The sequence below is a fragment of the Deefgea salmonis genome (assembly GCF_020531905.1).
Taxonomy (GTDB): Bacteria; Pseudomonadota; Gammaproteobacteria; order Burkholderiales; family Chitinibacteraceae; genus Deefgea; species Deefgea salmonis.
On record NZ_JAJAWG010000001.1, the window covers coordinates 403,701 to 634,386 of the forward strand.

Here is a 230,686-nt window from a genome sequence, read left to right on the forward strand (position 1 = left end):
TTTACCGATGGGGCCAACCCACCAAATCGGCTCACCGCGAGGGTTTTCATCGCGAATAACCGGGGCAGATTTATGGCGTCGACCTAGTCGCGTGATTTTGGTGCCAGATAATGCCTCGTAAGCGACGTCTGGGACGTTCACATTCAACAGTACGGCGCCACGAAATGGATTTCGAATAAAACGCTGCACTAAGTCGTTTGCCACTCGCGCCGCAGTTTCAAAATGTACTGGATTATGTGATGCCAAAGAAATTGCAATTGCAGGAATGCCCAGCAAAAAACCTTCCGTTGCGGCGGCGACGGTGCCGGAATAAATCGTGTCGTCACCCATATTCGGGCCATGATTAATGCCAGCAACCACCATATCCGGCAATTCAGGCATTAAGCCGGTTGCGGCCAAGTGTACGCAGTCGGTGGGCGTGCCATTAATATAAAAAAAGCCAGCAGCAGATTGCTTGACCGACAGTGGTCGATCCAGTGTTAGCGAGTTGCTTGAGCCGCTTCGATCGCGCTCAGGTGCGCAGACAAATGTATCGCCCAGCCCACCGAGGGACATGGCTAAGGCTGCAAGCCCAGGAGAGAAATAACCATCATCATTGCTGATTAAAAAACGCATATTTAGCGGCCTTTGCTGGGGATATTTAATTGCTTTTTAGCTTACAAGAAAACAACGACTTTATTATGAATTTCGGCTTGATCTGGCGCCGATCCCTGCAAGCACAATCATCAACATGGCGACGAGTGCGAGTGACGTTGGGGCGTCGCCCCAAACCATCCAACTGAGCAAGGTAGAAAACAGTACCGTTAAATACGACAAGCTAACCATCACCAAAGAGCGCCCTTTGCGGTAAGCACGTGTCATCGCCAGTTGCGCGAGTGTGGCACAACTACCCATGCCAAAAATAATCAATCCATCGTGCACACTGGGACGGAGTAAGGGTTCGGCTTGTAGCAGCATAAAAAAACCAGCACCCAAGGTGGAAATCAATGAAAAGTAAAATACAGTTCGCCACTCAGGCTCGCCGATTTTTCCTAGCTCGCTGACATTCATATACGCCACGCTTGCCAGTAGGCCAGATAGTAGCCCCATTAAACCACCCAACCACTGCTCGGCAGCCATCGTAGGCTGCAATAAGCTGACAACACCAATAAAGCCCAATGCAATACTGCCCAATAATTGCCAATGCGGCCATTGCTTTTGACGAATCATCGTGATTAATACAAAAAACAGCGGAGAAGTGTAATTGAGTGTTACTGCCATGGATAGTGTGAGCTGACTAATCGCATAAAAATACAGCATCAACGCAATAAATCCAGCCAAGCTACGTGACAGATGCATTTTAAATGCGAGATAGCTCACTTTGAGTGTTTTGCCTTGCGGCAAAATCATTAAAGCAATAAAAATCAACCCTGCGGCGCAGCGATAAAAAACCAATTCCGCAGTACTAAAATGCACCGAACCCAGCTTAACGAATACGCCCATGGCGGCAAAAGAGAGGCTGGCCAGTATCATCCAAAATGAGCCCGACTCACGACAATAGGCAATTATTTTCTGCATAAATCCTTGGGTATGTCGATGTAAGCTATGATTTTAAAAGGCTAGCAAAGTATACAGCAGCTCAAATCAAAATACTGTTGAATAAAAACAAAGGCCGCCGAAGCAGCCTTGAGCTTATTTCTTATCGTGCGCTGGCATATATCCAGCGAGCTCACGCCGTAAAAATTGATGAAAATGTCGCATTCCATCTTCCATCGGGCTTTGATAAGGGCCGACTTCATTGCGCCCTTGTGCATGCAGCGCCTGTCGTCCAGCTTCCATTCGATTGATGATTTCTACGTCTTCAACTGCCGTTTCTGCGTAAGCGGCTTGCTCGGCCGCAATCAATTCAGGCTCGAAATACGCAACATCTTCTGGGTAATAAAACTCGACAACGTTTTTGTAACTACGCGGCCCTGTTGGAATGATGGTCGAAATCACCAGTGTATGCGGATACCATTCAACCGTAATGTTGGGGTAATAAGTCAGCCAAATTGCACCATACTTGGGTGTTTTGTCTTGTGAGTAGCGTTTCACTTGGCGATGCCAATCTTGGTACACCTTAGAACCGGGTCGGGCCAAGTCATGATGCACGCCAACGGTTTGCACTGAATACCAGTCGCCAAACTCCCATTTGAGCTGATTGCAATCGACAAAGCGCCCCAAGCCAGGGTGAAACGGCACAACGTGATAGTCTTCGAGATAAACCTCGATGAAAGTCTTCCAGTTGCCTTGGTATTCATCAATGGTCACACTATGAAAAACATACTGTGAAAAATCCAAGTCTTCTCGCACGCCCAGATTTTTTAAGTCGCGTTCAATGTCCCGTCCAGACTCAAATAGCATACCATTCCAAGATTGCAGCTCAGTTTCAGGCAAGTGCAAGCAGGGTTTTTCACTAAAGTGCGGCGCACCTAATAATTGGCCGTGCTGATCATAAGTCCAGCGATGCAAAGGGCAAACGGTATGCGTCGCATTGCCGCGACCTTCGAGCATGGTGGCTTGGCGATGACGGCAAATATTGGAGAACAGCTTAACCCCATCATCGGTGCGTTTTAAATACCGCGCGCCCTGACTTGACTCAAGGACATGATAATCGCCAGCAGCAGGCACCATCAGTGCATGGCCGATATAACGTGGACCTGGATTGAAAAGTTGTTTGATTTCTTGCTGATAGAGTGCTTCGTCAAAATAGGCCGCCACTGGTAGTGGTGTCGTTAAATCAAGTACTGAACTTGATTCTTGTGGCGTGGTTACTGTAGCCAGATTGGACATGTCCAATACCCCCTGGGCTAGAAGGTCTTGCCACTTTGTTCGTCAAGATTACCGACGCCCGATGGGTGGGCAAGCCATCAAATGAGAAAAATCAAACCCATGAGTTTGATGCGAAAAAAGGCGCTAATTTTGCCCGAATTTCAAGGCCCAAGCAAGAAAAAACAGTGTGCAATGAAGTGCTTAGCAAAAAAAAGACCCGCATTGCGGGTCTTTTGGCGTGTGGGCGAATTAAACCTTAACTTGATCCGCTTCGGCTTGATACGACTCGATTTGATTAAAGTTGAGGTATTTATAAACTTCTGCTGATTTTGGTGCCAAAATAGCCACGTCGGCCATATATTCAGCCACGGTTGGAATACGACCCAAGCGTGATGCAATCGCCGCCAATTCTGCAGAAGACAAAAACACGTTGGTATTTTTGCCTAAACGATTTGGGAAATTACGCGTTGAAGTTGAAACCACCGTTGCACCCTCACGCACCTGAGCTTGATTGCCCATGCACAATGAGCAACCCGGCATTTCAGTTCGCGCGCCTGCCGCACCGAAAGTGCCGTAGTAGCCTTCTTCAGTCAGTTGCTCTGCGTCCATTTTAGTCGGTGGTGCAATCCACAACTTGGTTGGCAAATCGCGCTTACCTTCGAGTAATTTACCCGCCGCACGGAAGTGACCGATATTGGTCATGCAAGAGCCGATAAACACTTCATCAATCTTAGTGCCGGCCACTTCAGACAAGATCTTCACATCATCAGGATCATTCGGGCATGCCAAGATTGGCTCTTTTACATCGGCCAAATCAATTTCGATCACTGCAGCATATTCAGCATCTGCATCGGGTTCGATCAAGCTTGGATTGGCCAACCAACTTTCCATGCTTGCCACACGGCGCGCCAAGGTTTTTGCGTCGCCATAACCGTTAGCGATCATCGATTTAAGTAGCACGATGTTCGATTTGAGGTATTCAGCAATAGGCTCTTCGTTCAGGCGAACCGAACAACCTGCGGCTGAGCGCTCTGCTGAGGCGTCCGTCAATTCAAATGCTTGCTCAACCTTCAGATTTGGCAAGCCTTCAATCTCAAGGATGCGGCCCGAGAAAATGTTTTTCTTACCCGCTTTCGCTACAGTCAACAAACCAGCTTTGATGGCGTACAAAGGAATTGCGTTCACCAAATCACGCAGGGTAATGCCCGGTTGCAACTCACCTTTAAAGCGAACCAGTACTGATTCAGGCATATCCAGTGGCATCACGCCCGTTGCTGCCGCAAACGCCACCAAACCGGATCCCGCTGGGAATGAAATACCGATTGGGAAACGGGTGTGTGAATCGCCGCCGGTACCGACGGTATCTGGCAACAACATCCGGTTAAGCCAAGAGTGAATCACGCCATCGCCTGGGCGCAATGAAACGCCGCCGCGATTGCGAATAAACTCAGGCAGTGTGTGGTGCGTTTTAACGTCAACAGGTTTTGGATAGGCCGCAGTGTGGCAGAACGATTGCATCACCAAATCAGCCGAGAAACCTAAGCAGGCCAAGTCTTTTAGCTCATCACGCGTCATCGGGCCGGTGGTGTCTTGCGAGCCAACCGAAGTCATTTTGGGTTCGCAGTAAGTGCCAGGGCGAACGCCCTTGCCTTCTGGTAAACCACAGGCACGGCCAACCATTTTTTGTGCTTGTGTAAAGCCTTTGTTTGACGCTACTGGATCTTGCGGTAGACGGAAAATCGTTGACGCTGGCAAGCCCAATGCTTCGCGCGCTTTTGACGTTAAGCCACGACCAATAATCAAGTTAATCCGGCCGCCGGCGCGAACTTCATCGAGCAATACGTCGGTTTTTAGCGCGAATGTAGTGATCACTTGGCCGTCTTTTTCGACTTTACCTTCAAATGGGTAAATCGTGATCACGTCGCCCATATTCAAATTCGTTACATCAAATTCGATCGGCAATGCACCGGCATCTTCCATGGTGTTGAAGAAAATCGGCGCAATTTTACCGCCGATGCAATAGCCGCCAAAACGTTTGTTTGGAACGAATGGAATGTCTTCACCGGTCCACCACAATACCGAGTTTGTCGCTGATTTGCGGCTTGAACCCGTGCCGACCACGTCACCCACGTAAGCAATCGGGTGGCCTTTTTGTTGTAAAGCCACGATTTGCTTCATTGGACCGACTGCACCTACTACGTCAGGATTGATGCCTTCGCGTGGATTTTTTAGCATCGCCAAGGCGTGCAATGGAATATCGGGGCGCGACCAAGCATCGGGTGCTGGCGACAAATCATCGGTATTTGTTTCGCCGGTGACTTTAAATACAGTCAGTGTCACTTTGGCCGGTACTTCTGGACGGCCAGTGAACCATTCGGCATCAGCCCATGATTGCAATACCGATTTGGCGTTGGCATTGCCAGCATCGGCAAGTTCTTTAACATCATGAAAGTAGTCGAACATCAGCAAGGTGTTTTTTAGGCCTGCTGCGGCGATTTCGCCCACTTCAGCGTCACCCAATAAATCAATTTGCGGTTTGATGTTAAAGCCACCCAGCATTGTGCCGAGCAATTGAGTCGCTTTAGCGCGAGAAATTAAACCACAGCTTTCGCGGCCTTGTGCGACAGCCGCTAAAAAAGCCGCTTTAATTTTGGCCGCGTCATCCACCCCTGCAGGTACACGATGTGTAATCAAATCAAGCAAAAAGGCTTCTTCGCCTGCTGGTGGGTTTTGTAGCAAAGCAATTAAATCGGCGGTTTGCTGAACAGACAATGGCAATGGCGCAATGCCTTGCGCGGCACGCTCAGCAACATGTTGACGGTAGGCTACTAGCACGGCGATACCTTTTTTTGAATTTTAAGGGGAGGAAAACTTGATCAAAAACAAATCCGAATCATTTTACCTGTTGTCCTGCGTGCTGTGAACCAATCAGTAGGCAATTTGGGCCGACTACATTTACAGCGAAGCATTGGCCAGCTGATGAATATTTATAACTGGATGAAAAATCTGAGTAACACTTTGAGTGGAATCAAATAGATAGCGCGTGAGTTTGGTGCAAATTTGCGGACAAAAACACAGTTAAATATAAGGGGTATATACAGCTAAACTTTGTATATTAAGCGCCACATGCATATACCCATCAAATATTATTTGATTTATAAATAAACGCCATTAAAACGACCCTTGGCAAAATAAAGCATGCTTTGCAGTTTTTGAGCGCAGCAAGCAACGCGCCTCGGGATATTCCCCAACAAAACGGTTTCTCATCAAGAAAGAAACACGCAAAGTGACAATTTGTGTGATTTCTGCCGTGAGACTACCGCCCAATGGTTCATTCCGCTTCAACCGCAGCCAGCACGGGTGCGCCCTCGCCTTCAAGGCGCACTTGCTCAATATTGACAAACTGGCGGGAGATTTTTTCACTGGTAATGCTCACTTCAAGCGCGTCTTCATGGGCTTGACGAATATGCGTGGCGAGGTTTTTCATCCGTTTATCAAAGCGGCCAAACTCTTGCCCCAGCTTGCCTAGCGCGTCTTTAATGATGTGTACTTGTTTGCGCGTTTCAACATCTTTGATCACCGCGCGCGCGGTATTGAGCACGGCCATCAACGTGGTTGGCGATACAATCCACACGCGGCGCTTCATCGCATACTCGACCAATTCAGGGTGGTAAGCGTGAATTTCAGCAAACACCGCCTCTGCCGGAATAAACATCACTGCGCCGTCGGCAGTCACGTTTGGAATGATGTATTTATTGGCAATGTCATCCACATGTTTTTTAACGTCCGCTTTAAAAAACCGCGTTGCGGTTAACTTGTCCATGTCGCTGCCAAACATCCGGTGATAGTTTTCTAATGGAAATTTAGAATCCACCGCAATCGTTCCGGTGGGTTCGGGTAGTTTTAATAGGCAATCCACTCGAACACCGCCCGGCAGTGTGGCTTGTAGTTCATAGGTTTGTGCCGGCAGGACATTGCTGACCAAATGATCCAGCTGAACCTCACCAAAAGCGCCACGCGAGCGTTTGTCGCCCAGTAGTTCTTGCAAGCTCACTACATTGGTGGTCAAGCCATCGATTTTCTTTTGCGCCTCATCAATCGTTGCCAGGCGCGCCATTACATTGGCAAAAGTTTCATTGGTTTTTTTAAAGCCTTCATCTAGGCGCTCAGTGACTTTGCCTGAAATTTCAGCCAAGCGTAAATCGGTCGCCTTGGTGAGTTCTCCTACGCTGGCGGTCAGTGTTTGGCTCGATTGCAGCAGGGCCGCCTGCAGTTGTTCCATTTCGCGTTTGGATTGTTCGGCCAGCATGCTGGACAGTTTGAGCAGCATGTCTTCGCGTAAGGCATCTTGCTTGCCTTGCAATGCCGCCGAAATATCACTGAGTTGCTTGAGCATTTGTTCTCGAGATTCGCCAAGGCTGGCCACCAAGGTCAGTCGCAAGGTGGATAACGCTTCGCTTTGCACCGTTTGCATTCGCACAATGGTTTCACGGCTGTCTTTCATTTCATGATTAACGCCGTTACGCAAACGCTCAAATGACTCACTCATGCTGTCACGTAAGCGCTCGCTAGAACGATTGACGGTTTCATTGAGTAAGCTACCGTGCTGAATCAGTCCTTGTTGCATTGATTCGGTTTGTTTACTCATCCCTTGATGTAAGTCATTGAGCATCTCACGGTGCTTGTGCTCTAAATCTTGGCTTAAGGTGTCGAGTACCTCACGCTGGGCGTTTGCCAGTTGATGTAAGCGACTCACCACCAAAATACCCGCCAATAAAACCACCAGGGTTGTCACTCCAAACAACAGTTCAAGCATAATGTGGCGCGTCCCAATCCCAAGAAAACAACGATTGTAGGCTAAGGCATACGATGCGACTATAATTTGCGAATGCGAAAAATCTTAATCTCTAGCTTTGCTCTGCTTTCGGGTCTGGTTGCGCCGCTCTTGGCGGCTACCAGTGGCCAAGACTTGAAAGTCATTACTCATGAAGTCAATCAATGGCTCAATGCTGAATTAGCCAATAGCCCCGGCATGGCTTCGTTTGAAGTACGCCCAGTCGATGCACGGCTCAAATTGGCGGCATGCGAGCGCCGTGAGATCAGCCTGCCTGCCGGTTATCGCTTGCTGGGTAATACCATGCTGCGGGTTAAATGTGTAGATGGCGCCAATTGGAGCTTTAATTTACCAACCAAAATTAGCATTACTGTTAGCTATGCGGTCGCAGCTCGACCGTTAGCGGCCAATCAAATCCTGGATGTCGGTGATATTGCGATGCAACAAGGTGATCTTGGCGTATTGCCGGGCTCGGTGTTTTTGGACCCAACGTCGATTTTAGGGCGAACACTCAATAGTCCGGTTTCGGCGGGACAAGCGCTGCGCCAAGAGCAACTTCGGGCTTCGATGGTTGTGTTGCAAAATCAAAAAGTAAAGATTATTTATCGGCAAGACGGCATTGAGATCACCAATGAGGGTATTGCGATGAATGCGGCAGCTGAAGGGCAACCGGTGCGAATACGTCTGGATAAAAACAAAATCATCAGTGGCACTGCACAGCAAGGCGCGATCGTGATAATGGGCCAGTAAGCCAAAGGTTATTCTGACAATTTTCACGCGAGGCGTTAGAATCTTAGGTTTGATGATTTGCCGCCCAGCGCGGCCACGATACGCTCAATGCAAGTATTACGCGGCACACCGCACACCCCACTTCCTCGTTCTGCACTCACGATTGGCAATTTTGACGGCCTGCATTGTGGACATAGTGCCATGTTGGCGCGGCTAAAAGCTGAGGCACAAGCGCGCCATCTGGTGAGTGCAGTCATGACGTTCGAACCGCACCCGCGTGAGTTATTTACGCCGGACGCTGCACCGGCGCGTTTAACCAGTTTGCGCGAAAAAATCGAGCTCCTACGCGAAGCAGGGATTGATTACCTGATTGTGCAGCATTTTAATCGCGCCTTTGCCAGTATCGACGCCCTCACTTTTCGTGACAGCATCGTTGCCCGACAGCTCAATGCACAAGTGGTTTTAGTGGGGGATGATTTTCAATTTGGCGCTAAACGCAGCGGTGATTTTAATTTACTCGCAGCGTCGAGCGATTTTGAAACGTATAGCTTGCCAACACTGAAGCAAGATGGCGAACGCGTGTCATCAACGGCCGTTCGTCGGGCACTCCATTCGGGAGAGATGACGCATGCCGCCAAACTGCTTGGACGACCGTATTCGATTGCGGGCCGAGTGGTGGGCGGCGATCGTTTAGGTCGTGAATTTGGCTTTCCAACGGCCAATATCCAACTCAAGCACAATAAACCGCCATTGTTCGGTATTTTTATCGTTGAAGTTTTAGGCTTAGAGCGCACCTATCAAGGCGTTGCCAGCCTTGGGTTTCGGCCAACGATTCATGGCGGTGATATCAAACCCAAACTAGAAGTCCATTTGTTTGACTTTAATCGCGACATTTACCGCCAGCATTTACGTGTTAACTTCCTTGCCAAATTGCGCGACGAAGAAAAATACCCTGATTTTGATACGCTGATCGCTCAGATTCAAAAAGATTGCGATCAAGCCCGCGCCTGGTTCGCCGCGCGTTAACCCATTGAGTACAAAGAGACGACTATGAGCAATAAACCTGCTAACAAATATCCAGTTAATTTATTGGATACGCCGTTTCCAATGCGTGGCGATTTAGCTAAACGCGAACCCGGCTTTTTAAAACAATGGGAAGATGCCAAAATCTACCAGCAGCTGCGTTTAGCGGCGAAAGAACAAAACCGTCCGAAATTTATTTTGCATGATGGCCCGCCCTACGCCAATGGCGATATTCATATTGGCCATGCAATGAATAAAATCTTAAAAGATATTATTTTAAAATCCAAATCACTCAGCGGTTTTGATACGCCTTACGTTCCGGGTTGGGATTGCCATGGCATGCCAATTGAGCATCAAATTGAAAAATTGGTAAAATCGGATAAAGAAGCCATTAAAGCCAATCCGGCAATTCATGCGCAAATTGTGGCGTATCGTAAAGCCAATGGCTTGGATGAAAAAGAAATCCATTTGCCAAGCTCGTTTATTCGCGAATTGTGCCGTGAATATGCGGCCATTCAAATTGAACGACAAAAAGTTGATTTTATCCGTTTGGGCGTGCTTGCTGATTGGCAAAATCCGTATCTGACGATGAATTTCAAAACTGAAGCCGACATTGTGCGCACAATGGGCAAAATTCATCACAATGGTTATTTGGTCAAAGGCCAAAAGCCTGTGCATTGGTGTGTCGACTGCGGCTCGGCCTTGGCTGAAGCTGAAGTTGAATACGAAGACAAAGTTTCAGCAGCGATTGATGTGGCCTTCCAAGTGGTCGATATGGCGGCCCTGTCTGCTGCCTTTGGTGGCGTCAATGTGGGCGAACAAACCGCGAGCGCCGTGATTTGGACCACAACGCCGTGGACTTTGCCAGCCAATCAAGCCGTTTCGGTGCACCCAGAATTCACTTACGATTTGATTGCCACTGAAAAAGGCTTGCTGATCTTAGTGCGTGAGTTGGCAGAAGCTGCATTAAAACGCTACGACATTGACGCCAATGAAGTCATTGCGCAAGCCAAAGGTGATGCGCTCAATGGCCTGTTATTGCAGCATCCATTTTTAGCCCGCCAAGTGCCGATCATCTGCGGTGAGCATGTAACCGCTGATGCCGGTACGGGCCTAGTACATACTGCGCCAGCGCACGGCCTAGAAGACTACCAAGTCGGTCTTAAATATAAATTAGCGGTCGACAATCCAGTGGCAAACGATGGTCGTTATGTCTCTACAACAGAATTCTTTGCGGGTGAAACCGTGTGGAAGGCCAATCCTAAGGTGGTTGCTTTGCTCGAAGAGCGCGGCGCACTGCTGGCTAACAAAAAACTCGAGCATAGCTATCCGCATTGCTGGCGTCACAAAACACCGCTGATTTTCCGTGCGACGACGCAATGGTTTATTGGCATGGATAAAAAAGTCGGCAATGAAACCTTGCGCGACAAAGCCAATCGTGCAGTGGATGCCACCGAGTTCTTCCCTGCTTGGGGTCGAGCACGCCTCGAGGCGATGATTAAAAACAGTCCAGACTGGTGTGTATCACGTCAACGCACGTGGGGCGTGCCGATGACGTTCTTTATTCATAAAGAAACCGCCGAATTACATCCACGCTCGACTGAGTTGCTCGAAGAAGTTGCCAAACGCATTGAACAAGAAGGCATTGAAGCTTGGTTTAAGCTTGATGCGACTGAATTGCTAGGTGATGATGCCGCGCATTATGAAAAACTCAAAGACACCATCGATGTTTGGTTTGACTCGGGTTCAACGCACTTTGCCGTAATTGAGCAACGTGAAGAGCTCAACCATGGCGACGCAAATCGCCCTGCTGCTGATTTGTATTTAGAAGGCTCAGATCAGCACCGTGGTTGGTTCCAGTCGTCATTAAAAACTGCTTGTGCCACAGTGGGTCACGCGCCGTATAAACAATTGCTGACGCATGGTTTTGTGGTCGATGGCAAAGGCATGAAAATGTCAAAATCCAAAGGCAATGTGGTTGCACCGCAGCAAGTGATTAATCAAATGGGCGCCGATATGTTGCGCCTATGGACTGCGAGTACGGATTATTCCGGTGAAGTGTCGATTTCAGATGAGATTTTAAAACGCACCACCGACTCATATCGCCGTGTTCGCAATACCTTGCGTTTCTTGTTGGCTAATTTATCTGACTTTACACCGCAAGATCGTTTGCCAGTCAGTGAACTACTGACATTAGATCGTTACGCTTTAGTTGAGTTGGCCAAATTCCAGCACAATTTGACATCATTTTATGACAAGTATGAGTTTCATCTTGGCGTGCAAGAAATTCATCGCTATTGCGCCGATGAATTGGGTGCTTTCTACCTCGATATTATTAAAGATCGACTGTATACGATGGCAGCTGGCTCGCATGGCCGCCGCTCAGCACAAACCACCCTATGGTATATCACACAAGCTTTGGTGCGTTTACTCTCGCCGATCTTGTCATTTACCGCCCATGAGGCGTGGGATGCACTGAAAAACGAAGGTAATGTCTTTGTGGGTGAATGGTTAGCATTGCCAGAAATTCATGAAGCCGATACCTTACAGGCCGCTTTTGCTTTGATTCGAGAAGTGCGTGCTAACGCGCAAAAAGATATCGAATTGCAGCGTGCTGAAGGCGTTCTTGGCTCAAGCTTACAAGCTGAAGTGACCATTCATGCACAAGGTGAAGTGTTTCAAGCCCTTGACGCTTTGGGCGATGAGCTGAAATTCATCATGATCACCTCGCAAGCTCACATTCAGCCCGGCACGCCGGCGATTGAAGTGGCTGCTGCGACCGCAGAAAAATGTGAACGCTGCTGGCACTACCACCCAAGCGTAGGTACGATTGCAGCACATCCAACACTGTGTACTCGTTGCGATTGCAATTTGCATGGTGCCGGAGAGACGCGTCAACATGCCTAAGCATTTTATGCAATTTATACTGCTGGCTTTGGTGGTTTTATCCTTAGATCAAATCACCAAACATGCTGCCGAAGCGGCATTTCAGTACGCTGAAATCTTGACGGTCATTCCGGGCTTTTTTGACTTAACGCTGAGATATAACCCCGGTGCCGCCTTTTCATTTTTGGCGGATGCTGGCGGCTGGCAGCGCTACTTTTTTACTGGCTTAGCACTGATTGTGTCGGTGGTTTTGGTTTTTTTAATCAAAAAACATCACGCCGAAACACGGTATGCTCTGGCCTTGGCATTGATTCTGGGCGGCGCTTTAGGGAATGCCATTGACCGTATGGTGTTTGGTCATGTGATTGATTTTTTGCTGTTTCATTGGAAAAACCAGTGGTATTACCCCGCATTTAATCTCGCAGACTCCGCAATCTGTATCGGTGCCGTCTTAATGGTGATTGATAGCTTTAAAAAACCTGAGAAAACCTTATGAGTATGAATATCATTTTGGCGCAGCCCCGTGGTTTTTGCGCTGGCGTTGATCGTGCGATTGCCATTGTTGAGAAAGCACTAGAAAAATATGGCGCACCGATTTATGTGCGCCATGAGGTGGTACACAATAAATTTGTGATTGAAGATCTCAAAGCCAAAGGCGCGATCTTTATCGAAGATTTATGTGATGTGCCTAGCGGCAATACGCTTATTTTTTCCGCACATGGCGTTTCGCAAGCGGTGCGCGCTGAAGCGGCTGAGCGCGGTTTAAATATTTATGATGCAACCTGCCCTTTAGTGACCAAAGTCCATTTGGAAGTGAAACGTTTGCGCGAGCAAGGTTTTGAAATCGTGATGATTGGCCATAAAGGTCACCCAGAAGTTGAAGGTACGATGGGTCAGGCACAATCGGGAATGTATTTAGTCGAAGAGCCTAGCGATGTCGCTCATTTAGAAGTAAGCGATGCCAGCAAGTTGGCCTATGTCACTCAAACCACCTTATCAGTCGATGATGCTCAAGTGGTGATTGAAGCATTACGAGCACGTTTTGCTGAGATTGTTGGCCCTAAAAAAGACGATATTTGCTATGCAACACAAAACCGCCAAGATGCAGTCAAGCAACTAGCACGTGATGTGGATATTTTAATTGTCGTTGGCTCGCCCAATAGCTCAAACTCGAATCGTCTGCGCGAAGTGGGTACCAGTCTAGGGATTGATGCTTACATGGTGGACAATGAAACTGAACTCAATGCCGCTTGGTTTGATCAAAAAATGAGAGTGGGCATTACCGCAGGAGCCTCCGCCCCCGACGTTTTGGTGCAACAGGTTATTGCCAAGATCAAAAGCTTTGGTGCAGATTCAGTCGTTGCCATGGATGGGATTGAGGAGAATGTGATTTTCTCTTTGCCAAAAGGCTTATTGTCTTAAGCTGAATGGGGACTCGCAATGCAAAACGCCACGATTTTCGTGGCGTTTTCTTGTTTTAATTGCAGAGCATCATCGTGAGTCAACTATAATAGCTCCACCTCTCGTGGCTAGAATTGACCAATGACCAAGCTCACCAATCCAACAGAAATCGCTCGTGAAACACTAAAACAGCTGGCAATTCGGCGTATTTTGCCTTCGCCAGATCACTACGAAGCGATTTATCACGAAATAGCGCAAACGCCAGACGATACTCGCTTACACCCAGGATTTAAAGAACTAGTGACCGCATTTGAGGCGCTGCCCATGCAATCCCCGACACTCAGTCGGCAAATTAGCCAAATTCGCACTTCGATTAGCGCTGAAAAATGGGGCGAGCTGCCAGAGCAAATTTTTAGAGTGATTCATAGTCAGAATGGCCAAACTGAATTGACTAAAACTTGGTCTGACTTGATTCGAGAATTAATTTTACAGTGGGATTTACGCAATCCTACATATCCGCCAAGTAGAAAAAAAGATGCCCTTGAAAAAGTGCTGCTTAATTTTAAACACGACAGCAGTGTATTAAATGAGAAACTCAGCGGTTTAATTAATTCTTGGGCGGAGACCGGTGTTGCGGGTCTCGGCTCGATGATCGAACCGGCTACAAATGTAGAAAATACCGCCAGCAGCGTTGATAATACCGACATTCGTTGGCAAGAATGGCGCGATGCATTGGCACAAGCCTTAGAGTTCGGACTATCGGCACGCTTGCTACATAATCCTGAATTACAATCAGAAACCAGTGCCATCGCTCAAGAAGCCAAGGCCGTAGATAATCCTGCATCGATGGAAAAATGGCTGCCTCGGCTAAGAAAATTTTGGTTAAAACTTGAGTTAGAAAACGACAATGAGCAGCGTTTATGCGATGGGTTAATGGGTTTGCTCAGGCTACTGACTGACAATATCGCATCAATTGTCGTTGATGATGACTGGGTTCGAGGGCAAATTGCAGTTGTACAGCACATCATGGCCCAGCCATTGGATATGCGGGTGATCTATGAAGCAGAAATGGGGCTTAAGGAAGTCTTATTTAAACAAAGTCAAGTCAAGCACAGTCTAGTAGAAGCACAGACGGTACTTAAAACCATGCTGACTTCTTTTATTGATCGACTGGGCGTGATGTCAGAAAGTACGGATAAATATCACGACAAAATCAATCAATATGCTGAAAAAATAGACTCCGCAAATGATTTAACCAGTATTCGGCACGTCATGGAAGACTTGTTGCTGGATACTCGTAGCATGCAATTGGATGTGCAGCGCTCACGAGATGATTTATTTAATGCTAGAAAACAAGCCGATGAAGCCCATAGTCGAGTAGTTGAATTAGAACAAGAACTTAGCTCACTGAGCGATAAAGTACGCTCTGATCAGCTCACTGGCGCTTTAAATCGTCGCGGTTTAGAAGAGGCTTATGAAGTAGAGGCCGCCAGAGCAGTACGTAATGCATCTCCCTTGACTATCGCTCTATTAGATATCGACAATTTCAAAAAACTCAATGACACACAAGGCCATGCCGTCGGCGATAGAGCCCTCGTGCATTTAGTACAAGTCGTTAAAGATTTAGTGCGCCCAACCGATAGCGTGGCTCGTTATGGTGGTGAAGAATTTATTGTGCTGATGCCTGATACCGACTTAGAGGCAGGGGTGCAAGTCATGCAAAGAGTGCAGCGTGAATTAACTCGACGCTTTTTTACGCATAACAATGAAAAAGTATTAATTACTTTTAGTGCTGGCGTGGCGCTGTTTCATGCAGAAGATACTCGTGATGCGGTTATTGAGCGAGCCGATCAAGCAATGTACATCGCAAAGAAATCAGGGAAAAATCGGGTAGAAACGATGGACTAAATAGAGGTATTGCTTGCAAGCGCTTTAGGGTTAAAGCATTGCAAGCAATACCTAGACATAACTAACTAAATAACTCTGCGTGCGTCGCGACGGCCGTTCCTAATTTGGCAACAACAATCCCTGCTGCACGGTTTGACCAATCCATTGCTTCGGGCAAATCCAAACCCGCCGCCAACATGAGTCCCATCGTGGCAATCACGGTGTCGCCAGCGCCAGAAACATCAAATACCTCTCGTGCCTGAGTTGGTTTATGCACTACTTGCCCTTCACGAAATAAAGTCATTCCCTCTTCACTGCGCGTCACTAGCAAAGCATCGAGATCAAATGTCATTCGCAATTGATTGGCTTTTTCGATCAAATCGGTTTCACTACTCCACTTTCCCGCGACTTGTTTGAACTCACTGCGATTGGGTGTCAGTAGTGTCGCGCCACGATATGCCTCATATTCATCCCCTTTAGGGTCTACTAACACGGGCTTATTCATCGCTCTCGCAGCTAAAATCATTTGCTGCACATGCACCAAACTGCCTTTGCCGTAGTCCGATAAAATAACGACGTCGCAGTCAAGCAATGAAGCTTTAAAATCATCGAGTTTAGCCGCTAAAACTTGATGGCTAGGACTGTTTTCAAAGTCGATGCGAAGTAATTGCTGCTGTCTGGCCAATACACGCAATTTAACCGTGGTCGAGATTTCAGTATCACGATGCAATACGGTTTCCACGCCTTGTGCAATCAATAGTCGTTCAAGACTAGTTCCTGCCTCATCATCCCCAACGACCGATAGTAATTTTGCTTTTCCGCCTAGCGCGACAACATTGCGCGCGACATTCGCCGCACCACCAGCTCGTTCATCCGTTTTGGTGATGCGCGCAACGGGCACTGGCGCTTCTGGTGATATTCGTTCAACATCACCGAACCAATAACGATCTAGCATGACATCGCCAACGACTAGCACCTTGGCTGCTTTAATTCGTTCAATCAACGTTTGCATACATTAAGCCAACTCTGCGTTAATTTGCTGCAAAGTCAGAATCGGATCCGTACTTTGAGTAATTGGACGCCCAATCACTAAGTAGTCTGAGCCTGCTTGCATCGCTGATTTTGGGGTCATGATCCGTGTTTGGTCATGACTATCACTACCCACAGGGCGAATGCCGGGCGTAACCAGCTTAAAGTCAGTGCCACAAATTTGTTTTAGCTGGCGAGCCTCTTGTGCCGAACACACCACACCATCTAGACCGCAGGACTGTGCTAACTTAGCAAGGCGTTCAACTTGTGTGGCTGGCGCTGGCAAGCCCATTTCAGCTAATTCTTCAGCGCCCATGCTGGTCAAAACCGTGACGGCAATTAATAGTGGCCGTTGTGGTAGCGCCTCAAGTGCATCTCTTGTCGTTTCTAACATTTTACGACCGCCAGATGCATGTACATTGACCATCCATACACCTAAACTTGCGGCAACTTTGCAGGCCTGAGCAACCGTGTGTGGAATGTCGTGAAATTTCAAATCTAAAAATACATCGAACCCACGAGCAACCAGCTGTTCAACTAAGGCTGGCCCCGATGCGGTAAACAATTCCTTGCCGACTTTGAGTCGGCACAAGCTTGGATTGACGCGATCAGCAAAAGCTAAGGCTGCAGCAGCACTTGAAAAATCGAGAGCGACAATAACACGTGGATCAAAATTCATAATTATTCCTATCAAGCTTTATATCTAATAAGTACCAATACAACCAATTACACAACTGAACGACTTTTCCCTCGCACGGGGGCGTATGTTTCCCACTGATTACAACCAGGGCAATGCCAAAAAAATTGTCGTGTTTTAAAGCCACATTCACTGCAGTAATACATGCTATAGCTTCGGGTGTTATCGTGCAGCAGCTTGCCGATGACCTCAAGTTCTGATTTCTGGTCTGCTGGTGCCACCAATAAATGAGCATCTAATAATTTTTTTAGGCCTGGCATACTTGGATGTTCACGTAAACGTTCGCGAACAAAATCATAGGCCGCATCAATACCTACAGTCGCTAATAATTGCTCATAGATCAGATCGACTACGTCTAATTCGGGGTACTGCTGAACGTAGCGAATTAATAAGGCAATACCATCATCAAGTTGATTTTTACTATGGTATGCGGCAATAAGATGTCTTGCAGCTAGAGCCAAATAATGAATGTCTTGCGCTGGCATTTTGAGCCAATGTTCAATTGCTTCATCTGGCCGCGCTTCTGAAAGCGCAATTTCACCCAGCATTAAGCGTGCTCGAGCGCTATGCCGGTGCTCTTTCAATGCAAGATTCAGTTCGTCAATCGCTTTTGCATGCTGATTTCGAATCAAACTTTCTGATGCCAGTTCACAATAAAACTGGGCAATTTCATGCTGAAAACTATTGCTTTCATCACGGAGTAACTCCGCCGTTGCAATGGCTTTTTGCCATTCATGCTCTTGCTGATAAATCGCTAATAATTCTACGCGTGCTAAACGTGCAGAGTCCGTATTTGATAAATCATGCAGAATTTTTTCTGCCCGATCAAACAATCCTGATTTAATAAAATCAATCGCTAAGTCAAGTTGAGATTGCTGTCTTTGTGATGCACTTAAATCCCGACGAGCTAAGATTTTTTGGTGCATGCGAATTGCGCGTTCAAGTTCTCCGCGTCGACGAAATAACTGGCCTAATGTAACTTGGAGCTCAATTGTTTCTGAATGATTCTTTGCGATCTCTATATAGATATCAATGGCTTTATTCATTTCTCCGGCTAATAAATGATTAACCGCTTTGAAATAAGCGATCGGCAAAGAGTGACTTTCGGCAATAACGTGCTTAATGTCGACGCGAGCGGCTAACCACCCTGCACCAAAGAAAATAGGTAGGATGGCTAACCACCAAAATTGGATTTCAATCATTTATAAACACTTTAAAAATTAAAGGGCATCACGTGGCGGTTCAATTGCAACTGAAGGAGATAAGACAGTGCTGCTATTTATAGGCTGACGTTTTTCTTTACGTATCGCGACTAACTCGCGTCGCAAGCGAATAACCTGACCTAAGCTGGCTAAAAGACCAATTACAGCGCCAGAAACAAAAAAGACTAATAAAATCAATGCCAGTGGCGCATGCCAAACATAATTAAAGAAAAAATTCAATGTCACTGGATTTGCATTATGCATTGCAAATCCAAATAGCATCACAAAGGCTGTAAATTTAACTGCCCATAATAAATATCTCATTATATTAACCCTCCTGTTTTCGACATTGTAGCTTAATTACGCATTGTTTTTTTGGTTTAAGTACCTAACAAAAAGGCGACACTCGAAAGTGTCGCCTTTTTTATGTCGCAATGAATTAGGAATTACGCATCAATATCAACGCGCTCTCGTAACTCTTTGCCCGCTTTAAAGTGCGGAACAAACTTCTCCGGAACGGACACTTTCGTGCCCGATTTTGGGTTTCGTCCAGTCCTTGGCGGGCGATAGTTCAGGTCAAAGCTGCCAAATCCACGAATTTCGATACGTTGGCCTTGCGAAAGGCTGCGTGCCATCGCATCAAGTATCGTTTTTACGGCTAACTCTGCGTCTTTTGCTACTAACTGCGGATAACGAGCAGCAAGTTTCGCAATGAGTTCTGATTTGGTCATTCTAGCAAATACCTTTACTCAGCAGAGCCTGACAATTTTGCTTTCAACAATGCGCCAAGACTTGTCATGCCGGCACTGTCATCCGCTGCCGAAATTTTGCTCATTGCTTCGCTTTGCTCGGCTTGATCTTTCGCTTTGATCGACAAGTTGATCGAACGGTTTTTGCGGTCAACATTGATGATGACAGCTTCAACTTCGTCGCCTTCTTTCAGAACGGTGCGGATATCTTCAACACGGTCACGCGAAACTTCAGTCGAACGCAAGTAGCCTTCTACATCATCCGACAATGCAATTGTTGCACCTTTAGCGTCGAGTGATTTAACAGTACCCTTAACGATCGCGCCTTTGTCTGACGTAGAAACGTAGTTGTTGAATGGATCGCCTTCCATTTGTTTGATGCCGAGGCTGATGCGCTCTTTTTCAACATCAATAGAAAGAACCATGGCTTCAACTTCGTCGCCTTTCTTGAAGTTGCGAACCGCTTCTTCACCAGCAACGTGCCAAGACAAGTCAGACAAGTGAACCAGACCGTCGATACCACCAGCCAAGCCAACAAACACACCGAAGTCAGTGATCGATTTGATCGCGCCTTTCAGTTTGTCGCCTTTCTTGAAGTTTTCTGCGAAATCATCCCATGGATTAGCCATGCATTGTTTCATGCCGAGGCTGATACGACGTTTGTCTTCGTCGATATCCAAGATCATCACTTCAACTTCATCACCTAAAGAAACAACTTTAGATGGGTGAACGTTCTTGTTAGTCCAATCCATTTCAGAAACGTGAACCAGACCTTCAATGCCTTGTTCGATTTCAACGAATGAACCATAGTCAGTCAAGTTAGTTACTTTACCGAACATGCGAGTGCCCGATGGGTAACGACGTGACAGACCCACCCATGGATCTTCGCCCAATTGTTTCAAGCCAAGAGAAACACGGTTTTTGTCTTGGTCAAACTTAAGAACCTTAGCTTCAAGTTCATCACCCACTGCCAATACTTCAGATGGGTGTTTAACACGACGCCATGCCAAGTCAGTAATGTGGAGCAAGCCATCAATACCGCCAAGATCAACGAACGCGCCGTAGTCAGTGATATTTTTAACGATACCCTTAACAATCGAACCTTCTTTCAAGGTTTCTAGCAATTTCTGACGCTCTTCACCCAGTGAGTCTTCAAGGACTGCACGACGTGAAACAACGACGTTGTTGCGTTTGCGATCAAGTTTAATAACTTTAAACTCAACCATTTTGCCTTCGTACGGGGTAGTGTCTTTAACCGGACGAATGTCAACCAATGAACCTGGCAAGAAAGCGCGCAAGCCGTTGACCATAACAGTCAAACCGCCTTTTACTTTGCCAGAAATAACGCCAGACATGATCTCGCCGCGTTCGAGGCAGTCTTCCAACTCGATCCAAGACGCGAGGCGCTTGGCCTTTTCGCGAGAAAGCTTAGTTTCGCCGTAACCATTTTCAAGGCTGTCGATCGCAACAGGAACAAAATCACCGATCTTAACGTCGATTTCGCCGTTGTCGTTTTTGAACTCTTCCAACGGGATCAGCGATTCAGACTTCAAACCTGCATTCACAGTTACGAAGTTGTTGTCGATACCGACCACTTCAGCAGTAATCACTTCACCCGAACGCATTTCTTGACGGGTTAAGCTTTCCTCAAATAGGGCGGCAAAGCTTTCCATAGTATCAATAGTCATATTTAGTGGAAAATTCCATTAGCTAGTGTGGAATACACCAGCAGGTTAGTTAATCAATCCCGCCCCATAAACATGGAGCGAGTATTCAAAATCGGCACAAGCCAAAAAGGAATCTGGTGATTATACGGAAATCTTCTTGCTCTATCAAGTGCTTAGAGCGTTTTAGTCGATTTATCATACCACCAAAGCAAGACTTGATTTACCGCCGCCTCAATCGATAAATACGATGTTTCTAGCAAGTAAGCATCCGCCGCTTGAGCTAAAGGGGCAACACTACGTAAGCGATCTCGTTCATCCCTTGCTTGCAAGTCGGCAGTGATCATCGCCAAATCAGCGGCCTCGCCACGCGCAAGCAATTGTTTAAAGCGGCGCTCTGCACGAACTTCAGGCGTTGCGGATAAAAAGATTTTTAATTGTGCGTCAGGAAAAATAACCGAGGCCATATCCCGCCCATCGGCAACCAGCCCCTCTTCTCTAGAGAAAGCGCGCTGTCTTTGCAATAAGGCCAGGCGGACTGCAGGCAAGGCCGCGACCTGAGAAGCACCAGAGCCAATGAATTCTGAGCGAATATCCACCGTAACGTCGTCGCCAGCCAATAAAATAGACTCGCCAACAAAGACCACATCCAGTTTCATCGCCAACTCAGCGACTGCCGCCTCATCAGTCCACACTTGCCCCGCACGTTGTGCGGCCAATGCCGTTAGTCGATACAAAGCACCTGAATCGAGATAAGCAAAACCAAGTTGATTGGCGACCTTTTGCGCGACCGTACCCTTGCCTGACGCGGATGGGCCGTCAATTGCAATCACTGGAAAATGATTCATATTGTTCCTTAAATTAAAAAACCAGCGATGAACACGCTGGTTTTTTAATTATACGGACTCGCCACACCTTACGTCGACGCTAAAATGCGCTCGATTTCCTGCAACTCTGCCGCTGAAAAAGCTAAATTCGTAATCGCACCGACGTTTTCTTCTAACTGCGAAACACGACTTGCACCAATAATGACCGAAGTCACCGTGAGTAATGCCCACGCCAAAGCCATTTGCGCCAAGGTTTGCCCGCGCTGCAAAGCCAAGGCATTCAACTGGCGCAACTGGGCAAGTCGCGGCGTGACCGCATCGCCATTTAAAAAATGATTGTCCTGCGCAGCAGCCCTAGAATCAGCAGGCATGTCATTCAAGTATCGGCTGGTTAACAAGCCTTGGGCTAAAGGACAAAATGCAATACTGCCCATTCCTGTTTCAGTGAGTACTTGCGTTAGGCCTTGCTCAATTTCACGCTCAAACATGGAATACTTAGGCTGATGAATCAAGCATGGTGTGCCGAGTGCTTTTAAAATACTGGCCGCCTCTAAAGTTTGCGCAGGCGAATAAGATGAAATGCCAACATAAAGCGCCTTGCCTTGACGCACGATGGCATCGAGCGCACCCATGGTTTCCGCCATAGGCGTTTCGGGGTCGGGTCGGTGCGAATAAAAAATATCGACATACTCCAAGCCCATCCGCTGCAAACTCTGATCCAAACTTGCCATCAAATATTTGCGACTACCCCATTCACCATACGGCCCAGGCCACATCTCCCAGCCGGCTTTGGTACTCACAATCATTTCATCGCGGTAAGCGCGAAGATCTTGCTTTAAAACTCGGCCAAAGGTTTCTTCTGCGGCACCGGGGCGTGGGCCGTAATTGTTGGCCAAATCAAAATGCGTAATCCCCAAATCAAAAGCGCGCAACAACATCGCTCGACTATTGTCATAGGGTTTATTGTCGCCAAAGTTATGCCACAATCCCAAAGAAATAGCCGGTAACTTCAGGCCACTCTGGCCGCAGCGGCGATAAGGCATTGAGGCGTAACGATTCTCTGCAGCTTGATAAGTCATTTTTTACCCTTTAACGGCTTACCCCACTCAATTCGAGCCGAGCTTGCACGTTGAATGTAATTGGTTAAAGCGACACCATCGCTCGATTCAACCAAGTCGATTAAAGCCTGCAATTGCTGCTGATTGGCGCGCAGGTCATTCAAAATGGCGCTTTGATTGGCCAGCGCAATATCACGCCACATATCCGGGTGCGAGCCAGCAATGCGCGTAAAGTCGCGAAACCCACTGGCCGCAAAATCCAAGCATTCGGCTGCATTGTAGCGATCTAGCACCGAATTCATATAGGCAAAAGACAGTAAATGCGGCACATGACTGACTGAAGAAAAAATCTCATCATGCGCTAAAGGACTCATTTGGTACACCTGAGCACCACATGCTTGCCACCAGTCGCGAATCTGTTCAACCACTTTCGCTTCAGACTCAGGCAATGGCGTTAAAACGACGCGACGTCCCTCATACAAACCAAATTGCGCCGCTGCAGCGCCCGATAAATCTGACCCTGCAATCGGATGACCCGGCACACAGTATGCCAATTGCTGCGGCAAATAGGCTTGATATAAAGCAGCGACATCTTGCTTGGTCGAGCCACCATCAGTGACGATACAATCGGCAGATAAATGCGGTGCAATTTTTTGCATTAAAGCGCCCATTTGTCCAACTGGCGTGCCAATAAAAACCAAATCAGCGCCAACAACCGCGTGAGCTGCATCGTCACTGATTGAATCAACCACATTCAAATCGAGCGCACGCTGAAGATTGTCTAAATTTCGGCCAACACCCACCACCTGTTCAACCAAACGGGCGCGTTTTAATGCCAAGGCAAACGAGCCAGAAATCAAGCCCGTCCCCAGTAAAACCAATTTTTTTACTGCCTGCATAATATAAAAACGCCAAAGTTTAAATCGTACGATTGAGCGCGGGAGCGATTGCGCGCAAGGTCGACATCAAAGCCGTTAATTGGCCCAAATCAAGCGACTGATCTGCATTGCGCCAAGCGGCATTCGGATTCGGATGCACATCCAACCAGATACCATCAGCACCTGCGGCCAAAGCCGTCTGCGCCAAAGATGGCACTAGCCAAGACTTACCCGCCGCATTACTGGCGTCCACCACCACCGGTAAATGCGTCTCTTGCTTTAACCATGCAATACTTGCAACGTCTAATACATTGCGCCCTTCACTCCCCAAAGCGCGCGCACCGTGCTCACAAAAAACAATATGATGATTGCCACCCGCCGCAATATATTCGGCTGCCATCAGCCATTCTGCCAGCGTCGCGGCGTGCCCGCGTCGCAATAAAATCGGCTTATTAATCCGTCCCAATTCTTTGAGTAAAATCCGATTTTGCATTTGACCGGCCCCCACTTGAATCAAATCCACATCGTGCGCCATCAAGTCGTCGAGCATTTGCAAATCCAGCAATTCAGCTGCAAACGGTAATTTGTACTGGCTGGCCACCGACTGCAACAAAGACAAATTATCGTGTTCATTGCCTTGTAATTGATAAGGACCGTCTTGGGTTTGGGCAATATCGCCCCATAAAAATGAACAACCCACCGCCATAATGCCTTGCGCCAAAGCGCTCATTTGCGACGCACTTTCGATGGAGCTAGTCCCAGCAAAGACTTGAACCTGCGATCCGCCCAAAGCAATGCCACGAATTTTCACCACCGAGCCGGCTGGGTGCGTATCGCGTGCAACAATCCGGTATTGCTTCGTCACGCGGGACACCCGATCTACGCCGGGCAGCATCTCAAAACGCGCAAGATTGAGCGCATCCTCATCACCGATCGCACCAATAATCACCAGTTCCGCACCGCGCGAAACATGCTCAGTTAAACCGGCGTTGCGAATATAAGCAATCACTGCCGCAACCTCAGCCTCAGTGGCATTGAACTTCATCACAATAATCATGCAAGCCTCACACTGATGTATTTAAAGCAAGAGCATATTCAGCAATACTTTGCTGGCAATACCCCTATGTATTAAAATAGAGCACCCAATTCAACGCTAATATTGAAAATTCACAGCCTCGGCGTTGAGTGAAACCCAAGCCAAGCAACCCTAAAGCACAAATTAAAGATCATTTTTATTGATGCCGAGCCAAGCCACGCCCAACCCAAGCAAAGCCATGCCTGCCGAGAGCATAAACACCATCGCCCCGCCTTGCGGCCACAGCACGCCCGCCAAAATACCGCCTAAGCTACCACCCAGACCGAATGAAACGGCAATATTTAACGCCTGACCTTTCGCTTGATGCGCACCAGAAAAATGACGATGAATATAACTCATCGTCACAGCATGATGACTACCAAAAGTAAAACCATGCGCCAATTGCGCCACAATTAACAGCACAATAAAGTCAGCGGCCACGCCAATCAGCATAAAGCGCACCACCGCCAGCAACAAACCCCATAAAAATATTTTTTTAAGGGTGAAGCGCTGGGTAATCGACGGCATCAACCAAAAAACCGCAATCTCAGCAATCACCCCCAAAGCCCACAGCCAAGCAACAACGCGCTTGCTATACCCTAGCTCGACCATATAAATCGAATAAAAACTGTAATATGCCCCATGGGCCAGCGCCATTAAAAAACACGTCAATAGCAAGGCTCTGACTTCTGTTTTGGCTAAAACATCAAAAAACTTCACGCAGGCTAGCTGGTTTTTAGCCACTACAGGCGCTTCGGGCACGTAAAAAGAATAAATCGCCAGACCCGCCATCACGGAAACGACGGCCATTGGCAATACGCCAACACCGAAAGCCTCGATCAAATAGCCTGCCAGCAAAGCGGCAAACACAAAACCAATTGAACCCCACACGCGTAGTCGAGCATACGCCCCGCTATTACCGGCGAGCAACGTCATGCTGGTCGCCTCAACCAAGGGCAGCGCCGAGCTCCAGAAAAAACTGGCGATCCAGACCGAAATCAATAAGGGCCAAAAAGAATGCGTCAACAACAACGGCAGAAAAAAGATGAATCCCATCACGCCAGCCAGCCGTAAGATTTTTTGTCGTTGACCACTGCGATCGGCCAACCAGCCCCATAATGCGGGCGCATAGATGCGATTAATTTGCGTTAGCGAAGTCAGAATGCCAATTTGCCAAGCAGGAAACGACAATTCGGCCAGATACAAGCCCCAATATGGCGAGAACAAACCATTAAACGCGAAGTAGCAAAAATAAAACCCGGCGATCAGCAGTAATGCTTTTGGCTTTTGCATGTCTTAGAGAGGGTATATGAATAGAGAGTAGAAATACACAAGGCCGCAGATCAATACCCATGAAGCCGCAGCAATAAGGCGTTCAACGCAGGCATCTGCGTCAACGCCTAGAGACTCAACCTTGTTCGCGAAATTGCTCTGCGGCAACGCGTAAATAATAAAACATCGACCAAATGGTTAAGACCGCAGCAATATAGAGTGCCAACGTGCCTAAAAGCTGCGTCGAGATACCAGGCACCAGCGGTTCAGACCACAGCAACAACACAATTGCAATCATTTGCGCCGTTGTTTTGAGCTTGCCAATCAAACTCACCGCCACACTTTTAGCCTTACCCAGCTGCGCCATCCATTCACGTAACGCCGAAATGGTGATTTCGCGGCCAATAATAATTACCGCCAGCCAACTTTCGGTGCGATCTAATTGCACCAACAAGATTAACGCCGCAGCCACCATCAGTTTATCGGCCACAGGATCCAAAAAAGCGCCAAACTGTGAGGTTTGATTCCAACGCCGCGCTAAAAAGCCATCAAACCAATCGGTCACCGCCGCCAGCATAAACAGGCTAGCGCCCATCATATTTTGCCAAGCCAAAGGATATTCAGCGTGCGGCAAAGAAAAAACCCCAACAAAAACGGGAATCAGCGCAACGCGCAACCAAGTCAGAAAAATAGGTAGATTAAATGGCATTAGGACACTTTATTAGCCGCGCAAAGCAGCGTGAATTTTCTCAGCAAGTGCTTGGTTAATGCCATCAACTTGCACTAACTCATCCACACTTGCAGCTTTTACTCCTTGCAAACCACCAAAACGAGCCAGCAATTTTTGCCGCCGTTTGGGGCCAACGCCCTCAACCTCTTCAAGCGTTGAAGCAAGTCTGGCCTTGCCACGTCGGGCGCGATGTCCGGTAATGGCAAAGCGATGTGCTTCATCCCTAATCTGCTGAATCAGGTGTAAGCCAGGATGGTCGCGGCGTAATTGTACCGTGTTTCCTGATTTGGGCACGATCAATTGCTCTAAACCGGCTTTACGCGTCTCGCCTTTAGCTACGCCAACCAACCAAGGCGTGGTCAAACCGATTTCATTCATCACCTCGATGGCGATGCTCAACTGCCCTTTTCCGCCATCAATCAAAATCACATCCGGCATCACGCCCTCGCCCGCAGCGACTTTCTCATAACGGCGCAACAAGACCTGCCGCATTGCCGCATAATCATCACCCGGCGTGATTAAAGCAAAGCCATCTTTGGCTGTGCCGGAGTTATCAGTGCCAATATTGTAGCGCCGATACTCTTTGGGTTGCATGGCTTGTCGATCATAGACCACACACGATGCCACAGTGGCTTCGCCCAAGGTATGCGAAATATCAAAGCACTCTAAACGCTGCGTTTCCTCCGGCAAACCCAGCGCTTCAACCAAGGCCGCCAAGCGACTTGCCTGATCGGCTTGCTGGCCTTTTTTCTGCAGTATAGCCAGCTCAGCGTTGCGTTTAGCCATCTCCAGCCAGATACGTCGCTCCCCATTGGGGTTGACATTGAGTAAGACTTTTCTCGCGGCCTGCGCACTAAGCAATTCAGCCAACACCTCGCACTCATCGGGCTCTGGCGAGCATAAAATCATCGTGGGGGTAATTCGGTCTAAATAATGCTGGGCTAAAAAAGCATGAATCGCTGCCGACGGCGTGTAATCATCAGCATGGCTAGGAAATAAATTCTTGTCCCCAACATGCCGCCCGCCTCTGACCATTGCCAAATTAACGCACAGCATCCCCTCGCTTTCAACACAGGCGACAATATCGACGTCCATTTCACTGGTATTGGACGAAACAAACTGCCGCTCTTGTACTTGCGACAACGCTTGGATTTGATCGCGCACCGCAGCAGCGGCTTCAAATTGCCATTCTGTTGCCAGCAGTTGCATTTTTTCTTCGAGGGTATTGAGGACTTCGTTTTCTTTGCCCGACAAAAACAACACCGCGTTATGCACGTCTTGTCGATACGCTTCAGGCGTAATCAAACCGACACAAGGGGCTGAGCAGCGTTTGATTTGGTGCAACAAACAAGGCCGAGAGCGATTGGCAAAAACAGAGTCTTCGCAGGTGCGCAGCAAAAAAACCTTTTGCAATAACTGGATGCTTTCTTTGACCACATAGCCGTTGGGAAACGGGCCAAAATAAGTATTTTTTTTATCTAAACTGCCACGGTAATACGCCAAACGCGGACTAGCATGGCCGCTGAGCATCACATAGGGATAAGACTTGTCGTCCCGAAATAAAATATTGTAGCGAGGGCTTAAGGCTTTAATTAAATTGTTTTCTAGCACCAAGGCTTCAGCTTCAGACCGCACCACCGTCGTTTCAACCGTTGCCACCTGCGCCAACATCAAGCGAATACGCGGGCTTTGATCGTTTTTTTGAAAATAAGACGACACCCGCTTTTTTAAACTTTTGGCTTTACCGACATATAACACCGTGCCATCGGCAGCAATATATCGATAAACGCCGGGCAAATCGGGTAAAAGTCGGACGGCATCGATTAAAGCCGCTCTTTGCAGTTGCGCCGCATTCAATTCGGGCGATTCAGCGGGCGAATCGATCATAAATAAGCACGAAGTAAATACAGCGGAATCATGGCAAACACGGCGGCCAAAATATCGTCAATCATGACGCCAAATCCGCCTTTCACATACTGATCCAGCCAGCGAATTGGCCACGGCTTGAGAATATCAAACACACGAAATAAGACAAAAGCCAACACCCACCCCAGCACAGTCGGCGGCGCAATGCACAGCACCAACCACATGGCGACAATTTCATCGATCACAATGCCACCATAATCGCTGACACCCAAGTTTCGACCCGTCAGCTCGGCAGCCCATGTTCCGATGGCAAACGCCGGAACACATAACGCTGCAATGGCTAGCGGCGTAAAAAAATACTGCAAGAGCGCAAATAAAGGCAATGCCGCTAAAGTGCCCCACGTGCCAGGCGCCACTTTAGCTAAACCACTCCCAAAACCCAGTGCAATAAAATGCGCTGGATGCGCCAATAGAAAGCGCAGATCGACCGCAATTTGTGGTTGTTTTTTCATTTAAAGTGATCAAAGCCAGTAAACGGGGTTGGTACGACAAGTCCTGATGCATCAAACACTTGCACTAAGGGGGATTGAGCTTGATGCGCGACCATTTCACCGACCCGAAATAATGGCGTCGCTAAGGTTTGGCCAAGGGCTAAAATATGCTGCCGCTGCAAAGGTGATGCCGTAAAGCACAGCTCATAATCATCGCCCCCTGCCAGTACGGCCTCTAAAGCCAGTGCGGACGGAAGGTCTTTGAGTTCAGTAGCGTAAGGCATCAAATCGAGTTCAAGCCGTGCAGCACATTTTGATTGCTCACAAATATGCGCTAAATCGCCCAGAATACCATCCGACAAATCCAATGCGGCGCTTGCGATACCACGTAATGCCATACCCAAAGCCAGCCGTGGCGTAGGCTGATCTAAGCGTAAATCACAGCGCTGAGCGATATCGGGAGGCAAGGCGACGCGACCGGTACGATGCATGACCGCGGCAGCGGCGGCACCTAAAGGGCCAGACACCCAAACGTCGTCGCCGATTTGAGCGCCGCTACGCAGCAAAGCTTGTCCGTTTGGAATTTCGCCGGCAATTTGAATTGAAATGGTTAATGGTCCTTTGGTCGTGTCGCCGCCGACCAAAGACACCGCATGCTGATCGGCTAAGGTAAATAATCCACGACTAAATGCCGCCAACCAAGCTTCGTCCATGGCGGGCAAGGCCAGCGACAGCGTAAACCAAGTCGGCTTTGCGCCCATTGCAGCCATGTCGGATAAATTAACCGCCAAACATTTATGCCCTAACCGTTCAGGGTCGGCATCGGCAAAAAAATGCCGACCCGCAACCAGCATATCCACCGAAATGGCCAATTGATGCTGAGCGCTGATCGACATTAATGCGGCATCATCCCCAATGCCTAAATCGGCATTGACCGCTGGGCGGGTAAAATATTTAGCGATTAAATCGAATTCATTCACACAATTTGACCCTGCCCAAGCAACTGGGCAGTTAAGGGAATTTAAATTAACGACGCTTGGCTGCAGCAGCGGCAAACTCATCGGCACGCACCAAAGCGGCCAATTTATCGAGTACACCATTCACAAAACGATGACCATCTGAACCACCGAATGTTTTGGCCAATTCAATCGACTCATTGATAATCACGGGGTACGGTGTTTCTGGCATTGAAATAATTTCGAACGCGCCGGTATACAAAATCGCCATTTCAACGATGCTGACTTCATCGAGTGGCCGCTCAACGTGTGGCTCAAGTGCTTTGGTTAAAGCGCCGGCGTCTTTAATCACGCCAAACAAAATGCCACGGTATAAGGCTTCATCGCACTTGTTAAAATAAGAAGTGCTGTTGTGAATAAAAAGATCAATATTATTGACCGTATCCCGCGTCATTAGCCATTGGTAAGTCCCTTGAACGGCAAATTCACGCGCACGGCGACGAGCCGATTTTGGTTTTGGACGAGGTGCTACGATGGCTTCAGTCATACTTGTAATGCCTTAATTAAATTAGCCGTTTCCACGACAGTGCGAGCCGCATCACGGCCCTTTTCTTTGATACGAATTTCTGCTTGTTCATCGGTGTCGGTGGTTAAGATGGCATTGGCGATGGCGATACCAAAGTCCAAGCCGACGCGCGTCACGCCCGCGCCTGACTCATTAGCCACCAGCTCAAAATGATAAGTATCACCTCGAATCACCGCGCCAAGCGCAATTAAGCCATCAAAACGATCGCTTTCTGCCATGGTTTGCAATACCACAGGGATTTCTAATGCACCGGCTACCGAGCACAGCACAATATCTTGCTCTGCCACGCCAAGGGTTAATAACTCAGTCAGGCAAACATCACGTAGGCCTTCACAAACCGGGGTATTAAATCGGCTCATTACCACGCCAATCCGCAATCCAGCGCCAGACAAAACTGGTGCAATCGTTGGAATATTTTTTGACATTCTCATTTTCCTTCTGGGGCAACAAAGCCCGTAATTTCTAATCCAAATCCCATCATGCTCGGAATTTTACGCTCTGGTGACATCAGGCGCATACGCCCAACGCCCAAGTCTTTTAACATCTGCGCGCCAATCCCATAGGTACGTAAATCCCACTTTTGCGGTGGATTTAACTTCAACTCAGGTAGCGCTCGACCTAGTAAATCGGAGCCCAGTTCGGTGCGATGCAATAAAATCACCACGCCTTCTCCTGCCGTAGCGATGGCATTTAACGTCGCTTCAATCGACCAAGAATGCGCGGAAGAATCCAAATCAATCCAGTCCATCACCGACAATGGCTCATGCACCCGAACCAGCGTCTCGCGGTCCACTGCAGGCTGACCTTTGATTAATGCCAAGTGCGTGGCGGTGGTTAATTTGTCGCGATAAACCGCCAATTCAAACTCGCCGGCCAAGGTGCGAATCATACGCCGACCCACACATTCAACCAGTGATTCTGTTTGGCTACGGTAGTGAATGAGGTCGGCAATAGTACCAATCTTCAGTTGATGTGTTTTCGCAAATTCAAGCAGTTCTGGCAAACGGGCCATTGTGCCGTCTTCGTTCATAATTTCGCAAATCACCGACGCTGGCGTTAAACCCGCCATCATTGCCAAATCACAACCGGCCTCGGTGTGTCCGGCACGCACTAAAACACCGCCCGGTTGCGCCATAATCGGAAATACATGACCAGGTGAAACTAAGTCACTGGCTTTAGCGCCAAAAGCAACGGCTTTTTGAATCGTTAGCGCACGATCATGCGCTGAAATGCCGGTGGTGACCCCTTCAGCCGCTTCGATTGAAGCGGTAAAGTTAGTGCCAAACGACGAGCCATTGTTTTTTACCATCGTCGGCAAATTAAGCTGCTGGCAACGCGCTTGATCCAGCGTTAAGCAAATTAAGCCACGGCCAAATTTCGCCATAAAATTAATAGCTTCAGGCGTCACAAAATCGGCGGCCAACACCAAATCACCTTCGTTTTCGCGATCTTCTTCATCGACCAAAACCACCATGCGACCGGCTTTTAATTCAGCAATAATTTCATTAACAGGTGCGATCTGGCTCATGATTTTGACTCCAAAGAAACCATACGTTCAACATAGCGGGCGATTAAATCAATTTCTAAATTAACGCGCTGATCCGGCTCAATCGCCCCTAGCGTCGTGACTGACAGCGTATGGGGGATTAAGTTGATCGAAAACTCACAACCGTCGATCACGTCACGAATCCAATTGGTGGTTAAAGAAACGCCATTAACCACCACCGAGCCCTTTACGGCTAAATATTTAGCTAAACTCGCTGGCGCCAGAATAATTAATTCGCGATTATCCCCGACTGAATCAAAGCTACGAACCAGCCCAACGCCATCGACATGTCCTGAAACCAAATGACCACCGAGCATATCGCCCAAGCGCATGGCTTTTTCTAAATTAACAGGGCCAACAGCATCTAATCCTGCGGTGCAACGCAAAGATTCATTGGATACGTCGATTAAATATTTCCCACTGGGTATTTGCTCGACAACGGTCATACATGCGCCATTGTGGGCAATACTGTCGCCTAAACCAACATTAGATAAATCTAAATCACCTGCATCGATGGTTAAGCGGACCCCGCCATCAAAAGGCGTAACGGCTTCAATCTGGCCGATCGCTTGAATAATGCCTGTAAACATAAACGTCCTTATTTTTCCGGTTGAGCGGGAAAGACAATCGGGTTGGCTGCCTTGACGCGCTGTGACGACTTCAATTCATTGCAATGGTTGCAAAAAAAATTACTAGCGCCACACGCTTTTAACACTTCAATTTCCTTGCCGCAATCAGGGCAAACAATGATCGATTTTGATTTCATTTTTATTTTCCTAGCCAATCGGTGACTGGATCAGTAAACCGCAGAATCATGCGCTGATCATTCCCCACCATACGTCGAGCAATGTGCGTTGGGATTTGTTTTTCACTTAACTCGCCGAGGGAAAACTGTGCCATCGCTTGTCCCTGGCCGAGCAGCACTGGCGCTTGATACAGCCATAACTCATCAATCAAGCCTGCAGCAAAAAAAGCGCCAACTAAAGTGCCGCCGGCCTCAAGCGTGACTTCATTGCAGCCGCGTGCCGCCAATACGGCACATAATGCGGGCAAATCAATCCGAGCGCCGGATTGATCCGGGCATAAAATCACTTCTGCACCCACTGCTTCCAAAGCAAAACGCCGCTCAGTCTCTTGCGCCGCGACAATCAAAACAGAGCCCTGCTGTAAAATTTTGGCCGAGATGGGCGTGCGCATTTGACTATCTAAAATCACCTTAATCGGCTGACGTTCAACCGAAAAATCACGCACATTCAGTTGTGGATCATCGTGCAAAATCGTTGAAATACCGGTGATCATCGCGCATGAGCGCGCACGAACTCGCTGTACATCGGCACGGGCCGCAGGCCCCGTAATCCATTTTGACTGACCATTACTCAGTGCAATCTGTCCATCCAGACTGGCCGCAACTTTGCAACGCAGCCAGGGTCGCCGGCGAATCATCCGGCTAAAAAAACCTTGATGGTGCATCAATGCTTCGGCGGCCATTAAACCATGTTCAACCACAATGCCATGCTGCGCCAGCCGTTGTAAGCCTTGCCCTGACACGAGTGGATTAGGATCTAATAATGCAGCCACCACTCGAGTCACGCCAGCGGCAATCAGCGCGTTCGCGCACGGCGGCGTTTTGCCAAAGTGACTACATGGCTCCAAAGTGACATACGCAGTGGCCCCTTGCGCGGCCGAACCCGCAGCACGCAGCGCCATCACTTCGGCATGCGCGCCACCTGCAGCTTGGGTATGCCCCATGCTTAATATTTGATCATTTTGAGTCAAAACACAGCCAACACTTGGATTGGGCGAGGTGTTGTTTTGGCCCAATTTCGCCTGATGCAACGCCTGGGCCATCATAAAGTAGTCGATCGAACGCCAAGCCATGCTTATTCCTTGCTGACTTCACGAATGACGTCGCGAAAATCTTCAACGTCTTGAAATGAGCGATACACTGAGGCAAAGCGGATATAGGCGACTTTATCGAGCTTGGCCAGCTCGGCAATCACCATTTCACCAATCTGTCGCGACATAATTTCTCGCTCGCCAACAGTCAGTACTTTTTGAATAATTCGGGAAATGGCTTCATCAACCAAAGGGGTCGGCACCGGGCGCTTGTGTAAGGCGCGCATAAAACTGGTGCGAATTTTTTCTCTTTCAAATTCAACACGCTGCCCGGTTTGCTTCACCACTTGCGGCATACGCACTTCAGCCGTTTCAAAGGTGGTGAAACGCTTATCGCAAATCGCACAACGACGACGACGACGTACCGTATCCCCTTCGTCAGAAACGCGAGAATCCACGACTTGAGTGTCGGGTGAACCGCAAAATGGGCATTTCATAGCACGAAAACCTAAAAAGAACGAATAAAGAGCATCTTAAGCTGTTCATTTCATATTGAACAGTCAAGCCAAGGTACATTGGTAGTAATACGCTTGGTATATTAATCCAAGTCAACTGACAGCTGCCTTGGATTAATATACCTCTGTTTTATACGACAAAATGCAAAAAGGTGGTGCAGGTGCACCACCTTTTTTTAATGGCGTGAAATTATACTTCGTAAACTGGGAAACGCGCCGTTAATGCTTTTACTTTTTCGGCAACAGCAGCCAAATTAGCTTCATCATTCGGGTTGTCTAATACGTCAGCAATTAAATGCGCGACTTGAATCGCTTCAGCCTCTTTAAAGCCACGAGTGGTAATGGCAGGTGCGCCAATACGGATACCTGAAGTTACAAACGGGCTTTCTGGATCATTTGGGATCGCATTTTTATTCACGGTAATGTGTGCTTTACCCAAAACCGCATCGGCCGCTTTACCAGTCAAACCTTTAGGACGCAAGTCAACCAAGAATACGTGCGATTCAGTACGGCCAGAAATAATCCGCAGACCACGCTCAGCCAAGGTTGCTGCCATGGCTTGCGCATTGAGCAACACTTGTTTTTGATAGGTTTTGAATTCTTCTGTTGCCGCCTCTTTAAATGCAATCGCTTTACCGGCGATCACATGCATTAGCGGGCCGCCTTGCAGTGTTGGGAACACATTGGAATTGATTGATTTTTCAAACTCAGCTTTCGCCAAGATAATACCGCCACGTGGGCCACGCAGTGTTTTATGCGTGGTTGAGGTCACAAAATGAGCGTGTGGAACTGGGTTTGGATAAACACCGGCAGCAATCAAACCGGCGTAATGCGCCATATCAACCATGAAGTAAGCGCCCACTTTGTCGGCGATTTCACGCATGCGCGCCCAGTCAAAACGCAAGGCATAAGCAGAAGCGCCGCCAATCAACAACTTTGGCTTGGTTTCCAGCGCAACACGCTCCATATCGTCGTAATCGATTTCTTCGTTTTCATTCAAACCGTAAGCCACGATATTGAATAATTTACCCGATAAATTGGCTGGAGAACCATGCGTTAAATGACCACCATGACCCAGATTCATACCCATAATGGTATCGCCCGGCTTCAAGATAGAAAAATACACGGCTTGGTTGGCTTGCGAGCCCGAATGCGGCTGCACATTGGCGTATTCAGCGCCAAACAATGCTTTGACACGATCAATCGCCAATTGCTCGATGACGTCAACGTATTCACAGCCACCATAAAAACGCTTACCTGGATAGCCTTCAGCGTATTTGTTGGTCAGTTGCGAGCCTTGAGCCTCCATCACTGCTGGGCTAGTGTAGTTTTCCGACGCAATCAACTCGATGTGTTCGTGTTGACGAACAACTTCTGCTGCCATGGCAGCGGCGAGATCAGGATCATACTGGGCAATGGTTTGAGACTTAGAGAACATGAGTTAACGCATCCGTATTCATCGTTAAAAGATGCGCAATTCTACCACGACATGAGCAACTTACAGCGGTCCGATCGACAAAACATCTGCTCACATCAGCATGCATCATTTTCATAGTTTGCTTTTTATATGTAAACACTGCTTAATTTTACTCACCCAAAGAATTCGATCATCAGAAAGTACATCTAAAAACTCAGACAGATTTTTTGATTTGGCAACGGTGTATAGAATCAAAATCGTAATTGGAATACTGACACCAATAAAATACCACAACTTATTCCAGCCGGTTTCTTCGGCCAAAGCAAATAAATTCATCCCCAAAAAACCAGTAATTGTCGTTCCGACCAAACCCAAAATCGTCACCACCGTCAATCGAACAACGGTATCGGCCTGCCGACGTAAATCTTCATTTTCTAGATATTGGCTCATTGCCTGTACCGACTCTCGCACGTCAGAATACAAGGTCTCGGTATCTAAATGGCGTTTCAACATCAAAAACAATTGACTACTAATGGCTTGATTGGAAACTTCGCGAAACCAATAACGCTGCGTAAAGCGTAAAAAAGCGGCCTGAAGCAGCCGCGTTTCACGCTTAAAATTGCGAATTGAGGTTTCATCTTGCACATTGAGTTTAGCTAACGCCACAGCCAGACGATCAGAGAACATCAATAGCGAAGCTTTGTGAAAGTGAGCGATCAGTGTCAGCAAAAAATATTGATGCCGAAATTGGCCTAAAGAACCGGTATAAGGATCAACAAAGAAGGGGTTGCCCGCCATGCCCACCATGACAAATGCGTGACCATTACACATCAACCGTGTTGAGGCCATGGGACTGTTATTTTCAGGAATCCAAAATCGATCGTAGCAACAATTAGACTCAAAAGCCGCAAATACCTTTTTAGAAAAAGGCAGCGCATCCATATCACTGGGTCGACTCACCGTCCCTAAACGGTAAAAATCTTCGTCCGACAGTACAAAGGGATCTTCAAATGACAAGTAGGCCAGCATGGGCATGCGATGATATTCGATTTGCCGATAACGCAAATCTCCCACCGCATTAGAATGATGCATCACCAAAGGACTGAGCAAATACTCCCAGTGGGACGCCATCTTGGGCGCACAAAATTGTCCCATATGCTGCAAATAGCCCGCTCGATCTTCGTAATCGCTCGAAGCAATGACTTCACCCGCCGCATCAAGCCAAGCGACTTTACGCAGGCAACTGGTTGCCGTTTCGTTTTCATCCCACTGCGCAGGAAAGGTACGACCAAAACGAAACATGGCGTCTTGCACGCGTCTGAGCGATAAATTGTCACCACCCAATTCCAGCGCAAAAATAACGACATCCAGATCGTAAAAAAAATACAGGTCTAAATGGATCACTTTAAAATGGTGTGTTTTACCATCTTTAAAGACCATTAAGACCTGTTGAATGTCTTTACGACGAAAAACGTGCATGGGTGAGTGGCCATAATTTGCGGCATCACCGGCTTCACTACGCCCTTCTCCGTACAAAAAACGCTGCACATACGGCAAAAAAGTGACAAATTCTCGATAGTGTCGCTCTTTGAATTCGGCTGGGTCGCCATCAAATTCCGTTGGCCTAGGCTGCCAAGGCGAGCCCGCTGTCGATAACGCCGACATCACCTCCCAGTGACGCCCCATCGCACGACTTCGCCCCCTCACTTCGGGCAAAGGCATTAATTGCAACGGCCAAATCAGAATCTGTCGATAATGCTTCACAACGATATCGGTGCTGTTGCCCATGATGTCTCCATGGCTGCAACCCGCACCAAAGTGTGATTACAGCCCTTTTACCGCATAAATCGCCAATGTATTACGCCAGTAACCCTGATAATCCATACCACAACCAAACAAGAACCGGTCTTCTACCTCAAGACCGACAAAGTCAGCTTTAATCCCCGGTGCTTTGCGATCGTGTTTTTTATCAATCAACACCGCAACGTGCACCGCACTGGCACCTTGTTGCTTACAATACTCAACGATGGCAGCCAAGGTATGACCCTCATCGAGAATATCATCAACAATAATCACCGTACGCCCACGCAAATCTTCGCGAGGTTTTACTTTCCAATCGAGCTCGCCACCGCTCGTTTCGTTGCGATAACGCGTGGCATGCATGTATGAAATTTCAAGCGGAAAACGTAGACGAGGCAATAAATGTCCCGACACAATTAAGCCGCCATTGAGTACGGTATAGACAATGGGATTGGTATGGGCCAATGTGGCACACATTGCCTCACCCATTTGGTCTAACGCAGCTTGAACCTCAACTTCACTATGCAAGCAGTCTGCATTATCAAGAATAGTTCTAGCTTCAGGTAATTGCATCGTCACGATAAATCCTTTGTTTATTTCATTTCACTTACAGCAGCAAACCAAAATATCCGAAGCGGTGCTGTCAACTCATCTTCAACCAGCGATTAAAATGAATTGCTCAGCACCATTGCGGATGAATGATGTGAATGCCTTTATTAATGTCCAGCGAAGTTGCAGACTGTAAATAATTCAATCTGCTGATCTCTCACCAATTTTGAGCCGCCTAACTCAGGCAGATCAACAATGGCCGCCGCCTCGACCACCTCAGCACCCAAGCGTTTTAGCAGATTTGCTGCTGCAATCATGGTGCCACCGGTGGCCACTAAATCATCAATCAACAAAACACGGTCACCTGCTTTACAAGCATCTGCATGCAGCTCTACGGTGGCAGAACCGTACTCCAGCTCGTACTCTTCAGCAATCGTATTAAATGGCAATTTGCCCTTTTTACGAATAGGAACAAAACCAAGATTGAGTTCGTAAGCGACAACCGCGCCTAAAATAAATCCACGGGCATCGATTCCTGCGACGACATCCAGCTTTTGATCCATATAGCGATGAACAAAAATATCGACTAATAGGCGAAACGTCTTTTTGTCTTGCAATAAGGGCGTGATATCGCGAAACATAACCCCAGCTTGCGGCCAATCGGCAACAGTGCGAATTCGATCACGAATATAGTTCGCATTAGGTAATGCGTCATTGCTAATGGATTCAGTCATCCGAACGCTCGCTTAATGGAAAAAGGCAAATTTAACAATCCACAACGCAGCAATAATTAAAACTGCGGCGCTGAGGTCTTTAAAACGGCCAGCTAAAAGCTTAATCACAGCATAGCTGATAAAGCCAAATGCAATACCATCCGCAATTGAGAAGGTAAATGGCATGGCCAGTGCAGTCATTACTGCTGGCGCCGACTCTGTCAAATCATCCCATTCAATCTCAGCCAAACCGCGCGTCATTAAAACGGCGACATAACACAGTGCTGGGGCTGTTGCATAGGCGGGTACCGTAGCGGCCAATGGCGAGAACCAAAGCGCCAATAAAAATAGAATCGCAACCACTAAAGAAGTCAAACCTGTACGGCCACCGACTGCAGTACCTGCCGCCGATTCAACATAGGCGGTACTGGATGAGGTACCCATAACAGCGCCGGCAGTGATGGCAACTGAATCGGCCAGCAAGGCTTTCTTCAAACGCGGCAGTTTGCCATCTTTATCGAGCAAACCTGCGCGGTGCGAAACACCGACCAAAGTGCCGGTGGTATCAAATAAATCAACAAAGAATAAAACAAAAACAACGCCCAATAAGGCCACATCCAATGCACCCATTAAATCCATTTGCATGAAGGTTGGTGCCATTGACGGCGGAGCAGAAAATACGCCCTTAAATTCAGACAGCCCCATGCCAATTGACATTAAAGTTACTGCCAAAATTGAAATAATAATCGAGCCATGTACCTTGCGGTACTCCAAAGCAACGATCAAAAAGAAGCCAAAAATCGCCAACAATGTTTGTGGTGCGTGGATATCACCCAAAGTCACTAGCGTCGCAGGAGATCCGGTAACGACGCCGGCATTTTTAAGCGCAACAATCGCCAAAAACATCCCAACACCGGCTGAAATCGCTAATTTTAGTGAGTGCGGAATCGCATTCACAATCGCTTCACGAACTTTAAAGAGCGAGACGCAAAGAAAAATCACTCCAGAGATAAATACGGCACCCAGCGCCACTTGCCAAGACACCCCCATACCCAAAACAACGGTATAGGTAAAATAGGCGTTCAAACCCATGCCTGGTGCGAGTGCGATAGGGTAATTGGCCACTAAGGCCATAATCGCAGTACCCAATGCAGCGGCCAAACAAGTCGCCACAAACACTGAATTAAAATCCATCCCAGTTTTAGCTAAGATCGACGGATTAACAAAGACGATGTAAGCCATCGTTAAAAACGTAGTAAACCCTGCAATAACTTCGGTTCTTACATCGGTACCGTTTTCTTTTAGCTTAAAGAAAGACTCCAGCATACCTACTCCCTGAGATGTTTTTTTAATTAACGAATAACAAAAGCGAGCACAAGGCTCGCCTTCTCTTTCAACTACTTTTTTAACCTGCAGCCCCCGTCAGAGCCAAGAGACCAAGAATGGCAAAAATACCCGCCGCGACAAAGCGAATCATTTGCAATAAATGCATTCGTTCTGCGATCCAACGTCCTAAATACACTGCAGGTACATTGGCGAGCATCATGCCTATCGTTGTTCCCATAACCACCTGCCACAATGGGGTGTACTTTAAAGCCAAAGCGACCGTTGCAATTTGCGTTTTATCACCGATTTCAGCAAAAAAGAACGCAATGGTTGTCGCAACAAACGCCCCGTAAGGCTTAACCTGTGATTCTTCTTCGCTAATTTTATCTGGCACTAAAGCCCACGCTGCAATCGCCAAAAAGCCAAGCCCAACAATCCAGCGCAAAATATCAGCAGAAATCAAACCGGCCACCTGCTGCCCGATCCATGCGGCAGCAAAGTGATTCAAAACAGTTGCAACAAAAATGCCCGCCACAATCGGCAACGGCCGACGAAAACGGGCAGCAAGAATCAACGAAAGCAATTGTGTTTTATCACCCATCTCGGCAATAGCCACTACGCCAGTTGAAACTAACAACGTGTCAAACATAAACAGCACTCCGGATGGGCAGAAACAAGAAGTCATTGCGCGTAGCCCATCCAGGAATACACGACAACAACTTCAGGTCTCGTCAGGCGAAGCAACAGCTCGCTATCTATGCCATGCGTTAATTTGCAAATATGTTGACATAGATCCTACTCAAATCGCTGGGTTTTGGGCCCAACATCAAGGCAGGCGACTACTCCCCCGAAGGGTAAGGCGGCATTTTAATGCTTTTTATGGCCTAAGTGCAAATCGGGGTTTACCCGCTAACGTAAAGCTTGCAAAATGCCATCGCATGCATCTTCGATCAAATCGAGCACTAACTCAAAACCGGCATCACCACCATAATAAGGATCTGGCACTTCACGCTCGCTCGATTGCGTCGCAAAACTCATAAATAAACGCAATTTGTGCTGATGGGCCGCAGGGCAATGCTGTTTCAAGTAAGCTAGGTGACTGTTATCCATCGCCAGAATCAAGTCATACTCAGCAAAATCCATCGCACTCACTTGCCTAGCCCGTAAAGCCGATAAATCATAGCCTCGGCGCAAGGCATGCTTTTGCGCCCGTCGATCGGGTGCCTCACCCACGTGATAGCTTTGCGTTCCGGCAGAATCAACTTCAATGTGCCCCGCTAAATGCTGCGCCAGCACTTGATGTCGCAACACACCATCGGCCGTCGGGCTGCGACAAATATTGCCAGTACAAACCATCAGCACTTTTTGCATCTACTTGCCTCCCGTTTATTGGGTTAACACGCCGGCACACCCACCGTCAGCGCCAAACCACCTAAGGATGTTTCCTTATAGATATTATGCATATCCATGCCCGTGCGGTACATCGTCGCAATGACTTCGTCTAGGCTCACCTTGTGCTCGCCGTTTTCCATTAACGCCAATTGCGCGACTTTAATCGCTTTTTCAGCAGCAACACCATTGCGTTCTACACACGGAATTTGCACCAAGCCACCAACAGGATCACACGTTAAGCCAAGATGATGTTCCATGCCGATTTCAGCCGCATTTTCAACTTGCTCTAATGTCCCGCCGAGTACCGCACAATACGCACCCGCCGCCATGGAACACGCCACGCCCACTTCACCTTGACAGCCGACTTCAGCGCCAGAAATAGACGCATTCATTTTATACAACATGCCAATCGCGGCAGCCGTTAGCAAAAAGTCCACCACGCCAGCATCATTAGCGTTGGGGGTAAAATTGCGATAGTACTGCAAAACAGCTGGGATAATCCCCGCCGCACCATTGGTCGGTGCAGTGACAATGCGGCCACCACTGGCATTTTCTTCTGAAACGGCAATCGCATAAATCATCGGCCACAACATGAAATCAGCGCGCCCAGTCAGTTGCATACCGACCATTTTGCGGAAAATCCCCGGCGCTCGACGTTTTACATGATAGCCACCGGGCAACTCACCTTCACGGGTACAGCCATTATGAATGCACTGCTGCATCACATTGGCGATTTCCAATAACTGCGCACGCACAGTCACTTCCGATTGCGTGGCCAGCTCATTGGCCAACATAATCTGAGCGATTGTTTTACCCTCTGTACGGCAATGCGCTAATAAATCAGCCGCATTTTGAAATGGAAACGGCACCGGTGTGGATTCACGCGTTTGGCCAAATTCAGCCTCACTCACCACAAATCCGCCACCAATCGAGAAGAACACATCGTTGGCTAATTCAACACCCTCAACATCAAAAGCGCGAAAGCGCAGACCATTTGAATGTTGCTTTAAAAATAAATGCTTATGCAACTGAACATCTTGGTGGAAATCAAAAGCAATCGGATGTGTGCCGGCAAGCAATAATTGTGCGTCTGGCGCCTTGAGTTGTTTTAGACGTAAGTCCACCCGTTCAGGCGCAACAAACTTAGGGGTATCGCCCTCTAGACCAACCAAAGCAGCGCTAACAGAGCCATGCCCCTCACCAGTCAATGCCAGTGAACCATAAAAATCAACCGAGACACGGCGAATTTGCAGCAATTGGCCTTGGGCCATTAAATCGTCAACAAACGTTTTTGCGGCCACCATCGGCCCCACTGTATGAGAACTTGATGGGCCAATACCAATTTTAAATAAATCAAAAACACTTAACATCATTCACTCCCGTCAGCAGGATCACCGCCAACTGCTAAATAAAATGGATCAGACGAGCGATGAGCCCGACTGATCCAGCAAATCAAAACCAACTCATTAAGTATCGGTGCAAATTACAAATAACTGCCGACAAAGTCACCCACAATCCCGATCAAACCCATTACAAAGATAAAACCAGCCATTTTTGATTGATAAATAAACAAGCGCGGAATTCGTTTCATCAACATCACCGGCATTAAGTAAGCATAAATCGCAATAATCGGCGCAGACAACGCCCCGATGATTTTCAAAATTGGCGGGTTATATACGGCCAAGAACCACAAACCAATCATCATCACCAGCGTCACAATCATATTGATTTTTTTGCGATTTAATTTCGCTTCCGCCGCTGGATTGTTCCAAGTCATCACCCGAGTCGTAATGCCAACCAAACCCTCACGAGTGCCGACAAAGTGACCAAAATACGAGCTGGCAATCGCAAGAAAGGCGATCAGCGGAATCAGATATTGCAAGAATGGTTGCGACACAATCAAAGAAACCGTCGTCAAAATATCAACGTTTTTCGCTTGCGACATCGCCAACACTTCAGGCGAAGTGGCCAGTACCATCGAGAAAACGAAAAACATCACAAACACCAACAAAATCAACGAAGTCCACTTGATAATGCCATCGGTACGTTGCACCGCTTCTTCAGCAGAATATTGCGAGCGGTAAGATGCCGCTAACGTCGAGCATACTGGAGAGAAATTCATCGCAAAAACGAGCACAGGAAACAATAACAGCATGTTTTTAAACACATCACCGACTTCAAATGGTGCGCTTAAAATCGCGGTGTTCCATTGCGGGATCATATAAATTGACAACCCGGCCAGCATAATAATCAACGGAAAAGTCATCATGGAAGTAACGCGGACCATGAATTTTTCACCCGCCAAAATCACTCCCGTTAAACCGGCCAAGAGCAAGAACGTCAACACGGTGCGCGAAGTACCTTCCACGCCCATTTGATTATGTAAGAAAGACTCAACAATATTGGTCACACCGGTGGCGTAACCCACGCAAATGGTCACAATCGACAAGAAGTACAAAATAGAAACGGCAAAACCCACATTACGGCCAAGGTCATATTCAACTGCGCCGATAATGTCTGTCGGCTGAGGGCAAGATGCAACAACCCGTGTAATCCCACGATGGGCAACAAACGTAATTGGGAAAATAATTGCCGTTAAAATCAACATCGGCCAAATTCCACCCAAACCAGCACGAATAGGGAGGTATAAGATCCCAGCCCCCACCGCTGTTCCGAAGCACGTCAATACCCATTCCCAATCTTTACGATCTAACGACATATGCCAACCCCTAAAATAATAGCGCCACACACTGACGTACAGTATGTAGTCGATGTGGGCGCTATTACACGCGATCTGCATAAATAAAACTGTGACAAATTTACACAAAAACCTTACATTCTGATTGGCGTTTGATTTTTAACAATAAACCTAAAAAAGCTAGGGCTTTACTGTATATATTTTTAAAATAAAACCCGAATTACTTACTCGGCACTCAACTGCAACGCCCACATTTGGGCGTAAACGCCATCCAAAGCCAACAATTGTCGGTGGCTGCCGCGCTCAACAATGCAGCCGTCGCGCATCACCAAGATTTCATCGGCATCCGATATCGTCGACAAGCGATGCGCCACAACCAAAGTTGTTCGATTTAGAGAAATCGCTTTTAATTCAGCTTGAATGGCTTTTTCCGTATGAGAGTCAAGCGCACTGGTGGCCTCATCAAAAATCAAAATTGGCGGGTTTTTCAAGACGGTACGCGCAATCGCTACCCTTTGCTTTTCGCCTCCTGACAGTTTCAAACCACGCTCACCAACAGTGGTTTCAAAACCATCAGGCAGACTCATAATAAAATCATAGATATGCGCTGATTTTGCCGCCTCAATCACTTCATCACGACTGGCGCTTGGTTTTCCGTAAGCAATGTTGTAGTAAATTGTGTCGTTAAACAAAACCGTATCTTGCGGAACAATCCCAATGTGCGAGCGCAAACTGGCTTGCGTTAAATCACGCAAATCAACGCCATTAATACAAATTGAGCCTGAGTTCACATCGTAAAAGCGATACAACAAGCGCGACAAGGTCGATTTGCCCGCGCCACTGGCACCAACCACCGCCACCGTTTTGCCTGCAGGGATGCTAAAGCTCACATCGTGCAGAATCTGCCGATTGGGCTCATACGCAAAATCAACCTGCGAGAACGTAATGGCCGCACTGCTCGTTTGCAAAGCTTGCGCATTCGTCTTGTCTTTGATTTCTGCGCCCTTACTCATTAAGCCAAACATTTTTTCCATATCGGCTAAAGAGTTTTTAATTTCACGGTAAACAAAGCCCAAAAAATTCAGTGGCGCATACAGTTGTAATAAGAACGCATTCACCAATACCAAATCACCCAACGTCATCGTGCCTTTCACCACGCCATCGGCCGCCATCCCCACCAACAGCGTGACCCCGACGGCAATAATAATGGCCTGGCCGGCATTTAAAAATGACAAAGACACTTGATTGCGCACTGCTGCGCCTTCCCATTGCTGCATACTGGCGTCGTAACGTTCGGCTTCCCAGCGCTCGTTGCCGAAATACTTCACGGTTTCATAATTAATTAAACTATCAATAGCCCGGGTATTGGCATTGGAATCTAAAACATTCATTTCACGCCGATAGCGCATCCGCCACTCGGTAACGCCCAGCGTAAATGCGATATAAACTGCGACGGTTGCAAATGTGACTGCGGCAAACCACCAGTCATATTTTTTAAGCAAAATCACCGCCACTAAAGCAATTTCAACCAAGGTCGGCAAAATATTGAACAACATAAAGTTCAATAAAAACGCAATCCCTTTGGTGCCGCGATCAATATCGCGACTCATGCCGCCAGTTTGGCGCTCCAGATGAAAGCGCAACGACAAACGATGCAAATGCTCAAACACCTGCAAGGCCACCCGGCGAATAGCACCTTGCGTGACTTTGGCAAACACCGCATCGCGCATCTCACCAAACACCGCCGAGCTCAGACGCAGTGCGCCATAGGCCAAAATTAACGTCAGTGGCAGCACTAAAGCCTGATTTTGCACGTCCAGATGATCAACGATGTCTTTGAGTACCAAGGGCACCGACACATTGGCGAGTTTGGCGGCAATCAGCAAACTAAGCGCAGCAAAAACTCGAAACTTATATTGCATCAAGTAAGGCAATAAGGTGGATAAGGTTTGCCAATCTTTACGCGGTGGCTTTGATTTGTTTTCTACTGTTGATGTCATTAATGCAATGTCCGAGGCATAGAAAGAATAAATGGCGCAATCGTGGCTTCAAATTCAGTACCATCGGCCGCCATCATTTGGTAGCTACCATACATGGTGCCAACCGGCGCATTGAGCGTCACGCCGCTGGTATATTCAAAAGACTCACCCGGTGCAATCTCAGGATGTTCACCCACCACCCCCAAACCGCGCACTTCTTGTTTTTGGCCTTGGCCATCTTCAATCACCCAGTGCCGTGCCATCAACTTAGCGGGCACGTTGCCTTCATTGGTAATGGTAATTTGATAGGCAAAAGTGTATTGCTCGGCACTTTCATTGGATTGCTCGGCAAGATAAAACGGCCGAGCCGTCACGCTAATTTTATAAGTGGCTTCCAATTTAAAATTCTCCGTATGTCCTGTGGTAGATCAGGGCGATGTGGCAGTTTACCAGCGTGGCGAACGCATATTGAGCAAAGTCATCTTGTTTTCGCGTTAAACTGGCACACTAGAGCCTACTAGTGCCTATTCTTGCCTTCTTAGGAGCCGGATTCATGACTTATCGCATCGCCCCAAGTATTTTATCGGCTGACTTTGCCCGTTTGGGTGAAGAAGTAAAAAACGTTATCGCTGCTGGCGCCGACATCATTCACTTTGATGTCATGGATAACCATTATGTGCCTAATCTCACCATAGGTCCTTTGGTTTGCGATGCCATCCGGCCATGGACCGACGCGCCGATTGATGTGCATTTAATGGTAAAACCGGTTGATCGTATTATCCCCGACTTTGCCAAAGCGGGCGCCAACATCATTACTTTCCACCCCGAAGCCTCTGAGCATATTGATCGCTCTTTAGGTTTAATTAAAGAATCGGGCTGTAAAGCGGGTTTAGTCTTTAATCCGGCCACACCACTGCATTACCTTGACTACGTGATGGACAAAATTGACATGATTTTGCTGATGTCAGTCAATCCCGGTTATGGCGGCCAATCCTTTATTGCCGAAACTTTAGTCAAAGCACGGCAAGCGCGCGCTTTAATCGATGCTTATACCGCCAAAACTGGCCGTGAAATCTGGCTGGAAATCGATGGCGGGGTCAAAGTCGACAATATTGCCGCGTGTGCGGCGGCGGGCGTCGATACCTTTGTTGCGGGTTCCGCTATTTATGGCCAACCCGATTACAAAACCGTCATTGACCAAATGCGCGCCGAACTGGCCAAGGTGGCGTAATGCAGCTGCTGCACAATCCACGCTGTAGCAAAAGCCGCGAGGCCCTGAGCGAACTGAACGCCTTAGGGCATTCGCCAGAGGTTCGTCTTTACCTTGAGAACGCGCTGAGCGCCGATGAAATCACGGCTTTACTGGCGATGCTCGACATCGCCGCGCTGGATTTAGTGCGGCAAAAAGAACCGCTTTGGGCTGAGTTATGCCAAGGGCGAGTATTAAGCGCAGCGCAGATTATCGAGCACCTCGCTGCGCACCCCCAGTTGATCGAGCGGCCGGTTTTAATTCACCAAGGCAAAGCAGCAATCGGCCGCCCTTTTACACGCTTACTGACTATTTTGTAAATCGATACGATCAATGGCGTTTTTTGACTTAGATTTTTGCAGACATGAATGAGGCTTCAATGAGTATTATTGCTTGTGCATTTGACCTTGACGGCACTTTAGTCGATTCAATCCATGATTTAGCCCGTGCCGCCAATTTAGCGCGCGCCGACGCGAGACTGTCCCCACTGGAAAGTGATCGCGTTGCCAGCTTTGTTGGTGATGGCGCCGCCAGTTTAGTCGCAAGGGTATTGGCTGACAGCCATGATGCAGAATATACCGGCAGTGATATACAGCGTGAGGGTATGCTGAGCTTTAATGCGCACTACCTTGCAGGCCTGCATATCGCAACGCGCTTTTACCCTAAAGTACTCGCCACCTTACATCTACTGCGCGAGCGGCAAGTTCCATTAGCACTGGTTACCAATAAACCAGAACGCTTCACCCTGCCTTTGCTACGCGAGTTGGGTATCGACACGCATTTTGAGGTGGTGGTCGCTGGCGACACTGTCAGCAATAAAAAACCCTCTGCTGATCCGCTCCTGTATGCCGCCAGCCGATTAAACGTACCCACCAGTCAGTTGCTGATGGTCGGTGACTCAATCAACGATGTATTGTCAGCAAGGGCGGCGGGCTGCCCTGTACTGACAGTCAGTTATGGTTATGGCAGCGACGTTGAATCACTCAATGCCGATGCGGTAATTCATAGCTTTGCTGATTTATGTGACTTTCTCGATCTCGCTTAAACACAACGCTTGGGCAGGCTAAAGCCACGTCATTAACGTCAGCGAATTTAAGTTTGAACATTGAAGGTGATGCACAAATCAAATCGCTGACTATGGTTCCAGCTGACCGCGTGATTGGGCAGCAATAGCCGATTTAACGCTTATTGCTTGCGAACAAATCTATTTCTTCGCAAGCAATGTCACACCGATTGCGCGTGAATTTGACGGTCTTGTTCAGTTCACGCACAATTGGGGCTTACTTCTCGATTTAAATAGATATCAATCCACATGGCTTTTTACTCCGCACAGCAGCAATACGCAATTTTTGAATGGCGATGGCGTCGCTGATCTCGCGCGCAGACGTCCTTCTTCTATTCTATTTGGAGTAACACCATGATTTCCCGCATCGAATTTGACGCCTTGGCCAGCCAAGGCTTTAACCGCATTCCGCTAATCCAAGCATTATTTGCTGATTTAGATACCCCGCTCTCGGTCTACCTTAAACTCGCCAATTGTCCGTATTCGTATTTATTAGAATCGGTCGTCGGTGGCGAGCGCTTTGGCCGCTATTCATTTATTGGTTTACCAGCGCGCACCCGAATCAAAGTTTGCGGCACGCGCACTGAGCTGATTCATGACGATCAGATCATTGAAAGCCATGAAGGCAATCCACTGGATTTTATCGAAAGCTACCAAGCCCGCTTTAAAGCCCCTCCCAGTAAAGGCTTGCCGCGCTTTATGGGTGGTTTGGTCGGCTATTTTGGTTACGAAACCATTCGTTATATCGAGCGTAAACTCGCGCAATGCCAGAAAGCCGATCCAATTGGCGCGCCCGATATCCAGCTATTACTCTCCGAAGAAATCGTCGTGGTCGATAATCTAAGCGGTAAGCTGTATTTAGTGGTGTACGCCAACCCGCATGAAATCGACGCATTTGACACCGCCAGTACGCGCATTCATGCATTACGAATGAAATTACGTGAGCCGGCCAATATGGCGCTCTCGTTACCAACCGGCAATGTGGGCGTGCCGGTGTCTGAATTTGGCGAAGCGCCATTTAAGGCGGCGGTACTCAAAGCCAAAGATTACATCAAAGAGGGCGACGTGATGCAGGTGGTGCTGGCGCAACGCATGAGTGCGCCGATGCACGCCTCGGCGATGTCCTTATATCGATCGTTACGCAGCATTAACCCTTCGCCGTATATGTTTTATTACGACTTTGGTGACATGCAAATTGTTGGCGCATCGCCAGAAATTTTGGTGCGGCTCGAAGACGACACCGTCACCGTGCGCCCAATTGCTGGCACCCGAACTCGCGGTAAAGATCGCGCAGAGGATCTGGCGCTCGAGCAAGAATTACTCGCTGACGAGAAAGAAATCGCCGAACACGTGATGCTGATTGATTTGGGCCGCAATGACGCCGGTCGCGTGGCACAAACTGGCTCAGTTAAACTCGTCGACAAAATGATTGTTGAGCGCTACTCCCACGTGATGCACATTGTTTCCAGTGTAGAAGCCAAGCTCAAACCCAAACTCAGCGCGATTGACGTGCTCAAAGCCACCTTCCCCGCTGGCACGGTCTCCGGCGCGCCCAAAGTGCGCGCCATGGAAATCATTGACGAGTTGGAGCCGACTAAACGCGGCATATATTCTGGCGCAGTCGGTTATTTGGGCTTTAACGGCGATATGGACGTGGCCATTGCGCTGCGCACTGCAGTGGTTAAAAACCAAACACTCTATATGCAAGCCGGCGCCGGCATTGTGGCCGACTCTGTACCGCAAAGCGAATGGCAAGAAACGCTCAACAAAGCCCGCGCGGTACTACGCGCGGCTGAATTAGCCGAACAGGGGTTGGACGCTTAACACCTGACGCAGAGACGCAGAGGCACGGAGAATAAGCGATGCAATACAATGAGCTCAGCGAGCAAGTGATTGGCGCCGCGATTGAAGTGCATCGGCATTTAGGCCCAGGACTTCTTGAAGCTGTTTATGAATCCGCAATACTGCATGAATTAAGTTTGCGAAAACTAAACACACAAAGCCAATTAGCACTGCCTTTGCATTACAAAGGAAAAGATCTGGCCACTTCATTTCGTATTGATTTACTGATTGAAAACAAGCTAATTGTCGAAATAAAAGCGGTAGAAATCATTCTACCGGTACACAAAGCACAATTATTAAGTTATTTACGTTTAGCTCAAAAACCATTAGGGCTACTCATTAATTTCAACAGCGCACGATTGATAGAAGGCACGCATAGAATTGTAAATCACCTGTGATTTTCTCTGCGTCTCTGCGTCTCTGCGTTGAAAGGGTTTTACTATGTTACTGATGATCGACAACTACGATAGCTTTACTTACAACTTGGTGCAATATTTTGGCGAGCTCGGCCAAGACGTCCAAGTGCATCGCAACGATGAAATCAGCATCGAGCAAATCGAAGCTTTAGCGCCAAAATATCTGGTGATTTCACCCGGCCCTTGCTCGCCAAGCGAGGCGGGTATTTCGGTGGCGGCGATTAAGCATTTTGCTGGCAAGCTGCCGATTATGGGCGTGTGCTTGGGGCATCAAGCGATTGGTGAAGCCTTTGGCGGCGTGGTGTTGCACGCCAAAACCCTAATGCATGGCAAGGTATCGCCCGTTATCCATAACGATATCGGGATGTTCAAAGATATACCCTCTCCGGTTACCGTCACCCGCTACCATTCATTGGCCATTGAGCGCGATTCGCTCCCCGATTGCCTTGAAGTCACCGCATGGACCACCGACGGCGAAATTATGGGGGTGCGCCATAAAACTTTAGCCATCGAAGGCGTGCAATTTCACCCCGAATCGATCTTGACCGAGCATGGCCATCAAATGCTGGCCAATTTCTTACGCGAATTTTCTTAACAAGCCTTCAACGCAGAGACGCAGAGGCACAGAGATCAATCATTAATCGTTAGTCAGTCGCTATTCAGTCTTATTGGGGTGATTTTTTCATCACAATCAATTCACTAACGATGTCATTTAAGATTTGAATTTCTCTGCGCCTTTGCGTCTCTGCGTCAGGTTTTCTGTGGAAACACCATGATTACCGTACAAGCCGCGCTCAATCGCCTGATCGACAACAACGAATTGTTTTACGATGAAATGCTGTATTTAATGCGGCAAATCATGTCGGGTGAAATGACGCCAGCGCAAATCGCTGCACTCTTGATTGGTCTGCGCACCAAAGTCGAAACCGTTTCCGAAATTGCCGCTGCGGCCACTGTGATGCGCGAATTTTCGACCAAAGTGGCAGTACAAGATCAACGGCACCTTGTTGACACCTGCGGCACCGGCGGCGATGGCGCGCATACGTTTAATATCTCTACCTGCGCGGCTTTTGTCGCCGCGGCAGCAGGCGCCAAAGTCGCCAAACACGGCGGCCGATCAGTGTCATCGAGCTCTGGCTCGGCCGATGTGCTCGAAAGCTTTGGCGTGAATCTCAACCTGACTGCCGAACAAGTTGGCCAGTGTATTGACGAAGTCGGTTTGGGCTTTATGTTTGCCCCCAACCATCACAGCGCCATGAAATACGTCGCGCCAGTACGTAAAGAACTTGGCGTGCGCACGATTTTCAACATCCTTGGCCCACTGACAAACCCTGCTGGTGCTGACAATCAAGTGATGGGCGTGTTTCACCCAGATCTAGTGGGTATTCAAGTGCGGGTATTACAAAAGCTGGGTTCCAAGCACATACTCATCGTCCATGGCAAAGACGGCATGGACGAAATCTCGATCAGCGGCCCAACGATGATTGCCGAACTCAAAGACGGACAAATCACCGAATACGAATTTGACCCACGCCAGCTGGGATTTGAGCTCGCCGACATTAAAGCACTACACGCCAGCAATGCCGCCGAGTCCAAAGCCAAGATCGAGTCGGTACTCAACGGCGAAGTCGGCCCTTGCCGCGACATCGTCTTACTGAACGCTGGTGCTGCCATCTACGCCGCCAACTTAGCCGTCACACTCGAAGATGGCATTAATGCAGCGCATGAAGTGATTGCCAATGGCGCGGCGAAAGCCAAGCTTGCCGCGTTAATTCGTTTTACACAGGCGCTGGCCTAAGCCGATAGATTGACGTAGGGTGGCCGCGCTGCGGCGTAAGCCACCATCCTAAAAATTTAAAATATTGGCGGGTTACGCCTGTGGCTAACCCGCCCTACGAGTGAAGCCATGTCCGACATCCTAAAAAAAATCTGGGCGACGAAGTTTGAAGAAGTCGCTGCGGCTAAAAAACACCTGCCACTCGCCGAAATCCGCGCCCAAGCTGAAGCCAATCAAGATCACCGTGATTTTGTTGCGGCGATTCGTGCTAAACACGCGGCAGGCAAAGCCGGAGTGATTGCGGAGATCAAACGCGCCAGCCCAAGCAAAGGCGTGATGCGCGATCCGTTTGTACCTGCGGAAATCGCCGCCGATTATGCGGCCAATGGCGCAGCGTGTTTGTCGGTACTGACCGATGTGCAATATTTTCAAGGTCATGCTGATTACCTTAAAGCGGCGCGAGCGGCCTGCGCTTTACCGGCGCTGCGTAAAGACTTTATGGTTGACGAGTATCAGTTTTTTGAAGCGCGCGCTTGGGGTGCCGACTGCATTTTATTGATTGCCGCCGAGCTCGATTTAGCGCAAATGCGCGATTTTGAAGCGCTAGCGCATAGCCTTGGTATGGCGGTGTTGGTTGAGGTGCATAACGGCCAAGAACTCGACGCCGCGCTGCAATTAACTACGCCGCTGGTGGGGGTCAATAATCGTAATTTGCGTACATTTGAAGTCAGCTTACAAACGACGATCGACTTATTACCACGGATTATTGACGCTGGCGGCAACCGAATCGCCGTGTGTGAAAGTGGTATTCATGCGTCAAGTGATGTGCAATTGATGCATGATCATGACGTCCACACTTATTTGGTCGGCGAAGCCTTTATGCGCCAAGCCTCACCGGGGCAAGGCTTAAGCGATTTATTTGATCCGATTTATCAATAAATCAAACCAATGATTGCATCCATTTGGCCGTTCACAGCGAATCGAGTAGATGTGAACGTATTGCGGCTTGCTGCTGCTGACTGATGCCCAAAACATGCTCAATATAGCGCGGTAGCGTGCCGGATATTTTTTTGACTTCATGGAGTGCCGCTTTTAGATAGGCGGCTTCTACGCCAAAAATAGCATTCAAAATAGCCACATCCGCACCTTTGGCAACGCACTGCGCAATCATGGGCTGGTATTTGAGCAAAACATGGGCATTGCTCGCCAAATAGTCACGCAAAATCCGCTCATGCGGCACACCTAAGATCGTTAACAATAAAACTGTCGCCCAGCCGGTGCGATCTTTACCCGCAGTGCAATGCCACAAGACGGGGTATAGCTCGCGACTACAGAGTGAATGCAGCCATTGGCGCATTACCCCTTGTGCATGCGTGTTACGAACCATTTCGCGGTATATGTCGGCCATCAGCAAGGCCGCACGCCCTTGTCCTAAATGCAGATTCAATTGCGCAGGATCGGCCAGCAATGCGTCTAAACTCAGAGCCGATGGCAACTGCGATTGGGCTAATACATCCGCGGTGCGGCACTGCACGGCTGGCCACTGCGGATCTGGATCGCGAGCGATCTCAGCGGGAGTGCGAAAATCCCAAATGCTGCGAATCGCCAATGCAGCAAAGGCTTGCTGATCTTGCAAACCGGCCAATTGATCCGATCGAAACAACATCCGCGAGCGGATGGTTTTTCCTGCTGCCGTTTTTATGCCGCCTAAATCACGAAAATTAGCCAGCCCCGTGATCTGCAATGGTGGTACAGGGCTTGATGCTTGACGTTTTTGGGCAAAAAAAGTTTGCAGTAATAGTTTGGCCTGCTCACCACCAGCACCTTGTTCAATCTGGGTATGGTGATTTAAGCGTGGTTCTAAATACGGATTGCACACACTGCCTGCCGCCCCGGTTTTGGGTTCAGCCAGCGCATACACCACGCGCGCCATGCGCGATTGCAAAATAACGCCGCTACACATTAAACATGGCTCAAGCGTAATAAATAGCTCGCACTCGGGTAAGCGGTAATTGCCTAAATGTTGGGCCGCTTGCCGAATCGCCAGCATCTCGGCATGCGCACTCGGGTCGTGACGATGAATTGGTTGATTATGGCCACGGCCGATGATTTGCCCTTGATGGACCACGACCGCGCCGACGGGCACTTCACCCAAAGCCAAAGCCAGCTCGGCCTCTTGCAAAGCCGCCTGCATAAAATCCAAATCGGTGTAACTCAACTCAAAATCCTTCATGGGGTATACGATTGCAATCCATTATTAATGTATTGTAGAAAGCAATACCTCGTTCTTTGACATTCGACTGGATGCTACAGAGCAAAGCTTGGCGTGAATTGACAACGCGGTACGTCGTGGCTAGCCTCAGACAAGCCCTTGCAAAACGCATCGAATAAACACAAACGCAACGGTAAAATCTCTAAGCCAACATTTCCGCCGCATGCTGGCGCGTGGTTTCGGTAATGTCTAAACCACCGAGCATGCGGGCGATTTCTTCGATTCTGGCCTCGTGGCTTAATAATTCAATCGAGCTGATCACGCCTTCTTTACCTTGCTGTTTGGCTACTTGCAAATGCTGTACGCCACAGGCGGCTACTTGCGGTAGATGCGTAATGCACAAAACTTGCCGCGACTGGCCTAATTCTGACAATAAGCGCCCAACGATTTCGGCAACGCGCCCGCCAATCCCAACGTCCACCTCGTCAAAAATCAGCGTCGGTACATTCGCCACTTGGCTGGTGACCACTTGCAAGGCCAAGCTAATTCGCGACAACTCACCACCGGAGGCGACTTTGGCCATTGGGCGCAATGGCGAAGCGGGATGATTGGCCACTTGTAATTCAACTTGCTCTAAACCATAAGCCGCAGGATGCGTTAAAGGCTGCAAAACCACTTCACAGCGGCTGCCCGACAAAGCCAAGACTTGCATTTGCTCTGTGACCAATTGTGATAATTTCTGCGCCGCGCTAGTGCGGGATTTACTTAAAGATGTGGCCAATTTGCGATAAGCGCTTTCTGCGGTTAAGACTTGTTTTCGCAAGGCATCCAAACCCTCTGCGCCGCCCAATTCGGCCAACCGCGCTTGCCATTCTTGCAATTGCGATAGCAGCTGCGACGGGTCGATGCGATATTTACGGCCCATTTTATAAATCGCATCAAGGCGACTTTCAACTTCGCTTAAGCGCTCAGGATCGAGCTCTAAGCGGTCGGCATATAAACGTAATGCACTCACTGATTCGGCCAATTGCGCTTCGGCGCCAGCAATGAGCTCTAAGGTATCGTTAATCGACGGATCAAAATCAGCCAATTGGCTTAAGCGATGCGCCGCCGTGGCGAGCCAGCTTTGGCAATTGTCATCGCCGTCGCTGAGCGCCATCAGCCCTTCTTGTACCCCATCGATTAAGCCTGCGGCATGGTGCAAGCGCTTGTGATCGAGCTGCAACTCAGGCCATTCGCCCTCTTGCATATTCAGTGCAGCAACCTCATCAATCTGCCATTGTAAGCGCTCACGCTCGGTTTCAAAGCGCTCGGCATTTTGTTCGGCATCATTAAGTTGCTGCGCTAGCGTATGCCAAATTTGATATTTTTTGGCGGTATCGCGCGCGACTTGGGTGGTGCCAGCGTAAGCATCGAGCAAATCACGCTGCGCGTCATGGCGTAATAACGATTGGTGGGCGTGTTGGCCGTGGATGTCGACCAAGAATTCACCGACGCCTTTAAGCTGGCTCAGTGTAACGGGGCTGCCATTGATAAATGATCTGGATTTGCCATTAGCATCAATCACTCGACGAATAATCAATGGCGCGCAATCTTCGCTTAAGCCTTGTTCAATCAGCCACGCAGTGACGCCGCTGAGGGCTTCACACATAAATTCAGCCGATAATTCAGCGCGCTCAGCGCCGTGACGAACCACGCCAGCATCTGAGCGATCGCCGAGCAATAAACCCAGCGCGTCAATCAAAATAGATTTACCCGCGCCGGTTTCGCCGGTGAGTACGGTTAAGCCCGCTTGAAAGTCTAAATCCAGTTCACGAACAATGACAAAATCACGTAAATGCAGCGCTGCCAGCATGGTCTCACCTAAGTTAAAAGCTCAGAACAAGATCAAAGTGTACATTCGTTCTATAAAAATGGCGAGCGCTGGGCATTAAAATTCATCGCTAACGCACGTAAATCCCGCAAAAACCGCGCGACTTTAGGCCTTTCGCGCTGGCGTTTTCGCGTGTTATGCCTTTTTTAGACCCAAGGGCGGCGCTAAACGATGAAATGGGCGTGATCACGCCAGAACGCAGTCCATACGGCTTACAATAATTTTTCACCCCAACGCAATTTGGCGCGCAGCATATCGTAATAGCTATAACCATGCGGATGCAAAATACGCAGTGAATTGGTGTAACGGCGAATCATGACGCGATCCATTTCATGCAATTCAAAATCAGATTGATTATCAAAATGCACACGAGCGCCCTGCCCGCGCGTTAATAAAAATGCCACTTGGGCGTTATCTGACACCACAATCGGGCGATTGGATAAAGATTGCGGGCAAATGGGCACCAAGGTGATTGCGGGTAGTGCAGGATGCAAAATCGGCCCACCGGAGGCCAATGCATAGGCGGTAGAGCCGGTTGGCGTGGACACCACTAAACCGTCGGAGCGTTGGCTGTAGACAAATTGATTGTCGACAAAAATCTCAAACTCAATCATCGAACCAATTGAGCCACGGCTAAACACCACATCATTAAACGCCAATGAGGTGCTAATGGGCTGGCCATCGCGCAAAATCGTCGTCTCTAGCAAAATGCGCTCTTCGGGAACAAACTGCCCGGCAATCATATTACTGATCGTGACTTCCATCTCATGCAATGGAATATCAGTCATAAAGCCGAGACGGCCTTGATTAATCCCCACTAAGGGTATGCGATAGGGAGCCAACAACCGCGCCACCGACAGCATGGTACCGTCCCCCCCTAATACCACAACCAAATCAGCCAATTTGCCGATGTGATCGCGCGATACTTTTTGGTATTCAATAATGCCATGCTCTTGGGCGATGTCTTGCTCGACCAATACTTTAATCCCGCCAGCCTCTAGCATGGCGGCCAAACGAGCAATCGGATCCCCAAGCGCGGGGGTATTTAAGCGGCCAACAAGGGCGATGGTTTTAAATAAGCTATGCATGACGTGTGGTTTTACACCAATAGTTTGGGTTTTGTTCGTGAAAAAAATCACAGAACGCATTAATAACACGCCAGACAGGTTAAAATCCAGCGCTATGATGCTCAATGATCGATCTCACCGCCTGCTCAAGACACTGGTTGAGCGCTATATCGCCGATGGCCACCCTGTTGGCTCAAAAGCGCTATCGCACTATTCTGGGCTGGATGTCAGCTCGGCCACGATACGCAATGTAATGGCCGACCTAGAAAACCTCGGTCTCATTACCAGCCCACACACGTCTGCCGGCCGCATTCCCACCGCGCAAGGCTATCGGCTGTTTGTTGACCGCTTGCTGATCACACAAAACCATAGCGCCAACACCGCTTTACCCGAGTTACTCAGCACTGAATTACCCAACGATCATCCACAGCACAGCATTGCCGCTGCTTCGCAGCTGTTATCTCAGCTGACGCATTTTGCTGGTGTGGTGACGCCGCCACGCCGTAGCGAAGTGTTGCTCAAACAAATTGAATTTTTGCCACTATCGGATAAACGTGTGTTGCTGATTTTGGTCACGCAAGATGGTGAGGTACAAAATCGCATTGTGCAGACTGAGCGGGTTTTAGGCGTGAATGAGCTCAATGACGCCGCGCATTTTTTAAATCGGCATTGTGCTGGCAAAACCATTGGCCATTTAATGCAGGTATTGCAACAAGACTTAGGCCAAGTAAAACGTGAATTACTCGAACTGATGAATGCCGCGATGCAAATGGGGCAAGATTTAGGCAATGACCAGATGATTATTGCTGGCGAGCATCAATTACTCGGGCTGAATGATTTCACCGGCAATATGCGGCAAATGCGGCAGTTGTTTGAACTTTTTGAGCAAAAAAGCACCCTACTTAAACTCATGCAACTGGGGCAAAGCGCCCAAGGCATCCAAATTTATATCGGCCAAGAATCAGGCATTGCACCACTGGATGAATGCTCGGTGATTGCCGCACCGTATCGCGTGGATGGCGAAATCGTCGGCACTTTAGGCGTGATTGGCCCGACTCGAATGGCGTATGATCGCGTGATTCCCATTGTTAACATTACAGCGCAGCTACTTTCTAGCGCGCTGTCTCATTAAATCGACCTTATTGATGAAAAAAATCACTCTCGCCATCTTGGCAACCCTCGCTGTATCGGCCCCTTCTTTTGCCGATGATGAATTAATTAGTCGCCCAGAAGTGCAAGACTACATTCGCCAAACCGCCGCCACGCATGGCTTGAGTGAAGACTACCTAACGAGTGTGCTGCAAGACGCGCAAACCAAAAACAATATCATTACGATTTTGGATCGCCCTTCAACCAGCCGACCTTGGCATGAGTTTCAAGCCAATTTTGTGAATAAAACGCGCATCAATAATGGCGCCAAATTTTGGCGCAATCATGCCGATTTAATGAATGCCATTGCCAAGCAATACAAAGTGGCCCCCGAAGTGATGTTGGCCATTTTGGGCGCAGAAACCAATTACGGCAGTTATACCGGCTCGTTTCGGATTGTCGACGCTTTAAGTACCATCGCGTTTAATTACCCACGCCGTGCCGCGTATTTTCAAAAAGAGCTCACTGAGTTTTTCTTATTAGCGCAAGAGGAAAAACAAGACGCCGCGTCATTTAAAGGCAGTTACGCCGGTGCAATGGGCTGGCCGCAGTTTATGCCGTCGTCTTTCAGGCAATACGCCCAAGATTGGGATGGCGATGGTCGCCACGACATTTGGAATAACCCCGGCGACGCACTGGCCTCAGTTGCCAATTACTTAAATCAACACGGCTGGGTGGATCAAGGCGACACCTTTACCGCCGTCAATATGAATCAAGACCCTGCGCCCTTATTAGCCGATAAATTTAACATTCATTTCACTGTGGATGAATTAATCGCCAAAGGCGTGGCACCGATTGCCGAAATCAACACCCAGCAGCCCGCAGTACTCTACGCACTGGAAACTGAACCCGGTTTCACCCAGCACTTTTTAGGCTTTAATAATTTTTACGTCATCACTCGCTACAACAAGAGCACCTTGTACGCCACAGCAGTCTTACAGCTTGCCGATGAAATCAAAGCGGCGTATCAACGTGGTGATGACCTCGCCAAATCGGCCAAGCCCGCCAGCAGCAACAGTAAAAAATCCACCCAATAAGCTCAGCACGACTTTAACCACATGCCAGCGTGAGCTGGCATGCACGGCGCGCGGCTTGCTGGCAACAACGCCAAGCCATACCGAGCTAAGGTATAGCCTGCAACTTTAGCCTAGATAAAGATTAGCTCAATATACCCCAGAAAGTTGTTTGGCAGAATGGACCAGGTGCGCCTCCAAGTCGAGCGCTGATAATGGCTTGCTATAGAAATAACCCTGTGCACAAGCACAACCCATATCACGCAAAATCTGCATTTGTGCTTGCGTCTCAACCCCTTCGGCAACGACATTTAAGCCCAGTTTTTTGGCCAAAATCACGATGGTTTCCGCAATCACCACATCATCGGCCTGCTCGGGAATGCCTTCAATAAAAGATCGATCGATTTTTAAAGTATCCAGCGGTAAGTTTTTAAGTTGTGACAAGGACGAATATCCGGTACCAAAATCATCAATCGCTACTTTAACGCCCAGTTGTTTGAGCTGATGCAATATGGCAACCGCTTCATTAATCCGCGTCATAATCAAGCTTTCAGTGACTTCAAGCTCTAATACTTCAGCCGGCAGCCCACTATTTTGCAACGCTTTGGTGACCTGATTGAGCAAAAGATCAGGCCTAAATTGCCGCACGGATAAGTTCACCGCTATGCGAGGCACGGCAAACCCCTGTTGCCGCCAACGTTGCACGCGTTGACACGCTTCATTGAGCACCCAATCACCAATCGGCACAATCAAACCATTTTCTTCAGCAATCGGAATAAATTCGCTCGGTGAAATTAGACCCAATTGCGGGTGCTGCCAGCGAATTAAACATTCCAACCCAGCCAATTGCCCCGTCATCAAATCAAACTGTGGTTGATACCATAATTGTAATTGCTGGCGTTCTAGCGCAAAACGCAGTGCATTTTCTAAATTTAAATGCGACATTTGATGCGCCATATTCATATCCACCGAATAGAACTGATAGGTGTTTTTGCCTAATTCTTTGGCGCGATACATCGCAATATCGGCGTTTTTCATCAATTGCGCCGCTTGCCCCGCGTCGTGTGGATAAAGGCTAATCCCGATCGAACCGGTCACAAAAAGCTCGTGTTCTCCCACTTGATACACTTCGCCCAGCGCCAATAAAATCCGTTCAACAACTTGAATAATTTGCTCGTTATGAATGACGTTTTCCAATAGCACGGTAAACTCATCCCCGCCCAAGCGCGCCACCGTATCATGCTGCTTGACATTGCCTTGCAAGCGCTGCGCGACCACTTTAAGTAACTCATCCCCAACATCGTGCCCCAACGTATCGTTAATGGTTTTAAAGCGATCCAAATCAATAAATAGCAAAGCAAAAGCGCGGCATTTGGTACTGGCCCGCGTCAAGATTTGCCCAAGCGCCTCGTGTAAGCCACTGCGATTGAGTAAGCCCGTGAGTGCGTCATGCTGCGCCAGATGGCGCATTTTTTGCTCGGTTTCTTTGCGGGCGGTGTAATCAGAAAAAACCGCGACATAATTGGTAATTTGATGGTACTCATCGCGCACTGCGCTCATCGACAACCAAGCCGGATAAGCGCCACCGCCTTTACGCCAATCTTGCACCTCCCCCTCCCAGTGGCCAATCTAATGCAAACGCGTTAATTGATCCGCCTGTAATACGCTGAGTTGACCTTGCTGACGGCCAAAAATACGCGATGTTTTGCCAATCGCATCGCGCGTTTGAAATCCGGTTATTTTTTCAAACGCGGGGTTGGTGGCAATGATTTTAGCATTGGCATCGGTCAGCAAAATACCTTCACTGGCATGTTGAAAGATTTTGCCTGCCAAGCGTGCGGCATTCATTGCCCGCTGATTTTCACGATGAGACGCGGTTAAAAAAATCGCCGTTTGCAGCGCAATCGCCAATAAAAACAATAATCTGACGGTATGAACAATTGAATTGGTTTCGCTAATATATTGACTACTCACCGACAGCAAAATCACTAAGGCAATGGCGCTATTGGCAATTTGCCCCAAGCGAAGCGACGACCAAATAAATAAAGGGAACATTAAATAGGCCGCTTCCAAAGCATACATATTATGCCCTTGAAACAATAAAATACTACCGCCGGCCACCACCGTAATGAGCAGTGTTAATTCAATAATCCAATTTGGCGTCAATAACTCTTTATCATTCATTACCGCAAAAACAGCAGGAATAATAATTAACAAACTCAAGGATTGCGCCAACCAAAGCATCAGCCAGTTTTGCATTAGCAACGGTTGAGGTGCCACAAATTGAACGAATGAAATTAAAATACTGGCAAATAAAATATTGCTATAAATAGGCCCGGATAATAACAATCGATGGCTATCGTTGATTTTAAATTCGCCATCGGCAACAAACAGCGGCAATAAACTAAACACACATAAAGCTTGCGTTAAATTGAGCGCCGCCATGCTGGCGGCGACCCACAAAGTCGGATCGAGCTCTAGCCCATATGCGATTGCACCAGGAATGCACGAGAGTATCGCCTTCGGGCCCATCAGCAATAAGCCCGCCACAGCAATACCCAGCTGAAGATTTAATGGGCTAAACCAAGTCCCTTTTGGCAGCAAGCTGTAATCGATTAAGCCCGCTAAAAGATAGGTCAATGCCAATACATAATATTTTCTGTAAGATTGCGACATCGGTAGCAAAAGATCTTCGAAAGGACACGACGATCAACATAAGCTTTTTCTACTTGAAATGTCTACAAAATGTAGTTGCAGCCATCAGACTACCAACAGGATGAAGTCAGCAATGTGAAATAATTGCTATCCTGCCTGCCCGTTCAACAACAAGAAAAACCAGCGCAACTGACCAACCAAACGTCAACAGACCCTAATCTTGCTGGCGCAATATTTCGGCATCAAAAGCAACCGCAGGCAATTCACTGAGTTGCTTTAAACCCAAATCAGCAAGAAATGCGGCATTGGTTGCCAATAATTCTGGCCGCCCCGGTACTTCTTTATGCCCGATCACTTCTAACCAGCCACGCTCTTTTAAGGTTTGAATAATCTGGCTAGAGACTACTACTCCGCGAATCTCTTCAATTTCGCCGCGCGTAATCGGTTGTTTATACGCAATAATCGCCAGCGTTTCCATTACCGCACGACTGTAGCGCGGTGGCTTTTCTGGATTTAAGCGATTTAAATACACTTGCATTTCAGGCTGCGCACGAAAGCGCCAACCATTGGCGAGTTCTAACAATTGAATACCACGACCTTGCCACGCTAAAGTAATTTCATGCAAGCATTGCAAAATCACTGCCGAACTTAATTCATCATTCAATATTTTTTTAATTTGCGGTACGCGCAATGCTTCTTGGCTCGTTAATAACACCGTTTCAATGATTTTAATTGCTTGAATTTGATCCATTTAAAACTCACTTAAATAGTCAATAATGGATCGATCTGTCGTGCCATTATTGTATTGCTAGGCTTATGATGCATACATCCAACGGTCATAAGCAAATGACTCAACGCCAACGCCAACGCCATGCAATAGCGCAGTAAAGGCTGACTTCACAATTTACTTTGCATTTTTATGCTTCACTCGATTTTGCAGCAATTAACTGAACATACACTGGCGTTAATACCGCATATTGCGTGACTGAAATCAAACGCTCTTTAACTAATTCTAAAATCGCAATAAAAGTCACCACCAATAATGGCACGCCCTGCTGCATATCAAACAGTTCATTCAATTCATAATATCGACCATTGGCAATAACTCGCAAAATATGCGCCATTTGCGCGCGCACCGACAACTGCTCGCTGGCGACGACATGATGTTGAATTTGCCGATTGCGTGCCAATAATCCCAGCCACGCGAGCTTTAAATCGACCAGATTGACATCGGGTAATAATTCAATATGTTCCGGTTCAAACGCGACACAAACCCAGCTAAAGTCGCGTTCAGCTTGCGGCAGCGCATCCAAGGCTTGCGCGGCCAATTTCATTTGTTCGTATTCTAATAATCGCCGCATTAATTCAGCGCGCGGATCTTCAATGTCGGCATCAAAATCAATTTCAACGCTGGGTTTAGGCACTAACAAACGCGATTTGATTTCAATCAGCATCGCGGCCATTAACAAATATTCTGCCGCCAATTCAATATGACACGCCTCCATCGCCTCAACATATGCCATGTATTGCGTGGTCACTTGTGACATTGGGATATTGAGAATGTCAATATTTTGTTTGCGAATTAAATACAGCAATAAATCGAGCGGGCCTTCAAATTCGGTGAGTAACACCTGCAAGGCTTCAGGGGGAATATATAAATCGTGCGGAAACGCATGCACCGGCTCACCAAATACATGCGCCAATGCCCGTGGCGTGATCGGTAAATCGGCCGCATTCATTCGGGTTGACGCGGGGGTAACGACTGTTTTTCCCACGGTTTAGGCGGAGCAACCGCAATCCATCGTGAACGCGCCAATAGCATGAGTACGCCGCACAACATGAGCAATACTGGCCATTGAATTGAGAGTGGCAATTGATATTGCTGGCGTAAAAACGTGGTGATTGCACCGGCAATCAGCATTGGGCCGAGGACAACGGTTGATTTATTGATGCCATCAATGGCCAAAATGGCAATCCCAGCACTCATTAATCCGATAATGATAATCCAGCTCACACTGGGGAAAAAATTAAGCGAATTCATGAGCCAGCCAGCGCCAATCACTATCAATACCACAGGAAAAACAATTCCTCGCATCACGCGCACCTACAAAACAATCTGAATTAAACGCATCACCATCGCCATTAATGGCATCAAGATGTGGCCCAAAATACCGGTGACTAATAAAGCGATTAAGATAAAAAAACCATACGGCTCAATTTTCATTAACGTTCTTGCTAAATTAGGCGGCAAAATCGAAATCATAATTCGTCCACCATCTAATGGCGGAATGGGTAATAAATTCAGCACCATTAAAATCACGTTAATTTGAATCCCTGCTTGACTCATTAAGGCCAAAGGCAATTGGAACGAGCTACCCTCTAAACTGCCAGCGGCAAAACGAAATAACAAAGCCCAGATAAAAGCCATCACTAAATTGGCCAACGGCCCCGCTGCAGCCACCCAGCGCATATCACGCTTGGGATTATTTAATGCATGAAAATCAACCGGAACGGGTTTGGCGTAACCAAATAAAAAACCACCCGGTAATAAAACGCACAATAAAGGCAATAACACCGTGCCAATCGGATCTATGTGTTTGAGCGGGTTAAACGTCATTCGACCTTGCAAAAAAGCCGTCGGATCACCCAGCCGTTTGGCCGCATACGCATGCGCCGCCTCATGGGCGGTAATGGCAAACAGCACGGGCAAAGCCCAAACTGCAATGGTCTGAATTATATTGAGTTCCATATCAACCTTTGTGCTTTACAGTGAAAACGGCGTCACATCGCCTTTACCTTGCCGAATCAGCGTCGGCATATCGCCAGAAAGATCAATCACCGTGGTCGGCTCCGTACCACAGTAACCGCCTTCAATCACCAAATCGACGTCATGCTCTAAGCGATCACGAATTTCCCACGCGTCGGTCATTGGGTATTCTTCATTGGGCAACAATAAAGAGCTCGACAACATCGGTTCACCCAGCTCTTCGAGCAAAGCCAGCGCCACCGGATGATCCGGCACCCGCAAGCCAATGGTGAGTTTTTTAGGGTGCGACACCCGGCGCGGCACTTCTTTGGTCGCCATCAGGATAAAGGTATAACTGCCTGGCGTTGCCGCCTTGAGCAGGCGAAAAGCTTGATTATCCACTCGCGCATAGTTGCCAAGCTGAGACAAATCACGGCATGCCAAAGTAAAGTGATGCTTATCATCCAACTGGCGAATCCGCCGAATCCGCTCAATTGCGTCTTTATTATCTAAAGCGCAACCCATGGCATAACACGAATCGGTCGGGTAAATAATAATCCCGCCTTTACGCAAAATATCCACCGCCTGTTTAATCAGGCGCGGCTGCGGGTTTTCAGCGTGAATAGAAAAGAACTGTGACATAAATATCCAAATTATGCAGGTATATCGCTACACACTATTTAAATCATTAGCTAGCGCGGGATACATCTTGCAAAGGTTGTTTTAACCAGCGTTCCCACACTGGCGTGCAGCCAAATGGAAGGTCGGCATTTAAACCGGGCTCTCTTGAGCCCTCGCCCGTGGCGTGATAATCGGTACCGCTCGAGCATTGATAATTAAAGTCATTGGCCAAACGGCCAAAACGCGCCGCATCGGCAATGCTATGCGTGCCGGAAACCACTTCGATCGCCTCGCCCCCCATGCGGTGAAACTCGATCAAGAGCACGCGCAAGGTTTCATTGCCTAAATCATAACGCCCCGGATGCGCCAACACCGCAACGCCGCCCGCACCCCGAATCCAATCAATCGCATCGTGCAAACGCGCCCATTCATGCTCGACATAGCCCGGCTTGCCGCGCACTAAATACTTTTTAAATACCGATTTAGTATCTTTGCAGCGGCCAGATTCAACCAAAAAACGGGCGAAATGCGTGCGGCTAATCATTTCTGGGTTCTCGGCAAACTTTTGCGCCCCCGCCAATACACCTTCAATACCGAGTTTTTCTAGGCCTTTGGCCATCCGCTCGGCACGCTCGGCACGCCCTTCTCGCACACTGGCTAGCCCAGCTAGCAGCGTCGGGTCATTCTCATCAAAGCCTAAGCCCACAATATGCAAAGTGTGCTTGCCCCAACTCACGGAGATCTCTACGCCGCTGATAAACTGCATGCCTAGCTCATCCGCAGTTTGCCGCGCTAACGCCAAGCCACGGATGTCATCATGATCGGTGAGCGCAAATAATTGACAGCCCCGTGAATGCGCACGACGTACTACTTCATCGGGCGGCAGTAAGCCATCTGAAATATTAGAATGGCAATGTAAATCAACTGGCGTCATTGTTTTCTCTTGATTTGAAACAGTCGGTAAGTAAATTAATGGCAAGCATGAATGCTGTTTATGCCAAAGATCAAACACAGCCTTGGCTTCACTTACGCAGGGAACACCCCAGTAGACAGGTATCGATCACCACGATCGCAAACAATACTCACAATCACGGCGTTTTCTAGCTCTTGCGACAAAGCCAGTGCTGCGCACAAAGCGCCGCCCGATGAGATACCGGCAAAAATACCTTCTTCACGCGCAAGGCGGCGAGTCATTTCTTCGGCATCGGCTTGATTCACTTCCATCAAGCGATCAATCAAATCAAAATGACAAATCGTCGGCACATATTCTGGCGTCCACTTGCGGATGCCCGGAATTTGCGCGCCATCACAAGGTTGCACCCCAATAACTTGCACCGCCGAATTTTGTGCTTTTAAAAAGCGTTGCGTCCCCATAATCGTGCCGGTCGTCCCCATGCTAGAGACAAAATGCGTAATCGTGCCAGCGGTATCGCGCCATATTTCTGGGCCGGTGCTTTCAAAATGCGCCAGTGGATTATCGGCATTGGCAAACTGATCTAAAATCAAACCCTGCCCTGCTTGCGACATGTGCAAAGCCTGATCTCGAGCCGCCTCCATGCCTTCGGTCAAAATCACTTCAGCACCGTAAGCTTTCATGGTTTGAATTCGTTCAATGCTGGAATTTTTGGGTAGCAATAACACCATGCGATAACCCATCACTGCGGCGGCCATGGCCAGTGCAATACCAGTATTGCCACTGGTGGCTTCAATCAAGGTATCACCAACCTGAATGTCGCCGCGCATTTGTGCTCGGCGAATCATCGACAATGCCGGTCGATCTTTCACTGAACCCGCCGGATTATTGCCTTCGAGCTTGACTAAAATCGTGTTAGTCGTATCGCCAGGGATACGCTTGAGTTTGACGAGTGGCGTATTGCCGACAAAATCTTCTAGATACTTGAACATATATCACTCCATGGGTCGCATGATTATACGCAAGCCCGTGGAGTCTGGTTTATTTGTTACGCAACAGTTTCACCACCGCCAGCAACACGCCCACCAGCTTAATGCCATTGGATAACCGTGCCATCGATGGATGCGACTTCGCTAAAATTTGTGCCAACCTGCCAAGTAGACTCAATGAATCCGTACGACCCAACAGCGAATTGGCCAGCGCCATTGGGCGACGAGATTCAAGCAGCCGAGTTTCCAGCTGCAATCGACACAATTGCGAACGAAAGACTAACTGCTGTTTTTTAAGCTCACGTTGCTGATTGGCCATCATGCACCCTCCTTGGCCGGAGTTACCGCATGAAAAGCGGCATCAATGAGCTTTTTATCTTGCGCAAATTCTTCGCTGGTTAATGGAAATGGCGTAATTAAATCGTGCATTAATTGACGTAATTGTTTCAATGCAAACAAGCCACACAATAAAAACAAGCCGCCAAAAGCAGCACAAATAATAACGCGATATTCCCAAAAGCCAAATAGCAAACCCAGACCGACAAAAGTCAGCGCCATAATCAATAAAAAAGCCGCTGCGATGGCAAAACCAATCATTTGCGCCAGTCGATCAAACTCATCGCGCAATTCAAGACCAAACAATGAAAAACGGGCAGCCACTAAGCCGCCCACCGTATCACGCCAAGTTGCGCGCCGATTCATTTAGCGCCGAGCTGCCAAAAAGCCAATCAACAAGCCCACTGCGGCACCAACACCAACGGCTTGCCACGGATGTGCATGTACATATTGATCAGTTTGTTGCGCGGCCACTTTGGCTTTATTGACTGCAACCGCTTCAATTTCAGCCAAGCGATGTTTTGCATCACATAAATTAGCTGCGATTTTTGCATAGATCTTTTTTGATTCTTCAGGACTAGCGTTGGCCGCTTCATTCATCAAATCGGCAGTTTCTTGCAATACATCTTTAGTTTCATCAATTAGCATAGATTCACTGGCTTCAGACATAAAACGCCCCTTTAAATTAAATAAGCAAATTAGAACTACAAGAATAGCAGGCCGAGCTTTGCTTGCACAGGTAATATAAACAGTCAGCATCAAGTCATTGACCGTAAACTATCCACTTGCTTTAGAAACACAAGCATTACGTTATTTCACACCGGTGCGAGATCAATATAAAAAAGCCACCTCGAACAAGGTGGCTTTTAAATTCAAAACAACAAATCAAAAAACTTAAATCATGCCTTTTGATTTCAGTAATTCAAACATCGTTTTACCGATTTCAGCTGGGCTACGGGTGTAGGCAATGCCAGCTTGTTCAAACGCTTTGAATTTTTCTTCTGCAGTGCCTTTGCCGCCAGAAATGATCGCGCCAGCATGGCCCATACGTTTGCCTTTCGGCGCAGTTACACCCGCGATGTAACCGACCACTGGCTTAGTCACGTAGGACTTCGCAAATTCAGCCGCTTCTTCTTCGGCAGAACCACCGATCTCACCGATCATGATGATGGCGTCAGTATCAGGATCATCTTGGAACAATTTCAATGCGTCGATATGGCTCAAACCAGGGATAGGATCGCCACCGATACCGATACAAGTTGATTGACCCAAACCGAGTGCAGTCGTTTGTGCAACTGCTTCGTAAGTCAAAGTTCCAGAACGAGAAACGATACCGATACGACCTGGATTGTGGATGTGCCACGGCATAATACCGATCTTGCACTCACCCGGCGTGATAATACCTGGGCAGTTAGGACCGATTAAACGGATACCCGCTTCATCAACCGCTTTTTTCACGTACAGCATGTCAATTGTTGGCACGCCTTCAGTAATACAAACAATCAACTTCACGCCGGCGTTTACCGCTTCCAGAATCGAATCTTTAGCGAAAGCTGCAGGTACGTAGATCACTGAAGTATCAGCTTGAGTTTGCGCTACAGCGTCGCGCATGGTGTTAAACACTGGCAAGCCAAGGTGCTCAGAACCACCTTTACCTGGTGTTACACCACCAACGACTTTAGTACCTACTTTCAACGCTTGTTCTGCGTGGAAAGTACCGTTTTTACCGGTGAAACCTTGCACCAGCACTTTTGTATCTTTATTAACCAAAACGCTCATGGTCTATATCCTCTTATTCGTGCGGTGATTACAAGGCTGCAACAGCAGCAACGATCTTCTCAGCGGCGTCGTTCAAGCCTTGGGCTGAAACCAGTTTCAAGCCAGATTCATCCAAGATTTTCGCGCCCAATTCAGCGTTATTGCCTTCCAGACGAACCACCACCGGCACAGTGACGTTCACTTCTTTCACTGCCGCGATAATCGCTTCAGCAATCATGTCGCAACGCACGATACCACCGAAAATATTAATCAAAACGCCGCGTACTGATGTGTCAGCCAAGATCAATTTGAAGGCTTCAATCACGCGCTCTTTGGTTGCGCCGCCGCCCACGTCCAAGAAGTTAGCTGGCTGGCCACCTTTGAGTTTGATGATGTCCATGGTGGCCATCGCCAAACCTGCGCCGTTAACCATACAACCGATATTGCCTTCGAGTGCCACATAGTTCAGTTCGAATTCAGACGCTTTCACTTCGCGCTCGTTCTCTTGTGACTTGTCGCGTTGAGCGAGCAATTCTGGGTGACGGTACAAAGCGTTTGAATCCAAACCGATTTTCGCGTCAACGCAGCACAATTCGCCGTTTTCACGCAATGCCAATGGGTTGATTTCGAACAAAGCGAAATCATTAGCGATAAACGCTTCAGCCGCGCCCAACATCATTTTAGTGAAATGCGTAACTTGCTTACCTTCAAGGCCAAGCGCAAAGGCACATTCACGTGCCTGGAATGGCTGCATGCCAACCAGCGGATCAACCGTCACTTTGATGATTTTTTCTGGCGTTTCTTCTGCCACTTTCTCGATTTCAACACCACCTTCGGTTGAAACCATGAACACAATACGTTGTGAGCTGCGATCAACCACAGCGCCAAGGTAAAGTTCACGCGTCACCGGGTACATGTCTTCACACACCAGAACGCTATGCACTGGCTGGCCTTCGGCATCAGTTTGATAGGTCACTAAGTTCGTACCGATCAAACGCGTGGCTTCAGCAGCCGCTTCTTCGCGGCTTTTTACCACCACAACGCCACCGGCTTTACCACGGCCACCGGCGTGAACTTGGGCTTTAACCACCGCAAATTTGCCGCCGAGCGCATCGTACGCTGCAGCTGCTTCTTCGCCTGTTGTCGCCAAAATGCCGCGTTGTACTGGCAAACCGTACTTAGCCAACAATGCCTTGGCTTGGTATTCGTGCAGATTCATCTCGATTAATCCTTTTTGAGGAGCGTGTTATTGTGAGGGTCAACACAACCCTCCAGAGGTACCACCGACGGGTGTCATCACCCGTCAACAAATTTTTCGCATCAATTACGAATGCAAACCGCGTTTATCTACACCCAATGCCGCTTCATGCAAAGCTTCTGACAATGACGGATGGGCGTGAACAATACGAGCGATATCTTCACTTGATGCATTAAATTCCATCGCCACCACCGCTTCAGTAATCAACTCAGATGCGAATGGGCCAATGATATGCACGCCCAAAATACGATCGGTTTTGGCGCAAGCGAGCATTTTGACAAAGCCAGCGGTTTCACCCAAGCCGAGTGCACGACCATTCGGGCCAAATGGGAACTGGCCTTTCTTGTATTCAATGCCTTCGGCTTTGAGGGTTTGTTCGGTTTTACCGACCCAAGCCATTTCTGGACTGGTGTAAATCACCCAAGGCACATTGTTAAAATCAATGTGTGGATGTTGGCCAGCAATCCGCTCAGCCACGGCGACGCCTTCTTCTGACGCTTTATGCGCCAGCATTGGGCCGCGAACCACATCCCCCACCGCCCAAACATTGGGCAAACTGGTACGGCAATCGCCATCAACAATCACATAACCACGCTCATCGAGCGACAAGCCAACGGCATCGCTAGCGAGATTCCAGGTATTGGGCAGACGACCAATAGAAACGATTAATTTATCGAATTCTTCACTGTGCGCCGCACCGTCAGCGTCCACATAATTCACCGTCACTGAGTCGGTGCCTTTATGGATGTCGCCGATTTTGACGCTGGTATTGATTTTCAGGCCCAAATCTTTGGTGAAAATCTTATGCGCTTCTTTAGCAATCGCTTCGTCAGCAGCCAACAAAAAGCCCGGCGCGCCTTCTAAAATCGTTACGTCAGAACCCAAACGCTTCCACACCGAGCCCATTTCTAGACCGATAACACCCGCACCAATCACGCCCAAACGTTTTGGCACGGCCGGAATCGACAGCGCCCCGTCGTTATCCAGCACTAAAACGTTATCAACCGGCGCTTGCGGCAATTGACGTGGCGTAGAGCCGGTCGCAATGATGATGTGCGTCGCTTCAACCACTTCGGTTTGACCGGCATCACTCACTTCAAGCTGCCATTTGTCGCCAACGCGGCCCAAAATCTTGCCGTGGCCATGCAAGCTATCAACTTTATTTTTTTTGAATAAATAACCGATGCCTTGCGTGAGCTTGCTCACAATGCCATTTTTACGTGCCAGCATGGTGCCAACGTCAAACTTCATACCTTCCACAGTAATGCCGTGCGCAGCAAATTTATGCTCGATGCGTTCAACATTTTCTGAAGATTCAAGCAATGCTTTCGACGGGATACAACCGACGTTTAAGCAGGTGCCGCCCAATGACGCTTTGCCTTCTTTGTTTTTAAATTCATCGACGCAAGCGGTCTTAAAGCCCAGCTGCGCCGCACGAATCGCCGCAATATATCCGCCAGGACCCGCACCGATTACCACAACGTCAAAAGATTTCGACATTTTGAATTCCATCCATAACCCGCATGGGTATATTAATGCAAACATTAAGATATGCCGCAAGTAGCGGCATACCCTTAGAAATTACAAATCAAGCAATAAACGCGCAGGATCTTCAATCGCGTCTTTAATCGCCACCAAGGCCAATACGGCTTCACGACCATCAATAATGCGGTGATCGTAAGATTGCGCCAGATACATCATTGGCAAAGCAACGATTTGACCATTAACGACCATGGCGCGCTCTTTGGTGGCGTGCATGCCCAAGATCGCTGATTGTGGTGGGTTAATGATCGGCGTTGACATCATCGAGCCAAAAGTACCGCCATTGGAAATGGTGTACGTGCCGCCAGTGAGCTCTTCAACACCGAGCTTGCCTTCTTGCGCGCGCTTACCAAAGTCAGCGATGGTTTTTTCGATGTCCGCCAAAGACAATTGATCGGCATTGCGAATAATCGGCACCACCAAACCACGTGGGCTACCGACGGCAACACCAATGTCAAAGTAACCGTGATACACGATGTCACTGCCGTCGACCGAGGCATTCACAATCGGGTATTTTTTCAGCGCAGCAACAACGGCCTTCACAAAAAAGCCCATAAAGCCGAGCTTCACGCCGTGTTCTTTCTCGAATTTATCTTTGTATTTGTTGCGTAAATCCATCACCGGCTTCATGTTCACTTCGTTGAACGTCGTCAGGATGGCGTTAGTTTGTTGCGATTGCAGTAAACGCTCAGCAACGCGAGCACGTAAACGACTCATTGGCACCCGTTGTTCAGCACGGCCATCGGTCGCAGTTGCTACCACCGGCGCGGCCGCGACTGGCGCAGTCGGCTTGCTCAAATGGTTTTGCACGTCTTCTTTCAAAATGCGGCCGTCACGACCGGTACCGGCCACATCCGCCAGATTCACGCCCGCGTCGGCGGCAAGTTTTTTAGCCGCCGGCATACCGACAACATTCGCATCAGCGACTGCGGCTACTGGCGCGGCAGCAGCGGGAGTGGCTTGGGCTACGGCCGTGGTATCGATCCGTGCAATGAGTTGCAAGCTACCCACTGTTGCGCCATCCACTTCAAGCAACTCAACCAATACGCCAGCTTGTTGTGCTGGAATTTCTAGCACGACTTTATCGGTTTCAAGGTCGATCAGATTTTCATCGCGAGCAACCGCTTCGCCGACTTTTTTCTTCCAAGACACTAAAGTCGCTTCTGATACTGATTCAGGCAATTGTGGCACTAAGACATCTACAATCATTTTTCATCTCCAGAGTTTTGGCCAGTTCAGCCGCGCCACGCTCGGCGTGGCGTTGGATTTACAGTTTCATTGCATCATCAACAAGGGTTTTGAGCTGTGCATTGTGCTTACTCATATAACCCACTGCAGGCGATGCCGACGATGGACGACCCGCGTATTGCAATACTTGTTTTGGCTCTAACACGTCTTCAAGGCGATGACGCAATTGATGCCATGCCCCTTGATTGCGCGGCTCTTCTTGCGCCCACATGATTTCTTTGGCGTTCGGATACTTGCTGAGTTCTGCTTTGAGCTCATCGGCCGGGAATGGATACAGTTGCTCAATCCGCACAATGGCAATATCTTTAATCTCGCGCTCACTGCGACCGGCTAGCAGATCGAAATACACTTGACCCGAGCAGCACACCACGCGTTTGACTTTTTTACCATCGAGCTCTTGCGCCTCACCGATCACAGCGCGAAATTCACCGCTGGTAAAATGCTCAATTGGGCTGGCGGCATTTTTGGCCTTCAAGAGTTTTTTGCTCATGATGACAATCAACGGCTTACGATAAGGACGCAACATTTGACGACGCAGCACGTGATACATTTGCGCCGCTTCAGACAACATCACCACTTGGATATTGTGCTCGGCACACAGCTGCAAATAACGCTCAACGCGCGCAGAAGAATGCTCTGGACCTTGACCATCGTAACCATGCGGCAAAATCATCGTCAGGCCACACAAACGGCCCCACTTGGTTTCGCCCGAAGTAATAAATTGGTCGATAACCACCTGCGCGCCGTTGGCAAAATCACCGAACTGCGCTTCCCAAATGACTAATTCATTTGGTTCTGAGCAGGCATAGCCATATTCAAACGCCAAAACGGCTTCTTCGTTCAAGATCGAATCAATCACACTGAACGGCGCTTGGTTTTCCGATAGATTTTGCAGCGGCACATGCACGCCGTGATCCCATTTTTCACGATTTTGATCGTGCAAAACAGCATGCCGATGATTGAACGTACCACGGCCTGAGTCTTCACCGGATAAACGCACGCCATGACCTTCGGTCAACAAAGTGGCGTAAGCCAAATGCTCGGCCATACCAAAGTCAACTGGCGAGTCCCCCGCGACCATGGCTTTACGTTCGTTAATGATTTTTTCTACGTTGGCGCGCAGCTTAAAGCCTTCTGGCACCGCAGTGAATTTTTCGGTCAAGCGAATCAAATCGGCTTGGGGTACCGCCGTTACCACCGGCTGACGCCAGTGCGTACCGAGGTATTTTGACCAGTCAATGGCGTGTGAACGCTTGTAATCTGTCAGCGTGGTTTTTTCAACATGTTCACCGCGATCGAGTGCATCGCGATACGCTTGGATCATGCCATCGGCTTCAGCCGCAGTCACCACTCCTTCAGCGATCAAACGATCAGCGTATTTACGTCGTGCGCCCGGGTGCTTAGCCACTTGGCGGTACATCATCGGTTGCGTTACAAACGGATCGTCCGCTTCGTTGTGGCCGTGTTTGCGGTAGCAAACCAGATCAATCACCACGTCTTTATGGAATTTTTGACGGTATTTCAACGCCGCATCGGTCACCAAGCAAACCGCCTCTGGATCATCACCGTTCACATGGAAAATCGGTGCTTCAACCATCTTGGCAATATCGGTACTGTAAATCGTCGAACGATTATCACGGACATCCGAAGTGGTAAAACCCACTTGATTATTGATCACCAAATGCACCGTGCCGCCGGTACCGTAACCGCGGGTTTGCGATAGATTGAACGTACCTTGATTGGTGCCAAGACCGATAAAAGCCGAGTCACCATGAATCAATAACGGCAAAACTTGATCACCAATCGCATCACGACGACGATGCTGACGCGCGCGAACCGAACCCTCGACCACAGGGTTAACAATCTCTAGATGCGATGGGTTAAACGCCAAGGTCAAATGCAATGGACCACCCGCAGTAGGGATGTCCGAGCTAAAGCCCATATGGTATTTCACATCGCCCGACGCCAACGACGTATCGTAGCGGCCTTCAAACTCACCAAATAAATCGCGCGGTTGCTTGCCCAAGATATTGACCAGCATATTCAAACGACCACGATGGGCCATGCCAATGACGATTTCTTGCACGCCACTCGCACCGGCCGCTTGGGCTAAATAGTCCACCGCTGGAATCATTGAATCGCCGCCCTCAAGCGAGAAGCGTTTTTGACCCACATATTTTTTATGCAAATACTGCTCAAGCGTTTCTGCGGCAGTGACTTGCTTAAGAATGCGTTTTTTTTGTTCAACATTAAAGCTCGGCTGCGAACGGCTTGACTCAAAGAACTCTTGCACCCAATTGCGCTCTTCCGCATCGGTAATGTGCATGTATTCCAAGCCAATATTGCCGCAATACGTTTGCTTTAAAAAACCTAAGACTTCAGTGGGCGTTGCGCGCTCTAAGCCAGCAATATTGGTCCCCAACTTCACCGCCATATCACTATCAGATAGGTTGTAAGTTTTAGGGTCCAATTGTGGCATCGCCACTTTATCCATTCTTTCCAGTGGATCTAAGCTCGCGCCACGGCTGCCCATAATGCGGTACGCTGAAATCAAACGCAGTAAATTCACTTGACGTTCAATTGCGCCTTCATCAGCCACGCCAGCGGCACGGATTGGCTGCTTGGCTAATTGCCGAAACGATTCTTCAATCGGTGCACGCGCAATATCACGCGTGGTATTGCCGCTACTGAGTTGCAGCTTGTCAAAATACGCCCGCCATTGTGCGTCTACCGAAGTCGGGTCAAATAAATACTGCTCGTAAAGATCTTCTACGAAGGGCGCGTTGCCGCCAAAAAGCTGAGAATTTGTTTCAAGTTCTTTCATCATTGCCGTGTATCCAGTTTTATCCGCCTAAGACTTGCATTTGTGCGCTTAGGCCGGTCAATGCTGCTACGCCCTCATGGGGTACATAAGGGCGCAGGAACGGGGTCTTAGCCGCGTTGATCAATAGGTACAAAATCACGTTTTTCCGCGCCAGTGTATTGCTGACGTGGACGACCGATTTTCATCCCTGGATCAGAAATCATTTCATTCCAGTGGCTAATCCAACCTACAGTGCGTGCCAAGGCAAAAATCACCGTAAACATCGGCACTGGAATACCCAAGGCCGATTGAACAATGCCTGAGTAAAAATCAACGTTTGGATAGAGTTTACGCTCGATGAAATACGGATCTTCCAGCGCGATTTTTTCCAATTCCATTGCCAATTTGAATTTCGGATCGTCTTGCAAGCCCATTTCAGCCAAGACTTCGTGGCAAATACGGCGCATCACATTAGCGCGTGGGTCGGTGTTTTTGTAAACACGGTGACCAAAGCCCATCAATTTATGCGTCTTGGCTTTCACACCATCCATAAAGGCCGGTACGTTTTCTACTGAGCCGATTTCGTCCAGCATTACCAAGACCGCTTCGTTGGCGCCGCCGTGCGACGGGCCCCACAAGCAAGCGATACCTGCAGCGATACAGGCAAATGGATTCGCACCAGACGAGCCGGCCAAACGCACGGTCGACGTTGATGCATTTTGTTCGTGATCGGCGTGCAAGGTGAAAATCACATCCAGCGCGCGCACCAATACTGGGTTTGGCACATACGGCTCGCACGGCGTTGAGAACATCATGTGCATGAAGTTGGCGGTGTAGCTCAAATCGTTGCGTGGATAAACGAATGGCAAGCCTTGGTTGTAGCGATAACACATGGCGGCAACGGTTGGGATTTTTGAAATCAAACGGAACATCGCCACTTTACGATGCTCTTCGTTATTGATATCCAAACTGTCTTGATAAAATGCGGACAATGCGCCGACCACACCGACCATCATCGCCATTGGATGCGCGTCACGGCGGAAACCGTTAAAAAAGCGCGTCAATTGGTCGTGAATCATGGTGTGACTCATGACGGTTTTTTCAAAAACAGTTTTTTCAGCCGCGGTTGGTAACTCACCGTTGATCAACAAGTAGCAGACTTCGAGGTAATCGGAATCTTCTGCCAACTGCTCGATAGGATAGCCACGATAGTACAACTGCCCTAAATCACCATCGATGAAAGTGATTTTGGATTCGCAACTGGATGTCGCTAAAAAACCTGGGTCGAAGGTAAACATCCCCGTTTGCGAAAATTTACGGATATCTACAACATCAGGACCCAGCGTGCTCGGCAACACTGGGAAATCGAGTGTGCTTTGTCCGTCGTTATACGTTAGCGTGACTTTCTTATCCATCTATAGACTCCTGTTAAACAGCCTAAGCTGTACGTTACTGTTGTGCGGCGCTGATGCGCGCTATCATCACGGCCATCGGTGCGTCAGGACACACCGACTTGCCATTGACGTACTCTAAAAAATCCCAATCGGGCAGCATTAAAACTTGCTCATACACAGCCAATTCAGACTCAGATAACGTAGGTAAAACATCGGAAACGAAGCGCTCCAATTGCAAATCCAATTCCAGCAATCCGCGGCGAGAGCGCCACACAATTCGTTTGAACTCGACTTCATCCATCCAGACCCCCTATGGGTATAACCATGCAGGCTTTATCACAAAAAGTCTAGAAGGATATACCCACTTATCATCAAGAAATACGCTTCACCATTAAATCTTTAATCTTGCCGATGGCTTTCGTTGGATTGAGCTCTTTCGGGCAAACATCAACGCAATTCATAATGCTGTGGCAACGGAACAAACGATAAGGATCTTCTAGATTATCCAAACGTGCGCTGGTGGCTTCGTCACGGGTATCGGCAATAAATCGATACGCAGCAAGTAAGCCCGCCGGACCGACGAATTTGTCCGGATTCCACCAGAACGATGGGCATGCTGTTGAACAGCAAGCGCACAAAATACACTCGTACAAGCCATCGAGTTCTTTACGATCTTCTTGGCTTTGCAAGCGTTCACGATCGGGCGCTGGGCTGTCGTTAATCACATACGGTTTGATCGAATGATATTGCTTAAAAAACTGCGTCATATCGACGATCAAATCACGAATCACGGGCAGACCGGGCAATGGACGGACTTCGATTGGCTGTTTGAGCGTATCGATATCGGTAATACAGGCCAGACCATTTTTGCCGTTGATGTTCATTGCGTCCGAGCCACACACACCCTCGCGGCATGAACGGCGGAACGACAACGACTCATCGACCACTTTGAGTTTGACTAAGGCATCGAGCAATTTACGCTCAGTGGTGGTGTCAACATCAACGCTGATGTCTTGCATGTACGGCTTGGCGTCTTTATCTGGATCGTAACGATAAACGCGAAATTTTACGGATTGTGTAGTCATTTTTTACCCTCACCCCTTGCCCTCTCCCAAAAAGAGAGGGGGAATGTAGACGCCCAAAAGGCGTAAATTAATTAATACGAACGCGTCTTCAACGCGACAGAATCCACCGTCAGCGGCGTTAAATTGACGGGTTTATATTCAAGGCGATTGTCTGAGCTAAACCACAGACTGTGTTTTAGCCAGTTTTTATCGTCACGACCATTCGGTTGCTCTGGACTATCAATGGCATCGTCACGCACGTGCGCGCCGCGTGATTCAGTGCGCGCATTGGCCGAAATCATCGTCGCTTTCGCCACTTCGATCAGGTTTTCTAATTCCAACGCTTCAAGACGCGCGGTATTAAAGGTTTTCGATTTGTCGGCAATGACCGTGGTTTTAATCATTTTTTCGACTTCGAGAATCTTCGCCACACCTTCAGCCAACATGTCTTTAAAGCGGAACACACCGGCATGCGCTTGCATTGTGCGTTGCATCGCCAAGCGCGCTTCATTGACGTTGGTGCCTGTGGTTTGATTGTCCAAACGGGCAACGCGCGCCACAGTGCGCTCAACGTCTTTCATCGCGACTTCAGGGAAGGATTCGTGATGCGATTTGATGTAGTCGATCATTGAATTGCCAGACGACTTACCAAACACCAGCAAATCGAGCAATGAATTGGTACCCAAGCGATTAGCGCCGTGCACTGAAGCACAAGCGCATTCACCGGCGGCGTAGAAACCTTTGACCGTTTCGTCGCCCATCACCACTTCGCCCTTGTAATTGGTCGGAATACCGCCCATTTGGTAGTGGCACGTTGGTACGACTGGGATTGGTGCTTTAATCGGGTCAACACCGGCAAATTTGATCGATATTTCGCGAATGCCCGGCAATTTAGACATAATCACTTCTGGGTCTAAATGCGTAATATCCAGCAAAACGTGATCTTTATTTGGGCCACAACCACGGCCTTCGTTAATTTCAGTCACCATTGCCCGCGAAACTACGTCACGCGAAGCTAAATCTTTGGCATTTGGTGCGTAGCGTTCCATAAAGCGTTCGCCGTTAGAGTTGCGTAAAATACCACCCTCACCGCGCACACCTTCAGTAATCAACACCCCCGCACCAGCAACGCCAGTGGGGTGAAATTGCCAGAATTCCATGTCTTCTAACGGCACACCCGCACGCGCTGCCATCCCCAAACCATCACCGGTATTAATAAAGGCATTGGTGGAAGAAGAATAAATCCGGCCTGCGCCGCCAGTGGCAAACAAAGTAGCTTTGGCTTGGAAAATCACGATTTCAGAGGTTTCCATCTCCATCGCGACTACGCCTTGCACCACGCCGTTCTCGTCACGAATCATGTCAAGTGCCATCCACTCAACAAAAAACTGCGTATTGGCGCGAACATTACGCTGATAAAGCGCGTGTAACATCGCGTGACCGGTACGGTCAGCCGCCGCACAGGCGCGGCGAACTGGTTTTTCGCCAAAGTTGCTCATATGGCCGCCAAATGGCCGCTGGTAAATTGTGCCATCAGCATTGCGATCGAACGGCATACCAAAGTGCTCAAGCTCAATCACCACTTTTGGTGCTTCACGGCACATAAATTCAATTGCGTCTTGATCCCCTAGCCAGTCCGACCCTTTTACGGTGTCGTACATATGCCAAGTCCAATGATCTGGCTCAGAATTGCCCAGTGAAGCCGAAACACCGCCTTGCGCTGCCACGGTGTGCGAGCGTGTTGGGAATACTTTAGATAGAACAGCGGTTTTAACCCCTGCTTCAGACAATTGCAGTGCGGCACGTAAACCCGCACCACCCGCACCAACGATCAGCGCGTCAAACTTGCGAACAGGAATTGGACGCTTGGTAGACTCTTGGCTCATAAAACACCCCACACAACTTTAACCATATAAATCAAGCTCGCCAGCAACCACAGCAGCGTCAGCACATGCATTGTGAGCTTTACGCCAATATGCTGAATGTAATCCATCCAGATGTCGCGAACGCCAACCCAGGCATGCCATAGCAATGCAATGATCGTAATCGTCGTGACAATTTTTACCCAGGTACAGGCGAACAACGCTTGCCAAGCTTCAAACGACGCGCCATTAGCAAACAAAATAAAGGCAATCACACCCACGGTGTATGCCAACATAATCACGGCCGTTACGCGCTGTACCAGCCAATCACGCAAACCATAATGCGCGCCAACAACATGACGATTTACCATGTGATCGCTCCAATAATGACCGTCAATGACAAGCTCACGGCCAGCACCACATACGAAGTAAGGCGTGCTGTTTTTAAATCCAAGCCTTTATGAATATCCAAACACAAGAAGCGCAAACCAGCACAAGCGTGATGCAAATAGGCCCACAAAACAGCCAATAAAAACAACTTCACCAATGGATTGCTGATGCAGTCTTTAAATGCCGCAAAACGCTCATTGGACGCCAAAGAGCCTTCTAGCGCATATAACATCAATGGGATGGCTGCGAACATCAACAAACCGCTAATGCGGTGCAAGATGGACACAATCCCCGGCAATGGCAAACGAATCTGCCAAAGCGCGAGGTGTTTTGGGCGTGTTTTTTGCATACGCTCTTTCCTCTCTAAGTTACAAATAAAGCTCTAAGAGCTCAGGTTGCCTGATTTAGTCCTTAAAGGAGCTGTTATCAGTATAAAAATCTATGCAAACGGCGCAGGTTCAAAAGCAAGTGTCTCGGTTTTAAGCCAAGCAACACTCCAAACTTGCGGTTTGCCTTCAAAATCTCTCGCCAAACGAACCAGCTGCAGTAGCGGCTCATTCAAATCCACCATCAGTAAGCGCGCCTCATTTTGTCCTGCCGCTACGGCGCGGTACCGTACCTCGCCATCACGCAAACGAACCCCAAAATCGCGCCAACACAATTCACGCAAATTACCTTTTAACTCACGAATCCGCCGAATATCGAGGTTGGGGAATCCGGCTTCTGGCAACAACATTTCTTCTAACCCAATAACAACACCCGAAACCCTAAGTAAGCGACGAACTTGCCATAGTGCAGCTCCCCTTCGCAAACCTAAAATATCTGCCAACTGCTCGCCAGCATGAATCCGCACACAACCAAGTAGTTCAATTTTGGGCGCTACACCGTCCGCCCCAGCCAAGGGTAAAAAATGCCCTCTTGCTAGAAAATCATTCATTCCTGCCACAAAAGTACCAACACCCTGACGCCGATATAACACACCCTCGGCCACCAAGGAATCGAGCGCCTTACGTACCGTGCCTTGACTTACACCAAATCGCACACCTAGCTCGATCTCACTCGGCAAGCTTTCATCTTCCTGCCATTCACCTGCCTCAACCGCAGTCATAACTTCGCGTATCACTTGCTTGTAAAGAGGTTGCGCCGCTAGTTTTTTCATTCCAACTTTATCTTTTATCATGTTGTCGATGCTGAGTCTACTACAGTCTTATATAAGACAAAAGATATAACACTCGATTTTTGTTTTTTTTAAACTGACTACGCACCCAATCATCATCGTGTTAAGATTACTTGCTACGTATCAAAGATCTCGCTTTGTAGCCACAATCAAAGCGACCAAATGCTTATTTACTTGATGGCGATCAACCGCCACTTACTTGGAGTATGCTCGATGAAACAACCTATTCGCGTTGCTGTTACTGGCGCTGCAGGTCAAATTGGTTACAGCCTTTTGTTCCGCATCGCCTCTGGTGCCATGCTTGGCGCAGACCAGCCTGTAATTTTGCAATTACTCGACATTACACCTTCGCTACCGGCACTCAATGGCGTTGTCATGGAATTGGATGATTGTGCATTTCCTTTACTACAAGGAATCGTACAAAGCGACGATCCAAAAGTGGCATTTAAAGATGCTGATATTGCCTTACTCGTTGGCGCCCGCCCACGCGGCCCCGGCATGGAACGCAAAGACTTACTCGAAGCTAACGGCGCAATCTTTACAGCTCAAGGCCGTGCACTGAACGAAGTTGCAAGCCGTGACGTTAAAGTTCTGGTAGTCGGCAATCCAGCCAACACCAATGCCTATATCGCCATGAAAAACGCACCGGACCTTAATCCAGCCAACTTCACCGCCATGATGCGTTTAGACCACAACCGCGCCATGACCCAAGTCGCACAAAAAACCGGCACTACGATTGGCGACGTGAAAAAAATGATCATCTGGGGCAATCACTCTGCCACCCAGTACCCGGATATTTTCCACGCAGAAGTGAAAGGCGCAAATGCAGCCACTTTGATCAACGATCAAAAATGGCTAGAAAGCGAATTCATTCCTACCGTACAACAGCGTGGCGCAGCCATCATCAAAGCACGCGGCCTATCTTCTGCCGCATCAGCCGCCAACGCAGCCATTGATCACATCCGGAACTGGGTTTTAGGCACACCAGAAGGCGACTGGGTCACAATGGGCGTACCTGCCAATGGTGAATACGGCTACAGCGATTTAATCTACGGCTACCCTGTTACCTGCAAAGACGGCAAATACGAAATTATCACTGGTCTTGAAATCAGTGAATTTAGCCGCACCCGCATGGACGCCAGCGCCAAAGAGCTCTCAGAAGAGCGCGACGCAGTCAAGCATCTACTCGCTTAAACGCACCCATTAAAATCGAGTTAAAAAAAAGCCCACTGCAATGCAGTGGGCTTTTTTACATACTTTCATTCAACTCAAATCAATCACGCGCAAACTTTGCGGCCAATTGATTGAGTTTTTCTAATTTTTGCGCTTCAGCCACTTTAGCGGCTTCAGCTGCTTCTTTTTCTTTGCGTTGAGTTGCCGCTTTTTTGAAGTATTCGTGCAAGCTATTTGCCGCAAATACGCGCTGATCTTCCGTTACCTCATCAGCCTGGCTGCCATCCAAATTAAAACGCACTTTGGCCACCTGCATCGCCTTAAGGTAGCGCAGCGAGCGTGTATGCATCGCCAATGCTTGGCGCAACACACGATGACTCAACTCTGGCCGAGCGGCAAATAGTTGTTTGTCGACGCCAATGGCCAGCGGCAAGCAGTCCCGAAATACAGGGCTATTTTTTTGTAATTCTCTCAACAATGCCGGAGCACTAATCGGTGAAGCAGGCTGCGAATCAGCGGTAGTCATCAAACTTCCTTAAAACGATAGAAACACTCTTAGTGGCAGATTTTATCAGACCCAGACCCGATCTTGCTGATATAAGTATAAAAATCACACGACTTAACAAAAAAACAGACGAAATACTTCGCCGCAGTAACGAAAAAAGGGTTGTAGCTCATAAAAGCTACAACCCTTAGATTTCTTTGGTGCCGACGGCAGGAATCGAACTCGCGACCCCCTGATTACAAGTCAGGTGCTCTACCAACTGAGCTACATCGGCAACAGGCGTGCATAATATCTAACGATCGCCACTTGCGCAAGTTCTTTTTTGAAAAAATATCAAAATATTTTCTTTCCCTCAAAAGACAGGCTCAAAACACCGCACGCCAAACTGCGCAGCGACACCATCCCATCCACACAAACATCGAGCGCAACAGCAGACCAAGCCAGTGCAATCATCATCTTACAAAGGCAACAGACCCACTTGTTGCGCTTTTTGCCAATCCATCGCAAAATCCAGCGCATCAGCCAGCCTATCGATCTCAGCATTCAGTTGTGCATCGGCATCGGGCAACAGATCGACCGATCCGCACCAACCGGCCCAAGCCAATAACGCCGTCAACGCTGATAATTGATCGAACAATCCATGCAAATACGTGCCGATGATTTGCCCATCGCTTGAAATCAACCCTTCGGTGCGACCATCATCCAATTGCAACAAACCCTCCCAGCCGTCACCGTGCAAAGTACTTTGCCCGACATGGATCTCATATCCGGCCACTGCCCCCGTCAGCCCCTTGGCGATCAACTGCCCCGTCACCAAGCGTAATTGCTTCTCCGCCTCCAAATACGTATTCATGGGTATATAGCCCAAGCCCTTGCTTGATGCTTGCCGCGATTCAATACCCACCTCATCAATAATGAGCTCACCCAACATTTGATAACCACCACACACCCCGATCAATTTACCGCCGTAGCGTAAATGGGTGGCAATCTGTTGATCCCAGCCTTGCTGGCGCAACCACGCCAAATCGCCCTGCGTATTTTTACTCCCAGGCAAAATCAATAAATCGCACGCCGGCAAGGGCTGATTGGGATTGGCAAATTGGCAGTTAATCCCAGCAATTCGGCGCAGTGGATCAAAATCGGTGTGATTAGATATGTGTGGCAAGGTGGCAATGACGATTTTAAAATCGCCATCAACGCCGCTGGCGGTGCGCGGCACAGCGTCTTCTGCCGCAATATCCAAACCATGCAAATACGGCACCACCGCCAATACTGGCTTACCGGTTTGGGCTTCTAGCCAATCACAACCAGGCTGCAACAGCGCAATATCGCCGCGAAAGCGATTAATAATAAAACCCTGAATGCGCGCCTGCTCTGATTCTGACAGACACGCCAAAGTCCCCACAAAATGCGCAAACACCCCGCCGCGATCAATATCGGCCACCAGCCACACCGGGCAATCGGCCTCTTCGGCAAAGCCCATATTGGCAATGTCGCCAGCGCGTAAATTCACTTCCGCCGGACTGCCTGCGCCTTCAACCAACACCCAGTCGTATTGCGCCGCTAACCGCTGCCAAGACTCAAACACCGCGGCGCGCGCGGTGGTTTTATACGCGTGATAATCCACCGCATCGAGGTTACCAATCGATTTGCCTTGAATAATCACCTGCGCGCGGCAGTCACTCGAGGGTTTGAGTAGCACCGGATTCATATCGGTATGCGGTGCCAAACCACAAGCAAACGCCTGCACTGCCTGCGCACGGCCGATTTCACCGCCATCGGGCGTCACTGCCGAATTAAGCGCCATATTTTGCGGTTTAAACGGGGCCACCGAGATGCCTCGGCGCAGCAACAAGCGGCACAGCGCGGCGGTGAGCGTTGATTTACCGGCGTCGGAGGTACAACCTTGAATCATTAAAGTCGGCATAAAATTCATCCACAAAAAGCAAAACCGCACGGCCCCCCGCACGCTTGGCTAGCGAGCCATCCAGCTTAGCCAAACGGAGTATGCAACACGGTTTATTTAAAAGAGAAATTCAAAAAATCTTAACGCGGAATAAACCACGCCCGATCGGGCGTCGTGATTTCAACAATCGGATGATGGTATAGCGCAGTCAGATGATCCGCGGTTAACACCTCAGCGCGCGGCCCCGCCAACCAGCGACCATCACCAAACAACAACAATACACGGCAATGCTCAGCGGCAAAAAAATGCGCGTGATTTGGGTCATGCGTCACCATCACAATGGCGCGCCCCTTGGCTTGCTCTTCGCTGAGCACCTGCAGCGCTTGTTGTTGATGCCGTAAATCAAGTTGCGATAAAGGCTCATCGAGCAATAACAACGGCGCGTCTTGCGTTAAGGCGGTGGCCAATGCTACGCGGCGGCGCTCACCACCGGATAAAGTCGCCAAATCACGCGCAACCAGCAAGGACAAATCCAACCGCGCCAACTGCGCTTGCGCCAAAGCCACGTCGGCGGCGCCTTCCCAAGCAAAACGCGATAAATGCGGGTGGCGGCCGGTGAGGACTTTTTCCAGTACCGTGAGGGGGAATGGGCATTCATCTTGCTGCGTTTGCCACGCCAGCATTTTAGCGCGCTCACCATGCGGCCAATCCATCCAAGGCCGCCCTTGCAGCGCAATCTCACCAGCGGCCAGCGCGTGCCAGCCGGCCATTGCGGATAATAAAGTACTTTTACCGCAGCCATTTTCGCCCAACACCAGCCACACTTCACCCGGCTGAATGTGCAATGACAAATCGTTAATCAAGCAGCGATCCGCTTGGGCAATGCTCACTTGCTGCAACTGCATGGAGATCGGTTGAACGCTCATCGCACCGCCCGCCGATTTAATAAATACAAAAACGCCGGCACACCCAACAGCGCCATGACCACACCCACCGGCAACTGCTGCGGCGCAATCAAAGTGCGGGCAATGATATCGGCCCACAGCAAAACAATGCCGCCGGCCAACGTCGCCGCTGGCAATAACAGTCGCAAATCTTGGCCAATCATCAATCGCAGCGCATGCGGCACAATCAAGCCGACAAAGCCGATCATCCCAGCGGTAGTGACCGCCAAAGCGCTGGCTAAAGCGGCAGCAAAATACAGCACCCAGCGCAACCGTTGATGATTTAAACCCAAGGCATGCGCCGATTCGGCCGCCATGCCCATAATATTGAGCTCACGCGCCAAGGGCCAAACCAGCAACAATAAAACACACAACACCGCCGCCCCCGATTGCCAATGCGCGCCCGCCAAATCACCCATTAACCAAAACACCATGCCGCGCAATAAACCATCGGGCGCCATGCTCAGCAATAAAGACGACAAAGCGCCACAAAATGCCGCCAACGCCACCCCGGTCAACAATAATCGGGTTTGCGTACTCGAGCGATCGCGCCCAGCCAGCAAAAAAACAATCAAAATACTCAATAAAGCGCCCGTACCGGCGGCAGCATTGACGCCCAAAGTACCCACCCCGAGTAATAACGCCAACAGCGCGCCGACACTGGCCCCGCCCGAGGTACCCAGTATATAAGGGTCTGCCAAAGGGTTACGCAGCAGCACTTGCTGCAAAGTCCCCGCCAAAGCCAACAAGCCGCCAACCACCAAAGCCGACACCGTGCGCGGCAATCGCAGCTCAAGCACCACGTCGCGCGCCAACGCTGATTCGGCGTTGTCATACCAAAACTGCCATGGCCGCAGCGATGTACTGCCCACCGACACACTGATGGCCACGCTCAGTAACAGCACAAGCAATAACACGCTCAGCGTCAGCAGCATTTTTTGTGGCGTTAACCGCGCCAAATTCATCTTTTTATTCCCCAGCAACGTCGGTATGACCGCGCATTATTTAACTTGTCGAACTTGCTCTACCGCTTCGCACATCGCTTGCGCGCCATCAACTAAGCGCGGCCCCATGCGGCTGATGATGTCTTTAGGCAGCACATAAAACTGATTATTCTTGCTCGCGCTGAGGTTTTTCCAACGCTGCCAACTGGCCAAAACGTCGCCCTTCACCCCCGGCTCGCCGCTGGTCATAATCGCATCTGGATTGGCCACCAACACCGCCTCGACATCCACTTTGGGCGTGAGCTCTGGCAAATGGCCAAACACATTCACCGCACCACACAAGCGCATCACATCCGAAATAATTTGCGTGTTATTGATCGTCATTAAAGGCCGATCCCAAATCTGATAAAACACCCGCACTGGCGTTCGGCCAGAATAGGTTTTTTCTAACCGCGCCAATTGCTCGCGATAGTGTTTGGCCGCCTTGGCCGCGCCCGCTGTTTGCTGGGTTAATACCCCCAAGCGCTCCAGCACCGTTGGCACATCGGTCATTTTTTTAGAAAAAGTCGTAAACACCGGAATCCCCAACTGCTTAATTTGATCAAGCTGGCGCTGTGGATTGCCGCTACCCCAAGCAATAATTAAATCGGGCTTTAGCGCCCGAATGCGCTCTAAATCAAAACCGTTATACCCGCCAATGCGCTCAATTTCTTTGGCCTTGGCCGGATAATCACTGTAATTAACCGCGCCGACAATCAAGTCGCCCGCGCCAATGGCAAACAAATCCTCAGTCGCATGCGGCGCTAAACTAATAATGCGCGCGGCGGGTTTGGCTAGCGTGACCGTCACGCCCAAATCATCTTGCACACTGACTGCCGCGCTCACTACAGCAGTCGCTAACGAAGCAGTCACCACCATCACGGCCAGTTTAAATTTAAAACTCATATTTAATTCCAATCTTCCAATCATGATGCCAATTTGTAATACCGCGGCGCGACGTCATGCTGACGTCAAAGCGCCAACGATCAGCGCCAGTTGACCCACGCTGACCATCACCCAAACCATCGATCAAACCAATCATCAAACCGCGCCAAACAATGCCGCCGTCGCGATTGGACTACTCATAAACCACGCATGCAAATACGAAGTCTGCAAACTACCTTGCCGGTATATCGCCTCAGCACTAGAGCCTAAGCGGCATGGCGAACCATACCCTATAGGCGCAAGCTGCGTCTGCAATGTTGAATAATGAAACGTATGCCCACGCAGCGCCCCCGACCCTAAGTCAAAACTTTGCGGCCCAAGCGCGGCTAAGCGGGTTTGCATGCTCACCTGTGCAGGCAACACGCCCCACATCGCCTGCTCGGCACCATCGAGCAAAGTCAGCGATTTGCATATTGCAATCATCCCGCCGCATTCAGCCCAGATGGGTTTGTCCTCGGCCACATGCTGCGCCAGCGCAGCGCGTATCGTCGGATGCGCGGCCAGTTGTGCCGCGTGCAACTCGGGGTAACCGCCGGGCAACCACACCGCATCACAAGCGGGCAAAGCCTCGTGCGCCAGCGGGGAGAAAAACTTGAGCTCCGCGCCCAAAGCCGTCAAACACGCCAAATTGGCCGGATAAATAAAACAAAATGCCGCATCGCGAGCAATCGCAATCCGTTGACCCACCAGCAACGGCGCGATTTCGCTGGCAATCGGCGCGGCAAATTCAATGGTTGGCAAGTTTTTCGCGTTACCAATGGGCTGCGCCGCTAGCACATCGGCCAGTGCATCGAGTCTCTCGGCTAAATCGGGAATTTCTGCTGGCAGCGCCAAACCCAAATGCCGCTCAGGTAGCGGCGCAACGCGCCCAAGCCAACCTTGCCAATGCGCCGCCCTTGCCGACTCTTGCAACATCTGCGCATGGCGCTCGCCCGCCACTTTATTAGCCAATACACCAAAAAACGGCAAATCTGCGCGGTAATGCGCCAAGCCAAACGCCAGCGCACCAAAGGTCTGCGCCATTGCGCCCGCGTCGATCACCGCCAACACCGGCAAACCAAACTTCACCGCCAAATCGGCGGTACTTGGTTCACCGTCAAACAAACCCATCACCGATTCGATCAAAATCACATCAAAATCGCGCGCCGCTTGCGCCAGCATTTGCCGGCACAAATCCTCACCGACCAGCCATAAATCCAGATTATCCACCGGCGCAGCGCTGGCAAAACCCAGCAGCAAGGGATCCAAAAAATCAGGCCCGCATTTGAAAACCTTAACGCGCAAACCTTGCCGCCGATACAGCCAAGCCAAGCCAGCGGTGATGGTGGTTTTGCCTGAGCCTGAGGATGGGGCGGCGATCAATAAAACAGCAGATGAACTCATAAAAAGTGAATACCTAGGTGTGAATCACATAGTTGCCAACAAACCGCACTGCAATGCCCTGCGCGGTGATGATTTGCACGGGCAGCGCAATCCGCCCTCGCCCTTTACGGGCAAATAATTTCAAGCAATGCGCAAAATCGGTATCGCTAATTACATTGCATTCGGCGTGAATTGTTTCAACTACGGGCAATAAATAATCAATCTTGGCGTCTTGAATCACGATATGCGCGTGAATGCCTGCAGCATGCAATTGTGCAAACACCATACTCCAGCCAGCCAACACCGCAACGGCATACAAGCTACCGCCAAATGCGGTGCATTTATGATTGATGTTCGGCGAGAGTGGCGCACTAAGTTGCACTCGCTGAGTCGTAGCATGAACAACCTGTATACCAATTTCACGCGTTAACGGGATTTTTTCGTGTAGCGTTTTTTCTAGTAGCGGAGCTAACTCACTCATGACAGATTCCAATATTGGTACGCGTAAACCGAAATCATCGTAGGGTGCCAATGAGCGCAGCGAATTGCGCCGCGAAGCAATTACGCTTTGGGCGCAGCCTCATACGGTGCAACGGTGCAATTCGCGTTGCTCATTGACACCCTACCTTGTTTTTTTTGACATCAAGAAAACATGAGCAGCCTAGCCTTAAACACCCATCGCAGGGGCAATTACCACTCCAAGCCCTTTTGCGCTTTGATACCCGATTTGTAAGCATGTTTTTCATCCGCCAACACGGTGACGGTATCGGCAATTTCATGCAATTGAGTAATCGCGGCGCGGCCGGTGACGACGACGTGTTGCATCTCGGGGCGTGATTCTAAATCGCGCAATATGATGTCTTTATCGAGGTATTTGTAAGATAAGCAATACGTCAGCTCGTCAAGCACCACCACGTCGTAGCTTGGATCGTTCAGCATTTTGGCCGCCATCGCCCAAGCGGTTTCTGAGCGGGCTTTGTCGGCGTCAAAGTTTTGCGTTTCCCACGTAAATCCATCCCCCATCACATGCCATTCGCAGTGCTGACCCAAAAAGGCTTCTTCGCCAGTGTCGGTGCGGTTTTTAATAAATTGCACTACGCCCACTTTAAGCCCATGACCAATGGCGCGCGCGACCATACCAAAAGCGGACGATGATTTACCTTTGCCGTTGCCGGTGAGCAAAATCATGATGCCGGTGTCGATATTGGCTTCGGCGATATGCGCGTCGATAATGGCTTTTTTGCGCGCCATGCGCGCGGCGTGGCGCTCGTTTTTAGCTTGGTCTTGACTCATGCTGACAACTCCGAAATTAAAATAAATAGTCGATTTTACTGCTCGCACAGCTGGCGAATATGCGCTTGAATCTGTGGCAAACCACGGGTGATGGCCGTAATGCCGGGAACGAGTAAATCTTCACTTTTGATTTCAAACACCTGCTGATTTTTTACTGCAGCAATGACGTCCCAGCCCGCCCTCGCGGTTACGGTTTCCGGCGCAAAAGCTTGCCCACACCAACTACCAAGAATTAAATCTGGTGCGCCCGCAATCACTTGCTCTGGCGTCACTGTGCGATCTTTGGCACGCACTTTAGGCGCAATCTCGGCAAAAATATCGTCGCCACCGGCAATCGCGATCAGCTCCGACACCCAGCAAATACCGGTATACAGCGGCGTATGCCATTCCTCGAAATACACTTTGGGTCGCCATACAAAGTGCGTCGCAGCGAATTTGGCGGCAGCAATCTGCGCGCTTAACTCGGCAATTAAGGCATTGGCGCGCTCAGTACAGTCGAGCAATAAACCCAAGGTGCGAATCATATTAAAGATACCGGCGATGCTGCGCTGATTAAAAAACAGCACTTCATAGCCCGCCAAAACACACTCTTTAACCATCTCGCCTTGTAAGCTTGAATACGCCAAAATCAAATCGGGTTCAACTGCCAATATTTTTTCGACTTTGGCACTCGAAAACCCGCAAATAATCGGATGATTTTTAGTCACGCCAGCAGGGTGGCGCGAAAAGGCCGAGATACCCACAATGCGCTGCTGTTGCCCCAAGGCATACAGCACTTCGACGGTTTCGCTACTTAAACAAGCAATTCTTTGCGGGCCGTGCATGCTGACTCCTAAGTCGATTGAGCTTGCGCTGCAGCGCGCGCTAAACGCTGCGCAAACTGCGCTTGTTGCTGCAGCGTTAACGCGCCAAAACGCAGCGCATTAACACCAACATCTTGGGTATTGAACACCCGAGCATATATGCCATTGGCTGCCAGCGCATACCCCCATTGATCAATCTGATCGACCACACAAAACTGCATCAGTGGATGCTCGCTGCTTGGGATTAAACCGTGCGTCATTAATTGCGCGCGCATCGCTTGGCCTGCTTGCTGCAAACACGTTTTTTGCAATTGCTGCCACGCCACATCCGCTAAGGCCAATTGTCCAGCCCATAATGCGGGGCCACTCACCGACCATGGGCCGATGATTTGCGCCAAAGCCGCCAATATGGCTTGATCAGTAAAAACAAGCCCCAAACGCAGCCCTGCCAAACCAAAAAACTTGCCAATACCACGCAAAACAATCAAGCCAGAGCGATGAGGCTGACTCGCGGCTTGGCACACACTCTCAGCGGCATCAACATCAATAAAGGCTTCATCAACAATTAACCAAGCACCACGCGCGGCCAATCTGGCGTGCATGGCCAATAGCTGCTGCGCCGTCCAACAGTGCCCATCAGGATTATTGGGATTGACTAAAATCAGCACGTCCAGCGTATCGAGCGCGGCATCGATCTCGTCTCGCGCCAGTACACACATCACATGCCCTGCCAACTGCCAACGCCATGCATGCTCGGCATACGACAAGCGTAAAACGCCGACGCGGCAAGGCGCGCGCAACTGCGGCAAAGCCACAATTGCCGCTTGCGATCCCGCCACCGGCAAACACTGGGCACTGCCGTAATATTGTTTCAGCACCACCCCAAACTCAGCGCTGATTTGCGGCAAACGCTGCGCGACCGATTCGGGCATCGCCGGCAAAGGGTAGCTGTAAGGCGAAATCCCCGTTGAGCAATCGAGCCAATCGGCGTCACCGCCACCAAAACGCGCTTGTACTGCCAATAAATTGCCACCATGCCGTGGCGCTGCATGACATGGCCTGCCCTGTTTAAAATCAGCCACTATGAATCACCATCGCAAAGAATAAAACCAAAACCATCCCGCCCAGCCAACATGCCAGCGTAGTTTGAATGAGCTGAATGCTACGCGCGATATCTGGCGCACTAGCCAACGGGCCAAAGCCTAATTCAGGCCGCAGCTCAATTTGACCATGATAAGGCGCCGCACCGCCCAAGCGAATCCCCAGCGCGCCAGCGCCCGCGGCCATCACCGGGCCGGCATTGGGGCTATCCCACAGCGGCGCTTGCTGTCGCCATGCCATGAACGCCAATCGAGTTTGCCCAAGCAAAGCGTAAGATACCGCACACAATCGCGCTGGCACCCAATTGAGCACATCATCCATGCGCGCCGCACAACGGCCAAAGCGCAGCCATTTTTGCGTTTTGTAGCCCCACATCGCATCCAAGGTATTGGCCAAGCGATGTACGAGCGCGCCCGCGCCACCCAATAGCATGAAATAAAACAAACTGGCAAAAATCGCATCCGCGCCATTCTCTAAACACGATTCCACCGCACCAGCGGCGACTTGGGATGCATCGAGCGCTTGGCAATCACGGCTGACAATTTTTTGCAATTGCGTGCGCGCCAAGGGTAAATCGCCAGCCAATAACGGCGCACCAATTGCCGCCACATGCGCTAATAAACTTTTTGCGCCCAGCGAAAACCACAACGCCCAAGCATCGAGCGCATACGCCCATAGCGGCGAATATTGCATGACTTGCCAGCGCAGCCCAATAAACACGCCCAGCGCACCGCCGACTAAAATCAGCCAAGCCAAGCCACCGCGAAGCACCAAGCCAGCACCGCGATTGAATCGCTGCGCTAGCGTGTTGGCAAGTCGGCCAAAGCCAACTAAAGGATGGTAGCGACGTGGCTCTCCCCAGCAGCATTCGAGCAGCAGCGCAACGCACAGCGCCGCCAATAGTCCGGTGGGGTTAAGCCACATCATACTTACTTAGGCTGCCAGCGCACACTGACAATCCCATTCACACCCAAACTACCGTAATCTTTGGCCAATTGATAATCACGATTAAATAGATTATTCACGCGAGCATGCAATGACCAATCTTTATCCAGCTGATAGCTCGCTGCCAAATTAGTCAGCGCGTAGCCAGCCAAGACTTTCTTATTGGCGGCATCATCAAAACGCTGGCCTTGCGCCTGCATTTCAACACGCGCCATCCAAACTGGCGTTTGTAAACCCACATACGCTACGCCAGCGTGCTTAGCGCGGCGCGCCAATTGGCGGTCTTTATTCGCACCCGAGGAGGTATCTCTCGCATCGAGATAGTCGTAGCTCGCGCCAGCGATATACCCCGCAGATTGCCAATCAGCAGTCAGCGTTGCGCCACCTAATTTAGCGGTGCCGATATTGCTCGGCTGCCACAGACCTGACGGCGTTGGTGCCCATTCAATCAAATTGGTGACTTTATTTTCATACACCGTGAGCGAGCTTTGGAAGCGATTAGTGGCAAAGCGAACAAACACTTCCTTACTATTGGATTCTTCAGGCTTAACGTTTGGATTACCTGAACCTGGCCAATACAAATCATTAAAGCTTGGCGCTTTAAATGCGGTGCCCATGGTGGTGCCAAGCGACCAATCATCATTGGCTTGCCAAGCCAAGCCCAGCGTGCCGGTGTTATTGCGGCCGTATTGCGAATTGTCGTCGCTTCGACCATTTAATTGCAGCGTCACGTCCGACACCGTCACCAAATACGCCGCCAAAACGCTATTAATTCGGCGATGGTCAACACTGTAATCAGTGTCACTCGTTACTTTTTGCCCTAGCGTTTCCGCGCCCACTTGCACTGTGCCACCCAAAATCGACAAGTCATTCACCCACGACAATAAGCTTTGCTGGGTTTTGATTTTGTTGACTTGATCGCGATAATCATTCGCTGACAATGGGGTGTAATTTTTGCCTTCGTCAATACTGGTACCGGCCTTTAAATGGCTAGTCCAGATGTCATTCCATTGATTTTTTGACCAAACATTGGCGCTACCATTGAATGACTTGTCGCGATAATCGTAGCTTTGCGCTACTGGCTTAAACGCAGAATTACTGATTGAACTGTCGTAATGATTTTCACCCCACGCACCCAAAGCGCTTACGCCAAAAGCATGCTGAGCGTTGATTTTATGCTGGGCTGCGAGCGACAGACTGTTATTTTCATAACCGTCTTGATCAGGATTGTAATTGCTGTTTTTTGGATTCACGATGGCGTTAATACCATCGGTTTTAAAATGCGCGGCGGTGATTGAATAGCGCGTTGATGCATCACCACCGGCTAGCGTGGCTTTGGCATCGACGGTATTGTGATTGCCATAACCGATTTCGGCGCTCGATTTAGCATCGCCTTGACGAGTAAAAATCTGAATCACGCCGCCAATGGCGCCGCTGCCATATAAGCTGGCGGCTGGGCCGCGCAAAATCTCAACCCGCTCAATTTGATCTAATGGAATATTTTGCAGCGATGCACCGCCCAGCGTGGCCGAGCCAAAATTAACGCCGTCGATCAACACCAAGGTTTGCGAGTTATTCGCGCCGCGTAAGTAAACCGAAGTCGATTTACCCGGACCGCCCAAATTACTAATTTGGATGCCAGGCTGGCGCGACAGTACTTCTTGTAAGCTGGAGTTGCCTTGTGCGGCGATGGCCTCACGATCGAGTACGGTGACATCACCGACCACTTCGCGCAGTGGCTGCGCAATACGCGTGGCGGTGACAACTACGTCGTCAAGCTGGGTGACTTCGGCCATCGCTGGCAAGGTCGCCAAGGCCGACAAAATCAATAGGTAGGTTTTGCTGATGCTGGTGTTCATTTAGGTCTCCGGCAATACGCCCGTTGCATATTGCATATTAAAAACAGGAAACCGCGCAGAACACATCACCATCGCATCAACGACAAAGACCATTCCGCCACGGCGTCCCTGCCAGTGCGTCAATCTCGCTCAATTGCGAGCAACAAGGCCGGTCTCCGGGCTAATCAGAAAAATACATCGCCTTCCCACCTACTGCAGCGCTTGAATGGCCGATAACGGCCAATAAACGCTAAACATTGAGGCAGTGGCTAAAGCAAAGCGCATCGTTGCTGCGCTGTGTTTTGTGATGGATCCACACTGAAATACCGTTGCAGGGGCAGCACAGGGTTTAAACCTGTTTCCCGTTTAAATTAATCGCTTACACGATCAATCACCTTGAATGGCGGGCATTGTAACGTAAACGCTATAGCACCACCTTTCTGGAATATGACTATCGCTTAATTACAAAATCGTATCGGCCGCCTTCTGTCGAAAAAACAAGCACTTAGTGCGTAACAAGTTCAGCAAACTGATTTTCTAGATTGCAATATTTTTCTGCAAAGAATATGATCCATATCAAATTTCACAAATTACTGAAAATTCAAAACATTCATGAACCTCACTCCTTTGATTCAATCGTTTGTGCTGCACTTTGGCGAGATGGGTAGCCGCTGGGGCATCAATCGCACCGTTGGCCAAATGTACGCTCTGCTGTTTGTTAGCGAAAAGCCACTTAACGCCGATGAAATGGCCGAAGCGCTGGGCTTTTCCCGCTCGAACGTCAGCATGGGGCTCAAAGAGTTGGAGTCTTGGCGATTGGTGAAATTGCAGCATTTCCCTGGGGATCGCCGCGAATACTATTCAACGCCCGAGGATGTGTGGGCGATTTTTAAAACGCTGGCCGATGAAAGAAAAAAACGTGAAGTAGAACCAACGCTGTCGATGCTGCGCGAAGCACTGATGGAAACGCCCGCCAACGAAGCCGAGCGCCATGCGCAGGCCCGAATGGGCCAAATGCACGATTTGATTGACCTAACTACCAGCTGGTTTAGTGACATTCAAAAATTAGACGTTGAAACACTGAAAAAGCTCATGACGCTGGGCGCTCAAGTACAAAAGTTTTTAGAGTTCAAACAAAAATTATCATTCCCTCGCTCAAGCGAGAAAGAGTAAGGAATCAATATGCTCCCCGAAGCCACCGGTCTACTCGACCCGATTGTATTAGCGCGAATTCAATTTGCCGCCAATATCACTTTTCATATTTTATTCCCAACGATTAGCATCGCCATGGGCTGGGCATTGCTGTTTTTTAAACTGCGCTTTAATGCCACCGGCGAGCAAAAATGGCTGGATGCGTATGGCTTTTGGGTCAAGATTTTTGCGCTGACTTTTGCGCTGGGCGTGGTGACCGGCATTACGATGAGTTTTCAATTTGGCACCAATTGGCCGGGCTTTATGAAAACCGTCGGCAACATCGCCGGACCATTGCTGGCATACGAAGTGCTCACGGCGTTTTTCCTTGAGGCGACTTTCTTGGGCATTATGTTGTTTGGCCAGAAAAAAGTCAGCAATCGGATTCATACGCTGGCGACGGTGTTAGTCGCTGGTGGCACTACGTTATCGGCATTTTGGATTATTGCGCTCAATTCTTGGATGCAAACGCCGGTTGGCTTTGAAATGATTAACGGCCAAGCGCATGCCACCGATTGGTTAGCGATTATTTTCAACCCTTCGATGCCCTATCACTTAAGCCATATGCTGCTGGCTTCAGGCTTAACGGTGGCGTTTTTACTGGCGGGTGTATCGGCATTTCGCTGGCTCAAAGGCCAACGTGACGCCAGCATTATGGCCTCGCTTAAAACCGGTGTTTTCCTTGCTGCAGCCTTGATTCCATTGCAAATTTTCTTGGGTGATTTACACGGCATTAATACGCTCAAACATCAACCGGCCAAAATTGCCGCGATTGAAGGGATTTGGCATACCGAGCGCGGCGCACCGCTAACGTTGTTTGCCCTACCCAATGCAGCAACGCAAACCAATGAATACGCGATTGCGATCCCAAAACTCGCTAGCTTGATTTTAACGCACGATATAAATGGTGAGTTGCAAGGCATTAACGCTTTTGCTGATCACCCTCCGGTGGCCAAAGTGTTTTGGAGTTTTCGCGTGATGGTCGGCATGGGCATGCTAATGCTCTTGGTGAGCTGGCTGGCGGCATGGCAATTGCGCGGCGGCAAAACTTTGTCACCGATGGTGTGCAAACTCTTGATCGGCATGACGTTTAGTGGCTGGGTTGCCACCGTTGCTGGCTGGTATGTGACTGAAATTGGGCGTCAACCTTGGTTGGTTTACGGCGTACTTAAAACCAGCGATGCGGCGTCCAATGTCGGCGGCGGCATGATTTTAAGCACCTTAATCATGTACCTCACGCTGTATGCCTTCTTACTCGTTTCTTATATTTCGGTGGTGTTTTACCTCGCCAACAAAGCAGGCCGCCCTGCTCAGGAGCAATAATCATGTTGAGCACAATTGATTTGGCCTACTGGCTGCCGGTGATTTTTGCTGGCTTGATGGTGGTGTCGATGTTCGCCTATGTTGTTTTGGATGGGTATGACCTTGGCGTCGGCATTTTGCTTGAGCTAGAACCCGATACCAAAGAAAAAGACCAAATGATCGCCTCGATTGGCCCATTTTGGGATGCCAATGAAACTTGGCTGGTGTTGGGGGTTGGTCTATTGCTGGTCGCCTTTCCTTTAGCACACGGCATTATTCTCACCGCGCTGTATTTGCCGGTGGCGTTGATGTTGTTAGGCCTGATTTTACGCGGTGTGGCGTTTGATTTTCGCGTTAAAGCGCGCGCGCATCATCAGCCGCTATGGAATCGACTGTTTTTTGTTGGCTCATTACTGGCCACCGTTTCGCAAGGCGTGATGCTCGGTCGCTACATCACCGGTTTTGCGCCCGGCTGGGGTGCTTGGGGCTTTGCGCTGTTGGTCGGCGTGAGTTTGGCCGCAGCGTATGCGCTATTGGGCGCGGGTTGGTTGTTGATGAAATCAACTGGCGCGTTGCAGCAGCGGGCGATTGTTTGGGCGCAAGGCAGTTTATGGATTGCTATTTTGGCAACGGTGTTAGTGTCAGTGGCTACGCCGTGGATTAGCCCACGGGTATTTGCGTTGTGGTTTTCAGTGCCGAACGTATTTTTGCTCGCGCCAGTGCCATTAATGACGGCGATTTTATTTGCTGTGATTGGCTTTGCGCTACCGCGCTTGGCGCAGCGACAAAGAAACGGCAATGATAATTTTTGCTGGATCCCCTTTGCTGCCACGGTGGGTATCGTTTTACTCTCGTTCTTTGGCTTGGTGTTTAGTATTTTCCCGCATTTGGTCATCGATCAACTCACCATCTGGCAAGCGGCGAGCAGCCCTGAAGCCTTACTGATTATGTTTTGCGGTGCAGCGATTGTGTTACCGACGATTATTGGCTACACAATTTATTCTTACTTTGTATTTTGGGGCAAAGCGAGCGAGCTTAGTTACGACTAAAGCACCGCGATATGTTCACTTGTTTAAGCCATCCTGCGGGATGGCTTTTTTTACGCCCTATCCATCCTCCAAATCAATCCAGCTATCAATCTCGACATCAATCGGTTGATGATCACTTTGAGGCCCCGATTTAACTCAGCCCGTTAATGCACCGCGCTTCTAAACTAAAAACCTAGGCGCAGGCGTAGCCGAGCACCTTCGCCGTAGGCGAAACAATGGGTTCTCCGCAGGAGAAATAGTTTTTCCTTATTTTTTGTTTTGCTGTTTTTTTTCGCCAAAGGCGAAAAACTCAAAAAAAATTTTCTAGCTTCGCCACTCAAACCTAAACCAAGGTTGCGCGGGCGGCGCGGCGGGCCGTGGCGCGAAAAAACCCAACAACAGCATGATATTAATGTCAGCTTTTGACTTTTTCCCTTGATGGCGCAGCCATCTTCGCCGCAGGCGAAACCCCAAAAAAATTTTCCAGCTTCGCCACTAACACCTAAACCAGCGTTGCGGGCGGGCGGCGGGCCATTTCCGTTCGTATGATTTCCAGTTGCTTGTTTTGCATGTAAGATAGTGGTTTTATCTTCACCACCTTCGACGATGAATCAACACCTAATCCGCCGCGCCACCGCCAGTGATGCAAGCCATATTGCCCTGTTACTCACCCAACTGGGCTACCCCGCCAGCCAAGATCAAGCCACGCAGCGTATTGCCTATATGGCAACGCCATTGAATGCGCTATTTGTTGCTTGCACAGCACAGAACGACACCCCGCTCGGCCTAGTTGGTATCCATCTATTGCCCATGCTGCACTGCAGCGCCCTACTTGGCAAAATCACCGGGCTGGTCGTTGATGCAAACTATCGCGGCCAAGGTGTTGGATCTGCGCTGATGCAAGCGGCAATTGATTTTGCCACTGAGCATCAAGCGCCCAGAATCGAAATCATCAGTGGCAACCATCGCCCAGAAGCGCATGCTTTCTACCGAAAATTAGGCTGCGTAGCCACCGAGCAAACCAAATTTAATCTGCTCACGCCGGTACACAGCGCATAAAAAAAGCGCCATCTTGATGATGGCGCTTTGACTTAAAAGCAAAATTTGCAGCAATCGGTAAGCGAAAAAACCAATCAATCCACTAGTGCCAATCTAGATTCCATGGGCCTCATTAAGCAAACCGCTTAGCTATAGGTATTGGGCTATAAAGCACATTAAATAAGCGCTGCCGTAATATACCTAGCTCAAATTTTCTTGCTTATCTTTTCTACTTCAGTTGATTTTTTAGGGTCGCTTGCAAACGAGCGCATTATTTAGACCGTCGGCTAAAGCCGACCCTACAAGATCATTACCTTTATCAATGCAAGATATAATCGATAAAGTATTAATTAAAACTGCCCCGACAGACTCAGCCCCAAAAATGGCATCGTCGCGTAGCTTTCACTGATCAAAGCTTCGCCTTGTTGATTGCGGATTTTAAATTCGCCGTTCAGTGCCGCGCCAGCATAAAAATCTAGGCGTGTGCTCGGGGCAAATTGATAACCAGCACGAACAAATAACGGTACTGAGTTGTTTTCTAAAATGCCATTAGCCGCGATAGGGTTATCACTGGCCAAACGAGTTTGGTAACTGCGCCATGTGCCACCGGCGGCAAAGTCCCAAACACTGGACGCTTTCCACGATAACTCCAACCCTGCGGGGCCAACAGGCCCGGCGACAAAGGGGTTTTTTAAGCTGAGTTGATCGCTAATTTGCCAATTAAGTAATACAAACGGAAACACCACGTTTTCATCAAAACTCTGCCATGCGCTCACCCCTAAACCCAGCATTAAGCGCGGCGAAAAATAATGCGCCACATAGGCATTACCACCCCAATTGATACTCTCGCCCTGATCGGCCCCCGCTTCAGCCGCATATTGCACGCCCGGCGTTAGGCCAAAAATCCAGCCATCGGCAGTCACAAAACGATATGGCATCGAGAGTTCCAGCCGATTTAAATCTTGCCACGGCGTTTTTCCACCCCAAGCCACTGGCGCATCAAAATGCCATTGCTGTTGACTGGCGCTCAGCGCCAAACCAAGGCTGTGCTGTGCATCAATTTGCTGATTCACACTCAGCGACGCCATCAGCCATTCGCTACTGACTTCACCGCCAGCCTCTAAATCAACATTGGGCATTACCACTGGCGTGACGCTGTAATTAAACGTCGCTTCGCTCGCGACCGCGCACCATGGCAACAAAGCCAAAAGTGCTGTGATTAAGGTTTTTTTCATTCAATGAATCGATTAAAAGTAAGAATTTGCTCGCGAGTTTAGCGACACCTTTTGCGCAACGCGATTTATTTATCCGCGGTGTCGCGTCAACGTCTAATTGTCAGTTTGAAGACATAAAAATACCCCGCCAAGCTTTGGCGGGGCTGAATAAAGCGGTGAGATCGAGGCTGGTTTACTGTGCCATAGCACTAAAAACCATCAACACCTCAAGCAAGCCGTTAATTATGCCGATTCATCATATTGATCCATGCTCGGGCAAGCGCAAATCAAATTGCGATCGCCATATACATCGTCAATCCGATTCACTGACGGCCAAAACTTGTTGTCGAGCACGTAAGGCAATGGGAAGAACGCCACTTCACGCGAATACGGACGATCCCAATCAGCGGCGATGTCGTTTTTGCTGTGCGGTGCGTTTTTCAGCGGATTATTTTCCGCGGGCCAAACCCCGGCTTGCACTTGATCGATTTCTTGGCGAATCGAAATCATCGCCGCGATAAAACGATCGAGTTCAGCTTTGGATTCAGACTCCGTAGGCTCAATCATCAAGGTACCCGCCACCGGAAAACTCATCGTCGGCGCGTGAAAGCCATAATCCATCAGGCGTTTGGCGATATCGACTTCGGTAATGCCACTTGCTGCTTTCAGTGGGCGAATATCAATAATGCATTCATGCGCCACGCGACCATTCGCGCCGGTATACAGCACCGGATAATGCGCAGCGAGTTGCTGCATCATGTAATTGGCGTTCAGTAGCGCGATTTCAGTGGCGTGTTTCACGCCGCCCGCGCCCATCATCGTGATATACATCCACGAAATTGGCAAAATCGACGCCGAACCAAATGGTGCCGCCGAGACGGCCGATTGACCTTGCGCGACGCTGGCGTCGCCTTGATCGATATTGGCCACCGCGTGATTGGACATAAACGGTGCCAAATGCGCTTTCATGCCAATCGGCCCCATGCCCGGGCCGCCGCCGCCGTGTGGAATGCAGAAGGTTTTGTGCAAATTCATATGGCTCACATCAGCGCCGATATCGGCTGGGCGCGTTAGGCCCACTTGCGCGTTTAAGTTTGCGCCATCCATATACACTTGGCCGCCAAACTGATGCACTGTGGCGCAGATGGCTTTGACTGCCGTTTCAAACACGCCATGCGTTGATGGATAAGTCAGCATCAACGCCGCCAAATTCGCACCGTGTAATTCAGCCTTGGCTTTCAGATCAGACAGATCAACGTTGCCGCTGTCATCGCAATCGACCACTACGACTTTCAAGCCCATCATCTGTGCCGTTGCCGGATTGGTGCCGTGCGCAGATTTTGGAATTAAGCAAATATCGCGATGCGCTTCATTGCGACTGTCGTGATATCGACGAATCGCCAACAAACCGGCGTATTCGCCCTGCGCGCCGGAATTGGGCTGCATACAAATCGCGTCAAACCCCGTAATCGCTTTGAGCTGATCGGCCAAGCCATTAATCATTTCAAAGTAACCCAGCGTTTGCGCTTGCGGGGCAAACGGATGGATATTGCCAAATTCAGCCCAAGTAACTGGAATCATTTCGCTGGTGGCATTGAGTTTCATGGTGCAACTACCCAATGAAATCATCGAATGATTCATCGCCAAATCACGATTTTCGAGGCGTTTAAGATAACGCAGCATTTCGTGTTCGGTGTGGTAGCGATTAAATACTGGATGCGTCAAATAGTTTGAGGTGCGTTGCAGTGCAGCGGGAATCACCGCCGTCGTTGCCGCATCCAAAGCGGCCAAATCAGCAGATTGACCAGTAAACAATTGAATCAAAGTGCCCAAATCTTTTTGCGTCGCGGCTTCATGAAAAGCCACGCTCAAGACTGAATCAGATACTTGCAGCAAGTTGTAACCCGCCGCCAAGGCTGCGGCATAAATACTCGCAGTTTGCGCGCCAGTATTGACTTGTACCGTATCAAAAAACGCGTCGTGAACAATCGTCCCGCCCGAACCGTTGGCGAACCGAACGCCTTGCGCGAAAATACTCGCCAAGCGATGCGTGCGCTCGGCAATGCGTTTAATCCCCGCTGGGCCGTGATACACGGCGTACATTCCCGCCATATTGGCGAGCAAGACTTGCGAAGTGCAAATATTTGAATTGGCTTTTTCACGGCGAATATGTTGCTCGCGGGTTTGCAAAGCCATACGCAGCGCGGTTTTACCTTTGGCATCAATCGACACGCCAATAATCCGGCCCGGTGCCGAGCGTTTCATTTCATCTTTAAAAGCAAAATACGCCGCGTGTGGACCGCCAAAGCCCATTGGAATGCCAAAACGCTGGCTGCTGCCAATCGCCACATCCGCACCCATTTCAGCCGGTGATTTCAGTAGCGCCAAAGCCAATAAATCCGCCGCCACAATTGCTACACCACCACGCGCTTTAAGCGCTGCAATCGGCGCAGTTAAATCCCGCACCGCACCATCAGCACCCGGATACTGCAGCAAAGCACCAAAATAATCATCATCACCGGCGGCCGTAGCCGCGCCGATCACCAGCTCAAAGCCGAAGTATTGCGCGCGCGTCTTTACTACATCTAGTGTCTGTGGCAATACCTGTTCATCTACGAAGAATTTCTCGGCTTTGACTTTCGAAATCCGCCGCGCCATCGCCATCGCTTCAGCCGCTGCCGTCGCTTCATCGAGAAGCGACGCATTGGCTAAATCCAGCCCCGTCATATCGATAATCATTTGCTGGTAATTGAGCAAAGCTTCTAAACGACCTTGCGCGATTTCAGCTTGATATGGCGTGTAGGCGGTGTACCAACCTGGGTTTTCTAGCACATTACGCAAAATCACATTCGGCGTGATGTTGGGGTAGTAGCCCAAGCCAATAAAGCTTTTATTGACGATGTTTTTCGCCGCGATAGCGCGAATTTTGGCCAATGCGTCCACTTCGGATACGGCGTCCGGCAAAGGCAATTTTTGCTTAAAGCGAATGTCGTCCGGAATGGTTTGCGCGACCAAGTCTTCAATCGAGTCGGCGCCAATTTGCGCCAGCATCGCCGCTTGATCGACAGCATTGGGGCCAATATGCCGTGCAATAAATTCTTCGTGGTTAAACAGTGTAGAGAGCGACATGAAGCACCTAGAATGGTTGAAAATTTAAAACCTTTCAACGCAGAGGCGCAAAGACGCAGAGAAAATCTTAAAACTAAGGTCTCAGTTTAGGGTCGCTTTCAAGCAGCATCTTAAATCGACCAAGTTTGTCGACCCTAAGCGGCGTCTTTGCAAAAAAACACCATCAAGACCTTTAGACTTTCTCTGCGCCTCTGTGCCTCTGCGTCAGGTGTTGTTTTTTTAAACGCCGATTTCTTTGGCGTATTGTTCTGCGGTCATCAAGCCATCGAGCACTGATGCATCGGCTGGTTTAACGCGGAAAAACCAGGCTGCGCCGTAGGGTTCGGTATTGGCCAATTCTGGCGCATCCACCAAAGCGTCGTTAACGGCAACCACTTCACCCGCAATCGGTGCGTACACATCAGACGCCGCTTTTACTGACTCGACCACGCCTGCGGTGGCATCGGCGGCTAATTCATCACCCACTTGTGGCAATTCAACAAACACAATATCGCCCAACAATTCTTGCGCGTGATCGGTAATGCCAATAGTCACCGTGCCGTCGGCTTCTAAACGCAACCATTCGTGGCTGTTAACATATTTGAGTTCGGCTGGAATATGGCTCATGATTTTTCCTTAGGGATTTGAGATTTGGGAGCTGGGATTTGGAAGCAAGGATAAAACAGGGTTTACTCCCCATTCCCCACTCCCCACTCCCCGAATTATTTATGCAAACACTTTTTTGCCATTGCGAACAAACGGCATTTTCACCATGCGAACGTCAGTCAGCGTACCGCGCAGGTCCACTTGCACCGTGTCGGTGTCTTTAGTCGCCGCTGGAACGCGGGCGATGGCCACAGAATGCTTGAGCGTGGGTGAAAACGTACCGCTGGTAATCACGCCTTGCCCTACGCCGGCCACTTCAACAACTTGCCCTTCGCGCAATACGCCACGCCCTTCGAGCACTAAACCCACTTGCTTAAACGCCACGCCTACGGCGCGCTCTGCTTCGAGTGCGGCGCGGCCGATAAAATCACGCTCAGCCGGTTGCCAAGCAATAGTCCAGCCCATGCCGGCCGCCAACGGTGAAATGCTTTCGTCCATATCGTGGCCGTATAGATTCATGCCCGCTTCAAGGCGCAAAGTGTCGCGCGCGCCCAAGCCGATAGGTGCAATACCCACGCTGAGCAACGCTTGCCAAAAGGTGGCCGCTTCGTCGCTTGGCAACATAATCTCTAAACCATCTTCGCCGGTGTAACCGGTGCGGGCAATAAACCAGCCGTCTTCAACCGGGCCAAAAGGAAAGCCTTGAAACACATTCAGCGCTTTCACTGCGTCTTCCCAATCTTCGTGGATGACTTTACATACTTTGGCGATGGCGTTGGGGCCTTGAATCGCAATCATCGCCAATTCGCGGCGCACATGGATTTGCACGTCAAATTTGGCCGCTTGCTTGAGCATCCATGCGATGTCTTTGTCCGCCGTTCCCGCGTTGACCACTATGCGGTAACCGTAATGCGTTAGGTAAACGATTAAATCGTCGATCACCGTACCTTCAGGCGTTAACATTCCCGAGTACAAAGCTTTACCTTCGGTACTGAGTTTTTCGACATCATTGGCAATCAGAAAACGCAAAAACGCTTTAGCTTCACTGCCGACAATATCGAGCACGCACATATGCGACACATCAAACATACCTGCGTCGGTGCGTACAATTTCGTGTTCTTTAAGTTGTGATCCGTAATGAATCGGCATCAACCAGCCGGCGAAATCGACCATTTTGGCGTTCGCTGCAAGGTGAGATTCATACAATGGTGTGGTTTTGGTTGTCATGGGGTTCCTTAGGGTATAGCCCTCTAAGTCCGACGGCCTATAGCGCGACGGGCAACACCCCTCTGTCCTGACACCTGAGATTTTCCGGCCACAGATTAGCATCTGTTGAAAAAATCCTATTTAATGCCGCGCCCTGTGATCACAAGAGACACCGCGATTAAACGAATTTTTGCCGTTGAGCCCTTCGGTGGATGCTGCGGGTGTAAACACCGAGCACCGCTCTCCAGAGTTTTACTTTTGCCAGCAGTCCCTGATACCTGAGCGATTTGCGGGTGCATTTGCGCCTTCGGTGGTGATTTAAATCCAACAAATGGTAAAAATCACACTCTCCTGCTGTACCGGCGGATTATCACGGGAAGCTTGCCAATTGGCAAGCCACAAAACAGGATTTTTACCCTAATCCTTGCCACAAAAAACAAAAAGCCAAGCGAATGTAGTTCGCCTGGCTTTACTATCCTGTCAAGATGGCAAGTCAATACCACTTCATTTATCAACGTCAATCCAGCAAAAAAGTCCAAATTCAGTCAATGTTTGATTTAGCCCCCTGCGCATCAGCGCAGGTTTTACGCTAAGACCCGCTGCGCACTGCTAAATTGTCAGCGTTTAATGACACAACACCAAGCCAGCTAAACCCAAGGCTTTAACGCAACAATTGGTGTCCAGCATACAAAGCCAAACCAATCAGCCCGCCCACCAGCGTGCCATTCAGGCGAACAAACTGCAGATCAACGCCAACACTGACTTCCAGCCGCTCAACCATCACTTCATCATCCCAAGCTTTGAGTTGTTCGGCGATAAATTGGCCAATTTGGCGGCGATATTTTTTGACCAACACCCCGGCAGCCACGCGGGCATGGCGATTTAGCCAGTCGGCCAGCACCACGTCATCGGTCAAGCGCACCCCCAATTGCTGCAAACTGAGTGCCAATTTAGCGCGCAGCACCGAGTCTTGTGCCGCCAAATCATCTGCCAACCAAGCCACCAGCCGCAACCACATATTGTCGATGGCGTTCAGCAAACTCGGCTGCGCCAATAAGTGCTGCTGACTCAATTGCAGCGCTGCTTGTAGTGCTGCATCATGTTTTAAATTTTGCTGCAGCTCAGCCAAGGCTTGATCAAAATGCGCGCGCAGCGGATGCTCGCTCGATTCGCGCATGTTTTGCACTTCACGCCCTGCTGCATGCACCAGTTTTTTCGCCATATAGCGCCCACCGGCGGCATCGAGCGAAATCCAGCGCAAATAATCAAATTCAGTGGCAATTATTTCTGCTAAATGTTGTTGTAATTCAGGCTTTTGCAGCTCTTGATCCAAATGCGCCAGCACGGCATCGAGCATCACTTGATGTTGGCCACTTTGCCGTATCACCGCCAAAATCTCACCCGCCGGTTTGACCAAATCAATTTGCGCTAATTGCTGTAGTAATAAACCACGCAAACGCAGCGCCATCGCCGGTTCAGTTAAACTTTGTAAAATAAAATCCATCAGCCGCGCGACTTGATCTGCGCCCGCCTTGGCATTCGCGTCGACTTGCAACCAGCTCGCTAAGCGGTGCGCCGGATTAAATTCGCTCACCTTGGCCATCATCCGCTCGCTAGACAAAAAGTGCGTTTCAATAAACTCACCCAAACTATCGGCGATGCGGTGTTTGTTTTTGGGAATAATGGCGGTATGCGGAATTGGTAGATTGAGCGGATGCCGAAACAGCGCCGTTACGGCAAACCAATCGGCCAAACCACCCACCAAGGCCGCTTCAGCAAAAGCCGCAACGTAAGGCAAACTCGGATGCGCGCCGCGAAAATACGTTGCCAGCAACATCACCAATGCCATCAGCACCAGCAATAAGGTCGCATTACGCTTAAGCAGCCGTAAACGCTGCGCTTTAACATCAAAAGAACGCGCCGCCGGCTGGCGCGAAACCTGATTAATAGCCATAGGCCCTCATTGAAAAGAACATTAAAAACGAGTAATTGATCGCTGAATATGCAAATTTTGAACAGTTATTTAATATGAATATCACATTGAAATAACAATACAAAAATCAAGTATTATTGAAAATAAAACATTAAAAAAGTGAAGATTCATTGATTTATTAAGTCTTTATTTTCTGAGCACCATTTTAAATAACTCATTTTACTTCCTGAAATTCTGTACTTTCTCCTTACTTGCATTTGATTTTCAACACCAAGTTCTTTTTGCTGCTTTGACCAAAATACGGATTCCTTTTGCTCTTGAGTTTGAAGATACATAACCGTTCGATATCTATCTAAATGCCAATTTTCTTTCTTTAGAGATATTTTTACTGTTTGACTTCCTCTCATTGGCATCAAACCAACCTGCAAAAAAGAAATTTCTATAAATGTTGCAGCCATTGCAGATATAGCCTCTTCTATATCTGCAGCTTTATTTATGTTTTCTTTACCATACTTAACAACATCATTTATTTGATCAAGCCACTTTTCATCATAGACTTTTACTGTAGTTAAAATGGATGTATGTATGGCTGCGACAACTTTCTGCAACTGCTTTTTCCAAGTAGGAAGATGATTTGATTCCTTCAATGCATACCAAGATTCGGAACCAAATAACTGCTCAACAACTGACTTTAAACTCATGTATCTGCTGTACTGGTTCATGCAATGCCTAACGTTAAATTAACCAACGAAAAATATCAGCGCATAATAAAACAATGCTCTAGCGTTGATCTGTCTGTGCGTAAACCAAGATGTTACGCTCACATTTCTTTGTATTTCAAGTACAAGGGTGATAACACCTAAAAGCACACAAGAACGCTACGTTAGATGCAATGCGCCGCAGATACAATAATGCCCAGCATCAGCTGGGCATTGTCACCACACAACGGCATTATTTAATAATTTGTACTTTAACCGGTTTGCCTTTGAGCTTACCTTTGTCATTGCCCAAGCGGGCAATGACTTGGTTGGCGTATTGCAATTGCACCGCGACATAAGTTCTAAATTCAAATAAATCAATTTTACCAATGGCGTCATTCGGAATCGCACCGTCGCCAGTTAACGCCCCCACCACATCACCGGGGCGCACTTTTTGTTTGCGGCCGGCATCAAAGCAAATCGTTGCCATTTTGGCTGGCAATGCGTAATCACCGTTGATTTTGAGATCGGCCTCTTGCCCTTCTGGAATCGGGAACTCAAGGTATTCTTCAATACTGCGCTGACGTTTTACTTGCGATGGTGACACCAAGCTAAACGCCAAGCCTTTCTTGCCGGCGCGGCCAGTACGACCAATTCGATGCACGTAGATTTCAGGGTCATACGGCAATTCGTAATTTACCACCGCGGCCAAATCTTTAATATCCAAACCACGAGCAGCCATATCGGTGGCAACCAGAATTGGGCAGCTACCATTGGCAAACTGCACCAAGGTTAAATCACGATCACGCTGCTCAAGCTCGCCGTGTAATTCAATCGCATCAAAGCCGTCTTTTTGTAAACTGCGCGCCAAATCCATGCAGTCTTGGCGGGTATTACAAAACACCACGCTCGACGCTGGTTGGTAATGCGCAAAAATGCGTTTGAGTAAATCGGCTTTTTCCGCGTTGTCTTTGACCAAATACAATTGCTGTTCAATAAACACTTGATCGTGCAAAGACTCCACCGTGACTTCAGTCGGCGCGCGTTGAATCGAGGCACTGAGTTTACGAATGCCTTCAGGATACGTTGCTGAAAACAGCAAGGTTTGACGCCAGCGTGGCAGAAAATCGATGACGTCTTGCACTTCACCGCCAAAACCCATGTCGAGCATACGATCGGCTTCGTCCAGCACCAGCGTGCTGACTTGTTTTACGATCAGGGTGTTTTTATGCAAATGGTCTTGAATACGACCTGGCGTACCGACCACCACGTGTGCACCATGCGCAAGCGAGGCCGCTTGTGGCGTCAAAGGGGTACCGCCGCACAAAGTCAGAATTTTTAAATTGGGTAAATGCCGCCCCAAACGGCGCAGATCTTTACTCACCTGGTCGGCAAGTTCTCGCGTTGGGCACAGCACCAAGGCTTGTACGCGGTGCAAATTAATATTGAGTTTTTGCAGTAGCGGAATACCAAACGCAGCCGTTTTACCACTACCGGTTTTGGCTTTAGCAATAATATCGCCGCCTTCGAGCACAATCGGCAAACTCGCAGCTTGAATCGGCGTCATCGCCTCAAAGCCAAGCGAAGCCAAATTGTCGAGCATTTCTACAGGTAAATTGAGGGCGGAAAACGGCGTTTTAGTCATAGCAAATCCAATAGGTATAGAAAGCAAGCCAATAAGGCAAAGGCATTTGCAGCGCGAAAACTTAAAAATCGCATCGCAAATCGATTAAGCTAAGCGGCTTAAATCAATCCATTGCACTACAAGCATTCTAAGGGATTTACAACGAGAACTAAGATTTAGATTGGTAATGCAGGGGTGAAACTGAGATGAGGCAAAGCAAGAAGTCTGGTCGGGGCGGTGGGATTCGAACTCACGACCACCTGGTCCCAAACCAGGTGCGCTACCGGGCTGCGCTACGCCCCGAACAGGACCCGAATATTATAGACCACCGAACGAATGGTCAAGCACTATCAAACAAAAATATCGACAAACAACATAAAAAACCAACAAACAGTTGTTTTTAAAGCATTAAAAAAGACACGCAATCGCGACTCAGTCACGCCGTCAAAGAACTCACGAACAGACCAATCGGCGCAGCGCTTAAAATTTAATCGACGTTTTTATCTTTTTTGTCGATCTTTTCACTATCAAACGGCAGCTTGGCGTCTTCTTCAAAGCGTTTTTTTTGTTTTTTACCAAATACCCAAATCACAATCGCCACAAAGGCAACAATTAAAATCCAATGATAAATAGACAAACCCATAATGACGCTCCTACAGCCGCAACCCAAGTAAGGCACGACCGAATTAAATTGAGATCCAATAAACACCGCTCAGATTAAACACCAGCACCAGCTTACTTTCAATTTAATAAATCCACAACACAGCAAGGCGAAAGCGCATTTGCGGCGTAGAATTCATCTACCCACTCAAAACCATCTAAACCCGAATGACGATCACTCAGACTGTACTCAAGCTCTATCGCAAATGTCGCTGGCCGAACATTCCCCTTGCGCGCGGCGTCTTACCCAATACCCGCCAAGGGGTCATCAATGACGCCAAAGCCGGCGTCGCCCTCGCCTCAGTCAATATCCCGCAAGTTTTAGGTTACACCAGTATTGCCGGCACCCCCATTGTGACCGGGCTCTACACGGTATTACTCCCCTTATTGGGCTTTGCTCTATTTGGCGCTTCACGGCATTTAGTTGTTGCGGCCGATTCAGCCACCGCGGCCATCTTTGCCAACGGCTTATCCGGCATGGCCATCCCCGCCAGCGCTCAATACATGAATTTAGTCGCCGTTGTCGCGCTACTCACGGCAGGCATCTTACTCATTGCCCGCTGGCTTAAACTCGGCTTTGTCGCTGATTTCTTATCACGAACCATCTTGACGGGCTTTTTAGCCGGCGTTGGCTTGCAAGTGAGTATCGCCATGCTAGCGCCACTCTTGGGCCTTGACCATCAGGCGCATCGCACTTGGACACAACTCGACTACGCCATTACGCACTTCACCAACATCAACTGGGCCACCTTGGCTCTGGGCATCCTCGTCATCAGCGCCATTTTAATCGGCAAGCGTTTCTGTCCTCGCGCTCCCATTGCGATGATGGCCGTACTGACCAGCATTTTAGCCGGCAAATATCTCGCCATTTCAAATTGGGGCATTGCCTTAATCGGCCCGGTACCGGGCGGTCTACCACAACTATCTTGGCCCGACATCACATGGCGCGGCACGCTCACGCTAATCCCATTGGCACTGTCTTGTGCGGTGATTATCATTGCGCAAAGCGCGGCCACGGCGCGAATCTATGCTTTGCAATTTCAAGAAACCGAAGACGAAAACGCCAATATCCTAGGGCTTGCCGCCGCCAATGCCGCTGCCGCCGTCAGCGGGGCGTTTGTCGTTAATGGCAGCCCTACGCAAACCGCAATGGCCGTACAAGCTGGCGCACGCAGCCAAGTGGCGCAACTGGTGTTTGCGGGGATTGTCGCGATTGCTTTGGTTTTTTTGACCGATTGGCTTGCCTACTTACCCCACACCGTCCTCGCCGCGATTGTGTTTAGCATCGCCATCGGCATGATTCATGGGTCAGCACTCAAAGCCATCTATCAAGAAAGCCCTGGCGAATTTAAGTTAGCCATCATTACCGCAATGACCGTCGCCTTAGTCGGCGTTGAGCAAGGGCTACTCTTTGCCGCGCTACTGTCTTTACTGCACCACGTTAGCCACAGCTACAATCCGCATTGCGCCATTTTGCAAGCCAATATGGAGGGCAATTTAATGACCCAAGCGATTAAGCCTGGCGCAACAACGCTACCGGGATTAATTATTTATCATTTTGGCGCGGATTTATTTTATGCCAACGAGCACCGCTTTTGCGCCGACATTCACGCGTTGATTGGTCAAGCCGCTACGCCAGTGGATTGCTTGATTATTGACGCTTCCGCCATGACCCACATCGACTACTCTGCCGCCCAATCGCTGCGTCAACTGGACGATCAATTGCAGGAACAAGGCATTGCGCTGTTATTTGCCCGTTGCGATGCGGCGTTAATCGACGATTTAAACCGCCATCGTATTAGCGAAAAAATCGGCGCAGACCATATTTTTACCACCTTGCACGCCGCGCTCAAATACTGGCCCGACGCCTGCAAGACCGAGGCACAGCGCGAAAAAACGCCGTAGGGTGCGAATAAGCGCAGCGCATTCCACCACGCCCCAACCCATCAAAAACTCGCCGCCAACAATTGCTGGGTATACGGATGCTGTGGTTGAGACAGCACCCGCTCAACCTCGCCCGTTTCAAGCACCTCACCGTTTTTAAGCACTAATACCCGATGCGCCAACGCACGCACCACCGCCAAATCATGGCTAATCAACAAAAAACTCAAACCAAACTTAAGCTGCAACTGCGACAATAATTGCAAAATCTGCTGCTGCACCGTCGCATCGAGCGCCGACGTCGGTTCGTCCAGCACGATCACTTGCGGCTGCATAATCAATACCCGCGCAATGGCGATTCTTTGCCGTTGCCCACCAGAAAACTCGTGCGGGTAGCGCGACAAAATATCGTCCATATCGGCCTGACTCCCTAAGCCGACCTCTTGCAACACCGCCATCACCCGCGCACGGCGCTCAGCCGCACTGCATTCGGGGCGATGCACCAACAAGCCCTCACCCACCAGATCAAAAATCGTTAATCGTGGCGACAAAGCGGCAAATGGATCTTGAAAAACAATCTGAATATGCTGGCGCGCCTGCCGCAACGCCTTGCCCTGCAATGCGCTCAATTGCAGCGCGGGCGATCCATCCAACGTTAACTGCACGCTACCGCCACCTTGACCCACACGCAATAAGCGCAGCAAAGACAAGGCCAACGTCGTTTTGCCACTGCCTGACTCACCGACCACCGCCAAGGTTTGCCCGCGATGCAAATCAAAATCGAGCTTGGCTAAAACCGTTTTTTTAAGTTGGCTGCGAAACCACGACCGTGATGCAGGATAAGCATGCGTCAATTGCCGCACTTGCAACACGCAAGGTGAATGCAATGGCACCGCCACCGCCACCCGAATCGGCCGCGCCGCCAATAAAGCCTGAGTATACGGATGCGCTGGCATCGTAAATAGTTGCTGCGTTGGCGCGGTTTCAACAATACGCCCAGCTTGCATCACCGCCACTCGGTCGGCAAACCGGCGTACCAAATTTAAATCATGCGAAATCAACAGCACCGCCATCCCTTGCTCGGCCTGCAATTGACTCAATAGCTCTAAAATTTGCGCTTGCACCGTCACATCCAGCGCCGTCGTAGGCTCGTCGGCGATCAAAATCTCGGGCTCAGTGGCAACCGCCATGGCAATCATCACCCGCTGGCGCTGCCCACCCGACAATTGATGTGGAAATGCATTGAGCTTCTCTGTAGCGTCGACAATACCCATACGCAGTAATAGCTCACACGCCTTATTTCTAGACGCCGCAGCGCTATACCCCACCAGCACCTCCGCAATCTGCGTACCGACAGCTTGCAAAGGATTGAGCGCGGTCATCGGCTCTTGAAAAATCATCGCAATGCGCCGACCACGAATTAAACGCAGCGCTGATTCTGGCAAGGACAACAAGGACTGACCGGCAAATTCAATCTCGCCCTGAGCCATCACCTCGCGATCGAGTCGCAATAGACTGCGCGCCAAAACGCTTTTGCCCGAGCCTGATTCGCCCACTAAGGCCAATTTTTCACCGGCTTTTAAATGCAGACTCACCTCACGCACCACCGGCTCGTTGGCACCGGCAAATCGCAGCGATAAATTCGACACGGTCAATAAATTAACCATAGTGCTGACACCCCAAATCAACTAAATCCATCAAAACCTCGTTAACACGAATCACTTGGCTATTTTAGCGTGATGTAAAACCATCCAAACCGCCGCCGTGCACATAAAACCTTTCGACGCAGAGGCGCGGAGGCGCGGAGGCGCGGAGAACAACCAGCCCATTCAATTGGACTGGATAAAAGCATTTCGTCAAACACTTCGTCTTGATTGCGCTTTGCTTGATGCCACGACGGCGGGGTTTTTAACGTGCATGTGAACGGCAATTCAGTCATCCATCTCATCAGCAATCCTCAACAATAATCAGCAAACCTCAGCAAGCACTTCAGCAGATCAGCTAAACCTCAAGATCGATCATAAAGCACTTCGTTCTCTTTCAATAAGCGCATCACAGCAGCACCAGATAAAGCGCACAAACTAGCGACAATTTGAAACCACCCTGAACCCCGCCGAAAGCGCGCAAAAAGAAAACAGCAAAAGCCACAAATTGACCGCCTAGCCCAAGGTCAAACGGCGTAAAATGGCCGATATGAAACCAGCCCCATACTCCGCACTCACGCCCGATCTGACCTTAGACGCCCTTGAATCGCTTGGCCTTGCTTGCTCAGGGCATTTACTCGCGCTCAATAGTTACGAAAACCGCGTTTACCAAGTCGGCATCGATGATGGCGATCCAGTGATTGCTAAATTTTATCGCCCCGAGCGCTGGAGCGACGCGGCGATCTTAGAAGAACACCAATTCACGCAAGCACTGGCCGAGCGCGAAATCCCGGTGGTTGCGCCGCTAACACTCAACGGCCAAACGCTGCATCGCTTTGGCGACTTTCGTTTTGCGGTATTCCCTCGTCGTGGCGGGCGCGCGCCCGAGCTCGATCAAGCCGAAACCCGCGAATGGATTGGTCGATTTTTAGGCCGTATTCACGCCGTAGGTCAACTCAGCCCGTTTACCCATCGCGCACAACTCACCCCGCAAACCTTTGGCCAAGATTCGCTCGATTATTTAATCAACAACAAAGTCATTCCACTGGATTTGGCGGCTAGCTACCAAGCGGTGGCAGCAGCGGCGCTCGCTGGCGTCGCCGAATGTTATCAACGCGCTGGCGACATCTCACTGATCCGTCTACATGGCGACTGCCACCCGAGCAATATTTTATGGACGCCGGCTGGACCGCATTTTGTTGACTTTGACGACGCGCGCACCGGTCCGGCGATTCAAGACTTATGGATGTTGCTGTCTGGTGATCGAGACGAGCAACAAAATCAACTGGCGGATATTTTGGCCGGCTACGAAGATTTTTGTGAGTTTGATCGGCGCGAGCTGCATTTAATTGAAGCACTGCGAACACTCCGCCTGATGCATTACAGCGCATGGCTGGCTCGGCGCTGGGATGATCCGGCCTTTCCGGCGGCGTTCCCGTGGTTTAATACCGCCACCTATTGGCAAGACCGGATTGCCGAGCTGCGCGAACAAATTGAAATCATGCATTTGCCGCCACTGTGGAGTAATGAGTCTACCGGCTACATCCGTATTGACGATGAAATCGACCCGCCGTATTGGGATATGTAAACGCGGCACAACAACACCGTGTTCTGAGCGATGAATAAGGTGTTTTTGAACGCGAACACGGCTAGCCGCAGAATCTGCGACAATCTTGTTGACGTCACGCACTTCAAAATCAAGACGAACAACGGCGATCTACCCGCCAACATCACCGCTGTTTGTAGCGTGACTGACCGATCCACCATACATCGCACCCAGCAAAAGCCTTTCGTCGGCTTGGTGCATCACGTTACAATCTGCTTACTTTTTAAAATTTGCAACCATTTGGAGCCTTGCATGCCGGTTAATCTCGCCCCCATTGATCCTGCTTTATTATTCCCGGTTGCCGGGGTTGAAATTGGTATTGCCTCTGCAGGCATTAAAAAAGTCGGCCGCCAAGACACCACCTTAATCCAAATCGCTGATGGCGCCCGCGTTGCGGGGGTGTTTACCTTAAATCGTTTTTGCGCCGCACCAGTGCGGATTTGCCAAAAAAATCTTCAGCAGTATCTGGCTACAGGCCAATCAATTCGTGCGCTGGTGATCAATACTGGCAATGCCAATGCCGGAACTGGCTTAGACGGCCTCGCGCGCGCCGAGCAAATTTGCGCCGCAACCGCCAGTGAATTGGGCTGCACTGCCGCACAAGTGCTGCCTTTTTCAACCGGCGTGATTTTAGAGCCCTTGCCATCCGAAAAAATCATCGCCGTTTTGCCGGCTGCCAAAGCCAATTTATCGGCCAGCAACTGGGCGACAGCCGCTAACGCGATTATGACCACCGACATCGCGCCCAAAGCGACCAGCACGCAAATCGTTTTGGACGGTAAAACCGTCACCGTGACCGGCATTGCCAAAGGCTCGGGCATGATTCACCCGAATATGGCCACCATGCTCGGTTTTGTCGCTACCGACGCCGCCATTAGCCAAGCCTTATTACAAGAGATGCTACTGGCCGCGACCGATGCTTCGTTTAATAGCATCACCGTTGACGGCGACACCAGTACCAACGACAGCTATATCGCCATTGCCACAGGGTTGGCCGGCAACACCGAAATCACCGACGCCAGCAGCAGCGACTACGCCACTTTGCGCGCGGCGATTGAGCAGGTTTCGCACTTTTTGGCGCAAGCGATTGTGCGCGACGGCGAAGGCGCCACCAAATTCATCACCATCAACGTGGCTGGCGGCGCGACATACGCCGAATGCAAAGCCGTTGGCTACGCCATTGGCCGCTCGCCCCTGGTTAAAACCGCGTTTTTTGCTTCAGACCCTAACCTAGGCCGTATTTTGGCCGCGATTGGCTACGCCGGCATTAGCGATTTAGACGTTGACCAAATCGAAGTGCGGCTTGACGACGTATTAGTGGCAATCCATGGCGGGCGCAATCCAGAGTACCAAGAAAGCCAAGGCCAAGCCGTGATGAACCAAGCTGAAATCAGCATTAACATCCAACTCAACCGCGGCGAGTACCGCGCCACGGTATGGACTTGCGACTTCTCATACGACTACGTCAAAATCAACGCCGATTATCGCAGCTAAATCGCCCAAGCCAAGTAAGTCACTAACACGGTGACTTACTTGGTATTTTTCTTTTTTCCGAGTCCGTCAATGCCACCAGACCAGCAAAATCCCATCAGTCCCAAGAAAACCACCGTCGTTGCCGCAGGCGTGTTAATCAATGCGCAAGGGCAGTTTTTAATGGGCAGCCGCCCCGCTGGTAAGCCTTACGCGCATTACTGGGAATTTCCGGGCGGCAAACTTGAAGCCGGCGAAACCGCGCACGACGCTTTATGCCGCGAGCTGCAAGAAGAAATGGGCATCGCCGTAACAGCAGCCACACCGTGGCTCACACAGCGCTTTAATTATCCGCACGCCAATGTGGAGTTGCGATTTTTTAAAGTGCGTGGCTGGAACGGCACTTTGCACGGCCACGAAGGACAAGAGCTCGCTTGGCAAACTGTCGGCCAGTTGAATGTCTCCCCCATTTTGCCCGCCAATGGCCCGATTTTGCGTGGCTTGGCCTTACCTGAAGTGATTGAAATCTCGAATATGGCCGAATTAGGCCGTGAAGCGTTGATGGCGCAACTCAGTGCCAAATGGGCTGCGGGGCCAACTTGCTTACTGCTCAGAGAACCGCAGCTATCGGCCAGTGATTACCAAGACCTCGCCCAAGCGGTGCAAAGCCTGCCTCGGCCCCACGGCGGCAAGCTGATTATTCACCGCGACTTGGCTTTGGCCCAAGCACTGAACGCCGACGGCATTCATTTTACCGCCAGCCAACTCAAGCAACTGAGCGCCAGACCTCGCGGCATTGATTGGGTGAGCGCATCCACGCACCAGCAGAGTGATCTTGAAGCTGCGGCGCGTATCGGCGTTGATTTTGCTTTTTTAGGTCACATTGCGCCAACACCAAGCCATCCGGGGCAAACGCCTTTAGGCTGGGAGCAATTCAGTCAATTATTGCAATTGGGCTGGTGCTTTCCCGTTTTTGCCATTGGCGGACAAACGTTATCCACCCTTCACACCGCCCAAGCACACGGCGGACATGGCGTAGCCCTACTGCGCGCCGCATGGAGTCAAACAGTATGAAAAACATCTTCAACAACAAAACATGGGCGAGAAAAAGCGTTTTGATCCTTGCGCTACTGCTCGGTGCCAGTTTATTTGCTTATAAAATGGGTTTATTTAAAGGCTGGCAACAAGCAAAAGTAGATCAAGTGATCCATATTTCTTGTCCAGACTTGCAGCAAGGCTGTCAGTTTAAAATCAACGAACAAAGCTACCAAATCAAAAGCGCCGCGCCAGTGAGCACCGATCAGCCCGTCACCCTAACGCTAACTGGCCCTGCCAAATCGGTGTATTTAAATTGGCAAATGGTCGATATGGACATGGGTAGCAATCGCTACAAAATGCAAGACATCGGCAAAGATCAATGGCAAGCCGAAACAGCGCTGCCAATTTGCAGCCAAAAACGCCAAGACTGGCTACTGTCTTTGCAGCTAGAGCAAGTTGAAGTTCGCATTCAAACCACATCCCACGGCAAATCTTAAACATGGCAGGCCTCATCACTGGGGCCGCTGTTTAAGCGGTGGTGTTTTTAATTTGAATGCTTGAACACAAACAGGATTGATCGTACTTCGCAACTGTAGATTTAAAGGCTGTTATGCGACTCTGGCTACTACTTACTTTACTAGCGGCTTCTGGCATGGGCTTTGCCAGCAAGGTCTATCAATGGCGCGACAATGAGGGCAATGTGTTTTATTCCGATCGCGCGCCCACACATACTGTGGCCAAAGAAAGAACCATACGCAGCAGCTTGCCTGCGCCCGTCACCGACAAACCCGCCGACATTGTGCTATGGATTACGCCGCAATGCGGACCAAACTGTGAAGCAGCGCAGGCACTGCTCGAACAAAGCAAATTGCGCTACGCGCTAAAAACAGCCAATCCAAGCCAAGAAGACAGCATGCTGGCTTTTTTTAACGCCGCCAATACCTTACAGGCTCGTCCCCCGATCCTGATTATTGAAAAAACAATTTTGAAAGAATTCAATCTAGCGCAATGGCAAGCGGCCATTAGTCAAGCCCAAGTCGCTCCCAAGCAAGGCCAGTAAAAACTCACAAACCACACAAATCACAACGCGACTAGCCAACTATTACCCTTGTTCGAGGGGCTTGAAAAAGCAAAACTCCCGTGGTGACAAATTTACAAGAGTGTTTTCTATGACTTCACGCGCCAATTGGGGCTCAAAACTTGGCTTTATTCTTGCCACCTCAGGCTCAGCAGTCGGTCTTGGTGCAATTTGGAAGTTTCCTTACGTTGCCGGAAAAAACGGCGGCGGTGTATTTCTATTGGTGTATCTGGCCTGCGTACTGACGATTGGCATTTCAATGGTGCTCGCTGAAATGAGCATCGGCCATATGGCCAAAAAATCAGCGACCACCGCGTATCGCAATCTCAAAGGTGGTTTATGGCCTTGGGCGGGTCGTTTATCGGTGTTGTGTATTTTTATCTTGCTGTCGTTTTACTGCGTCGTGGGCGGCTGGAGTTTTGCCTACCTGTGGCTCTCGCTGACTGGCGAAGTGATGACGCAAGACACCAAGGCACTCAGCGACTTATTTAATGGCTTTATTGCCAGCCCAAGCCAAAGTATTTTTTACACTGGTCTATTTTTGCTGGCCACGGTCGGCATCGTCATGGGCGGCGTACAAAAAGGCATTGAGCGCACCAGTAAAGTGTTAATGCCAGCCTTGTTTATCTTGATGCTGATCATTATCGCGCGGGTATTGACTTTACCGCACGCAATGGACGGTGTGATGTATTTCATTACGCCTGATTTTTCGAAAATCAACGCGGCCATGATGATTGAAGCGGTGGGCTTGGCGATGTTTTCGCTCTCGGTGGGCTGCGGTATTTTGATTGCCTACGGCTCATACGTTGATGAAAAAACCAAACTCCCCGGTGCAACACTGTGGATTTCACTACTCGCGACCCTCGCTTGTGTGATGGCCGGTTTAATGGTGTTGCCTGCGGTATTTGCTTTTGGCATTGACCCATCAGCGGGTCCGGGCTTGACGTTTATCACCATGCCGGCGATTTTCTCGCAAATGCCATTCGGTCAATTTTTTGCCGTGATGTTCTTTTTGCTACTGATTTTTGCCGCCATTACATCATCGGTGTCTTTACTCGAACCGATTGTGGCGTTTTTGATTGATGAATTTAATATCCAACGCCAAAAAGCCACTTTAATGACGTGTGTTGCGGTATTTGCCTTAAGTATTCCAGCGGCACTGTCGTTTGGCGTATTGGCTGATTTTCATATTTTTGGCAAAAATCCATTTGACCTGATGGACTACGCCGCCTCCAATGTGATGATGCCTGCCGGTGGTTTATTGGCGGCATTGTTTGCTGGCTGGGCGATTTGGCCGCGTGTGCAAGCGTCGCTCGTTGCGCAAGATGCTGCACGCATTTTGCCGGCGTTTCGCTTTATTTGCGCCGTAGTAGCACCGATTGTGATTTGCGTGATTTGGGCGCATAACTTGTAATTGTTCAGCAAATCAAGCCGTCAAGCCCAATAAAGAGCAGCGAGTGCGGTAATATCCAGCGCTCGCTGCTTTTTTATGGCCGCTTTATGCTGACGCCTGCAAACCCTGTGAAGCCAAATTCTGTGAATCCAAACGCTGTGAATCCAAATCAATACACCATCGAGCCCATTGGCTTGATTCGCACACCTTTTGTCGACAAATTCGGCATTCCGCGCCAACCGAGTTTAGCGCCGCACGCGATTGGCACGCTCAAACTGGTTGCGCCATTTAATCACGCCGATTGCGTGCGCGGACTGGACGGATTTTCGCACCTTTGGCTGAGTTTTATTTTCCATGAAACGCTCGGTCGCTGGTCATCCACGGTGCGCCCGCCGCGCTTGGGTGGCAATGAAAAAGTCGGCGTTTTTGCCAGCCGCAGCCCGTTTCGCCCCAATTCATTGGGTTTGTCTTTGGTGCGTTTATTGGATATCGACACCCAAAACGGCGTGACCTTGCGCTTTTCTGGCGTGGATTTAGTCGACCAGACGCCGATTGTCGATATCAAACCTTATATTCCGTTTATTGAATGCCAAAACGACGCGCAAGGCGGCTTTGTCAGCGGCGCGCCGCCAACGCTAAACGTTGCATTTAGCCCCAGCGCTCAAAACCAATTAGCGCAACTGCCCGCAGCAGACTCAAGCGCACTGCATGCCTTAATCTGCGAGGTATTAGCCCAAGACCCACGCCCCGCTTATGCTAGCGACCCATACCGCAGCTACGGCATTAAACTTTATCATTACGAAATCCAATGGCGATGCGATGGTCAAACCGCCTTGGTCCTCTCAATGGAACCACGATGAACCGACTTCAACGCCCACTTAAACAGATTCGCACACAACTTAGCACGCTGATTATCGTCATCACCAGCAGCCTATTGGCTGCGTGCAGCACGCCACCCGTCGCACCATTGCTGACCCCGACGCCCAAAGTTAAAATCGGCCTCGCGCTCGGCGGCGGCGCAGCCAAAGGCTTTGCCCATATTGGCGTGATTAAAATGCTTGAAGCCAACGGCATTCAAGCCGAAATCGTTGCGGGCACCAGCGCCGGCAGCGTTGTTGGCGCACTGTACGCCAGCGGCATGGATGCGTTTACACTGCAAGAGCGTGCATTCAGCCTGGATGAAAGCCAAATTCGCGACGTTAATTTACTCGGCGGCGGTTTAATCAAAGGACAAAAACTACAAGATTACGTCAACCAATTGGTCGGTAACAAAGCCATCAATCAATTCCCCAAACCGTTTGCTGCGGTAGCCACTGAGCTAGATACCGGCAAAAAAATCGCCTTTAGCCGCGGCAACGCCGGACAAGCGGTGCGTGCTTCGAGCAGCATTCCGGGGATTTTTATGCCGGTGAGCATTGCCAATAAAAAATACGTCGATGGCGGCGTAGTCAGTCCGGTACCGGTTGATGCGGCACGCGATTTGGGCGCTAATTTTGTGATTGCGGTGGACATCTCCAGCAAAGCCAGCGGCCAAGCCGCCAGCACCAGCACACTGGGCGTGATGAACCAAGCGATTGTGATCATGGGGCAAAAACTGGGCGAGCAAGAGCTGGCTCGCGCCGACATCGTCATTCGCCCTAAAGTCGGCAAAATTGGTGCCAGCGATTTTGACATGAAAAACGTCGCCATTTTAGAAGGCGAAAAAGCCGCGTTAGCGATGCTACCCTTGATCAAACAAAAACTCGCTGAGCGCAGCAAAAATTAAGGCTTTGTTCAGATTACGTGTTGATGGTTTTAAGTGCCTGCGGCACGGCTGTTTACAGTCGCAGTCAGTGGCGCCCCCCCCTCTTTCTTTGACTCGCCAAAGAAAGAGGGGGAAAGAAAAGCGATTTTGATCTCGCCCAGCTCCGCTGTGCCCTCGATCGTCGAGCGCGGCACAGCATCAATTCTGAACATTACAAAAATTAACGGGGTATTTACCAGCAATGCATACACAGCAAAATCTTGATGCCAATACCCCAAGAAAATGCCATCTTTGGGTTGATGCCGACGCCTGCCCGGTGGCCATTAAAGAAATCATGTTTCGGGTGGCCGAGCGTTTAGCGCTGCCGCTGACTTTAGTCGCCAATCAACTGGTGCGCGTGCCGCCGTCGGCGCACATTCGCGCGATTCAAGTCGCCCATGGTTTTGACGAAGCAGACCATTGGATTGTTGCGCAAGCCCAAGCGGGCGATTTAGTCATCACCGCCGACATTCCGCTGGCGGCGCGCATTATTGACAAACACGCGCACGCGCTCAATCCTCGCGGCGAGTTTTATTCTCCAGAAAACATCCGTGAACGGCTCAATATGCGTGACTTCATGGAAGAACTGCGCGGCGCCGGCCTGCAATCGGGCGGCCCAGCCGCATTTAGCCAAAGCGACAAACAAGCTTTTGCCAAAGCACTGGATCGCTTCTTAGCGCAACGCAGCCGATAAATTCTGCACACCGAAAAAACTTTTGACGCAGAGACGCAGAGGCGCGGAGAAAAGCCAAATCAGAATAATCAGAATTTAAACCGTTCAAACCACCAACAAACGCAACAATTTGAACTGCAACATACTGATGTTTTTCCTCTGCGCCTCTGCGTTGGCTTTTCGATGATTCAAACCGGCCAAGACCCTAACCAAACGCAACGGTTTAAATTGCAACTTGCTAATATTTTCCTCTGCGCCTCTGCGTCAAATTTTCGATGATTCAAACCGGCCAAGACCCTAACCAAACGCAACAATTTATACCGCGACTTGCCAATGTTTTCCTCTGCGCCTCTGCGCCTCTGCGTCGGATTTTTAAAATCAAACCCGCAGTCAACTGCAGCCAGCTCACGGAAGGCGCTCGACCCGCCGATGTCAACCGCCGCTAGCTCAAATGGCGCAAATACGGTACAGTAAGGTCAATAGAACGATTGTTCAAGCCGCCCAATGAGCTCACTCACACCCGCCCAACAGCAGCGCCTCCATAAATTGGGGATACAGCGCGAATTCGATTTGATCTTGCATTTGCCGCTGCGCTACGAAGACGAAACGCATCTATACCCCATTGCCGACGCGCCGATGGGCAGCCCTGTCTTGGTGGAAGGTGAAGTCTTGTCGTGCGAAGTCAATTACAAGCCGCGCAAACAACTCAATGCCCGCGTCAAAGACGCCAGCGGTTCATTAGTGGTGCGACTGATGAATTTTTACCCCAGCCAAGTGCAGCAATTGGCCGTTGGCAAGCGTGTGCGACTGTATGGCGATTTACGCCACGGCTACTTTGGCACCGAAATGGTCCATCCTAAAATTCGCGTTGGCGGCGAAGTCAGTCTGCAAGAAGCCTTAAGCCCAATCTACCCCACCACAGCCGGTTTATCACAAGCGCAACTGGCCACATGGATAGCCAAAGCCTTGGCCAATACGCCCATGCCCGACACCCTGAGCGACGCCATTTTAGCGCCACTGCAATTACCAGACTTTGCCAGTAGCGTGCGCTTATTACATGCACCCACCCCCGACATTCCCAAAATCCAACTCACCGCCCGCACGCATCCGGCGTGGCAAAGGCTTAAGTTTGACGAATTACTCGCCCAGCAATTGTCGCTGCGCTTAGCGCGCGCCGTGCGCCGCGAAAAAACCGCCCCCAAGATCAATCCCGACGGTCGACTCGGCGCGCAGCTGATTGCCAACCTGCCGTTTGATCTGACCGCCGCACAAAAACGCGTCTTACTGGAAATCACCCAAGATTTAGCGCAAGCGCATCCCATGCAACGCTTGCTGCAAGGCGATGTGGGCGCGGGTAAAACCATTGTCGCCGCCGTGGCCGCCTGCCACGCGATTGAAGCCGGTTTTCAAGTGGCGATGCTGGCCCCTACCGAGATTTTGGCCGAACAGCATTTTCAAAAACTATCGGCATGGTTAACCCCGCTGGGCGTTAACGTGGTGTGGCTCACTGGCAGTTTAAGAGCCAAAGCCAAGCGCGAAGCGATTGCCGCCGCGAGTGATGGCAGCGCGCAACTACTCGTTGGCACCCACGCAATTTTTCAAGCCAGCGTGGCGTTTCAAAACCTTGGCTTGGCCATTGTCGACGAGCAACATCGCTTTGGCGTGCAGCAGCGATTGGCGCTACGCGAAAAAGGCCAAAGCCCACATCAACTGATGATGAGTGCCACGCCGATTCCGCGCACTTTGGCGATGAGTTTTTATGCTGATCTGGATGTCAGCGTGATTGACGAATTACCGCCGGGACGCACGCCGATTATTACCAAGCTGATTTCCGACGCACGCCGCGATGAGGTCATCGAGCGCATTGCCGCCAAAGTGCTCGAAGGTCGGCAAGTGTATTGGGTATGCCCCTTAATCGAAGAATCAGAAACATTGCAATTGCAAACCGCGGTCGACACCCATGCCCAGCTCAGCGAAGAGCTCGAAGGGATTGCCGTTGGCTTATTACACGGCAAAATGAAACCCGAAGAAAAAGCCGCGACGATGGCCGCGTTTTCTCGCAATGAAATTCAAGTTTTAATCGCCACCACGGTGATCGAGGTCGGCGTTGATGTGCCGAACGCCAGCTTAATGGTGATAGAGCACGCCGAGCGCATGGGTTTATCGCAATTGCATCAATTACGCGGCCGCGTTGGCCGTGGCGCGCACGCCAGTTTGTGCATCTTGCTCTACACCACGCCACTCAGTGAGACCGCCAAGGCGCGATTAAAAGTGATTTTTGAGCACACCGATGGTTTTGAAATCGCCCGTCAAGATTTGCACATCCGTGGGCCGGGCGATATGGCCGGCATTAAGCAATCTGGCGTGCCGATGCTGCGTTTTGCCGATTTAGAAACCGATGCTGATTTACTTGAATTAGCCAGAGACAGCGCCGAAACCATATTGCAGCACCACGCCAATCTGGCTCAGCCGCATTTAGACCGCTGGTTACCGGGGCGCGAAGCGTTACTCAAGGTGTAAACAAAGCAACAGTAAAAGACTAGGGTTTACCGCAATCAACACGTAAGAATTGCAAAAGGATATACTGCCAAGATTGATTTTTTGACTTAGGGTCCTCGCTTGAATCACTTCAAATTTCGCACGATTTTTTGCATGGTGATCGGCGTATTGAGCTTGGTCTCAATTTTGGTTCTCAGTTATGAATTTAAAGCGCAAAAATTACTCAATGAGTTTAATTCGCCGCAGCAGCAAAGACTCATCAAAGAAGCCCGCTCTGGCAATCGCCGATTTAGTTTTTTAGAGCGCGCCACCGACGAAGCCATTAAGCGACCAACGCCAGCGGCGCTCAATACCGTTAAAGCGACTTTTGCTGATTTTGCGACGCTGATCCAGCGTTATGACAACGGTCAGTTTTACGAATACTCCAATCAAAACTCCAGCTTTACTGAACACATTGCACCACTGGCGCAATGGGCCAAGACCACACAGCAAACACTGGCCGAGCTCAATCCATCCCAACTGCCAGCGCTAGCTGGCAGCATGAAGCAAATAGCGCCCCATTTACGCATTGTGGTGGCCTCGCTTGACGCGCAATACAATGCCAATCTTGAGGCCAAAAAAAACACCTTCACCAGCTTTAGTCGCTATCGATTGAGTTTGATCGTTTTGCTATTGGCGCTAATGAGTGGCTTTGCTTATTTTGCGCTACGCACTTTATGGCGCAATCAACAAACCCTCGCCCAACTCAAAACCGCAGAACAAAACGCCCAAGCGGCGAACCAAGCCAAAAGCCATTTTTTAGCCTCAATCAGCCACGAAATGCGCACGCCGCTCACGACGATTTTGGGCTACGCCGAATTAGCCCAAGCCCAAGCCAATCCAAATAGCAGTAACCCAGCGTATTTACAGCACATCATTCAAGCCAGTCGGCATTTACAAACCCTGCTGGGCAATGTGCTTGACATGAGTAAAATCGAAGCGGGTCATTTTTCCCTCAACCCCAATCCACTCGATCTGCCTGCGCTGATTAACGAACTAAACGGTATTTTTCAGCCGATGGCGCAGACCAAAGGGCTCACACTCCAGATCAGCGCAGACTCGGTTGCCGACAATCTTTGGCTCGACACCGGCAAGTGGCGGCAAATCTTAATTAACTTATTGTCTAACGCGATTAAATTTTCAGATCACGGCACCATTGGCTGCCATATCAGCGCCCATGCACTGACCGAACAAAGCACCACACTCAAAGCGGTTGTTACTGACCAAGGCATGGGCATAAGCGCAGCCGAAGCCCGCGCGGTGTTTCGCCCGTTTGAACAAACCGCCAGTGGTCGCTTTAAAGGCGGCACCGGCCTTGGTTTGGCGCTCAGCAAACAATACGCCCTGAATATGGCGGGAGACTTAAGCTTCACCAGCCAAACACAGCTTGGCAGCATCTTCACCTGTACCGTACAAGCCGAAATTCAAGCTTTTTGCGCCCAAACGCCAGCACCGCAAAACTCCTTGCAAGGCTTATGCATTTTGTTGGTTGAGGATCAAGAAGTGAATCGTGACCTGATGCGGCAAATTTTATGCCTGGCCAACGCCAGCGTGATCGAAGCTTGCAATGGACAACACGCCCTCACGATACTCAATCAAAACCCCCACATTAATATGCTGGTCATTGATCGCAATATGCCTGAATTAGACGGCATCGCCACACTTGAAACCCTGCGCCAGCGCGGTAATTTTTTACCCGCACTCATGGTCAGCGCGGGGCTACGGCCGAGCGAGGCCGAAATTCAACGCATTGGTCTTAACGGCTGGCTTGGCAAACCTTTTTCGGCCAAAGACCTGATTCAGGCCATTGCCAGCATCACTCAAAGTTTAAGCGCGTCGTTTATTGAAACCCGCCACGAGCCAGCGCCAGTACATGCCGCATTGGCGTATTTCAACCCGCAAGCGCAATCGCGACTCGGGTTTAGTGCTGAGCGTTTTTTTAACATCAGCGAAAAAGGCTTAAACCGGATTCATGAAATCATTCAGCAATTGTCGCAATTGCAAGACCCACAAGAGTCCTGTCGTTTAGCGCACAGCGGCAAAGGCATTGCACTGCAAATCGGTGCCGACCGTGTCGCACAATGCCTCGCTCTAATTGAACAAAACCCAGCACACTACCAAAGCACGCAACTGATCGAGCTCGATAGCGAGGTTCAACTCACCCACCGCGCCATCATCGAGCACCAGCAAAAACAACTGGCTTAGCCGTTTGCGTGCGCTTGATCGCGCCAATACCGCAGCACGCGCCAGCCCAATAACACCGCCAACACGGCGGCATACATCGCGGGCGTAGTCAGATCAGCCTTCACCAGCCAGAGATAATGCACCACGGCGAGCATCGCAATCACATACACCAAGCGATGTAAGCGCGACCAATTGCGCTTTAAACGCCGCATCCAGCCCTTGTTTGACGTCACCGCCAGCGGAATTAACAACACAAAAGCCGCAAAACCAACGGTAATAAAAGGACGTTTTAAAATATCCAGTCCGATCGCCGACCAATCAAAAAACTGATCGAGCCACAGATACGTCATGAAATGCAAAAACGCATAAAAAAAGGTAAATAGCCCCAACATGCGGCGGTAGTCAATCAAACGCGAATAGCCCGTCAACTGCCGCAGTGGCGTGATGCTTAAAGTCAGCAGCAGCGCCACCAACGCCCATGTACCGGTCGAGCGAGTAAAAAACTCAATCGGATTGACCGCTTCCAAACTCAGCACCAGCGCACGCGCCAAAGGCAGCAGCCCCACAATCAACAGCAGCGCTTTAGTTGGGCGCGGCAAGATCCTTTTCAGTTTGTCTCGCAACAATGTAGGTATCGGCTTTAAGCCATCATTCATAATGCGTTGCATGAATATACCCTGCAGTGAAAGGTGTTGTTCAAATGATGTGCAGTGCAGATGATCGAGCAGCCGCGTTTAAAAAAACTTCCGCAAATCCATCCCTTGATACATTGCCGCCACTTGCGGGCCATAGCCATTAAACGGCAGCGTATCGCGCTTTAAAAACTCACCGATTCGCCGCTCTTTGGCTTGACTCCAACGCGGGTGCGGCACATCGGGATTCACGTTGGAATAAAAGCCATATTCATTGGGCGCACTTTGCTGCCAACTGGTTGTGGGCTGCTGCTCTTGCAAGCGAATCCCCACCACGGATTTAATACTTTTAAAGCCATATTTCCATGGCACCACCAAGCGCACCGGCGCGCCATTTTGATTGGGCAACACCTCGCCGTACAAACCCACCGCCAAAATGGTCAATGGATGCATCGCCTCGTCAATCCGTAAGCCTTCACGGTAAGGCCACTCAAGCACGCGGCTGCGCTGACCGGGCATTTGCTTGGGATCATTTAAAGTTTCAAAAGCAACAAATTTGCCTTTTGAGGTGGGGCTCACTTGTTTTAACACGCTGGCCAGTGGAATACCCACCCAAGGTATCACCATGGACCAGCCTTCCACGCAGCGTAAGCGGTAGATACGCTCCTCTAAAGCCGCCACCTTTAATAAATCATCAATACTATACGTGCGCGACTGGCCCACTTCACCATTCACTACAATTTGCCACGGCTTGGTTTTTAATTGCCCCGCATACAGCGCAGGATCGCCTTTATCCGTGCCAAATTCATAGTAATTATTGTAAGAAGTAATTTGCTTCAAACTATTGGGCGACTCTTTGGCCGACAACGCACTCGGTTTGGCATTTAAACCGGCCATCGCCTCGCCCGTGAGCAATAAGGCGCTGGTCCCAGCGAGCATAAACTGACGGCGATTTAAAAATACCGATTGCGGCGTAATTTCTGACGGCAAAATATCGCTCGGGTGACGAATAAGCATAACGAGTTCTCCAAAAAGGCGGTATTGAATGCCCGCACAATGCATGAGGGTGGTTTGTTACTTTGTCGTACCAAGGCAAGTATTCTGACAGGCCGCAAACAAAAAAGACCGTAAAGTTTTCACTTTACGGTCTTTTTCAGTGGATTCTTATTTTTGCGCCAAAATCCATGTCGCCAATTGCTTGGCTTCTTCACCCGTCACCATATTCGGCCCCATCGGCACCGGACCCCAAACGCCAACACTGCCTTTTTGAATCTTACCGGCCAGCAAAGTCACGGCGTTTTTATCCGCTTTATATTTGGCCGCAATCGCTTTAAATGCGGGTCCCACGATTTTATTGTCGACTGAATGACAAGCCATACAGTTTTTTGACTTTAACATCGCCTCAACCGGTGCGGCGATTGCCGCTCCTTGTAGTAAGGCCAAACTCAAGACCGCCCAAGGAATAATTTTCATAATTCAAACCCTTATATTACGATTGACCCGTCAAGCAATCTCACCGACGACATTCACACTTCACCTTATCTTACTTTGCTAGACCGATTGCTCCACCTTAAAAACGCAGTCTAATCGGCATAATGCATAAAAATAATGCACCACATCCTGCCAAACATCAAAACTGCGCTCAATCTTTGAAATTTTTACGCCAACTTCGCCAAAAACCGCGACAATAGCCCTCTGCCCGAACCCAATGGCCTAAATCATGGATTACTTTCCTTTATTTTTGAATTTAAAACAACAAGCCTGTCTCATTGTGGGCGGTGGTGAAATTGCCGTTCGTAAACTGCGTTTATTGCGCTCAGCCGGTGCCGATGTCACCGTGGTCTCGCCCGAACTGTGTGACGAGATGCATGATTTAGTCCGGTCCGGCGAAGTGCGCTGGCAACCGGCGCAGTTTTCTATTACACAAATCACCGGCCAGCGCTTGGTGATCGCAGCGACAGATCAGCCGGTCGTCAACCAAGCGGTTTTTTCGGCGTGCGAAGCCGCCGGCATTTTGGTCAATGCGGTGGACGACCCAAGCCATAGCCGCTTTATTACCCCGGCAATCATTGATCGAACGCCACTCACCATCGCCATCTCAACCGGTGGCGGCGTGCCGGTATTGGCCCGACATTTACGCGCTCAGCTGGAAGCGTTGATTCCCCACGGCTGGGGTAATCTAGCGCAATTGGGTAGTGAATTACGCCCATATTGCAAAGAAAAAATGCCCGACCCAGCCCAACGCCGCAGCTTTTGGGAGTCCGTTTTAGCCGGACCGATTCCCGACCAAGTGTTTTCTGGGCAAATCGAGCACGCCCGCGCACAACTGATCGCGGCTATCGATCACCCCGAAACCACGCCCTGTGGCGCAGTGTATTTAGTCGGTAGTGGCCCGGGCAACCCGGATTTGCTGACGTTTCGCGCATTACGCCTAATGCAGCAAGCTGACGTGGTGCTGTACGACAATCTGGTTTCGCCCGAAATCATGGAGATGGTGCGCCGCGACGCTGAGCGCATTTATGTGGGCAAAAAATCCAATAACCACGCCCTGCCGCAAGAAGAAATCAATCAATTGCTGGTGCGTTTAGCACTCGAGGGCAAAAAAGTATTGCGACTCAAAGGGGGCGACCCGTTTATTTTTGGCCGTGGCGGCGAAGAAATCGAAGAGCTGGCCCAGCACGGCATTGCGTTTGAAGTGGTGCCCGGCATTACTTCAGCCGCAGGCGCATCGTGTTACGCCGGCATCCCACTCACACACCGCGATTACGCGCAATCGGTCACTTTTGTAACTGGTCACAGAAAGGATGGTGAAGTCGATTTGGATTGGCCACGCTTGGTCAACCCCAGCGAAACCGTTGTGGTGTATATGGGCGTCGCGCAAGCTGGGTATATTGCTGAACAGCTGATTGGGCATGGCCGAGACGAACATACCCTGGTCGCCATTATTGAGCGCGCCACCACCGCCCAACAAAGAGTCGTCACCACCACCTTGATTGAGCTGGCCAAACGCATCGAACAAGAAGGCATCAAACCGCCCGCCTTGCTGATTATTGGTGACGTGGTGCAATTGCATGACAAATTAAAATGGTGTTAAACCATCACAACCATTAAAAATGGCCAGCGATTTCGCTGGCCATTTTTATCGCGATGCTCTTCGTGCAAAATTTGCTAGCGCAGCACTAAAGTCGCAACCAGCACGCGCGTACAACAAAACAAAACAGCGATGCAGCGGGTATTTAATCACGGACTGCGCCTATTTGATATTCGTTAAATCAGACAAACGAACCCCTGCTTTATCGTCTGTAATCGGCCGCCCCTTGCCTGAGCCCCAGCGCTGCGCCATATAAATACTGCTGTGCCCCGAAAACAAAAAAGCCACCACGCAAGCCAATAAAGCATACGGGCCAATCGCGGCACCAAACAGCTCAATCGCCATCAAAGTACACGTTAACGGCGTATTGGCCGCACCCGCAAACACGGCTACAAAGCCCAAACCCGCCAACAAAGGAAACGGCATATTTAATAACGGGGCTAAAGCATTGCCCATCGTCGCGCCAATATAAAACAGCGGCGTCACTTCGCCGCCTTTAAATCCAGCGCCCAATGACAAAGTGGTAAAAAATAATTTAATCGGTGCATCCCAAAATGGAATGGGCTGATTAAACGATTCAACAATACTGGGAACCCCCAGGCCGATATAACGCTCAGCACCAAAAATCAGCACCAAACTGGCCACGCACAACCCGCCCACAAAGGGCCGTAGCGGTGGATATTTAATGCGTTTAAAGTGGCCGGCCACCCAATGCGTTAATTCAGCAAACGATTTACCCGCTAAACCAAACAAAGCCCCAGCAAATAGTACCGCCAGCAACCCCAGCATCGTGACCGAAGGAATGCTCGGAATCACATAATGCGTGTGATGCACGCCCAATGATCGCACCAGCCAATCACTCACCAAACTGGCAATCAAACAAGGAAACAAGGCGTTATTGCGCATTTTTCCCAAGGCTTGCACTTCAAGACCAAACACCGCGCCCGCCAGCGGCGTACCAAACACCCCCGCAAAACCGGCGCTCATCGCCGCCATTAAAATCACCCGTCGGTCCTGCACTTTGCGCTTGGTGATCAAAGCAATTTGATCCGCCAAGGCACCCGACATTTGCACCGCCGTACCTTCACGCCCAACTGATGCGCCAAACAAATGCGAAAACACCGTGCCAATAAAAATCAATGGCATCATGCGCAATTGGGTCACCGCGCGCGGTTGATGAATTTCGTCAATGAGTAAATTATTGCCTGACTCAATAGCTCGGCCCCATTCGTAATACACCCAGCCCACCAATAAACCGGCAAAGGGCAAAAATACAATCAAGATAGGATGAGCGACCCGCGTTGCCGTTGCCCAATCTAAAGACACCAAGAGCAGTGCCGAAGTCAGCCCGGCACAAAGGCCAATCACCCCCGCCAGCGGCAGCCATAACACCATATCGCGCAGCGTTTGCCGATAAAACGTTTGCCAATTCATTTTTTGTCCTTTGATCGACCGATATCGATCCTTGCCTTGTCCTGACTAAACCCAAGCACAAGGTGCCTTAATTTGGCATTACCAATACCACGTCGCCAGCAAAATCGGAAAAATCAACGCGGTGACCACGCCATTAAAGCCCATCGCCAAGCCAGCAAAAGCACCCGCAGTATCAGAAATCTGAAACGCCCGCGCAGTGCCTACGCCATGCGAGGCCAAACCCAGCGCAAAACCTTGCGCCACTTCATGCTGAATGCGACACAAGCGAAATAAAGGCACGGCCATCGCCGCCCCGGCAATACCCGCGACAATCACCGCATTGGCGGTTAAGGCGGGTAGCCCACCGTGCTCTTGCGACAAAGCCATGGCAATCGGCGTGGTACACGATTTAGGCGCAAAAGATAAGATCGTCATCGGACTTAAACCAAACCACTGCCCCAAAATAAACACCGAAACAATGCCAACGCTAGCCCCAACCAGTAATGCAATGCTGACCGGAATAAAATACTGCTTCATTTTAGCTAAATTCAGATACAAAGGAATCGCCAATGCCACCGTCGCAGGGCCAAGCAATAAATGAATCGGTTTCGCGCCAGCAAAATAAGTCGCATACGAAACGCCCGTTATTTTTAAGATGGCAATCAATAATAAGACCGAAACCAAGACTGGATTGAATAAAGGAAAATAACGTGATAGCCGATACAATTTATCGGCCAATAAATAAACCACGCCAGTGACTGCAATCCATGTCGCCGGATATTGGGCTAATTTTAAAAACTCATTCATTTTTCCGCCCGCTGATTTAATTTTTCTTTCCGTCTTAGCAATAAAAATTGCAACACCACGCCAGTCACCAATAGCGTCACCAGCGTAGAAATTAAAATCGTAACCAGCATCGCAATCCCTTGCGATTTTAATTTATCACCCAACTCAATCAGACCCACGCCGGCAGGGACAAATAAAATCCCCAAATAACGCAGCAAGCCTTCTGATGCATACGCCACTCGTGATTCGACGCCGCCACGCACGATGCACCATGCGGTGAGTAACAACATACCGATGACCACAGCTGGAATGGGCAAATGAAATAATTGCCGCAAAAACTCACCACTGACTAAGGCTAAAAAAACAATTGATAATCCATACAACATACGCAATCCAATTCAGAATTTGCCAATATCGGCACTTTACTGCGCGCAAACCGCGCTGAATAGACCAATCAATTACCTTGATCGATTGGTTTTGTCGCTAAATCTGCATCCGCTCAAACACATCGAGGGCCTTTTTCGACGCTAAATCACTGTTTTAAATCTAGAAAATAATTTCCAAGCGATAAAAACAAAAGCCTTTTGCACGCAAATCTCGAACGCATTTCAATCCAAAGCGCATCGAGACTGGCTCTTTTCAAAATTGCTTTCCCAAGCGACGACGGTTTTCGTTAAAATGCGCTGATGAATACCGACTCAACGTTATGCTTTCACTGCGCCGAACCGTGCCCCGCCCACAGTGAATTTCAAATCAACTACCGCCAAGTGCTGCATCCGGCCTGTTGCGCCGGCTGCCAAGCCGTGGCAGAAACCATTATCAGTAGCGGCTTAGACCAATATTATACGCAGCGGCAACAGCCAGCCGATCGCAATACCCCACTGCCCGCTGAGCTACTGGAACAACTGGCGCTGTATGACGACCCTAGCTTACAGCAAGATTTTGTTCACACCACCAATGGCAATGAAAAAGAAGCCGCGCTGATTCTAGAAGGCATTAGCTGCGCGGCGTGTATTTGGCTCAACGAACAACACATTGCCAAGCTCAAAGGCGTTACGTCGGTTTCAATCAATTATTCAACCCACCGCGCACGCATTGCTTGGGACGACAGCCAAATTCAGCTGTCGGCCATTTTGCAACACATCGCCAGCATCGGTTATCGCGCCCTGCCTTATGATCACGCCCGTGACGAACAAAACTGGCAAAAACAAAGAAAAACGGCACTGTTTCGTCTGTGGGTCGCCGGCCTATCGATGATGCAAGTCATGATGTTTGTGGTGCCGATCTATCTGGCCCCAGCGGGCGAGATAGAAGCCAATTGGCTGTCCATGATGCACTGGGGTAGCGCTTTACTCACGCTGCCGGTGGTGCTTTATTCTTGCTGGCCGTTTTACCGCAACAGCTGGCGTGATTTACGCCACGGACGCGCCAATATGGATTTGCCGGTCAGCATTGGGGTGTTAATCGCTTTTTTTGCCAGCCTATACGCATTGATTACCGATCATGGCGAGATCTATTTCGACGCGGTATCGATGTTTGTTTTCTTATTGTTAAGTGGCCGTTATTTAGAGCTTAAAGCAAGGCGCACCGCTGGCGCGGCGGCGGAAAAACTCGTCAAACTGGTTCCCACTTTTGCCCATCAGCTCGATGCCGAACACAGCTTACATGAAGTTGCGGTCAGCCGACTCAATGTAAACGATCGCATTGTGGTCAAAGCCGGTGAAATCATCCCGATTGATGGCGTGGTGCTAGGCGGATCTAGCGACGTGAATGAAGCCATGCTCACTGGCGAATCGCTGCCCGTAGCCAAAACCCGTGGCGCGCACGTTACGGCTGGCACCGCCAATTTATTGTCGCCGCTCACCATTGAAGTCAAACACACCGGCAATGAGACGCGCATTGCCGCCATGGTGCGGATTTTGGATCAAGCGCTCAGCCAAAAACCGCGATTGGCCGCCATCGCCGATCAAATTGCCGCCGGGTTTATTTTTGCATTACTGATCGCCGCCGCCGCAACTTACTGGTACTGGCATTTACATGATCCTATACATGCGCTCCCCATTACCGTGGCGCTCTTGGTGGTGTCTTGCCCTTGCGCACTATCGCTGGCCACGCCAACGGCGCTCACTGCATCTACCGGACATTTGGCACAACTGGGCTTATTGGTCACTCGCGCTAATTTATTAGAAACCTTGGCCAAAGTGAGCGACATCGTGCTGGATAAAACCGGCACGCTCACCTATGGCGAGCCGAGAATCACCCGAACCATCGCTCTCAACATCAGCAGCGAGACCGCTTTGGCTATTGCACACAGCTTGGAACAACAATCGGAACACCCGATTGCCAAAGCTTTTTTGATCGAAGCCAATCCAGCGCCCGTATCGGCGGCCCAGCAAGTGCAAAAACACGCGCAAGGTGGACTTTCGGCGTATATCGACAATCAGTATTACCTTTTAGGTTCAATCGCTTTTATTGCCGAACACATCCAGCAAGCCCTACCCAGCGAATTTGAACCGTATCTTAATGAAGGCAGCATGGTGGCTTTGTCTGATGGCTATACCTGGCTGGCTGGCTTTGTTTTGGCCGATCATTTACGCCATGACGCGATCACCACCGTAGCGCAACTCAAAGCCGCAGGATTTGAGCTTCACTTGCTGTCTGGCGATCAAACATCCACGGTGCAAGCGGTGGCTCAACAACTCAATTTGCAACACGCCGTGGCCAATGCCACACCAGAAAGTAAAGTCAGTTATATGCAGTCTTTGCAGCAGCAAGGCAAAACCGTACTCATGATTGGCGATGGCGTGAATGACGCGCCGGTGCTGGCGCTGGCCAATGTGTCGATTGCGATGGGCGCGGGCGTTGACATTGCGCATGCCGCTGGTGATATGGTGCTATTAAACAACAATCTGTCTTGCCTGCCAGCCGCCTTTGCGCTAGCAAAGAAAACCCAAATCATTATCAAGCAAAACTTGCTATGGGCCTTACTCTACAACCTCGCGGCCTTACCATTGGCGGCGGCAGGATTGATCACGCCTTGGCTGGCCAGCCTTGGCATGGCGCTCAGTTCTTTATTGGTTGTCGTCAACGCCTTACGCCTACTTTCACGCCAAAGGAGGCATTAAATTGGAAAGTCTTTACCTGTTAATCCCGCTGTCAATCTTACTGGCTTTTGTCATTGGCTTTATTTTTTGGTGGACGCTGCGTAGCGGTCAGATGGACGACCTTGAAGGCCCAAGCTGGCGAATTTTGCATGACGATGACAAGTCCACACAGAAAACCGACTCAAACGAAGTAGAAAAGCAAAAAAATCCTGACTGAACGCGTTACAAACAGGTAAAATCAGGCCGTTTGTTACTATGTACACTTGATTAATATCAAGTTTGCTCAGCATTGAGTTGCGTATAGTCCATAGAGTCTTTCGCCCCTGATCAACGGGAAAAAAGACATCGCTAGACCACCGTGATTGGGCCCTCCCAAAAACACATACCACTCAGCACAAATCAAAAATAAGTTTTTAACTAAATTCCAAGCAGTTGGAGATCAATCGGAGCGCTCTAATGGAAAACCAAGCCACATACAATTACAAAGTGGTTCGGCAGTTTGCCATCATGACGGTCGTTTGGGGGATTGTCGGAATGTTGGTCGGCGTCATCATCGCCGCCCAAATGTTCTGGCCTGAACTCAATGTCGGCCCGTACTTTCATTTTGGTCGTTTACGTCCACTTCACACCAACGCAGTGATTTTTGCATTCGGTGGCTGTGGTCTATTCGCAACGTCGTACTACGTAGTTCAGCGCACCTGTAATGTGCGCCTTATTAGCGATAAACTCGCCGCCTTCCATTTTTGGGGTTGGCAGCTGGTGATTCTATTGGCAGCGATTACTTTGCCTTTGGGTTACACCCAAGGTAAAGAATATGCCGAGCTCGCATGGCCGATTGACATCTTAATCACTGTGGTTTGGGTGTGTTATGCCATCGTGTTTTTTGGCACGATTGCCAAGCGCAAAGTAAAGCATATTTATGTCGCCAACTGGTTCTACGGCGCATTCATTCTTGCCGTAGCCTTGCTGCACATTGTCAATAGCTTGGTTCTGCCAGTTTGGGGCACCATGGATTCATACCCAATTTACTCTGGCGCGGTCGATGCCATGGTGCAATGGTGGTATGGCCACAATGCCGTGGGCTTCTTCTTGACGGCAGGCTTTTTGGGCATGATGTATTACTTCGTGCCAAAACAAGCAGGTCGTCCGATTTATTCTTATCGTCTATCAGTAGTGCATTTTTGGGCATTGTCGTTCACGTATATGTGGGCCGGTCCTCACCACTTGCATTACACCGCCCTACCTGACTGGACTCAGTCTTTAGGTATGGTGTTCTCATTGATTCTGTTAGCACCAAGCTGGGGCGGCATGATCAACGGGATTATGACTTTGTCTGGCGCATGGCACAAACTACGCACTGATCCAATCTTGAAATTCTTAGTGACTGCATTGTCGTTCTACGGCATGTCGACCTTTGAAGGCCCAATGATGGCGATCAAATCAGTCAATGCATTGAGCCACTACACCGACTGGACTGTAGGTCACGTTCACTCTGGCGCTTTGGGCTGGGTGGCGATGATTACCATTGGTTCGATCTATTACTTGATTCCACGTCTATTTGGTCGCGACCAAATGTTCTCGGTTAAATTAATCGAAGTGCATTTCTGGATGGCTACTTTAGGCACCGTGCTGTACATCGCCTCGATGTGGATTGCCGGTGTAACTCAAGGCTTGATGTGGAGCGCCCTCAATAGCGATGGCACTTTGGCTTACTCATTTATTGAGGCAGTTAAAGCGTCGTACCCTTACTACTTCATCCGTTTCTTGGGTGGCGTGATGTTCTTATCGGGTATGTTGTTGATGTTCTACAACGTGATGCGCACCATCTCTGAAGGCAAAGCGGTGGATGCCACTATCCCAGCCGTTGCGGCGCACGCTTGATCGCGTAAGGAATATATTGAAATGAATAAAATTCAGAAAATCGTTGAAGAAAACGTGTTTTATCTGATCATCCTGACTTTTTTTACGCTCAGCATCGCAATGTTTGTCGAAATTTTGCCGCTGATGTTTAGCAAAAGTGTGACTCAACCCATCGCTGGCGTTAAGCCCTACAGCTCATTGCAGCTCGCGGGCCGCGACGTTTATGTTCGTGAAGGCTGCTACGCTTGTCACTCACAGATGATTCGACCATTTCGTTCAGAAACCGAACGCTATGGCCATTACTCTGTTGCCGGTGAATCGGTGTATGACCGTCCATTTCAATGGGGTTCAAAACGCACCGGTCCGGATTTAGCTCGGGTCGGCGCGCGCTACTCAGACGAATGGCATCGTGCTCACTTGATGAATCCACGCGATGTAGTGCCTGAATCAAATATGCCTGCGTTTGCGTTTTTAGCCACCAAGCCAGTTAATGGCGAATTGATGACCAAAAAACTACAAACACTGCAGGATTTAGGTGAACCCTACACCGACGCTGAAATTGCTGGTGCTGCCGAAGCGGTGAAAGGCAAAACAGAAATGGATGCACTGATTGCCTATCTACAAGGCCTCGGTCTCGCACTGAAAAACAAGAGGTAAGCACCATGGATCTGCAAACTGAAGCACGCATTGTGGTCACCGTTCTTGGATTTATCTTGTTCCTTGGGATTTGCTTTTGGGCGTTTAGTCGTCACAACAAAGCCAGCTTTGACCAAGAAGCGCAGCGCGTATTTCTTGACGATGACCTACCGTCATCAGACAAGCAGACCTAATGCGTTCGGAGAATAAAATATGAATGATTTTACGAGCAGTTTTTGGGGTTATTTCATCGCGGCAGTGTCTTTAGGCGGGATTTTTTATTGCGCCTACATTCTTGCTACGCAGATGAAATTCAAACTAAAAAAAGGTGAAAAAGCCCAAGTTACCGGCCACGTGTGGGACGGTGACTTAGAGGAATATAACAACCCACTCCCCGGTTGGTGGGTAGGGATGTTCATCGCGACGATTGTTTTCGCTTTGGTTTATTTATTCCTTTATCCTGGCTTAGTCGCTTTTGGTAATGCCAAAGGTTGGTCGTCTGCCGGACAATATAAAGCCGAGATTGTTAAAGCAGACCAACAAACCGATGCGCTATACGCCAAATACATGGCCATGCCGATCGCTGAAGTGGCCAAGTTGCCTGAAGCAACGCAAATGGGTAAGCATTTGTTTCAGACTTACTGCGTGCAATGCCACGGCGCAGATGGTCGCGGCGCAAAAGGCTTTCCTAACCTAACGGACAACGATTGGCTCTACGGTGGCACGCCAGCAGACATTGAGCACACCATCAAAGTCGGTCGTCACGGTCAAATGCCAGCCTTTGGTGCGGTTTTTGGTGAAGAAAAAGTACGCGACGTTGCCAATTACGTGATGAAGTTATCGGGCAACCCAGCTTACAACAACATGCGTGCAGAACGCGGGGCCAATACATACGCCCAAGTGTGCGTGGCCTGCCACGGCACTAACGGCAAAGGCAATCAAGCACTGGGCGCACCGAATCTCACCGATAAAGTGTGGTTATATGGCGGCTCAGAAGCGACCATTGTTGAAACCGTTACCAACGGTCGCAATAACGTCATGCCAGCTTGGCAAGACTTCCTGGGCAACGGCAAAATACATCTGCTTTCGGCCTATGTATATGGTCTAAGCCACGAAAAGAAATAAGACAGACTTGCATCACTGCGGGCGGATCACTCCGCCCGTTTTTCATTCAAGATTTGGCAAATCGATATCAAGTCAATTTTTGAAGCAAAAAAAACAATACTCAAGACAAGATTACGCTTGTTTTTAGTATTGTTTTTCTCGGAGTCCATCATGAGCAAAAAACTACACGAAATCCCAATCAATGTCGTCAACGTCAAAGACGACGGCCAGCTCGAAGAAGTCATGCTGTACGCCGCGCACAAAAAAATCTACCCACGCTGGATCACTGGATTTTGGAATAATTGGCGGGTGTTTTTTGTTTTTGTAACTCAGCTATTTTTCTATGGCATGCCGTGGATTTTAATTAACGATCGACAAGCTTTATTGTTTGATTTACTGCACCGCAAATTCTACGTTTTTGGTCTGGTTTTTCTGCCGCAAGACTTTATTTACCTGACCGCACTGCTTTTGCTCAGTGCATTTGGTTTATTCGCTTGGACCACCATTGGCGGCCGATTGTGGTGTGGTTACGCCTGTCCGCAAACGGTGTATACCGAAATCTTTTTATGGATAGAAAAATGGGTCGAGGGCGACCGCGCCGCTCGGATTAAGCTCGACAATGCGCCACTAAACGGCAAAAAACTACGATTAAAGTTCATCAAACACAGCCTGTGGGTGCTGTTTGCACTTTGGACCGGCTTTACATTTGTCGGTTATTTCACGCCCATTCGCGCGCTCTGGACGGACCTACTGACTTTTTCCCTCTCCGGTTACGCGCTGTTTTGGGTGCTGTTTTATGCTTTTGCCACTTATGGCAATGCCGGCTGGATGCGCGAACAAGTGTGCAAATACATGTGCCCTTATGCGCGCTTTCAAAGCGCGATGTTTGACGCTGACACACTAATTATCAGCTACGACCAAGAACGCGGTGAAAGTCGCGGCAGCCGTAAAAAAGGCAGTGACTATCAAGCCGCAGGACTGGGTGACTGTATCGACTGCACCATGTGCGTACAAGTGTGCCCGGTCGGCATTGATATTCGTAACGGCCTGCAATATGAATGCATCGGCTGTGCGGCGTGTATTGATGCTTGCGATGAAATCATGGACAAAATGAACTACCCGCGCGGGCTGGTTCGCTATACCACTGAAAACGCTTTAGAGCACAAATACCCAGAGCGTGACATTATCAAAAAAATCACCCGTCCTCGGGTCATTATGTACGCCGTGGTCATTAGCATTACGCTTGGCGTCACCGTCGTGTCGTTAATGATGCGCCAACCGGTGAAAGTCAATATTGAACGCGATCGCGTGGCGCTGGTGCGCGAAGTAGAAGATGGCTTATTGGAAAACAGCTACCGTTTACTCATCCAAAATGCCAGCGAACAAACGCACACCTACACCATTCAAGCCAAAGGTTTGCCTGAAATGAAACTTGTTGGCGAAAATCAAATCCAATTGGCACCCACGGCAATGAGTGATGTGGCCGTCCGCATTCAAGTGCCGCCGCAATTTGCCAAAATGGGCAGCCACGAAATTGAATTTATCGTCACCGCCAAAGATGACCCGGCACAAACCGTAGTCGAAAAAGCCACTTTTATTGGACGTTAACATGACTGAAGAACAAAAACCTTGGTACAAACATCCGCATGTTTGGCTATTAATCACTTTTCCAGTGCTGGCCATTATGGGCGGTTTTCATATGCTGTATTTGGTTTCAACCTCGACCGACAGCTTGGTCAGCGACAATTATTATAAAGAAGGCAATCAAGTCAACCAACGCCTAGAGCAAGATCAAGCGGCCGTGGCCAAAGGCATTACCGCGCAAATTTTACTCGGCGACAATCAAAAAACCGTCCGCATTATTTTGAATCGCAATGATTTAGGCCCCATCAAGCTCAAAATCATTCACCCTACGCTGAGCGGACGCGATCAAGAAGTGCCGCTAAGCTCTAACGACGGCATTATTTACAACGGCGAATTTGCACATCCGGTTGCGGCCAATCGCTGGTACGCCGAACTATCGGACATGAAAAACACTTGGAGCTTACGCAAAGAATGGGCTTCACAGATTTCGGCGGCATTAACACTGCCGTAATCTGCAAGTTTGCCGTATTGAGGGCGCGCTGCGGCTGGTATAATCTAGGATTGTCTAGCTAGAGCGCGTTCTTACACTATGTCGCAATTGCCTCAACTGCCTCGCGCCAATGAGCGCCTCAAACTCGCACAACCCCACGGCTCTGCCGATGCCATGCTCTTGGCCGACTACGCCCACGTCGCGCGCCCCTTAGTGATTTTAACGGCCAATGCACAAGAAGCCGGCCGACTCAAAGACGAGCTCAGCTTCTTTTTGCCAGAAAAAACCGTCTTGCAGCTACCCGACTGGGAAACGCTGCCTTACGATCATTTCTCCCCCCATTCCGACCTGATTAGCGAGCGGCTCGCCACGCTATGGCAAGCAAGGCAAAACGCCATTGACGTACTCATCGTGCCGCTACAAACGGCGATGGGCGTGTTACCGCCGGTTGAATTTTTAACCGCAACGACTTTTTTCATCAAAAAAGGCGATGCGTTTGACGCCGATCAGTTGCGCGCCGACATGGCTTTTGCCGGCTACAACCACGTTACCCAAGTGTATGGCCCCGGTGAGTTTTCGATTCGCGGCGGTTTAATTGATTTATTTCCTATGGGCAGCACGCTGCCGTTTCGAATTGATTTATTCGACAATGAAATCGAATCGATTCGCACTTTTGACGTTGACACCCAGCGTAGCCTCTATCCCGTTCCAGAAATTCGTTTACTCCCCGCCCGCGAATTCCCCACTGACGAGCAAGGCCGCAAAACATTCCGCCAAAACTTTCGCGAGGCGTTTGAAGGCGACCCCTCTAAAGCGCGGCTTTACAAAGACATCTCAAACGGTGTCATTCCTGCCGGCATCGAATATTACTTACCGCTGTTTTTTGAACACACCGCCACCGTGTTTGACTACCTGCCTAAAGACAGTGTATTGGTCTTGCACGGTGCATTAATGGGCGCTGCAGAGCAATACTGGCAAGATATTGCTGAACGCCACAAGCTCAGCTATGGCGATAAAGATCGCCCACTTCTAGCGCCACGTACGCTATTTGTCGCGCCGGATCTGTTATTTGGCCATATTAAAAACTATCGCCGGATTGAACTGGGCGATGGCGAAACCAGCCTTACCCAACCGCTACCGGCGCTCGATGTGGATCGACGCAACGACAATCCAATCCGCCGACTGAACGATTTTGTTGACCACTATCCGGGCAAAATTGTGCTGAGCGCCGAAAGCCTAGGTCGGCGCGAGACCATGCTGCAGTTTTTTGCTGAATACGGCTTTAAACCCACCTTGGTTGACAACTGGCAAGCCGCTTTAGACAGCAAAGCGCACGCGATTTTGCTCGCCTCACCGCTGTTTCGTGGTTTTGAATGGCGCAGTGAATCCATCGCCATCATCACCGAGGCCGATCTCTATCCATCCGTGATCCAAAGTCGCGGCAAAAAACAACAAAAACGCAGCAATACCGACGCCATGCTGCGCGATTTGTCCGAACTCAAAATCGGCGATCCGGTCGTCCATGAAGCGCACGGTATTGGCCGCTATATGGGCCTCACGTCGATGGACTTGGGTGACGGGCCGACCGAGTTGCTGCTCATTGAATACACCGGCAATGACAAACTGTATGTGCCGGTCAGCCAATTGCATGTGATTTCCCGTTATTCGGGCGGCGCATCCGATACCGCGCCGATGCATAAACTCGGCTCAGGATCATGGGAAAAAACCAAACGCAAAGCGGCTGAACAAGTGCGCGATACGGCGGCTGAACTCCTCAATCTGTACGCGCGCCGCGCGCTACGCGAAGGCCATGCGTTTGAATGGAGTCCGCACGATTACGAAGCATTTGCCGCCGGTTTTGGCTTTGAAGAAACCCCTGATCAAGCTGGCGCGATTGAAGCGGTTTTGGTCGACATGCGCGTCAAGCAACCGATGGATCGCTTGGTGTGTGGCGATGTCGGCTTTGGCAAAACCGAAGTGGCGCTACGCGCCGCTTTTGCTGCGGTGGCCGGTGGTAAGCAAGTTGCCGTTTTAGTCCCAACCACCCTCTTGGCCGAGCAACACTTTCAAACCTTTGTTGATCGTTTTTCGGATTGGCCGATTAAAGTCGCCGAGCTATCTCGCTTTCGCTCAGGCAAAGAAACCGCAGCGGCGATTGCCGGTCTGGCCGATGGCAGTGTCGACATCGTCATTGGCACGCACAAATTGGTGCAGCCTGACGTGGTATTTAAACAGTTGGGCTTAGTGATCATCGACGAAGAGCATCGTTTTGGCGTCAGACAAAAAGAGCAACTCAAAGCGCTACGCGCCAATGTCGACGTACTCACCCTGACCGCTACGCCGATTCCGCGCACCCTGGCGATGAGCTTAGAAGGCTTGCGTGATTTTTCGGTGATTGCCACCGCGCCCAATAAACGCCTCGCGGTTAAAACCTTTGTGTCTAAGTTTTCTGACGGCATTATTCGTGAAGCCGTGCTGCGCGAACTCAAGCGCGGCGGCCAAGTGTTTTTCTTACACAATGAAGTCGACACCATTGAAAACATGCGCGAAAAACTCGCCGCACTATTGCCCGAAGCGCGCATCGGCGTAGCGCATGGCCAAATGCGTGGCCGCGAGCTAGAACACGTGATGCGCGATTTTACCCAGCAGCGTTTTAACCTCTTGCTGTGCTCAACCATTATCGAAAACGGCATCGACATTCCAAACGCCAATACGATTTTGATGAATCGCGCCGATAAATTTGGCTTGGCGCAACTACACCAAATGCGTGGCCGTGTTGGCCGATCACACCATCAAGCGTATGCCTATTTGCTGATTCCTGATGTGGAAAGCATTAGCAGCGACGCCAAAAAACGCCTTGAAGCGATTCAAATGATGGAAGAACTCGGCTCTGGCTTTTATCTGGCGATGCACGATTTAGAAATTCGCGGCGCGGGTGAAGTGCTGGGCGATTCGCAATCGGGTGAAATGCATGAAATTGGCTTTGCGCTGTATTCGCAAATGCTCAAAGAAGCGGTAAAAGCGCTCAAAGCTGGTAAAGAGCCTGATTTGTCGCAACCGCTGGGCGTCACCACCGAAATCAATCTGCATTCGCCCGCACTACTGCCGGAAGACTATTGCCCCGATGTGAACGAGCGTTTGTCGCTCTACAAACGCTTGGCAAGTAGCGATGAAAAAGACGAGCTCAATGACATCCACCAAGAACTGGTGGATCGCTTTGGCTTACTGCCTGACGCAGCCAAAGTGCTGCTCGACTGCCATCGCTTGCGTATGCTCGCCAAGCCACTGGGCATTAGCAAAATTGATGCCGCAGATACCGCGATCATTATTCATTTCACGCAGAACACGGTCGTCGAGCCGATGAAAATCATCAAACTGATTCAAAACAAAAAGAACTACAAACTGCAAGGGCAAGACAAGTTGCGCATTGAAGGCGATTGGCCGACCAGCACCTTACGCACCACCCGAATTATCGAACTGATTCGCGAGCTGGTGTAACTCCCGCGGCATGGCTTGGCCCTTGCCGCATCGCGCCTCACTCCTCATTCATACAATAGATAGGTATTGCCTTGGCTCTTTTGAAGAATAAATCACTCAGCGATATACCCCCACAAGATCTGCCTTTTTTATATGCCTTTGCCGTGTATGGCAAAGGGCTGGGGCAAACTCGGATCATTGAGTTACTCAAACGGCTGTCCTTAATTACGCCATTTGAGCCAGCGATTGCACTGGATATTCCATCGGTCAAAGCCACCTTGGGGCGTTTACTGATCAGCCAATGGATTAAAAACGATGTCGTCGGTTTTGAGCTCAACGAAGGTTTGCAATGGCCGCTATTGGCGCAACTCAACGAGCGTGAAAATCTACTCGATTGGGTGAGTACCGCAGCACAAACCAAACCCGTGGTGCAATATTGGGAAAGCACGTCCCGACAAAGTTATGCCACGCTGTGCGTTTTTTCGGCGTTGATGGGCGACGAATCGCTACTGACTAGCGATTTAGAAGCATTTAGCACCAGCGGCATGTCGTTAGCCGCGCTCGAGCAGCATCCGGTGCATTTTTTCTTTAGCCACCCACTGGGCGTGCGCCACTTTGCCACGCTCAGCGTCGAAGTTCAGGCCTTGCTGCTGGTGAATTTCTTGTATTTTGCCAGCAATTTATTAGCCCCAGCCAAAGCGCAATACGATTACGCACTCAATCATTGCGCCGTCCTGAAAGGGGTGCTGCCCAATTTTGTGTCGGTGCTGGCGTGGCAAGCGCATTTACGCGGTGATCAAGACGCTTTTGCCCATCTGGCAAGCTTACTTAACCCCAATATCTTATCCGAAGCGGACACGGCCAACCGCCTCAGTCGCGGCGATTTTGCCAGCGCGATTCATCGTTTTGGCCTGCTGATCGAGCAAATAAAAAAACACAGCAATAAGCGCAAGGTCGGCATTACTGGCATCAATGGCCTGCTTTACAGCTTGGCCTTAATCGCCGAGCGCAGCGAAGACGACTTAAAGCGCTTGGTGGTGCAATTTGAAGTCGGTAAAAAAGACAAACTCAATAGCTTGTATGACGAGCATATTGACTGGATTTATTACCTCGCCACAGGCTTGGCCTGCCACAGCAATGCCGTGCAACCCGTCACCGCCAGTTATGGCTTTACGGGGCTAATTGAGTTGCTGATTTTGTATTGGCGCGACTATCCATTTGATGCCAATTGGCGCACCCAGTGCGAAAAACTACACCACGCATGGCAAGAATACGAATGGGTAACGCAAGAACTAGACGTATTTATGGCGCGCGCTTTTAGTGATGATTTACTGCAACCGAATTGGCATGCCGATCGTCAACTCACCGCTTGGGTGGATTTATTACCACGCGAAGCGGCTTGGTCGCGGGCGCTGACGGCGTTAAGCCAGCTCAATACCAAACCCAATGAAGTCACGACCAGCCATATTCGGCTGGCTTGGCTCGTTAACGCACAATACGGCGGCATTACGCTAGAGCCCAGAGAGCAAAAACTCAGCGCCAAAGGTGTCTGGAGTAAAGGCCGCGCCGTGGCACTCAAACGCCTAGCGATTGGCAACGACCCCGCCTTGGCTTATTTAAGCGAACAAGATCAGCGTATCGTGAAGTATGCGCGTCCAGAGCACAACTACTATGGCGAATCGGGCTATACCCTCGATCATGAGTCGGCACTGTTCGAGCTAATCGGCCACCCGCAAGTATATTGGGCCGATGCGCCTGATGTGCGCATTGATATTGCGGAAGGCGAAATTGCGCTGCAACTCAAAGAAAGCAAAGGCCAGATTTCACTCAAGCTCAAACCCAAAATCACTGCTGGCGACGACGTTGTTTGGCAAAAAGAAACGCCAACCCGCCTGATGGTGTACCGCATCAAGCCCGACATCCGCCAAATCGCCGGCATTATTGGCAGCGGCTTATTGGTACCCGCCCAAGCCAAACCGCAGCTGGTTGGTGCGATCACCGCCATTGCACCGCATATCGCGATTCATTCAGACCTGCCTGAGCTGGCGGCGCACATCAATGCGATACCGGGCAACACGCTGCTGTACGCGCATTTATTGCCACTGAACGAAGGCTTACGTTTGCAGTTTTTGGTGCGTCCGATTCTCGAAGGCAGCTGGTTCACCCCCGGCAAAGGCGCGGCCAATATTTTGGGCGAGCAAGACGGTAAAACCGTGCAAGTTGAGCGCGATTTAAAACAAGAAAAAGCCAATCTCAATCAAGTCCTCAACCATTGCACCGCCTTGGCCAACGCCGAATCCGACGGGCAAGAATGGCAAATGGATGCGCCCGATGATTGCCTCGAACTATTAATGCAATTGCGCCGACTACCCGCTGAGCAAATCGAGCTAGTTTGGCCCGAAGGCGAGCGCTTTCGCCTTAAAGCCACCAAATCGCTGGCCAATATGAAACTCGGCCTTAAGCAGCAAGGCGATTGGTTTGTCGTGAATGGCGAGGTCAAACTCGACGATGGCAAAGTGTTGCAATTGCGCCAATTGCTTGAGTTACTTGACGCTTCACCCGGTCGCTTTTTAAAGCTGGGTGACAACGATTATCTGGCGCTGACTGACTCCTTTAGAAAACGCCTCGAAGAGCTCTACGCGGTCGCGGAGCCCAGCGGCAAAGACGGTTTCAAGGTCAACCTACTGGCCAGCAATGCACTGCTTGAACTGAGCCAAGAAGTGGGCGAGCTCGAAGCCGATGCCGCGTGGCGCAATCACATCGCCAAGCTCGAACAACTGGCGCAGCACCAGCCCAAAGTGCCATCCACCTTGCAAGCAACACTGCGCGACTATCAACAAGACGGCTTTCAATGGCTGTCGCGCTTAGCGCATTGGGGCGTTGGCGCTTGCTTGGCCGACGATATGGGCTTGGGCAAAACCGTACAAACCTTGGCCTTAATGCTCGAGCGTGCACCGCAAGGCCCGTGTTTAGTCGTCGCACCGACGTCGGTGGCTCTGAACTGGGAAGCCGAAAGCTGCAAATTTGCCCCGACGCTGAAGATTCAAGCGTATGGACAAAACCGCAAGCTTGAGGCGCTGGGCGCATTTGACGTCATCATCACCAGCTATGGCTTATTGCAACAAGATGCCGAGCAATTTGCCGCCGTGCATTGGCATACGGTGGTGCTCGATGAAGCGCAAGCGATTAAAAACGCCACCACCAAACGCAGCCAAGCGGCCATGGCGCTGCAAGCCGATTTTAAAATGATCGCCACCGGCACGCCGATGGAAAATCATTTGGGTGAATTGTGGAATCTATTTCGCTTTATCAATCCAGCGCTACTGGGCTCCAAAGAGAAATTCACCGCCAAATACGCCAACCCAATTGAAGGCGGAGATAAAGCGGCCAAACAGGCGCTCAAAAAACTCATTCAGCCGTTTATGCTACGCCGAACCAAAACCCAAGTGCTGGCCGAGCTACCCTCACGCACCGAAATCACGCTGCGCGTGCCACTCAGCAGTGACGAGCAGCATTTATACGAAGCGCTACGCCAGCAGGCGGTAGAACGACTCGATAGCATTGATGAAGCGGCCAAAAAACCAATGCAAGTGTTAGCCGAAATCACCAAATTACGCCGCTTTTGCTGCAATCCTAAGCTGGTGATGAAAGACAGCCAACTCATTGGCAGCAAGCTGACTGCGTTTGCGGAAGTCACTACCGAACTACTGGAAAACAAACATAAAGCACTGGTGTTTAGCCAGTTTGTCGATCATTTAGCGATTGTGCGTGAATGGCTAGACCAACAAGGCATTGCCTACCAATATCTGGATGGCAGCACGCCACCGAAAAAACGGCTTGAAGCGGTCAATGCCTTTCAAGCCGGTGAAGGCGACATCTTTTTGATCAGCCTAAAAGCCGGTGGCTCAGGACTCAATTTAACCGCCGCCGACTACGTGATTCACCTTGATCCTTGGTGGAATCCGGCGGTAGAAGACCAAGCGTCAGACCGGGCGCATCGTATGGGACAACAACGCCCAGTGACCATTTATCGCCTGGTTGCGGAGGGCACGATTGAAGAGCAAATCGTCGCGCTGCATCACAATAAACGCGACTTGGCCGATAGCCTGCTTGAAGGCGGCGACAGCAGTGGCAAACTCGGCGCTGATGCCTTGTTGCAACTGCTTAAATCGGCGGTATAACGATGCAAAACTATGACTTTCGGCCAGCCGAGCAAAATGACGCAAAAGCCATTCACGCCCTTATCGTGCAATCGATCACGCAACTGGGGGTATTAGATCATCAGCATTGCGCGCAAACGCTCAGCGACTTATGCCTTGCCGTTAATGCTGACGATATTGCCGAATCGATTGCCGATGGCGATACCGTTTGGCTCGCGGTACAACAGCACGTGCTCTGCGGCGTTGCGGTGATGGATAGGCATGGCGAAATCTTGCATTTTTATGTCTCGCCACTGCATAGCGGGCAAAATTTAGGCCGCGCTTTACTCGCGGCAGTCCAATTGAGCGCCCGCGAGCAAGGCTTAAGCCATATAATGCTGGCTACAACGCACAGCGCCCGTGGCTTTTTTCGTGGGCAGGGTTTTATCCCGACGCGCCCTGACTTTGCTGAGTGGTTAGAAAAACCACTTCAGCAGCACTAAATCAATGGAAATCAGTATGAGCAAACTCCTTAGCGACGCACAACTTGAGCAACTCGACAGCTTTTTAATGTCACCGCGCACGCCAGCCGAAACCATGGACATCGAAATGCTCGATGGCTTTTTGGTGGCGCTGGCCGTTGGCCCAGAAGAAGTGCCGGAAGATGAATGGCTACCCGCGATTTTTGCTGGCACCCCACCGGAATTTGACGATCACGCAGAAGCCGAACAGATTTTCGGCCTGATTCGCCAACACGCAGCCAGCATTAAAGCGGCGTTTTCAGTTAATCGCCGTGACAATCCCGGTGAAAACCCACTGTATGTGCCGGTGATTTTGTCGGACGAAGATCAAGACGAGCAATGGCAAGAAACCTCTGGCGTGTATTGGGCCTCAGGGTTTTATGCTGGGATTGAAGCGCGCGGTGAAGCGTGGGATGTACTGCTGGAAGCCAATGAAGAACTCGATACCGCCGTCGAAAACATTCTGGCACTGGCGGCCAGCGCGGGCGACGAAGCCGACACCAGCCCAAGTGATGAAGTCGGTGCCGAGCCGATCAAGCTCCTCACCACCAAAGAGCGTGCCGATCGTGTTGCCGAGTTGCCTTGGCATGTTGAAGACATTATGTACTTTGTGCTGGAAGAAAAATTTGGCCATGTTGAGCAAGTCAAACGCGACGAACCTAAAGTCGGCCGCAATGATCCTTGCCCTTGCGGTTCAGGCAAGAAATTCAAAAAGTGTCACGGTGCATAATTAATGCCCAAGTGGCTCACGCTACTTCGCCCTAATCGTGGGCCATTCCCCCTTTCGCGCATGCTGTTGGGGGTAATGGTTTTTGCTATTTTGATGGGCTGGCAGGTTTACCACGATCACAACCAAGCCGCGGGCATGATGGGCTTTGCCATTTTGGCCACGCTCATGCTCGACATTGGCGGCACGCGCAGAAAACGCCTCGAAAGCATGGTGCTTGGCAATATCCTGATGCTGCTGACCGCCAGCATTAGCCTGAGCATTAATCACAATATATTGATTTGGCTGGGCGGAATTTTACTTTTAATGACCTTAATCGGCGCGAGTTTATCCGCCGGTTTTGCTCTGGATTTATTACTGCGGCTATTGGCGTCAGCCTACTTGATTGGCTACCCCGGCACGTTTGTGTCGAGCGCCATTTTGCCGTATTACCTGATTGCGGCGGCAATGACGATTGCGCTCAGTGTGAGCTTTGCGCCCAGAATGAACAACCCCATCGGTTTACAAATCCAGCCGCATTGGCGTAGCGACTACCAGCAACTGCGCAAAGGCCAATTTGCTGGGGCCACCTTTGGCATTTTGTTGGCCATTGCCTGTGCGTTTAGTTTTTTTGCTGCCCGTTATCTCAACCTCACAGCGCCCAATGTGGCCGCCATTTGCACTGTGGTGGTGTTTCGCCCCGAGCCCGACCGAACCTATCCAACGATCTGGCTACGCTTTGTCGGCGTTTTGCTCGCCTCGGCCGTGGCGTGGCTGTTTGTGTTTCAAATCAATTCCAGTGTCGAACTGGTTATTTTAGCCGCGCTATCGGGCGCGCTGATTCCGGTGGCCTTTGCCAATGGCTTAATGTATGTCGCAGCGATAATTACTTTTATTGTGTATCTGATTTTGGCGCTACTGGGGATTCATGGCCATGCCGCCGAAATTTCAGCCGAAAATCGGATTTATGAAACCGTCTTAGGCGCCAGCATCGCAGGGGTTTTTGCGATGATTTTCCATAGTTTAAAACCAGTAATAGGAAAGCAATAATGTACCGCTTAGTCATACAAGCGCCCGAATTGGCCACCCAAAACCTAAAACAACTGGCCCGTCTTTCGGGCGCGCACACCATTGAAGCGATTAACCAGCAGGCGTTTAAACTGCACGGCGCTGAAATCGAGAATCTCGAGTCGGTCGCTGATTTTTGTGAATCCAATCAGTTTGACTTTGCCTTTATCCCAGAAGACCTGAGCGTAAAAGACATCGGTTTAGTGGTGATGGACATGGACTCCACGCTGATCACCATCGAATGCATCGACGAAATCGCCGATATGATCGGCATCAAAGCGCAAGTGGCTGCGATTACTGCAGCCGCCATGCGCGGCGAGCTCGATTTTAACGCCAGCCTCACGCAGCGCGTGGCCTTATTGGCGGGGCTCGACGAATCGGCGCTAGAGCGTGTTTACACTGAGCGTTTGCAACTGATGGCCGGCGCAGAAAAAATGCTCGCTGGTTTTCAAGCGGCAGGAGCGAAAACCCTGTTGATTTCGGGTGGGTTTACTTTTTTCACCGAGAAACTCCAAGCCCGCCTTGGCTTGACGCGCACCATCGCCAATGAGCTGGAAATCGAAAACGGCAAACTGACTGGCCGCATTGTTGGCGACATCGTCAATGCCGAAACAAAACGCGACGAATTGATCGCTATGCGCGATGAACTCGGTTTACGCCACGAGCAAGTGGTGGCGATGGGCGATGGCGCGAATGACTTGCTGATGCTGCACGCCGCTGGTTTTGGCGTCGCCTGCCATGCCAAACCCAAGGTGCAAGCACAAGCGCCGTATAAAATTAATTACGCTGGGCTGGATGGCGTCTTAAACTATTTCAACTAATTTTCGTTAACAACTTACAGCCAAATACGTTCAAGCCAACAAAAAAACACCGTTCAAATGCTAGCTTGCATCTGAACGATGTTTATTCCCCGCAATAAATTCAATCTACTGTATTGGTATATTGCCACAAGCCAACACATAAATAGTCTCTAGCAATATACCCATACCAATCACTACGGAAATAAAAAAACATTCATTTTTTTCTCTTACTGGTGTAATAACAAAGCAGTCGCTACGACTACCATTGTGTCGATACCGACAGACGCGATTTTTCTTACTTGATTCAATCCGCTGGAGAATGAAAATGAACAATAAATCAATCTTACTCGCCTCAGCCATGGTGGCCGTCTTAGCCGCCGCCGCACAACCGGCTTTAGCCGCCGATGCCGCCAAAGAAAAATGCTTTGGCGTGGCTAAAGCCGGCGCGAATGACTGCGCCAGTAACGGCCACGCTTGCGCCGGTCAAGCCAGTGCCAGCATGGATCCCAAAGAATGGAAATACGTCGCCAAAGGCACTTGCACCGAAATGAAAGGCATGCTCAAACCCATGTAAACCGCACGGCGGCAGGCCAGAAACAGCTTCTCCCTGCCGCACTCTCCCTGCTCACGCTAAGTAGATAAAGATGCTCACTTCACTGCCGCTTTGTGCCGGCCTAGGGCTTAGAAGCCCGCATATCCAAGCCGTGATTCAAGATCAGCCCCCCGTCGCTTGGTGGGAAGTACACAGTGAGAATTATTTTGGTGGCGGCGCACCCATTGCGGCACTTGAAAAAATCCGCGCCAATTACCCCATCAGCTTACACGGCGTCGCCATGGGCTTAGGTAACCCGGCACTAGACACATTGCATCTAAAACAGCTAAAGACACTGGTCGATCGCATCGAACCGGCAGCGGTGTCCGAGCATTTAGCGTGGAATCGGCTCAATCACCGCGCTTACGCCGACTTATTGCCCGTGCCGCGCCTTGAGGGCGTGATTGAGCAACTCAGTGAGCGAATTCACGTCGTGCAAGATTATTTACAGCGGCCCATCTTGATCGAAAACGTTTCCAGCTATATCCAATTTGCAGATGAAATGTATCTCGAAAGTGAAGTTCTGGCGCAACTGGTGGCGCAAACCGGTTGTGGGCTGATTCTGGATGTCAACAATCTCATCGTCAGTCAGATCAATCTGGGCATTGACCCTTATCTTGAACTGGCGCACCTGCCACTGGCATCAGTAGGAGAAATTCACATCGCCGGTTTTGAGCTGTTTGATGGTGTTGCCATCGATACCCATGGCGCAGCGCCAACCCCTGCGGTGTGGCAATTGCTCGACATTGTTATCCAGCAAACCGGGCCGATCCCAGTGCTGCTTGAACGCGACAATCATATTCCGGCGCTCAATGACTTGATGCTGGACTACCAACACTTAAATACGCATTGCACCGCGATTTGGCAAGGCGCAACGCCATGAACTACCTACACGCCCTCACCGAATTTGCCCGCGCCATTGACGAGCCTAACAGCACGAACACGGCTATTAGTCCGGCCACCCAAGCCAATATGACGGTGTATCGCAACAATATCCGGCTCAATCGCGCCAATGCGCTCAAACTGGCCTACCCCACGGTGCTGGCTTTATTGGGCGAAGAATTTTTTATGGCGATGGCCGATGTGTATACCCACAGCACCGCCAGCACATCGGCCAATTTGCATCAAGAAGGACATTTGCTGGCTGAATTTATTGCCCAATTTGTGCCGACACAAGCCTACCCTTATTTAAGTGACGTGGCGCAATTAGACTGGGCGATGCATCAAGCGCACTACGCCGACGATCACGTGGGAGTTAGCGCGGCGACCTTGGCCGAACAGCTTCAATCGCTGGCACAGCTTAAATTGCTGCTGCATCCCGCGCTGCAGCTCATTGAATCTAAATGGCCGATTGCCAGCCTATTTGCCATGCACCACGGCGGCGAAAAACCACAAGATTTATATCACAGCGAAAGTGTTTTGGTTTGGCGCGATCAATACCAAATCATTGACGCGGCACAAGCTGCATTTTTTCTCGCGCTGATGCAGCAGCTCACTTTCGAAGATGCATTATTGGCTGGGGCCGCTGTCAATGAGGGATTTGATCCCGCAAGCAGTCTCTCTTTATTGCTAGAGCAGCAACTCATCATTGCTTTGGCTTAGTTTGTTGCTGTTGGTTTTACCCGCTGCGGGATCGACTTTGATGGCCAACAAACGTCAACCGATCCAAAGCAAGACCAGCAAGATGCAGCAGTTAACGCGGCAACGCTGGCACAGTCACCGGCACCGCATCAATACACTGTTTAGCACGGCATAATTTCACCAGCCAATTGGCTAGCCGCGTTGCCGGAGTGCCCTGCCAGCTACCACACCACACGCCTGCTTGGCAGGGTTGACTGATTTTTTGACTAAACATCACCTGTCGCCGATCCGCATCAAGCAATAACCAATGATCGGGTGCCACACTGGGGCCGGTGGTTTGCCAGCTCACAATCACCTGCCCTACCGGTAAGCCATTACCCAGCTCTGGATCGGCATCGGTATAGACTTTAACGCTCGGCTGACTGGGCGCCCAATTAGGCCCCAACATGGCTTCGACTGTTACTGGCGCAGATTCACTGCACAAATTGGCATTACATAACCGAATCGACAGTGAATAAACCCCATTGACTAGCGGCAACTCAACTTGCGCCGATTGGCTGTTTTCTGTGGTTTCGGTAAATTGACTGGAACGATAAATCGCTTTGCCCGCCTGCAACACTTCCCATTGCGTCCCCACATTACCCCAGTACACATCCCATTTGAGCAACGCTTTGCCGTCGGTGATCACCGGCGCAGTCCATGCCAATTCAGGCGGCGCGGGTTTTTTGATGACCGCGGCCGCATCCCCAGCAGTCTCAGCCCAAGTTTGTGCGTAGGCATGACTGCACTGCGGCGCGGCCAATGTGCCACGACACAAGCTCACTTGCCACTGATGCAGACCCGGCTCAAGTTGCTCGATGGTAAAAACGCCACCTTGCACGTCTTTTAATGAGACCTCTTTCACATCATGACTCTGGATCGAATCCAGCGAATTGGCCGCATTGGGGCGTAACGGTCGAGAAATAAAGTCTTTGCCGCGATAACGCAGTTGCTGATTATCCCAAACTTCCCACCACTGCCCGACCGCGCCAAAGCCATTTTGCCAGCTCAAACTAAATCGGCCAGCCTTCACTTGCGTCGGCACAACATCTAAAAACGGTTGCTGCGGCGTATCATCAATCACCGCCCCTAGCGTTGCAATTTGCTCGCTCGGGCGAACAAATTCTGCCGGCACAATGGCCGGATCATTTTGCACTGGCGGCGCGGGCTCGGGTAAGGTTTCGCATTCCATTAAGCCCATAATCAACGATGGCTGACACGCCAATTGCGAGCGCGACGCCATCTCGGCGCTGGGTAATAAAAAGCCTGCCTGAGCCACGCCCAATCCGCCCAATAAGCCATACACCGCAGCCAAGCGTAAGCATAATTTCATCGAACGTGAGATCGGTTGAAGCCAGCGCGGTTGAGCCATTATTTTGCCTCGTCCGGTTTTGCGCAGGCTTGGGTATGTTCCAGCTGCAATTGCAATATCCGCTCGCCTCTAAATTCATTGACGCTGATTTTATAAACCGCCGAGATATGTCGGGGTATTGGCTCGCAGTAATTAAACTGCATGGCCTCTAGCACAATACCCAATGGCGTCTCCAGCTTAAGCTTGCTGTGTTTTTCACCCACAATGCGCTGCTCCAGCACTCGAAACTGGCCTTGAAATACCGGAGCCGGAAAACCTTGCCCCCAAACTTGGCGCTCTAACCCTTCGGCCGTAGCCAATACAAAAGCGTCTGGCGGCAACTCGCCATCGGTTTCGATCACGCGACTTAAATCGCCTTCATTGAGTAATTCTCGACATACCGCCTCAAAAGCGCTTTTAAATTCGGCAAAATCGACCACATTTAACGACAAACCCGCCGCCATCGCATGCCCGCCAAATTTAGCAATCAAATGCGGATGGCGTTTGGAGACTAAATCGAGCGCGTCGCGCAAATGCAAACCAGCAATTGAGCGCCCCGAGCCTTTGATCTCATCACCATTGCCATTGGCAAAAACAATGGTTGGCCGATGAAACCGATCTTTCATTCGCGACGCCACAATCCCCACTACGCCTTGATGCCATTCGGGATTGTAAAGCGCAATACTAAAGCTATCGTCCACCGCCACACTGGCCAATGCCAACTCGGCCTCGGCGCGCATGCCGTGTTCAATCTCGCGGCGCGCTCGATTTAATTGATCGAGCTCACGCGCCAAAGGCAACGCCGCCTCTTCACTGGCAGCCAGCAAAGTGTTAATCCCAAAGCTCATATCGTCCAGCCGCCCGGCGGCATTCAGGCGCGGCCCCAAAGCAAAGCCTAAGTCAAAGCAACTGGCTCGGGCATGAAAACGCCCCGCAGCATTAAACAAAGCCATAATCCCGGGCGCAGCGCGACCGGCGCGCATCCGTTTTAAACCTTGCTCCACCAAAATCCGATTATTTGCATCGAGTTTAACCACGTCGGCCACCGTGCCTAAGGCGACAATATCGAGCCATTGCGCCAAATTAGGCTCGGTTTGCTCAGCAAAAGCGCCGCGCTCGCGCAGTGCGGCGCGCAATGCCATCAACACATAAAACATCACGCCCACACCGGCCAGATTTTTACTGGGGAATCCACAATCGGGCTGATTGGGGTTCACAATCAACGCATCGGGCAGCGTATCGGCCGGCAAATGATGGTCGGTAATCAACACCTCAATACCCAGTGCTCGTGCAGCCTCAACCCCAGCATGACTGGCGATGCCATTGTCGACGGTAATAATAATATCGGGCTGACGCTCGGCCGCCAAAGCGACAATTTCCGGCGTTAAACCGTAACCGTATTCAAAGCGATTGGGTACAATAAAATCCACGACTGCGCCAAATGCCGCCAAGCCTTTCATCCCCAATGCGGTCGCAGTAGCACCGTCGCAATCGTAATCACCGACAATCAACATCCGTTGCCCAGCGGCAATGGCATCGGCTAAACGCACGCCCATTTCGGTGGCATTTTTAAGCTGACTAAACGGCAATAAATGTTTCAGTTGATGCTCTAATTCTTGCGGCTGCACCACGCCTCGCGCCGCGTAAAGCCGCGCATGCAGTGGTGAAAATCCAGCGTGTAATAAGGTTTGCTCCAAATGAGCAGGAACGGAACGAGAACGAATGGTGAGCACAGCAACCCTTAATCAAAAAAACTAGACCCAGCCAAGGCGCTGTTGATGTTGACGGAAATCGCGCTAGCGCGACCAGAAAACAAACCTCAACAGCACGTTGACTCAGCACTACAAAGCATAAATCGCGACCATTTTAAAATGGCAGTCGAGGGCGACGCCAAAAACGATACAAATCCAAGCGAGTAATCCGCACTTGCGTGCCAGCACTGAGGAATGTCAGCGTCAGCGATTGCAACTGGCCACACTGTAATTGCGCCAACAGCGGTGCAAACCAAACCGTCTCTAGCCACGACCATTGACTGCGCCACTCGTAAGCATGACCATAAATCGCGTCCACACTCAATTGATCGAGCACCACGATGCTGTCATGCTCTGGTAAGTCTGCCACTGTAGCGACACTGGCCACACCGCGCTGACCCACCAAGGCCGCAACCTGATGGTCGCCACCGAAAACCGCAGCTTTGGCGGGCGCAATAGCGCCAGCGCGATAGTCCACACCGCCAGATAAATGCACGCTATTGATCATTGCAATCCCAGCCGCGTCGCGCTCATCATTCACGCGATGACCATACATCACCATTTGGATTTCATTGAGCACCGCATTCCACTGCAAAGCCTGCTCGCCTTGCGGCAAATAATCTTGCAGATTGCCACCCAAAGCTTGGGCAAGCGACGTGAATTGCAGTTGTGGATCGGCAGGTAAACGTAAATACCACCGGCTCGGTGTGGCCGCGACAAAGAAAAAGCCATCTTCAGCAAACTGCTGATTGAGTGCCGCCACCAAAGCGTCGGCCTCGGCTTGGCTAATTTGCAATAAGGGCACACCCAGTATCGTGAGTCGATCACGATCAATGCGTAAATGGATTGGATCGCAGCACAACCAATAGCCAGATTGCACGTCGGGGCAATCTTGCGCCAAAGTGAGTGCGGTCAATGAAGGCGGCGTGTCATAGAGCTGGTGCGCCAAATAATCGGCGGCTGTAGCGCATGGGCCCATCGGGCTGCGCTGGTGCTGCCCCTTGCCATACAGAATGGCCAAGGCCGGCAAGGTTAAATCGCGGTTCATTAAAGGGCGTAAGTCTTCGTCACGCCAGACGGAATCGGGAATAATCAGTTCATAGTTCATTATGCTGATTTTACACGGAACACACGCATCACCGAAAAGCGGCGTGAATTAAAATTAAAACCGCTCAATCTAAGCCCGGCTGAAAAGCAATCAGCGCCATACCCAGCAAAGCCAAAGCCGCACCCAACACATCCCACCGCGTTAAAGCCACCCCGTCCACCACGCGCAACCACACTAAGGCCACCGCAATATACATTCCACCGTAGGCCGCATAAGTTCGCCCCGCAGCATTTGGATGCAGCGTTAGCCAATAGGCAAACAGCGCCAATGACACCGCCGCCGGAAGCAAATACCACGCACTCGCGCCTTGCTTAACCACCCGCCACACCCAATAGCAGCCGACAATTTCAGCCAACGCCGTTAAAGCAAACAATAAAAACCAGCGAATCCATTCCAAAATCAAACTCCTTCGTCAGCTCGATTAAACAGGCAAAACCATGATGCCCTGCATCCCACGGAGCAGTACGCAAAGTACACATAGATACTGCATACTACCATAGAGTATCCGTTGCATTTTAGTATACTGGGGTATAGTATAAAAGCCGTCTAATCAAGAACAAGCCAACGTCGATGCCCAGCAGCCCAGCAGAAAAAAAGAAAGTCCTTACTCGAATTCGTCGCATTCGCGGGCAAATTGATGCTTTAGAAAAAGCCCTAGAAACCGGCGCCGAATGCCGCGCCATTTTGCAACAAGTATCCGCAGTACGCGGCGCGACCAATGGGCTAATGGCCGAAGTGCTTGAAAGCCATATCCGAGAAACATTTGACGCCACCGAAGGCGGTAGCAGTGAACACAATGCCTCAATTAATAACACCATTGAATTAGTCCGCGCCTATCTTAAGTAATCAAACGAATACGCAATCAGGAAATCAAACCCATGAAATCACGTGCCGCCGTCGCTTTTGCGCCAGGAAAACCATTAGAAATCATCGAAATTGACGTCGCCCCACCGCAAAAAGGCGAAGTTTTAATTAGAAACACCCACACCGGCGTTTGCCATACCGATGCATTTACGCTGTCGGGTGACGACCCAGAAGGCGTTTTTCCTGTTGTACTCGGACACGAAGGCGCAGGCATTGTGATTGAAGTCGGCGAAGGAGTGACCAGCGTCAAACCGGGCGACCATGTGATTCCGCTGTATACCGCAGAATGCGGGGTCTGTGAATTTTGTCAGTCGGGCAAAACCAACCTTTGCGTTGCGGTTCGCGAAACACAAGGCAAAGGACTGATGCCCGACGGTACGACGCGTTTTTCCTACAACGGCCAGCCGATCTACCACTATATGGGCTGCTCAACATTCAGCGAATACACCGTCGTGGCTGAAGTGTCTTTAGCCAAAATCAATCCACACGCCAACCATGAGCATGTTTGCCTATTGGGTTGCGGCGTCACCACCGGCATTGGCGCGGTGCATAACACCGCCAAAGTTCAAGCGGGTGACTCGGTCGTGGTTTTCGGTTTAGGCGCCATTGGTTTGGCCGTGGTGCAAGGAGCGCGTCAAGCCAAAGCCGGACGCATCATCGCCATCGACACCAACCCAAGCAAATTTGAACTCGCCCAACAATTTGGCGCGACCGATTGCATCAACCCCAAAGATCACGACAAGCCGATCAAAGATGTGCTGCTTGATATCAATAAATGGGGCTTTGACCATACTTTTGAATGCATCGGCAATGTCAACGTGATGCGCGCAGCGCTCGAAAGCGCGCATCGCGGCTGGGGGCAATCGATTGTGATTGGTGTTGCCGGATCCGGCCAAGAAATTTCAACCCGCCCTTTCCAACTGGTCACTGGGCGAACATGGATGGGCTCGGCATTTGGCGGCGTAAAAGGCCGCAGCCAATTACCCAATATGGTTGAAGACGCCATGAAAGGCGATATTGAACTCGCTCCTTTTGTGACCCACACCATGGCGCTCGATCAAATTAACACCGCATTTGAATTGATGCATGACGGCAAGTCGATCCGAACCGTCATTCACTTCTAAGGTCTATTGGCCGCGCGGTGATGATTTTCGCGGGGAATCTAGCCTTGCCAATCGCAATAACCGATAACAACACCCCAAGCTTGCCGCTCAACGGCAAGCATCATCCGTATTTTTCAGGGACCATCGATGCAACAAATCGAAAAACACGCCTGCTTTGGCGGCTGGCAAGAAGTTTGGACGCATGAGTCCCACTTACTGAACTGCCCAATGCGCTTTGCAGTTTACCTGCCGCCACAAGCTAAAGAGCGCAAAGTACCGGTACTCTATTGGCTTTCTGGCCTGACGTGCACCGAGCAAAATGTCATCACCAAATCCGGCATCCAACGCTACGCCGCAGAACACGGCATCATGATTGTCGCGCCAGACACCAGCCCAAGAGGTGAATCCGTTGCCGATGACGCCGCTTATGACTTGGGTCAGGGTGCGAGCTTTTACTTAAATGCCACACAGTCGCCGTGGTGCAATCACTACCAAATGTATGATTACATTCTGCACGAGCTACCTCGCCTGATCACCACGCACTTTGCCGCCAACGAAAGAAAGTCGATCAGCGGCCACTCAATGGGCGGCCATGGCGCACTGGTGCTGGGGCTTAGAAACCCCAATGACTATGTCAGCGTCTCGGCGTTCTCGCCGATTGTTTCGCCAAGCCAAGTGGGCTGGGGACAAAAAGCCTTTACCGCCTACCTTGGGGATGATCGCGCGGCGTGGCAACAATACGATGCCGTTGCGTTAATTTTGCAAGGCCACGACAAAAAGGCATTTTTGGTCGACCAAGGACTGGACGATCCGTTCTACGCCGAACAGCTGTGCACCCAAAACATCGAAAACGCCTGCCAACAGATGCATATCGACGCGCAAATTCGCTACCACGCAGGATATGACCATAGCTACTATTTTATCGCCAGCTGGATCGAAGATCACGTGGCTTATCATGCCAAGCAGCTCCAGCGCTCAATCGAATAAGCACGTTTGCCCAAGCCCGATTAATGGCGATCAACGGCAAGTTGAAGCCGTTGAATTAAATCTTGATATTGCGGTGATTTTTTTAATAACGCATGGCTTAGTTGCCGCAAACGATCGACTTGCTCCGGCGCAAGCACAAAGCTCGTGGGTAGATTATCAAAATACGCTCGCTCAGCGTCGTCTTCGATTTGTGCAAAACTCAACACAATCGGCGTAACGGTGATGGGTAAGTCGGCCTTACCATTGAGCTGCCCTTGTAAACGTCGTGATCGATTCAGTGCTTTGGCCATATCCTCGATCAAAGAAATGGTCTCATAAGAATATTGATCGATCGGTGTGCCAATGGCCCGCAAAGCGACCTCAAACTCGTTAGGCGGCTGAGCGGATGTACCCCAGGTCAGGGTTGGGCTCGACGAGGCATTCACAATGATAAATGCAATATTTTTAATTGCCGCTTCGCCATTGGCCTCTCGTTTCTCTTGAATCAGTGGCAGAGCCTCAAGCAACTCTAAAATTAACCGCGCGCCCAAATTGTCCGATATACCGCCATCGGCAAGATGTAGAAAAGGCCTTTTATCACTATTTTGTATCGATTTAAGTTCGCGAATTCTTTGCAAGGTACGAATCGGCAAATCATTTTTATTTTTAGCCAATTGAAGTGCCTCATCGACCCACGCTGGAATATTAGCGCCACAATGAAGACCGTAATTATTAAATGTAATTGGCGTAAATAAGATAGGTACGGCTGATGAAGCCGTCGCCGCTCTGGACAACTTCACTGCAGATAAATCAGAACAAATTAGATCAAAAAAATCTTGCGAAAACGTAAAGCGAAAACTCGATGCCGCTTCGGTTGCTGAAACGAGAATTCGTGGGCCTTTTTTATCGAGTAAATCACCAAAAGTGGCATTATTAAATAATATTTCATCGTAATACGCCTGACTCATATCGGAACGGCTATAGGTCGGCTGCCACATATTGGGCCAGTTGATGGGATTGATCCATTTATTAAATAGTGTGCCTTGCACATTTCGCTTTAAAAAGCGGGCTTCATATTCTTCAAATAAACGTTCCCCATACAAGCCATAGGCCAATGCGGTAAAACTACCGCCCGAAACCCCAGTAATGTAATCGACTTCTTCGAGTAAGTTGTTTGCCCCAGCCCTGCCATGAATCGGGGTGGCACGTAACGCTTCTAATACCCCATAAGAGAAGGCCGCAGCACGCGTCCCTCCGCCAGAAAAAGCCAGCATAAACACAGTTGCCGGATCTTGCGCCTTTAATTCTGAGCCATGAAAAAATCGATACCCCTCACTCACGTCCACCTGACTAATGGGTGGATTAATCGATCGAGTAGCGCAAGCACTCAAGAGTATGGCGTAGATCAAAACCAAAGCATGAGAAGCGATTTTTATGCGCATGCGGATCCTAAAAAGTCATGATTTGGTCAATACCAAGGCAATAAACATCACTACTGAATGAATTTTTCCGCAGGAGGTACGTCGAGCAGACTCGTTGCTAAAGCCAATGCTGCCGAAGCGGTTTGCACTAAGCCGATGCTCTCTTCATCGCTGGCCTGGGCACGAATTAAATCCGTGTGCGCATTGGTCACCTCAATCAGACTGGCAACACCATAACGGTAAGAATCAAACACGGCTTGATAAGCCGCGCTCGCTGCCGTTTTAAACGCCAAGGCTGCGGCGCGTTTATTCATGGCCACTTTCAGGGCATTATGGGTTTTCCATACCTCGCGAACCGCTTGATCACGAGCCTGCTTAAGCTCGTATTGCGCCTCTTGGCGGCGCGATTGCGCCAAGGTGACTTTGGAATGGCCATAGCCACCATCAAAAATAGGCACATCCAAAGACAGCATGATGCCGTACTGCGGCTGAGTGGTACGCAATGTTTTGCTTTCTTCAATACCAATACTGTTTAAGGTGTAACCGGCATTCACCGACAAACCCAGCTTAGGCCGCTCTTCTGCCCGTGCTTGTTCAATTTCTTCGGTCCGAGCGTTGAGCTCGGCTTCACGCATTTTTAGATCGGGACGATGCTCTAAGGCTTGTTTCACCAAGACATCAATCGACTGCAAAAACAGCGCAGATTGGATCTCTGGCTGTTCCGCTGCGATGTTCAACTGACTAGAAGGCGCCAGCCCCACAATATCCAAAAAACGCAGATAAAGTTCACTTTCTGCCGCACGAACCTCAGTCAATTGATAATGCGATTGTGCCAATTGCTGCTGTGCTTGCAATACATCGGGCTTAGTCGCCATACCTGATTTTTTTCTTGCTAACGTGGCCGCCAACAACAGCTGACTTTGTGACTCAGCCGCTTCAAAGATTTTGATCTTAGCGCGTAAGCTATTGAGCGAGTGATAGTGACGAATCACTTCAAAAACCAATTTTTGATGCTGACCCGTGAATCCAACTTGCGCCGCCACCATCCTTTGTTGCGCAATATTGACACTCGCTTGGCGCTGACCACCATCGAGTAACAGCCACTTTAACGTGAGCATAGGCGCAACAGCGCCTATGTCTGCGGTGAAATACCCTTTAGGCGTTAACACCGTTTGTGGCAAAGGAAATGAAACGTGCTGAAACCCAGCCAACACCGCGGCCGCAATATGTGGCTTGAATGTACTCTGAGCAATGCCAAGCCCTGCTGCCGCCTGCTTGGCTTTCTCCCAAGCAACTCGAGTCTCAATATTATGCGTAGCCGCCAAATCAATTAAATCACTCAATGACCACACTCGCCCATCATCTACCGCGCCGCCACCAAACTCAGCACCCCATTGAGGCACTATAGGTGGCGCAGCAAGCTCCTCAGCAAAGACCAAGGTACTCGAAAAAAGTAAGGCCAGCAAAGTACAAGAGAACAACCGAGGCATAAATTAAAATCCAAGCAAGACAGAGTGACAAATATCAGATCGCAGCATGATTATGCTTTGCATTGTAAACTAATGCGATAAGATTCAATCAGCAAGCTTATTTTAAAGTTACTAAAAGCCATGCTTGAGATGTAAACATTCAGGTGCGATAATTTGCACTTCGCTTTAAATCGCTCGCTAACTGTCGTTGGCACAGGAGTTTTGCATTGCCCAACGTTGCCGTCGTATTTATTTTATTGTTTTCTAGCATGGCCTACGCCGCTGCCCCTATTCTATTTATGGGTGCATTTTTCCCGGCTTGGCTGGCGGCCATGATCATCGCCTTACCCATGACATTGCTCCTTGTTGCCGCCTTGGCAAGGCTGAACTTAGTCCGCTTTTTGCAGCCACGCGGCTTAATTTATCTGGCTTTTTATGCAATAGTTTGTGCCTTGGTTTGGCTGGCTGCATTGACTTAAAATCACTTATAAGAACCTTAAAATGTCAGATCAAACATCGTCGTTCAAGGGAAAAATCATCAGTGCGGTGATTTTGCTCAGTGCCGTATTGTTGCTTGTGTATGTGGTGAACTTGAATGAGCAAACACCGCAAACTGAAGATGCTTACGTTGATGCCAATCGCATTGACGTCGTATCCCAAGTTCAAGGAAAGATTGCAAAAATGAATGTGCAAGACAATCAATCGGTCAAAGCTGGCGATGTGTTATTTGTGATTGATCCTGAACCTTACCGCTTGCGATTAGCACAAGCTCAAGCTCAGCTTGCATCATTAGAACAGCAAATCATCCTGACTCAGCGCGGAGTCAATGCTCAGCGCTTTGGCGCCCAAGGCGTCAATGAAGGGGTTGCTGCGGCAGAGGCGCAATTAAAACTAGCCACTGCAACCGTCGCCCGACTCGAGCCGCTTCACGCCAAAGAGTACGTCACTAGCGATCAGCTCGATGTTGCCAACACAAAAAAAATTGAAGCGGGTATCGCGGTGCAACGGGCCCGTACCGCAGCACAACAAGCCACGGCCAGCATTAGTGGCACCGACGCGCTACAAGCGCAATTGGTCGGCGCACAAGCGGCAGTTGCTAGCGCCAAATATGATCTGGCGCATACCGAAGTTCGCGCCCCCTTCAATGGCCGCGTGATCAATCTCACCACGGCTGCAGGCGAATTTTCTTCGCCCTCCAAACCGATCTTTACCTTGATCGATACACGGCATTGGTACGTCGTAGCCAATTTTCGCGAAACCGAACTGCAAAAAATTCGTGACGGCGATGTGGCCAAAATTCGACTAATGAATGACCCCAAGCGCGTCTATAGCGCCAAAGTACATGGCATTGGCTTTGGGGTTCATGCTGAGGACAGTGCCCATATTGCAGGCATGCCTTATGTGTCCCGTAAACTGAACTGGGTCCATGTTGCCCAGCGCTTTCCAGTCAGACTGTTGCTGGATAACCCAGAGCCCGCTACGGCATTTCGCATCGGTCTTTCCGCTTCGGTATTGATCGACCCTAGCCACCAATGAATGCTTTAATTGATCTCTTACGTGTCGAGTTACGCCCGACTTCGGGACGTGCCAGTGCCACTTTACGCATCGTGATCACCACTGTTTTGGTGGTCATTATTGCCATGACACTCGAAATACCCGAGGCCGCGCTTGCGGCTTACATGGTGCTCTTTATCAGCAAAGAGGAGTCGTACACCACCCTGCAATCAGGCCTATTACTAATACTGGGATTAACAGTAGGTATAGCCCTGGGGCTTTTGCTCAATATGGCTTTCGTCGACATGCCTATGGCACGTATCACCACAATGATGCTGGCGATTTTTGCCGGCATGTGGCTAGTGCGCACCTTTTTAATCGGCCCCTTAGCCTTCGCGATTAGTTTTGTCATAATGATGACCATGACGTTAGCCGATTTTATTCCTAGCCCAGAACTCATCGTTCGTGCTCACTTGTGGCTATGGGTCGTGATTGCTTTTCCGATTGTGCTCACGATGTTGTCATTTGTGCTCGCACCACAATTTAGCCCTCCACAGCGTTTTCGCGCACAACTGCTCGAACGCCTACTCAGTTGCGACACGGCGCTATCCAATCAAATAGGGGCGCTCGCACTCAAGCCTAACGCGGCCGAACCGGCTTATTGGCTGGCCAATCACATTCACGCTTTATCCAACCTACAGCGTTTATCCCAAAAAAGCACCGCCATCCCAAGTCGCTGGCGAGCCAATGACTCGCTCACACTACTATTCCGGCTCATTCTCTTAAGCCAACAATTGATCACCTCATCCCCAAGTCCACGCACCGCAGAACAACTGCATATCTTGCGCGAAGCCCATGCTCAGTTACGTCATTTAATCGCCGAGCTCCAAGACAATAAGCCTCTACCGAGCAGTACAACCACAGCAGCAGAACAAACACCCAATGGTGATGTGGATCTTTTGCTTAGTGATTTAAGCCTTGTTCTAAACCATTTAAGCCATTTAAATGCTGTGGCTGATCCGCTCGAACCTAAACCCAAACCCGCCTTATGGCTTGCCGATGCATTCAGTAATCCTGAATATCCGCAATTTGCCTTCAAAGTCACCTTGGCGGCCATGTTGTGCTATGTGCTGTACAACTTATTTGATTGGCAAGGCATTCATACCTGCATGATCACCTGCACCATCATTGCTTTATCGAGCAACGGTGCCACAGTACATCGGGGCACACTGCGCATCGCCGGTGCCATCATTGGCGGGATAATGGGCATCGTCACAGTGGTGTTTATTTTTCCACACCTACAAAGCATTGTTGGTCTAGTGATCGTTGTGGCCGCAGGCACGGCCATTGCCGCCTGGGTTTCTTTAGGTAGCGAGCGAATTGCCTATGCCGGCTTACAAATCGGACTGGCCTTCTTTATGTGTGTGCTACAAGGCTTTGGCCCTGCAACCGACTTTGAAATCATTCGCGATCGTTTATTTGGGATTTTGCTGGGTAACGCCATGATGGCCTTGGTTTTCTCATCTCTGTGGCCCGTTTATGCGCAAACACAGCTATATAAACACCTGCAACACTATTTAAAAAATGTCGCTCAAGTATTGCAACAAGGCACGCTCGGCCAGCGCGGTATCGCATTACAAGCAGATTTAGAACAAGCGAGCGATCTCGCTAACTTACAAAGTTTTGAAGCCGTTTTTAGCCCCCCTGCCCAACGTCAAAAAATCGCCCAACAACAGCACCAACTATCCACACTACAAATCCTCTCCCCCAATTTAGCGCTCTTACTTCGCGCCGAAGCCACGCTAAAGCGCGAAAATTTACCACCCGATTTAATTGCGAAACATCAGCAGCAATTAGCGCGCATCGGCGTATTTTTGAGCCAATTTAGCCAAGGTTCACCTGAACTTTCTTTGCTCGAGCAGGGGTTTAAAGCCCTTAAAACACAGACCGACCGTGTGAACAATACGCTAACAACCACCCTCATCCAACAACATCGGCGCGCCTTCGCTTTACTCGCCAACCTCGCCGAAACCCCGCACTAAATCTGCCCCAGCGCATTGATTGTCATGCCAAAGCCCCAAAGCAAGAGTCCGTGCGCCGCACAGGAAATACCATCGCCGCGCACGCAATACGTCACAAAGATTCCAGCGTTTTTGGACGATGTCGTTGTTATTCATGGTGTTTTCTGATTTAGCATTGTGAGATAGCCGCTATAAGCGCAAATACGGTTGCGTGCTTGACCGGTCACTTCGCGCACGATGCAGAGGTTTTCGAGCGCATCGAGTACCTTGCCGATGGTGGCTGGCGTGAGGGTGGTCGCAGTTTGCAAACACACATGCGCGCGGCCGTAATCACGGTGTTGCTAAATCTAGTACTGACCAGCAGGTATTGCGCTCGTTCGCCGGTAGCCGAACGAAAGAAAGGGTAATCCCCCACCTTCGCTTTTTGCGCTCCCGTCAAAATTTTACGATTTTTCTCACTCATCTCGGCCTACCTTTTCATGGCAGAAACCATCTTAAACTGCGGTCTGTTTTGTTGTGGCCACGATACGAGGTGTCCGTTAGTTTCTAATCACAGTCGAGGTATTTGGCCGGTGAGCCAAAAAACTCAACAACAAAGATAAAGCAGCCAACGCAGTGGCCAGTACAAAAGTTCGGCTAAATGCTTGGGTAAGCAGCTCAGGGCTGATTTGATTGAGCGGGCGCGCTGGCAAGTACAGATTAAAGAAAAACGGCATCACAGCCGCGCCGCTCATAAAACCCAAATTGCGCGTTAAGGTGAGCAAGCCCGAGCGCATACCACGCTGCGCTGGACTGGCGTCGAGCATCACACCGCTATTATTAGCCGCCAGAAACAGCTGAAACGCAGGCGTGAGCAGCAACAACGCAAGCAAATATCCCGCAACGCCAAAAACGCGCGGCAGGCTAGCCAGCGCGATCAGCGCCAACACCATCTGCGCTAAGCCCAAGCGTTGCGTCACACGAAAGCCCAGCCGATCACACATTTTCCCTGCGGGTACACCCGATAGTGCCGCCACAATTGGGCCCACCGCCATCACCAAGCCCATCTGGGTCACGCTCAGCCCCAGTGCAAAACTTAAATACAGCGGTCCTACGACCAGTGTCGACATCATCACCGTGGTGACCAGCATATTGGCGAGCAAAGCACCAGCCAAGGCGCGCTCGGCCAGTGCCCGAATCGGCACTAAGGGTGTAGCGCTGCGTAATTCAATCGTACAAAACAGCGCCAAAGCGAGCGCGGCCAGCGCAAAAAGCGCAGCCGGTGACAGAGCAATCCCCGCTGATTGCCCCACCGTGGCTAGCGCATACAGCACTAAGGCCAGCGCGAGTGATAATGCCCCCCAGATGTCATGGTTGGGCGCTGCACCTGCCTGTGCGGGAATGGCCTTCGATTGCATCGCAACCAGCAAAACGAACATGCCAAGCGCAAAGAGCAGCACAAAAATCGACGGCCAGCCAAACTGGCCAATCAAAATGCCACCTAAGCTTGGCCCGAGCGCCGTTCCTATCGCCGACATCGTGCCGAGCAAGCCCATCATTGCGCCCAGCCGATTTTGATGACTGATTTGGCGCGCAAGCGACAAAGGCAATACCATCAACAGCGCCGCCGCCAAGCCCTGAACAGCGCGGCCAGCAATCAATAGCAAGGGATGGATAGCGAGGGCGCACAGCAGCGACATCAACGTAAATAGACCAAGCCCGATGATGAGCATTTTGCGCTGACCGTAACGGTCGCCAAGGCGAGCAGCCGACATGGCGCCGGCAGTAATGGCGATTAGATAGGCCAGAATAAACCACTGCGCCGTGGATACCGGCACGGCAAAGTGCTGTATCAATGTTGGCAGTGCGACGGCGACAATACTGATACCGAGCGAAGCCAGCAAAATGGACGCTGCCAGCGTAAAAAGCAGCGCATGGGGAACTGAAGTTTGTCTCGTGTTGGGCATGTTAGACCTATGCATAAGTGGCGAATGGCACTACTATGCAACCTAAAGCTAACTTGAGGTCAAGCACTATGGATCTAATTGATGTCGGGGAATTGTCTAAGCTCAGCGGCGTGTCCGTTGCGACGCTGCGCTATTACGAAGAAAAAGGCTTGATCCGCGCTCATGCTCGGCACGGGCTGCGGCGGCAATATCAACCCGAAACGCTGACTAGATTGTCTTTGATTCATATGGGCAAGTCGGCAGGTTTTACGCTGGATGAAGTGAAGCAAATATTTTCACCAGACGGCGAAGTGCAATTGCCACGCGATGCTTTACTCAAACGTGCGGACGATATTAATGAACAAATTGCCCGCTTAGCCAATTTGGGCGAATTGCTGCGCCACGTGGCCGATTGTCCAGCGCCAAATCATTTGGCTTGCACACGCTTTCAAGTATTAATGAAGCTAGCAACGCCCAACCCAACAAAGACCCGCTAAGACCACATACATCGAATAACTTCGGCTATTCCATTAAAGAATGAAGGCCGCAATTTGATGGCGAGCGGCCTCTTATTTATCTATCTTCGGCATCGACACATCGGTCTTTGCAGACATTTTCGGAGAGCAATTTGTAATTATCAACCAGACCAGGGACAGTCCATAATTTTCTAATTGAGTTAATTTTAAGATTTAGTATCTGTATTGCGCCCTACATACCCGATCACCAGATGATTATCCCAGCGCGGCCCAGCCGCCTGTTGAAGCTTCGTCAGTGTGGCAGTGTTAGGCTCGAAATGGGCTAAAAAACCACTTTCGCTGCTAATCCAAGCTTGAGCACCATCACTGGCAATGCCCGCAGGACGAGACATCGCAATCGGAGCTAAGGGCGTACCATCACTTCGCCAACGCGCCAGCGCATTGCCTTTCAATGCCGAGATTAAAAAAGTATCTCCCACGGCAGCAATACTCGCACCATAACCTTGCAAGCCATCTGGCTGCGCCGCCACTTGCAATTGCCCTTGGCGCAAAACAGCCAGCAGTGGCGCATTCACGTGGGCAGCCGCATCTCGATATTCGGCTTGCAAAGCGATACCCAAACTGCCATCGGCGGCGAGGGCAAGATGGCGAATACTGAGAGCAGGATCGGGCAGCACATATTCATTGAGCAACGCGCCTGATGGCCAAGCTAGCAATGAGAGCTTGGAATGCATCGCATCAACATTCAGTTTACGCCGTCCAGTCTCTGGCAGCGTTAATATGCCACCATTAGCAATGGCCAGTATATTGCCCTGTTTTAACCAAATCAATTCATGCGGGCCAATACCATGGCTAGGTATCTCGCCAAGGCGTTTCAACGTATCGGTCGAATACAGGCCCAATACACCTTGCCCCGTTTCGCCATTATTCTCAGTTGTAATCAGTGTTTTGCCATCGGGCGTCAGAATTGCGTGGCCAAAAAACTGTCGATCAAATTCAGCATCGATCAATTGCAGCACTTTGCCCTGTTGCCAATCGACCTTGGCCAGCCAAGACCCCAAACGTCGACTCACAATCATCGCTTGGCCATCACTTAAAGGTACAATCCCGTGGCCACGTCCCGGCAAAGTCATCGACGGCGCACCCTTGCTGGTCAGCGAACGGAAAACACCTTGCACCTCGCCGCGGGTATCAGCGTCCCAACTCGCACTCAACAGCACTCGCTCAATGTCACCCACACTCCGACTCGCCGCCCACGTCGGCAACGGCAAGGCCATCGCGGCCAATTGCAATACAAACTGCCGCCGAGTCAACATCAATCGCCATCGCCTTCGGTAAAGCCCAGCGTCAAATCGAGTTTTTCCCCCACTTGAACTTGCACTCGTGCTCTTAAATCAGTAATCGCTTGATGACAAGCCATCCGCGCCTTAGCGGCGCTTTGGGCTAGATTCTGCGGCAAACTTTCGCAACGTTTTTGTACTTGCTGCATCTCTACGCTAACTTGATCGGCCAATTGAGCACTACCTTCCGCGCGTAACCGCTGCACCACTGCTTGCAGTGCCAAATTCATGCCGCCCACTTGCGCCATAAATTGTGCGTGACTACTGCCGCTACGCCATTCAGCAAATTGCTCTGGCTTCACGCCGTCTGCGGTTGGCATCCGTTTTTGCAAACTGCCCATGCTCGAAAGCAACAGGTTGATGTGCTCGGACAATAAATTTTCGCGGAAAAATGGATTTTCTGCCCCGAGTTCGATTCGATAAGTTTGCCACGGCTGATCCAAGAAATGGGCATGACTCGCCACTTGTTGCGCCGTTTTGCTCAAATAAGCACAACGCGCTGGCTGCTTCAGTTTGGCCAACTGCGCTTTGGGTTGGGCATTACCCCACAACAAATATTCAATCGCTGGCAAACCACGGGTAGCGGCGTTGCTGACGTCACCAGTTTGAATGGCGACTTCAATATCATCAGGGCGAGTAGGACGGAAATCAATTTTTCGCCCGATTCGTTCCAGCACCATCGGCCCTGCTGGCGCGGCATCCAGTGCACGCCATGCCTTACTGGTCGCCAACCATGTTTGCCGTGCCTGCTCCAAGTTGTGGGCGTTCGTTTGCGCACACACTAGATCGACCGACCTCATTAATGCATCAGCAGACTGAGTTAACACGGTATGACGTGGCAGATAGGCTGCATCCAACCAAGCTTGCGACCATACTGCATCAGGAACTGATGGTTCGGCTTGCGCCACAACGCTCGCGCAGGCAATCGATAAGCCAAGGAAATATCGTTTCAATTGCAGACTCCATTTTTCAAACTTGGCATCGCGAACGATGCCGAAGCCGTTTATTTAACGACGAGTACGCCTTGCGCACTGGCTTTCTCTTCATTGAGTTCGTCAACGAGTGTGTATTCACCCGCTGCCAACGCCTTCACTTGAATGACTTTGGTTTTACCAGCGGCAATATTTTGTTCAAATATCAGAGGTTTGCTCTCAAATTCCATCAACGTTTTACCCGCACTCACCACCATGATCTCAAGCGCTTTGCCGGCAGCTGCTTCCAACCTTAATGGCCCTAATTTGCCATCGGTTGATGTCATCTTCAGTTTGACCACATCCGCAGCCCTAACCAAACTCGCTGACAACATCAATACTGCCAATCGTATTTTTTCATCTCTCTTATTCCATTTATTTGAAAAATATACGACATGAATTTAGCAAGCGTGGACGCTGATCTTCTGGCTTATAAGGAATTCAAAAATACCCACAAATTTTCGCGATCACTCGCACTCAATTTAAGCACCGCTTGTTTACTGGCTTTCGCTTCACCACCATGCCACAGCACCGCCTCGAGCATATTGCGCGCGCGGCCATCATGCAGGTAGCGCGTATGGCCATTGACTGTTTTCACTAGCCCCAAGCCCCACAATGGCGGCGTTTTCCACTGCTTGCCATTGGCTTTACCGTCTGGACGATGATCGGCCAAACCTTCGCCCATATCGTGCAAGAGCAAATCGGTATACGGATAAATGGTTTGATTCGATAACTGCGGCACGGCGGCAAACTCGCCGGTTTTATAACTTGGCGTATGGCAACTGACGCAGTTGGCGTCTTTGAACACTTGCTTGCCGCGCAGCACGTCGCTAGCATCTGCATCACGGCGCGATGGCACAGCTAAAGTCCGTGAATATAAAATAACCTGATTCAAGATTTTATCCGACACTTCAGGCGTGCCGCCCGATGGCGCTCTCAAGCAATCTTTCTGCTTGGGCATGCATTCTTCATGCGGATTCACGCTGGATGTAATCCCAATATCACCGAGAAACGCACCGGCGCTTTGATGCGCAATACTCGCCACATTGGCTTTCCAACCAAAACGACCCAGCATTTCTTTCTTCGCAAACGCATCAAACACATAATTGGGCATGCCGGCGATGCCTTTGCCTTCTTGCTTTTGCCGCTCAGCATTCGCCAGAATATCTGCTTCGGGTATAGCCTCCAACAGCCCAAGGCCGATCATCTGCGGGGCAATACGGGGGGAGAGCATAATGTCTTTATGCAAGGGGCCGTAAGCCAGCTTGGTTAATTTGTAGTGCGGGCTTTGCAGGCTATACGGCGTACCGTCGGCAAATTGGCCGCTGATTTCCTGATATTTGATTTGCACTTGGCCTTCGGGCTTCACACTCGGAATCGCGCGATTATTAAATTGTCCGCCATACACTGGATCGGGCTTCGGTTCAGGCTGTCCTGGAATCGATAAACGAATCAATAAAGCCATCGGCTGCTCTTGCTGAACACGATTGGCAAAATCTGGCGGCGCGCCACGGCCATCCAGCGTATGGCAAGCGCCACAAGACTGTGCAATAAAGTGCGGACCCAGGCCATCACGTGCAGCCGTCGACGATGGTGCTTCAACCCAAGGCTTGGTAAAAAACGCATTGCCGATTTCAAAATCGGTAACTTGATCATCAGTCAAACCCGGCGCAGGCAAGGAAAACGCATTTTTGCCATGATCATCGGTCGTGCCCATTTCTCCTCCGGGGAATTCTTCGTTCGGCTCAAACAAAGCCAAAATCGCACTGCTTTCATAAGCAAGCACGCTGCCCGCCAATAAACAGCCCAGAAAAGTCAAAGAAAAACGGTTCAACATCAATTCATTCCATCGTTTTTTAAAAAGCTAAAACCCCAGCCTGACGACCGGGGTTTTTCGAAACTAAATCTACGTCTACCTTACTCAGCAAAACACTAAAAAGCTCGGCTTATACACCCGTATTTAGACGCTTGATGCCGAGTTCTTTTGCCGCATCAACCAAATATTTCGACTGCGTTTTCAATGATTCAACCGTCGCCTGTACTCGCTGACGGCCTGGTGCATCTTTTTTACCAATAATTTCTTGATCAAACGGCGCATGAATTGCTTCAGCTAGCTTCACACTACTGGCGATTTGCTTGCTGGTTGCCTCGGCGACTTCGCTATTTTTTTGCGCTACCAGCGCTTTTAAGCTTGCACCTTCAATTACTTCACCACTACGGCGAACATAGCGGCCTTCCCAAGCATTTTGAATCCCCTTCGCGTCGGCCACAATATCGCGGTGCGTATTATCAGAGAAACAAGAATGTTCATCTTCTTGATTTTGCGTATCCAGCGCGACTTCCATACGCTGGCCTGCCAATTCGCCACGGCTTAGGGTGCCCATGCCGGTAAATATTTTCTTGATGCTATCCTTTTCGCCCAACACAAATTTGGCGCGATAATTCTTTGCATCCGGCTGCCATTGCTGCGCCACTTTTTGCAAATCGTCGACCACCATTTTCGTTACCAATTTCAAATATTGTGCGCGGCGCGCGGCATTAGGTGCGGTCGTGAAATCGGTATACGCACGTTGACCTGGGCCATCTTTATTAAAATCTTGCCCCCACAGCAAAAACTCAATCGCGTGCCAACCCGTAGCGATATTTTGCTCGCCGCCGCGTTCGTTCAAGCTACGTAACTTTTGCTCAGTAATGGCGATTTTTGGATTATTAATCATCCCGCCTTTCGCCTTACCTTTCACGTAGTCGATATACACTTCATCTAACGGCCAAGCATTAATAAAACCTTCTAAACCTGCTTCATCATCAATTGGCCCAGCATAAAAACGGAAGGCTTCAGTTTGCCCATACCATTCCCGTGCCTCGAGCCATGCCACTTGCGCGGCCTTTAAACTTTCGGCACTGGGCTGAGCTAGAAATACATCCACTGTGCTTTGCAAATTTTTAGCACTCGCTAAACTATCTTGGTAGCTAACGGAAACAATTACGGCGTAGTGCTTCACAACCTCTTCTTGGGTTAATTCAGCAGCAGATATCCACAGAGAACACGTACTCAACAAGCAAGAAATTACTAATTTTTTCATTTAACTTTGTCCGATATTTTTATGCTATTAACCCACCAAGCAATGACAAGCTTCGCTTTAAAAGCAGAAGGTAAAGGCATCGGCATCAAGGCAGAAGAATTGAACTTGAAATATTCGATGCACTTACACATTTAATTTTATTCATAACCAGAAATTCAGTATTGAGAATCATTTTTATTAAATTCAAAATATACACAAATTGAGAATCGATTTCAACTAAGCTGTGCTACGTAGCAAGTTCGGTGAAAATCTAACAAAAAAAAATTTAAACACGCGTTAAAACCGAGTAGCACGAGGTTTTCGCCAGTAATATGGGGCTAAATGTGGGGGCAGGATCGACAGACAACAAAAAAGCCCTGAATAATCAGGGCTTTAGTTTTAATTTGTGGCGGAGAGAGGGGGATTCGAACCCCCGACAGGAATTAACCTGTGGCCGCTTTCCAGGCGACTAACTTAAACCACTCATACATCTCTCCGCAAGAGAGGCCGAATCATACCGAAGACACCCCTGAATGGCAAGCGCGGCGCGGGATTAATTCAAATCCGGTGCTCGCTCAGCCTAATCAAACTTCAGTGACTGGGATTTTACCAATTTTGGCTTGCCACTCTTTTGGTGCCGTGGCATGCACGGATGTGCCATTGGAATCCACGGCGACGGTAACAGGCATATCGACAACGTCAAATTCGTAAATCCCTTCCATGCCCAAATCGGCAAAGCCCACTACGCGGCTGGCCTTGATCGCTTTCGACACTAAGTACGCAGCGCCGCCAACGGCCATTAAATACACCGACTGGTGTTTTTTGATGGCATCAATCCCAGCCGGGCCGCGCTCGGCTTTACCGATCATGCCCAGCAAGCCAGTTTCTGCCAGCACTTGCTCGGTAAATTTATCCATTCGCGTGGCGGTGGTTGGGCCGGCCGGCCCGATGATTTCATCACGCACGGCATCGACTGGGCCAACGTAATATATAAAGCGCCCAGCAAAATCCACTGGCAGCTTCTCGCCTTTATTGAGCATATCGACCATGCGCTTATGTGCTGCGTCGCGCCCAGTCAGCATTTTGCCATTGAGTAGCAGCGTTTGGCCGGGTTTCCAGGTTGCAACTTCTTCGCGTGTTACCGAATTCAAATCAACGCGGGTGGCGGCGCTGGACGGCGTCCAAGTGACATCGGGCCAGTCTTCCAATTTAGGCACTTCCAATACCGCAGGGCCTGAGCCATCGAGCGTGAAGTGCACATGGCGCGTTGCCGCGCAGTTAGGAATCATCGCCACTGGCAAGCTAGCGGCGTGCGTTGGGTAGTCTTTGATCTTCACGTCAAGTACCGTCGCCAAACCACCCAAGCCTTGCGCGCCAATGCCTAGCGCGTTGACTTTTTCGTACAACTCAACACGCAATTCTTCAACACGATTTTGCGGGCCACGGGCGATCAATTCGTGAATGTCGATTTCTTCCATCAACGCTTCTTTGGCCATCACCATGGCTTTTTCGGCCGTGCCGCCAATGCCAATCCCCAGCATGCCCGGCGGGCACCAGCCTGCGCCCATCAAGGGTACGGTTTTCAGCACCCAATCAACGATCGAGTCTGAAGGATTGAGCATGACAAATTTGGTTTTGTTTTCCGAGCCGCCGCCCTTGGCTGCGATATCAATCTCCACCGTACAGCCCGGCACGATTTCATAGTGAATCACCGCTGGCGTGTTGTCCTTGGTGTTTTTACGTAAGCCTGCTGGATCCATCAAAATCGACGCGCGCAATTTATTGTCGGGGTGCAAGTAAGCACGGCGTACGCCTTCGTTAATCATGTCCGTCACGCCCATCGTCGCGCCGTCCCACTGCACGTCCATCCCAACGCGAACGAACACCGTCACAATGCCAGTATCTTGGCAAATGGGGCGATGCCCTTCGGCGCACATGCGGCTATTGGTTAAAATTTGCGCGATGGCATCTTTGGCAGCGGGGCTTTCTTCTAATTCATAAGCCCGACCCAAAGCTTGGATATAATCCTTTGGGTGATAGTAGCTGATGTATTGCAAGCTATCTGCAATGCTGGTGATGAGATCGTCTTGGCGAATCTTACTCATTATATGCTCCGTGGGGTCCAGTTTTACGCCCAAATTGTAGCGTATCCTGCGGCACTACCGATCATCGGTCTGCTAGATATTTCACCTACATCGTTAAATTTAATTTTTAGAGCTCATGATGCCAACGATCGCCCACTACCTTGCGCAACAACCAGTGTTTAATCCTACGGGATTACTGCCGTTTTATTTCGGCAGTAATCAGCTTGGCTGGGTTGAGCCGGAAATCGCATCGATATTATGTAGTCAGACTCAAGACTGGAAAATAAATCAGCAAACACTCTATCTTGACAGCCTGCAGCCAGAGCAGGCCATGCACACGGCAGCCAAAATGCTGCAGCAGCAAGGCTTAATCCAAGGTTGGCGTAATGAGCAGTACGGGGTCTATGCCCCCAACTCGAATAGCGCCGCCGATTTTACTCAGCCTCTATTGGCATTAGAGCGCGCCGCTTTTCGCCGCTTTGGCCTACTCAGCCGCGCAGTACACATCAACGGCTACTACCCCGATGGCAGCTTATGCATTGCAAGGCGAGCGAAAACCAAGAGTATTGACCCAGACCGATTAGACAACATGGCCGCTGGCGGCATACCCCATGGTGAAGATCCTAGAGATTGTGCAATCCGCGAATTATTTGAAGAAGCGGGTTTTAAATCCCAATTCAGCACTGCGCTGGTATTGCAAGAAACCATCCTAATGCAACGCAATGAAATCGATGGCACTCACCGCGAGCTACTGTATTGCTTTGATTTGGCATTGCCAGCCGATTTTATACCGCACAATCAAGACGGCGAAGTCGCCGCTTTTTATCGTATGTCGCCAGCACAAGCGATCAACGATCTTAGCCAAATGACTTGGGATGCCGGCGTGGTGACGGCTCGTTTTTTACAGCGACAGCAATTTCAGTGCTTGTGATCGTAATAAAACCCTAGACCAACACGAATACCTAATTTGCGTGTCGCGTAATTGACGTAAAACTAATCTAGTCACCAACTTATTAATTAAATAACAAAAAATTAAGGCAAAATAGCTAAAAAATAAAAACCAGCCAATTCATTTAAAAATAATTTCTCATATATTATTTTTTTCAGCTCACGCGAAATGACATAAATAACGCTAAAAAAGCAGAGCAGCAGGAATACAAACCATGCCCAATTATGCCACCTATGCCAAGCTAGCTTTGGTTTCATTGATCTGGGGTGGCACCTTTGTTGCCGGTCGCTATCTATCTGCAGATGTGCCACCATTATTATCCGCTTGCCTGCGATTTTTCTTAGCAAGCATGACATTAATCATCTTCATTAGCATCAAAAATAATTTAATTATTGAATTATCAAAATCACAAATATTGAGATTAATTACACTTGGGTTCTTCGGTGTATTTTTGTATAACGTTTTCTTTTTTTATGGACTGCACTATACCGATGCTTCACGAGCCTCTCTGATTGTTGCGCTCAATCCTGCATTAATTGCACTAACCGCTTTTTTTGTTGAAAAAGAAAAAATATCTCGCACTAATCTAATCGGAATAATGGCCTGTGTAATCGGCGCGATTACCGTTATTCTCAGCAAAAGCACCATTACTCACTCAAGTAGCGAATTATGGAAAGGTGACTTACTCATTTTAGGCTGCGTAATCAGCTGGGTAATCTATACAGTATTTGCAAAAAAAATAGTTTTGGAAATTGGCCCAATTCATACAGTGACTTATTCTGTGATTGCAGGTACGAGCATGTTATTTATGGCGCTTATTTTTCAAGGCGGAGATAGTATTTCAGCGATGACCTTAATCACGCAAAAACAAATATGGAGTCTGGTCTATCTTGGCATTATTGGATCGGCTTTAGCTTATATTTTGTATTACGACGGAATACAAAATATTGGTGCGACAAAGGCCGGCGGATTTATTGCGCTCAATCCGCTATCTGCCGTGATCCTTAGTTTTTTAATTCTTGGCGAGCAGTTCAGTATTTCCATGTTGCTCGGCGGCATCATCGCCATTACGGGCATCTATTTTTGCAACAAATAGCGCGCTCAATGAACACAGGAAAAGTGACTTCTATAAGCATCGCATTTCAATAAAAACCATGAATAGCGATCAAAACAGCTGACTTTACATCGTGTTTAAAAATTTGACATGCTCGGTGGTGTTAACTCTGCGGGCAAGTGCGATGTTTGATCCAACCATGCCACTAAAGCAGCGCTGCTCATGGGCTCGGCAATCAAATAACCTTGCACTTCATCGCAGCCCATCACTGCCAGCGCCTGCCAAATCGCAACGGTCTCTACGCCTTCGGCAACGACTTTCAACCCCAATATATGGCCGATTTCAATCATTGAGCGAACGATGGATACACTTTCAAACGTGCTATTCATCGACATCACAAACACTTGGTCGATTTTTAATTCATTCACCGGCATTTTGGCCAAATAGGCAAAGGACGAATAACCGGTACCAAAATCATCAATCGATAACCGCACGCCAAGGCAGCGCAAGCGCGCGAGATTTTGCAGCATCACATCGGGCTTATGCATAACGCCGGTTTCAGTGATTTCCAAGCAAAGATTAGCCGCATCCCCCGCCTTGCTCAGCTGCGCTTCGACAAAGTCGACAAATAGCACATCCTCCACATCACTCACCCCCACATTCACTGAAATCAGCAGCCGCAATCCGGTTTGTTGCCACGCCACTTGCTGACGCAGCACTTCATGCAGCACCCATTCAGTAATGCCGCGTAATTTTCCGGTTTTTTCCGCAAATGGAATAAATAAGCTTGGAGAAATCCAGCCTCGATTCGGATGTTGCCAACGCACTAAGGCTTCCGCCGCATTCACTAGTCCAGAGGCCACATTAATTTTTGGCTGGTAATACACTACCAATTGATCTTCTTGCAATGCTTCGCGCAAATCCCCCATCAAGGTAAATTGATTTAAACGACTCTCCTCTCGCGAAGGATCATATAACACGCAGCTTTCGCGATTTAATTTTGCGAAAAACATGGCGACCTCCGCGTGGCGTAATAAGCCTTCTGCCGTATTGGCATGCTGCGGATATATTGCGATACCTGATCGAATCGCAATATTGATTTTTTGCTCACCCAACAACAGAGATGCCGATAAGATCTCTTCAATTTGCCGCATTTGTAACTGAACCTGCGCCTCGTTTTCCGCTGACAGCAGCAAGGTAAACGCATTGCCCGATATACGGCCCGCCAAGCGAACAGGCTCACTTTGCAATAGAGAAAGTCGGTCCGCAATAATGCATAAAACGCGATCGCCAGCCTCAAAGCCAAACGCGTCATTGATATAGCGAAAATCAGCGAGATCAACCGTCGCCACTGCCAACCAAGGCGGTGATTTACTTAAAACCACCGTGAGGGCTTCAGCAAATTTGACCCGATTGGGCAAACCGGTCAAACGATCACTAAACGCCAATTGCCGCAGCAAATGTTCACGCGCCGAAATGGCGTCGCCCATCGCATTAAAAGCCGAAGCCAAGCTACCCAATTCATCATGCCGATGAATCGGCATGCGAACATCAAATTCACCGGCCGCAAAGCGGCGCACCGCCAAAGAAAACCGCCGCAATGGTGCGGTCATTTTGGTGGCTAAAACCCAGGCTACCCCTGCGCCAATCAAAAACAAAATCAAGCAGCACAGCGCCGCCTGCATTTTAAGTTGCGCTTGCTGCTGCAATACCGCTTGCATTGAGAGATCAGCACCCAGCACATAAAATCCTCCGCCCGATCTTGGTACGGCCATCGCGGTGGAGCGAAAAACGCCATACTCATCCCTCAACTCGCCAAAATAAGTTTTGCCACTGTCTAACGCGGCCTTAAATCGCAACTCCTGATCGGCATACGGCTGCAAATAATGCCCGTAGCGACCGCCTTTCACTTCGGCGGGACTGGCACTGTCGGCCAAATAACGCACCTGCCCTTGTTCCATCGCCAATACATATAAATAACGCACCCCCACTTGCTCGGCATAACGATTCAATTGCAGTACATTGCGCTCATAATCGGCACTGGGAATCGAGCGACCACTAAGGGCGCGATCTAGATATTGCTCAGGCAACACAAAAGGGATCGCCCGCGCAGCAGTCAACAATCGGCCATCCAACTCGGCAATTAAGGCGGTATTTAAAAAGAGATACAGCGCAGCAGACAAAGCCATCGAAATTAATAAGTTCAGCAGCAACAAAACCAATAAAACCTTGGTTCTTGCGCCTCTAAACTGATTGATTAACTTCGTCCGCAAGTCCAAAATAGCGCCTCAAACTCAAGATCCATTGATTGAGTTTAATTAATAGACTGGTTTGCTGCAGCGCGCAAAGAAAGTTATACGAAACCTAAACATCTAACCACTTTCTTGTGGCTTTCGAATCATTAAAAAATTCAGCTTGCATTTTTAACCCAACCGTATCCAAAACGGCCGAAATTGGCGTGACTTGGCACTCAAACAGCTCATCGCGGCGAAATGCGTGGACGCGCAATGCACGAGCCGACCGATCAACACCCTGTGCACTGGCTAGCAGCACATCCAAATTGCTGGCAGTCACGCGCAAGCCTTCAATCGCCACCAACACATCCCCCGCAGCAAGTCCTGCCACTTCGGCCGCGCCGGCCGCCATCACATTGACTAACTTCACCCCCAGCGGGTCACTCGCCGTTTTCGCGGCCAGCGTCAACTTGGATGGCGCAGGGTTGGCGCGCCAGCCCCCACGGTCTTGCGCCGAATCAGCCGCCCTTTGTTGCCATACGACATCTAAATCGGCGAGCAAATCTTGCAGTGGCAGCGGCGCAGTTGAGCGTAAGCCTAGTTCAAATAAATCTGACAGATCAACACCCGTCACTCGCTGCGCCAAGGTCTCCCACTCAGACTCGGCAATACCGCGCCCAGCGGTCTCGAAGTTCAGCCCATACTCTTGCCACAATGCACGCATCACATCATCCAACGATTTTTGCTGCTGGGTGGCTTGGCGTATCGTCAAATCCAAACACAGGGCAAATAGCGCGCCTTTGGTGTAATAACTCACCAGCGCATTGGGACTATTTTCATCTGGTCGATAATACTTAATCCAGGTATCGAAGCTGGCGTCTTCTAGATTCTGCACTAGACGGCCATACCCCCGCTCTACACTAGTAATCGTTTGCGATAATAAGTCCAAATACGATTGTGGCGTAATCAAGCCAGCACGCAGCAAGCATAAATCATCGTAATATGACGTAATGCCTTCAAATGCCCACAACAGCCGCGAATAATTCTCTTGGCTTAAATCATACGGCGCATACGCCGCGGGCTTAATCCGCTTCACATTCCAGCTATGGAAGTATTCGTGGCTACACAAACCCAAAAACTGACGATAGCCGTCTTTGATTTCGGTTTCATGCGCCCAAGGCAAGTCGCTGCGATTGCAAATTAAAGCCGTTGACGCACGATGCTCCAAACCACCATAACCCTCACCCACTGCCAGAGTCAGAAATAGATAATCTTTAAATGGCGCAGGCGTAGCAAAAAACTGAATTTGATACTCACAGATTTTTTGCAAATCGTGCGCCAACCGGGGCAAATCGGCTTGATGGCGACCGGCAATGATGATGCGATGCGGCACCCCCGCCGCCATAAACTCAACTTGAGAAAAATCGCTCATTTCAACCGGATGATCAATGAGATCATCATAGTTTTGCGCCAGATACTGACCAAAACCAGCGGCATCGACCTGCTGCGCTGGCATACTGGTAGCCACTTTCCAAGCGTTGTTCTGGCTCGGAACAATGGTTAAACCGCAAGGTTGATCTTCTTGGCCGGCCACCGCCAAGAAAACGCTGGTGCCATTAAAAAACCCGCGCTCATGATCCAAATACGCACCGCGCACCGATAAATCAAAGGCATACACTTGATAAGTCACCCGCAACGGCGCTGCAACCGCGGCGGCTTGCCAGCTCGACTTGTCTAACTTCGTGAGCGGCACGCGCACGCCGGCTGATTCGGCTTCAATACTAACAATATGCTTGGCAAATTCGCGTAGCAAATAACTCCCTGGAATCCAACTTGGCAAATGCACGATCTGCCCTGCCGCATCAGGCTGCTCAATCGTCAGCTCAACCGCAAACAAATGCGCGGCAATATGGTGGGGCGTAATTTTGTATTGGATGCTCATGATCAATAGAGTCCTCAAAATGGGTGTTGCGTCATTGATTCAAGTCCGCCATCCGGCAGGCCCCGCACTCACCGATCGATGAACAGGCCGCCTAGCCGCGATTTCTTGAAAAAACCTTCGCAAAAAAAATGATCGCCAAGTGCTACCTAGCGATCAATCACTTTATATCTGTTGATGGGCTGATTCGATCATGTCACCGCGCCAGCCCATAGCAAACTTTATTCTCGACGCCAGCCAGTGCCTTGCGCCGTATCTTCCAGCACAATCCCAGCGGCGGCCAATTCATCCCGAATTCGATCCGATTCGGCCCAATTTTTGGCTGCCCGCGCTGCTTTGCGCGCAGCGATTGCCGCTTCGATTTGCTCCGCTTGCCAAGCACTATCGCTGCTACCGGCTTGCAAATACGCTTCTGGATCGCGCTGTAATAAACCCAACACATTGCCTAACGCTTTTAACAAACTCGCGGCAGCAATCCCTTGCTCAGTAGCGCCGTGTTTATTGGCTTGCAAGGCCAATTCAAACAACACCGCCACCGCTTCGGTGGTGGCAAAATCATCATCCATCGCCGCTTTAAAACGCGCCGCCATCGGGTGCGACCAATCGATAGATATTGTTTGTGCTGGGATGGATTTTAGCGTGGTGTATAACCGCGTTAAGGCATTTTTAGCATCGTCCAAATGCGCATCGCTGTAATTGAGTGGGCTGCGATAATGCGCGCGCAAAATAAAGAAGCGCAGAACTTCAGCGTCGTATTGCGCTAAAACATCACGAATAATAAAAAAATTACCGAGGCTTTTCGACATTTTTTCATTATCAACATTGATAAAGCCATTATGCAGCCAGTAATTCACATACGGATGGCCGTGCGCGCCCTCCGATTGGGCGATTTCATTTTCATGATGCGGAAACTGTAAATCCTCACCACCACCATGAATATCAAACTGCTCGCCCAAATGGTGGCAACTCATTGCCGAGCATTCAATATGCCAGCCGGGACGACCACTACCCCACGGTGAAGCCCACTTCACTTCATTAGGTTCGTCAGACTTGGCGCTTTTCCACAACACAAAATCCGCCGGATCTTGCTTATTTTCGTCAATATCAACGCGCTCACCGGCACGCTGATCATCTAAATTTTTACGCGATAATTTGCCGTAACCTTGAAATTTACGCACCGAATAATACACATCGCCATTAGGGGCCGAATACGCTAAACCACGATCAAACAACTGCCCAATAATCGACTGCATGCCATGAATATGCTCAGTAGCACGTGGCTCATGATCTGGGCGAATAATGCCCAGCGCAGCAAAGTCTTCATTCATTGCGGCAATAAAGCGCTCGGTAAGCGAATGAATCGACTCACCATTTTCAGCGGCACGGCGAATGATTTTGTCATCAATATCAGTGATATTACGCACATAATTCACTTGGTAACCCGACTCACGAAACCAACGCGTGATGACGTCAAACACCACCACCATCCGCGCATGGCCAATATGGCAATAATCGTAAACCGTCATGCCGCAAACATACATGTTCACAATGCCGGGCGTCATCGGTTTAAATTCCTGCTTCTCGCGGGCCAAGGTATTGTACAAAGTGATCATAAAGGGCTCGTAATTGGATTTAGTCCGTCATTCTACCAAAGCTACCGAGTACGCCCAACGCTGTTTACTGAAAAATTCAAACTTCACCGGCGCTTTATCACGATGTGATCAACAATTCACACGCATCACATTACGCCAGCATCGATGTGTACCAGCTCGACTTGTATGTCAGCCAAACCATCAATAAGGCAGCGCCAGCAACCCAAGCGCGGCACATTGATTGGCGCTTTTACGCCCAAAAAAACGAAATTATTCGAGGTATTTTCGTCCACCGTAGCCCGAAACCCCCAGCAAGAGTCGAACTAGGCCGTAACACGTCCACACCACAGCGCGGCGTAAATAACTGGCTTGATGCACATGCTCGGGCAAAATGAGCACCGCATCACGCTGCAAGCGGCATTGCAAATCAGATCGCAGCTGCTGCGCAAAAGACGCATCCTCAATCACCAGATTCGCTTCTCGCGCCAGCAACAAACTAAATGGATCAATATTACTTGACCCAACGGTGGCCCAAGCTTGATCAATCACCGCCACTTTGGCGTGCATAAAGCCGCTCTTATATTGATAAATTTCAACGCCGGCGTGTAATAAATCACGGTAATACGCCCAGCTAGCGTATTGCAACAAAGCATGATCGCGCTCGTCTTGCAGTAGCAATACCACTTTCACCCCGCGCTTAGCAGCGCGCATTAAAGCTTGGCGTAAACGTAGCCCGGGCAAAAAATAAGCATTGGCAATCATGATTTCGGATTGCGCCGCTTCAATCGCTTGCAAATAGGCTTTTTCGATCGCATGTCGATTGCGCGCATTATCGCGCACCACAAGGCGTGCTTTGGCACGCCCTACTTCCCTAGACAATGGCCAATGCACACGTACAAAATTTGATTTTTTAAATTGCATCCACGCGGTGTAACGCCATTGCCGGGCAAGGGCCTGCTCAATGTCAAACACCACCGGCCCTTTAACGGCAACGGCATAATCATAGCGCGGTGCCATACCGGGCCCATCATCGTCGCTAATGATATTGATCCCGCCGACAAATGCCAATTGACCATCAAAACAAGATAATTTGCGATGCAAGCGGCGTAGGCGTGAGCGCCTGAGCGCGAAACGGCTCACCTCGGGGCGAAAAAACAACAGCTGCACCCCAGCATCCTGCAGCGCTTGACGCAGTTTTACCGGAAAAGCCGATGCGCCAAAACCATCGAGCAAGAGCCCAACTCGAACGCCACGCTGAGCGGCGCACATCAACGCGCGGGTCACCGCAAGGCCGATGTCATCGCTCGAAAAAATATACGTTTCAAGCCGGATTTCAAACTGAGCCGCGTCAATCGCCGACAGCAGCGCAGGAAAAAACGCCGCACCATCGCGCAATAAGGTCAGTTGATGCCCTTCATAGCAAGGCGGCGTCATACCTGATTTAAACTACGGGATAACGTGGCCAATAAGGGAGCGTGGTCCGACAAACTACGCCAAGGCGCACCATGCAAGACCTCGGCCGATTCAATGCTAAAGCCACGGGTATAGATACGATCTAAAGAGAAAAACGGCATTCTGGCCGGGAAACTACGCGCATGCGCCCCGTGCAAAGACTGAAAAACTTCGTCCATACCCAATTCAGATTGCAGCACTTGGCTAACTTCACCGCGCCAATCATTAAAATCCCCCGCCAGCACCAGCGGCGCATCTTCAGGCACTTGTTCAGCAATAGAACGAATCATTAACTGCAATTGCTTACGCCGATCTGAGGCACGTAAGTTCAAATGCACACAAAAAGCATGCAAGGGCTGCGTCCAGCGCGGTAAATCTAACTGACAGTACAGCAAACCCCGTTGCTCAAATCGGTGCAAGGTTAAATCGTGATTACTGCGATGCAAAATCGGAAACCGCGACAACAAGGCATTGCCGTGATGCCCGAGTAAATAATGGGCATTACTTCCGTAAGCAGAAAATAGCGCATCGCCAGCCAAATACTCATGCTGAGCATCCAGCGGCCAAGTATGGATTTTCTTGGCTAAATCATGGTGCAGGCCCTGTACTTCCTGCAAAAAAACAATATCTGGATCGAGCGTTTTTAAAGCATGTCGCACGCCATGCAGTACAAAATTCTGATTGAGCGGCGACATGCCTTTATGAATATTGTAAGAAGCCACTCGCAATATATTTTTGCTTTTCAATGGCATTGCCACATCCTCTCAAAATCCCAATGTCAACATTGAATCGAGCCAGCTTAGCACAGCCTTATGCGCGGCAACGAGATTGCCACTGCGCATCGTCAGCAAAAAAAAGGGCCATCTGAACTGACCCCTTTTATTTTTAGTACAGCCACCATCCTTACCTTACTCCAAGGATGTACCCGCCTCCGCTTGCAAGATGCCGCATAGCAAACGGCTCAATGCCGGATAAAACGCCACTTGCGTATGTATCGTTTGGCATTTCTCGCTAAACATCGGCACCCAGCGCAGCAAAGACGCCACCATCTCTTGCTCGTCCTGCGCTTTGCCCGCCATGGCCAGCCATGACAACAACTCCAGTTGAATCGCCAAATGATCGGCCGCTTCAGGATAGGCACTATCTAAGCCAAGGCCATAGAACTCAAGCTTTTCACGCATGGCTTTTTCTTCTGGACCAAACAGCGTTTTATGCTCACCAACATAACAAGAAGCATATGGCAAAGCACTGCTTTTAACGTCTAACAAAAAACACATGGTGTAATCCGCCGCCAATTCAAGTTGGGCATCGGGCAGATCACGTAAAGCATTGATCGACCCTTGCAGCTGCGTCACTTCAACCGCAAATCCCGCCTGCGCCAACACATCAAATAGCGGCTCAGCAGCACCGGAAAACCAAATTTGTAGCTGCGCTTCAGTCAATTCACGGGCATAGAGCGTGGCAAACCAAGCATATAAAGCCGCACGTTGATCGGCGGGTGCCGCTGCTGTTTGTTCCGATGTTACTGTGCTTGCATTCATTTCGGCATCACCTCAGCTGGGCCACCAAACGCAGTCACTGCGGGGGCTTTACCTTTGTATTTTTCAACTTCGACCACGCAGGTATTGGCACTAATCGCTTGTGCCAAGCTCGACGTACCAATATCTTGCGTCATGGTATTGGGATCGCCATAGGTATCGAGCGCACCGATTTCTGGGCCGGTTGGGCCATACCATGCCCCTTCTTGCAAACGCACCACGCCTTTCGGGTAGTCATTAGACACATGCGCGCCCACCAAGGCTTGACCACGATCGTTAAACACCCGAACCAAATCGCCATGTTTAATACCACGTTGACGTGCGTCTTCTGGACTCATAAACAAAGGCTCGCGGCCTTGAATGGCATACGTTGCCCGCATCGGTTCCGAGTCACACATTTGCGAATGCAAGCGTTTATCCGGGTGAACCGATTGCATCCACAATGGGTAGCGTTTTGAATTCGGACCACCGTGCGAGCGCTCGCTTTTTTCCATCCACACCGGATGCCCCGGGCAATCGGCGTAATTGTAGCTGGCGATTTTGCGGCTAAAGATTTCAATAAAGCCCGATGGCGTACCCAAGGCGTTGAGTTCGGCGTCTTCACGGAAATCCGCATGGCGCACCCACGGTTTACCCGCCGGAAATAATACAAATCCTTTCGCCCAGAATTCTTTAAACGGTGGCATTGGGAATTTACTACCGTTTTCTTTTCGACAGTTTTCGTACAAGAATGCCAGCCATTGCATTTCATCCATACTGCGGCTGTATTCTTTATCGCGACCAAAACGCTGCGTTAAGCCACGGAAAATTTCAAAGTCCGTTTTTGAACTAAACAGTGGATCAACCAGTTTTTGCATCGCAATCACACCACGACCGCTGTATGAACCATACGCGTCAATATCATTACGCTCGAACTGCGTACACGCCGGCAATACGATATCGGCAAAACGACAGGTTGCCGTCCAGGTGTAATCAACCGCCACCACGGTCTCGAGGCGATGGAAAGCTTTTTTCATCTTGTTACGGTCTTGCTGACGGTGCCATTGATTGCAACCGCTATACACCGCCATTTTATACGGTGGCAATTTAACTTTCTGGCCGTTGTAATCAATCACCTTACCAGGTTCTAGCAATGCGTCGATCGCTCGAGCGCACGGAATCATTGGGCTATAGCCTTTATAATCGGTGTTGGTGTATTTCGGTTTTTTACCCGGATCTAAATTCAAAGGGAAAGAACCTGGCATCGCAGCGCCCGAAGACGGTACGCCAATCGAGCTATAGTGATGGGCATAACTAATCCCGCCACCTGGCAAACCAATTTGTCCCAACATCGCCGCTAATACCGCACCCATCCAATACGGTTGCTCACCATGCTGCTGACGCTGCACCGCCCAGCCAAAAATCAGCTGCGTGCGACCGCTGGCCATCAAGCGCGCCAATTCACGGATTTGCTGCGCTTTTACGCCGCAAATCTTCTCGGCCCATTCAGGGGTTTTGGCGGTTTTGTCTGCGCCTTGACCCAATAAATAAGGCAAGAATTTCTCAAAACCGAGGGTATACGCATCAAGGAATTGCTGGTCATGGAGTTTCTCGGTATACAGCGTATGCGCCAAACCCATCATCAAGGCCACATCCGTCAATGGATTGACGTATTGCTTTTCGCAGCCTAGATAGTTTTGCGTTTTGCTCTTCACCGGATCAATGCTAATCACGCGAATTTCTTTTTTGGCGATCTTGTTTTTCAATTGCTCAAGGTAGGCGAACGATTCATGCGTTTCGCAATTCCAACCCACTTGCAAGTTTTTAACCGGATCGCTGGCCCAAAAGATAACGGTTTTACTTTCTTTAAGAATGATTTCCCACGAAGTGCCTTGTGAATACACTTCAGTCGAGCCCAATACGTACGGCAAGATCACCTGCCCAGCACCGGTCGAATAATCCCCAGCGGTGGAAATCGTATGCCCGTGCATATTCATCGCCCGCAACATGTGATTGCCGCAGGTATGAAATTGCCCAGTCTGACGCCAACCGACCAAACCGGTGTGCATCGCCCACGGACCATAGCTGGTTTGCACCCGCTCTAATTCCGAATAAAACAGATCTAAAGCTTGGTCCCAAGTCACACGGACAAAGCGATTGTCACCGCGTTGGGTGGTGTCACTTTTATGACCCTTTTTGAGCCAATCTAAACGCACCATTGGATAACGAATCCGCGATGGGCTGTAAATCAAACCAATAATGCCTTGAATCATTTCGGTCGGGTATTTGTCAAATTCAAAGGCTTTGACTTCAACCACTTTGCCACCGGCAACCCGGGCACGGATTGCGCCCCAGTGTGAACCGGTGATTTTCCAATCGGGACCACTGCCGGTAACGGCAGCCGCTTTGGCCTCGCTTTGGCGAGAGAGTAATAAACTAGGGCTTACTAACGCAGCCACTGAGGCTAGCGACAAACCCTTTAAAAATACACGGCGTGAGTTCTGAGTCATGAGCTTATTCTTAGTGGCTAGGTTTTTTAAAATCAGACGAATTATTTTGTAGGTACTTCAGTACTAAGCCTTGGGTATCTTTATCCATGCTAGTAAAACCGACCATCCCACCAAATAACCCCGGCCAGGTATTTGCATCAAAATGCGCTTCGTCCGGCTGCTTATGGCAAACACTGCAGCTATTTTTGTAACTGTCTTTGGCCACTGACCAGATAGGATCGGTGCTGGCCACCACTTCGCCTTTCTTAATCCAGAATGTGGCGGACGATTTTTGCCAAATCAAACCGGTATTTGGATCTTCTTTACTTTCTTGCACTTTCACCAATTGCTTGTCTTGCGCAACGGTTTTTTCTAGCGTGGCAACGGTAATGTTTTTAGCAAAATGGCCATACCAAACTCGGCCAAAGCCTTTGCTCTTACGCCAAGCCGAAACTTCCACTTGCTGCGCGTCGCCCTTCTCTTGCAGCACCTTAACTGGCGCACCAACTTCCAACTTACCCGCCACTTTGCTCATGGCTTCATCCAAGTACAATTCACGCGGATAGACATTAAAGTAAGTGCCACCGACTTTTACGCTCTCATTGCCTGCAGCTTGAATCAAGCCATCAAATGCTGGATTACGGGTGTCGGTTTTTGCTGGTTTTTTGTGCGCAATTCCTTGATGGCAATCGACACAACTTTGATTCCGCTCTGCCGCACCGCGCATCGCTTCACGCGACGTTTCGCGCATTTTTTCAAAGTCCATGCTGTTGTAATCATGGCAAGTACGGCATTCTTTTGAGCCATTGGCCTTAAAGCGATCCCACTCGTTTTGCGCTAAGCGAGCACGATTAGCTTCAAATTTTTCTGGTGTATCGATTTTGCCAGTCAGATGCGACCAAACCTCAACACTGGCTTGAATCTTGCGTGCCATTTTATCGGTAAAGTCATGCGGCACATGGCAATCAGAACACTTGGCACGAACGCCAGAACGATTACTCCAATGCACGGTTTCTTTAAGTTCTTCTTGGTTCTGATGCATGGTGTGGCAGCTAACACAGAATTCTTCCGTATTGGTCGCCGCCATACCGGCGTTAAAGCCTTGCCACGCTAAAATACCGGCGATAAAACCCACCGTTACCAAAACACCAAGACCAATCTTGGCTGCTGGCTTACAAAACAAATTCCGTAGCCAGATCCACATTTTTTTCATAAACAAATCCAATTCATCAAAACAAAAAAGCGAGATAACAATCTCGCTTTACGCGCCCGGCAAGCCGATTAAAAAAATCTGCAATAAGCGCACAATCAAACCATAGCTTGCAATCGCACCCAACATCGCAATCGGCAAACCTACAAAAGCCAATAGCAGTAGTTTCTTCCACTCACTTTTGCAACTTTTTTCTGTTGTTACTTCTGTCATTTTTTACAACCATTTCAACGAATGAATTTCAAATTAATGCTAACGAAAAATACGCAGCAAAACCATTAGGATTAATTATCCTCGCCACAATAAAATATTTCAGTTAACTTTTACCGATCAATTTTTGTGTATATTTTTATCTGCAAACAAATAGATAAACTTGCCTTGCCAATTTTCTATCGACAAATATCGGCAATACCAGAATAAAAATCAAACCAATCAAATTAGCGACCTTGCCAAATACAATAATTCCAGACAAATAAAACGCAAATTTGCAGCTACTTATTAAAAAATAACTGAATCATCAAACGGCAATATTGATCCGTATCAACAAGATCAGCCCCGTCAAATTATAGAAAGCACATTAATTTAAAGCCTATAAATTCCAAGCTTTAATAAACACCAGCAAAAACAAGCATCATCGACTTACTTACAGCAAAAAACTCACGTCAATTCTTTTATTTGCGGTAAATATTAACACCAACACTTACAAGCACTCCCTTACAATCCCCCCAGCACTTCGATCCTTGAGCACCAACACAGGACGAACAACACTTCATACATTCGACTCATTTTTACAGGGCATTCAATGCAATTAAAGCCACTCATTCCGCTATTGGCGCTGACCATACTCAGCGCCTGCTCAAGTGGCGAAGACTCCGCACCATCCACGACAGAGAGCACCCCGACCCCCGTCGTCGCCAACCCCGTCGCGGGAGAGATGGGCAACCGCAAGCACAGCGCACACCCCAGCAGCGCCCATCAAGATAACGGCCTTCCCCCAGTTATTGAACAATTTTAAGCCGATCAAACCATCGGCTACATCCTTGACTTAACACCTCCCCTCTCATCAAAGGTTTCCTCTGAATGACTCGCAATTTTACTTTGCACCTCCTTACCACGACCTGCTTGCTATCGGCCAGCACCGGCGCATTCGCTCACGGTTACATGACTGAGCCCACCTCACGCGGCTATCTCTGCAAAATTGGCGGCAATAGCCAATGCGGGGCCGTGCAATGGGAGCCACAAAGCATCGAAGCCCCGTCTGGATTTCCAGCCCAGGGCCCCGCCGACGGCAAAATTGCCAGCGCCGGCCATATTCAGTTCTCGGAATTAGATGCACAAACCAGCGATCGCTGGACCAAGCGCGACATCAAAGCTGGTCCACAAAACATGAGCTGGTTCTTTACCGCCAATCACACCACGCGCAATTGGCGCTACTACATCACCCAACAAGACTGGAACCCGAATCAGCCACTGACTCGCGCGGCATTTGACCTTAAGCCTTTTTGTGAGGTCGACGGCGGCATGCAAAAGCCGAACCCACAAACCAGCCACCTTTGCACCGTACCGCAGCGCACCGGCTATCAAGTGATTTTGGGCGTATGGGAAGTTGGCGACACCGTCAATAGTTTTTACAATGTGGTCGACGTGATGTTTGACGACAATGGCGGACAACCCGCTCCCGACTGGCGTCAAGGCGGCAGCATCCACCCCTCAGTGGATCTAAAATCGGGTGACCGGGTGATGACGCGGGTTTTTGACCAAAACGGCGAACGCCCTCAATTGCAAACCGCACTCACCATTGCCAATAGCACCCAAGGCCTGCGCAATAATTGGGCGCACGCGCTAGCGAGCAAAATCAATCAAGAACAACAGCACATTCGTGCTGGACAAAAAGCCAGCGATGGTCAATTTGGTCCTGTGTATGGCTTAAACCCGATTTACCTTAAAACCAGTAGTGGCTTAAGCCGGGTTGAGATTCAGATTGAGCAAAAACAACCCCCTTTGGTCAATAGCGTTCAAGTGAGCAATCTCGCGAGCGAATACACCATCCAAGATGGCAAAGTCAGTCTTACTTTTAATGTCGCAGCGCAAGGCGATTTAAACGTCATCAATACGGTTTACAACCACGGTGGCGTTGCCCAAGGCCAAAGCGAAGCCAGCCTGAACAACAGCAACAAAACCTTTACCATGGCGTTAAGTAATGTAAAAGCTGGCCATCATCAACTGGTGGTGAAAGGCACCCCAAAAAATGGCGGCGCTTATGTGCAACAAACGCTCGACATGATGTTTAACGACGCCACGGCGGGTGGGCAATATGATTTTGTATTCCCTGCGTCGATCAAGTCTTATCAAGCGGGCACTTTGGTAAAACAAAACAAAAACGGCAAAACCTATCGCTGCAAGCCGTTCCCATACAGTGGTTACTGCTCACAATGGTCAACTAGCGCCACGCACTACGAGCCCGGTGTTGGTTCAGACTGGTCTTCTGCTTGGGATGAAGTGAAATAATGAATCGAAATTAAAATTAAAGCACACGATATCGTGTGCTTTATTGATGACGGCGTAATATTTACGCCGTCAATTTAATAATATCGACGCCATCGCTCATGTGCATTATTGCCCTTATAAAGGGTAATTTATCCGCTTCGGTTATTGATTTATTTCTGCGACACTCAAATACATGATTCACTTTAAATAAAAGCCCACCGAATGAATTGGATTGATCTATTGCAAACACAAGCAATTAGCTATGCACCTAAATTAATATCGGCACTGATTGCGCTATTTATTGGCTGGAAACTGATTGGTATTGCCACTCAATTATTAGAAACAATGCTAACGCGCAGCAATGTCGAAGCCACACTCAAGCATTTTTTGGGCAGTCTGGCCAATGTTGCATTAAAAGCACTACTACTCATTAGTGCCGCATCAATGATCGGCATTGAAACCACGTCATTTATTGCGATTTTAGGCGCTGCTGGTTTAGCCATTGGTTTGGCACTGCAAGGTAGTTTGAGTAATTTTGCCGGTGGCGTACTGATTTTGATGTTTAAACCCTTTAAAGCTGGTGACTATATTGAGGCGCAAGGTCAAGCCGGCACGGTTGAAGGCATTCAAATTTTTACTACACGTTTACGCACACCCGACAACAAACTCATCGTCATCCCCAACGGGCCATTAGCCAATGGCAACCTGACTAATTACTCCGCTATGTCCACCCGCCGCGTCGATTTTGTTTTTGGTGTGGGTTATGACGACGATATCGATCACACCCGCACTGTGATTTTATCGGTACTCAAGCAAGATTCGCGCATTCATGAAGACCCTGCGCCGCTGGTGGTGGTTTCATCGCTAGGCGACAGCTCGGTCAACTTCACGGTTCGAATTTGGACCAATAGCGAACATTACTGGCCGGTGTTTTTTGATACGACAGAAAATATCAAAAAAGCCTTTGATGCGGCCAAGATCTCAATTCCTTATCCGCAACGCACCGTGCATCATATTCAGCACACTGAAAAATAATGCGATGCAATGCGCTAAGCACAATAAAAAACCGGCAATGCCGGTTTTTTATTGTCTGTCACTTTAACGAGGCTCGGCCCATTGCGCGTACTCGGGCAAATCGACAAAATTCAGCCAAGGCACATCGTGCGATGTCCAAATATGCTGGTTAGCACGCAAACTTGGATCGTCATCTAAAGTGGCCACGCGTAGCACCCACATTGGCTTACCGATTTTTTTCGCCAATAGATGGCTGCCGCATTGCGAGCAAAAATAACGCACTTTATCCGCTGACGAAGCATATTGACTTAGCGCTGCCTCGCCAGCGAGCCAACGAAATTGCTCAGGGCGCACGCCTGCCGCTGAATTAAATGCCGCCGCATGCGTTTTACGGCAAGTTTGGCAATGGCAGTGCGAAATCGGCGTCGCCAACTCATCGACTGCATACCGCACTGTTTTACACGCACAAGATCCTTGTAAGCCCATATACATTCCCCTTTATCAGTCACCCAATCACAGCACCAGCGATCTCAACCCTCATCACCGGCAATCAGTTTTTTAAGCACCGCCGCTTTAGCAGCATCGTAATCGGCCACGGTAATCAAGTCTTGCGCCAGCAAGGATTTTAATTGTTGCAACTGCAATTGCGGCGCGCTCATTTGGGGGGATGAATTTGCAACATCGGTATGGCTGGCGCCATCAGCCAGTTCAGCCGCCCGATTGGGCTGCGCAGTTGGCGCCAGCGCAGAATTGAGCGCCGATGCCATCACTTGGCCAGCCGCAACACCCGCGCCTAAACCCACGCCCAACCCAGCCAAGCCACTGTCGTTTTGCGCGGCGAGCACCATTGATTGCGCGGCTTGATATTGGCTAAATGCGCCTAAATCCCCAATCATCTGCATTGCGATTTTGTTATCTAGGGCTTTTTGTAATTCATCGGGTAAAGAGATGTTTTCTAGCGTAAAGGTATCGAGCAGCAGTCCGTATTGCGCAAATTGCGAACGCAGTGCAGCGCCAATGCGCTCGGCCATTAAGCCTTGATGACTCGCCATATCCAAAAAAGGCACGTCGGAACTAGCTAAAACCTGCGTCATTGTTGCAACCACATCATTACGCAACTGCAGCTCTACATCATCGCAAGTATAAACATCGCGTGTGCCGCTAATTTGACTAAAAAACAGCTGCGGGTCGACAATTTGATAGGCATAAACGCCAAAAGCGCGCATGCGAATCATGCCAAAATCAGCGTCTCGCAAAGTAATCGGCTGCGGCGTGCCCCACTTGCGGCCTAGTTGCAAACGCGTACTCATAAAATACACATCAGACTTAAATGGCGACTGAAATAATTTGTCCCAGTTTTTAAGCGCCGTCAGCAGCGGCAAAGTGCGCGTGGTCAGCGTATATCGACCAGGGCCAAATACATCCGCAAATTGGCCTTCATTTAAAAACACCGCCATTTGTGATTCGCGCACCGTGAGACTAGCGCCATATTGGATTTCACAATTGGCCTGCGGGAAGCGGTAAGCCAATACGCCATCTTCATCTTCATTCCACTGCAGTATGTCGATGAACTGATTATAAATAAACGATCCTAGACCCATACCCTCTTCCTCATGCTCAAATCGACAAAATCAAAGCCGCGCCAATCAAACCAACAACCCACAGTACGCGCCATGATGCAACACAACAAGTTGATGCAATATCGCAGCTTTGTCAGCAATCAGCAAGTAAACCCATCTCTTGTACGGGGCATTACTGAACACAAAACGACTAACAGTTTAAGTCAGGCCATAAATTGGCACTGAATTGACGAGCAAGAAGCGCAGGATTAAATCTCGCGCAACAAAAGCAGATGGCCGCAATTTGAATTGCCAATAACAGTCTGACTAAGACTTAAGCCGACTTGGTAACTGCTGCAATGCATCGGCATTAGAAGGAGAAAACACCATCTCGATGGCTTCATCCAAGCCCACCCAACGATATTGGGTGTGTTCACGCGGGGAAAGCGTTACCGGACTGCCGCTGGGCACCGCAACACTAAAAACATGCTCGGTATTGTGCGTGACCCCCGGCGCATAACGATGCCGCCAGCGCGCAAAGATTTCAAACTCACTGGCGTGTTGCCAATCGCGCACTGCATCGGCACTGACTTGCAAACCGGTCTCTTCAAACAGTTCACGCACGGCAGTATCAATCAGGGATTCATTGGCTTCGCAGCTGCCGGTTACCGATTGCCAAGCGCCAGCAAAATCACAGCGCTCGAGCAATAAAATCTGCAAATCCGGCGTATGAATGACAAGTAATATAGAAATAGGCTGTTTATAGGGCATGGCGCATTATACAATTGCCAGTCCAAGCTGCCAGCTGTTCTTCAGGCAAACACCATGTTTGACGCACTTACCTTCAAAAAACAGTTCCCGATTTTTAATCACTATCCCGAACTGATCTATTTAGACAATGCCGCAACACAGCAAAAACCGCTGGCGGTGCTCGATGCGGAGCGTTTTTATTATGAGCATCACAATGCCAATGTACATCGCGGCGCGCATCGCTTAGCCACTGCGGCCACCGAAGCTTTTGAAAGCGCTCGGCATACCGTTGCGCAATTTATCCATGCCGCCAGTGACGATGAAATTGTGTTTACGCGTGGCAGCACCGAAGCCATCAATTTGGTCGCCAATACTTGGGGCAACACATTGGCCGCAGGCGATGAGATCATCCTATCGACACTCGAGCATCACGCCAATATTGTGCCGTGGCAAATGCTGGCGGAGCGCCGTGGTCTGACGTTAAAAATCATCCAGCTTGATGCGCAAGGCGCGCTGGATTTAACACATTTTTTAAGCTTGCTATCGAACAAAACCAAGTTAGTCGCAGTCAGCCAAGTGTCCAATGCCATCGGCAGCATTCAGCCAGTGCAATGGATTTGCCAGCAAGCCCATCAATATGGCGCAAAAGTGCTGGTTGATGGCGCACAAGCCATCGCCCATAGCGTGATCGATGTGCAAGCAATCGGCGCTGACTTTTATGTGTTTTCGGGTCACAAAATCTATGGCCCTACGGGTATTGGCGTACTCTGGGCGCATGCTAAGCTCTTGAATGAGATACCCCCTTGGCAAGGCGGCGGAGAAATGATTGCAACCGTGTCATTTGCGCAAACCACGTATGCCGCAGCACCCTATCGCTTTGAAGCGGGTACGCCGCCGATTGCACAAGCGGTCGGCCTCGCTGCCGCGCTCAATTGGCTCAATCAACACGACCGCATTGCGCTCGCCGCCCATGAAATCGCGCTGCGCCAGCAACTTGAAGCGGGGCTAGCCCAGATGCCTGCAGTCAAGGTACACGGCCAAAGCGCCAATAAAGCGGCCATCACATCGATGACTTTTATCGATGCGCATCCGTATGACGTCGCCCAGTTTCTCGATCACCAGCACATCGCCGTTCGAGTTGGTCATCATTGCGCGCAACCTTTACTGCAATCGCTGGGCTTAAGCGGCACTTTGCGCGCTTCATTTGCCGCCTATAACACGACCCACGATGTGAGCGTTTTTTTAAATAGCCTGCAGCAGACTTTAGATGTATTGAGTGAATCATGATTTTTCCGCAACACCCATTTGGCATTAGCCTGCAAGACAACGCCATCAGCCTTGATGATTTAAGCCACCGCCTCTCTCATGCACAGGGCTGGGAAGGTAAAAGTCGTTTACTGGTGCAGCTGGCCAAAGCATTGCCTGAATTTCCTACTGAGCTTCGCAGCGACCAGTACCGAGTTACCGGCTGTGAAAGCCAAGTTTGGTTGCTGATTGCGCTTCGCAATGGCCGCTATGACATCGCCGCCGACAGCGATTCGAAAATCATCAAAGGGCTGCTTACCTTGATTTTGGCGGCTTATCATGGCCGCAGTGCTGAAGAAATTCAGCAATTTGACTTTAACGCTTGGCTCAATCAACTTGGTCTGCATCGATTTTTATCGGCCAGCCGTGGCAATGGCCTAGCGGCAATAGTGACAAAGATCAAACAGCGCGCAATTTCGATGACATAATGACGCCTTTCTTGCGCCGAACTGTTGTTTAAATCGGTGCATTCGAAGGTAAGCCAACTCAGGGAGACACCATGCTTAAACTAAAAACAATCATTAGCTGTATCGGACTATCTGCCGCCATCATCGCGATGCCAGCTGTGGCTGAAAAAACCTATACCGTTGCCACCGACGCCACTTTTGCGCCATTTGAATCGCTAAGCAAAAACCGCGAAATCGTTGGTTTTGACGCTGACATCATTAAAGCCATCGCCGCCAAGCAAGGCTTCAAAGTTAAAATGAACAACACACCATGGGAAGGCCTATTTGTTAGCCTTAACAATGGCGAGCGCGACATTGTAATTGCGGCGGTGACCATCACCCCTGAACGCCAAAAAAGCATGGATTTTTCAGCACCTTATTTTGACGCCAAGCAATTGATTGTGGTGAAAGAAAACAGCCCAATCAAACAATTTAGCGACCTGAAAGGCAAAAAAGTCGGCGTACAAAATGGCACTACCGGTGATACCGTGGTGCAAAAACAATTTGGCAAAACCAACCCTGATATTCGCCGCTATGAAAACATCACTTTAGCGCTGTCTGAATTAAGTAATAGTGGCGTGAACGCGGTCGTTGCCGATAACGCCGTTGTGAGAAACTACCTAGTCAACAATCCAAAGCAAAAGTTTCGTTTAATCGACGACACCAGCTTTGAAGTTGAGCACTACGGCATCGCCGTACGTAAAGGCAACACCCAATTACTTAACGAAATTAATGCCGGCCTAGCAGGCATTAAAGCCGATGGCAGTTATCAAAAAATACAAAATAAATATTTCGGCAAATAATTACGCTGCATTTAAATAAAAAAACGGTGCATCAATTGCACCGTTTTTTTATTGATTTCTATCTATTTTTTGCACGCCATGCTGTATTAAAAATCAAAAAAACCGGGTAAAAATGGGATTTTAATTGCCAGAAAGTACCTTGCAACACGGCAATCGCTCTATTAGTATCTAAAGTCATCTCGGCGGAAACAAAGACTCCCTTGAATTACGATACTCAAGCACTTATTGCTTGCACAGAATGCGACTTGCTCATTCAAGCACCGCAACTTCAACAAGCAGACAACACCAACAGCACGGCACTTTGCCCGCGCTGCCAGGCCGTCTTATTTAAACAAATCAATCACAGCGTTTCACGCACCTTAGCTTTAGCCATTGCCGCTTTTGTCATGTTGTTGCTCGCCAATGCCTTTCCGATCTTAACGCTACAAATTGGTAGCGAAAGTATTTCGTGTTCCATTTTTGGTGCGGCCAATACGCTCTATCAGCAAGGCATGTGGTATTTATCTGTCATTATCATCGTCACCACCATCCTCACCCCAGCATTGCAGTTACTGATCTTGATGTACTTATTGCTGCCGATTGCACGGGGCAAACGTCCTCAGTTTATTATTTTGCCGATGAAAGTATTCAATACCCTACACCCATGGAGCATGATCGAAGTCTTTATGCTCGGCATTTTGATTTCGCTCAGTAAACTCATGGGCATGGCTCGCATTGAGCCCGATATTGCGCTCTGGTCGATTGCGATACTCATGCTGCTATTAACAGCCACATTATCTACCTTCAATCCAAAGAAAATTTGGCAGCTATTAAGTCCGCCCCCCAATAATGACTAAATCAATTACCGCCAGCGCGCTGCGCCTATTGAACTGCCAACAATGCGGCCTACTCTCAAAACAGATTAGCCCTGTTCAATTTTGCCCACGCTGCCAAACACGGCTTCATGATCGCAAACCCAATAGCCTACAGCGAACTTGGGCATTTATTATTGCCGCGTATATTTTATATATTCCGGCTAATTTACTGCCGGTAATGAATACCAGTTCTATTCTTAGTAATGAAAAAGACACGATTTTAAGTGGCGTCTTTTATTTATGGACTTCGGGCTCTTGGCCGCTGGCCATTTTGGTGTTTGCTGCCAGCATTACCATCCCCGTTCTTAAATTGCTGATCTTAACCTTGCTAGCGTGGACGGCTGGCCGCAAAAAACAATGGCGAAATCTAGAAAGAGCACGGCTATTTCGGATTGTTGAGTTGATTGGTCGCTGGTCGATGCTGGATATTTTTGTCACCGCACTCATGGTCGGACTGGTACGTTTTGGCTCAATTGCCTCTGTCACCGCGGGCCCTGGCGCGATCGCTTTTGCTTTAGTGGTGATTTGCACCATGTTGGCAGCACTTTCATTTGATCCTAGATTGATCTGGGATTTACCATCGAACGAACAAGACAAAGACAATGACTGATTCAGATCCTACGCTAGCAACCAGCGACACCAATAATAGCCCGTTCGCACAGGCCAAAATCAAGCCCAAACGGATACGCCCCACCTTAATTTGGCTCATCCCTTTCATTGCCGCTCTGGCGGCCGGTTGGATTGGTGTCCAAGCGCTTTTGCACAAAGGGCCGACCATCACCATTGAATTTAATAGTGCAGATGGTCTGGAATCGGGAAAAACCAAGGTCAAATATAAAGATGTAGTGATTGGTACGGTTAGCAGCGTGGCATTAAGCCAAGATCATCAGCGTGTGAAAGTAACGGCCGAAATGACCCATGGCAGCGATAGTTTATTAGGTGAGCAATCACGATTTTGGGTTGTTCGCCCCTTAATCTCAGGTGGTACGGTCTCTGGCTTAGGCACCTTGCTTTCTGGCTCATATATTGCACTGGACCCCACCCGCAAACCCGATAGCAAACGATTTTTTACCGGTTTAGAAACTCAACCGGTCATTACCTCCAATCAGCCGGGCAGAGAATTCACCCTTAAAGCTCAAAATATGGGCTCAATTAGTAATGGCACGCCGATTTTCTTTCGTCGTTTACAAGTCGGTGAAGTCACATCATTTAAGCTTGACCCAAGCGGCGAGTTTATTTCCGTTTCGATTTTTGTCCACGCGCCTTACGATCAATTTGTAACTGAGAATAGCCGTTTCTGGCATGCCAGCGGTTTTGACGTCGCACTCAATAGCAACGGACTGAGCATTGAAACACAATCATTAGCATCCGTTGTTATCGGTGGCTTAGCATTCCAATCGCCACCAGGCGAAGACCCTGGTGAAGTTGCCAAAGCACGCAGCAGCTTTTTATTGGCCGATAATAAAGCTGCGGCAATGAAAAGCAGTGATAGCTACAAGCTTCCCTTTGTGATTCACTTTAAAGACTCGGTCCGCGGTCTTTCAGTCGGCGCTGCAGTTGATTTTCGCGGCATCCAAGTGGGCGAAGTACAATCGATTAAATTAGTTTTGGCTAAAAACAAATCCGATATTGAGCTGCCCATTACCATTGCCATTTACCCAGAACGTTTCCGTAATTTGCAAACCGATGACAATCAAGTGCTCAGCTTGGCCGATCAGAAAAAAATCATTAATCGCTTAGTCGAAAACGGCATGCGTGCTCAAATGCGAACTAGCAACCTAATCACTGGGCAGCTTTATATCGCACTGGATTACGCGCCAAATGCCAAAAAAGCGAAAATTAATTGGGCCAGCAATCCGCCGCAAATGCCAAGCGTAAACAGCAGCTTGAATGAAATTCAGGAGCGAATTGCATCCATCGTGAAAAAGATGGATCAAATCCCACTGCAATCGATGGGCCAAAATGCAGATCAAACACTTAAAATGCTGCAACAAACGCTCGCATCAAGCAATACATTAATTCAAAAAATTGATCAAGAGCTAGTACCCGAAGCCAAAGGCACGTTAAGCAGTGCACAAGGGGCATTTAAACAAGTACAAACCACCTTGCAACCAGAATCACCAGTACAGCAAAATTTAGATCAAACACTGCAAGAGCTCAGCAAGGCAGCACAATCATTGCGTGCGCTATCGGACTATCTAACTCGTCATCCAGAGGCACTCATTCAAGGTCGTAAGGCAGATCAACCATGACAATAAAACCATCGCGCTACATCTTTTTTATCGCCGCATTCTTGCTTTCACTGACGGGCTGCAGCAGTCCGAAAGAATATTTTTACACGCTGAGCGCAGCAGCAAAGCCCAATGTGCAATGGCAAACCGCCAGAAACATTTACATCAACCCAATCCATATCCCTGCCAGCGTCGATCGGCCGCCCATTGTTATCCAAAAAACGCCACAACAAGTGACATTGCTTGAGCAACGCCTCTGGGCGTCGCCTCTTAAAGATCAAATCCTCAGTGTGCTGGCGCTCAATCTAACGCGCCTCAGCCAAAACCCCAGCATCAATACTTGGCCGCAACTGCCGGCTAAAAACACCGAGCTCACGATATCGATGCAAGTGCTTCGCTTTGAATCCGTACCCAATCAAGGCATTACACTTGAAGTGCAATGGACTTTTTTGGATCGAGATTTTAAAAGCATTAGCACCCAGCACGAGATCATCCATGAACTGGCAAGTGATGACAGCATCGATGCGCTGATTGTTGCGCACAACCAAGCGCTAGTCACACTGGCGTCCAAAGTTGCACACACCCTCCCCAGCACCGCGCATTAACTATGGTTCTTGGCGATCCATCGCTTGCTGCAATTGACGCCGCCATTTTTTACTTGGGCGGCCCTTGATGTCAGGATGGTTAAAATGCGGTTGTAATTGCTGTGCGTACCGATCTCGTTCACGCCGAACGCTACTTTCTGGTGTTTCTTGATATAAAGTTCGCGCTGTTTCCGCCGATCCGCGCTGCTGACTCAATTGCACGATATGCACTTCAAACACCCCGTGCGCAGCCTGCACTTTGATCAAATCACCGATTTTAAGTGGTAAAGCGCATTTAGCGCGCTGACCTTGGTGATGTACATGTCCGGCTTCAATCGCACGCGCGGCGCATGAGCGGGTTTTAAAAAATCGCGCGGCCCACAACCACTTATCTAAGCGAATTTTTTCTAGCATGATTAAACACAGTTAAAATACAAAATGACATTCTACGATGATTCGAAGTGCCGATATGGATAAAGCAACAACGCAACAGCTAAAGCACTTACGTAAAAAACTACGTGAGGCAAAAAAAACGCCCCATTTACAAATCGCAGCAAAGACAAAGCCCGTACCAGAAACAGATCACGCGCTATTTTTAGCGGCGATGAAAGGCGTACAAGCTTTACCCAGCCCAGCAACAGTGCAACATACACGCCCAATGCCGAGTCCTTGGCCCAAAGGCTTACACGTTGCCAGCCCGATTTTAAATGACACAATGAGCGATTTTTGGCCGTGGGATGAGCTCGAAGCGGGCGAAGAACTCATGCATATGAAACCGGGTCAAAAACTCGACACCCTGCGTAAACTCAAACGCGGCGATTGGCGCGTCGAAGCCGAGCTTGATTTGCATGGCGAAAACATCGATTCAGCACGCAGCCAAGTGGCACAATTTTTGTCTCATTGCCAGCAACGACGACTCCGCTGTGCGCGCATCATCCACGGCAAAGGCATCAGCTCAGTCGATGGGATTCCGGTACTTAAGCTCAAACTCAAAAATTGGCTGGTCCAAATGCCCGAAGTATTGGCTTTTGCCCAAGCCAATCCATTTCAAGGCAGCGCTGGCGCGGTCTTAATCCTTATAAAATCAGGCCAACAATGAAACTCTCTAGCGATAAAGCGTATTTACGCATTGCCTTTTATCTGTGGATGGCGTGCATCTGGATCGGCTCTTTAATTCCGCTCGGACCACCAAGCAGTGGCAATCATGGCGATAAAATAGAGCACTTTATTGGCTACGCCATTCTGGCTGGTTTAGCCCAACTGATTTGGCAGCAACCACGACGAGCTTGGCTGCTTGCCAGTTTAATGGGCGTTGCCGTTGAATTTGCTCAAGCTTGCACAACGTGGCGCAGCTTTGATGTGTACGACATGCTGGCCAATACGATTGGCGCGGCAATCGGCTCCTTATTGGCGTACCTTTATTTACGCCATACCTACACCAACTAAGCGCAATCCATCTAAACCGGCAAGCAAATGGTAACAATGCATTGCTCGCAACTTCAAGAATATCGTATGGTATAGCCATCAAGATTATTTGCACAAAGGGGGCCATAGATATACCCATGAATCAATTCATTGAGCACTCACTGCCATTTTTACTTGATCGCTCAACATTGCGCGATGCGCTATTCACGCTGTTTTTACTGATCGGCATCGTTTCAATGCGCGCCGCAATTCGCTCCACCATTTTGCATCGCAACGATCTGTCGGTAGAAATTAAGCGTCGTTGGCTGGTTAGCTTGCGCAATATTGCACTGGGCTTTTTTGTTCTCGGCATTATTTTAATCTGGGGCAATGAAATTCAAGCCTTTGCCGTTTCCTTAATTGCCGTTGCTGCCGCCTTTGTGCTGGCCACTAAAGAAGTGATTCTATGCATGCTCGGCTCTATTTATCGCACCAGTAGCCATGTCTACGAAGTGGGTGATCGCATTGAAATTGCCGGCATTAAAGGGCAAGTACTCGATATCAATTTAATCTCCACCACGCTGGTCGAATCAAGCCGTGCCGATCACCACAAAGGCACAGTTGGGCGCGGCATTAAAATTCCTAATTCGATGCTGTTTGGCAACCCCGTTTACAATGAAACCATGATGGGTAATTTTGCAATACAAACCATTCATATCAATGTAACGCGAGATGCCGACTGGGAACTGGCTGAAACCGTGTTGTTAAAGTGTGGCCGTGAGATTATTTCGGAGTACATGGACCAATTGGCACAACACGCCAAAGAGATTTCAAGCGACTATGTGATGGACACCCCACTGCAAGAGCCACGTGTTCGCCTGATTCTCGATGAAATCGAATTCATCGGACTACAGCTACAACTGCCAGCGCCACTGGGCTTGCGCGCACAAATTGAACAACGTGTTTTGCGAGATTTCCTGAGAAAAGTACCCATTTATCCCACTGCCTAACAGTTATTGTGTGAGTATTCAAACAATCAAAACAAATATGTTGCATAATTGGCAATAAGTCGGCATAATTCGCCTCCTTCATCCGTGCCTCTAGTTTTAGCGCACGATACTCGTTAGCCCCGTCATCGCCTCTAACCTTATTCCCGCGTGCTATTGATAAAGCGGTTGTTCCTGGTTGGCGTCGATGCTGCGCTGGATTTTCCAGCCCGATACCTTACAAGGACAACTCAATGCCGCACACCACTGCGCCTGAAACAACCACGCCTAATGCTTTTGTAGAACTAGGCCTTGCCTCGCAACTGACTGACATTTTAGCCGCACAAGGCTTTAATACGCCGACTCCGATTCAAGCGGCATCGATTCCAGAATTACTCGCTGGTAACGACGTGATGGCTTCAGCGCAAACCGGTACTGGTAAAACAGCCGCCTTCTTGCTGCCTGCGCTGCACCGCCTGACTAAAGAAGCAAAACACACTGCCCGTGGCCCACGTATCCTCGTTTTGACACCGACTCGCGAACTCGCTGAGCAAGTATCAAAAGTAGCAACTGATTTGTGCCGCAACATTCCACGCTGCAAAGTCGTGACGGTTGTCGGTGGCGTACCTTACCCAGTACAAAATAAATTATTGTCGCAACCTTACGAAGTATTGGTTGCAACGCCAGGTCGCTTGACTGATTTGATGCGCAGTGGCCGCATTGACTTCAAACGCCTTGAAATGCTTGTACTTGACGAAGCAGATCGTATGCTCGACATGGGCTTCATTGACGAAGTTGAAGCCATTGTTGATGCACTACCAAAAGAGCGTCAAACCGCTCTATTCTCTGCCACCTTGACTGAGTCAGTTCAACGTTTCGCCGTGCCAATGCTCAAAGCACCGAAATTGGTTGAAATGGCCGCTCAAGCCACCATGCAAGCGCAAATCGAACAATCGGTACATTACGCCGATGGTTACGAGCACAAACAAAAATTAACCGCAGCTTTGCTCAAGAAAAACGACGGCCAACAAGCCATCGTCTTCACAGCAACCAAAATCAGCGCTGATGAATTATCAGAATGGTTGAAAATGGAAGGCTTCCGCGCAGCAGCAATGCACGGTGACTTGGCACAGCGCGATCGTCGTCGCACTTTAGATCGTTTGCGCAAAGGCGATATCGATGTATTGGTTGCCACTGACGTTGCCGCACGCGGTATTGACGTTGCCGGCATTACCTTGGTACTGAACTTTGACTTGCCACGCTTCTGCGAAGATTACATTCACCGTATCGGTCGTACTGGCCGTGCGGGTCGCACTGGTGAAGCGGTATCATTGGTAACCAAAAATGACTTTACTTTATTGACGCGTATTCGCCGCCAATACAATCTAGACTTTAACGTTCAGGTCATCGAAGGCTTGGAAGCACGCTTCCAACCTGGTCGTGCAGGCACTGGCGGCGGTCATGACCGTGGTCGTCCGAGTGGTGGTGGCCGTGGTCGCCCTGCTGGCGGCAGTGGTGGTCGCAGCAGTGGTGGTTACGCTGGCAACCGTGATGGCGGCGGCTACCAAGGCAATCGTGATCGTGACGCAGGTCGTAGCGAAGGTTACAACGGCGGCCGTAGTGAAGGCACTCACCCACGCGGCGAAGCGGGTTACCAAGGCCATCATCGCCCAAGCGACTCAGCGCCCCGTGATGGCGGTTACCAAGGCCAACCACGCGAACAACGTTCATTCGGCACTGGCCAAACTCGTGACCGTGATGGCGCACCACGCACCGGCGGCTACCAAGGTAATCGTGATGGCGCAGCAGCACCTCGTTCAGGCGGCTATCAAGGCAACCGTGAAGGCGCTGCACCACGCACCGGTGGCTATCAAGGCAATCGTGATGGCGCAGCAGCACCGCGCTCAGGCGGCGGTTACCAAGGCAACCGCGAAGGCGGCAGCAACACCGGTGGCGGCTATGCCGGCCGTGGTGGTGACGGCCAACGTCGCACTAGCACAGGTGGCGGCTACCAAGGTAAGCCGAGCGGTAATCGTGGCGGTGGTCGCTTCGAATAAAGTTTTAGCTTAAAATAAAAAGGCAGCCTAGGCTGCCTTTTTATTTAGGTATATCACCAAAGACGTTTAGCACCAATGCATACAAGACAATACCCATGACTAGCCGAAAAATTCGACTTATGCATTCAGATGACTTTACAGCCATCCTCACACTGCAAGCAGACTGCTACCCACAAGCGTTCATCGAAACTGCCAAAACACTACAACAAAAGCAACAACTCTCCCCTTACTCATCCTGGGTCATTACCCTCAACGAGCAAGTCAGTGGCTATTTATTCTGCCATCCTTGGCTAGGCGACAAACCACCGGCGCTCAACACACAACTGAGCCATTTACCCGAAATGGCTGATCGATTTTATATTCATGATCTCGCCATTTCACCTAACGCCCGAGGCAACAAGCTGGCCGAGCAACTCATACAACACGCCATAGAATGGGCAATCAGCGCCAATTTCTCGCAAGTGATGCTCGTTGCAGTTTTGGGCGCAGATCGTTTTTGGCAAAAACATCACTTCCAGCCACTCTCCACACGACTACCAGCCGCTTATGGCGAAGATGCCGTTTGCATGCTGCGTCAACTACAAGCGCCGCTCTGACCACACCCAGCGCAACCAGACCCGCCATTGCCGCAACGACTCAGCTGGCGCGCTGTCTGGCCACAAAACCAAATTAATTTTATGCTTGAACTCATCTTCAAAATGCAAAACAATCAACAGCGGCGTCACCACACTACTTGGCAATAAGTGCGCAGACAGTTCGCCACCCTGCGCATCAAACAACTGAAAACCGCCCTCCGAGCACACGCGAATAAGCACAATCGTTTCGATATGCACCCAGTAAAAAGGGAAGATCCCCAATAAAAACAACGCAAAGACCATAGACCAGCCAGCCTGCAGCACCAAACAAGCCGCAATTGCCAACAAAAAAATCAACAATAAAAAACCCCGCCGCCAAAAAGACGCGGGGTTAATTTGCAAATCAATCGGCAACATCAATCACCCAACTGAATACTGCCATTCACATTCACTTGCACACGACTTTCACCACTTTCGATTGGCGCTGGTGCAGCCGCCATTGCCGCATCCATGACTGGCGCACTGCGCATCATCATTGGACGAGGCTCTGGACGATAACCGGTATTAATATTCATATTCACCAGCTTCCAATCCTTGGCAGACATACTGCGCTGAATCAGCGTGGCCCGACGTTTAAATGCGGTAATACCTTCTTCGATCAACAGTGCTTCGGCCTTACTTTTGGCCGCATCAGAGACGCTATAACGCACCCCAGCCAGTTGCAATCCAGATGAGCCCTGCAAATCACCAATCAATTGCGACAACGCCGAAAAATCTTGAGACGTTAACTGCAACTCACCCCGACTGCGCCAACCTTCTTGCTTATTATTTTTATTACCATAAACCGGGTAAGTCGCATACGTGGTTCCCGCCGATTGTACTGCAGGATATTGCTTTAATGCCTTCAGTGCATCCGACAAAGCCAAGTTCACTTTTTCGGCCAAGCGCGCAGGATTGGTGTCGCTCAGCTCAACAAACAAAGTGGCCGTTGCCAAATCATTACCCACTTCACGACTGGCCACCGCCTCAAAATTAACCAGATTACGCTGCGGCACCTCTGCAGCCCAAACTGAGCCCGCCAACAAAGCACACATCAAACCCAATTTATGCATCATGAAACCTCATATAAAAGTCACTGCAATTAATGATAGCTATGATCTGCCGGTGTATTATGAATTTCTTCAGCAACCGCATCCATCACGCCAAGATGAATTTCTACATCAAACCATTCCCAAAACAATTTTAAATTTCGTTTTTCTGGCCACAAAGCCTCATCAATGACCCACGACGCCAATTCCATCGCAAAAATTTTATCGGCGATTTCATCAATATACGCAATAGCATCTTCTGGCTCGGCAGCTTCTGGCACCATCAGTACAGTACAATCCGTTCTAATTTCATCGAGCGTTAACACCACATCATTATCTGGCAATTGATTTAACCAATTCAAAAATGCCAGCTTAGGGCGAATAATCGCAGCAGAACGGTCCACAATAAACATACATTACTCCAAAATAAGTCAGTTTTAATCCCAATTTCAATAATAACAAGCCAAATCAGACCTATTGGCTTTAGACTAGCTCAGTTCTTATGTCATTATTTATTTTGGTAATCATTTAATTCATGCCGCAAAATGCAATCAATCCATCCAATTCTAAACGCAAATTCGTTCGTTGGCGTGCTGCAATTATACCTAAGCATCACACACAAGCCTTCGAAGGAAAAATCACCGAAGCCAATGCCGATATATTAACTTTAATTTCAGCAACCGAATTCAAAGCCGGCTGTGAAGCACGTTTAATGCTTGAAGTTCACGAATACCTTGGAATGGAAAGCACCAAAAACACACTTGATTTAACAGGGAAATTTATTAATAGCGCCCTAATTGGTCATATCAGTGTTTTTCGCCACCAATTTCAATTACTGGCATTAAATCACCAGCAGCAGCAGCTACTCAACAAACTCACCAGCAGCTAAAACACGATATCTGCTGCGTCAATACTGGATAGTGGCAAGGCACTGCCGGCAAAATCAAGTCAATACAAAATAGCCAATAGCCAATAGCCAGCCCCTAAAGGACTGGCTATTTGAATTAGCGGCGACGCCGACGTGCAGCGGGCTTACCCGTTGCAACTGGCGCAGCCGCCGATTTGGCTTGGTTTTCTGGCTTAGCCACAGCAGGCGACCTAAGTGCCGAACGTGTACCACTTCGCGCCGGCGTTTTATCGCCACCACGCGCTCGATTCGATCTTGGCGCACCGGGTTTAGATTGACGCTCTCGCTCCGCAGCATCCAGCACCAGCACAAAATCAATTTTACTGGTCTCTAAATCAACCCGCGCCACACGCACCTTAACGCGATCGGTTAAGCGATACACCTTACCGCTGTGCTCACCCTTTAACTCGCGGCGTTTTTCATCATAATGAAAGTAATCAGTACCGAGCTCAGAAACATGCACCAAGCCCTCGACATACACCTTATCGAGCAAAACAAACATCCCAAAACCGGTTACCGCCGATACTGAGCCTTCAAACTCTTCACCGACTTTATCTTGCATAAAGTAGCATTTGAGCCAGTTTTGTACGTCACGACTTGCCTCATCAGCACGGCGCTCAGTCATTGAGCACTGCACCCCCAAAGCTTCCCACTTCATTGCTGGCTTATATTTCTTGCCAGCCAATATCGCCTTGATCGCCCGATGCACCAATAAATCCGGATAACGGCGAATTGGCGAAGTAAAATGCGCGTAAGCCTCATAACTCAATCCAAAATGGCCCGCATTATCTGGGCTATACACCGCCTGCGACAAACTACGCAGTAGCATCGTTTGCAAGAGCGGCGCATCCAAACGATCTTTGAATGAATTGAGTAATTTGGCATAGTCGCTGGCGGTTGGGTCTTCTTCGCCGCCCAAACTCAAGCCCACAGTTTTCAAATATTCACGCAGATTTTTCAGCTTCTCGGGCGTTGGGCCTTCGTGCACGCGGTATAAAGCGGGATGTTCTTTTTTCAGTAAAATATCGGCCGCGCAGACATTGGCCGCCAACATGCATTCTTCGATCAATTTATGTGCGTCATTTCGCACCACGGGGACGATTTCGCTGATTTTGCCTTTGTCATCAAAACGCATTTCAGTTTCAGTGGTTTCAAAGTCAATCGCCCCGCGCTCGGCACGGGCTTTGGCAAACGCTTGAAACAGCGCGTATAGCGTCTGCAAATGCGGTATTTGCTGGGTATATTGCTGCGCGACTTCACCAGCGGGGTTTTGCAAGATATCCCATACCTTGGTATAGGTAAATCGTGCCTTAGAGAGCATCACCGCCGGATAAAATTGATAGCCCTTAATCGCACCTTTTGCGCTCACTTTCATGTCACACACCATACACAGGCGTTCAACATCTGGATTGAGCGAACAAAGGCCGTTTGAGATTTGCTCGGGCAACATCGGAATCACACGGCGCGGAAAATAAATCGAATTGCCGCGCTCAATCGCGGTTAAATCCAAAGCATCATCCGGACGCACGTAATGACTCACATCGGCAATCGCCACCACCAAACGCCAGCCCTTGCCGCTCTTCTCGGCATACACCGCGTCGTCAAAGTCTTTGGCCGTTTCACCGTCGATAGTCACCAACGGCATATCGCGTAAATCAATCCGCTCAACCCCGTTTTCTGGCTTCCAATCCAGTTTGCGGACTTTTTTTGGCATTTTGCGCGCTAATGCTTCCGCCTCAGCCGAAAACACATGCGGTAAATTATGTTTACGCAGGGCAATTTCAATTTCCATACCCGGATCATCATAATTACCAAGCACTTCGGTCACGCGTGCCACTGGCTGGGTATAACGCGATGGCTGAGTCAGCATCTCAATCATCACCACCTGCCCCACTTGCGCAGCACCACAGCCTGATGGTTCGATTTGAATATCACGGCTAATTCGCTTGTCTTCAGCTGTTACAAAAAACACGCCACGCTCGCAATGCAAGCGGCCGACCAGACGTAAATTAACATGCTCAAGCACTTCAGCAATCGCCCCTTCGGGACGACCACGACGATCAACGCCAATTTTGCGCGCCAGTACGCGATCGCCATGCAGTACTTTGTCCATTTCTTTAGGGCCAAGAAATAAATCATCGCTGCCATCATCCGGAATCAAAAAGCCAAAACCATCCGGGTGGCCTTGTACTTTACCGGGAATTAAATCTACTTTTTCTGGCAAGCATAAAGCGCCGGCCCGATTAATCAGTAATTGGCCTTCACGGCCCATTGCCTGTAGACGTCGCTCAAATGCGACCTCTTCAACCAATAAAATATCTAATTGCTTCGCCAAATCAAACGCCGACATCGGCGCGCCATGCTGCTCTAACACTTGCAAAATAAATTCGCGCGACGGCAATGGGTTTTCATAGCGCTCGCGTTCACGCGCCAAATAAGGATCTTGTGCTCGCAAACCTTTTAGTTTTTTGGCTCGCACAGGTTTCTTCGCTGGGGATTTCTCATTTTGATCATTTTGAAATTTATCCATCGGAACCGTTTTTTTCATAGTTTTTTATTGACACCATTTCTAGGTTTGAATATTATTGCGCCCTTCTGTAAGTGGCGCCGCGTTATTGTAGCGCAGTTGAAGAGCCCAGGTGGCGGAATTGGTAGACGCACTAGGTTCAGGTCCTAGCGCCCGCAAGGGTGTGGAAGTTCGAGTCTTCTCTTGGGCACCAACTTTTCAACTTCTTTACACACTGTATCAGAAATGCCCAGGTGGCGGAATTGGTAGACGCACTAGGTTCAGGTCCTAGCGCCCGCAAGGGTGTGGAAGTTCGAGTCTTCTCTTGGGCACCATCAGTAAAAACAGCAAGATGCAAAACCCCATAAAACTTAGGTTTATGGGGTTTTTTGTATTTACGCCGCCACTGTAGGGCGCAGCCCACCTAAAGCCACTTGCAATATATGCATGACGATGGCTTCGTTATCCATTTTGCTAAATTTTTGCAGATACTCGACCGCTGGATCACAAGTGCGCGAATAAAAACTAAATAAAATCACATCGCTAGGCAACTCAGGATTGAGATCGCCACTTTTTTGTGCCGCCAGCACCAGCTTTTCGATTTGACCGTTCAGCTTGAGCACGCGCGTAATATATTTCAAATTACGCATCAGCATTTCTCGCACATGCGCGCTCGTTGACGGCAAAAACGGCATCCCCCCCTCCAAACGAACCCGCAGTGCCCACTCCAGCAAGGCCGTTAATTGCTCAATCGGCTTTAGCGCGCTATCTAATTGCGCCAAAAAATCGACTGCACCGTCGATCAAACGGATCAAAGCTTCCCCGACTAAATCTTCTTTTGATTTGAAATGCTTATATAAACTCGGCTTAGAAATACCGACTGCATTGGCCACATCGTCCATCGTCATCAAATCGTAGCCCTTGGTGCCAAGAATGGTCGTTGTCGCATCTAAAATCGCGTTTTCACGCAATTTAAAGGCTTGGTCTTTGAAGCTTAATTTGCTAAAGATACTCATCGGTAAATTTCCGCTACTAATTAGTAGATATTATTTTAAGTTAGTAGTAATCTTAACATCTAAGTAGAAAAACATACACCATTCATGATGACGAACGGCAGGGTAAATAATGAATTCAGCGCGGCAACGCATTGCAGTGATTGGCTCCGGCATCTCTGGCTTGGCCAGCGCCTACTTTTTAAGTCGCGCCCACGATGTGGTGCTGTTTGAAGCTGGGCAATACCTTGGCGGGCACACCAATACGGTCGACATCACAGTCGAAGGCCTAACGCATCCAGTGGATACGGGATTTTTGGTGTTCAACCAAGCGACGTATCCGAATCTAATCGCCTTGTTTGCTGAGCTGGGGGTCAATACCTACGGCACGGATATGTCATTTGGTGTTTCACTGGATGGCGGTGAGCTGGAATGGGCGGGCACCAACCTTGATACCGTATTTGCACAGCGCCGCCGACTGCTCTCGCCATCATTTATTGGCATGCTACGCGATATTTTTCGCTTTAACGCCGCTGCCCATGAAAACTTAGCCGCCTGTTTACAAAGTCAAGCCACCTTAGGTCAGCTACTTGCCAGTGGCAATTACGGCGAAACCTTTCGCGATGCGTATTTACTGCCGATGGCAGCAGCGATTTGGTCAAGCTCACCCAACGATATTTTAGAATTTCCTGCCTCGACCTTTTTGCGCTTTTGCCTTAATCACGCGCTACTACAAGTAAACGATCGGCCGCAATGGCAAACCGTGCAAGGTGGTGCGCGAGAATATGTGCGCAAAATCGCCGCCACTTTGACCGACATCCGCCTGCAAACGCCGGTATTGCACGTCGAGCGCCTCGCCGACGGCGTGATGGTACACACCAGCATGGGCGCAGAACAATTTGACGCGGTGGTGTTTGCCACCCACGCCCCCGACACCCTCGCCATATTGAGTGACGCCAGCGAAGCTGAAACCACGCTACTGTCAGCGGTGCGTTACCAAGCCAATACAGCCGTCTTGCACACCGACCCGCAGCAATTACCCAAACTTAAAAAAGTCTGGTCAGCGTGGAATTACCTTGGCGGCGCCAATATTGACGGGCAACGCCCAGTCTGCGTCAGCTATTTACTCAATCAATTGCAAAACCTGCCTTTTACCACTCCGGTGGTCGTCACCCTTAATCCCTTTACGCCACCAGCGCCAGACACGGTATTGGCGCAGTTTGAATATCAACACCCAGGATTTGATCACGCGGCGATTGCCGCGCAAGCGCAGCTGCAGACCATCCAAGGCCAAAACCGCACTTGGTTTGCTGGCGCGTGGACCGGCTATGGCTTTCATGAAGACGGCTTGAAATCAGCATTGCGCGTAGCCCGCGATTTTGACCTCGCCCCAACTTGGACGAGTTTGCCATGAACGCACCCGCGCAGATCATTCGCGGGCAAGTGATGCACCAGCGTTTCCGCCCAGCCCAAAACCGCTTTGTGTATCCGGTGTTTTGCCTGCGCCTGAATTTAGCGCGCTTGGGCGATATTAACGTAAGTGGTTTTGGCCTAAATCGCTGGCGGCCCGTGGCGATTTACACCCAAGATTACGGCCCCAAAGATGGCAGCGATTTAGAACACTGGATGCGGGATGTGCTGGCGAAAAACGGCATCACGGCGGACGGCGAAATCTGGCTACACACGTTTCCACGCGTTTTGGGTTTTGTATTTAATCCAGTGAGTTTTTGGTATTGCTACGACCGCGAAGGCGGTTTGCGCGCGGTGCTTGCTGAAGTCAACAACACCTTTGGTGAAACGCACCAGTATTTAATTGCAGCCCATGATGAGCAATGCATAGCAGCCGATACCCGCCTTGAATGTATCAAGATGATGCACGTATCACCGTTTTGCGAAGTGCAAGGCCACTATCAATTTGGCTTTCGTGACACGGCAAAAACCGCTTGGGTCGGCATTGATTATTTTGATGGCGACGGTCTACTGATTAAAACCGCCGTCGGCGGCCAACGCGCCGACCTCAATCGCCAAACACTGTGGCGCGCCCTATTGGCGCAGCCCTTATTAACACTGGGCGTATTCGCTCGAATTCACTGGCAAGCACTGCATTTATGGCGCAAACGGGTGCCGTTTTTTAGCAAACCCGCCCCGCCGACTATTGAATTGAGCACTTCAATCCACCCCATCGCCAACAAAGTCGCCGCGCAAGCATCGGAGCTGACATCATGAATCAAACTCAAGTTATTCAAACTATTTCGCGCAGCGCCCCGACCGCGGCCAAACTGTTTTTAAATCTACTTGGCCGATTGCAGCATGGCCATTTGCAGCTCATTACGCCCGAAGGCACGCATCTGATGTTCGGCAACTTGCATCAGCCGCCATCGGCCACCTTGCAAGTGAACGACTGGCGCGCGTGCAGCCGCATCTTGCGGGCGGGTGACATTGGCTTTGCCGAGAGCTACGAAGCCGGTTGGATTGATAGCCCAGACCTGACTGCGGTGCTCAATTTGGCGCTACGCAACGAAGCGGCGCTGGATCAAATGGTGTTTGGCGGCAAACTCGCCACTTTGTGGTACCGCATCAAGCATTGGCTACGCCCCAATACTCGCGAAGGCAGCCGCCGCAATATCCATGCGCACTACGATATTGGCAATGATTTTTACCAACGCTGGCTTGATCCAAGCTGGACTTATTCGAGTGCGATTTTTCACGGCGATTACGCGCAATCGCTGCACAGCGCACAAACCGCCAAATACCAACGCATTATCGACGTGCTCGGGTTGCGCGCTGGTAGCCGCGTACTGGAAATCGGTTGTGGCTGGGGCGGTTTTGCCGAACATGCGGCGCGACTGGGTATTCATGTCCACGGCGTGACGATTTCACCGGCGCAACTGGCCATCGCCCAAGCGCGAATTGCCCAGCAAGATTTGGCTGAACTGGCACAACTGGAAATCTGCGACTACCGCGACTTGCAAGGCGAATACGACGCGATTGTGTCAATCGAAATGTTTGAAGCCGTTGGCGAACGATTCTGGCCCGAATATTTCAAAACCGTCGCCGCACGCCTCAAATCGGGCGGCAAAGCCTTAATCCAAACCATCACCATTGCCGAATCGGCGTTTGAGCGCTATCGCAGCAGTACCGATTTTATCCAGCAATATATTTTCCCCGGCGGCATGTTACCTAGCCCAGAGCGCTTTAACCAAAAAGCCAGTCAAGCTGGCCTTGCCACCCTTGATCAATATCACTTTGGCCGCGATTACGCCGAAACCTTGCGCCGTTGGCGCGCCGCTTGGGAGCAAGAGAAACCCGCCATCCATGCGCAAGGCTTTGATGAACGATTTATGCGGATTTGGCGATTGTATTTTGCCTATTGTGAAGCGGGTTTTGATGGGGGGAAAACCGATGTCGTACAATTCTTATTACACAAAGACTAAGCCGCATTTATTTGTGGGTATATCATTGTGTGCCATGACTATGTTGCTTTGCATGGCAATACCCGCACAAGCTGCCACATGGCGCGATCATCTACCGCAAGCGCAAACCATCGGCAGCGGCGATTTGCGCTGGTTCGGACTGCGGATTTACACCGCCAAACTGTGGAGCGAAAAAAAGCCGTTTGACCTCAATGCGCCGTTTGCTTTGGAGCTGACGTATCACCGCAATATCAGCCGCGCGCAATTTGTTGAAACCAGCTTGGATGAAATTGAACGCCTATCTGGCTCGCGCTACAGCGCCGAAACGCTCAAACGCTGGCAAGGCGAAATGGGCCGCGCGTTTACCGACGTCAAAGCGGGTGATCAATTGATTGGCGTCTTCATCCCCAATCAAGGCGCGCGTTTTTATAATCAGAATCAATTGCTGGCCGAGATTCGCGACCCCGAGTTTGCCAAAGCGTTTTTTGCCATTTGGTTTGATGCGCGCAGCAAAGACAAAGATTTACGTGCACAGCTTTTAGGCAATTCGCCATGAACGCCATCCGCCCAGTCGCTTATGCCAGTTACGGTCTACTTGGTCTGCCCCTCGCGATGGCCGCCTTGCCGGTCTATGTACAAATCCCGGCGTATTACAGTGGGCAATTGGGTTTGGCCTTGGGGTTAACCGGCTGGGTGTTATTTTTGGCGCGTTTAGTCGACACCTTTCAAGACCCACTGCTTGGGCGTTGGATTGACCGACTCAATGGCAATATCAGTACGTGGTTTTGGGGTAGCGCAGCGGTTTTAGCTTTGGCATTTCTCGGCTTATGGCTACCGCCAGTGCCCACTACCAATACGATGTATCTGTCGCTATGGCTTGCTGCAATGCTGATTGCAGCCTATACCGCGCACAGCATGCTCAATATCGCCTATTTAACGTGGGGCGCACGCATTGATGCCGGTTCCGCAAGTAACGAGCAAGGGCCACTCGGCGCGGCGGCATGGCGCGAAGGCGCAGGCTTGTTGGGCGTGATTTTAGCCAGCGTGATTCCAAGCTGGCTGATGAGCCGCCCCGTCGCAACGATGAGCCGCGACTTAACCGGCTACAGCCTGGCTTTTGCTGCCATCTTACTGCTGGCGGTGTTGGTATTACTGAAATTTGCTCCAGCATGGCAACGCGCCAAAGCAAGTGCAACAGCGCCAAGTTGGCACGCCACGTGGGCTTTAATGCAGGCACATCAAGGCTTTCGCCAACTCTTACTGCCCTATTTTTTGAATGCCATTTCCGTCGCCATCCCATCGACGTTGGCGCTGTTTTTCATTAACGACCGCTTGCAAGCGCCGGCGTATGCGGGTGCATTTTTAGCCAGCTACTTTATTGCCGCTGCGATTGGCTTGCCGTTATGGGTGATGGCGGCCAAGAAAATCGGCGTGCTGTGCGCTTGGCGCTGGGGCATGGTGTTGGCGATTTTGGCATTTTGCGGTGCGGCCACTTTGGGCGCGGGCGATATCGTTGCGTATTTCATGGTTTGCATTGCGGCAGGACTGGCGCTGGGTGCGGATTTGGCCTTGCCACCGGTGCTGTTGGCCCAACTAATCCGCCAAGACAGCTCCCCCGCCAGTTATTTTGGCGTTTGGACTTTACTCGGCAAATTAGCGCTGGCCTTATCGGGCTTAGCCCTTCCCGCCTTGGCGGCACTGGATTATCAACCCGGCTCGCCCGCAGGATCAGCACTGGCTTGGGTTTATGCTGGTGTGCCGTGTGCATTTAAATTGGCGGCTTTTTGGCTGCTCACTCGAATCAAAACTGACCCCGCAGGAGTTTCATCATGAAAAAATCCATCATCGCCGCATTGTGTGGTTTGTTGACTGCCTGCGCGTCGCCCGATGTCGCGCAATACCAAAAGGCCGAACCCAAACTCGATTTAGTGCATTACTTTGTCGGCAAAACCGATGCTTGGGGGATGTTTCAAAAACGCAGCGGCGAGGTGGTCAAGCGTTTTCATGTGGAAATCACCGGCACGCACCACAACGGCAAACTGGTGCTCGACGAGCAATTTAAATACGACGATGGCACGACGCAGCAGCGAATTTGGACGCTAAGCCAAGCCGCCGATGGTTCTTGGCGCGGCACGGCGGATGATGTGAAAGGCGAAGCGATCGGCAAGGTTGCTGGCAACGCGCTCAATTGGCGCTACACGATGTTTTTACCGGTGGATGGCACAAGCTACGAAGTGCAATTTGACGACTGGATGTTCCTCATTGACGACAAAGCCATGCTCAATCGCGCCAGCATGCAAAAATTTGGCTTTGAACTTGGCCAAGTAACGCTGTTTTTTAAGAAAAGAGACTAATCATGTGGGCCCCACTCAATCGTCCGATTCAAAATTGGACTGGGCAACGCGTCTGGTTGATCGGCGCTTCCAGCGGGATTGGCGCGGCGTTGGCGCAGCAGGCTCTTGCGGCTGGGGCAACGGCCATTGTCTCGGCGAGACGCCAACCACAGCTTGAGCAAGTCGCCAACAGTCATCCTAAAGCGCTGATTGTGCCATTTGATGTGCTTGACACGGCGGCATGGCAAAGCAGTTACACCCAGATCGTGCAGCAAATCGGCGGGGTGGATCTCATTGTATTTTGCGCCGCCGATTATCGGTCTGAGCGCAGCTGGGAAGTCAATCCCGCCACGGCAGCACAAACGTTGCAAACTAATTTGGGCAGTGTGTACGCCGGATTGGCGACCATATTACCCGAGCTCATGGCGCGCGGCAGTGGCGGCATTGGCTTAATCGCCAGTGTGGCGGGCTACATGGGCTTGCCCAACGCCAGCGTATATGGACCGACCAAAGCGGCATTGATCAATTTAGCCGAGATTTTATATGGCGATTTACACCCCAAAGGTTTGAATGTGTATTTAATAAATCCGGGCTTTGTCAAAACGCATCTGACCGACAAAAACGACTTCACGATGCCGGCACTGCAAACGCCAGAACAAGCGGCAACAGCGATTTGGCGTGGCATCAGCGCCGGTAAATTTGAAATTCACTTTCCACGACGCTTTACCCAAGTGCTTAAATTATTGCAACTCCTCCCGTACCGCTGCCGATTTGCGCTGCTCTCTCATTTGGTCAAAACCCCATGAACACCTTAATCCCACTCCTGAACTGGTACAGCACACTCACGCCACAGACGGTGCAATTTGCCAAACAGTTTTACGCGCCAAACGCCAAATTCAAAGACCCGTTTAATGAAGTAACCGGCGTGCCAGCCATTGAAAGTATTTTTAAACACATGTTCGCCACCACCGACAACCCGCGTTTTATCATCGGCGAGACCATCGCACAAAATCAGCAAGCATTTGTCACATGGACTTTTGAATTCAGCCTGAAGGGCAAACCGTATCAAATCGTCGGCGGCTCGCATTTAGTGTTTGATGAGGCTGGTTTGGTGACGCTGCATCGCGACTATTGGGATGCCGCCGAAGAGTTACTGCAAAAACTCCCCATCATCGGCGCACCGATTCGCTGGTTACGAAAGCGTTTTTCTGTTGTCAGCGCTGACTAATTTCTAGCCATCCCCCAAGCCAGCAATGTGCACTTCATTGCCAGAAACACCAGCAAGCCTTGAGCTTGGGCCAAAATAGCCGATAGTAAGCCTACTACAGCTAAAAAGTCAGATCGAAATGGCCGATGATTTCTCTCAAGCACATGTATTGATTGCGGACGATGCGCCCACCGTCCGGCAATCACTGCGGATGACCCTCGCTCAATGCGGTATCAATCGGGTGGATGCCGCCAGCAGCATTGGCGAAACACGTCGCCGCTTACGCAACGCGCAATACGATGTGGTGTTATGTGACTACCATTTTGGCGAAGGCATGAATGGCCAAGAGCTACTGGAAGAACTACGCCAAAGCAGTGAATTACCGCTCTACACCATTTGGATCATGATCACCGCTGAAGCGGCGTATGAAAAAGTCGTCGCCGTTGCCGAAATTGGCCCGGATGACTACCTCATCAAACCTTTCACCAGTGCACGACTAACTCAACGCCTCTCGCTAGCGTGGAAGCGCAAACGTTTTTTAAAGCCGATCTACGACAAAATCAATGAAGATGACGTCAGTGGCGCCATTGCTGCCGCCAAAGAACTCATCCCCAAAGCCGAAGGCTTTCGCAGCGACTTAATGCGGCTGCTGTCTAGTTTATTGCTTGAAGCCGGGCAACTTGAGCAAGCACGATTGCTGTTTGAAGAAATTCTCAGCCAAAGAATGATTCCGTGGGCCAAGCTTGGACTCGCCAAAGCACTAGTACGGCAAGGCAAAAAAAATCAAGCAGAAGGCACTTTGCAAGCAGCGATTGTTGAGCACGCGCAATATGTCGACGCGTATGAAGAACTGGCCTCGATGTATATGGCCGATGGCCGGCTTGACCAAGCGATGGCGGTATTTGAAAAATGCCTCGCAATGACGCCCAATAATGTCAGCCGACTGCAAAAAGCCGGCAATTTGGCCAATATGCTCGGCGACTCCGGCAAGGCGAAAAAACTACTTGAGCAAGCCGTTAAATGTGGCGGTAATTCAGCGGCGCTCAGCGCCGACACGGTACTGCAGCTGGCACTCGCCGCCCGTCGAGAAAACAATTCATCCGACGCAGAAAAATACCTACGCTTGGTCAAAGAAATCGCCAAAAAAGACCATAGCGTTAAAAACAGAATCATCGACCTGATCGCAACCGCGATTTACGAAGGCAAACCGCAATTACTCAATCAAATCGAAGTGCATTTAAGTGACGCGGAGATGACGCAAGAAATCGCCACCAGCTTTATTATGGCGGCCGATTTAATTTGTCCAGCCACAGTTGAAGGCGAAACCCCAACGGGCGACGCGCCGCCTTATAAATGGCTACGGCAGATTAGCCAACGTTTTATTACCACTCGGCATATTTCAGGTCTACTGGAAAGCGCCGCCAATATGCGGCCAACGTGGAAAGAATATATTTTGCAAGTCGGGCAAGAAGTGAATGAACTCAACAATACCGGCGTACAGTTGATGCTTAAATCGGCGTTCACCGAGGCCATTGATTTACTGCTGCCAGCAGCACAAAACACCTGCAATAACCGCCTCATGCTCTCGACCAGCCACGCGATTGTGAAATACCTGAAGACCCAACCCGACATCGATAAAAAAGAACGCTACGCCTTAATTAGCGTCGCCAGCGGCATGATTGATCGCTTACGCGGCCTAATCGATGCAGGCACTCAGCACAGTCTGAGTCAAGATCTACAGCAACTTTTTGACCATTAATAGGCATCAATGGCCACGTCCACCCATTGCGGCTGCAAAACCCGCGCACAATCGGCAGGACGCATTCCGACCAAAAATCCACGACGACCACCGTTGATATAAATTTTATCGAGATCGGCGATTGAAGCTTGCATATAAACCGGCATTGTCTTCTTGGTACCAAATGGCGAAGTGCCACCGACAATAAAACCGCTGTGTTTATTGGCCACGTCTGGCGCACAAGGGCTCATGGTTTTACAGCCTAAAATTCGCGCCAAATTTTTGGTTGAAACCTCGCAATCGCCATGCATCAAAACCACAGCGGGCTGCTTTTTCTCGTTTTCCATGATCAATGTCTTAATCACGCAATGCTCTGGCACGCCAAGCTCTCGCGCCGACACCGCAGTCCCGCCTTTGTCTTCATACGCATAAAGATGCTCGGTATAGGTAATCTGATGCGCTCGCAGCACACGAATGGCATTGGTCACTGAAATTTTTTCACTCATTGCCTCATCCACCTTCTTATTTTGCGGCATAATATCCGACTAAATTACTCAACAATACAACCATGCCCACACAACTTGGCCAGCTCCCTCCTGCACGACGTTTTCAAGCGTTAGGAACGTCTTTTTATTGTGCAACACCCACCACGCCCATGGCAAACGCCAACGTTGTGGCATGGAATGCGCCATTAGCAGCGACGCTTGGTTTGTCCGCACAAAAAGAGCAAGTACATCTGGCTGATTATCTAGTGGGCAATCAAACACCGCAAGACACCACCCCGATTGCCAGCGTGTATGCTGGCCACCAATTTGGCATTAACGCAGGTCAACTGGGTGATGGCCGCGCCGTCATCACCGCCGAGCTCACCGATCCACAGCAGCGGGTTTGGGAAGTTCAACTCAAAGGCGCGGGCCCCACGCCGTACTCGCGTCGCGGCGATGGTCGGGCGGTATTGCGCTCAACCATCCGTGAATACTTGTGCTGCGAGGCAATGCATGGCCTGGGTATACCAACAACTCGGGCACTGGGTATTGGTGGCTCACCGCAATCCATTTGGCGAGAAACCCGCGAAACTGCCGCAGTATTGACTCGACTGGCACCGACCTTTGTTCGTTTTGGTCATTTTGAACATCAGTACTACCGCAATAACATCGAAGCGTTGCAGCAACTGGCCGATTGGACTTTGCAATACCACTACCCAGAATGCCAAGCCGCCGCACAACCCTATCTGGCGATGTTTGCTCAGATCATCGAAAAAACCGCGCACACCATCGCGCAGTGGCAAGCGGTAGGGTTTTGTCATGGCGTAATGAACTCGGACAATATGTCCATCCTTGGCCTCACGCTAGATTATGGCCCGTTCGGCTTTCTCGACGGGTTTAATCCGGGCCACATTTGCAATCATTCCGACGACACCGGTCGCTACGCGTATCAACAGCAGCCACAAATCGGGCTATGGAACTTACATTGCCTTGGACAGGCATTATTACCGCTGATAGCAAAAACTGACTTACTGGCGGCACTCAGCCAATACCAAGCTCAGTTTGAAACCGCTTTTGCTGAGCAACTGCGGCAAAAACTCGGCCTCACGCTCTGGCACGAGGAAGATTGGACGCTGGTCACCGATTTATTTGAATTGCTGCAAGGCGCGCAAACCGATTGGACGTATTTTTGGCGCACCTTGTCGCACTGGATGGCACAGCAAAATGACGCACCATTGCACGATCTTATTTTGGATCGCACCGGCTTTGCCGCTTGGCTGACGCGTTATCGCACGCGTTTAGCACTAGATCCGCAGTCAAACCTTGCGCGCAGCCGCGCAATGCTCAACTGCAACCCCAAATTTATTCTAAGAAATCATTTGGCCGAAATCGCCATTCGTCAGGCTGAAGATCAAGGCGACATGAGTGAAATCGAGCGCCTACGCGCGTGTTTAGCGCAGCCTTTTGATGAACAAATTGAAAATGAGCATTACGCCCATCTCCCGCCTGATTGGGCCAGTACGCTTTCAGTGAGCTGCTCTTCTTAGGGTCGGTTGAAGTTTGGTTTCGCGCCATGCTGAATCGATTTTCGCGGTGAATCAAGGCGTAGTTAGCGATGCATAGTCATACTATCTCCGCTTACTACACCCTACGATCCGCCGCTAAAGCCCCTTTTTTTGAGATCATTCTGATCTAGCACCACAAACAAGCCAACGGAATACAGCATATTCTGCGATAATTCGCCGCATCATCTTTTTGTAACAATTGAACCATGCCCGAAATATTCACTGGTTTAGACACCATTACGGCCATTAGTTTAGCCTTAGCACTGCTTTTTGTTTTGGCTTACGAATTCATTAATGGTTTTCACGACACCGCCAATGCAGTAGCGACGGTTATTTACACCAAGGCGATGCCGGCGAATTTAGCGGTTGTTGCTTCCGGTTGTTTCAACTTTTTGGGCGTATTACTCGGTGGACTTGGCGTCGCTTACGCCATCATCCATTTGCTACCCGTTGAGCTACTGCTGAACGTCAATAGCAGCCATGGCTTGATCATGGTGTTTTCTTTGCTCTCGGCCGCCATTATCTGGAACTTAGGCACGTGGTATCTGGGCATTCCTGCCTCGAGCTCACACACGCTGATTGGCTCGATTTTAGGCGTTGGCATTATGCATGCCATGCTGAATGGCAATCATTGGTTACACGGGATTAACACCCAAAAAGCCATCGACATTTTACTGTCATTGCTGATTTCACCCGCGCTGGGCATGATTCTGGCCGGTATTTTGCTAATCGCACTCAAACGCTATTTTAGCCAGTCACACATGCACCTCACCCCCGACGAGCGTAAAGCCATCGACGGCAAAAAGCACCCACCGTTTTGGACTCGCGTCACACTCATTGCCTCAGCCATGGGTTTGAGCTTTGCGCACGGCTCCAATGATGGACAAAAAGGCATCGGCTTAGTGATGTTGGTTTTAGTAGGTTTAGCGCCAGGTAACTTTGTGCTCGATCGCACCAGCAGCATTTATGATATTGAGCGCACGCGTGATGCGGCGATTCATATCAAAGATTTTTATGCGGGTCATGCCGACAAAATCAATCAATCGCTACATCTAGGCCCGATGAGCACCGATTTGCCTGCGCAATTTGAATGCAAACCTGAAGTTACCTATGCCGCAATCAATGCACTCGATGGCATGCTCAACAAGGTCAAATCATACAATGACCTGAGTGCGGAACAGCGCATTAGCACCCGTCGAATCTTACTTTGTGTCGATGATACCGCCAAGAAAGTCAGCAAATTGCCGATTTGGACTTCGCACGAAAAACATAGCCTAGATCAATTTCGTAAAGACCTCACCACCACCACTGAATACGCGCCGCAATGGGTGATTGTCGCGGTCGCTTTAGCGCTGGGCTTGGGCACGATGGTAGGCTGGAAACGAATTGTCTACACCGTTGGTGAAAAGATCGGCAATAAAGGCATGACCTATTCCCAAGGCAATGCGGCGCAAATTACCGCTGCGCTGGCCATTGGGATTGCCAGCTGGACGGGCATGCCGGTTTCAACGACGCATATTTTGTCATCGGCGGTTGCCGGCACCATGGTGGCCAATAAGAGCGGTTTACAGTCGAGCACCGTGAAAAACATCGCGATCGCTTGGGTGCTAACCTTACCGGTGACGATCTGTATGTCTGCCGGACTTTTCTGGCTCGCTAGCAAAATATTTGTCTGATACTGGCCTAAATCGCACGTAACTCACGCCCAATAAAAAACCCGCAATGCGGGTTTTTTATTGGGTATTACCCTGCAACATATAGTGCATAAACCATAGCGCGCAATACCCTATAGGCCCGTCAGTAAGTCTTGAATCAAATCATCGGTATACTCTAAACCGACAGAAATACGCACCATCCCATCCGAGATCCCCGCAGCAGCACGCGCTTCAGGCGTTAAACGGCCATGCGACGTGGTTGCTGGATGAGTGATGGTAGTGCGTGTATCGCCCAGATTGGCGGTTCGACTCATGAGCTGCACCGCATCAATCAACGCCCAAGCGGCCGCCTTACCGCCTTTTAATTCAAACGACAACACGCCACCCGCCCCAGTTTGCTGACGTTGCGCCAAGTCGTATTGTGGGTGCGACGGCAAGCCGGGGTAATAAACCCGCGCAATTTGTGGCTGCACCTCTAACCACTGCGCCAATTTAAGCGCATTTTCACAATGCGCCTTCATCCGTAAACCCAAAGTTTCCAAGCCTTTGAGCAACACCCAAGCGTTAAACGCCGACAACGTCGGCCCTGCCGTGCGTAAAAAGAGATAAATCGGCTCAATCAAAATATGACTACCGACGACCGCCCCACCTAAAACTCGGCCTTGGCCATCAATAAATTTGGTCGCCGAATGCACCACCAAATCTGCCCCGAGTTTTAAGGGCTGCTGTAAAGCTGGTGAGCAAAAGCAATTATCAACCGCCAACA

Annotated in this window: 213 protein-coding genes, 5 tRNA genes and 2 riboswitches (2 of these 220 only partly in view); of the genes, 88 read left to right on the forward strand and 130 right to left on the reverse strand. The window is 49.7% G+C overall.

Features of this window, described 5'->3' with window-relative positions:
* The 5 genes from surE to LG219_RS01775 all read right to left on the reverse strand — a co-directional run.
* Positions 1-615, reverse strand: the 5' portion of a protein-coding gene (gene surE, locus LG219_RS01755) for a 5'/3'-nucleotidase SurE (protein ID WP_226762828.1). It extends 129 nt beyond the left edge of the window; 615 of the gene's 744 nt are visible here — the first part of the coding sequence; its start codon is at positions 613-615; its stop codon lies beyond the left edge, outside the window.
* A gap of 63 nt (positions 616-678) precedes the next feature.
* Positions 679-1,557, reverse strand: a complete 879-nt coding sequence (locus tag LG219_RS01760) for a DMT family transporter (protein ID WP_226762829.1) — start codon at positions 1,555-1,557, stop codon at positions 679-681.
* A 114-nt stretch (positions 1,558-1,671) separates the two neighbouring features.
* The gene (locus LG219_RS01765; RefSeq protein WP_226762830.1) at positions 1,672-2,811 is read right to left on the reverse strand and encodes an aromatic ring-hydroxylating oxygenase subunit alpha; all 1,140 of its coding nucleotides are present in this window, start codon (positions 2,809-2,811) and stop codon (positions 1,672-1,674) included.
* Between the two features lie 228 nt (positions 2,812-3,039).
* Positions 3,040-5,625 carry a bifunctional aconitate hydratase 2/2-methylisocitrate dehydratase gene (gene acnB, locus LG219_RS01770; RefSeq protein ID WP_226762831.1) on the reverse strand — a complete coding sequence of 862 codons (2,586 nt, stop codon included), beginning with the start codon at positions 5,623-5,625 and terminating at the stop codon, positions 3,040-3,042.
* A 496-nt stretch (positions 5,626-6,121) separates the two neighbouring features.
* Positions 6,122-7,606, reverse strand: coding sequence for a DNA recombination protein RmuC (locus LG219_RS01775; RefSeq protein WP_226762832.1), 1,485 nt, complete (start codon positions 7,604-7,606; stop codon positions 6,122-6,124).
* Positions 7,607-7,678: 72 nt separating this feature from the next.
* On the opposite strand from LG219_RS01775, the gene flgA reads away from it, so the two are divergent.
* The 6 genes from flgA (at position 7,679) to LG219_RS01805 (ending at position 15,571) form a co-directional block, all read left to right on the forward strand.
* Positions 7,679-8,374: a flagellar basal body P-ring formation chaperone FlgA gene (gene flgA / locus LG219_RS01780; RefSeq protein WP_226762833.1), complete on the forward strand. Its 696-nt coding sequence runs from the start codon at positions 7,679-7,681 to the stop codon at positions 8,372-8,374.
* Positions 8,375-8,461: 87 nt separating this feature from the next.
* Entirely contained in the window at positions 8,462-9,379 is a 918-nt protein-coding gene (locus LG219_RS01785; protein ID WP_226762834.1) for a bifunctional riboflavin kinase/FAD synthetase, read from the forward strand.
* A 24-nt stretch (positions 9,380-9,403) separates the two neighbouring features.
* On the forward strand, positions 9,404-12,283 hold the full coding sequence (gene ileS / locus LG219_RS01790) for an isoleucine--tRNA ligase (RefSeq protein ID WP_226762835.1): 2,880 nt from the start codon (positions 9,404-9,406) through the stop codon (positions 12,281-12,283).
* Entirely contained in the window at positions 12,276-12,758 is a 483-nt protein-coding gene (lspA, locus tag LG219_RS01795) for a signal peptidase II (RefSeq protein ID WP_226762836.1), read from the forward strand. The genes ileS and lspA overlap by 8 nt, the downstream gene beginning before the upstream one ends.
* Positions 12,755-13,684: a 4-hydroxy-3-methylbut-2-enyl diphosphate reductase gene (ispH, locus tag LG219_RS01800; RefSeq protein WP_226762837.1), complete on the forward strand. Its 930-nt coding sequence runs from the start codon at positions 12,755-12,757 to the stop codon at positions 13,682-13,684. Before lspA ends, ispH begins: the two co-directional genes overlap by 4 nt.
* Positions 13,685-13,804: 120 nt before the next feature.
* Positions 13,805-15,571, forward strand: coding sequence for a GGDEF domain-containing protein (locus LG219_RS01805; RefSeq protein ID WP_226762838.1), 1,767 nt, complete (start codon positions 13,805-13,807; stop codon positions 15,569-15,571).
* 61 nt (positions 15,572-15,632) lie between these two features.
* Here the strand turns inward: LG219_RS01805 and rfaE1 are convergent, their stop codons facing one another.
* From rfaE1 to apaG, 33 genes are all read right to left on the reverse strand, one after another.
* Positions 15,633-16,562: a D-glycero-beta-D-manno-heptose-7-phosphate kinase gene (gene rfaE1 / locus LG219_RS01810; RefSeq protein ID WP_226762839.1), complete on the reverse strand. Its 930-nt coding sequence runs from the start codon at positions 16,560-16,562 to the stop codon at positions 15,633-15,635.
* Positions 16,563-16,565: 3 nt separating this feature from the next.
* The gene (gene pyrF / locus LG219_RS01815; protein ID WP_226762840.1) at positions 16,566-17,258 is read right to left on the reverse strand and encodes an orotidine-5'-phosphate decarboxylase; all 693 of its coding nucleotides are present in this window, start codon (positions 17,256-17,258) and stop codon (positions 16,566-16,568) included.
* A 47-nt stretch (positions 17,259-17,305) separates the two neighbouring features.
* Positions 17,306-18,478 (reverse strand): lipopolysaccharide assembly protein LapB, encoded by a 1,173-nt coding sequence (lapB, locus tag LG219_RS01820; protein ID WP_226762841.1) that lies wholly within the window; start codon positions 18,476-18,478, stop codon positions 17,306-17,308.
* Positions 18,479-18,496: 18 nt separating this feature from the next.
* Positions 18,497-18,802 (reverse strand): LapA family protein, encoded by a 306-nt coding sequence (locus tag LG219_RS01825; protein ID WP_226762842.1) that lies wholly within the window; start codon positions 18,800-18,802, stop codon positions 18,497-18,499.
* 122 nt (positions 18,803-18,924) lie between these two features.
* Positions 18,925-19,209, reverse strand: coding sequence for an integration host factor subunit beta (locus tag LG219_RS01830; RefSeq protein ID WP_173534136.1), 285 nt, complete (start codon positions 19,207-19,209; stop codon positions 18,925-18,927).
* A 14-nt stretch (positions 19,210-19,223) separates the two neighbouring features.
* Positions 19,224-20,915, reverse strand: a complete 1,692-nt coding sequence (gene rpsA, locus LG219_RS01835) for a 30S ribosomal protein S1 (RefSeq protein ID WP_226762843.1) — start codon at positions 20,913-20,915, stop codon at positions 19,224-19,226.
* 152 nt (positions 20,916-21,067) lie between these two features.
* The gene (gene cmk, locus LG219_RS01840) at positions 21,068-21,739 is read right to left on the reverse strand and encodes a (d)CMP kinase (RefSeq protein ID WP_226762844.1); all 672 of its coding nucleotides are present in this window, start codon (positions 21,737-21,739) and stop codon (positions 21,068-21,070) included.
* 68 nt (positions 21,740-21,807) lie between these two features.
* Positions 21,808-22,797, reverse strand: a complete 990-nt coding sequence (locus LG219_RS01845; protein WP_226762845.1) for an aldo/keto reductase — start codon at positions 22,795-22,797, stop codon at positions 21,808-21,810.
* Positions 22,794-23,675 (reverse strand): prephenate dehydrogenase, encoded by an 882-nt coding sequence (locus tag LG219_RS01850; RefSeq protein ID WP_226762846.1) that lies wholly within the window; start codon positions 23,673-23,675, stop codon positions 22,794-22,796. Before LG219_RS01850 ends, LG219_RS01845 begins: the two co-directional genes overlap by 4 nt.
* Before the next feature lie 19 nt (positions 23,676-23,694).
* Entirely contained in the window at positions 23,695-24,711 is a 1,017-nt protein-coding gene (locus tag LG219_RS01855) for an N-acetylneuraminate synthase family protein (protein ID WP_226762847.1), read from the reverse strand.
* Positions 24,712-24,873: 162 nt separating this feature from the next.
* Positions 24,874-26,022: an MFS transporter gene (locus LG219_RS01860; protein WP_226762848.1), complete on the reverse strand. Its 1,149-nt coding sequence runs from the start codon at positions 26,020-26,022 to the stop codon at positions 24,874-24,876.
* A gap of 115 nt (positions 26,023-26,137) precedes the next feature.
* Positions 26,138-26,710: a CDP-diacylglycerol--glycerol-3-phosphate 3-phosphatidyltransferase gene (pgsA, locus tag LG219_RS01865; protein ID WP_226762849.1), complete on the reverse strand. Its 573-nt coding sequence runs from the start codon at positions 26,708-26,710 to the stop codon at positions 26,138-26,140.
* 12 nt (positions 26,711-26,722) lie between these two features.
* The gene (gene uvrC, locus LG219_RS01870; RefSeq protein WP_226762850.1) at positions 26,723-28,618 is read right to left on the reverse strand and encodes an excinuclease ABC subunit UvrC; all 1,896 of its coding nucleotides are present in this window, start codon (positions 28,616-28,618) and stop codon (positions 26,723-26,725) included.
* Complete coding sequence (locus LG219_RS01875) at positions 28,615-29,109, reverse strand: phosphatidylglycerophosphatase A family protein (RefSeq protein ID WP_226762851.1); 495 nt, start codon at positions 29,107-29,109, stop codon at positions 28,615-28,617. Before LG219_RS01875 ends, uvrC begins: the two co-directional genes overlap by 4 nt.
* Positions 29,106-30,068, reverse strand: coding sequence for a thiamine-phosphate kinase (gene thiL / locus LG219_RS01880; RefSeq protein ID WP_226762852.1), 963 nt, complete (start codon positions 30,066-30,068; stop codon positions 29,106-29,108). Before thiL ends, LG219_RS01875 begins: the two co-directional genes overlap by 4 nt.
* A gap of 46 nt (positions 30,069-30,114) precedes the next feature.
* Entirely contained in the window at positions 30,115-30,591 is a 477-nt protein-coding gene (nusB, locus tag LG219_RS01885; protein WP_226762853.1) for a transcription antitermination factor NusB, read from the reverse strand.
* Positions 30,588-31,055 (reverse strand): 6,7-dimethyl-8-ribityllumazine synthase, encoded by a 468-nt coding sequence (gene ribH, locus LG219_RS01890; protein WP_226762854.1) that lies wholly within the window; start codon positions 31,053-31,055, stop codon positions 30,588-30,590. The genes nusB and ribH overlap by 4 nt, the downstream gene beginning before the upstream one ends.
* 2 nt (positions 31,056-31,057) lie before the next feature.
* On the reverse strand, positions 31,058-32,158 hold the full coding sequence (gene ribBA / locus LG219_RS01895) for a bifunctional 3,4-dihydroxy-2-butanone-4-phosphate synthase/GTP cyclohydrolase II (protein ID WP_226762855.1): 1,101 nt from the start codon (positions 32,156-32,158) through the stop codon (positions 31,058-31,060).
* Positions 32,155-32,766, reverse strand: coding sequence for a riboflavin synthase (locus LG219_RS01900; RefSeq protein WP_226762856.1), 612 nt, complete (start codon positions 32,764-32,766; stop codon positions 32,155-32,157). The genes ribBA and LG219_RS01900 overlap by 4 nt, the downstream gene beginning before the upstream one ends.
* 8 nt (positions 32,767-32,774) lie before the next feature.
* Entirely contained in the window at positions 32,775-32,942 is a 168-nt protein-coding gene (locus tag LG219_RS15545; protein WP_226762857.1) for a YfgJ family double zinc ribbon protein, read from the reverse strand.
* A gap of 2 nt (positions 32,943-32,944) precedes the next feature.
* Positions 32,945-34,054, reverse strand: coding sequence for a bifunctional diaminohydroxyphosphoribosylaminopyrimidine deaminase/5-amino-6-(5-phosphoribosylamino)uracil reductase RibD (gene ribD, locus LG219_RS01910; RefSeq protein WP_226762858.1), 1,110 nt, complete (start codon positions 34,052-34,054; stop codon positions 32,945-32,947).
* A gap of 2 nt (positions 34,055-34,056) precedes the next feature.
* A complete protein-coding gene (gene nrdR / locus LG219_RS01915) occupies positions 34,057-34,509 on the reverse strand; it encodes a transcriptional regulator NrdR (protein ID WP_173534120.1) in 453 nt (150 codons plus the stop codon).
* A gap of 208 nt (positions 34,510-34,717) precedes the next feature.
* On the reverse strand, positions 34,718-35,965 hold the full coding sequence (glyA, locus tag LG219_RS01920; RefSeq protein WP_173534119.1) for a serine hydroxymethyltransferase: 1,248 nt from the start codon (positions 35,963-35,965) through the stop codon (positions 34,718-34,720).
* A 111-nt stretch (positions 35,966-36,076) separates the two neighbouring features.
* A complete protein-coding gene (locus LG219_RS01925) occupies positions 36,077-37,732 on the reverse strand; it encodes a CorA family divalent cation transporter (RefSeq protein WP_226762859.1) in 1,656 nt (551 codons plus the stop codon).
* 36 nt (positions 37,733-37,768) lie between these two features.
* Positions 37,769-38,317 (reverse strand): hypoxanthine-guanine phosphoribosyltransferase, encoded by a 549-nt coding sequence (locus tag LG219_RS01930; protein WP_226763195.1) that lies wholly within the window; start codon positions 38,315-38,317, stop codon positions 37,769-37,771.
* A gap of 143 nt (positions 38,318-38,460) precedes the next feature.
* Positions 38,461-39,027 (reverse strand): adenine phosphoribosyltransferase, encoded by a 567-nt coding sequence (locus tag LG219_RS01935; RefSeq protein WP_226762860.1) that lies wholly within the window; start codon positions 39,025-39,027, stop codon positions 38,461-38,463.
* Between the two features lie 12 nt (positions 39,028-39,039).
* The gene (locus LG219_RS01940) at positions 39,040-40,332 is read right to left on the reverse strand and encodes an NCS2 family permease (RefSeq protein WP_226762861.1); all 1,293 of its coding nucleotides are present in this window, start codon (positions 40,330-40,332) and stop codon (positions 39,040-39,042) included.
* A gap of 79 nt (positions 40,333-40,411) precedes the next feature.
* On the reverse strand, positions 40,412-40,981 hold the full coding sequence (locus LG219_RS01945) for a TMEM165/GDT1 family protein (protein WP_226762862.1): 570 nt from the start codon (positions 40,979-40,981) through the stop codon (positions 40,412-40,414).
* Between the two features lie 260 nt (positions 40,982-41,241).
* The gene (locus LG219_RS01950; RefSeq protein ID WP_226762863.1) at positions 41,242-41,703 is read right to left on the reverse strand and encodes a low molecular weight protein-tyrosine-phosphatase; all 462 of its coding nucleotides are present in this window, start codon (positions 41,701-41,703) and stop codon (positions 41,242-41,244) included.
* Positions 41,704-41,726: 23 nt separating this feature from the next.
* Complete coding sequence (locus LG219_RS01955) at positions 41,727-43,094, reverse strand: L-serine ammonia-lyase (RefSeq protein ID WP_226763196.1); 1,368 nt, start codon at positions 43,092-43,094, stop codon at positions 41,727-41,729.
* Between the two features lie 113 nt (positions 43,095-43,207).
* Positions 43,208-44,443, reverse strand: coding sequence for an amino acid permease (locus LG219_RS01960; RefSeq protein ID WP_226762864.1), 1,236 nt, complete (start codon positions 44,441-44,443; stop codon positions 43,208-43,210).
* Positions 44,444-44,646: 203 nt separating this feature from the next.
* Positions 44,647-46,422: an ABCB family ABC transporter ATP-binding protein/permease gene (locus tag LG219_RS01965; RefSeq protein ID WP_226762865.1), complete on the reverse strand. Its 1,776-nt coding sequence runs from the start codon at positions 46,420-46,422 to the stop codon at positions 44,647-44,649.
* Positions 46,422-46,799 carry a Co2+/Mg2+ efflux facilitator ApaG/CorD gene (apaG, locus tag LG219_RS01970; protein WP_226762866.1) on the reverse strand — a complete coding sequence of 126 codons (378 nt, stop codon included), beginning with the start codon at positions 46,797-46,799 and terminating at the stop codon, positions 46,422-46,424. Before apaG ends, LG219_RS01965 begins: the two co-directional genes overlap by 1 nt.
* Before the next feature lie 155 nt (positions 46,800-46,954).
* On the opposite strand from apaG, the gene rpe reads away from it, so the two are divergent.
* The 8 genes from rpe to trpC all read left to right on the forward strand — a co-directional run bounded on the left by rpe (position 46,955) and on the right by trpC (position 53,687).
* On the forward strand, positions 46,955-47,632 hold the full coding sequence (gene rpe / locus LG219_RS01975) for a ribulose-phosphate 3-epimerase (RefSeq protein ID WP_173534109.1): 678 nt from the start codon (positions 46,955-46,957) through the stop codon (positions 47,630-47,632).
* Complete coding sequence (locus LG219_RS01980; RefSeq protein ID WP_226762867.1) at positions 47,632-47,970, forward strand: ArsC/Spx/MgsR family protein; 339 nt, start codon at positions 47,632-47,634, stop codon at positions 47,968-47,970. The genes rpe and LG219_RS01980 overlap by 1 nt, the downstream gene beginning before the upstream one ends.
* A 59-nt stretch (positions 47,971-48,029) precedes the next feature.
* Positions 48,030-48,695, forward strand: coding sequence for a phosphoglycolate phosphatase (locus LG219_RS01985; RefSeq protein WP_226762868.1), 666 nt, complete (start codon positions 48,030-48,032; stop codon positions 48,693-48,695).
* A gap of 372 nt (positions 48,696-49,067) precedes the next feature.
* Complete coding sequence (trpE, locus tag LG219_RS01990) at positions 49,068-50,537, forward strand: anthranilate synthase component I (RefSeq protein ID WP_226762869.1); 1,470 nt, start codon at positions 49,068-49,070, stop codon at positions 50,535-50,537.
* A gap of 38 nt (positions 50,538-50,575) precedes the next feature.
* A complete protein-coding gene (locus tag LG219_RS01995) occupies positions 50,576-50,953 on the forward strand; it encodes a GxxExxY protein (protein WP_226762870.1) in 378 nt (125 codons plus the stop codon).
* A 43-nt stretch (positions 50,954-50,996) separates the two neighbouring features.
* Positions 50,997-51,566, forward strand: a complete 570-nt coding sequence (locus tag LG219_RS02000) for an anthranilate synthase component II (protein ID WP_226762871.1) — start codon at positions 50,997-50,999, stop codon at positions 51,564-51,566.
* Between the two features lie 177 nt (positions 51,567-51,743).
* Positions 51,744-52,769 (forward strand): anthranilate phosphoribosyltransferase, encoded by a 1,026-nt coding sequence (gene trpD, locus LG219_RS02005; RefSeq protein WP_226762872.1) that lies wholly within the window; start codon positions 51,744-51,746, stop codon positions 52,767-52,769.
* A gap of 108 nt (positions 52,770-52,877) precedes the next feature.
* A complete protein-coding gene (gene trpC / locus LG219_RS02010) occupies positions 52,878-53,687 on the forward strand; it encodes an indole-3-glycerol phosphate synthase TrpC (protein WP_226762873.1) in 810 nt (269 codons plus the stop codon).
* A 31-nt stretch (positions 53,688-53,718) separates the two neighbouring features.
* Here trpC and tadA read toward each other — a convergent pair whose 3' ends face one another.
* The 3 genes from tadA to LG219_RS02025 all read right to left on the reverse strand — a co-directional run bounded on the left by tadA (position 53,719) and on the right by LG219_RS02025 (position 57,921).
* Positions 53,719-54,966 carry a tRNA adenosine(34) deaminase TadA gene (tadA, locus tag LG219_RS02015; RefSeq protein ID WP_226762874.1) on the reverse strand — a complete coding sequence of 416 codons (1,248 nt, stop codon included), beginning with the start codon at positions 54,964-54,966 and terminating at the stop codon, positions 53,719-53,721.
* A 196-nt stretch (positions 54,967-55,162) separates the two neighbouring features.
* Positions 55,163-56,815, reverse strand: coding sequence for a DNA repair protein RecN (gene recN / locus LG219_RS02020; RefSeq protein WP_226762875.1), 1,653 nt, complete (start codon positions 56,813-56,815; stop codon positions 55,163-55,165).
* Positions 56,816-57,045: 230 nt separating this feature from the next.
* A complete protein-coding gene (locus LG219_RS02025) occupies positions 57,046-57,921 on the reverse strand; it encodes an NAD kinase (protein ID WP_226762876.1) in 876 nt (291 codons plus the stop codon).
* A gap of 37 nt (positions 57,922-57,958) precedes the next feature.
* Here LG219_RS02025 and hrcA point away from each other — a divergent pair, with 37 nt between their 5' ends.
* Entirely contained in the window at positions 57,959-59,032 is a 1,074-nt protein-coding gene (gene hrcA, locus LG219_RS02030; protein ID WP_308444057.1) for a heat-inducible transcriptional repressor HrcA, read from the forward strand.
* Between the two features lie 13 nt (positions 59,033-59,045).
* Positions 59,046-60,086: a lytic murein transglycosylase B gene (gene mltB / locus LG219_RS02035; protein WP_226762877.1), complete on the forward strand. Its 1,041-nt coding sequence runs from the start codon at positions 59,046-59,048 to the stop codon at positions 60,084-60,086.
* A 126-nt stretch (positions 60,087-60,212) separates the two neighbouring features.
* Here mltB and LG219_RS02040 read toward each other — a convergent pair whose 3' ends face one another.
* The 24 genes from LG219_RS02040 to LG219_RS02155 all read right to left on the reverse strand — a co-directional run bounded on the left by LG219_RS02040 (position 60,213) and on the right by LG219_RS02155 (position 82,800).
* Positions 60,213-61,670: a putative bifunctional diguanylate cyclase/phosphodiesterase gene (locus LG219_RS02040; RefSeq protein ID WP_226762878.1), complete on the reverse strand. Its 1,458-nt coding sequence runs from the start codon at positions 61,668-61,670 to the stop codon at positions 60,213-60,215.
* A 21-nt stretch (positions 61,671-61,691) separates the two neighbouring features.
* Positions 61,692-62,738, reverse strand: a complete 1,047-nt coding sequence (locus LG219_RS02045) for a PAS domain S-box protein (protein WP_226762879.1) — start codon at positions 62,736-62,738, stop codon at positions 61,692-61,694.
* 193 nt (positions 62,739-62,931) lie between these two features.
* Complete coding sequence (scpB, locus tag LG219_RS02050) at positions 62,932-63,468, reverse strand: SMC-Scp complex subunit ScpB (RefSeq protein WP_226762880.1); 537 nt, start codon at positions 63,466-63,468, stop codon at positions 62,932-62,934.
* Positions 63,469-63,634: 166 nt separating this feature from the next.
* Positions 63,635-64,456 (reverse strand): segregation and condensation protein A, encoded by an 822-nt coding sequence (locus tag LG219_RS02055; RefSeq protein ID WP_226762881.1) that lies wholly within the window; start codon positions 64,454-64,456, stop codon positions 63,635-63,637.
* The gene (locus LG219_RS02060) at positions 64,453-64,758 is read right to left on the reverse strand and encodes a hypothetical protein (RefSeq protein WP_226762882.1); all 306 of its coding nucleotides are present in this window, start codon (positions 64,756-64,758) and stop codon (positions 64,453-64,455) included. The genes LG219_RS02055 and LG219_RS02060 overlap by 4 nt, the downstream gene beginning before the upstream one ends.
* Positions 64,759-64,821: 63 nt before the next feature.
* On the reverse strand, positions 64,822-65,466 hold the full coding sequence (locus tag LG219_RS02065; RefSeq protein WP_226762883.1) for a site-2 protease family protein: 645 nt from the start codon (positions 65,464-65,466) through the stop codon (positions 64,822-64,824).
* A gap of 15 nt (positions 65,467-65,481) precedes the next feature.
* Positions 65,482-66,105, reverse strand: a complete 624-nt coding sequence (locus tag LG219_RS02070; RefSeq protein WP_226762884.1) for an L-threonylcarbamoyladenylate synthase — start codon at positions 66,103-66,105, stop codon at positions 65,482-65,484.
* Positions 66,106-66,151: 46 nt separating this feature from the next.
* On the reverse strand, positions 66,152-67,018 hold the full coding sequence (locus tag LG219_RS02075; RefSeq protein WP_226762885.1) for a 3',5'-nucleoside bisphosphate phosphatase: 867 nt from the start codon (positions 67,016-67,018) through the stop codon (positions 66,152-66,154).
* A gap of 92 nt (positions 67,019-67,110) precedes the next feature.
* Positions 67,111-67,989: a cysteine synthase CysM gene (gene cysM, locus LG219_RS02080; protein WP_226762886.1), complete on the reverse strand. Its 879-nt coding sequence runs from the start codon at positions 67,987-67,989 to the stop codon at positions 67,111-67,113.
* A 49-nt stretch (positions 67,990-68,038) separates the two neighbouring features.
* The gene (locus tag LG219_RS02085; protein WP_226762887.1) at positions 68,039-68,308 is read right to left on the reverse strand and encodes a hypothetical protein; all 270 of its coding nucleotides are present in this window, start codon (positions 68,306-68,308) and stop codon (positions 68,039-68,041) included.
* Positions 68,305-68,688, reverse strand: a complete 384-nt coding sequence (locus LG219_RS02090; RefSeq protein WP_226762888.1) for a phage holin family protein — start codon at positions 68,686-68,688, stop codon at positions 68,305-68,307. The genes LG219_RS02085 and LG219_RS02090 overlap by 4 nt, the downstream gene beginning before the upstream one ends.
* Positions 68,689-68,991 (reverse strand): ElaB/YgaM/YqjD family protein, encoded by a 303-nt coding sequence (locus tag LG219_RS02095; protein WP_226762889.1) that lies wholly within the window; start codon positions 68,989-68,991, stop codon positions 68,689-68,691.
* A 225-nt stretch (positions 68,992-69,216) separates the two neighbouring features.
* Positions 69,217-70,101 (reverse strand): succinate--CoA ligase subunit alpha, encoded by an 885-nt coding sequence (gene sucD / locus LG219_RS02100; protein ID WP_226762890.1) that lies wholly within the window; start codon positions 70,099-70,101, stop codon positions 69,217-69,219.
* Between the two features lie 28 nt (positions 70,102-70,129).
* Entirely contained in the window at positions 70,130-71,299 is a 1,170-nt protein-coding gene (sucC, locus tag LG219_RS02105; protein WP_226762891.1) for an ADP-forming succinate--CoA ligase subunit beta, read from the reverse strand.
* Positions 71,300-71,404: 105 nt separating this feature from the next.
* Positions 71,405-72,838 (reverse strand): dihydrolipoyl dehydrogenase, encoded by a 1,434-nt coding sequence (gene lpdA, locus LG219_RS02110; RefSeq protein WP_226762892.1) that lies wholly within the window; start codon positions 72,836-72,838, stop codon positions 71,405-71,407.
* A gap of 81 nt (positions 72,839-72,919) precedes the next feature.
* Positions 72,920-74,089, reverse strand: a complete 1,170-nt coding sequence (gene odhB / locus LG219_RS02115) for a 2-oxoglutarate dehydrogenase complex dihydrolipoyllysine-residue succinyltransferase (RefSeq protein WP_226762893.1) — start codon at positions 74,087-74,089, stop codon at positions 72,920-72,922.
* Positions 74,090-74,147: 58 nt separating this feature from the next.
* On the reverse strand, positions 74,148-76,955 hold the full coding sequence (locus LG219_RS02120; RefSeq protein ID WP_226762894.1) for a 2-oxoglutarate dehydrogenase E1 component: 2,808 nt from the start codon (positions 76,953-76,955) through the stop codon (positions 74,148-74,150).
* 104 nt (positions 76,956-77,059) lie between these two features.
* Positions 77,060-78,346 (reverse strand): citrate synthase, encoded by a 1,287-nt coding sequence (gene gltA / locus LG219_RS02125; RefSeq protein WP_226762895.1) that lies wholly within the window; start codon positions 78,344-78,346, stop codon positions 77,060-77,062.
* Positions 78,347-78,380: 34 nt separating this feature from the next.
* Positions 78,381-78,626: an FAD assembly factor SdhE gene (locus tag LG219_RS02130; protein WP_226762896.1), complete on the reverse strand. Its 246-nt coding sequence runs from the start codon at positions 78,624-78,626 to the stop codon at positions 78,381-78,383.
* 70 nt (positions 78,627-78,696) lie between these two features.
* Positions 78,697-79,410, reverse strand: a complete 714-nt coding sequence (locus LG219_RS02135; protein ID WP_226762897.1) for a succinate dehydrogenase iron-sulfur subunit — start codon at positions 79,408-79,410, stop codon at positions 78,697-78,699.
* Between the two features lie 71 nt (positions 79,411-79,481).
* Entirely contained in the window at positions 79,482-81,275 is a 1,794-nt protein-coding gene (gene sdhA, locus LG219_RS02140; RefSeq protein WP_226762898.1) for a succinate dehydrogenase flavoprotein subunit, read from the reverse strand.
* Positions 81,272-81,622 (reverse strand): succinate dehydrogenase, hydrophobic membrane anchor protein, encoded by a 351-nt coding sequence (sdhD, locus tag LG219_RS02145; RefSeq protein ID WP_226762899.1) that lies wholly within the window; start codon positions 81,620-81,622, stop codon positions 81,272-81,274. Before sdhD ends, sdhA begins: the two co-directional genes overlap by 4 nt.
* Positions 81,616-81,990, reverse strand: a complete 375-nt coding sequence (sdhC, locus tag LG219_RS02150; RefSeq protein ID WP_226762900.1) for a succinate dehydrogenase, cytochrome b556 subunit — start codon at positions 81,988-81,990, stop codon at positions 81,616-81,618. The genes sdhD and sdhC overlap by 7 nt, the downstream gene beginning before the upstream one ends.
* Before the next feature lie 90 nt (positions 81,991-82,080).
* Positions 82,081-82,800 carry a GntR family transcriptional regulator gene (locus LG219_RS02155; RefSeq protein WP_226762901.1) on the reverse strand — a complete coding sequence of 240 codons (720 nt, stop codon included), beginning with the start codon at positions 82,798-82,800 and terminating at the stop codon, positions 82,081-82,083.
* Positions 82,801-83,031: 231 nt separating this feature from the next.
* Here LG219_RS02155 and LG219_RS02160 point away from each other — a divergent pair, with 231 nt between their 5' ends.
* The gene (locus LG219_RS02160) at positions 83,032-84,012 is read left to right on the forward strand and encodes a malate dehydrogenase (protein WP_226762902.1); all 981 of its coding nucleotides are present in this window, start codon (positions 83,032-83,034) and stop codon (positions 84,010-84,012) included.
* 79 nt (positions 84,013-84,091) lie between these two features.
* On the opposite strand, the gene LG219_RS02165 is transcribed toward LG219_RS02160, so the two are convergent.
* From LG219_RS02165 to LG219_RS15365, 14 genes are all read right to left on the reverse strand, one after another.
* A complete protein-coding gene (locus LG219_RS02165; protein ID WP_226762903.1) occupies positions 84,092-84,517 on the reverse strand; it encodes a ProQ/FINO family protein in 426 nt (141 codons plus the stop codon).
* A gap of 177 nt (positions 84,518-84,694) precedes the next feature.
* Positions 84,695-84,770: transfer RNA gene (locus tag LG219_RS02170), tRNA-Thr, on the reverse strand.
* A 183-nt stretch (positions 84,771-84,953) separates the two neighbouring features.
* Complete coding sequence (locus tag LG219_RS02175; RefSeq protein ID WP_226762904.1) at positions 84,954-86,423, reverse strand: cobyric acid synthase; 1,470 nt, start codon at positions 86,421-86,423, stop codon at positions 84,954-84,956.
* Positions 86,424-86,542: 119 nt separating this feature from the next.
* Positions 86,543-87,328 carry an ABC transporter ATP-binding protein gene (locus LG219_RS02180; protein WP_226762905.1) on the reverse strand — a complete coding sequence of 262 codons (786 nt, stop codon included), beginning with the start codon at positions 87,326-87,328 and terminating at the stop codon, positions 86,543-86,545.
* Positions 87,325-88,311: a FecCD family ABC transporter permease gene (locus LG219_RS02185; protein WP_226762906.1), complete on the reverse strand. Its 987-nt coding sequence runs from the start codon at positions 88,309-88,311 to the stop codon at positions 87,325-87,327. The genes LG219_RS02180 and LG219_RS02185 overlap by 4 nt, the downstream gene beginning before the upstream one ends.
* 36 nt (positions 88,312-88,347) lie before the next feature.
* A complete protein-coding gene (locus tag LG219_RS02190; RefSeq protein WP_226762907.1) occupies positions 88,348-89,235 on the reverse strand; it encodes a cobalamin-binding protein in 888 nt (295 codons plus the stop codon).
* A gap of 135 nt (positions 89,236-89,370) precedes the next feature.
* A complete protein-coding gene (locus tag LG219_RS02195; protein WP_226762908.1) occupies positions 89,371-90,657 on the reverse strand; it encodes a cobyrinic acid a,c-diamide synthase CobB in 1,287 nt (428 codons plus the stop codon).
* Between the two features lie 13 nt (positions 90,658-90,670).
* Positions 90,671-91,117, reverse strand: a complete 447-nt coding sequence (locus LG219_RS02200; RefSeq protein ID WP_226762909.1) for a YiiD C-terminal domain-containing protein — start codon at positions 91,115-91,117, stop codon at positions 90,671-90,673.
* Positions 91,118-91,326: 209 nt separating this feature from the next.
* The gene (gene cobO / locus LG219_RS02205) at positions 91,327-91,929 is read right to left on the reverse strand and encodes a cob(I)yrinic acid a,c-diamide adenosyltransferase (protein ID WP_226762910.1); all 603 of its coding nucleotides are present in this window, start codon (positions 91,927-91,929) and stop codon (positions 91,327-91,329) included.
* Between the two features lie 35 nt (positions 91,930-91,964).
* Positions 91,965-92,753: an ABC transporter substrate-binding protein gene (locus LG219_RS02210; protein WP_226762911.1), complete on the reverse strand. Its 789-nt coding sequence runs from the start codon at positions 92,751-92,753 to the stop codon at positions 91,965-91,967.
* An 8-nt stretch (positions 92,754-92,761) separates the two neighbouring features.
* The gene (gene cobD / locus LG219_RS02215; RefSeq protein ID WP_226762912.1) at positions 92,762-93,814 is read right to left on the reverse strand and encodes a threonine-phosphate decarboxylase CobD; all 1,053 of its coding nucleotides are present in this window, start codon (positions 93,812-93,814) and stop codon (positions 92,762-92,764) included.
* Positions 93,807-94,760: an adenosylcobinamide-phosphate synthase CbiB gene (gene cbiB / locus LG219_RS02220; RefSeq protein ID WP_226762913.1), complete on the reverse strand. Its 954-nt coding sequence runs from the start codon at positions 94,758-94,760 to the stop codon at positions 93,807-93,809. The genes cobD and cbiB overlap by 8 nt, the downstream gene beginning before the upstream one ends.
* Before the next feature lie 2 nt (positions 94,761-94,762).
* Positions 94,763-96,637 carry a TonB-dependent receptor domain-containing protein gene (locus LG219_RS02225; protein ID WP_226762914.1) on the reverse strand — a complete coding sequence of 625 codons (1,875 nt, stop codon included), beginning with the start codon at positions 96,635-96,637 and terminating at the stop codon, positions 94,763-94,765.
* Positions 96,638-96,760, reverse strand: coding sequence for a hypothetical protein (locus tag LG219_RS15365; RefSeq protein WP_255587464.1), 123 nt, complete (start codon positions 96,758-96,760; stop codon positions 96,638-96,640).
* Between the two features lie 6 nt (positions 96,761-96,766).
* A riboswitch (cobalamin riboswitch) is annotated at positions 96,767-97,030 on the reverse strand.
* A gap of 198 nt (positions 97,031-97,228) precedes the next feature.
* On the opposite strand from LG219_RS15365, the gene LG219_RS02230 reads away from it, so the two are divergent.
* From LG219_RS02230 to LG219_RS02245, 4 genes are all read left to right on the forward strand, one after another.
* On the forward strand, positions 97,229-97,789 hold the full coding sequence (locus LG219_RS02230) for a GbsR/MarR family transcriptional regulator (RefSeq protein ID WP_173534061.1): 561 nt from the start codon (positions 97,229-97,231) through the stop codon (positions 97,787-97,789).
* A gap of 9 nt (positions 97,790-97,798) precedes the next feature.
* Entirely contained in the window at positions 97,799-99,130 is a 1,332-nt protein-coding gene (locus LG219_RS02235; protein WP_226762915.1) for a cytochrome ubiquinol oxidase subunit I, read from the forward strand.
* 2 nt (positions 99,131-99,132) lie between these two features.
* A complete protein-coding gene (locus tag LG219_RS02240; RefSeq protein WP_226762916.1) occupies positions 99,133-100,158 on the forward strand; it encodes a cytochrome d ubiquinol oxidase subunit II in 1,026 nt (341 codons plus the stop codon).
* A gap of 585 nt (positions 100,159-100,743) precedes the next feature.
* A complete protein-coding gene (locus LG219_RS02245) occupies positions 100,744-101,196 on the forward strand; it encodes a GNAT family N-acetyltransferase (protein WP_226762917.1) in 453 nt (150 codons plus the stop codon).
* 329 nt (positions 101,197-101,525) lie between these two features.
* Here LG219_RS02245 and LG219_RS02250 read toward each other — a convergent pair whose 3' ends face one another.
* The 9 genes from LG219_RS02250 to LG219_RS02290 all read right to left on the reverse strand — a co-directional run bounded on the left by LG219_RS02250 (position 101,526) and on the right by LG219_RS02290 (position 112,207).
* Positions 101,526-102,410: a DUF6268 family outer membrane beta-barrel protein gene (locus tag LG219_RS02250; RefSeq protein ID WP_226762918.1), complete on the reverse strand. Its 885-nt coding sequence runs from the start codon at positions 102,408-102,410 to the stop codon at positions 101,526-101,528.
* A 222-nt stretch (positions 102,411-102,632) separates the two neighbouring features.
* Positions 102,633-105,518 (reverse strand): aminomethyl-transferring glycine dehydrogenase, encoded by a 2,886-nt coding sequence (gcvP, locus tag LG219_RS02255; protein WP_226762919.1) that lies wholly within the window; start codon positions 105,516-105,518, stop codon positions 102,633-102,635.
* Between the two features lie 219 nt (positions 105,519-105,737).
* Positions 105,738-106,124 carry a glycine cleavage system protein GcvH gene (gene gcvH / locus LG219_RS02260; protein WP_210768914.1) on the reverse strand — a complete coding sequence of 129 codons (387 nt, stop codon included), beginning with the start codon at positions 106,122-106,124 and terminating at the stop codon, positions 105,738-105,740.
* 99 nt (positions 106,125-106,223) lie between these two features.
* Positions 106,224-107,330 (reverse strand): glycine cleavage system aminomethyltransferase GcvT, encoded by a 1,107-nt coding sequence (gene gcvT, locus LG219_RS02265; RefSeq protein ID WP_226762920.1) that lies wholly within the window; start codon positions 107,328-107,330, stop codon positions 106,224-106,226.
* A 234-nt stretch (positions 107,331-107,564) separates the two neighbouring features.
* A riboswitch (glycine riboswitch) is annotated at positions 107,565-107,673 on the reverse strand.
* Positions 107,674-107,970: 297 nt separating this feature from the next.
* Positions 107,971-109,263, reverse strand: coding sequence for a DUF445 domain-containing protein (locus LG219_RS02270; RefSeq protein WP_226762921.1), 1,293 nt, complete (start codon positions 109,261-109,263; stop codon positions 107,971-107,973).
* 146 nt (positions 109,264-109,409) lie between these two features.
* Entirely contained in the window at positions 109,410-109,943 is a 534-nt protein-coding gene (locus LG219_RS02275; RefSeq protein ID WP_226762922.1) for a hypothetical protein, read from the reverse strand.
* A gap of 250 nt (positions 109,944-110,193) precedes the next feature.
* The gene (gene dbpA / locus LG219_RS02280) at positions 110,194-111,585 is read right to left on the reverse strand and encodes an ATP-dependent RNA helicase DbpA (RefSeq protein WP_226762923.1); all 1,392 of its coding nucleotides are present in this window, start codon (positions 111,583-111,585) and stop codon (positions 110,194-110,196) included.
* 205 nt (positions 111,586-111,790) lie between these two features.
* Positions 111,791-111,867, reverse strand: a tRNA-Pro gene (locus LG219_RS02285).
* A 184-nt stretch (positions 111,868-112,051) separates the two neighbouring features.
* Positions 112,052-112,207, reverse strand: a complete 156-nt coding sequence (locus LG219_RS02290; RefSeq protein ID WP_226762924.1) for a cbb3-type cytochrome oxidase subunit 3 — start codon at positions 112,205-112,207, stop codon at positions 112,052-112,054.
* A gap of 185 nt (positions 112,208-112,392) precedes the next feature.
* Here LG219_RS02290 and LG219_RS02295 point away from each other — a divergent pair, with 185 nt between their 5' ends.
* Positions 112,393-114,129, forward strand: a complete 1,737-nt coding sequence (locus LG219_RS02295) for a SulP family inorganic anion transporter (RefSeq protein ID WP_226762925.1) — start codon at positions 112,393-112,395, stop codon at positions 114,127-114,129.
* Positions 114,130-114,170: 41 nt separating this feature from the next.
* Here LG219_RS02295 and LG219_RS02300 read toward each other — a convergent pair whose 3' ends face one another.
* Positions 114,171-115,772: an ABC transporter ATP-binding protein gene (locus LG219_RS02300; protein WP_226762926.1), complete on the reverse strand. Its 1,602-nt coding sequence runs from the start codon at positions 115,770-115,772 to the stop codon at positions 114,171-114,173.
* A gap of 517 nt (positions 115,773-116,289) precedes the next feature.
* On the opposite strand from LG219_RS02300, the gene LG219_RS02305 reads away from it, so the two are divergent.
* The 11 genes from LG219_RS02305 to LG219_RS02355 all read left to right on the forward strand — a co-directional run bounded on the left by LG219_RS02305 (position 116,290) and on the right by LG219_RS02355 (position 129,532).
* Entirely contained in the window at positions 116,290-117,336 is a 1,047-nt protein-coding gene (locus LG219_RS02305) for a serine/threonine protein kinase (protein WP_226762927.1), read from the forward strand.
* Positions 117,337-117,606: 270 nt separating this feature from the next.
* Positions 117,607-118,848 carry a bifunctional glutamate N-acetyltransferase/amino-acid acetyltransferase ArgJ gene (gene argJ / locus LG219_RS02310; RefSeq protein ID WP_226762928.1) on the forward strand — a complete coding sequence of 414 codons (1,242 nt, stop codon included), beginning with the start codon at positions 117,607-117,609 and terminating at the stop codon, positions 118,846-118,848.
* Between the two features lie 69 nt (positions 118,849-118,917).
* Positions 118,918-119,898 carry a Nudix family hydrolase gene (locus LG219_RS02315; RefSeq protein WP_226762929.1) on the forward strand — a complete coding sequence of 327 codons (981 nt, stop codon included), beginning with the start codon at positions 118,918-118,920 and terminating at the stop codon, positions 119,896-119,898.
* Positions 119,895-120,359 (forward strand): hypothetical protein, encoded by a 465-nt coding sequence (locus LG219_RS02320; protein WP_226762930.1) that lies wholly within the window; start codon positions 119,895-119,897, stop codon positions 120,357-120,359. Before LG219_RS02315 ends, LG219_RS02320 begins: the two co-directional genes overlap by 4 nt.
* Before the next feature lie 113 nt (positions 120,360-120,472).
* Positions 120,473-120,922 (forward strand): DUF4124 domain-containing protein, encoded by a 450-nt coding sequence (locus tag LG219_RS02325; protein ID WP_226762931.1) that lies wholly within the window; start codon positions 120,473-120,475, stop codon positions 120,920-120,922.
* 109 nt (positions 120,923-121,031) lie between these two features.
* Positions 121,032-122,354 (forward strand): sodium-dependent transporter, encoded by a 1,323-nt coding sequence (locus LG219_RS02330; protein WP_226762932.1) that lies wholly within the window; start codon positions 121,032-121,034, stop codon positions 122,352-122,354.
* 86 nt (positions 122,355-122,440) lie between these two features.
* Positions 122,441-123,193: a tRNA (N6-threonylcarbamoyladenosine(37)-N6)-methyltransferase TrmO gene (gene tsaA / locus LG219_RS02335; protein WP_226762933.1), complete on the forward strand. Its 753-nt coding sequence runs from the start codon at positions 122,441-122,443 to the stop codon at positions 123,191-123,193.
* Entirely contained in the window at positions 123,190-124,098 is a 909-nt protein-coding gene (locus tag LG219_RS02340; protein ID WP_226762934.1) for a patatin-like phospholipase family protein, read from the forward strand. Before tsaA ends, LG219_RS02340 begins: the two co-directional genes overlap by 4 nt.
* 220 nt (positions 124,099-124,318) lie before the next feature.
* Positions 124,319-124,810, forward strand: coding sequence for a YaiI/YqxD family protein (locus LG219_RS02345; RefSeq protein WP_226762935.1), 492 nt, complete (start codon positions 124,319-124,321; stop codon positions 124,808-124,810).
* Positions 124,811-125,293: 483 nt separating this feature from the next.
* Positions 125,294-127,309 (forward strand): ATP-dependent DNA helicase RecG, encoded by a 2,016-nt coding sequence (recG, locus tag LG219_RS02350; protein ID WP_226762936.1) that lies wholly within the window; start codon positions 125,294-125,296, stop codon positions 127,307-127,309.
* 99 nt (positions 127,310-127,408) lie between these two features.
* Positions 127,409-129,532: a histidine kinase dimerization/phospho-acceptor domain-containing protein gene (locus tag LG219_RS02355; protein ID WP_226762937.1), complete on the forward strand. Its 2,124-nt coding sequence runs from the start codon at positions 127,409-127,411 to the stop codon at positions 129,530-129,532.
* Here LG219_RS02355 and msrQ read toward each other — a convergent pair.
* From msrQ to LG219_RS02370, 3 genes are all read right to left on the reverse strand, one after another.
* Positions 129,529-130,179: a protein-methionine-sulfoxide reductase heme-binding subunit MsrQ gene (gene msrQ, locus LG219_RS02360; RefSeq protein ID WP_226762938.1), complete on the reverse strand. Its 651-nt coding sequence runs from the start codon at positions 130,177-130,179 to the stop codon at positions 129,529-129,531. The genes LG219_RS02355 and msrQ overlap by 4 nt on opposite strands.
* A 66-nt stretch (positions 130,180-130,245) precedes the next feature.
* On the reverse strand, positions 130,246-131,160 hold the full coding sequence (gene msrP / locus LG219_RS02365; protein WP_226762939.1) for a protein-methionine-sulfoxide reductase catalytic subunit MsrP: 915 nt from the start codon (positions 131,158-131,160) through the stop codon (positions 130,246-130,248).
* 147 nt (positions 131,161-131,307) lie between these two features.
* On the reverse strand, positions 131,308-131,616 hold the full coding sequence (locus tag LG219_RS02370) for a c-type cytochrome (protein WP_226762940.1): 309 nt from the start codon (positions 131,614-131,616) through the stop codon (positions 131,308-131,310).
* 247 nt (positions 131,617-131,863) lie between these two features.
* Here LG219_RS02370 and cysG point away from each other — a divergent pair, with 247 nt between their 5' ends.
* Entirely contained in the window at positions 131,864-133,237 is a 1,374-nt protein-coding gene (gene cysG, locus LG219_RS02375) for a siroheme synthase CysG (protein WP_226762941.1), read from the forward strand.
* Between the two features lie 159 nt (positions 133,238-133,396).
* Here the strand turns inward: cysG and LG219_RS02380 are convergent, their stop codons facing one another.
* The 3 genes from LG219_RS02380 to LG219_RS02390 form a co-directional block, all read right to left on the reverse strand.
* The gene (locus LG219_RS02380) at positions 133,397-134,668 is read right to left on the reverse strand and encodes a voltage-gated chloride channel family protein (RefSeq protein ID WP_226762942.1); all 1,272 of its coding nucleotides are present in this window, start codon (positions 134,666-134,668) and stop codon (positions 133,397-133,399) included.
* A 78-nt stretch (positions 134,669-134,746) separates the two neighbouring features.
* Complete coding sequence (locus LG219_RS02385; protein WP_226762943.1) at positions 134,747-135,454, reverse strand: LrgB family protein; 708 nt, start codon at positions 135,452-135,454, stop codon at positions 134,747-134,749.
* On the reverse strand, positions 135,451-135,819 hold the full coding sequence (locus LG219_RS02390) for a CidA/LrgA family protein (RefSeq protein ID WP_226762944.1): 369 nt from the start codon (positions 135,817-135,819) through the stop codon (positions 135,451-135,453). The genes LG219_RS02385 and LG219_RS02390 overlap by 4 nt, the downstream gene beginning before the upstream one ends.
* 300 nt (positions 135,820-136,119) lie before the next feature.
* Between LG219_RS02390 and LG219_RS02395 the strand changes: the two genes are divergently transcribed.
* The 17 genes from LG219_RS02395 (at position 136,120) to LG219_RS02475 (ending at position 157,116) form a co-directional block, all read left to right on the forward strand.
* Positions 136,120-138,558: a heavy metal translocating P-type ATPase gene (locus LG219_RS02395; RefSeq protein WP_226762945.1), complete on the forward strand. Its 2,439-nt coding sequence runs from the start codon at positions 136,120-136,122 to the stop codon at positions 138,556-138,558.
* A 1-nt stretch (position 138,559) separates the two neighbouring features.
* On the forward strand, positions 138,560-138,754 hold the full coding sequence (ccoS, locus tag LG219_RS02400; protein ID WP_226762946.1) for a cbb3-type cytochrome oxidase assembly protein CcoS: 195 nt from the start codon (positions 138,560-138,562) through the stop codon (positions 138,752-138,754).
* A gap of 239 nt (positions 138,755-138,993) precedes the next feature.
* Complete coding sequence (ccoN, locus tag LG219_RS02405; protein WP_226762947.1) at positions 138,994-140,418, forward strand: cytochrome-c oxidase, cbb3-type subunit I; 1,425 nt, start codon at positions 138,994-138,996, stop codon at positions 140,416-140,418.
* Positions 140,419-140,439: 21 nt separating this feature from the next.
* A complete protein-coding gene (ccoO, locus tag LG219_RS02410; RefSeq protein WP_226762948.1) occupies positions 140,440-141,054 on the forward strand; it encodes a cytochrome-c oxidase, cbb3-type subunit II in 615 nt (204 codons plus the stop codon).
* A 5-nt stretch (positions 141,055-141,059) separates the two neighbouring features.
* Entirely contained in the window at positions 141,060-141,227 is a 168-nt protein-coding gene (locus LG219_RS02415) for a cbb3-type cytochrome oxidase subunit 3 (RefSeq protein WP_226762949.1), read from the forward strand.
* A gap of 19 nt (positions 141,228-141,246) precedes the next feature.
* Positions 141,247-142,158, forward strand: coding sequence for a cytochrome-c oxidase, cbb3-type subunit III (gene ccoP, locus LG219_RS02420; RefSeq protein ID WP_226762950.1), 912 nt, complete (start codon positions 141,247-141,249; stop codon positions 142,156-142,158).
* A 150-nt stretch (positions 142,159-142,308) separates the two neighbouring features.
* Positions 142,309-143,745, forward strand: a complete 1,437-nt coding sequence (gene ccoG, locus LG219_RS02425; protein ID WP_226762951.1) for a cytochrome c oxidase accessory protein CcoG — start codon at positions 142,309-142,311, stop codon at positions 143,743-143,745.
* Position 143,746: 1 nt separating this feature from the next.
* Positions 143,747-144,232 (forward strand): FixH family protein, encoded by a 486-nt coding sequence (locus LG219_RS02430; protein ID WP_226762952.1) that lies wholly within the window; start codon positions 143,747-143,749, stop codon positions 144,230-144,232.
* A 78-nt stretch (positions 144,233-144,310) separates the two neighbouring features.
* Positions 144,311-147,709 (forward strand): transcription-repair coupling factor, encoded by a 3,399-nt coding sequence (mfd, locus tag LG219_RS02435; RefSeq protein ID WP_226762953.1) that lies wholly within the window; start codon positions 144,311-144,313, stop codon positions 147,707-147,709.
* Positions 147,710-147,780: 71 nt separating this feature from the next.
* A complete protein-coding gene (locus LG219_RS02440) occupies positions 147,781-151,869 on the forward strand; it encodes a DEAD/DEAH box helicase (protein ID WP_226762954.1) in 4,089 nt (1,362 codons plus the stop codon).
* A gap of 2 nt (positions 151,870-151,871) precedes the next feature.
* The gene (locus tag LG219_RS02445; protein WP_226762955.1) at positions 151,872-152,330 is read left to right on the forward strand and encodes a GNAT family N-acetyltransferase; all 459 of its coding nucleotides are present in this window, start codon (positions 151,872-151,874) and stop codon (positions 152,328-152,330) included.
* A gap of 16 nt (positions 152,331-152,346) precedes the next feature.
* Positions 152,347-153,078, forward strand: coding sequence for a UPF0149 family protein (locus LG219_RS02450; protein ID WP_226762956.1), 732 nt, complete (start codon positions 152,347-152,349; stop codon positions 153,076-153,078).
* Positions 153,079-153,081: 3 nt separating this feature from the next.
* Positions 153,082-154,104 (forward strand): FUSC family protein, encoded by a 1,023-nt coding sequence (locus tag LG219_RS02455; protein WP_226762957.1) that lies wholly within the window; start codon positions 153,082-153,084, stop codon positions 154,102-154,104.
* Positions 154,104-154,943, forward strand: coding sequence for a phosphoserine phosphatase SerB (gene serB, locus LG219_RS02460; RefSeq protein ID WP_226762958.1), 840 nt, complete (start codon positions 154,104-154,106; stop codon positions 154,941-154,943). Before LG219_RS02455 ends, serB begins: the two co-directional genes overlap by 1 nt.
* A 304-nt stretch (positions 154,944-155,247) precedes the next feature.
* Positions 155,248-155,496, forward strand: coding sequence for a BufA1 family periplasmic bufferin-type metallophore (locus tag LG219_RS02465; protein WP_226762959.1), 249 nt, complete (start codon positions 155,248-155,250; stop codon positions 155,494-155,496).
* Positions 155,497-155,566: 70 nt separating this feature from the next.
* Positions 155,567-156,397: an MNIO family bufferin maturase gene (gene bufB, locus LG219_RS02470; RefSeq protein ID WP_226762960.1), complete on the forward strand. Its 831-nt coding sequence runs from the start codon at positions 155,567-155,569 to the stop codon at positions 156,395-156,397.
* Positions 156,394-157,116, forward strand: a complete 723-nt coding sequence (locus LG219_RS02475; RefSeq protein ID WP_226762961.1) for an HvfC/BufC N-terminal domain-containing protein — start codon at positions 156,394-156,396, stop codon at positions 157,114-157,116. The genes bufB and LG219_RS02475 overlap by 4 nt, the downstream gene beginning before the upstream one ends.
* 91 nt (positions 157,117-157,207) lie before the next feature.
* Here LG219_RS02475 and LG219_RS02480 read toward each other — a convergent pair whose 3' ends face one another.
* From LG219_RS02480 to LG219_RS02495, 4 genes are all read right to left on the reverse strand, one after another.
* Positions 157,208-158,506, reverse strand: coding sequence for a chitinase N-terminal domain-containing protein (locus LG219_RS02480; protein WP_226762962.1), 1,299 nt, complete (start codon positions 158,504-158,506; stop codon positions 157,208-157,210).
* Positions 158,506-160,218, reverse strand: a complete 1,713-nt coding sequence (recJ, locus tag LG219_RS02485; RefSeq protein WP_226762963.1) for a single-stranded-DNA-specific exonuclease RecJ — start codon at positions 160,216-160,218, stop codon at positions 158,506-158,508. The genes LG219_RS02480 and recJ overlap by 1 nt, the downstream gene beginning before the upstream one ends.
* A 133-nt stretch (positions 160,219-160,351) precedes the next feature.
* Entirely contained in the window at positions 160,352-161,344 is a 993-nt protein-coding gene (locus LG219_RS02490; protein ID WP_226762964.1) for a hypothetical protein, read from the reverse strand.
* 64 nt (positions 161,345-161,408) lie between these two features.
* The gene (locus LG219_RS02495) at positions 161,409-161,741 is read right to left on the reverse strand and encodes a YnfA family protein (RefSeq protein WP_226762965.1); all 333 of its coding nucleotides are present in this window, start codon (positions 161,739-161,741) and stop codon (positions 161,409-161,411) included.
* Positions 161,742-161,914: 173 nt separating this feature from the next.
* Here LG219_RS02495 and frmR point away from each other — a divergent pair, with 173 nt between their 5' ends.
* The 3 genes from frmR to fghA all read left to right on the forward strand — a co-directional run bounded on the left by frmR (position 161,915) and on the right by fghA (position 164,298).
* Positions 161,915-162,190, forward strand: coding sequence for a formaldehyde-responsive transcriptional repressor FrmR (gene frmR / locus LG219_RS02500; protein ID WP_226762966.1), 276 nt, complete (start codon positions 161,915-161,917; stop codon positions 162,188-162,190).
* 32 nt (positions 162,191-162,222) lie between these two features.
* Positions 162,223-163,332 carry an S-(hydroxymethyl)glutathione dehydrogenase/class III alcohol dehydrogenase gene (locus LG219_RS02505; protein WP_226762967.1) on the forward strand — a complete coding sequence of 370 codons (1,110 nt, stop codon included), beginning with the start codon at positions 162,223-162,225 and terminating at the stop codon, positions 163,330-163,332.
* Positions 163,333-163,458: 126 nt separating this feature from the next.
* Positions 163,459-164,298, forward strand: a complete 840-nt coding sequence (gene fghA / locus LG219_RS02510; protein WP_226762968.1) for an S-formylglutathione hydrolase — start codon at positions 163,459-163,461, stop codon at positions 164,296-164,298.
* A gap of 20 nt (positions 164,299-164,318) precedes the next feature.
* Here fghA and LG219_RS02515 read toward each other — a convergent pair whose 3' ends face one another.
* Both LG219_RS02515 and LG219_RS02520 read right to left on the reverse strand, forming a co-directional pair.
* Positions 164,319-165,719, reverse strand: coding sequence for a patatin-like phospholipase family protein (locus LG219_RS02515; RefSeq protein ID WP_226762969.1), 1,401 nt, complete (start codon positions 165,717-165,719; stop codon positions 164,319-164,321).
* A gap of 50 nt (positions 165,720-165,769) precedes the next feature.
* Entirely contained in the window at positions 165,770-167,188 is a 1,419-nt protein-coding gene (locus LG219_RS02520) for a TolC family protein (protein ID WP_226762970.1), read from the reverse strand.
* A gap of 206 nt (positions 167,189-167,394) precedes the next feature.
* Between LG219_RS02520 and LG219_RS02525 the strand changes: the two genes are divergently transcribed.
* From LG219_RS02525 to LG219_RS02535, 3 genes are read left to right on the forward strand one after another with little or no spacing between them, the layout of a single operon-like run.
* On the forward strand, positions 167,395-167,646 hold the full coding sequence (locus LG219_RS02525; protein ID WP_226762971.1) for a YtcA family lipoprotein: 252 nt from the start codon (positions 167,395-167,397) through the stop codon (positions 167,644-167,646).
* Between the two features lie 22 nt (positions 167,647-167,668).
* A complete protein-coding gene (gene mdtN / locus LG219_RS02530) occupies positions 167,669-168,703 on the forward strand; it encodes a multidrug transporter subunit MdtN (RefSeq protein WP_226762972.1) in 1,035 nt (344 codons plus the stop codon).
* Positions 168,700-170,703, forward strand: coding sequence for an FUSC family protein (locus tag LG219_RS02535; RefSeq protein WP_226762973.1), 2,004 nt, complete (start codon positions 168,700-168,702; stop codon positions 170,701-170,703). Before mdtN ends, LG219_RS02535 begins: the two co-directional genes overlap by 4 nt.
* 131 nt (positions 170,704-170,834) lie before the next feature.
* Here LG219_RS02535 and LG219_RS02540 read toward each other — a convergent pair whose 3' ends face one another.
* The gene (locus LG219_RS02540; RefSeq protein ID WP_226762974.1) at positions 170,835-170,996 is read right to left on the reverse strand and encodes a hypothetical protein; all 162 of its coding nucleotides are present in this window, start codon (positions 170,994-170,996) and stop codon (positions 170,835-170,837) included.
* A 225-nt stretch (positions 170,997-171,221) separates the two neighbouring features.
* Complete coding sequence (locus LG219_RS02545) at positions 171,222-172,628, reverse strand: MFS transporter (RefSeq protein WP_226762975.1); 1,407 nt, start codon at positions 172,626-172,628, stop codon at positions 171,222-171,224.
* Positions 172,629-172,696: 68 nt separating this feature from the next.
* Here LG219_RS02545 and LG219_RS02550 point away from each other — a divergent pair, with 68 nt between their 5' ends.
* On the forward strand, positions 172,697-173,104 hold the full coding sequence (locus LG219_RS02550; RefSeq protein WP_226762976.1) for a helix-turn-helix domain-containing protein: 408 nt from the start codon (positions 172,697-172,699) through the stop codon (positions 173,102-173,104).
* A gap of 185 nt (positions 173,105-173,289) precedes the next feature.
* On the opposite strand, the gene LG219_RS02555 is transcribed toward LG219_RS02550, so the two are convergent.
* The 7 genes from LG219_RS02555 to LG219_RS02585 form a co-directional block, all read right to left on the reverse strand.
* The gene (locus LG219_RS02555; protein WP_226763198.1) at positions 173,290-174,399 is read right to left on the reverse strand and encodes a DUF1513 domain-containing protein; all 1,110 of its coding nucleotides are present in this window, start codon (positions 174,397-174,399) and stop codon (positions 173,290-173,292) included.
* On the reverse strand, positions 174,399-175,376 hold the full coding sequence (locus tag LG219_RS02560; RefSeq protein WP_226762977.1) for an imelysin family protein: 978 nt from the start codon (positions 175,374-175,376) through the stop codon (positions 174,399-174,401). Before LG219_RS02560 ends, LG219_RS02555 begins: the two co-directional genes overlap by 1 nt.
* 50 nt (positions 175,377-175,426) lie before the next feature.
* Entirely contained in the window at positions 175,427-175,729 is a 303-nt protein-coding gene (locus tag LG219_RS02565) for a cupredoxin domain-containing protein (protein WP_226762978.1), read from the reverse strand.
* 95 nt (positions 175,730-175,824) lie between these two features.
* Complete coding sequence (locus LG219_RS02570) at positions 175,825-177,231, reverse strand: di-heme oxidoreductase family protein (protein ID WP_226762979.1); 1,407 nt, start codon at positions 177,229-177,231, stop codon at positions 175,825-175,827.
* A gap of 109 nt (positions 177,232-177,340) precedes the next feature.
* Positions 177,341-178,477, reverse strand: a complete 1,137-nt coding sequence (locus LG219_RS02575; protein WP_226762980.1) for an imelysin family protein — start codon at positions 178,475-178,477, stop codon at positions 177,341-177,343.
* A gap of 386 nt (positions 178,478-178,863) precedes the next feature.
* A tRNA-Ser gene (locus LG219_RS02580) sits at positions 178,864-178,953 on the reverse strand.
* A gap of 87 nt (positions 178,954-179,040) precedes the next feature.
* Positions 179,041-180,561 (reverse strand): fumarate hydratase, encoded by a 1,521-nt coding sequence (locus LG219_RS02585; RefSeq protein WP_250647133.1) that lies wholly within the window; start codon positions 180,559-180,561, stop codon positions 179,041-179,043.
* A 115-nt stretch (positions 180,562-180,676) separates the two neighbouring features.
* Here LG219_RS02585 and LG219_RS02590 point away from each other — a divergent pair, with 115 nt between their 5' ends.
* On the forward strand, positions 180,677-181,471 hold the full coding sequence (locus tag LG219_RS02590; RefSeq protein WP_226762981.1) for an NUDIX hydrolase: 795 nt from the start codon (positions 180,677-180,679) through the stop codon (positions 181,469-181,471).
* A 232-nt stretch (positions 181,472-181,703) separates the two neighbouring features.
* Positions 181,704-182,585 carry a DMT family transporter gene (locus LG219_RS02595; protein ID WP_226762982.1) on the forward strand — a complete coding sequence of 294 codons (882 nt, stop codon included), beginning with the start codon at positions 181,704-181,706 and terminating at the stop codon, positions 182,583-182,585.
* Between the two features lie 95 nt (positions 182,586-182,680).
* Here LG219_RS02595 and LG219_RS02600 read toward each other — a convergent pair whose 3' ends face one another.
* The 9 genes from LG219_RS02600 to LG219_RS02640 form a co-directional block, all read right to left on the reverse strand.
* Positions 182,681-184,816 carry a putative bifunctional diguanylate cyclase/phosphodiesterase gene (locus LG219_RS02600; protein ID WP_226762983.1) on the reverse strand — a complete coding sequence of 712 codons (2,136 nt, stop codon included), beginning with the start codon at positions 184,814-184,816 and terminating at the stop codon, positions 182,681-182,683.
* A 91-nt stretch (positions 184,817-184,907) separates the two neighbouring features.
* Positions 184,908-186,719, reverse strand: a complete 1,812-nt coding sequence (locus LG219_RS02605) for a M61 family metallopeptidase (RefSeq protein ID WP_226762984.1) — start codon at positions 186,717-186,719, stop codon at positions 184,908-184,910.
* A 218-nt stretch (positions 186,720-186,937) separates the two neighbouring features.
* On the reverse strand, positions 186,938-188,329 hold the full coding sequence (gene cysS / locus LG219_RS02610) for a cysteine--tRNA ligase (RefSeq protein WP_226762985.1): 1,392 nt from the start codon (positions 188,327-188,329) through the stop codon (positions 186,938-186,940).
* 249 nt (positions 188,330-188,578) lie between these two features.
* Positions 188,579-189,742, reverse strand: a complete 1,164-nt coding sequence (clsB, locus tag LG219_RS02615) for a cardiolipin synthase ClsB (RefSeq protein WP_226762986.1) — start codon at positions 189,740-189,742, stop codon at positions 188,579-188,581.
* The gene (locus LG219_RS02620) at positions 189,739-190,512 is read right to left on the reverse strand and encodes an endonuclease/exonuclease/phosphatase family protein (RefSeq protein ID WP_226762987.1); all 774 of its coding nucleotides are present in this window, start codon (positions 190,510-190,512) and stop codon (positions 189,739-189,741) included. The genes clsB and LG219_RS02620 overlap by 4 nt, the downstream gene beginning before the upstream one ends.
* 156 nt (positions 190,513-190,668) lie before the next feature.
* Complete coding sequence (gene torD / locus LG219_RS02625) at positions 190,669-191,301, reverse strand: molecular chaperone TorD (RefSeq protein ID WP_226762988.1); 633 nt, start codon at positions 191,299-191,301, stop codon at positions 190,669-190,671.
* Entirely contained in the window at positions 191,298-193,787 is a 2,490-nt protein-coding gene (gene torA / locus LG219_RS02630) for a trimethylamine-N-oxide reductase TorA (RefSeq protein WP_226762989.1), read from the reverse strand. The genes torD and torA overlap by 4 nt, the downstream gene beginning before the upstream one ends.
* A 10-nt stretch (positions 193,788-193,797) precedes the next feature.
* A complete protein-coding gene (torC, locus tag LG219_RS02635; protein ID WP_226762990.1) occupies positions 193,798-194,979 on the reverse strand; it encodes a pentaheme c-type cytochrome TorC in 1,182 nt (393 codons plus the stop codon).
* A 48-nt stretch (positions 194,980-195,027) separates the two neighbouring features.
* Positions 195,028-195,189, reverse strand: a complete 162-nt coding sequence (locus LG219_RS02640) for a hypothetical protein (protein WP_226762991.1) — start codon at positions 195,187-195,189, stop codon at positions 195,028-195,030.
* 867 nt (positions 195,190-196,056) lie between these two features.
* Between LG219_RS02640 and gbpA the strand changes: the two genes are divergently transcribed.
* Entirely contained in the window at positions 196,057-197,484 is a 1,428-nt protein-coding gene (gbpA, locus tag LG219_RS02645; protein WP_226762992.1) for an N-acetylglucosamine-binding protein GbpA, read from the forward strand.
* A 201-nt stretch (positions 197,485-197,685) separates the two neighbouring features.
* Positions 197,686-198,498, forward strand: a complete 813-nt coding sequence (locus LG219_RS02650; RefSeq protein WP_226762993.1) for a mechanosensitive ion channel family protein — start codon at positions 197,686-197,688, stop codon at positions 198,496-198,498.
* Positions 198,499-198,561: 63 nt separating this feature from the next.
* Here LG219_RS02650 and LG219_RS02655 read toward each other — a convergent pair whose 3' ends face one another.
* The 3 genes from LG219_RS02655 to nudB all read right to left on the reverse strand — a co-directional run bounded on the left by LG219_RS02655 (position 198,562) and on the right by nudB (position 200,807).
* On the reverse strand, positions 198,562-198,963 hold the full coding sequence (locus LG219_RS02655; protein ID WP_226762994.1) for a GFA family protein: 402 nt from the start codon (positions 198,961-198,963) through the stop codon (positions 198,562-198,564).
* Positions 198,964-199,007: 44 nt separating this feature from the next.
* Positions 199,008-200,078 (reverse strand): SPFH domain-containing protein, encoded by a 1,071-nt coding sequence (locus tag LG219_RS02660; RefSeq protein WP_226762995.1) that lies wholly within the window; start codon positions 200,076-200,078, stop codon positions 199,008-199,010.
* A gap of 285 nt (positions 200,079-200,363) precedes the next feature.
* Positions 200,364-200,807 carry a dihydroneopterin triphosphate diphosphatase gene (nudB, locus tag LG219_RS02665; protein ID WP_226762996.1) on the reverse strand — a complete coding sequence of 148 codons (444 nt, stop codon included), beginning with the start codon at positions 200,805-200,807 and terminating at the stop codon, positions 200,364-200,366.
* A 54-nt stretch (positions 200,808-200,861) separates the two neighbouring features.
* Here nudB and LG219_RS02670 point away from each other — a divergent pair, with 54 nt between their 5' ends.
* The 7 genes from LG219_RS02670 (at position 200,862) to LG219_RS02700 (ending at position 207,030) form a co-directional block, all read left to right on the forward strand.
* Complete coding sequence (locus LG219_RS02670; protein WP_226762997.1) at positions 200,862-202,073, forward strand: cysteine desulfurase; 1,212 nt, start codon at positions 200,862-200,864, stop codon at positions 202,071-202,073.
* Entirely contained in the window at positions 202,070-202,519 is a 450-nt protein-coding gene (locus LG219_RS02675; protein WP_226762998.1) for a SufE family protein, read from the forward strand. Before LG219_RS02670 ends, LG219_RS02675 begins: the two co-directional genes overlap by 4 nt.
* A gap of 71 nt (positions 202,520-202,590) precedes the next feature.
* Complete coding sequence (locus tag LG219_RS02680; protein ID WP_226762999.1) at positions 202,591-203,340, forward strand: basic amino acid ABC transporter substrate-binding protein; 750 nt, start codon at positions 202,591-202,593, stop codon at positions 203,338-203,340.
* Between the two features lie 245 nt (positions 203,341-203,585).
* A complete protein-coding gene (locus LG219_RS02685; RefSeq protein ID WP_226763000.1) occupies positions 203,586-204,176 on the forward strand; it encodes a paraquat-inducible protein A in 591 nt (196 codons plus the stop codon).
* Complete coding sequence (locus tag LG219_RS02690) at positions 204,169-204,804, forward strand: paraquat-inducible protein A (RefSeq protein WP_226763001.1); 636 nt, start codon at positions 204,169-204,171, stop codon at positions 204,802-204,804. Before LG219_RS02685 ends, LG219_RS02690 begins: the two co-directional genes overlap by 8 nt.
* On the forward strand, positions 204,797-206,446 hold the full coding sequence (locus LG219_RS02695) for a PqiB family protein (RefSeq protein ID WP_226763002.1): 1,650 nt from the start codon (positions 204,797-204,799) through the stop codon (positions 206,444-206,446). Before LG219_RS02690 ends, LG219_RS02695 begins: the two co-directional genes overlap by 8 nt.
* Positions 206,443-207,030: a PqiC family protein gene (locus tag LG219_RS02700; protein ID WP_226763003.1), complete on the forward strand. Its 588-nt coding sequence runs from the start codon at positions 206,443-206,445 to the stop codon at positions 207,028-207,030. The genes LG219_RS02695 and LG219_RS02700 overlap by 4 nt, the downstream gene beginning before the upstream one ends.
* Here the strand turns inward: LG219_RS02700 and LG219_RS02705 are convergent, their stop codons facing one another.
* Positions 207,031-207,423: an RNA-binding S4 domain-containing protein gene (locus LG219_RS02705; RefSeq protein WP_226763004.1), complete on the reverse strand. Its 393-nt coding sequence runs from the start codon at positions 207,421-207,423 to the stop codon at positions 207,031-207,033.
* A 37-nt stretch (positions 207,424-207,460) separates the two neighbouring features.
* Here LG219_RS02705 and LG219_RS02710 point away from each other — a divergent pair, with 37 nt between their 5' ends.
* From LG219_RS02710 to LG219_RS02730, 5 genes are all read left to right on the forward strand, one after another.
* Complete coding sequence (locus LG219_RS02710; RefSeq protein ID WP_226763005.1) at positions 207,461-208,108, forward strand: Smr/MutS family protein; 648 nt, start codon at positions 207,461-207,463, stop codon at positions 208,106-208,108.
* Complete coding sequence (locus LG219_RS02715; RefSeq protein WP_226763006.1) at positions 208,105-208,455, forward strand: VanZ family protein; 351 nt, start codon at positions 208,105-208,107, stop codon at positions 208,453-208,455. Before LG219_RS02710 ends, LG219_RS02715 begins: the two co-directional genes overlap by 4 nt.
* A gap of 116 nt (positions 208,456-208,571) precedes the next feature.
* Positions 208,572-209,423: a mechanosensitive ion channel family protein gene (locus tag LG219_RS02720; RefSeq protein ID WP_226763007.1), complete on the forward strand. Its 852-nt coding sequence runs from the start codon at positions 208,572-208,574 to the stop codon at positions 209,421-209,423.
* Positions 209,424-209,653: 230 nt separating this feature from the next.
* Positions 209,654-211,456, forward strand: a complete 1,803-nt coding sequence (locus tag LG219_RS02725; protein WP_226763008.1) for a DEAD/DEAH box helicase — start codon at positions 209,654-209,656, stop codon at positions 211,454-211,456.
* A gap of 95 nt (positions 211,457-211,551) precedes the next feature.
* Positions 211,552-212,052 carry a GNAT family N-acetyltransferase gene (locus LG219_RS02730; RefSeq protein WP_226763009.1) on the forward strand — a complete coding sequence of 167 codons (501 nt, stop codon included), beginning with the start codon at positions 211,552-211,554 and terminating at the stop codon, positions 212,050-212,052.
* Here the strand turns inward: LG219_RS02730 and LG219_RS02735 are convergent.
* The 3 genes from LG219_RS02735 to LG219_RS02745 are packed head-to-tail and all read right to left on the reverse strand — an operon-like array spanning position 212,035 to position 213,532.
* The gene (locus tag LG219_RS02735) at positions 212,035-212,448 is read right to left on the reverse strand and encodes a protein YgfX (protein WP_226763010.1); all 414 of its coding nucleotides are present in this window, start codon (positions 212,446-212,448) and stop codon (positions 212,035-212,037) included. The two genes, LG219_RS02730 and LG219_RS02735, sit on opposite strands and share 18 nt — an antisense overlap.
* The gene (locus LG219_RS02740; RefSeq protein WP_226763011.1) at positions 212,448-213,146 is read right to left on the reverse strand and encodes an SIMPL domain-containing protein; all 699 of its coding nucleotides are present in this window, start codon (positions 213,144-213,146) and stop codon (positions 212,448-212,450) included. Before LG219_RS02740 ends, LG219_RS02735 begins: the two co-directional genes overlap by 1 nt.
* Before the next feature lie 26 nt (positions 213,147-213,172).
* Positions 213,173-213,532, reverse strand: a complete 360-nt coding sequence (locus tag LG219_RS02745; RefSeq protein WP_226763012.1) for a hypothetical protein — start codon at positions 213,530-213,532, stop codon at positions 213,173-213,175.
* Positions 213,533-213,654: 122 nt separating this feature from the next.
* On the opposite strand from LG219_RS02745, the gene LG219_RS02750 reads away from it, so the two are divergent.
* Positions 213,655-214,008 carry a hypothetical protein gene (locus tag LG219_RS02750; RefSeq protein ID WP_226763013.1) on the forward strand — a complete coding sequence of 118 codons (354 nt, stop codon included), beginning with the start codon at positions 213,655-213,657 and terminating at the stop codon, positions 214,006-214,008.
* A gap of 115 nt (positions 214,009-214,123) precedes the next feature.
* Here the strand turns inward: LG219_RS02750 and rnr are convergent, their stop codons facing one another.
* Positions 214,124-216,574 carry a ribonuclease R gene (gene rnr / locus LG219_RS02755; RefSeq protein ID WP_226763014.1) on the reverse strand — a complete coding sequence of 817 codons (2,451 nt, stop codon included), beginning with the start codon at positions 216,572-216,574 and terminating at the stop codon, positions 214,124-214,126.
* An 85-nt stretch (positions 216,575-216,659) separates the two neighbouring features.
* Between rnr and LG219_RS02760 the strand changes: the two genes are divergently transcribed.
* A tRNA-Leu gene (locus tag LG219_RS02760) sits at positions 216,660-216,746 on the forward strand.
* Between the two features lie 34 nt (positions 216,747-216,780).
* Positions 216,781-216,867 (forward strand) — tRNA-Leu (locus tag LG219_RS02765).
* A 60-nt stretch (positions 216,868-216,927) separates the two neighbouring features.
* Here LG219_RS02765 and LG219_RS02770 read toward each other — a convergent pair.
* The gene (locus tag LG219_RS02770) at positions 216,928-217,548 is read right to left on the reverse strand and encodes a TetR/AcrR family transcriptional regulator (RefSeq protein WP_226763015.1); all 621 of its coding nucleotides are present in this window, start codon (positions 217,546-217,548) and stop codon (positions 216,928-216,930) included.
* 109 nt (positions 217,549-217,657) lie between these two features.
* Between LG219_RS02770 and LG219_RS02775 the strand changes: the two genes are divergently transcribed.
* The 9 genes from LG219_RS02775 to LG219_RS02815 all read left to right on the forward strand — a co-directional run bounded on the left by LG219_RS02775 (position 217,658) and on the right by LG219_RS02815 (position 226,236).
* Entirely contained in the window at positions 217,658-218,938 is a 1,281-nt protein-coding gene (locus LG219_RS02775) for an NAD(P)/FAD-dependent oxidoreductase (RefSeq protein WP_226763016.1), read from the forward strand.
* The gene (locus LG219_RS02780; RefSeq protein WP_226763017.1) at positions 218,935-219,750 is read left to right on the forward strand and encodes a DUF1365 domain-containing protein; all 816 of its coding nucleotides are present in this window, start codon (positions 218,935-218,937) and stop codon (positions 219,748-219,750) included. Before LG219_RS02775 ends, LG219_RS02780 begins: the two co-directional genes overlap by 4 nt.
* Positions 219,747-220,958, forward strand: a complete 1,212-nt coding sequence (locus LG219_RS02785) for an SAM-dependent methyltransferase (RefSeq protein WP_226763018.1) — start codon at positions 219,747-219,749, stop codon at positions 220,956-220,958. Before LG219_RS02780 ends, LG219_RS02785 begins: the two co-directional genes overlap by 4 nt.
* Before the next feature lie 34 nt (positions 220,959-220,992).
* Positions 220,993-221,493, forward strand: a complete 501-nt coding sequence (locus LG219_RS02790) for a chalcone isomerase family protein (RefSeq protein WP_226763019.1) — start codon at positions 220,993-220,995, stop codon at positions 221,491-221,493.
* Entirely contained in the window at positions 221,490-222,770 is a 1,281-nt protein-coding gene (locus LG219_RS02795; RefSeq protein ID WP_226763020.1) for an MFS transporter, read from the forward strand. Before LG219_RS02790 ends, LG219_RS02795 begins: the two co-directional genes overlap by 4 nt.
* Entirely contained in the window at positions 222,767-223,291 is a 525-nt protein-coding gene (locus LG219_RS02800) for a DUF3833 domain-containing protein (protein ID WP_226763021.1), read from the forward strand. Before LG219_RS02795 ends, LG219_RS02800 begins: the two co-directional genes overlap by 4 nt.
* Before the next feature lie 2 nt (positions 223,292-223,293).
* The gene (locus tag LG219_RS02805; protein WP_226763022.1) at positions 223,294-224,076 is read left to right on the forward strand and encodes an SDR family NAD(P)-dependent oxidoreductase; all 783 of its coding nucleotides are present in this window, start codon (positions 223,294-223,296) and stop codon (positions 224,074-224,076) included.
* A complete protein-coding gene (locus tag LG219_RS02810) occupies positions 224,073-224,498 on the forward strand; it encodes a nuclear transport factor 2 family protein (RefSeq protein WP_226763023.1) in 426 nt (141 codons plus the stop codon). The genes LG219_RS02805 and LG219_RS02810 overlap by 4 nt, the downstream gene beginning before the upstream one ends.
* Positions 224,499-224,616: 118 nt before the next feature.
* Positions 224,617-226,236: a response regulator gene (locus LG219_RS02815; protein ID WP_226763024.1), complete on the forward strand. Its 1,620-nt coding sequence runs from the start codon at positions 224,617-224,619 to the stop codon at positions 226,234-226,236.
* Here LG219_RS02815 and ybaK read toward each other — a convergent pair.
* Complete coding sequence (gene ybaK, locus LG219_RS02820) at positions 226,233-226,721, reverse strand: Cys-tRNA(Pro) deacylase (protein WP_226763025.1); 489 nt, start codon at positions 226,719-226,721, stop codon at positions 226,233-226,235. The genes LG219_RS02815 and ybaK overlap by 4 nt on opposite strands.
* 62 nt (positions 226,722-226,783) lie before the next feature.
* Here ybaK and LG219_RS02825 point away from each other — a divergent pair, with 62 nt between their 5' ends.
* Together LG219_RS02825 and LG219_RS02830 are read left to right on the forward strand one after the other, a co-directional pair.
* The gene (locus LG219_RS02825; RefSeq protein ID WP_226763026.1) at positions 226,784-228,247 is read left to right on the forward strand and encodes a protein adenylyltransferase SelO; all 1,464 of its coding nucleotides are present in this window, start codon (positions 226,784-226,786) and stop codon (positions 228,245-228,247) included.
* Positions 228,248-228,471: 224 nt separating this feature from the next.
* The gene (locus LG219_RS02830) at positions 228,472-229,941 is read left to right on the forward strand and encodes an inorganic phosphate transporter (RefSeq protein WP_226763027.1); all 1,470 of its coding nucleotides are present in this window, start codon (positions 228,472-228,474) and stop codon (positions 229,939-229,941) included.
* Between the two features lie 110 nt (positions 229,942-230,051).
* Here LG219_RS02830 and LG219_RS02835 read toward each other — a convergent pair whose 3' ends face one another.
* Positions 230,052-230,686 carry the 3' portion of an O-succinylhomoserine sulfhydrylase gene (locus tag LG219_RS02835; RefSeq protein WP_226763028.1) on the reverse strand. The gene runs 538 nt beyond the window's last position, so only the last 635 of its 1,173 coding nucleotides appear in the window; the start codon falls outside the window, past its right edge; it ends in the stop codon at positions 230,052-230,054.

Bases quoted from the DNA above. Each gene is read 5' to 3' on its own strand.
- LG219_RS01760 (WP_226762829.1), bottom strand. From the start codon at position 1,557: ATGCAGAAAATAATTGCCTATTGTCGTGAGTCGGGCTCATTTTGGATG.
- LG219_RS01765 (WP_226762830.1), bottom strand. From the start codon at position 2,811: ATGTCCAATCTGGCTACAGTAACCACGCCACAAGAATCAAGTTCAGTA.
- LG219_RS01775 (WP_226762832.1), bottom strand. From the start codon at position 7,606: ATGCTTGAACTGTTGTTTGGAGTGACAACCCTGGTGGTTTTATTGGCG.
- flgA (WP_226762833.1), top strand. From the start codon at position 7,679: ATGCGAAAAATCTTAATCTCTAGCTTTGCTCTGCTTTCGGGTCTGGTT.
- LG219_RS01785 (WP_226762834.1), top strand. From the start codon at position 8,462: ATGCAAGTATTACGCGGCACACCGCACACCCCACTTCCTCGTTCTGCA.
- ileS (WP_226762835.1), top strand. From the start codon at position 9,404: ATGAGCAATAAACCTGCTAACAAATATCCAGTTAATTTATTGGATACG.
- lspA (WP_226762836.1), top strand. From the start codon at position 12,276: ATGCCTAAGCATTTTATGCAATTTATACTGCTGGCTTTGGTGGTTTTA.
- ispH (WP_226762837.1), top strand. From the start codon at position 12,755: ATGAGTATGAATATCATTTTGGCGCAGCCCCGTGGTTTTTGCGCTGGC.
- LG219_RS01805 (WP_226762838.1), top strand. From the start codon at position 13,805: ATGACCAAGCTCACCAATCCAACAGAAATCGCTCGTGAAACACTAAAA.
- rfaE1 (WP_226762839.1), bottom strand. From the start codon at position 16,562: ATGCAAACGTTGATTGAACGAATTAAAGCAGCCAAGGTGCTAGTCGTT.
- pyrF (WP_226762840.1), bottom strand. From the start codon at position 17,258: ATGAATTTTGATCCACGTGTTATTGTCGCTCTCGATTTTTCAAGTGCT.
- lapB (WP_226762841.1), bottom strand. From the start codon at position 18,478: ATGATTGAAATCCAATTTTGGTGGTTAGCCATCCTACCTATTTTCTTT.
- LG219_RS01825 (WP_226762842.1), bottom strand. From the start codon at position 18,802: ATGAGATATTTATTATGGGCAGTTAAATTTACAGCCTTTGTGATGCTA.
- LG219_RS01830 (WP_173534136.1), bottom strand. From the start codon at position 19,209: ATGACCAAATCAGAACTCATTGCGAAACTTGCTGCTCGTTATCCGCAG.
- rpsA (WP_226762843.1), bottom strand. From the start codon at position 20,915: ATGACTATTGATACTATGGAAAGCTTTGCCGCCCTATTTGAGGAAAGC.
- cmk (WP_226762844.1), bottom strand. From the start codon at position 21,739: ATGAATCATTTTCCAGTGATTGCAATTGACGGCCCATCCGCGTCAGGC.
- LG219_RS01845 (WP_226762845.1), bottom strand. From the start codon at position 22,797: ATGACTTATCAAGCTGCAGAGAATCGTTACGCCTCAATGCCTTATCGC.
- LG219_RS01850 (WP_226762846.1), bottom strand. From the start codon at position 23,675: ATGCAGGCAGTAAAAAAATTGGTTTTACTGGGGACGGGCTTGATTTCT.
- LG219_RS01855 (WP_226762847.1), bottom strand. From the start codon at position 24,711: ATGATTATTGTGATGAAGTTCAATGCCACTGAGGCTGAGGTTGCGGCA.
- LG219_RS01860 (WP_226762848.1), bottom strand. From the start codon at position 26,022: ATGCAAAAGCCAAAAGCATTACTGCTGATCGCCGGGTTTTATTTTTGC.
- pgsA (WP_226762849.1), bottom strand. From the start codon at position 26,710: ATGCCATTTAATCTACCTATTTTTCTGACTTGGTTGCGCGTTGCGCTG.
- uvrC (WP_226762850.1), bottom strand. From the start codon at position 28,618: ATGATCGATTCGCCCGCTGAATCGCCCGAATTGAATGCGGCGCAACTG.
- LG219_RS01875 (WP_226762851.1), bottom strand. From the start codon at position 29,109: ATGAAAAAACAACCACAAATTGCGGTCGATCTGCGCTTTCTATTGGCG.
- nusB (WP_226762853.1), bottom strand. From the start codon at position 30,591: ATGACTGAAGCCATCGTAGCACCTCGTCCAAAACCAAAATCGGCTCGT.
- ribH (WP_226762854.1), bottom strand. From the start codon at position 31,055: ATGTCAAAAAATATTCCAACGATTGCACCAGTTTTGTCTGGCGCTGGA.
- ribBA (WP_226762855.1), bottom strand. From the start codon at position 32,158: ATGAGCCAGATCGCACCTGTTAATGAAATTATTGCTGAATTAAAAGCC.
- LG219_RS01900 (WP_226762856.1), bottom strand. From the start codon at position 32,766: ATGTTTACAGGCATTATTCAAGCGATCGGCCAGATTGAAGCCGTTACG.
- LG219_RS15545 (WP_226762857.1), bottom strand. From the start codon at position 32,942: ATGAAATCAAAATCGATCATTGTTTGCCCTGATTGCGGCAAGGAAATT.
- ribD (WP_226762858.1), bottom strand. From the start codon at position 34,054: ATGGCTTGGCGTTCGATCGACTACTTTATGATGGCCCAGGCGTTGCAT.
- nrdR (WP_173534120.1), bottom strand. From the start codon at position 34,509: ATGAAATGCCCATTTTGCGGTTCACCCGACACTCAAGTCGTGGATTCT.
- glyA (WP_173534119.1), bottom strand. From the start codon at position 35,965: ATGTTCTCTAAGTCTCAAACCATTGCCCAGTATGATCCTGATCTCGCC.
- LG219_RS01925 (WP_226762859.1), bottom strand. From the start codon at position 37,732: ATGGGCAACAGCACCGATATCGTTGTGAAGCATTATCGACAGATTCTG.
- LG219_RS01930 (WP_226763195.1), bottom strand. From the start codon at position 38,317: ATGCAATTACCTGAAGCTAGAACTATTCTTGATAATGCAGACTGCTTG.
- LG219_RS01935 (WP_226762860.1), bottom strand. From the start codon at position 39,027: ATGACTGAATCCATTAGCAATGACGCATTACCTAATGCGAACTATATT.
- LG219_RS01940 (WP_226762861.1), bottom strand. From the start codon at position 40,332: ATGCTGGAGTCTTTCTTTAAGCTAAAAGAAAACGGTACCGATGTAAGA.
- LG219_RS01945 (WP_226762862.1), bottom strand. From the start codon at position 40,981: ATGTTTGACACGTTGTTAGTTTCAACTGGCGTAGTGGCTATTGCCGAG.
- LG219_RS01950 (WP_226762863.1), bottom strand. From the start codon at position 41,703: ATGCAAAAAGTGCTGATGGTTTGTACTGGCAATATTTGTCGCAGCCCG.
- LG219_RS01955 (WP_226763196.1), bottom strand. From the start codon at position 43,094: ATGTTAAGTGTTTTTGATTTATTTAAAATTGGTATTGGCCCATCAAGT.
- LG219_RS01960 (WP_226762864.1), bottom strand. From the start codon at position 44,443: ATGTCGTTAGATCGTAAAGATTGGGAATGGGTATTGACGTGCTTCGGA.
- LG219_RS01965 (WP_226762865.1), bottom strand. From the start codon at position 46,422: ATGACATCAACAGTAGAAAACAAATCAAAGCCACCGCGTAAAGATTGG.
- rpe (WP_173534109.1), top strand. From the start codon at position 46,955: ATGACTTATCGCATCGCCCCAAGTATTTTATCGGCTGACTTTGCCCGT.
- LG219_RS01980 (WP_226762867.1), top strand. From the start codon at position 47,632: ATGCAGCTGCTGCACAATCCACGCTGTAGCAAAAGCCGCGAGGCCCTG.
- LG219_RS01985 (WP_226762868.1), top strand. From the start codon at position 48,030: ATGAGTATTATTGCTTGTGCATTTGACCTTGACGGCACTTTAGTCGAT.
- trpE (WP_226762869.1), top strand. From the start codon at position 49,068: ATGATTTCCCGCATCGAATTTGACGCCTTGGCCAGCCAAGGCTTTAAC.
- LG219_RS01995 (WP_226762870.1), top strand. From the start codon at position 50,576: ATGCAATACAATGAGCTCAGCGAGCAAGTGATTGGCGCCGCGATTGAA.
- LG219_RS02000 (WP_226762871.1), top strand. From the start codon at position 50,997: ATGTTACTGATGATCGACAACTACGATAGCTTTACTTACAACTTGGTG.
- trpD (WP_226762872.1), top strand. From the start codon at position 51,744: ATGATTACCGTACAAGCCGCGCTCAATCGCCTGATCGACAACAACGAA.
- trpC (WP_226762873.1), top strand. From the start codon at position 52,878: ATGTCCGACATCCTAAAAAAAATCTGGGCGACGAAGTTTGAAGAAGTC.
- recN (WP_226762875.1), bottom strand. From the start codon at position 56,815: ATGCTGGCAGCGCTGCATTTACGTGATTTTGTCATTGTTCGTGAACTG.
- LG219_RS02025 (WP_226762876.1), bottom strand. From the start codon at position 57,921: ATGCATAGCTTATTTAAAACCATCGCCCTTGTTGGCCGCTTAAATACC.
- mltB (WP_226762877.1), top strand. From the start codon at position 59,046: ATGAAAAAAATCACTCTCGCCATCTTGGCAACCCTCGCTGTATCGGCC.
- LG219_RS02045 (WP_226762879.1), bottom strand. From the start codon at position 62,738: ATGTCGCAATCTTACAGAAAATATTATGTATTGGCATTGACCTATCTT.
- scpB (WP_226762880.1), bottom strand. From the start codon at position 63,468: ATGGATCAAATTCAAGCAATTAAAATCATTGAAACGGTGTTATTAACG.
- LG219_RS02055 (WP_226762881.1), bottom strand. From the start codon at position 64,456: ATGAATGCGGCCGATTTACCGATCACGCCACGGGCATTGGCGCATGTA.
- LG219_RS02060 (WP_226762882.1), bottom strand. From the start codon at position 64,758: ATGAATTCGCTTAATTTTTTCCCCAGTGTGAGCTGGATTATCATTATC.
- LG219_RS02065 (WP_226762883.1), bottom strand. From the start codon at position 65,466: ATGGAACTCAATATAATTCAGACCATTGCAGTTTGGGCTTTGCCCGTG.
- LG219_RS02070 (WP_226762884.1), bottom strand. From the start codon at position 66,105: ATGTCACAGTTCTTTTCTATTCACGCTGAAAACCCGCAGCCGCGCCTG.
- LG219_RS02075 (WP_226762885.1), bottom strand. From the start codon at position 67,018: ATGACGCCAGTTGATTTACATTGCCATTCTAATATTTCAGATGGCTTA.
- cysM (WP_226762886.1), bottom strand. From the start codon at position 67,989: ATGTTCAAGTATCTAGAAGATTTTGTCGGCAATACGCCACTCGTCAAA.
- LG219_RS02085 (WP_226762887.1), bottom strand. From the start codon at position 68,308: ATGATGGCCAATCAGCAACGTGAGCTTAAAAAACAGCAGTTAGTCTTT.
- LG219_RS02090 (WP_226762888.1), bottom strand. From the start codon at position 68,688: ATGAATCGGCGCGCAACTTGGCGTGATACGGTGGGCGGCTTAGTGGCT.
- LG219_RS02095 (WP_226762889.1), bottom strand. From the start codon at position 68,991: ATGTCTGAAGCCAGTGAATCTATGCTAATTGATGAAACTAAAGATGTA.
- sucD (WP_226762890.1), bottom strand. From the start codon at position 70,101: ATGAGCGTTTTGGTTAATAAAGATACAAAAGTGCTGGTGCAAGGTTTC.
- sucC (WP_226762891.1), bottom strand. From the start codon at position 71,299: ATGAATCTGCACGAATACCAAGCCAAGGCATTGTTGGCTAAGTACGGT.
- lpdA (WP_226762892.1), bottom strand. From the start codon at position 72,838: ATGTCGAAATCTTTTGACGTTGTGGTAATCGGTGCGGGTCCTGGCGGA.
- odhB (WP_226762893.1), bottom strand. From the start codon at position 74,089: ATGATTGTAGATGTCTTAGTGCCACAATTGCCTGAATCAGTATCAGAA.
- LG219_RS02120 (WP_226762894.1), bottom strand. From the start codon at position 76,955: ATGATGAAAGAACTTGAAACAAATTCTCAGCTTTTTGGCGGCAACGCG.
- gltA (WP_226762895.1), bottom strand. From the start codon at position 78,346: ATGGATAAGAAAGTCACGCTAACGTATAACGACGGACAAAGCACACTC.
- LG219_RS02130 (WP_226762896.1), bottom strand. From the start codon at position 78,626: ATGGATGAAGTCGAGTTCAAACGAATTGTGTGGCGCTCTCGCCGCGGA.
- LG219_RS02135 (WP_226762897.1), bottom strand. From the start codon at position 79,410: ATGACTACACAATCCGTAAAATTTCGCGTTTATCGTTACGATCCAGAT.
- sdhA (WP_226762898.1), bottom strand. From the start codon at position 81,275: ATGAGCCAAGAGTCTACCAAGCGTCCAATTCCTGTTCGCAAGTTTGAC.
- sdhD (WP_226762899.1), bottom strand. From the start codon at position 81,622: ATGGTAAATCGTCATGTTGTTGGCGCGCATTATGGTTTGCGTGATTGG.
- sdhC (WP_226762900.1), bottom strand. From the start codon at position 81,990: ATGCAAAAAACACGCCCAAAACACCTCGCGCTTTGGCAGATTCGTTTG.
- LG219_RS02155 (WP_226762901.1), bottom strand. From the start codon at position 82,800: ATGAAAAAACTAGCGGCGCAACCTCTTTACAAGCAAGTGATACGCGAA.
- LG219_RS02160 (WP_226762902.1), top strand. From the start codon at position 83,032: ATGAAACAACCTATTCGCGTTGCTGTTACTGGCGCTGCAGGTCAAATT.
- LG219_RS02165 (WP_226762903.1), bottom strand. From the start codon at position 84,517: ATGACTACCGCTGATTCGCAGCCTGCTTCACCGATTAGTGCTCCGGCA.
- LG219_RS02175 (WP_226762904.1), bottom strand. From the start codon at position 86,423: ATGCCGACTTTAATGATTCAAGGTTGTACCTCCGACGCCGGTAAATCA.
- LG219_RS02180 (WP_226762905.1), bottom strand. From the start codon at position 87,328: ATGAGCGTTCAACCGATCTCCATGCAGTTGCAGCAAGTGAGCATTGCC.
- LG219_RS02185 (WP_226762906.1), bottom strand. From the start codon at position 88,311: ATGAATTTGGCGCGGTTAACGCCACAAAAAATGCTGCTGACGCTGAGC.
- LG219_RS02190 (WP_226762907.1), bottom strand. From the start codon at position 89,235: ATGAGTTTTAAATTTAAACTGGCCGTGATGGTGGTGACTGCTTCGTTA.
- LG219_RS02195 (WP_226762908.1), bottom strand. From the start codon at position 90,657: ATGAGTTCATCTGCTGTTTTATTGATCGCCGCCCCATCCTCAGGCTCA.
- LG219_RS02200 (WP_226762909.1), bottom strand. From the start codon at position 91,117: ATGAGTGAGTTAGCTCCGCTACTAGAAAAAACGCTACACGAAAAAATC.
- cobO (WP_226762910.1), bottom strand. From the start codon at position 91,929: ATGAGTCAAGACCAAGCTAAAAACGAGCGCCACGCCGCGCGCATGGCG.
- LG219_RS02210 (WP_226762911.1), bottom strand. From the start codon at position 92,753: ATGCACGGCCCGCAAAGAATTGCTTGTTTAAGTAGCGAAACCGTCGAA.
- cbiB (WP_226762913.1), bottom strand. From the start codon at position 94,760: ATGATGTGGCTTAACCCCACCGGACTATTGGCGGCGCTGTGCGTTGCG.
- LG219_RS02225 (WP_226762914.1), bottom strand. From the start codon at position 96,637: ATGAACACCAGCATCAGCAAAACCTACCTATTGATTTTGTCGGCCTTG.
- LG219_RS02230 (WP_173534061.1), top strand. From the start codon at position 97,229: ATGAACCTCACTCCTTTGATTCAATCGTTTGTGCTGCACTTTGGCGAG.
- LG219_RS02235 (WP_226762915.1), top strand. From the start codon at position 97,799: ATGCTCCCCGAAGCCACCGGTCTACTCGACCCGATTGTATTAGCGCGA.
- LG219_RS02240 (WP_226762916.1), top strand. From the start codon at position 99,133: ATGTTGAGCACAATTGATTTGGCCTACTGGCTGCCGGTGATTTTTGCT.
- LG219_RS02245 (WP_226762917.1), top strand. From the start codon at position 100,744: ATGAATCAACACCTAATCCGCCGCGCCACCGCCAGTGATGCAAGCCAT.
- LG219_RS02250 (WP_226762918.1), bottom strand. From the start codon at position 102,410: ATGAAAAAAACCTTAATCACAGCACTTTTGGCTTTGTTGCCATGGTGC.
- gcvP (WP_226762919.1), bottom strand. From the start codon at position 105,518: ATGTCGCTCTCTACACTGTTTAACCACGAAGAATTTATTGCACGGCAT.
- gcvH (WP_210768914.1), bottom strand. From the start codon at position 106,124: ATGAGCCATATTCCAGCCGAACTCAAATATGTTAACAGCCACGAATGG.
- gcvT (WP_226762920.1), bottom strand. From the start codon at position 107,330: ATGACAACCAAAACCACACCATTGTATGAATCTCACCTTGCAGCGAAC.
- LG219_RS02270 (WP_226762921.1), bottom strand. From the start codon at position 109,263: ATGGCTATTAATCAGGTTTCGCGCCAGCCGGCGGCGCGTTCTTTTGAT.
- LG219_RS02275 (WP_226762922.1), bottom strand. From the start codon at position 109,943: ATGAGTTTAAAGTCAGTTGTTGAGCAGTTATTTGGTTCCGAATCTTGG.
- dbpA (WP_226762923.1), bottom strand. From the start codon at position 111,585: ATGACTAAAACGCCGTTTTCCGCCCTCAATTTACCTGTAGAAATGCTC.
- LG219_RS02290 (WP_226762924.1), bottom strand. From the start codon at position 112,207: ATGGGTTTGTCTATTTATCATTGGATTTTAATTGTTGCCTTTGTGGCG.
- LG219_RS02295 (WP_226762925.1), top strand. From the start codon at position 112,393: ATGACGATCACTCAGACTGTACTCAAGCTCTATCGCAAATGTCGCTGG.
- LG219_RS02300 (WP_226762926.1), bottom strand. From the start codon at position 115,772: ATGGTTAATTTATTGACCGTGTCGAATTTATCGCTGCGATTTGCCGGT.
- LG219_RS02305 (WP_226762927.1), top strand. From the start codon at position 116,290: ATGGCCGATATGAAACCAGCCCCATACTCCGCACTCACGCCCGATCTG.
- argJ (WP_226762928.1), top strand. From the start codon at position 117,607: ATGCCGGTTAATCTCGCCCCCATTGATCCTGCTTTATTATTCCCGGTT.
- LG219_RS02315 (WP_226762929.1), top strand. From the start codon at position 118,918: ATGCCACCAGACCAGCAAAATCCCATCAGTCCCAAGAAAACCACCGTC.
- LG219_RS02320 (WP_226762930.1), top strand. From the start codon at position 119,895: ATGAAAAACATCTTCAACAACAAAACATGGGCGAGAAAAAGCGTTTTG.
- LG219_RS02325 (WP_226762931.1), top strand. From the start codon at position 120,473: ATGCGACTCTGGCTACTACTTACTTTACTAGCGGCTTCTGGCATGGGC.
- LG219_RS02330 (WP_226762932.1), top strand. From the start codon at position 121,032: ATGACTTCACGCGCCAATTGGGGCTCAAAACTTGGCTTTATTCTTGCC.
- tsaA (WP_226762933.1), top strand. From the start codon at position 122,441: ATGCTGACGCCTGCAAACCCTGTGAAGCCAAATTCTGTGAATCCAAAC.
- LG219_RS02340 (WP_226762934.1), top strand. From the start codon at position 123,190: ATGAACCGACTTCAACGCCCACTTAAACAGATTCGCACACAACTTAGC.
- LG219_RS02345 (WP_226762935.1), top strand. From the start codon at position 124,319: ATGCATACACAGCAAAATCTTGATGCCAATACCCCAAGAAAATGCCAT.
- recG (WP_226762936.1), top strand. From the start codon at position 125,294: ATGAGCTCACTCACACCCGCCCAACAGCAGCGCCTCCATAAATTGGGG.
- msrQ (WP_226762938.1), bottom strand. From the start codon at position 130,179: ATGCAACGCATTATGAATGATGGCTTAAAGCCGATACCTACATTGTTG.
- msrP (WP_226762939.1), bottom strand. From the start codon at position 131,160: ATGCTTATTCGTCACCCGAGCGATATTTTGCCGTCAGAAATTACGCCG.
- LG219_RS02370 (WP_226762940.1), bottom strand. From the start codon at position 131,616: ATGAAAATTATTCCTTGGGCGGTCTTGAGTTTGGCCTTACTACAAGGA.
- cysG (WP_226762941.1), top strand. From the start codon at position 131,864: ATGGATTACTTTCCTTTATTTTTGAATTTAAAACAACAAGCCTGTCTC.
- LG219_RS02380 (WP_226762942.1), bottom strand. From the start codon at position 134,668: ATGAATTGGCAAACGTTTTATCGGCAAACGCTGCGCGATATGGTGTTA.
- LG219_RS02385 (WP_226762943.1), bottom strand. From the start codon at position 135,454: ATGAATGAGTTTTTAAAATTAGCCCAATATCCGGCGACATGGATTGCA.
- LG219_RS02390 (WP_226762944.1), bottom strand. From the start codon at position 135,819: ATGTTGTATGGATTATCAATTGTTTTTTTAGCCTTAGTCAGTGGTGAG.
- LG219_RS02395 (WP_226762945.1), top strand. From the start codon at position 136,120: ATGAATACCGACTCAACGTTATGCTTTCACTGCGCCGAACCGTGCCCC.
- ccoN (WP_226762947.1), top strand. From the start codon at position 138,994: ATGGAAAACCAAGCCACATACAATTACAAAGTGGTTCGGCAGTTTGCC.
- ccoO (WP_226762948.1), top strand. From the start codon at position 140,440: ATGAATAAAATTCAGAAAATCGTTGAAGAAAACGTGTTTTATCTGATC.
- LG219_RS02415 (WP_226762949.1), top strand. From the start codon at position 141,060: ATGGATCTGCAAACTGAAGCACGCATTGTGGTCACCGTTCTTGGATTT.
- ccoP (WP_226762950.1), top strand. From the start codon at position 141,247: ATGAATGATTTTACGAGCAGTTTTTGGGGTTATTTCATCGCGGCAGTG.
- ccoG (WP_226762951.1), top strand. From the start codon at position 142,309: ATGAGCAAAAAACTACACGAAATCCCAATCAATGTCGTCAACGTCAAA.
- LG219_RS02430 (WP_226762952.1), top strand. From the start codon at position 143,747: ATGACTGAAGAACAAAAACCTTGGTACAAACATCCGCATGTTTGGCTA.
- mfd (WP_226762953.1), top strand. From the start codon at position 144,311: ATGTCGCAATTGCCTCAACTGCCTCGCGCCAATGAGCGCCTCAAACTC.
- LG219_RS02445 (WP_226762955.1), top strand. From the start codon at position 151,872: ATGCAAAACTATGACTTTCGGCCAGCCGAGCAAAATGACGCAAAAGCC.
- LG219_RS02450 (WP_226762956.1), top strand. From the start codon at position 152,347: ATGAGCAAACTCCTTAGCGACGCACAACTTGAGCAACTCGACAGCTTT.
- LG219_RS02455 (WP_226762957.1), top strand. From the start codon at position 153,082: ATGCCCAAGTGGCTCACGCTACTTCGCCCTAATCGTGGGCCATTCCCC.
- serB (WP_226762958.1), top strand. From the start codon at position 154,104: ATGTACCGCTTAGTCATACAAGCGCCCGAATTGGCCACCCAAAACCTA.
- LG219_RS02465 (WP_226762959.1), top strand. From the start codon at position 155,248: ATGAACAATAAATCAATCTTACTCGCCTCAGCCATGGTGGCCGTCTTA.
- bufB (WP_226762960.1), top strand. From the start codon at position 155,567: ATGCTCACTTCACTGCCGCTTTGTGCCGGCCTAGGGCTTAGAAGCCCG.
- LG219_RS02475 (WP_226762961.1), top strand. From the start codon at position 156,394: ATGAACTACCTACACGCCCTCACCGAATTTGCCCGCGCCATTGACGAG.
- LG219_RS02480 (WP_226762962.1), bottom strand. From the start codon at position 158,506: ATGGCTCAACCGCGCTGGCTTCAACCGATCTCACGTTCGATGAAATTA.
- LG219_RS02490 (WP_226762964.1), bottom strand. From the start codon at position 161,344: ATGAACTATGAACTGATTATTCCCGATTCCGTCTGGCGTGACGAAGAC.
- frmR (WP_226762966.1), top strand. From the start codon at position 161,915: ATGCCCAGCAGCCCAGCAGAAAAAAAGAAAGTCCTTACTCGAATTCGT.
- LG219_RS02505 (WP_226762967.1), top strand. From the start codon at position 162,223: ATGAAATCACGTGCCGCCGTCGCTTTTGCGCCAGGAAAACCATTAGAA.
- fghA (WP_226762968.1), top strand. From the start codon at position 163,459: ATGCAACAAATCGAAAAACACGCCTGCTTTGGCGGCTGGCAAGAAGTT.
- LG219_RS02515 (WP_226762969.1), bottom strand. From the start codon at position 165,719: ATGCGCATAAAAATCGCTTCTCATGCTTTGGTTTTGATCTACGCCATA.
- LG219_RS02520 (WP_226762970.1), bottom strand. From the start codon at position 167,188: ATGCCTCGGTTGTTCTCTTGTACTTTGCTGGCCTTACTTTTTTCGAGT.
- mdtN (WP_226762972.1), top strand. From the start codon at position 167,669: ATGTCAGATCAAACATCGTCGTTCAAGGGAAAAATCATCAGTGCGGTG.
- LG219_RS02535 (WP_226762973.1), top strand. From the start codon at position 168,700: ATGAATGCTTTAATTGATCTCTTACGTGTCGAGTTACGCCCGACTTCG.
- LG219_RS02545 (WP_226762975.1), bottom strand. From the start codon at position 172,628: ATGCCCAACACGAGACAAACTTCAGTTCCCCATGCGCTGCTTTTTACG.
- LG219_RS02550 (WP_226762976.1), top strand. From the start codon at position 172,697: ATGGATCTAATTGATGTCGGGGAATTGTCTAAGCTCAGCGGCGTGTCC.
- LG219_RS02555 (WP_226763198.1), bottom strand. From the start codon at position 174,399: ATGTTGACTCGGCGGCAGTTTGTATTGCAATTGGCCGCGATGGCCTTG.
- LG219_RS02565 (WP_226762978.1), bottom strand. From the start codon at position 175,729: ATGTTGTCAGCGAGTTTGGTTAGGGCTGCGGATGTGGTCAAACTGAAG.
- LG219_RS02570 (WP_226762979.1), bottom strand. From the start codon at position 177,231: ATGTTGAACCGTTTTTCTTTGACTTTTCTGGGCTGTTTATTGGCGGGC.
- LG219_RS02575 (WP_226762980.1), bottom strand. From the start codon at position 178,477: ATGAAAAAATTAGTAATTTCTTGCTTGTTGAGTACGTGTTCTCTGTGG.
- LG219_RS02585 (WP_250647133.1), bottom strand. From the start codon at position 180,561: ATGAGTAAGATTCGCCAAGACGATCTCATCACCAGCATTGCAGATAGC.
- LG219_RS02590 (WP_226762981.1), top strand. From the start codon at position 180,677: ATGATGCCAACGATCGCCCACTACCTTGCGCAACAACCAGTGTTTAAT.
- LG219_RS02595 (WP_226762982.1), top strand. From the start codon at position 181,704: ATGCCCAATTATGCCACCTATGCCAAGCTAGCTTTGGTTTCATTGATC.
- LG219_RS02605 (WP_226762984.1), bottom strand. From the start codon at position 186,719: ATGAGCATCCAATACAAAATTACGCCCCACCATATTGCCGCGCATTTG.
- cysS (WP_226762985.1), bottom strand. From the start codon at position 188,329: ATGATCACTTTGTACAATACCTTGGCCCGCGAGAAGCAGGAATTTAAA.
- clsB (WP_226762986.1), bottom strand. From the start codon at position 189,742: ATGACGCCGCCTTGCTATGAAGGGCATCAACTGACCTTATTGCGCGAT.
- LG219_RS02620 (WP_226762987.1), bottom strand. From the start codon at position 190,512: ATGCCATTGAAAAGCAAAAATATATTGCGAGTGGCTTCTTACAATATT.
- torD (WP_226762988.1), bottom strand. From the start codon at position 191,301: ATGAATGCAAGCACAGTAACATCGGAACAAACAGCAGCGGCACCCGCC.
- torA (WP_226762989.1), bottom strand. From the start codon at position 193,787: ATGACTCAGAACTCACGCCGTGTATTTTTAAAGGGTTTGTCGCTAGCC.
- torC (WP_226762990.1), bottom strand. From the start codon at position 194,979: ATGAAAAAAATGTGGATCTGGCTACGGAATTTGTTTTGTAAGCCAGCA.
- LG219_RS02640 (WP_226762991.1), bottom strand. From the start codon at position 195,189: ATGACAGAAGTAACAACAGAAAAAAGTTGCAAAAGTGAGTGGAAGAAA.
- gbpA (WP_226762992.1), top strand. From the start codon at position 196,057: ATGACTCGCAATTTTACTTTGCACCTCCTTACCACGACCTGCTTGCTA.
- LG219_RS02650 (WP_226762993.1), top strand. From the start codon at position 197,686: ATGAATTGGATTGATCTATTGCAAACACAAGCAATTAGCTATGCACCT.
- LG219_RS02655 (WP_226762994.1), bottom strand. From the start codon at position 198,963: ATGGGCTTACAAGGATCTTGTGCGTGTAAAACAGTGCGGTATGCAGTC.
- LG219_RS02660 (WP_226762995.1), bottom strand. From the start codon at position 200,078: ATGGGTCTAGGATCGTTTATTTATAATCAGTTCATCGACATACTGCAG.
- nudB (WP_226762996.1), bottom strand. From the start codon at position 200,807: ATGCCCTATAAACAGCCTATTTCTATATTACTTGTCATTCATACGCCG.
- LG219_RS02670 (WP_226762997.1), top strand. From the start codon at position 200,862: ATGTTTGACGCACTTACCTTCAAAAAACAGTTCCCGATTTTTAATCAC.
- LG219_RS02675 (WP_226762998.1), top strand. From the start codon at position 202,070: ATGATTTTTCCGCAACACCCATTTGGCATTAGCCTGCAAGACAACGCC.
- LG219_RS02680 (WP_226762999.1), top strand. From the start codon at position 202,591: ATGCTTAAACTAAAAACAATCATTAGCTGTATCGGACTATCTGCCGCC.
- LG219_RS02690 (WP_226763001.1), top strand. From the start codon at position 204,169: ATGACTAAATCAATTACCGCCAGCGCGCTGCGCCTATTGAACTGCCAA.
- LG219_RS02695 (WP_226763002.1), top strand. From the start codon at position 204,797: ATGACTGATTCAGATCCTACGCTAGCAACCAGCGACACCAATAATAGC.
- LG219_RS02700 (WP_226763003.1), top strand. From the start codon at position 206,443: ATGACAATAAAACCATCGCGCTACATCTTTTTTATCGCCGCATTCTTG.
- LG219_RS02705 (WP_226763004.1), bottom strand. From the start codon at position 207,423: ATGCTAGAAAAAATTCGCTTAGATAAGTGGTTGTGGGCCGCGCGATTT.
- LG219_RS02710 (WP_226763005.1), top strand. From the start codon at position 207,461: ATGATTCGAAGTGCCGATATGGATAAAGCAACAACGCAACAGCTAAAG.
- LG219_RS02715 (WP_226763006.1), top strand. From the start codon at position 208,105: ATGAAACTCTCTAGCGATAAAGCGTATTTACGCATTGCCTTTTATCTG.
- LG219_RS02720 (WP_226763007.1), top strand. From the start codon at position 208,572: ATGAATCAATTCATTGAGCACTCACTGCCATTTTTACTTGATCGCTCA.
- LG219_RS02725 (WP_226763008.1), top strand. From the start codon at position 209,654: ATGCCGCACACCACTGCGCCTGAAACAACCACGCCTAATGCTTTTGTA.
- LG219_RS02730 (WP_226763009.1), top strand. From the start codon at position 211,552: ATGACTAGCCGAAAAATTCGACTTATGCATTCAGATGACTTTACAGCC.
- LG219_RS02735 (WP_226763010.1), bottom strand. From the start codon at position 212,448: ATGTTGCCGATTGATTTGCAAATTAACCCCGCGTCTTTTTGGCGGCGG.
- LG219_RS02740 (WP_226763011.1), bottom strand. From the start codon at position 213,146: ATGATGCATAAATTGGGTTTGATGTGTGCTTTGTTGGCGGGCTCAGTT.
- LG219_RS02745 (WP_226763012.1), bottom strand. From the start codon at position 213,532: ATGTTTATTGTGGACCGTTCTGCTGCGATTATTCGCCCTAAGCTGGCA.
- LG219_RS02750 (WP_226763013.1), top strand. From the start codon at position 213,655: ATGCCGCAAAATGCAATCAATCCATCCAATTCTAAACGCAAATTCGTT.
- rnr (WP_226763014.1), bottom strand. From the start codon at position 216,574: ATGAAAAAAACGGTTCCGATGGATAAATTTCAAAATGATCAAAATGAG.
- LG219_RS02770 (WP_226763015.1), bottom strand. From the start codon at position 217,548: ATGAGTATCTTTAGCAAATTAAGCTTCAAAGACCAAGCCTTTAAATTG.
- LG219_RS02775 (WP_226763016.1), top strand. From the start codon at position 217,658: ATGAATTCAGCGCGGCAACGCATTGCAGTGATTGGCTCCGGCATCTCT.
- LG219_RS02780 (WP_226763017.1), top strand. From the start codon at position 218,935: ATGAACGCACCCGCGCAGATCATTCGCGGGCAAGTGATGCACCAGCGT.
- LG219_RS02785 (WP_226763018.1), top strand. From the start codon at position 219,747: ATGAATCAAACTCAAGTTATTCAAACTATTTCGCGCAGCGCCCCGACC.
- LG219_RS02790 (WP_226763019.1), top strand. From the start codon at position 220,993: ATGACTATGTTGCTTTGCATGGCAATACCCGCACAAGCTGCCACATGG.
- LG219_RS02795 (WP_226763020.1), top strand. From the start codon at position 221,490: ATGAACGCCATCCGCCCAGTCGCTTATGCCAGTTACGGTCTACTTGGT.
- LG219_RS02800 (WP_226763021.1), top strand. From the start codon at position 222,767: ATGAAAAAATCCATCATCGCCGCATTGTGTGGTTTGTTGACTGCCTGC.
- LG219_RS02805 (WP_226763022.1), top strand. From the start codon at position 223,294: ATGTGGGCCCCACTCAATCGTCCGATTCAAAATTGGACTGGGCAACGC.
- LG219_RS02810 (WP_226763023.1), top strand. From the start codon at position 224,073: ATGAACACCTTAATCCCACTCCTGAACTGGTACAGCACACTCACGCCA.
- LG219_RS02815 (WP_226763024.1), top strand. From the start codon at position 224,617: ATGGCCGATGATTTCTCTCAAGCACATGTATTGATTGCGGACGATGCG.
- ybaK (WP_226763025.1), bottom strand. From the start codon at position 226,721: ATGAGTGAAAAAATTTCAGTGACCAATGCCATTCGTGTGCTGCGAGCG.
- LG219_RS02825 (WP_226763026.1), top strand. From the start codon at position 226,784: ATGCCCACACAACTTGGCCAGCTCCCTCCTGCACGACGTTTTCAAGCG.
- LG219_RS02830 (WP_226763027.1), top strand. From the start codon at position 228,472: ATGCCCGAAATATTCACTGGTTTAGACACCATTACGGCCATTAGTTTA.